General features: G+C 50.8%; 249 protein-coding genes and 1 riboswitch (2 of these 250 only partly in view). Of the genes, 226 read left to right on the top strand and 23 right to left on the bottom strand.

The genetic code is table 11. The features are described from left to right. A protein-coding gene (locus tag BM412_RS14865) for a stalk domain-containing protein (protein ID WP_091219303.1) crosses the window boundary here: on the top strand, positions 1-850 show its end. It extends 1,124 nt beyond the left edge of the window; the window shows 850 of its 1,974 coding nt (coding positions 1,125-1,974); its start codon lies beyond the left edge, outside the window; its stop codon occupies positions 848-850. Positions 851-940: 90 nt separating this feature from the next. Here BM412_RS14865 and BM412_RS14860 read toward each other — a convergent pair whose 3' ends face one another. From BM412_RS14860 to BM412_RS14850, 3 genes are read right to left on the bottom strand one after another with little or no spacing between them, the layout of a single operon-like run. After that, a complete protein-coding gene (locus BM412_RS14860) occupies positions 941-2,029 on the bottom strand; it encodes a Gfo/Idh/MocA family protein (RefSeq protein ID WP_091219300.1) in 1,089 nt (362 codons plus the stop codon). Beyond that, positions 2,026-3,003 (bottom strand): AraC family transcriptional regulator, encoded by a 978-nt coding sequence (locus tag BM412_RS14855; RefSeq protein ID WP_240548126.1) that lies wholly within the window; start codon positions 3,001-3,003, stop codon positions 2,026-2,028. Before BM412_RS14855 ends, BM412_RS14860 begins: the two co-directional genes overlap by 4 nt. A 31-nt stretch (positions 3,004-3,034) precedes the next feature. Further along, entirely contained in the window at positions 3,035-4,030 is a 996-nt protein-coding gene (locus BM412_RS14850) for a Gfo/Idh/MocA family protein (protein WP_091219297.1), read from the bottom strand. 241 nt (positions 4,031-4,271) lie between these two features. On the opposite strand from BM412_RS14850, the gene yidD reads away from it, so the two are divergent. The 6 genes from yidD to BM412_RS14820 all read left to right on the top strand — a co-directional run bounded on the left by yidD (position 4,272) and on the right by BM412_RS14820 (position 10,368). Then, the gene (gene yidD, locus BM412_RS14845; protein ID WP_091219294.1) at positions 4,272-4,547 is read left to right on the top strand and encodes a membrane protein insertion efficiency factor YidD; all 276 of its coding nucleotides are present in this window, start codon (positions 4,272-4,274) and stop codon (positions 4,545-4,547) included. A 378-nt stretch (positions 4,548-4,925) separates the two neighbouring features. Continuing rightward, positions 4,926-6,932, top strand: coding sequence for a methionine--tRNA ligase (gene metG / locus BM412_RS14840; protein ID WP_091219291.1), 2,007 nt, complete (start codon positions 4,926-4,928; stop codon positions 6,930-6,932). A 122-nt stretch (positions 6,933-7,054) separates the two neighbouring features. Continuing rightward, positions 7,055-8,011: a metal ABC transporter solute-binding protein, Zn/Mn family gene (locus BM412_RS14835; protein ID WP_091219289.1), complete on the top strand. Its 957-nt coding sequence runs from the start codon at positions 7,055-7,057 to the stop codon at positions 8,009-8,011. 16 nt (positions 8,012-8,027) lie between these two features. After that, positions 8,028-8,828, top strand: coding sequence for a metal ABC transporter ATP-binding protein (locus BM412_RS14830; protein ID WP_091219286.1), 801 nt, complete (start codon positions 8,028-8,030; stop codon positions 8,826-8,828). Continuing rightward, positions 8,829-9,635: a metal ABC transporter permease gene (locus tag BM412_RS14825; protein WP_091219284.1), complete on the top strand. Its 807-nt coding sequence runs from the start codon at positions 8,829-8,831 to the stop codon at positions 9,633-9,635. It abuts the gene before it with no gap. 19 nt (positions 9,636-9,654) lie between these two features. After that, complete coding sequence (locus BM412_RS14820) at positions 9,655-10,368, top strand: cytochrome c biogenesis CcdA family protein (RefSeq protein ID WP_091219281.1); 714 nt, start codon at positions 9,655-9,657, stop codon at positions 10,366-10,368. A 157-nt stretch (positions 10,369-10,525) separates the two neighbouring features. Here BM412_RS14820 and splB read toward each other — a convergent pair whose 3' ends face one another. Continuing rightward, positions 10,526-11,599: a spore photoproduct lyase gene (splB, locus tag BM412_RS14815; protein WP_177245835.1), complete on the bottom strand. Its 1,074-nt coding sequence runs from the start codon at positions 11,597-11,599 to the stop codon at positions 10,526-10,528. Positions 11,600-11,782: 183 nt separating this feature from the next. Here splB and mntR point away from each other — a divergent pair, with 183 nt between their 5' ends. Next, positions 11,783-12,205: a transcriptional regulator MntR gene (gene mntR / locus BM412_RS14810; protein ID WP_091219278.1), complete on the top strand. Its 423-nt coding sequence runs from the start codon at positions 11,783-11,785 to the stop codon at positions 12,203-12,205. Between the two features lie 72 nt (positions 12,206-12,277). Here mntR and BM412_RS14805 read toward each other — a convergent pair whose 3' ends face one another. Together BM412_RS14805 and BM412_RS14800 are read right to left on the bottom strand one after the other, a co-directional pair. Then, positions 12,278-12,565, bottom strand: a complete 288-nt coding sequence (locus BM412_RS14805) for a hypothetical protein (RefSeq protein WP_143111630.1) — start codon at positions 12,563-12,565, stop codon at positions 12,278-12,280. A gap of 44 nt (positions 12,566-12,609) precedes the next feature. Continuing rightward, positions 12,610-13,563: a DUF1385 domain-containing protein gene (locus BM412_RS14800; RefSeq protein ID WP_091219272.1), complete on the bottom strand. Its 954-nt coding sequence runs from the start codon at positions 13,561-13,563 to the stop codon at positions 12,610-12,612. Positions 13,564-13,765: 202 nt separating this feature from the next. Between BM412_RS14800 and BM412_RS14795 the strand changes: the two genes are divergently transcribed. The 5 genes from BM412_RS14795 to BM412_RS14775 all read left to right on the top strand — a co-directional run bounded on the left by BM412_RS14795 (position 13,766) and on the right by BM412_RS14775 (position 17,963). Then, positions 13,766-14,290: a YqhR family membrane protein gene (locus BM412_RS14795; protein WP_091219270.1), complete on the top strand. Its 525-nt coding sequence runs from the start codon at positions 13,766-13,768 to the stop codon at positions 14,288-14,290. Positions 14,291-14,375: 85 nt separating this feature from the next. Then, positions 14,376-14,828 (top strand): type II 3-dehydroquinate dehydratase, encoded by a 453-nt coding sequence (aroQ, locus tag BM412_RS14790; protein ID WP_091219267.1) that lies wholly within the window; start codon positions 14,376-14,378, stop codon positions 14,826-14,828. A gap of 4 nt (positions 14,829-14,832) precedes the next feature. Further along, positions 14,833-15,909 carry a M24 family metallopeptidase gene (locus BM412_RS14785; RefSeq protein ID WP_091219265.1) on the top strand — a complete coding sequence of 359 codons (1,077 nt, stop codon included), beginning with the start codon at positions 14,833-14,835 and terminating at the stop codon, positions 15,907-15,909. A gap of 95 nt (positions 15,910-16,004) precedes the next feature. Continuing rightward, complete coding sequence (gene efp / locus BM412_RS14780; protein ID WP_090976934.1) at positions 16,005-16,571, top strand: elongation factor P; 567 nt, start codon at positions 16,005-16,007, stop codon at positions 16,569-16,571. 138 nt (positions 16,572-16,709) lie between these two features. Next, positions 16,710-17,963, top strand: coding sequence for an aspartate kinase (locus BM412_RS14775; RefSeq protein ID WP_091219262.1), 1,254 nt, complete (start codon positions 16,710-16,712; stop codon positions 17,961-17,963). Positions 17,964-18,046: 83 nt separating this feature from the next. On the opposite strand, the gene BM412_RS14770 is transcribed toward BM412_RS14775, so the two are convergent. From BM412_RS14770 to BM412_RS14760, 3 genes are all read right to left on the bottom strand, one after another. After that, complete coding sequence (locus BM412_RS14770) at positions 18,047-18,508, bottom strand: DUF441 domain-containing protein (protein WP_091219260.1); 462 nt, start codon at positions 18,506-18,508, stop codon at positions 18,047-18,049. A 108-nt stretch (positions 18,509-18,616) separates the two neighbouring features. After that, on the bottom strand, positions 18,617-19,327 hold the full coding sequence (locus tag BM412_RS14765) for a 2-phosphosulfolactate phosphatase (protein WP_091219257.1): 711 nt from the start codon (positions 19,325-19,327) through the stop codon (positions 18,617-18,619). A gap of 29 nt (positions 19,328-19,356) precedes the next feature. Then, the gene (locus BM412_RS14760; protein ID WP_091219255.1) at positions 19,357-20,196 is read right to left on the bottom strand and encodes a phosphosulfolactate synthase; all 840 of its coding nucleotides are present in this window, start codon (positions 20,194-20,196) and stop codon (positions 19,357-19,359) included. 204 nt (positions 20,197-20,400) lie between these two features. Between BM412_RS14760 and BM412_RS14755 the strand changes: the two genes are divergently transcribed. From BM412_RS14755 to clpP, 29 genes are all read left to right on the top strand, one after another. Then, positions 20,401-20,667, top strand: a complete 267-nt coding sequence (locus BM412_RS14755; RefSeq protein WP_091219253.1) for a YqhV family protein — start codon at positions 20,401-20,403, stop codon at positions 20,665-20,667. 148 nt (positions 20,668-20,815) lie between these two features. Further along, complete coding sequence (spoIIIAA, locus tag BM412_RS14750; RefSeq protein ID WP_091219251.1) at positions 20,816-21,826, top strand: stage III sporulation protein AA; 1,011 nt, start codon at positions 20,816-20,818, stop codon at positions 21,824-21,826. Further along, positions 21,819-22,337, top strand: a complete 519-nt coding sequence (gene spoIIIAB, locus BM412_RS14745) for a stage III sporulation protein SpoIIIAB (RefSeq protein WP_091219248.1) — start codon at positions 21,819-21,821, stop codon at positions 22,335-22,337. Before spoIIIAA ends, spoIIIAB begins: the two co-directional genes overlap by 8 nt. Positions 22,338-22,352: 15 nt before the next feature. Then, positions 22,353-22,556, top strand: coding sequence for a stage III sporulation protein AC (gene spoIIIAC / locus BM412_RS14740; protein WP_090976915.1), 204 nt, complete (start codon positions 22,353-22,355; stop codon positions 22,554-22,556). Between the two features lie 30 nt (positions 22,557-22,586). Continuing rightward, positions 22,587-22,982 (top strand): stage III sporulation protein AD, encoded by a 396-nt coding sequence (spoIIIAD, locus tag BM412_RS14735; RefSeq protein ID WP_091219247.1) that lies wholly within the window; start codon positions 22,587-22,589, stop codon positions 22,980-22,982. Positions 22,983-22,988: 6 nt separating this feature from the next. Continuing rightward, on the top strand, positions 22,989-24,269 hold the full coding sequence (spoIIIAE, locus tag BM412_RS14730) for a stage III sporulation protein AE (RefSeq protein ID WP_256256310.1): 1,281 nt from the start codon (positions 22,989-22,991) through the stop codon (positions 24,267-24,269). 23 nt (positions 24,270-24,292) lie between these two features. Next, entirely contained in the window at positions 24,293-25,015 is a 723-nt protein-coding gene (gene spoIIIAF, locus BM412_RS14725; protein WP_143111629.1) for a stage III sporulation protein AF, read from the top strand. Positions 25,016-25,033: 18 nt separating this feature from the next. Beyond that, a complete protein-coding gene (spoIIIAG, locus tag BM412_RS14720) occupies positions 25,034-25,669 on the top strand; it encodes a stage III sporulation protein AG (protein WP_091219244.1) in 636 nt (211 codons plus the stop codon). Positions 25,670-25,705: 36 nt separating this feature from the next. Further along, positions 25,706-26,428 (top strand): SpoIIIAH-like family protein, encoded by a 723-nt coding sequence (locus BM412_RS14715; RefSeq protein WP_091219240.1) that lies wholly within the window; start codon positions 25,706-25,708, stop codon positions 26,426-26,428. A gap of 276 nt (positions 26,429-26,704) precedes the next feature. Then, entirely contained in the window at positions 26,705-27,202 is a 498-nt protein-coding gene (gene accB, locus BM412_RS14710) for an acetyl-CoA carboxylase biotin carboxyl carrier protein (protein ID WP_091219238.1), read from the top strand. Between the two features lie 55 nt (positions 27,203-27,257). Beyond that, positions 27,258-28,616, top strand: coding sequence for an acetyl-CoA carboxylase biotin carboxylase subunit (accC, locus tag BM412_RS14705; protein WP_091220520.1), 1,359 nt, complete (start codon positions 27,258-27,260; stop codon positions 28,614-28,616). Between the two features lie 138 nt (positions 28,617-28,754). After that, positions 28,755-29,162: an Asp23/Gls24 family envelope stress response protein gene (locus BM412_RS14700; protein ID WP_091219235.1), complete on the top strand. Its 408-nt coding sequence runs from the start codon at positions 28,755-28,757 to the stop codon at positions 29,160-29,162. Between the two features lie 100 nt (positions 29,163-29,262). After that, entirely contained in the window at positions 29,263-29,826 is a 564-nt protein-coding gene (gene amaP / locus BM412_RS14695; protein WP_091219232.1) for an alkaline shock response membrane anchor protein AmaP, read from the top strand. 11 nt (positions 29,827-29,837) lie between these two features. Beyond that, positions 29,838-30,068 (top strand): DUF2273 domain-containing protein, encoded by a 231-nt coding sequence (locus tag BM412_RS14690; RefSeq protein WP_371264787.1) that lies wholly within the window; start codon positions 29,838-29,840, stop codon positions 30,066-30,068. 106 nt (positions 30,069-30,174) lie between these two features. Further along, positions 30,175-30,627, top strand: a complete 453-nt coding sequence (nusB, locus tag BM412_RS14685) for a transcription antitermination factor NusB (RefSeq protein WP_091219227.1) — start codon at positions 30,175-30,177, stop codon at positions 30,625-30,627. A 127-nt stretch (positions 30,628-30,754) separates the two neighbouring features. After that, positions 30,755-31,615: a bifunctional methylenetetrahydrofolate dehydrogenase/methenyltetrahydrofolate cyclohydrolase FolD gene (gene folD / locus BM412_RS14680; RefSeq protein WP_091219224.1), complete on the top strand. Its 861-nt coding sequence runs from the start codon at positions 30,755-30,757 to the stop codon at positions 31,613-31,615. A gap of 11 nt (positions 31,616-31,626) precedes the next feature. Beyond that, the gene (gene xseA, locus BM412_RS14675; RefSeq protein ID WP_091219221.1) at positions 31,627-32,979 is read left to right on the top strand and encodes an exodeoxyribonuclease VII large subunit; all 1,353 of its coding nucleotides are present in this window, start codon (positions 31,627-31,629) and stop codon (positions 32,977-32,979) included. 3 nt (positions 32,980-32,982) lie between these two features. Then, complete coding sequence (gene xseB, locus BM412_RS14670) at positions 32,983-33,240, top strand: exodeoxyribonuclease VII small subunit (protein WP_091219218.1); 258 nt, start codon at positions 32,983-32,985, stop codon at positions 33,238-33,240. A gap of 2 nt (positions 33,241-33,242) precedes the next feature. Beyond that, positions 33,243-34,154, top strand: a complete 912-nt coding sequence (locus BM412_RS14665) for a polyprenyl synthetase family protein (protein ID WP_371264786.1) — start codon at positions 33,243-33,245, stop codon at positions 34,152-34,154. 104 nt (positions 34,155-34,258) lie between these two features. Then, a complete protein-coding gene (dxs, locus tag BM412_RS14660; protein ID WP_091219216.1) occupies positions 34,259-36,160 on the top strand; it encodes a 1-deoxy-D-xylulose-5-phosphate synthase in 1,902 nt (633 codons plus the stop codon). Between the two features lie 17 nt (positions 36,161-36,177). After that, positions 36,178-37,011 carry a TlyA family RNA methyltransferase gene (locus tag BM412_RS14655; RefSeq protein ID WP_091219213.1) on the top strand — a complete coding sequence of 278 codons (834 nt, stop codon included), beginning with the start codon at positions 36,178-36,180 and terminating at the stop codon, positions 37,009-37,011. Positions 37,012-37,243: 232 nt separating this feature from the next. Beyond that, positions 37,244-37,705, top strand: a complete 462-nt coding sequence (locus BM412_RS14650; protein WP_091219210.1) for a hypothetical protein — start codon at positions 37,244-37,246, stop codon at positions 37,703-37,705. 61 nt (positions 37,706-37,766) lie between these two features. Next, the gene (gene ahrC / locus BM412_RS14645) at positions 37,767-38,216 is read left to right on the top strand and encodes a transcriptional regulator AhrC/ArgR (RefSeq protein ID WP_091219207.1); all 450 of its coding nucleotides are present in this window, start codon (positions 37,767-37,769) and stop codon (positions 38,214-38,216) included. Positions 38,217-38,278: 62 nt separating this feature from the next. After that, positions 38,279-39,979 (top strand): DNA repair protein RecN, encoded by a 1,701-nt coding sequence (gene recN, locus BM412_RS14640; protein ID WP_091219205.1) that lies wholly within the window; start codon positions 38,279-38,281, stop codon positions 39,977-39,979. A gap of 123 nt (positions 39,980-40,102) precedes the next feature. Beyond that, a complete protein-coding gene (gene spoIVB, locus BM412_RS14635; RefSeq protein WP_177245834.1) occupies positions 40,103-41,428 on the top strand; it encodes a SpoIVB peptidase in 1,326 nt (441 codons plus the stop codon). A gap of 229 nt (positions 41,429-41,657) precedes the next feature. Continuing rightward, on the top strand, positions 41,658-42,476 hold the full coding sequence (gene spo0A / locus BM412_RS14630) for a sporulation transcription factor Spo0A (protein ID WP_091219200.1): 819 nt from the start codon (positions 41,658-41,660) through the stop codon (positions 42,474-42,476). Between the two features lie 127 nt (positions 42,477-42,603). Next, a complete protein-coding gene (locus BM412_RS14625; RefSeq protein WP_371264785.1) occupies positions 42,604-43,794 on the top strand; it encodes an MFS transporter in 1,191 nt (396 codons plus the stop codon). 81 nt (positions 43,795-43,875) lie between these two features. Continuing rightward, complete coding sequence (locus BM412_RS14620) at positions 43,876-44,553, top strand: RNA polymerase sigma factor (RefSeq protein ID WP_091219194.1); 678 nt, start codon at positions 43,876-43,878, stop codon at positions 44,551-44,553. A gap of 27 nt (positions 44,554-44,580) precedes the next feature. After that, entirely contained in the window at positions 44,581-45,153 is a 573-nt protein-coding gene (gene clpP / locus BM412_RS14615) for an ATP-dependent Clp endopeptidase proteolytic subunit ClpP (RefSeq protein WP_091219192.1), read from the top strand. 71 nt (positions 45,154-45,224) lie between these two features. Here clpP and BM412_RS14610 read toward each other — a convergent pair whose 3' ends face one another. Continuing rightward, on the bottom strand, positions 45,225-45,518 hold the full coding sequence (locus BM412_RS14610; RefSeq protein WP_091219189.1) for a DUF2627 domain-containing protein: 294 nt from the start codon (positions 45,516-45,518) through the stop codon (positions 45,225-45,227). A 161-nt stretch (positions 45,519-45,679) separates the two neighbouring features. Here BM412_RS14610 and lpdA point away from each other — a divergent pair, with 161 nt between their 5' ends. The 6 genes from lpdA (at position 45,680) to BM412_RS14580 (ending at position 52,718) form a co-directional block, all read left to right on the top strand. Then, positions 45,680-47,107, top strand: a complete 1,428-nt coding sequence (gene lpdA, locus BM412_RS14605) for a dihydrolipoyl dehydrogenase (RefSeq protein ID WP_091219187.1) — start codon at positions 45,680-45,682, stop codon at positions 47,105-47,107. 146 nt (positions 47,108-47,253) lie between these two features. Continuing rightward, positions 47,254-48,288, top strand: a complete 1,035-nt coding sequence (locus BM412_RS14600; RefSeq protein ID WP_091219185.1) for a thiamine pyrophosphate-dependent dehydrogenase E1 component subunit alpha — start codon at positions 47,254-47,256, stop codon at positions 48,286-48,288. A gap of 1 nt (position 48,289) precedes the next feature. Further along, the gene (locus tag BM412_RS14595) at positions 48,290-49,273 is read left to right on the top strand and encodes an alpha-ketoacid dehydrogenase subunit beta (RefSeq protein ID WP_091219183.1); all 984 of its coding nucleotides are present in this window, start codon (positions 48,290-48,292) and stop codon (positions 49,271-49,273) included. A gap of 39 nt (positions 49,274-49,312) precedes the next feature. After that, on the top strand, positions 49,313-50,701 hold the full coding sequence (locus tag BM412_RS14590) for a dihydrolipoamide acetyltransferase family protein (protein WP_177245833.1): 1,389 nt from the start codon (positions 49,313-49,315) through the stop codon (positions 50,699-50,701). Between the two features lie 17 nt (positions 50,702-50,718). After that, positions 50,719-51,441, top strand: coding sequence for a lipoyl(octanoyl) transferase LipB (gene lipB / locus BM412_RS14585; RefSeq protein WP_091219178.1), 723 nt, complete (start codon positions 50,719-50,721; stop codon positions 51,439-51,441). Positions 51,442-51,584: 143 nt separating this feature from the next. Then, the gene (locus BM412_RS14580) at positions 51,585-52,718 is read left to right on the top strand and encodes a M20/M25/M40 family metallo-hydrolase (RefSeq protein WP_091219176.1); all 1,134 of its coding nucleotides are present in this window, start codon (positions 51,585-51,587) and stop codon (positions 52,716-52,718) included. 89 nt (positions 52,719-52,807) lie between these two features. On the opposite strand, the gene mciZ is transcribed toward BM412_RS14580, so the two are convergent. Continuing rightward, complete coding sequence (gene mciZ / locus BM412_RS14575; protein ID WP_091219173.1) at positions 52,808-52,972, bottom strand: Z-ring formation inhibitor MciZ; 165 nt, start codon at positions 52,970-52,972, stop codon at positions 52,808-52,810. 101 nt (positions 52,973-53,073) lie between these two features. Between mciZ and BM412_RS14570 the strand changes: the two genes are divergently transcribed. The 4 genes from BM412_RS14570 (at position 53,074) to BM412_RS14555 (ending at position 56,141) form a co-directional block, all read left to right on the top strand. After that, the gene (locus BM412_RS14570; RefSeq protein WP_091219171.1) at positions 53,074-53,631 is read left to right on the top strand and encodes an NUDIX hydrolase; all 558 of its coding nucleotides are present in this window, start codon (positions 53,074-53,076) and stop codon (positions 53,629-53,631) included. A gap of 2 nt (positions 53,632-53,633) precedes the next feature. Further along, positions 53,634-54,860, top strand: a complete 1,227-nt coding sequence (locus BM412_RS14565; RefSeq protein ID WP_256256308.1) for an endonuclease Q family protein — start codon at positions 53,634-53,636, stop codon at positions 54,858-54,860. A gap of 72 nt (positions 54,861-54,932) precedes the next feature. Continuing rightward, positions 54,933-55,577 carry a stage II sporulation protein M gene (gene spoIIM, locus BM412_RS14560; RefSeq protein ID WP_091219168.1) on the top strand — a complete coding sequence of 215 codons (645 nt, stop codon included), beginning with the start codon at positions 54,933-54,935 and terminating at the stop codon, positions 55,575-55,577. 99 nt (positions 55,578-55,676) lie between these two features. Continuing rightward, positions 55,677-56,141, top strand: coding sequence for a ferric iron uptake transcriptional regulator (locus BM412_RS14555; protein WP_090976842.1), 465 nt, complete (start codon positions 55,677-55,679; stop codon positions 56,139-56,141). Between the two features lie 107 nt (positions 56,142-56,248). Here BM412_RS14555 and BM412_RS14550 read toward each other — a convergent pair whose 3' ends face one another. Next, on the bottom strand, positions 56,249-57,541 hold the full coding sequence (locus BM412_RS14550; RefSeq protein WP_177245832.1) for a S8 family peptidase: 1,293 nt from the start codon (positions 57,539-57,541) through the stop codon (positions 56,249-56,251). A gap of 207 nt (positions 57,542-57,748) precedes the next feature. Here BM412_RS14550 and ald point away from each other — a divergent pair, with 207 nt between their 5' ends. The 34 genes from ald (at position 57,749) to BM412_RS14380 (ending at position 90,286) form a co-directional block, all read left to right on the top strand. Further along, positions 57,749-58,891 carry an alanine dehydrogenase gene (gene ald / locus BM412_RS14545; protein WP_091220509.1) on the top strand — a complete coding sequence of 381 codons (1,143 nt, stop codon included), beginning with the start codon at positions 57,749-57,751 and terminating at the stop codon, positions 58,889-58,891. A gap of 121 nt (positions 58,892-59,012) precedes the next feature. Next, positions 59,013-59,246, top strand: coding sequence for a DUF4227 family protein (locus tag BM412_RS14540; protein ID WP_091219162.1), 234 nt, complete (start codon positions 59,013-59,015; stop codon positions 59,244-59,246). A gap of 100 nt (positions 59,247-59,346) precedes the next feature. Next, positions 59,347-60,255 (top strand): site-specific tyrosine recombinase XerD, encoded by a 909-nt coding sequence (gene xerD, locus BM412_RS14535; protein WP_091220507.1) that lies wholly within the window; start codon positions 59,347-59,349, stop codon positions 60,253-60,255. Positions 60,256-60,262: 7 nt separating this feature from the next. After that, entirely contained in the window at positions 60,263-61,438 is a 1,176-nt protein-coding gene (locus BM412_RS14530) for a phosphopentomutase (RefSeq protein WP_091219159.1), read from the top strand. A gap of 65 nt (positions 61,439-61,503) precedes the next feature. After that, on the top strand, positions 61,504-62,328 hold the full coding sequence (locus BM412_RS14525) for a purine-nucleoside phosphorylase (protein WP_256256307.1): 825 nt from the start codon (positions 61,504-61,506) through the stop codon (positions 62,326-62,328). 111 nt (positions 62,329-62,439) lie between these two features. Further along, positions 62,440-62,613 (top strand): aspartyl-phosphate phosphatase Spo0E family protein, encoded by a 174-nt coding sequence (locus BM412_RS14520; protein WP_091219154.1) that lies wholly within the window; start codon positions 62,440-62,442, stop codon positions 62,611-62,613. 48 nt (positions 62,614-62,661) lie between these two features. After that, positions 62,662-63,990: a pyrimidine-nucleoside phosphorylase gene (locus BM412_RS14515; RefSeq protein ID WP_091219152.1), complete on the top strand. Its 1,329-nt coding sequence runs from the start codon at positions 62,662-62,664 to the stop codon at positions 63,988-63,990. A gap of 219 nt (positions 63,991-64,209) precedes the next feature. Beyond that, positions 64,210-65,400: a D-alanyl-D-alanine carboxypeptidase family protein gene (locus BM412_RS14510; protein ID WP_091219149.1), complete on the top strand. Its 1,191-nt coding sequence runs from the start codon at positions 64,210-64,212 to the stop codon at positions 65,398-65,400. A 209-nt stretch (positions 65,401-65,609) separates the two neighbouring features. Next, entirely contained in the window at positions 65,610-65,963 is a 354-nt protein-coding gene (spoIIAA, locus tag BM412_RS14505) for an anti-sigma F factor antagonist (protein WP_090976827.1), read from the top strand. Further along, positions 65,960-66,406 carry an anti-sigma F factor gene (spoIIAB, locus tag BM412_RS14500; RefSeq protein WP_091219145.1) on the top strand — a complete coding sequence of 149 codons (447 nt, stop codon included), beginning with the start codon at positions 65,960-65,962 and terminating at the stop codon, positions 66,404-66,406. Before spoIIAA ends, spoIIAB begins: the two co-directional genes overlap by 4 nt. A gap of 20 nt (positions 66,407-66,426) precedes the next feature. Further along, positions 66,427-67,182 carry an RNA polymerase sporulation sigma factor SigF gene (gene sigF, locus BM412_RS14495; protein ID WP_091219142.1) on the top strand — a complete coding sequence of 252 codons (756 nt, stop codon included), beginning with the start codon at positions 66,427-66,429 and terminating at the stop codon, positions 67,180-67,182. A gap of 128 nt (positions 67,183-67,310) precedes the next feature. Continuing rightward, positions 67,311-67,991 (top strand): stage V sporulation protein AA, encoded by a 681-nt coding sequence (locus BM412_RS14490; protein ID WP_091219139.1) that lies wholly within the window; start codon positions 67,311-67,313, stop codon positions 67,989-67,991. Next, entirely contained in the window at positions 67,984-68,427 is a 444-nt protein-coding gene (locus BM412_RS14485) for a stage V sporulation protein AB (protein WP_091219136.1), read from the top strand. The genes BM412_RS14490 and BM412_RS14485 overlap by 8 nt, the downstream gene beginning before the upstream one ends. Positions 68,428-68,457: 30 nt before the next feature. Further along, positions 68,458-70,182 (top strand): spore germination protein, encoded by a 1,725-nt coding sequence (locus BM412_RS14480; protein WP_091219133.1) that lies wholly within the window; start codon positions 68,458-68,460, stop codon positions 70,180-70,182. Between the two features lie 132 nt (positions 70,183-70,314). Then, a complete protein-coding gene (gene lysA / locus BM412_RS14475) occupies positions 70,315-71,646 on the top strand; it encodes a diaminopimelate decarboxylase (protein WP_091219130.1) in 1,332 nt (443 codons plus the stop codon). 26 nt (positions 71,647-71,672) lie between these two features. Further along, a complete protein-coding gene (locus BM412_RS14470) occupies positions 71,673-72,104 on the top strand; it encodes a peptidylprolyl isomerase (protein WP_091219125.1) in 432 nt (143 codons plus the stop codon). A 245-nt stretch (positions 72,105-72,349) separates the two neighbouring features. Then, positions 72,350-72,553, top strand: a riboswitch (FMN riboswitch). Between the two features lie 151 nt (positions 72,554-72,704). Next, positions 72,705-73,829 (top strand): bifunctional diaminohydroxyphosphoribosylaminopyrimidine deaminase/5-amino-6-(5-phosphoribosylamino)uracil reductase RibD, encoded by a 1,125-nt coding sequence (ribD, locus tag BM412_RS14465; protein WP_091219122.1) that lies wholly within the window; start codon positions 72,705-72,707, stop codon positions 73,827-73,829. A gap of 42 nt (positions 73,830-73,871) precedes the next feature. Then, positions 73,872-74,558, top strand: a complete 687-nt coding sequence (gene ribE, locus BM412_RS14460; RefSeq protein ID WP_091219119.1) for a riboflavin synthase — start codon at positions 73,872-73,874, stop codon at positions 74,556-74,558. A gap of 38 nt (positions 74,559-74,596) precedes the next feature. After that, entirely contained in the window at positions 74,597-75,823 is a 1,227-nt protein-coding gene (locus BM412_RS14455; RefSeq protein WP_091219117.1) for a bifunctional 3,4-dihydroxy-2-butanone-4-phosphate synthase/GTP cyclohydrolase II, read from the top strand. Positions 75,824-75,875: 52 nt separating this feature from the next. Then, on the top strand, positions 75,876-76,346 hold the full coding sequence (gene ribE / locus BM412_RS14450) for a 6,7-dimethyl-8-ribityllumazine synthase (RefSeq protein WP_091219114.1): 471 nt from the start codon (positions 75,876-75,878) through the stop codon (positions 76,344-76,346). A gap of 41 nt (positions 76,347-76,387) precedes the next feature. After that, complete coding sequence (locus BM412_RS14445) at positions 76,388-77,173, top strand: segregation and condensation protein A (protein ID WP_091219111.1); 786 nt, start codon at positions 76,388-76,390, stop codon at positions 77,171-77,173. Further along, positions 77,142-77,756, top strand: a complete 615-nt coding sequence (gene scpB / locus BM412_RS14440) for an SMC-Scp complex subunit ScpB (protein ID WP_091219108.1) — start codon at positions 77,142-77,144, stop codon at positions 77,754-77,756. The genes BM412_RS14445 and scpB overlap by 32 nt, the downstream gene beginning before the upstream one ends. A 69-nt stretch (positions 77,757-77,825) precedes the next feature. After that, positions 77,826-78,521, top strand: coding sequence for a DUF2953 domain-containing protein (locus BM412_RS14435; RefSeq protein WP_091219106.1), 696 nt, complete (start codon positions 77,826-77,828; stop codon positions 78,519-78,521). A gap of 83 nt (positions 78,522-78,604) precedes the next feature. Further along, positions 78,605-79,057, top strand: a complete 453-nt coding sequence (gene ytfJ / locus BM412_RS14430; RefSeq protein ID WP_091219104.1) for a GerW family sporulation protein — start codon at positions 78,605-78,607, stop codon at positions 79,055-79,057. A 131-nt stretch (positions 79,058-79,188) separates the two neighbouring features. Then, positions 79,189-80,397 (top strand): D-alanyl-D-alanine carboxypeptidase family protein, encoded by a 1,209-nt coding sequence (locus BM412_RS14425; protein ID WP_091219101.1) that lies wholly within the window; start codon positions 79,189-79,191, stop codon positions 80,395-80,397. Beyond that, the gene (locus BM412_RS14420; protein ID WP_090976795.1) at positions 80,391-81,068 is read left to right on the top strand and encodes a nucleoside recognition domain-containing protein; all 678 of its coding nucleotides are present in this window, start codon (positions 80,391-80,393) and stop codon (positions 81,066-81,068) included. The genes BM412_RS14425 and BM412_RS14420 overlap by 7 nt, the downstream gene beginning before the upstream one ends. Before the next feature lie 37 nt (positions 81,069-81,105). Further along, positions 81,106-81,594: a spore maturation protein gene (locus tag BM412_RS14415; protein WP_177245887.1), complete on the top strand. Its 489-nt coding sequence runs from the start codon at positions 81,106-81,108 to the stop codon at positions 81,592-81,594. A gap of 120 nt (positions 81,595-81,714) precedes the next feature. After that, positions 81,715-82,455: a pseudouridine synthase gene (locus tag BM412_RS14410; RefSeq protein WP_091219096.1), complete on the top strand. Its 741-nt coding sequence runs from the start codon at positions 81,715-81,717 to the stop codon at positions 82,453-82,455. A gap of 103 nt (positions 82,456-82,558) precedes the next feature. Continuing rightward, positions 82,559-83,086 (top strand): redoxin domain-containing protein, encoded by a 528-nt coding sequence (locus BM412_RS14405; protein ID WP_091219093.1) that lies wholly within the window; start codon positions 82,559-82,561, stop codon positions 83,084-83,086. 19 nt (positions 83,087-83,105) lie between these two features. Continuing rightward, positions 83,106-84,770, top strand: a complete 1,665-nt coding sequence (locus BM412_RS14400; RefSeq protein ID WP_091219090.1) for a cytochrome c biogenesis protein ResB — start codon at positions 83,106-83,108, stop codon at positions 84,768-84,770. Beyond that, complete coding sequence (gene ccsA, locus BM412_RS14395; RefSeq protein ID WP_091219087.1) at positions 84,767-86,026, top strand: cytochrome c biogenesis protein CcsA; 1,260 nt, start codon at positions 84,767-84,769, stop codon at positions 86,024-86,026. The genes BM412_RS14400 and ccsA overlap by 4 nt, the downstream gene beginning before the upstream one ends. 36 nt (positions 86,027-86,062) lie before the next feature. Continuing rightward, on the top strand, positions 86,063-86,779 hold the full coding sequence (locus BM412_RS14390; RefSeq protein WP_091219085.1) for a response regulator transcription factor: 717 nt from the start codon (positions 86,063-86,065) through the stop codon (positions 86,777-86,779). Next, positions 86,780-88,189, top strand: a complete 1,410-nt coding sequence (locus BM412_RS14385; RefSeq protein ID WP_091219082.1) for an ATP-binding protein — start codon at positions 86,780-86,782, stop codon at positions 88,187-88,189. A gap of 171 nt (positions 88,190-88,360) precedes the next feature. Continuing rightward, a complete protein-coding gene (locus BM412_RS14380; protein WP_091219080.1) occupies positions 88,361-90,286 on the top strand; it encodes a glycoside hydrolase family 130 protein in 1,926 nt (641 codons plus the stop codon). Between the two features lie 121 nt (positions 90,287-90,407). Here the strand turns inward: BM412_RS14380 and serA are convergent, their stop codons facing one another. Then, positions 90,408-92,000: a phosphoglycerate dehydrogenase gene (gene serA / locus BM412_RS14375; RefSeq protein WP_091219078.1), complete on the bottom strand. Its 1,593-nt coding sequence runs from the start codon at positions 91,998-92,000 to the stop codon at positions 90,408-90,410. A 262-nt stretch (positions 92,001-92,262) separates the two neighbouring features. Here serA and BM412_RS14370 point away from each other — a divergent pair, with 262 nt between their 5' ends. Next, entirely contained in the window at positions 92,263-92,589 is a 327-nt protein-coding gene (locus BM412_RS14370) for a rhodanese-like domain-containing protein (RefSeq protein ID WP_256256305.1), read from the top strand. A 4-nt stretch (positions 92,590-92,593) separates the two neighbouring features. On the opposite strand, the gene BM412_RS14365 is transcribed toward BM412_RS14370, so the two are convergent. Continuing rightward, positions 92,594-93,520 (bottom strand): hypothetical protein, encoded by a 927-nt coding sequence (locus BM412_RS14365; protein ID WP_091219075.1) that lies wholly within the window; start codon positions 93,518-93,520, stop codon positions 92,594-92,596. Positions 93,521-93,683: 163 nt separating this feature from the next. Here BM412_RS14365 and BM412_RS14360 point away from each other — a divergent pair, with 163 nt between their 5' ends. From BM412_RS14360 to BM412_RS14350, 3 genes are read left to right on the top strand one after another with little or no spacing between them, the layout of a single operon-like run. Further along, positions 93,684-94,277: a CPBP family intramembrane glutamic endopeptidase gene (locus tag BM412_RS14360; protein WP_091219073.1), complete on the top strand. Its 594-nt coding sequence runs from the start codon at positions 93,684-93,686 to the stop codon at positions 94,275-94,277. Continuing rightward, a complete protein-coding gene (locus BM412_RS14355) occupies positions 94,274-94,510 on the top strand; it encodes a hypothetical protein (protein ID WP_091219070.1) in 237 nt (78 codons plus the stop codon). The genes BM412_RS14360 and BM412_RS14355 overlap by 4 nt, the downstream gene beginning before the upstream one ends. A 45-nt stretch (positions 94,511-94,555) precedes the next feature. Beyond that, on the top strand, positions 94,556-95,425 hold the full coding sequence (locus BM412_RS14350; RefSeq protein ID WP_091219068.1) for a metallophosphoesterase: 870 nt from the start codon (positions 94,556-94,558) through the stop codon (positions 95,423-95,425). Here BM412_RS14350 and BM412_RS14345 read toward each other — a convergent pair. Beyond that, positions 95,382-96,389, bottom strand: coding sequence for a polysaccharide deacetylase family protein (locus tag BM412_RS14345; RefSeq protein WP_256256304.1), 1,008 nt, complete (start codon positions 96,387-96,389; stop codon positions 95,382-95,384). The genes BM412_RS14350 and BM412_RS14345 overlap by 44 nt on opposite strands. 179 nt (positions 96,390-96,568) lie before the next feature. Here BM412_RS14345 and BM412_RS14340 point away from each other — a divergent pair, with 179 nt between their 5' ends. The 58 genes from BM412_RS14340 to BM412_RS14070 all read left to right on the top strand — a co-directional run bounded on the left by BM412_RS14340 (position 96,569) and on the right by BM412_RS14070 (position 144,072). Continuing rightward, positions 96,569-96,889, top strand: a complete 321-nt coding sequence (locus BM412_RS14340) for a hypothetical protein (RefSeq protein ID WP_091219065.1) — start codon at positions 96,569-96,571, stop codon at positions 96,887-96,889. Between the two features lie 359 nt (positions 96,890-97,248). Further along, entirely contained in the window at positions 97,249-97,854 is a 606-nt protein-coding gene (locus BM412_RS14335) for a genetic competence negative regulator (RefSeq protein WP_091219062.1), read from the top strand. Positions 97,855-98,015: 161 nt separating this feature from the next. Beyond that, positions 98,016-99,257, top strand: coding sequence for a Glu/Leu/Phe/Val family dehydrogenase (locus tag BM412_RS14330; RefSeq protein WP_091220499.1), 1,242 nt, complete (start codon positions 98,016-98,018; stop codon positions 99,255-99,257). A 73-nt stretch (positions 99,258-99,330) separates the two neighbouring features. Continuing rightward, a complete protein-coding gene (gene prsW / locus BM412_RS14325) occupies positions 99,331-100,029 on the top strand; it encodes a glutamic-type intramembrane protease PrsW (RefSeq protein ID WP_091219060.1) in 699 nt (232 codons plus the stop codon). A 50-nt stretch (positions 100,030-100,079) separates the two neighbouring features. Beyond that, a complete protein-coding gene (locus BM412_RS32135) occupies positions 100,080-100,238 on the top strand; it encodes a hypothetical protein (RefSeq protein ID WP_177245831.1) in 159 nt (52 codons plus the stop codon). Between the two features lie 101 nt (positions 100,239-100,339). Next, positions 100,340-101,674, top strand: a complete 1,335-nt coding sequence (ypeB, locus tag BM412_RS14320) for a germination protein YpeB (protein ID WP_091219057.1) — start codon at positions 100,340-100,342, stop codon at positions 101,672-101,674. A 108-nt stretch (positions 101,675-101,782) separates the two neighbouring features. After that, positions 101,783-102,436, top strand: coding sequence for a flagellar brake protein (locus tag BM412_RS14315; protein ID WP_091219054.1), 654 nt, complete (start codon positions 101,783-101,785; stop codon positions 102,434-102,436). Positions 102,437-102,533: 97 nt separating this feature from the next. Beyond that, on the top strand, positions 102,534-102,710 hold the full coding sequence (locus tag BM412_RS32130; RefSeq protein WP_177245830.1) for a hypothetical protein: 177 nt from the start codon (positions 102,534-102,536) through the stop codon (positions 102,708-102,710). 139 nt (positions 102,711-102,849) lie between these two features. Further along, positions 102,850-103,545: a (d)CMP kinase gene (gene cmk / locus BM412_RS14310; protein ID WP_091220492.1), complete on the top strand. Its 696-nt coding sequence runs from the start codon at positions 102,850-102,852 to the stop codon at positions 103,543-103,545. 3 nt (positions 103,546-103,548) lie between these two features. Then, positions 103,549-104,127: a lysophospholipid acyltransferase family protein gene (locus BM412_RS14305; protein WP_091219050.1), complete on the top strand. Its 579-nt coding sequence runs from the start codon at positions 103,549-103,551 to the stop codon at positions 104,125-104,127. A 109-nt stretch (positions 104,128-104,236) separates the two neighbouring features. Next, the gene (gene rpsA, locus BM412_RS14300; RefSeq protein WP_091219048.1) at positions 104,237-105,484 is read left to right on the top strand and encodes a 30S ribosomal protein S1; all 1,248 of its coding nucleotides are present in this window, start codon (positions 104,237-104,239) and stop codon (positions 105,482-105,484) included. A 143-nt stretch (positions 105,485-105,627) separates the two neighbouring features. Further along, positions 105,628-106,260 (top strand): YphA family membrane protein, encoded by a 633-nt coding sequence (locus BM412_RS14295; RefSeq protein WP_091219045.1) that lies wholly within the window; start codon positions 105,628-105,630, stop codon positions 106,258-106,260. A gap of 3 nt (positions 106,261-106,263) precedes the next feature. Next, a complete protein-coding gene (locus tag BM412_RS14290) occupies positions 106,264-107,202 on the top strand; it encodes a YIEGIA family protein (protein ID WP_091219043.1) in 939 nt (312 codons plus the stop codon). Continuing rightward, on the top strand, positions 107,195-107,380 hold the full coding sequence (locus BM412_RS14285) for a capping complex subunit for YIEGIA (RefSeq protein WP_091219041.1): 186 nt from the start codon (positions 107,195-107,197) through the stop codon (positions 107,378-107,380). The genes BM412_RS14290 and BM412_RS14285 overlap by 8 nt, the downstream gene beginning before the upstream one ends. 139 nt (positions 107,381-107,519) lie before the next feature. Next, complete coding sequence (gene der, locus BM412_RS14280; RefSeq protein WP_091219037.1) at positions 107,520-108,842, top strand: ribosome biogenesis GTPase Der; 1,323 nt, start codon at positions 107,520-107,522, stop codon at positions 108,840-108,842. A 79-nt stretch (positions 108,843-108,921) separates the two neighbouring features. Beyond that, positions 108,922-109,521, top strand: a complete 600-nt coding sequence (plsY, locus tag BM412_RS14275; protein WP_091220477.1) for a glycerol-3-phosphate 1-O-acyltransferase PlsY — start codon at positions 108,922-108,924, stop codon at positions 109,519-109,521. Positions 109,522-109,533: 12 nt separating this feature from the next. Then, positions 109,534-110,556, top strand: coding sequence for an NAD(P)H-dependent glycerol-3-phosphate dehydrogenase (locus tag BM412_RS14270; RefSeq protein WP_091219035.1), 1,023 nt, complete (start codon positions 109,534-109,536; stop codon positions 110,554-110,556). Positions 110,557-110,675: 119 nt separating this feature from the next. Then, complete coding sequence (locus BM412_RS14265) at positions 110,676-110,957, top strand: stage VI sporulation protein F (protein ID WP_091219033.1); 282 nt, start codon at positions 110,676-110,678, stop codon at positions 110,955-110,957. Positions 110,958-111,135: 178 nt separating this feature from the next. Continuing rightward, on the top strand, positions 111,136-111,315 hold the full coding sequence (locus BM412_RS14260) for a DUF2768 family protein (protein WP_091219030.1): 180 nt from the start codon (positions 111,136-111,138) through the stop codon (positions 111,313-111,315). Positions 111,316-111,367: 52 nt separating this feature from the next. Further along, complete coding sequence (locus tag BM412_RS14255) at positions 111,368-111,664, top strand: 2Fe-2S iron-sulfur cluster-binding protein (RefSeq protein ID WP_091219026.1); 297 nt, start codon at positions 111,368-111,370, stop codon at positions 111,662-111,664. A gap of 17 nt (positions 111,665-111,681) precedes the next feature. Then, positions 111,682-112,260 carry a hypothetical protein gene (locus tag BM412_RS14250; RefSeq protein ID WP_091219024.1) on the top strand — a complete coding sequence of 193 codons (579 nt, stop codon included), beginning with the start codon at positions 111,682-111,684 and terminating at the stop codon, positions 112,258-112,260. Between the two features lie 49 nt (positions 112,261-112,309). Beyond that, positions 112,310-112,657: a 2Fe-2S iron-sulfur cluster-binding protein gene (locus tag BM412_RS14245; RefSeq protein WP_091219021.1), complete on the top strand. Its 348-nt coding sequence runs from the start codon at positions 112,310-112,312 to the stop codon at positions 112,655-112,657. A 15-nt stretch (positions 112,658-112,672) separates the two neighbouring features. Next, complete coding sequence (locus tag BM412_RS14240; protein WP_091219018.1) at positions 112,673-113,404, top strand: hypothetical protein; 732 nt, start codon at positions 112,673-112,675, stop codon at positions 113,402-113,404. 338 nt (positions 113,405-113,742) lie between these two features. Further along, on the top strand, positions 113,743-115,221 hold the full coding sequence (gene spoIVA, locus BM412_RS14235) for a stage IV sporulation protein A (RefSeq protein WP_091219015.1): 1,479 nt from the start codon (positions 113,743-113,745) through the stop codon (positions 115,219-115,221). A gap of 286 nt (positions 115,222-115,507) precedes the next feature. Continuing rightward, positions 115,508-115,783 carry an HU family DNA-binding protein gene (locus tag BM412_RS14230; RefSeq protein WP_090976740.1) on the top strand — a complete coding sequence of 92 codons (276 nt, stop codon included), beginning with the start codon at positions 115,508-115,510 and terminating at the stop codon, positions 115,781-115,783. Between the two features lie 259 nt (positions 115,784-116,042). After that, positions 116,043-116,264, top strand: a complete 222-nt coding sequence (gene mtrB, locus BM412_RS14225; protein WP_091219013.1) for a trp RNA-binding attenuation protein MtrB — start codon at positions 116,043-116,045, stop codon at positions 116,262-116,264. Between the two features lie 81 nt (positions 116,265-116,345). After that, positions 116,346-116,879 carry a hypothetical protein gene (locus BM412_RS14220; protein WP_143111627.1) on the top strand — a complete coding sequence of 178 codons (534 nt, stop codon included), beginning with the start codon at positions 116,346-116,348 and terminating at the stop codon, positions 116,877-116,879. Positions 116,880-117,021: 142 nt separating this feature from the next. Further along, a complete protein-coding gene (locus BM412_RS14215) occupies positions 117,022-117,891 on the top strand; it encodes a heptaprenyl diphosphate synthase component 1 (protein WP_091219008.1) in 870 nt (289 codons plus the stop codon). Between the two features lie 10 nt (positions 117,892-117,901). Then, positions 117,902-118,621 carry a demethylmenaquinone methyltransferase gene (locus BM412_RS14210; RefSeq protein ID WP_091219005.1) on the top strand — a complete coding sequence of 240 codons (720 nt, stop codon included), beginning with the start codon at positions 117,902-117,904 and terminating at the stop codon, positions 118,619-118,621. Beyond that, entirely contained in the window at positions 118,618-119,493 is an 876-nt protein-coding gene (locus tag BM412_RS14205) for a UbiA-like polyprenyltransferase (RefSeq protein ID WP_091219003.1), read from the top strand. Before BM412_RS14210 ends, BM412_RS14205 begins: the two co-directional genes overlap by 4 nt. 29 nt (positions 119,494-119,522) lie before the next feature. Then, entirely contained in the window at positions 119,523-120,149 is a 627-nt protein-coding gene (locus tag BM412_RS14200; protein WP_091220474.1) for a UbiX family flavin prenyltransferase, read from the top strand. Continuing rightward, the gene (locus tag BM412_RS14195; protein ID WP_091219000.1) at positions 120,112-120,978 is read left to right on the top strand and encodes a menaquinone biosynthesis protein; all 867 of its coding nucleotides are present in this window, start codon (positions 120,112-120,114) and stop codon (positions 120,976-120,978) included. The genes BM412_RS14200 and BM412_RS14195 overlap by 38 nt, the downstream gene beginning before the upstream one ends. Next, positions 120,975-121,949, top strand: coding sequence for a heptaprenyl diphosphate synthase component II (gene hepT / locus BM412_RS14190; protein WP_091218997.1), 975 nt, complete (start codon positions 120,975-120,977; stop codon positions 121,947-121,949). Before BM412_RS14195 ends, hepT begins: the two co-directional genes overlap by 4 nt. Positions 121,950-121,970: 21 nt before the next feature. Next, positions 121,971-122,414, top strand: a complete 444-nt coding sequence (gene ndk / locus BM412_RS14185; protein ID WP_091218995.1) for a nucleoside-diphosphate kinase — start codon at positions 121,971-121,973, stop codon at positions 122,412-122,414. 45 nt (positions 122,415-122,459) lie between these two features. Then, entirely contained in the window at positions 122,460-123,242 is a 783-nt protein-coding gene (locus tag BM412_RS14180) for a CheR family methyltransferase (protein WP_091220457.1), read from the top strand. Between the two features lie 65 nt (positions 123,243-123,307). Continuing rightward, positions 123,308-123,475, top strand: a complete 168-nt coding sequence (locus BM412_RS32125) for a hypothetical protein (protein WP_177245828.1) — start codon at positions 123,308-123,310, stop codon at positions 123,473-123,475. Positions 123,476-123,676: 201 nt separating this feature from the next. Further along, positions 123,677-124,846 (top strand): chorismate synthase, encoded by a 1,170-nt coding sequence (aroC, locus tag BM412_RS14175; RefSeq protein ID WP_091218993.1) that lies wholly within the window; start codon positions 123,677-123,679, stop codon positions 124,844-124,846. Then, positions 124,846-125,955, top strand: a complete 1,110-nt coding sequence (gene aroB, locus BM412_RS14170; RefSeq protein ID WP_091218990.1) for a 3-dehydroquinate synthase — start codon at positions 124,846-124,848, stop codon at positions 125,953-125,955. The genes aroC and aroB overlap by 1 nt, the downstream gene beginning before the upstream one ends. A 1-nt stretch (position 125,956) precedes the next feature. Next, positions 125,957-126,325, top strand: a complete 369-nt coding sequence (gene aroH, locus BM412_RS14165; protein ID WP_091218988.1) for a chorismate mutase — start codon at positions 125,957-125,959, stop codon at positions 126,323-126,325. 353 nt (positions 126,326-126,678) lie between these two features. Further along, positions 126,679-128,229: an anthranilate synthase component I gene (trpE, locus tag BM412_RS14160; protein ID WP_091218985.1), complete on the top strand. Its 1,551-nt coding sequence runs from the start codon at positions 126,679-126,681 to the stop codon at positions 128,227-128,229. A gap of 8 nt (positions 128,230-128,237) precedes the next feature. Then, the gene (trpD, locus tag BM412_RS14155) at positions 128,238-129,290 is read left to right on the top strand and encodes an anthranilate phosphoribosyltransferase (protein WP_091218982.1); all 1,053 of its coding nucleotides are present in this window, start codon (positions 128,238-128,240) and stop codon (positions 129,288-129,290) included. Further along, entirely contained in the window at positions 129,280-130,074 is a 795-nt protein-coding gene (gene trpC, locus BM412_RS14150) for an indole-3-glycerol phosphate synthase TrpC (RefSeq protein WP_091218979.1), read from the top strand. The genes trpD and trpC overlap by 11 nt, the downstream gene beginning before the upstream one ends. Further along, on the top strand, positions 130,074-130,781 hold the full coding sequence (locus tag BM412_RS14145) for a phosphoribosylanthranilate isomerase (RefSeq protein ID WP_091218977.1): 708 nt from the start codon (positions 130,074-130,076) through the stop codon (positions 130,779-130,781). Before trpC ends, BM412_RS14145 begins: the two co-directional genes overlap by 1 nt. Then, positions 130,778-131,983: a tryptophan synthase subunit beta gene (trpB, locus tag BM412_RS14140; RefSeq protein WP_091218974.1), complete on the top strand. Its 1,206-nt coding sequence runs from the start codon at positions 130,778-130,780 to the stop codon at positions 131,981-131,983. The genes BM412_RS14145 and trpB overlap by 4 nt, the downstream gene beginning before the upstream one ends. Then, complete coding sequence (gene trpA, locus BM412_RS14135; protein ID WP_091220446.1) at positions 131,979-132,788, top strand: tryptophan synthase subunit alpha; 810 nt, start codon at positions 131,979-131,981, stop codon at positions 132,786-132,788. The genes trpB and trpA overlap by 5 nt, the downstream gene beginning before the upstream one ends. 192 nt (positions 132,789-132,980) lie before the next feature. After that, positions 132,981-134,078 (top strand): histidinol-phosphate transaminase, encoded by a 1,098-nt coding sequence (gene hisC, locus BM412_RS14130; RefSeq protein WP_091218971.1) that lies wholly within the window; start codon positions 132,981-132,983, stop codon positions 134,076-134,078. Between the two features lie 4 nt (positions 134,079-134,082). Then, on the top strand, positions 134,083-135,174 hold the full coding sequence (locus BM412_RS14125; RefSeq protein ID WP_091218968.1) for a prephenate dehydrogenase: 1,092 nt from the start codon (positions 134,083-134,085) through the stop codon (positions 135,172-135,174). 508 nt (positions 135,175-135,682) lie between these two features. Beyond that, a complete protein-coding gene (locus tag BM412_RS14120) occupies positions 135,683-136,279 on the top strand; it encodes an RNA polymerase sigma factor (protein WP_090976703.1) in 597 nt (198 codons plus the stop codon). Further along, positions 136,276-136,878, top strand: a complete 603-nt coding sequence (locus BM412_RS14115) for an anti-sigma factor family protein (protein WP_091218965.1) — start codon at positions 136,276-136,278, stop codon at positions 136,876-136,878. The genes BM412_RS14120 and BM412_RS14115 overlap by 4 nt, the downstream gene beginning before the upstream one ends. Before the next feature lie 50 nt (positions 136,879-136,928). After that, positions 136,929-137,519 (top strand): histidine phosphatase family protein, encoded by a 591-nt coding sequence (locus tag BM412_RS14110; RefSeq protein WP_091220439.1) that lies wholly within the window; start codon positions 136,929-136,931, stop codon positions 137,517-137,519. Between the two features lie 146 nt (positions 137,520-137,665). Further along, positions 137,666-138,934: a hypothetical protein gene (locus tag BM412_RS14105; RefSeq protein ID WP_091218963.1), complete on the top strand. Its 1,269-nt coding sequence runs from the start codon at positions 137,666-137,668 to the stop codon at positions 138,932-138,934. A 293-nt stretch (positions 138,935-139,227) separates the two neighbouring features. Then, a complete protein-coding gene (locus BM412_RS14100) occupies positions 139,228-139,410 on the top strand; it encodes an IDEAL domain-containing protein (RefSeq protein ID WP_090976696.1) in 183 nt (60 codons plus the stop codon). A gap of 164 nt (positions 139,411-139,574) precedes the next feature. Then, the gene (locus tag BM412_RS14095) at positions 139,575-139,997 is read left to right on the top strand and encodes a DUF2487 family protein (RefSeq protein ID WP_091218960.1); all 423 of its coding nucleotides are present in this window, start codon (positions 139,575-139,577) and stop codon (positions 139,995-139,997) included. Positions 139,998-140,251: 254 nt separating this feature from the next. Further along, positions 140,252-140,782 (top strand): Rieske (2Fe-2S) protein, encoded by a 531-nt coding sequence (locus BM412_RS14090; protein WP_091218957.1) that lies wholly within the window; start codon positions 140,252-140,254, stop codon positions 140,780-140,782. A gap of 16 nt (positions 140,783-140,798) precedes the next feature. After that, the gene (gene qcrB, locus BM412_RS14085; RefSeq protein ID WP_090976689.1) at positions 140,799-141,470 is read left to right on the top strand and encodes a menaquinol-cytochrome c reductase cytochrome b subunit; all 672 of its coding nucleotides are present in this window, start codon (positions 140,799-140,801) and stop codon (positions 141,468-141,470) included. Between the two features lie 22 nt (positions 141,471-141,492). Beyond that, entirely contained in the window at positions 141,493-142,374 is an 882-nt protein-coding gene (locus tag BM412_RS14080; RefSeq protein WP_091218954.1) for a menaquinol-cytochrome c reductase cytochrome b/c subunit, read from the top strand. Positions 142,375-142,537: 163 nt separating this feature from the next. Further along, positions 142,538-143,110, top strand: a complete 573-nt coding sequence (locus tag BM412_RS14075) for a DUF1405 domain-containing protein (RefSeq protein ID WP_091220438.1) — start codon at positions 142,538-142,540, stop codon at positions 143,108-143,110. Between the two features lie 44 nt (positions 143,111-143,154). Beyond that, on the top strand, positions 143,155-144,072 hold the full coding sequence (locus BM412_RS14070) for a sporulation protein YpjB (protein WP_091218952.1): 918 nt from the start codon (positions 143,155-143,157) through the stop codon (positions 144,070-144,072). Positions 144,073-144,078: 6 nt separating this feature from the next. Here the strand turns inward: BM412_RS14070 and BM412_RS14065 are convergent, their stop codons facing one another. Beyond that, positions 144,079-144,906 (bottom strand): YitT family protein, encoded by an 828-nt coding sequence (locus BM412_RS14065; RefSeq protein ID WP_091220436.1) that lies wholly within the window; start codon positions 144,904-144,906, stop codon positions 144,079-144,081. A 204-nt stretch (positions 144,907-145,110) separates the two neighbouring features. Between BM412_RS14065 and BM412_RS14060 the strand changes: the two genes are divergently transcribed. The 24 genes from BM412_RS14060 to BM412_RS13945 all read left to right on the top strand — a co-directional run bounded on the left by BM412_RS14060 (position 145,111) and on the right by BM412_RS13945 (position 169,183). Then, positions 145,111-145,431, top strand: a complete 321-nt coding sequence (locus BM412_RS14060; RefSeq protein ID WP_091218949.1) for a nucleotide pyrophosphohydrolase — start codon at positions 145,111-145,113, stop codon at positions 145,429-145,431. Positions 145,432-145,484: 53 nt separating this feature from the next. Continuing rightward, positions 145,485-146,030, top strand: a complete 546-nt coding sequence (locus tag BM412_RS14055; protein WP_091218943.1) for a tetratricopeptide repeat protein — start codon at positions 145,485-145,487, stop codon at positions 146,028-146,030. Between the two features lie 7 nt (positions 146,031-146,037). After that, a complete protein-coding gene (dapB, locus tag BM412_RS14050; RefSeq protein ID WP_091218941.1) occupies positions 146,038-146,844 on the top strand; it encodes a 4-hydroxy-tetrahydrodipicolinate reductase in 807 nt (268 codons plus the stop codon). Positions 146,845-146,907: 63 nt separating this feature from the next. Continuing rightward, the gene (locus BM412_RS14045; RefSeq protein ID WP_090976676.1) at positions 146,908-147,327 is read left to right on the top strand and encodes a methylglyoxal synthase; all 420 of its coding nucleotides are present in this window, start codon (positions 146,908-146,910) and stop codon (positions 147,325-147,327) included. Beyond that, positions 147,324-148,022, top strand: a complete 699-nt coding sequence (gene bshB1 / locus BM412_RS14040; RefSeq protein WP_091218938.1) for a bacillithiol biosynthesis deacetylase BshB1 — start codon at positions 147,324-147,326, stop codon at positions 148,020-148,022. Before BM412_RS14045 ends, bshB1 begins: the two co-directional genes overlap by 4 nt. A gap of 129 nt (positions 148,023-148,151) precedes the next feature. Next, positions 148,152-149,312, top strand: a complete 1,161-nt coding sequence (gene bshA, locus BM412_RS14035; RefSeq protein WP_091218935.1) for an N-acetyl-alpha-D-glucosaminyl L-malate synthase BshA — start codon at positions 148,152-148,154, stop codon at positions 149,310-149,312. Positions 149,313-149,359: 47 nt separating this feature from the next. Next, positions 149,360-150,700: a CCA tRNA nucleotidyltransferase gene (locus BM412_RS14030; RefSeq protein WP_091218932.1), complete on the top strand. Its 1,341-nt coding sequence runs from the start codon at positions 149,360-149,362 to the stop codon at positions 150,698-150,700. After that, positions 150,697-151,674, top strand: coding sequence for a biotin--[acetyl-CoA-carboxylase] ligase (locus BM412_RS14025; protein ID WP_091218930.1), 978 nt, complete (start codon positions 150,697-150,699; stop codon positions 151,672-151,674). The genes BM412_RS14030 and BM412_RS14025 overlap by 4 nt, the downstream gene beginning before the upstream one ends. Before the next feature lie 402 nt (positions 151,675-152,076). Continuing rightward, a complete protein-coding gene (panB, locus tag BM412_RS14020; protein ID WP_091218927.1) occupies positions 152,077-153,045 on the top strand; it encodes a 3-methyl-2-oxobutanoate hydroxymethyltransferase in 969 nt (322 codons plus the stop codon). Next, the gene (panC, locus tag BM412_RS14015; RefSeq protein ID WP_091218924.1) at positions 153,042-154,010 is read left to right on the top strand and encodes a pantoate--beta-alanine ligase; all 969 of its coding nucleotides are present in this window, start codon (positions 153,042-153,044) and stop codon (positions 154,008-154,010) included. The genes panB and panC overlap by 4 nt, the downstream gene beginning before the upstream one ends. Then, a complete protein-coding gene (panD, locus tag BM412_RS14010; RefSeq protein WP_091218921.1) occupies positions 153,925-154,308 on the top strand; it encodes an aspartate 1-decarboxylase in 384 nt (127 codons plus the stop codon). Before panC ends, panD begins: the two co-directional genes overlap by 86 nt. 131 nt (positions 154,309-154,439) lie before the next feature. Further along, complete coding sequence (locus BM412_RS14005; RefSeq protein ID WP_091218918.1) at positions 154,440-155,231, top strand: hypothetical protein; 792 nt, start codon at positions 154,440-154,442, stop codon at positions 155,229-155,231. Positions 155,232-155,255: 24 nt separating this feature from the next. Continuing rightward, positions 155,256-158,168, top strand: coding sequence for an ATP-dependent DNA helicase DinG (gene dinG / locus BM412_RS14000; protein ID WP_091218916.1), 2,913 nt, complete (start codon positions 155,256-155,258; stop codon positions 158,166-158,168). Next, the gene (locus BM412_RS13995; protein ID WP_091218913.1) at positions 158,165-158,821 is read left to right on the top strand and encodes a redox-sensing transcriptional repressor Rex; all 657 of its coding nucleotides are present in this window, start codon (positions 158,165-158,167) and stop codon (positions 158,819-158,821) included. Before dinG ends, BM412_RS13995 begins: the two co-directional genes overlap by 4 nt. Continuing rightward, entirely contained in the window at positions 158,802-160,103 is a 1,302-nt protein-coding gene (locus BM412_RS13990) for an amidohydrolase (RefSeq protein ID WP_091218911.1), read from the top strand. The genes BM412_RS13995 and BM412_RS13990 overlap by 20 nt, the downstream gene beginning before the upstream one ends. Beyond that, the gene (locus BM412_RS13985; RefSeq protein WP_091218908.1) at positions 160,103-160,624 is read left to right on the top strand and encodes a cell wall elongation regulator TseB-like domain-containing protein; all 522 of its coding nucleotides are present in this window, start codon (positions 160,103-160,105) and stop codon (positions 160,622-160,624) included. The genes BM412_RS13990 and BM412_RS13985 overlap by 1 nt, the downstream gene beginning before the upstream one ends. Before the next feature lie 147 nt (positions 160,625-160,771). Next, positions 160,772-161,308, top strand: coding sequence for a hypothetical protein (locus BM412_RS13980; RefSeq protein ID WP_091218906.1), 537 nt, complete (start codon positions 160,772-160,774; stop codon positions 161,306-161,308). Beyond that, the gene (locus BM412_RS13975; protein ID WP_091218903.1) at positions 161,301-162,821 is read left to right on the top strand and encodes an AAA family ATPase; all 1,521 of its coding nucleotides are present in this window, start codon (positions 161,301-161,303) and stop codon (positions 162,819-162,821) included. Before BM412_RS13980 ends, BM412_RS13975 begins: the two co-directional genes overlap by 8 nt. A 134-nt stretch (positions 162,822-162,955) precedes the next feature. After that, positions 162,956-163,831, top strand: coding sequence for a 3-hydroxyacyl-CoA dehydrogenase family protein (locus tag BM412_RS13970; RefSeq protein WP_256256302.1), 876 nt, complete (start codon positions 162,956-162,958; stop codon positions 163,829-163,831). Then, positions 163,828-165,027: an acetate/propionate family kinase gene (locus tag BM412_RS13965; RefSeq protein WP_091218901.1), complete on the top strand. Its 1,200-nt coding sequence runs from the start codon at positions 163,828-163,830 to the stop codon at positions 165,025-165,027. The genes BM412_RS13970 and BM412_RS13965 overlap by 4 nt, the downstream gene beginning before the upstream one ends. Positions 165,028-165,079: 52 nt before the next feature. Continuing rightward, complete coding sequence (gene asnS / locus BM412_RS13960; RefSeq protein WP_091218899.1) at positions 165,080-166,375, top strand: asparagine--tRNA ligase; 1,296 nt, start codon at positions 165,080-165,082, stop codon at positions 166,373-166,375. Between the two features lie 24 nt (positions 166,376-166,399). Beyond that, positions 166,400-167,248: a DnaD domain protein gene (locus BM412_RS13955; protein WP_091218896.1), complete on the top strand. Its 849-nt coding sequence runs from the start codon at positions 166,400-166,402 to the stop codon at positions 167,246-167,248. Between the two features lie 180 nt (positions 167,249-167,428). Further along, on the top strand, positions 167,429-168,523 hold the full coding sequence (rfbG, locus tag BM412_RS13950; RefSeq protein WP_091218893.1) for a CDP-glucose 4,6-dehydratase: 1,095 nt from the start codon (positions 167,429-167,431) through the stop codon (positions 168,521-168,523). A gap of 180 nt (positions 168,524-168,703) precedes the next feature. After that, positions 168,704-169,183, top strand: a complete 480-nt coding sequence (locus BM412_RS13945; protein ID WP_091218891.1) for a Fur family transcriptional regulator — start codon at positions 168,704-168,706, stop codon at positions 169,181-169,183. A gap of 401 nt (positions 169,184-169,584) precedes the next feature. Here the strand turns inward: BM412_RS13945 and BM412_RS13940 are convergent, their stop codons facing one another. Continuing rightward, positions 169,585-170,337 carry an MBL fold metallo-hydrolase gene (locus BM412_RS13940; RefSeq protein ID WP_256256301.1) on the bottom strand — a complete coding sequence of 251 codons (753 nt, stop codon included), beginning with the start codon at positions 170,335-170,337 and terminating at the stop codon, positions 169,585-169,587. A 277-nt stretch (positions 170,338-170,614) separates the two neighbouring features. Next, entirely contained in the window at positions 170,615-171,958 is a 1,344-nt protein-coding gene (locus BM412_RS13935) for a hypothetical protein (RefSeq protein ID WP_091220429.1), read from the bottom strand. A gap of 231 nt (positions 171,959-172,189) precedes the next feature. On the opposite strand from BM412_RS13935, the gene BM412_RS13930 reads away from it, so the two are divergent. The 11 genes from BM412_RS13930 (at position 172,190) to BM412_RS13880 (ending at position 183,887) form a co-directional block, all read left to right on the top strand. Continuing rightward, positions 172,190-172,957, top strand: a complete 768-nt coding sequence (locus BM412_RS13930) for a glycoside hydrolase family 73 protein (RefSeq protein ID WP_091218888.1) — start codon at positions 172,190-172,192, stop codon at positions 172,955-172,957. A 341-nt stretch (positions 172,958-173,298) separates the two neighbouring features. Beyond that, positions 173,299-173,631, top strand: coding sequence for a DoxX family protein (locus BM412_RS13925; RefSeq protein ID WP_256256300.1), 333 nt, complete (start codon positions 173,299-173,301; stop codon positions 173,629-173,631). 1,107 nt (positions 173,632-174,738) lie between these two features. Next, the gene (locus tag BM412_RS13920; RefSeq protein ID WP_091218885.1) at positions 174,739-175,695 is read left to right on the top strand and encodes a D-2-hydroxyacid dehydrogenase; all 957 of its coding nucleotides are present in this window, start codon (positions 174,739-174,741) and stop codon (positions 175,693-175,695) included. Positions 175,696-175,699: 4 nt separating this feature from the next. Next, entirely contained in the window at positions 175,700-176,056 is a 357-nt protein-coding gene (locus tag BM412_RS13915) for a CidA/LrgA family protein (RefSeq protein WP_091218883.1), read from the top strand. Next, positions 176,046-176,735 (top strand): LrgB family protein, encoded by a 690-nt coding sequence (locus BM412_RS13910; RefSeq protein ID WP_091218880.1) that lies wholly within the window; start codon positions 176,046-176,048, stop codon positions 176,733-176,735. The genes BM412_RS13915 and BM412_RS13910 overlap by 11 nt, the downstream gene beginning before the upstream one ends. A 118-nt stretch (positions 176,736-176,853) precedes the next feature. After that, on the top strand, positions 176,854-178,035 hold the full coding sequence (locus BM412_RS13905) for a peptidylprolyl isomerase (RefSeq protein ID WP_091218877.1): 1,182 nt from the start codon (positions 176,854-176,856) through the stop codon (positions 178,033-178,035). A gap of 270 nt (positions 178,036-178,305) precedes the next feature. Continuing rightward, positions 178,306-179,943, top strand: coding sequence for a peptide ABC transporter substrate-binding protein (locus BM412_RS13900; RefSeq protein ID WP_091218875.1), 1,638 nt, complete (start codon positions 178,306-178,308; stop codon positions 179,941-179,943). A gap of 84 nt (positions 179,944-180,027) precedes the next feature. Next, positions 180,028-180,963, top strand: a complete 936-nt coding sequence (locus tag BM412_RS13895) for an ABC transporter permease (protein WP_091218872.1) — start codon at positions 180,028-180,030, stop codon at positions 180,961-180,963. Next, positions 180,960-181,907 (top strand): ABC transporter permease, encoded by a 948-nt coding sequence (locus BM412_RS13890; RefSeq protein ID WP_091218870.1) that lies wholly within the window; start codon positions 180,960-180,962, stop codon positions 181,905-181,907. Before BM412_RS13895 ends, BM412_RS13890 begins: the two co-directional genes overlap by 4 nt. Before the next feature lie 19 nt (positions 181,908-181,926). Beyond that, complete coding sequence (locus tag BM412_RS13885) at positions 181,927-182,925, top strand: ABC transporter ATP-binding protein (protein ID WP_091218868.1); 999 nt, start codon at positions 181,927-181,929, stop codon at positions 182,923-182,925. Next, the gene (locus BM412_RS13880) at positions 182,922-183,887 is read left to right on the top strand and encodes an ABC transporter ATP-binding protein (RefSeq protein ID WP_091218866.1); all 966 of its coding nucleotides are present in this window, start codon (positions 182,922-182,924) and stop codon (positions 183,885-183,887) included. Before BM412_RS13885 ends, BM412_RS13880 begins: the two co-directional genes overlap by 4 nt. Before the next feature lie 76 nt (positions 183,888-183,963). On the opposite strand, the gene rocF is transcribed toward BM412_RS13880, so the two are convergent. After that, a complete protein-coding gene (rocF, locus tag BM412_RS13875) occupies positions 183,964-184,872 on the bottom strand; it encodes an arginase (RefSeq protein ID WP_091218863.1) in 909 nt (302 codons plus the stop codon). Positions 184,873-185,033: 161 nt separating this feature from the next. On the opposite strand from rocF, the gene rsmD reads away from it, so the two are divergent. Together rsmD and coaD are read left to right on the top strand one after the other, a co-directional pair. Beyond that, entirely contained in the window at positions 185,034-185,618 is a 585-nt protein-coding gene (gene rsmD, locus BM412_RS13870) for a 16S rRNA (guanine(966)-N(2))-methyltransferase RsmD (protein ID WP_091220427.1), read from the top strand. A 2-nt stretch (positions 185,619-185,620) separates the two neighbouring features. Further along, positions 185,621-186,133 carry a pantetheine-phosphate adenylyltransferase gene (coaD, locus tag BM412_RS13865; protein WP_256256299.1) on the top strand — a complete coding sequence of 171 codons (513 nt, stop codon included), beginning with the start codon at positions 185,621-185,623 and terminating at the stop codon, positions 186,131-186,133. On the opposite strand, the gene BM412_RS13860 is transcribed toward coaD, so the two are convergent. Beyond that, the gene (locus BM412_RS13860) at positions 186,130-187,335 is read right to left on the bottom strand and encodes a nucleoside recognition domain-containing protein (RefSeq protein WP_091218859.1); all 1,206 of its coding nucleotides are present in this window, start codon (positions 187,333-187,335) and stop codon (positions 186,130-186,132) included. The two genes, coaD and BM412_RS13860, sit on opposite strands and share 4 nt — an antisense overlap. Before the next feature lie 100 nt (positions 187,336-187,435). Further along, positions 187,436-188,677 (bottom strand): nucleotidyltransferase, encoded by a 1,242-nt coding sequence (locus BM412_RS13855; RefSeq protein WP_091218858.1) that lies wholly within the window; start codon positions 188,675-188,677, stop codon positions 187,436-187,438. Between the two features lie 115 nt (positions 188,678-188,792). Here BM412_RS13855 and BM412_RS13850 point away from each other — a divergent pair, with 115 nt between their 5' ends. From BM412_RS13850 to BM412_RS13730, 25 genes are all read left to right on the top strand, one after another. Continuing rightward, positions 188,793-189,293, top strand: coding sequence for a YceD family protein (locus tag BM412_RS13850; RefSeq protein WP_091218855.1), 501 nt, complete (start codon positions 188,793-188,795; stop codon positions 189,291-189,293). Between the two features lie 154 nt (positions 189,294-189,447). Further along, positions 189,448-189,621, top strand: a complete 174-nt coding sequence (gene rpmF, locus BM412_RS13845) for a 50S ribosomal protein L32 (protein WP_090976607.1) — start codon at positions 189,448-189,450, stop codon at positions 189,619-189,621. A gap of 195 nt (positions 189,622-189,816) precedes the next feature. Then, complete coding sequence (fapR, locus tag BM412_RS13840; protein WP_091218853.1) at positions 189,817-190,434, top strand: transcription factor FapR; 618 nt, start codon at positions 189,817-189,819, stop codon at positions 190,432-190,434. Continuing rightward, entirely contained in the window at positions 190,418-191,407 is a 990-nt protein-coding gene (gene plsX / locus BM412_RS13835) for a phosphate acyltransferase PlsX (protein WP_091220423.1), read from the top strand. Before fapR ends, plsX begins: the two co-directional genes overlap by 17 nt. A gap of 8 nt (positions 191,408-191,415) precedes the next feature. Then, the gene (locus BM412_RS13830; protein WP_091218849.1) at positions 191,416-192,402 is read left to right on the top strand and encodes a beta-ketoacyl-ACP synthase III; all 987 of its coding nucleotides are present in this window, start codon (positions 191,416-191,418) and stop codon (positions 192,400-192,402) included. 63 nt (positions 192,403-192,465) lie between these two features. After that, the gene (fabD, locus tag BM412_RS13825; protein ID WP_091218846.1) at positions 192,466-193,392 is read left to right on the top strand and encodes an ACP S-malonyltransferase; all 927 of its coding nucleotides are present in this window, start codon (positions 192,466-192,468) and stop codon (positions 193,390-193,392) included. Between the two features lie 644 nt (positions 193,393-194,036). Next, on the top strand, positions 194,037-194,789 hold the full coding sequence (gene fabG / locus BM412_RS13820; RefSeq protein ID WP_091218842.1) for a 3-oxoacyl-[acyl-carrier-protein] reductase: 753 nt from the start codon (positions 194,037-194,039) through the stop codon (positions 194,787-194,789). Between the two features lie 95 nt (positions 194,790-194,884). Beyond that, entirely contained in the window at positions 194,885-195,121 is a 237-nt protein-coding gene (gene acpP, locus BM412_RS13815; protein WP_091218839.1) for an acyl carrier protein, read from the top strand. 136 nt (positions 195,122-195,257) lie between these two features. Then, on the top strand, positions 195,258-196,499 hold the full coding sequence (fabF, locus tag BM412_RS13810) for a beta-ketoacyl-ACP synthase II (RefSeq protein WP_091218836.1): 1,242 nt from the start codon (positions 195,258-195,260) through the stop codon (positions 196,497-196,499). Beyond that, positions 196,489-197,178, top strand: coding sequence for a ribonuclease III (gene rnc / locus BM412_RS13805; RefSeq protein WP_091218833.1), 690 nt, complete (start codon positions 196,489-196,491; stop codon positions 197,176-197,178). The genes fabF and rnc overlap by 11 nt, the downstream gene beginning before the upstream one ends. A gap of 205 nt (positions 197,179-197,383) precedes the next feature. Further along, positions 197,384-200,962 (top strand): chromosome segregation protein SMC, encoded by a 3,579-nt coding sequence (gene smc / locus BM412_RS13800; protein WP_091218829.1) that lies wholly within the window; start codon positions 197,384-197,386, stop codon positions 200,960-200,962. Between the two features lie 102 nt (positions 200,963-201,064). Then, a complete protein-coding gene (gene ftsY / locus BM412_RS13795; RefSeq protein ID WP_091218828.1) occupies positions 201,065-202,066 on the top strand; it encodes a signal recognition particle-docking protein FtsY in 1,002 nt (333 codons plus the stop codon). A 232-nt stretch (positions 202,067-202,298) separates the two neighbouring features. Continuing rightward, positions 202,299-202,625: a YlxM family DNA-binding protein gene (ylxM, locus tag BM412_RS13790; protein ID WP_371264816.1), complete on the top strand. Its 327-nt coding sequence runs from the start codon at positions 202,299-202,301 to the stop codon at positions 202,623-202,625. Positions 202,626-202,647: 22 nt separating this feature from the next. After that, positions 202,648-204,021: a signal recognition particle protein gene (ffh, locus tag BM412_RS13785; protein ID WP_091218822.1), complete on the top strand. Its 1,374-nt coding sequence runs from the start codon at positions 202,648-202,650 to the stop codon at positions 204,019-204,021. 38 nt (positions 204,022-204,059) lie between these two features. Next, the gene (gene rpsP / locus BM412_RS13780) at positions 204,060-204,332 is read left to right on the top strand and encodes a 30S ribosomal protein S16 (RefSeq protein ID WP_090976586.1); all 273 of its coding nucleotides are present in this window, start codon (positions 204,060-204,062) and stop codon (positions 204,330-204,332) included. Between the two features lie 26 nt (positions 204,333-204,358). After that, positions 204,359-204,589 (top strand): KH domain-containing protein, encoded by a 231-nt coding sequence (locus BM412_RS13775; protein ID WP_091218819.1) that lies wholly within the window; start codon positions 204,359-204,361, stop codon positions 204,587-204,589. Positions 204,590-204,674: 85 nt separating this feature from the next. After that, a complete protein-coding gene (gene rimM / locus BM412_RS13770) occupies positions 204,675-205,190 on the top strand; it encodes a ribosome maturation factor RimM (RefSeq protein WP_091218816.1) in 516 nt (171 codons plus the stop codon). Positions 205,191-205,194: 4 nt separating this feature from the next. Beyond that, on the top strand, positions 205,195-205,953 hold the full coding sequence (gene trmD / locus BM412_RS13765; RefSeq protein ID WP_091218813.1) for a tRNA (guanosine(37)-N1)-methyltransferase TrmD: 759 nt from the start codon (positions 205,195-205,197) through the stop codon (positions 205,951-205,953). A gap of 173 nt (positions 205,954-206,126) precedes the next feature. Then, positions 206,127-206,468, top strand: coding sequence for a 50S ribosomal protein L19 (gene rplS, locus BM412_RS13760; protein ID WP_091218811.1), 342 nt, complete (start codon positions 206,127-206,129; stop codon positions 206,466-206,468). Positions 206,469-206,577: 109 nt separating this feature from the next. Continuing rightward, on the top strand, positions 206,578-207,285 hold the full coding sequence (gene lepB / locus BM412_RS13755) for a signal peptidase I (RefSeq protein WP_338044884.1): 708 nt from the start codon (positions 206,578-206,580) through the stop codon (positions 207,283-207,285). Between the two features lie 14 nt (positions 207,286-207,299). Continuing rightward, the gene (gene ylqF / locus BM412_RS13750; RefSeq protein WP_091218808.1) at positions 207,300-208,172 is read left to right on the top strand and encodes a ribosome biogenesis GTPase YlqF; all 873 of its coding nucleotides are present in this window, start codon (positions 207,300-207,302) and stop codon (positions 208,170-208,172) included. 174 nt (positions 208,173-208,346) lie between these two features. Beyond that, on the top strand, positions 208,347-208,958 hold the full coding sequence (locus BM412_RS13745; protein WP_091218805.1) for a ribonuclease HII: 612 nt from the start codon (positions 208,347-208,349) through the stop codon (positions 208,956-208,958). Positions 208,959-209,258: 300 nt separating this feature from the next. Then, complete coding sequence (locus BM412_RS13740; RefSeq protein WP_091218803.1) at positions 209,259-211,184, top strand: flagellar hook-length control protein FliK; 1,926 nt, start codon at positions 209,259-209,261, stop codon at positions 211,182-211,184. Next, a complete protein-coding gene (locus tag BM412_RS13735) occupies positions 211,181-211,498 on the top strand; it encodes an EscU/YscU/HrcU family type III secretion system export apparatus switch protein (RefSeq protein ID WP_091218800.1) in 318 nt (105 codons plus the stop codon). The genes BM412_RS13740 and BM412_RS13735 overlap by 4 nt, the downstream gene beginning before the upstream one ends. A gap of 2 nt (positions 211,499-211,500) precedes the next feature. Continuing rightward, the gene (locus BM412_RS13730) at positions 211,501-211,905 is read left to right on the top strand and encodes a YraN family protein (protein WP_371264814.1); all 405 of its coding nucleotides are present in this window, start codon (positions 211,501-211,503) and stop codon (positions 211,903-211,905) included. A 64-nt stretch (positions 211,906-211,969) separates the two neighbouring features. Here BM412_RS13730 and BM412_RS13725 read toward each other — a convergent pair whose 3' ends face one another. Beyond that, on the bottom strand, positions 211,970-213,523 hold the full coding sequence (locus BM412_RS13725; RefSeq protein ID WP_091218795.1) for a YifB family Mg chelatase-like AAA ATPase: 1,554 nt from the start codon (positions 213,521-213,523) through the stop codon (positions 211,970-211,972). 119 nt (positions 213,524-213,642) lie between these two features. Beyond that, positions 213,643-214,110: a DinB family protein gene (locus BM412_RS13720; RefSeq protein ID WP_091218792.1), complete on the bottom strand. Its 468-nt coding sequence runs from the start codon at positions 214,108-214,110 to the stop codon at positions 213,643-213,645. A 288-nt stretch (positions 214,111-214,398) separates the two neighbouring features. Between BM412_RS13720 and sucC the strand changes: the two genes are divergently transcribed. The 16 genes from sucC to fliJ form a co-directional block, all read left to right on the top strand. Beyond that, a complete protein-coding gene (sucC, locus tag BM412_RS13715) occupies positions 214,399-215,559 on the top strand; it encodes an ADP-forming succinate--CoA ligase subunit beta (protein WP_090976562.1) in 1,161 nt (386 codons plus the stop codon). Positions 215,560-215,616: 57 nt separating this feature from the next. Then, the gene (gene sucD, locus BM412_RS13710) at positions 215,617-216,546 is read left to right on the top strand and encodes a succinate--CoA ligase subunit alpha (protein ID WP_091218790.1); all 930 of its coding nucleotides are present in this window, start codon (positions 215,617-215,619) and stop codon (positions 216,544-216,546) included. A 183-nt stretch (positions 216,547-216,729) separates the two neighbouring features. Then, entirely contained in the window at positions 216,730-217,845 is a 1,116-nt protein-coding gene (dprA, locus tag BM412_RS13705; RefSeq protein WP_256256297.1) for a DNA-processing protein DprA, read from the top strand. A 26-nt stretch (positions 217,846-217,871) separates the two neighbouring features. Beyond that, positions 217,872-219,974: a type I DNA topoisomerase gene (gene topA / locus BM412_RS13700; protein ID WP_091218786.1), complete on the top strand. Its 2,103-nt coding sequence runs from the start codon at positions 217,872-217,874 to the stop codon at positions 219,972-219,974. A gap of 10 nt (positions 219,975-219,984) precedes the next feature. Then, positions 219,985-221,361 (top strand): FADH(2)-oxidizing methylenetetrahydrofolate--tRNA-(uracil(54)-C(5))-methyltransferase TrmFO, encoded by a 1,377-nt coding sequence (gene trmFO / locus BM412_RS13695; protein ID WP_371264783.1) that lies wholly within the window; start codon positions 219,985-219,987, stop codon positions 221,359-221,361. A 227-nt stretch (positions 221,362-221,588) separates the two neighbouring features. Continuing rightward, positions 221,589-222,134 (top strand): ATP-dependent protease subunit HslV, encoded by a 546-nt coding sequence (hslV, locus tag BM412_RS13690; protein ID WP_091218781.1) that lies wholly within the window; start codon positions 221,589-221,591, stop codon positions 222,132-222,134. A 39-nt stretch (positions 222,135-222,173) separates the two neighbouring features. After that, the gene (gene hslU / locus BM412_RS13685) at positions 222,174-223,580 is read left to right on the top strand and encodes an ATP-dependent protease ATPase subunit HslU (RefSeq protein ID WP_091218778.1); all 1,407 of its coding nucleotides are present in this window, start codon (positions 222,174-222,176) and stop codon (positions 223,578-223,580) included. A gap of 33 nt (positions 223,581-223,613) precedes the next feature. Next, positions 223,614-224,384: a GTP-sensing pleiotropic transcriptional regulator CodY gene (codY, locus tag BM412_RS13680; RefSeq protein ID WP_091218775.1), complete on the top strand. Its 771-nt coding sequence runs from the start codon at positions 223,614-223,616 to the stop codon at positions 224,382-224,384. 250 nt (positions 224,385-224,634) lie between these two features. Next, positions 224,635-225,045 (top strand): flagellar basal body rod protein FlgB, encoded by a 411-nt coding sequence (flgB, locus tag BM412_RS13675; protein WP_091218773.1) that lies wholly within the window; start codon positions 224,635-224,637, stop codon positions 225,043-225,045. Positions 225,046-225,047: 2 nt separating this feature from the next. Further along, positions 225,048-225,497, top strand: a complete 450-nt coding sequence (flgC, locus tag BM412_RS13670) for a flagellar basal body rod protein FlgC (RefSeq protein ID WP_091218770.1) — start codon at positions 225,048-225,050, stop codon at positions 225,495-225,497. A gap of 25 nt (positions 225,498-225,522) precedes the next feature. Next, positions 225,523-225,852 (top strand): flagellar hook-basal body complex protein FliE, encoded by a 330-nt coding sequence (gene fliE, locus BM412_RS13665; protein WP_256256296.1) that lies wholly within the window; start codon positions 225,523-225,525, stop codon positions 225,850-225,852. A 43-nt stretch (positions 225,853-225,895) separates the two neighbouring features. Further along, positions 225,896-227,461, top strand: a complete 1,566-nt coding sequence (gene fliF, locus BM412_RS13660; protein WP_091218768.1) for a flagellar basal-body MS-ring/collar protein FliF — start codon at positions 225,896-225,898, stop codon at positions 227,459-227,461. 20 nt (positions 227,462-227,481) lie between these two features. Next, positions 227,482-228,483 carry a flagellar motor switch protein FliG gene (gene fliG / locus BM412_RS13655; RefSeq protein ID WP_091218765.1) on the top strand — a complete coding sequence of 334 codons (1,002 nt, stop codon included), beginning with the start codon at positions 227,482-227,484 and terminating at the stop codon, positions 228,481-228,483. Then, positions 228,476-229,303 (top strand): FliH/SctL family protein, encoded by an 828-nt coding sequence (locus BM412_RS13650; RefSeq protein WP_091218762.1) that lies wholly within the window; start codon positions 228,476-228,478, stop codon positions 229,301-229,303. The genes fliG and BM412_RS13650 overlap by 8 nt, the downstream gene beginning before the upstream one ends. After that, on the top strand, positions 229,293-230,627 hold the full coding sequence (fliI, locus tag BM412_RS13645) for a flagellar protein export ATPase FliI (RefSeq protein WP_091218760.1): 1,335 nt from the start codon (positions 229,293-229,295) through the stop codon (positions 230,625-230,627). Before BM412_RS13650 ends, fliI begins: the two co-directional genes overlap by 11 nt. Positions 230,628-230,636: 9 nt before the next feature. After that, positions 230,637-230,686: the beginning of a flagellar export protein FliJ gene (gene fliJ, locus BM412_RS13640; protein ID WP_091218758.1), read on the top strand. Its footprint extends 397 nt past the window's final position; the window shows 50 of its 447 coding nt (coding positions 1-50); it begins with the start codon at positions 230,637-230,639; its stop codon lies beyond the right edge, outside the window.

Below are 230,686 nucleotides of genomic sequence, written 5' to 3'. Positions count from 1 at the left end.
GCTAACGGGGCAAGTACGATTCATGTTCCACAATGTGAACAACATCGGTTATCCGGTCAAAATGTATTTGCTTGCAACAAACAACAACGGCACGCCGGTTAATGTAAACACCAGCTCAATCGGCATCGGTGGTCCGGATCCGTATGTTGTGAATACCGGAAAGCTTTCTACCGTGCGTTACTTGAAGTCAATCGGCGAGAATCCTTCTCCAAGATGGATGACGATCAGACCGCATGAAACGAAAGAGATTCTTCCTGAAATTTCGAAAACGCCGATGAAAATCATGGAAGTTCTGTCGGCTTATGCAGATATCTACGCTGACCAAGAGCTGAAATTCCAAATTGTCGTCGTAGCCGCAGGCAAGAACCCGATTGCAGAGCTGCCGAACTTGTCCGTTATGCCGCGGGACGGCAAGCATGTCAGAGGGACATTCTACAACGCAGACCGCGACATCGATCTGAATGATACGCTAGGGGAAACGCCGCAGCGTATTATGCTGGGCGATAAGAAGCTGGATACGTATTTGGATGGCATTGACGATACAAGCGGTCAATTAGAGTACAACATCGGCAATTTCGGCGTTCTCTACAAACTACGCCTGCCGCATGTGGCGCCTAATACACTGATTGCCCTGAATGCAAGAGGCGGGTACTACACCGGAGCCTTTATGATTAATGGTCAGGTGGTCACCGTCGCGAACGAGACGATTCTGAAGGACAATAAGGAAGCGGTCGTTCTATACCGCACCGGCAATTCGGAAGAGTCTGTCGAAATGGTATTCACGTTAGCTGCGGGCAGCAACTTACCGGTTGCCATGCTGTTCCTGCCACTGCCGGGATTCCGCAAGTAAGACAAAAGCCTGCAAGCTGGATACACGCTCTGAAGTAGAGCGAGTACCGGGCTTGCAGGCTTTTTTGTCATGCGCAGGCAGCTTATGAGCTTACCAAGGCAGTGTGATTTCAACTTCGCGGCGAAGCTCTGCGGAACGAATAACGCCGTCGATAATCGCTTGCTGAATCATAATTTGCTCGCCCGGAATCGGGGCAGGGCGGCCTTCGCGAATCGCATCCACGAAGTCGCGGACTTTCTCGAAGAACAGGTCTTTATTGTGTTCAATAGCAGGTACAGGCGTAGACGTTTGTTGGCCCATGAAATCATGGTACAACGTCATGCTGCCGACTTTGCCATCCCAAACGCCGGACCAGTTGCCTGAGCCGTGAGGGTTGACTTTGAGACCGCCATCGGTGCCAAGGAAGATCGTGGAACCGAGCGAGTCCATATGCATCGCCCAAGAAATCTTGAACTGAAGCACGAGATCGTTCTCGAAACGGACCATCGCAACGCCGAAGTCTTCCACTTCAAACTTGCTTGCTTCGGGATGATAGAGCGGATTGGTACCGAAATGATTGCTTGTAAATGCCGAAACGGTAAGCGGGCGCGGGTAGCCAAGTGCGTTCAAGGCCATATCAAGCGAGTAGCAGCCGATATCCGCCATTGCGCCGGCACCGGCGAGTGCTTTGCTGATGAACGTGCCGCCAGGCATGCCGCGTCTGCGGCCGCCGCCGGTTTCGACGTAATAGACGTTGCCGAGCTTGCCGGATTGCACGATGTCCTGAACCAGCTTCATGTTGGGGTCATAGCGCGGCTGGAAGCCGATTGTCAGCATACGGTCTGTTTCGCGGGCGGTTTGCACCATATCAACCGCTTCTGCCAACGTTACGGACATCGGCTTCTCAAGAAGAACTTGCTTGCCGGCACGAAGGGCATCAACTGTAGTGGCATGATGGGACACGTTAGGCGTACAAATGCTGACTCCGTCCAGATCCAATTCCAGCATACTGCGGTGACTGTCAAAAGCTTGCGTATCTGTTAATGAGAGCGATTCCGTAAATTGTTTGGCTTTGCCTGGAATGACATCTGCGACTGCAACAATTTCAACGCCCGGCAACTGTTTGTACTGACGAACATGTGCATGTGCGATACCGCCGCTTCCGATAATCCCAATTCGAATAGGCTTCGTAGTGGTCAACTTCGATTCATCTCCTTTAACTTCTCGTCCAATCCGGACGATTTCACCGACGTATGCTGAATGCGGAACTGTCTCGGCGTCATATTGAACCGCTTCTTAAAGACATAATACAAATAATTGCTGCTGGCAAAACCATGCTCAAGCGCGATATGCTCGATCGGATTCTGACCTTCAATAATCGCGGAGCATACTTGAGAGAGGCGGTAATTTTCCAAATACGCGCTGAATGATTCTTCACCCTGCTCGCGGAAGATGCGCTGCAGCTGCCTTGCACTGATCGGAATGCGTTCAGCTACCTCTTGAAGAGTTAATGGCTGCGCATAGTTATCATGAATAAACTGGGTGGCAATCCGAAACCGGTGCTCGTTCATATTCCTTGACGGCGGTTTGAACGTAGCGTTAGGAACCGACGACATCCGTGATGCGCGAAGCAAGATCTGAATGATCGATTGCTTGATCGAAGAGAAAGCACCGGGCTGTCCTTCCGTCCAAGCGCGGTAAGCCGACAGAAACCAAGACATCGCATTGTACTGGTCGACATGCGGACGCAGCGGCAGGTTATTAAGCGCCTGAATGCAATTCTCCGCTTCATGGCGTTCCCAAGGATCTCCCCAGCTTTCTTCATCATCACTTTCGGGAATCGGCACGATATCAATGTGCAGACACAGCTCATCCATCGCTTCGCGGGCATCCGCTTCTTGCTGATGGAGTACATTCGGGCCGGTTAAATAGAACAGCCCTTCATGCAGCTGGTGGACCGTGTCTTCCATGATGACAGTACCTTTGCCGCGGGGAATAAAATGAAACTCGTATTCCGAATGCTTGTGGAAACGAACGATTTTGCCCGGAGAGAAGGTAGCGAGATGGCAGCGAAGTACCCGAAAGCCGTACCCTCCCCAGCGGAACTGAATGTCCAGCCGATCTATTTCATCACTGCGAGTTGCCATGATTGAATACGTAAACGGTTTAGCCAAGGCGCTGCCACCTCCTTCTTCGGAAATTCGTTTAGTTTTTCAGCTCGGAAAGGGATACCGAACGTTTCTCGTTCTCGGAAATCGTGGAAGCTTCCATGATTTTCGTCAGGTCGATCGCAAGCGCGATGTTCTCATCGGCAGTTGTGTCATTCAAGATATGACCTACCCATTGATCGAAAGCAGGAATGCGGTTAGCCGGTTGGTCGATCGTTACCCACTCTTGCGGCGAATCCGATTTCGTGCTGCGTACGCGAACCGCATTGTCCGGGAAGCCGTATAGGAGCGATCCGTCTGTACCATGGATTTCGAAGCAGAATGGGGAGCACGCGTTAACGAAGCCCGCTTCCGCGATACCGAATGCGCCGTTTGCATAACGCAAAGTCGTAACGGTGTTGTCATCAACTTCTTTGCCTGTAACGTGACCGAAAGTCGCATTAACGCTCTCAGGCAAGCCGAGGAACAAACGAGTCAGGTAAACCGGGTGGCAGCCCAGATCGATCAGAGCGCCGCCGCCGCATTGCTCCAGGTTGTAGAAATGCTCTGGCAGCCAGCCGGCTGTCGCACCGTTGTGGGACAAGCGAACGCGCACTTGAGTCAAATCGCCAAGCAGGCCTTGGCTAAGCACTTCTTGTGCAGCAAGCGTGTAAGAATCGTTGATACGCGGAAGGGAAACGGTCAATTTCACGCCTGCTTCATTAACAGCAGCGATAATTTCGTTTACTTCGCTAAGCGTTGGAGCGATAACTTTCTCCGTGAAAATATGTTTGCCGGCCCGCGCGGCTTTCACCATTACGTCGCGGTGCATGTTTGTCGGTGTATCTACAACTACAGCGTCGATATCTGTGCGAGCAAGCAGCTCATCCAGGTCAGCGATGAATTGTACGCCCAGTTTGTCCGCATTTTCTTGACCGCGGTTTGGCAGCTCGTCCCATACAGCTACGATCTCTGTGTTTGGATTTTCTTGAACTTGTTTGGTGTAATCCCAGGCATGTACATGCCAGTAGCTAAGCATTCCTACGCGAATCATCTAGAAATTCCTCCTGTTAAGTGCTTGAATTTGGGTAATGATGTCGTGCGATCGCAGTTTTTTGTGCTCTGATTATGCGACATGGTTTAACCCTAACACAATTGAAACCGCTGTTAAATACGTTACTATGACATATTAACTATAAAATTACGACATTGCTAGTAGGGAAGGGGAATATATACTTGTTAAATTGACGTTAAGATGAAATTAGGTCAAAATAGAACAAAAGGAGGCTGCGGCCATGCGAGCGATCATTAAAGCACCGATTCACGTATACCGCCGGTTTATTTCGCCGATCAAGCCGCCAACCTGCCGTTTCTATCCGACCTGTTCCGCCTACGCGCTGGAAGCAATCGATAAGCATGGTCCGCTTCGCGGAAGCTGGCTGGCAGCCAGACGCATTTGCCGCTGTCACCCCTTTCATCCCGGAGGGATCGATTATGTGCCGCCGACCCGCGAAGAACGCGAGAGGCAGGCGTCTGCCGGCCTTGACAGTGATACGCAAGATTCGGTATAGTTTTCGCAAGAGAATCATTACCAATAGGATGTTCGATGAACGGATAAGTACAAAAGAGATGACCTAACCAGAGAGCCGGGACAGGTGGAAGCCGGCAAGGTGCAGCTTTTGGAAAATGGTCCGGGAGAACTCGTGCTCGAGCGCTCGGCTGATTGGAAGCTGAAGTAAGGGTGCGGCGACTGACCTCGTTACCGGTTTAAAGGCCATCGCTGTGCACGTGCAGGCGTATGGTTCTAATGAAGCTTTCTCCGGAGCGGCATGTCGGGGAGAGAAAATTGGGTGGTACCGCGTTAGCGACAAGCTTTCGTCCCATAGTGGATGGAAGCTTTTTTTTGCGTTTATGATTCAGACTAAACCCGAACAAGGAGACGAGATACAATGAGTGAAACGACGAAACCATCCTTTTACATTACGACACCCATTTATTATCCGAGCGATAAGCTCCATATCGGTCATGCGTATACGACGGTAGCCGGTGATGCGATGGCTCGCTACAAGCGGCTGCGCGGTTATGACGTTTGGTATTTGACCGGTACTGACGAGCACGGCCAGAAGATTGAACGCAAGGCACAAGAGAAGGGCAAAACGCCTCAGCAGTTCGTCGACGATATCGTAGTAACCATTAAAGAGCTGTGGAAGAAGCTTGATATCTCCAACGATGATTTCATTCGCACAACGGAAGATCGCCATAAAGCAGTCGTGGAGCAAATCTTCGATCAGCTGCTTCAGCAAGGCGATATCTATAAAGGAAACTACGAAGGCCTGTACTGCACGCCATGTGAATCGTTCTTCCTGGAGCGTCAGCTGGTAAACGGCAACTGTCCGGATTGCGGACGTCCGGTGGAGCTGGTGAAGGAAGAGAGTTATTTCTTCCGGATGAGCAAATACGCGGATCGTTTGCTGCAGTTCTACGAAGAGAACCCGGAATTTATTCAGCCGGAATCCCGCAAGAACGAAATGATCAACAACTTCATCAAGCCGGGCCTTGAAGACTTGGCGGTATCCCGTACAACCTTCGATTGGGGCGTTAAAGTAAAAGGCGATCCTAAGCATGTCGTGTATGTTTGGATCGATGCGCTGTCGAACTATATTACGGCGCTGGGCTACGGTTCGGACAATCAGAGCCGCTACGACAAGTTCTGGCCGGCTGACGTACACTTGGTCGGTAAAGAAATCGTGCGGTTCCACACCATCTACTGGCCGATTATGCTGATGGCGCTTGATTTGCCGCTTCCGAAGAAGGTCTTCGCGCACGGATGGCTTCTAATGAAGGATGGCAAAATGTCCAAGTCCAAAGGCAATGTCGTTGATCCGGTAACCTTGATCGACCGTTACGGTCTCGATGCGCTTCGTTATTACTTGCTTCGCGAAGTGCCGTTTGGCGCGGATGGTACGTTCACACCCGAGAACTTCGTGGAACGGATCAACTTCGACCTTGCGAATGATCTTGGCAACCTGTTGAACCGGACGATCGCGATGATCGACAAATATTTCGGCGGCAATGTTCCGGCTTACGATGGTATTGTAACGGCATTCGATGAGACATTGTCCACACTGGCGATTGGCACGGCTGATCAGGTCGAAGCCGCCATGGAGCGTATGGAGTTCTCCGTAGCGCTTACTGCGATCTGGCAGCTAGTCAGCCGCACGAACAAATATATCGATGAAACCCAGCCATGGACACTCGCAAAGAACGAAGAGAAACGCGGCGAGCTTGCTTCTGTTATGCATCACTTGGCAGAATCGCTCCGCATCATCTCCATTCTGCTGCAGCCGTTCCTGACAAATGCGCCGCTTAAGATCCGCGCGCAGCTTGGACTTACAGAAGGTGCGCTGACGGATTGGAACAGCACGAAGCAATTCGGCCAATTCCCGGGCGGCACGAAAGTAGCGAAGGGCGATCCGATCTTCCCGCGCCTCGACGTAGCGGAGGAGACTTCGTTTATCGCCATCTCTATGGGCGGCGGTACTGCATCCGCAGAAGCTGCTGCTGAGCCGGCTGCAGCCGAAACTGTGGCAGCTCCGGCAGCACCTGTGGAGACAGAAGCACCGGCAACGAAAGAAGAGATTGCCATTGATGAGTTTGCCAAGGTAGAACTGCGCGTGGCGCAAGTGTTGGCTGCCGAGCCGATTCCGAAGGCGGATAAACTTCTGAAGCTGCAGCTGGACCTGGGTTTCGAGAAGCGTCAAGTTGTTTCCGGAATCGCCAAATTCTACACGCCGGAGCAGCTTGTAGGACGCAAAGTCATTTGCGTAACCAACCTGAAGCCGGTTAAGCTGCGCGGCGAAATGTCGCAAGGCATGATTCTAGCCGCTTCGCACGGTGATCAATTGACATTGGCAACTGTGCCTGACGATATGCCTAACGGTGCAATTGTGAAATAAGCATGAACGATGGACCGCCGGAGCGCTATGCTCCGGCGGTTGCTTGTTGACAGGGCATATAGGCGTCTATATAATCAAATTGTAATGTTTACGATTATGAGAAGTAGAGGTGCACAGAACGCATGGTTTTGAAATTATTCCGTCCGATGGCGCTGTCAGCGATTACGCTGGCTTTTCTTGTTTTTATACTCACCGGCTGCGGTTCCGCATCGCAAGGCAAGCTGGTAGAGGGGAAGCTGAATGTTGTAACCAGCTTCTACCCGCTTTACTTCCTCGCTGAGCAAATCGGGGGAAGCGGCGCGAATGTCATTAATATGATCCCGGCCGGCGTAGAGCCGCATGATTGGAGCCCGAAGAGCCGTGACTTGGACACGGCCTCGAAGGCACAGCTGTTTCTGTATAACGGTGCAGGCTTGGAAGGCTGGGTCGATGATTTCTTGCAAGGTTTGCCGAGCGATACGAAGTTAATGACCGTAGAAGCAAGCAAGGATATTGTGAAAATCTCCGGCAATCCGGAGGATCACGATGAGGGTCACGATGATGATGAACATAGCCATCATGTCGATCCTCATACATGGGTTAGCCCCAAATCCATGCTCATTATGGCGAAGACCGTATTGGATCAATTTGTTGCAGCAGACCAGTCACATAAGAGTGATTACGAAACCAACTATGCTAAGCTGCAAGCGAAGCTAACGGAGCTGGATGATTCGTATACGAAGGCGCTGAGTGCAGCGCCACGCAAGGATATTGTGACATCGCACCAGGCGTTTGGATATTTGGCCCGTGATTACGGACTGAAACAAGTGGCTATAATGGGGTTGTCCCCTGATGCAGAGCCGAAAGCTCAGGATTTGCTTCGCATCGCTAAGTATGTGAAGGACAATGGGATTAAATATATCTTCTTTGAAGAGCTGGTATCCGACGAATTGGCAAAGACGCTTGCCAGGGAAGCTAACGTCAGCACGATGGTGCTGAACCCGCTTGAAGGGCTTACGCCGGAGCAGGAAGCCAAGGGAGAAGATTATTTCTCTCTAATGAAGGCAAATTTGCAAAATCTAGTTCAAGCCTTACAATAGAAAGAAGGAAACAAGGATGCAGACAAAGCAGCAACAACAGCCGTTTGTGTGCCATCAGCCGATCATAGAGTTAAACGATGTCTCGTTTGCCTATGAGCAAAAACCGGTCATCGACGATGTCTGTTTTTCGATCCAGGAGCGGGACTTCGTGGGGCTAATCGGCTCCAACGGAGCAGGGAAGACGACATTGTTGCGAATGATTGTAGGTTTGATGAAACCGACAAGCGGGACGATCAAGCTGTTCGGTGAGCCTGTCGGGCAATTTAGAGATTGGAACCGAATCGGCTATGTACCGCAAAAGAATTCATTTAATCCGCTCTTCCCGGCTACCGTGCGGGAGGTCGTGTTATCCGGTTTATACAGCCGCAATAAGCTGTTTAAACGGATATCGAAGGCGGATAGCATCAAGTGCGATGAAGCGTTACATGCGATGAAGATCGAGGATTTGGCCGGCAAACGAATCGGGCAGCTGTCCGGCGGCCAACAACAGCGTGCTTTTCTGGCGCGCGCGCTCATCAACAACCCCGCATTGCTCATCCTGGACGAGCCGACGGTCGGTATCGATTCCGAGACACAGGAAGGGTTCTTCCACCTGATCAAACATATGCATCAGCACCATAACATTACGTTCCTGATGGTTTCGCATGATATGGAGATGATCCGTTCTTATTTAGGTCAGCAGCCGAAGCAGCAATGCGGCAAAATCAAGTTTTATGTGAAGCATTCTCATGATCTGGAGGATTGCGTGGAAACGAATTTGACGCACAGCTTACGAGAGCTGCGTCATTCCATGGAGAGAGGGAAAGTAGGCGTTTAGGTGGATATCGTAACGAGTGAATTTTTTCAGAGGGCGCTGATCGGGGGCGTGCTCATTGGTATTACGGCCCCGCTTATGGGCCTTTTTCTTGTCTTGCGAAGGCTCTCTATGATCGGGGATACTTTAGCGCATGTTTCGATAGCGGGGGTTGCATTGGGGTTTCTGATCGGTGTCTACCCTGTGGCGATGGGGCTCCTATTCGCGCTTGCCGCCACGTTCGCCATTGAGAAGCTGCGCAAAGCGTACAAGACCTATGCGGAGCTGTCAATCGCCATCATTATGTCGGGCGGCGTAGCGCTTGCATCCTTGCTATTTACAATGGGCAAAGGCTTTAACGTCAGCGTCAGCGGATATTTGTTCGGCAGTATTTACACGCTTGATTCCGTGGATCTCATATTAATCGGAGTCGTAACCGTCATTGTATTGCTCGCTGTTGCACTTCATGCGAAAGAATTGTTTCTGCTCACCTTCGACGAAGATGCGGCAGCTGTAAGCGGTTTGCCGACACGTTATTTCAATTTCATGATCAGTGTGCTCACGGCACTCGTCATCAGCGTGTCAATCAAGATCGTCGGTGCATTGCTCGTGTCCGCGCTGCTTACCATTCCGGCGGCTTGCAGTCTAATCATCGCCAGAAGTTTCCGGCAATCCGTAGTCACGGTTGTCGTCATTGCAGAGCTTGCCGTTACAATCGGGTTGCTGGTTGCAGGTGTATGGAACCTGGCGCCGGGCGGCACGATCGTTATGCTTCTTATTGTTATGCTATTGCTGCTTCTTTCCATCAGACGGAAATTCAGCGCAGGATGAAGATGGAGGTGTTGTACATATGTCTGACGTAACGATTTGGGCTGCGTTCGGAGCAGGGATCGCTTCCTTTATTTCTCCATGCTGCCTGCCGCTATACCCGTCGTATTTATCCTATATCACCGGTGTATCCGTAAGCGATTTGAAGAGCGAACATCCCGGCAAGGTAGTCCGGATTCGCACGATGTCCCATACGTTCTTCTTCATCTTAGGGTTTTCGGTCGTTTATTACACGCTGGGTTATGGCACAAATGCATTCGCGGAACTGTTCTCCGAGTATCAAACGCTTATTCGACAGCTCTCTGCCGTCCTTATCATTCTGATGGGCCTTATCTTAATGGGACTGATTCAGCCGAAATTATTGCTGCGCGAAATGAAAATACCGCTCAAAACCAACCGTTCCGGTTACTTTGCATCCTTTATCTTCGGCATCGGCTTCTCCGCAGGCTGGTCACCGTGTACAGGTCCGATTCTGGCCAGTATCCTGTTAATGGCTGCTTCCGAGCCGGGAACGTGGTTCCAGCTTACGACCGCTTACGCGCTCGGCTTTGCGATTCCGTTCTTCGTACTGGCCTTCTTCATCGGCTCAACGAGATGGATCGTACGGTATTCCGCCATCATGATGAAAATCGGCGGCGCCGTCATGCTGCTCATGGGCGTGCTGCTCTTCACCGACCGAATGACGAAGATCACGATCTGGCTGAACACCATCACGCCGGATTGGCTGAAGTTCTAATCACTGCTTAAAGTAAGCTTCAGAACGAAGGGATGTGCCTGCGGCTGCTGTTGATAGGGGGTTATTTCGGATTAGGTTTTAAGGTTATATCCCCCCATCAAAGGCAGCACGTAAACTCTCCGGTCACACCCTTCTTTTCTTACGTACTTTTAGCAGTTCAAGTGAAATACTCAATCTTAGCATCTTCAAAATGTTCAAAGATGCGCTCCGAGATAAACATGCGGAGCGCTTCTGCTTGTTCATCGGGGTATACATATTTGCCTTGTCCCCAGCGGCCCCATTTGTATTTGCGTTTCTCGATGTCCATTTCAAGCTTAGTCTTGGGGTATCGTTTCTCGATAACGTTCTTCGCTGTTTTCGTGAAGCGATGCTGAATAAGCTCGAAGGTTAAATTCGACGAGGCATCCTTCGGAAGAGCAGCAGCAAGGGATGAGAGGAGTTCCGCATAACCCTCTTGCCAGCCGTCGTGCCAGATAATCGGCGCAATGATGAAGCCGAGCGGATAACCGGCTCTGGCGATTTTGGCAGCAGCTTCAATACGCTGTTCAAATCGAGAGGTGTTAGGCTCAAAGTTCTTGATCACATAATTGGCATTGACGCTGAAACGAATGCGTGTATGATTGTTATGTTTAATATCGAGCAGGGAATCGACATAGTGATATTTCGTGACGAAACGAAGCCTGCCGTACTCTTGTCCGGCCATGAACGTAATAAGCTCGCGCAAGCTGCCTGAAATCGGCTCAAGACCGACCGGATCGGAGGTACAGGCGGCTTCGAACCTCGTAATTTCCGGAATGCGTTCATCGATATAAGCTTTAGCGGCTTGCATGATATCATCGGTATTCACGTAGATGCGGATATAAGGTTTGGCGCCAAGCGTCGTTTGAAGGTAACAATAATGGCAGTGTCCCATGCAGCCGGTGGCGATGGGGATGGCGTATTCAGCCGATGGCTTGGACGTATCGAATTTCAACGTTTTACGGATGCCGACGACGAGGGTTCTTTTTGCGATTTTATACTGTTCCAGTTCGGTTTCACCGGGTAAATTGGTAATGCGGTTATGGGAAGTCGTCATTTTGTACGGAATGCCGATGGACTTCACCCATTCCAAAATTCGTTGCCCTTTAGGATAGTCAAGCGCGGCAGGCTCGAAATAAACAAGTTCCGGAATAAAGGACTCGTGAACCACTCGTGAGTTCGCGGGCGGTCGATCAAGCACAGTTGTACTCAAGTGGAATACACCTCCTTGGGATTCGAACGAAAAGTACCGTTAGTTTGATGAAATCCGTCACAAAGCAAACATGGAAAGTTAAGTGCGACAGGTTGCGGCGTATATGGCGGGCGGTGTATGATACTAAGAGTAATGCGAGGATGGTCCTAACGTACGGGATGACGGTGAATGGAGGAAAGTGGAATGCCTACTCCGAGTATGGAGGATTATTTAGAACGGATTTATAAATTAATTGATGAAAAAGGATACGCGCGTGTCTCCGATATTGCGGAGGGACTTGAGGTACATCCTTCGTCAGTTACGAAGATGATTCAGAAGCTGGATAAAGACAGCTATCTGATTTATGAGAAGTATCGGGGCCTAGTGCTGACCAATAAAGGGAAGAAAATGGGCAAACGTCTCGTCGAGCGGCATCATTTGCTCGAAACGTTCCTGACGATTATAGGGGTGCAAGACGAGAACATTTATAAAGATGTGGAAGGGATCGAGCATCACTTGAGCTGGGATTCGATCACCTGCATCGAAACGCTTGTGGAATTTTTCCGTCGGGATCCTTCGCGCATGGAAGATTTCAAGGCCGTACACGCGGATTTGAATAACGAGTAGAAACAAAAGGGGCATCTCCAAGCCGTCATGAAGATCATGGCGCTTAGGGATGCCCCTTATAGTTGGTGCAGCTTAGTGATATTTAGGTAAATTGTCATCATCCTTGCCGCCTTCGATCACGCGAAACGGCATATTCTTGCGAGTTTTACTCTTGCTTGCCTGCTGCTGGTCCTTTCGCGCTCCGGTCTTATAACGCGGCTTGGCTTTCGCTCTTGCAGCGGCGCCCGGAGGGAATTTGTAGAGCAGGTAGATAGCACCGAATACGGCGATCGGGATGATTAGCTGGTAGGGATTACTTATCGTTTGGCTAATGATACCGATGACGACAAGCGCTAGGATGATGACTGACAGAAGGCTCATTTTACGAGGCATGACCTTCACCCTTCCTTCCCATATCTTGACTATTAGGCTTGCGTTTTGGCTACCTGGCCGTCCAGCTCCAGCATACGATTGAAGGAAGCGATTGATACAGCCACTTGCTCATCCGTAGGCTCTTTCGTCGTTAGCTTCTGAAGCCACAGCCCAGGGTAACCAAGGAAACGAAGTACGGGCAAATCGCGCAGCGCATTGGTGAAACGAAGCGCTTCGTAAGATGCGCCGAGTACTACCGGCAACAACAGGATGCGAAGATAAATCCGTTCCCATAAGGAATCCCAATGGAAAAACGAATATACGATCACGCCGACCAATACGGAGAACACGATGAAACTGCTTCCGCAGCGGTAATGCAAGCGTGTGAATCGTTGTACATTGGAAACCGTGAGCTCCGCTCCGGCTTCGTAAGCGCTTATTACTTTATGCTCTGCGCCGTGATACTGGAACAACCGTTTAATGATCGGTGTAAGCGAGATGAAATATAAATAAGAGAGCAGCAGTAAGATTTTGATAAAACCTTCAATCAGGTTGTGTACTATTATATTCTCGAAAGCTTGTTCGAAGAGCAACTGTTCGATAAGTGCCGGTACAAGGGTGAAAATCAGCTTACCGAATACGAAGGACAGAATCCCCGCAATCGCAACCCCGACAATCATGCTCAGGCTCCAGCCGCTTTTCTCCTTGGTCGCACTTGGCTTGTCGCCGTCTTTAGCTTCGTCCAACTCATCTTCCGCGTACGATTCCATCGAGAAATTTAAATGCTGTGATCCTTTGGCGCTTGATTCGAGAATAGCGACCACGCCGCGGAGCAGCGGTATTTTTTTGAGCTTCTGAATCCAAGGTTTTGTCGTGCGCGGTACCTCATAGAAAATGATTTCATTATTCTTCCGACGAACCGCAGTCACATTTGCGTGTCTTCCCGCAAACATAACTCCTTCAATGACGGCTTGTCCGCCATAAATATTTTGCGTGCTTTGAGACAAGGGCGAATCACCATCCTTTAGTTTGACATTTGCGTCTATGAATAATTTCGAATTCTCTCCTTATTGTACTTGATTCCCGAACTGATTGCGAGTAGCATCGATTCCCTGAAATGCTGAATGTTCCGATTTGCGGCAGAAACGATTGCGCATACTAACGCCAATCACTCTCTAGATCAATCCAGTTATAGGAGGCGCATGTCAGATGCGGAAAGTAACTACAGAACGCAGAAAGCATAACAGTCCAAGCGATTACAACGGTAAGCCGCATACAAATCCGTTTGCCTATTGCCTGAAATTAGGTTTTTTTGCCGGCGTCATTTGGGGGCTGCTGCATTGGCTCCTGTACGCGATTCACTTTACAAAGGTAATGCCTGGATTTCTCTTGGAGCCTTTCTTCCAGCAATCCTTCTTGAAGTCGGGATGGGGGCATTTCGCCGGAATTGCGGCATTTACCGTGTTTTCGATTATCGCGACTTTCATCTATAAGGTGCTGCTGGGGAGGCTGGGGGGACCATGGGCGGGCGTGTTCTACGGCTTAGTCTGGTGGCTCCTGCTGTTTATGACGATCGGTCCCGTTATGCAGATGATGGATCCCGTCAATAAAATCGGCTACGACACGTTATTTACGGAAGGCTGTTTCTTCACGCTATGGGGCTTGTTTATCGGCTACACGATTGCCTTCGAATTTACCGACGAGGCGTCCAGAGAACCGGTCGGCGCACTATAGCTATATCCAGGTCCGGAGAGCACTTCTCAAACGGTGGGTCTTTGTGATAGAATGGCTAATGATCTATGCGCCGGGAGGACTCTCCATGACCAGAATACTTGTACTAAATGGGCCGAATTTAAACATGCTCGGCATCCGGGAACCCGGTGTTTACGGTTCGATGTCGCTTCAAGCGATCGAATCGTTGGTGAAGGAAACCGCAGATTCGCTGGGAGCGGAGGTTTCGTTCTTTCAATCGAATCATGAGGGAGCGATCATTGATCGCATTCATGAAGCCTATGGCCAAGCGGATGGAATTGTTATGAATCCGGGTGCCTTTACCCATTACAGCTATGCGATTCGCGATGCGATCAGCAGTGTGGGCTTGCCTGTAGTAGAGGTACATATTTCGAATATTCATAAACGTGAAGCTTTCCGCCATGTTTCGGTCATAGCGCCTGTTGCCGTCGGACAAATTGCCGGTTTTGGCGCACAGAGCTATGTGCTTGGCTTGAACGCACTGCTTCAACATTTACAGCAGCATAATGAAAAAGGGTGATTCCATGACATCTAAACGTTTAGCCGGTTTACGCGATAAGCTCCCTGCTCTGCAGGCGGACGCGATTCTCGTAACGAGTGCCGTTAACCGTCGGTACATAAGTGGATTTACAGGCTCGTCAGGCGTGCTGCTCATCACCGCTTCAGACAGTTGGCTGTTGACGGATTTCCGTTATATGACACAGGCTCCAGAGCAAGCGCCGGACTTTACGGTTGTTGAGCATGGACCGAAGTGGATGGATACGGTGAAGGATCTGGCCGCTTCCGCGGGAGTTCGCAAGCTTGCTTTCGAACAGGATCACGTCGTATTCAGCAGCTATACCGCTTGGAAAGAAGCACTTGGCACTGCAATCGAATTGACCCCGGCTTCCGGCGTCATCGAAGATTTGCGATTGTTCAAGGATGAAGCAGAACTTGCCGTCATTCGTGAATCCTGCGCGCTGGCCGATGAAACGTTCAATCATATTCTCGGCTTTATCAAGCCGGGTCTGCGCGAACGCGAAGTTGCGCTTGAGATGGAGATGTTCATGCGCAGCAGAGGCGCGACATCGTCCTCGTTCGATACCATCGTAGCATCGGGAGAACGTTCCGCTTTGCCGCATGGTGTTGCAAGTGACCGTGTAATTGGCAATAATGAGTTTGTGAAGCTTGATTTTGGCGCTTTATATAACGGTTATTGCTCTGATCTTACGAGAACGATCGTGGTGGGGAAACCTACAGACCGTCATCGCGAGATTTATGACATTGTATTGGAAGCACAGCTTGCCGCATTGGCAGGCATCAAACCGGGCATGACCGGACGTGAAGCAGATGCGCTGGCGCGCGACATTATTACGCGTCATGGCTTTGGCGACAAATTCGGACATGGAACGGGCCACGGCTTTGGCATGGAAATTCACGAGTCGCCGCGGTTGTCGGTGGGCGGAACGACCGTTCTTGAACCGGGTATGACCGTAACGGTAGAGCCGGGCATTTACATACCTGGTTTCGGCGGCGTTCGGATCGAAGACGATATCGTCATCACCGCTGATGGAAATGCGTTATTAACCTCATCCCCGAAGACATTGTTCACTTTGGCGTGAGTTTTATAAAAACAGGGTGCGTTAAACTCCCTATTCCAATCAAAGAGAGCGTTTGATTCCATCAAACTCCCTATTACAGTACAGGAGGAATTGCAGTGATTTCAGTTAATGATTTTAAAACAGGCCTAACCGTTGAGGTAGAAGGCGATATCTTCACCGTTATTGATTTTCAACACGTTAAACCGGGTAAAGGCGCAGCGTTCGTTCGCTCGAAGCTGAAGAACCTCAGAAACGGCAACACAGTTGAAAGAACGTTCCGCGCAGGCGAGAACATTGGTAAAGCCAACATCGAGAACCGTGCCGTACAATATCTGTACAACTCCGGCTCCGAATATTCTTTCATGGATAACGAAACGTATGACCAATTCACGCTTGATAAAAAGCAACTGGAATGGGAAATCAACTTCCTGAAAGAAAACATGACCGTTAACATCTCCAGCTACAATACAGAAATCATCGGTATCCAATTGCCGAACACGGTTGACCTGAAAGTAACGGAAACAGAGCCGGGCGTTAAAGGCAACACGGCACAAGGCGCTACGAAGAACGCAACTTGTGAAACAGGCCTTAACGTTCAAGTTCCGCTCTTCATTAACGAAGGCGATGTACTGCTGATCGATACGCGCGACGGCAAATATATCTCCCGTGCTAAAGAGCAATAAGAAGCAGCTGCAAAGCCGTCCGGACATCGCGCCGTACGGCTTTTTTGTCATATTCAAACTTACGTATATATGCTATAATCTTGTTTTATGAAGAACATTAGACTTTACACTTAGAACTGCGTTGGGAGTGGATCAGAAGTGTCGTTGATAGTAATGAAGTTCGGCGGCAGCTCCGTCGGCTCAACAGAGCGGATGCAACGGGTTGCAAGGCGAATCGCCGATTATAAGGAAGCCGGTCATAAGGTTGTAGTAGTCGTCTCCGCTATGGGAGATACAACCGATGATCTAATCGATCAATCCAAGCTGCTAAACGCGAACCCGCCCGCACGTGAAATGGATATGCTGCTGACGGTAGGCGAACAAATATCGGTTGCGCTGCTTTCGATGGCCATTGATGCAATTGGGCACAAGGCGATGTCATTCACAGGTTGGCAAGCAGGAATCGAGACAGAAGCGGTTCATGCGAAGGCACGGATTACGGATATTAAGCCGGATCGTATTTTTGCTGCATTAGACAACGGGTACACGGTAATTGTTGCAGGTTTCCAGGGTTCCACTTCAGAAGGCGATATCACGACACTGGGCCGCGGCGGCTCCGATACGACGGCCGTAGCGCTGGCTGCTGCCATTAAAGCGGATGTCTGTGAAATTTACACGGATGTGGACGGAATCTATTCGACGGATCCGCGCGTAGTGAAATGCGCCCGTAAATTGGATGAGATTTCGTACGACGAAATGCTCGAGCTTGCGAACTTAGGCGCAGCCGTCCTTCATCCGCGAGCGGTGGAATATGCCAAAAATTATAATGTACGTCTTGTAGTTCGTTCTAGCTTTACGCAAAATGAAGGCACGAGTGTGAAGGAGGAAGCGGTCATGGAACAAGGGATGGTCGTTCGCGGCATCGCCTATGACAAAAACGTAGCACGAATCAGTATTCTGGGTGTAGAAGATATTCCGGGCGTACTTGCAAAAGTGTTCGGCGCGCTTGCTTCTAACGGCATCGACGTTGATATTATCGTTCAAAGCGGCACCCAAGACGGTAAAGCAGACTTTGCGTTCACGGTTTCCCTGAACGATAAAGATAAAGCAATCGCAGTCGTAGAGAGCATTCGCAATGAAGTGCCATACCGCGAAGTCAACTCCGAAGTGGATCTCGTTAAAGTATCCATCGTTGGCGCAGGCATGGTCAGCAACCCGGGTGTCGCAGCCAAAATGTTCGCGGCGATCTACGAGCTGGGCATCAGCATTAAGCTGGTTTCCACTTCCGAGATTCGTCTATCGGTCGTTATTGCCGCCGATACGGTGCATGATGTGATCCGTGCGCTTCATACCGCTTACGGACTTGACACGGCTGAGCAAGTATTTGTTGGCGGTCCACAAGACAGACGCTAAGTGTATAGATGGACAGATAGAACAAAGGACAGCAGCGCCATTGAGCGCTGCTGTCCTTTTTGCTGCCGTGTCGTTCATCTTATTTAGAACCGGTCGGCAATGAAGCTGAACAGTTTAAACAAGATCGCCGTAATCCCGGCTGCCATAAGCGGACCAACCGGAATACCGCGCAGAAACACGATGCCAATTATGGATCCCACCACCAAGCCTACGATGAGCTGCGGGTCGAATTTTAGCATTTCGAGGCCTTTGCCGTTGACATAGGTGGCGATCGCGCCGCCGGTCAGAGCCAGTATGCCGGGCCAGGAGGTAATGACATTCATCATGTCCTTGGAGCTGATTCGCTCGGATGCGAATGGGACAAGCACGCTGAACGTCAGAAATAACAAACCAAGCTCAAGTCCTCTTCGTTCGATCGTAGGGAGGAACCGCTCCAAATGGACGAGCTTGACGATCAGCAGCACACAGGCTGCCGTAGAAATAATCGGCGAACGGCCGATTAAGCCGATTACAATCAGAAGAACAAGAACGACTTCCCCGCTCATGCTTGTGGACTCCTTCAATCCGTATGTCACCGCCTTCGCGCCTCACGCGCAGGCGCCCATACCCCATTGTATGGAACAAGCCTTCCGGTTATGTCAGTTTAGCATCGCTCAGCTCTGTACGAGCATATCCCCTTGCATTCTCGGAACGATCCCGCTTATGTTCACTTGACTGCAGCGCTCAATATCCCGTCCGCTTCCATTCTTGTAGAGCCGTTTACCTGTTGTGCTGGTCTGCAGCATCTCATGAATCGTAGTTCCGGCGCTCTTATAGAGTCCGAGCATAGCGGAGCCGATATCATTCATCTCCAGCGGAGCAGGGCTGAGCTGCTGCAGCTCGCTTATCAGCAAGCCGGCGCATAAGCCGTCCTCAAGCGCGAATTCATCATGGCTTCCGGCGCAAAGCAGCACAATATCGCGGCGCAGCTCCAGCGCCGTACGCGCACAGGCTGCCGCATTATTAAGGGAACCGACGAGCACATGATCGGCTCGCATCGCTTTATGAATGGCGCGCGTGCCATTCGTAGTCGTTAATACAATTCGACGGCCGAGTACGTTGTCGGCTGTGAATTCCTCCGGAGAGTTTCCCAGATCAAAGCCGGGAATTTTGCGGCAGAAGCGTTCACCCGCGATTAAATTGCCGCCGCTTTGCAGCGCCCTCGCTTCGAGGACGGTTTCGACAGGCACAATGCCGGCTGCTCCGGCTTCCAACGCAGCAACGATCGTACTCGTCGCGCGCAGCACATCAATGACGATAGCTGTCCGATGCGTGAATCGTTCGGATTGCGCTTCGTTGACGTTGGAGATGACTTCGATATGCATACGTGAAACAACATCCTTCCCAAGCTTCCTTAAATCATATAAATAAACGGCTCAACGCGAGCGCCGAAATTGAACGTATCTGATCGGAGTCCCCGGCGCATTGTTTCCAGCGCCATCACTTCCGAAGGTTGAATATTGCCCAAATTCACTTCCGAGCCGAACGTTTGCAGGAGCAGAACCTGCTGCTGCTTCAAGGGGGTTTCCCACATGATGCGAGAAATATCGCCCAGAGAATGGCTGACAGCTTCCAGCACACTTTGGGAGCATTCGCCGTTACGATCGAACAAACCGACATTCATCCCGGATTCTCTCGCTTCAATCGTGACTAAAGCGGCACCTGCCTGCCAGTCTGCCTCGGCCGTTACAACCAATTCATTGGCATCCACAAGAGAACCGGACAGTTTCTTGCCGTATTCGGTGACGACATCCAGACCATTGCTAAGTCCTTCTTTAATGAGATCCGTACGGAGCTTGCGGCTGAGTTCGATGGTGCCGTCCGAAACCTCGATTCCGTTAAACCCAAGTCGGCATACCGTGCGGAAGAATGCAGGCACGACTTCCTGTTGGACGGCCGTCTCAAGCAGGGTTCCGCCGGGCATGATCGTAAGTCCGCATCGTTTTGCCAGCTCGATTTTGCTCAAGAGCAGATCGGTTGGATAGAGGGGAGCTGTACCGAAGCCCAGTTTAATGCAATCGATGTAACCAGCTGCTGTTTCGAGCAGATCTGAGAATGCATGACGTCCGAGTCCTTTGTCAATGACCATGGTTTTGCCGCGTCCGGTTGTCCGGTGCGCATTCTGGGCGACCTCACGCCGGCCGCTTGGATCGTTTAAAGCCGAAGGCCAAGAAGCCTGTGATATAGATCTCATGATATCTCCTCGCAATCGTTTCTTTTCCACAGCAATATATGCAGGGAGCCCAGAGCGTGTGCGAAGGGAGAAAGTGCCTCGTACTCGTATTTGCCAAAGTTGTGAGAATGAAAGAGAGACAGGCCTGCATAGGCTGTAGAAGAGCCGGGCGTTCTAGCAATACGTGCTGCGCGCTCATGTTCACTAGGGAAAGAGGCGATAGAGATGCTTAACAAAATCGTGCTTAGCATGGCATCGATCCGCATGTTCTCCGGCTCGCTGGAGATAATGGCCGCACTGCTGATGCTGCGTCTGAATCAAATCGACAAAGCGCTCGTTGTCAACTCGTCACTCGCACTTGTAGGTCCGTTCGTGCTGATTTCAACGACCATGATCGGACTCATAGGTCTCTCGGATAAATTATCGTTTGGCAAAATGCTTTGGATCGTTTGCGGCGTCGCTTGCATTCTGATCGGCGTGCTCAAGAAATGAGCCAAAGAAGTCTTCCGCAGAGGGTTGCGAAACGGGGAATCTAGTCATATTACGCGGCTTTGCGGAATAGAATGGGATACAAAGATGGACAATCACTCACACTTACTCTAGCAATCTAGCAGAAACGAAGAGCCGGGAGGGATGCCGGATGCTCAAAAAAGTGCAGCATTTGCTGCCTTCCGAGCTTACAGAAGTGCTCGGACGAATACCGGAGCGGCTGAAGGATGCCGTGGAAGAGATTCGGATCCGGGAGAACAGACCGCTTGAAATCAGCACCGGGCTGGCCTTCTGGTTCGTCTCCGTGCAGGGCGTCCTGCTGCCGAATCCGGAGAATGCGTACAAGCCTTCCCCGGAGACATGCCGCAAGCTGCTCGAACGTGTAACGAACCACTCGCTCTACGCGATGGAAGAAGAACTGCGCCGCGGCTACATCACGGTAGCCGGCGGCCATCGAATTGGACTGGCTGGGCGCACGGTGCTGGAGCATGGACAAGTTCGCGGCATCCGTGATATTGCTGCATTCAATGTACGGATAGCCAGAGAAGTCATTGGCGCGGCCGCATCGCTGCTGCCGAAGCTGCTGGACCATCAGAGGCGTTCCTTGCAATCCACGCTCGTGATCGCGCCGCCTCAGCAAGGCAAGACGACGCTGGTCCGAGACCTGGCAAGAGCGGTCAGCAGCGGCGCTTGGGGACATCCTTCCGCGATGGACTGGCCCGGACGCAAGGTCGGCATCGTGGATGAACGGTCCGAAATCGCCGCTTGCGTCAGAGGGGTTCCCACCTTTGATGTCGGCCCTCGAACCGATGTGATGGATGCTTGTCCGAAAGCGGAGGGGATGATGATGATGCTTCGCTCGATGTCTCCGGAAATTATGATCGTCGATGAAATCGGCCGCGAAGAGGATGGCGATGCCATTCTGGATGCGAGCCATGCCGGCGTTACGGTAATCGCGACCGCACATGCCAAGGACCTGGAGGATGCGAGAGGCCGGCCGGTGCTGGGCAGATTGCTCGCTGCCGGGGCATTCCAGCAATGCGTGGAGCTTCGGCGCAATGGCGGAAGCCTGATGAGCCGCGTGCTCCCGGCCGCGGCAGCCGGCAGAGCGCCGGCGGCCAGAGAGCCGACTGCATGGAAGGGAGGCGATCGTCATGGTTGAGCTTATCGGCGCTGCGTTAATTTTATTTGCCGGCACCATGATCGGCTTCCTCCAGGCGTCGCGCTATGCCGCGCGGCCGATCCAGATCAGGCAGCTGATCTACGCCTTACAACGGCTTGAGACCGAAATCGGCTATGGGTACACGCCGCTTCCGGAGGCTATCAGCCGCAGCGCAGCTCACTTGCCTGAGCCGGTTGCATCGTTGCTCCTTGATGTCAACAGGCGCCTGGAGCAGACGGGCGAGCTGACCTTCCGCGAAAGCTGGGAAGGAGCAGCGAATGCGTATTGGCCGCATACGGCGATGCGGCAGCCGGAGCAGGCGGCATTGATTCGACTCGGCTCTGCGCTTGGAATCAGCGACAGGGAAGATCAGATCAAGAACCTGAAGCTTGCGATGCAGCAGCTGCAGTCGGAGGAAGAAGCGGCACGGCACGATAGTGCGCGGTTTTCGAAAATGTGGAAGAGCCTCGGAGTTCTCACAGCCGCGCTAGTCGTCATTTTGATTTTGTAGCGGGGTGCCGGAAGAATGAACATTGATGTGAGCGCCATCTTTCAAATTGCCGGAATCGGCATTATCACGGCGATGATCCATACCGTACTCAAGCAGATGGGCAAAGAAGATATGGCGCACTGGGTCACGCTGATCGGCTTTGTCGTCGTCCTTTTTATGGTCGTGAGCCTCTTGAACGATCTGTTTCAAGAAATCAAAACGATCTTCCTGTTTCAATGACGCTACTGGGGCAAGGCGGGTGAACGCAACTTGGAAATCATCCAAATCGTCGGGCTCGGTTTAGTCGCGACGGTGCTCGTCCTCGTCGTACGCGAACAGAAGCCGATGTTCGGTTTCTTGCTTGCAGCCTTTACGGGGCTCTTCATTTTCTTGTTTGTCATCGGCAAAATCGAAGCGGTCATCACGGTGCTGGAGCAGCTGGCGGATCGATCCGGCATACCGTCCATCTACTTGAAGACGATTCTGAAAATCATCGGAATTGCCTACATTGCGGAGTTCGGTTCCCAAATTGTACGAGACGCCGGGCAGGAAAGCATCGCTTCGAAGATTGAATTTGCCGGTAAAATACTCATTCTCGTGCTGGCCGTCCCGATTATCAGCGTCATCGTAGAAACAGTACTCGGCCTTCTGCCGGTGGGGAGTTGAAGCATTATGCGGCAGCACTGGACCATCCGCTTCGCGGTGCTGCAAGCAGTGCTCTTGCTGGGGCTGCTGACGATTCTGCCGATTGCTGCATTTGCGGATGCACAAACGAGCAGTCAGAACATGGCTGCCACAGTCGAATCAACGGCTGCACCGGAAGCGGACGACCCCTCTCCAAACGACAATGCATCTTCGGTCAATAAGAATCTTGCCGGCGATCAGGTCAAGGAGATCAATACAGAAGACGTAGAGAAGTATTGGAACAAGCTGATGTCTGAATACGGGGGCTTCTTCCCGGATAACAATGTGCCAAGCTTCGCCGAAATGATTATGCCCGGCGGCGAAGGACTGAAGCTGACAACGGTGCTTGCGGGGCTGCTCAAGTATGTCCTGCACGAAATTTTGTATAACGGCAAGCTGCTGGTCACGATCGTCATTCTAACCGTATTCAGCATGATGCTCGAGACGATGCAAACCGCCTTCGAACGCAATGCCGTCAGCAAAGTCGCCTACAGCATCACCTACATGGTCATGATCGTCCTGGCGGTGAACAGCTTTAATGTCGCCATCGGTTACGCGAAGGATGCCATCACCGGGATGATTCAGTTCATGCTTGCCATGGTGCCGCTGCTGCTGACGCTGCTGGCCACAATGGGCAGCGTTGTAACGGTTTCGGTGCTTCACCCGCTGATCATCTTTATGATTAATGCGGTCGGTACAGTCATCTACACATTCGTATTCCCGCTGCTGTTCTTCTCAGCTGTCCTGCATATCGCGAGTGCGGTGTCGGATAAGTTCAAGGTGACTCAGCTGGCGAATGTGCTGCGCAATTTCAGCGTCGGCTTGCTCGGTGTCATGCTGACGGTGTTTCTTGGGGTCATCTCCGTGCAGGGGGCTACCGGATCGGTAACCGACGGGGTCACGATGCGAACCGCGAAGTTTATTACGGGCAATTTCGTTCCCGTCATTGGACGAACCTTCTCGGATGCGGCGGATACGGTTATGTCAGCTTCCCTGCTGGTGAAGAATGCCATCGGCCTTGCAGGCGTAGTGATCATTTTGTTCCTATGTGCGTTTCCCGCGATCAAAATCATTACACTTGCGCTCATCTACAACGTATCCGCAGCGATCATGCAGCCGCTTGGCGATAGTCCCATCGTGAGCTGTCTGCAAACCATAGGCAAAACGCTGATTTATGTGTTTGCCGCACTTGCCGCCGTCGGACTCATGTTCTTCCTGGCCATCACCATTGTCCTTACAGCAGGCAACGCTGCAATCATGATTCGGTAAAAAGTTAGGCGGTGGAATTCAGCATGATGAACTGGCTGGCGGTGTGGCTGCAGCAAATCATCGCGGTGGTGCTGCTGGCGGGCTTTATCGATCTGCTGCTCCCAAACAAAGCGATGCAGCGGTATGTCAGACTTGTAGCGGGCTTGATCATACTGCTGACGATTCTGACTCCGATCATCAGGCTGCTGCAAGGTGATTTTAATGCCAAGCTTGATGCGCAGGTGGAGAATTGGGTCCATAACACGAAGTCCGAGCAATTCCACATGCCAACCTTGGATGATATTCAGCAAAATGCAAAGGACCTGCAGCGCAAACAGCAGTCAGCGGCAACCGCATTAACCGAGCAAAAACTGGAGGAAGCGATGAAAGCGGGACTTGCAGAGAACGCTGGGCTTCATGCGGCAGCTGTCAACGTAAAGCTCGAAATGAATAAAGACGGTCAATCCGCTCAAATCGCCGGCGTTACCGTATCGCTCCTGCCCCCTGAAGAGCAGGCAGCAGCCGAGGCGGAGATGTCCGACCAAACGAAAAGCGTCAATGAGGTCGAGGCCGTCGAGGTTACCGTGCAGCCGGAAGCTGCTTCACAGGGCAGCAATCAAGCGGCATCCGACGGGGAAACGGCGGAGAAGGAAGCGCCGGGCGCGGTGACCGATGCGGTGAAAGAGGTCCTTCGATTAGGCTGGGGCGTGGCTCCGCGATTAATTGAAGTAAACGTGCAGAATGCAGCTCCGGATGCGGCTTACTAATGAAAGGGGAGAACGACGTTGGCCAATTGGCTGAGCGGGTTGGAGTCAACCATCGGCAAAGGGCAAGGCGGACCTAAGCGGGTAAAAACGCTGCGCTGGCTGCTCATTATCGGCTTAATCGGAATAGGGCTTATGGTGGTCAACTCTTTTCTGTCCTATCAGAAGGTGCCAACCGCAGACCAAGCTGCTTCCGGGACGCCGCCGACCGAAGAAGTTTTCCTCGGCAATAACTCATCCGAGCATTCTTCCTTTGACGGCATCGAGCAGCCGCTTGAGGCGAGGCTCAAAGATATTTTAGAGAAAATCGTCGGTGTCGGGTTGGTCGATGTCTTCGTGACCATTGATTCGACGGAAGAGGTTACGGTTCATATCGATGAGAAGGAATCCCAGCAAATCACGAACGAAATCGATAAGAACGGCGGGAAGCGCAACATTACTTCCATTACCAAGGAAGGCAAAGTAGTGCTCTACAACACGAATGGGGATACGGCTCCGATTATCGTCAAACGTATCCAGCCGAAGGTCCGCGGGGTGCTCATCGTAGCTAAGGGCGCGGAGAACGGAGTGGTCAGACGATTAATTATAGACGCGGTGGAGAAAGGGCTCAATGTCGCGATTAACCGAATTTCGGTCGTTCCGCGCAAGCATCAATAATACCAATTGGACAATGAAAAGGGAGGCTGTTCGTTCATGAACAACAAAAGGCAAACGATTTGGCTGGTATCCATGCTGAGCTTGATGGTCATTTTATCGGCCTACTACTTGTTTACGGAAGATGTGAATCCATCGCAGGTGGCGACTGACGGTACGCAGCAAGAACAAGTGAAGGGGGATGCGACGGAAGCATCCGGCACGACGGCGAACGATGAGGGAATTACGGTTACGGACGTAACTGACGGAACAAGCGCGAATGCAACGGATCCGAATGCAACAAATTCGACTGCAACGGATTCGACTTCAAATGCCGCGCAGGATCAAGGGACGGCAACCGACCCGGCGGCAACGGCTGCTGCGAATCAGGAAGACGAAGAGGTGCTTCGTCAACTCGAAGAAGCAGGCGGGTTCAGTGCCAGCGTATTCAGCCAAATGCAGGAGAAACGTGATCAGAAATTATACGATGAGTATAATAAGCTGTATGGCACCATCTCTGATACGAAGCAAGATGACAAAGCAGCCGGTTCGGCTGTCGAACAGTTGAATCTGCTTGAAGACAAGAGCTCCAAGATTACGGGGCTTGAGGAAGAACTGGTGAAGCAGTTCAGCAACGCCGCCGTTTATCCGGACGGAGATCGCTACAAAGTCGTTGTACAGAGCGACAAATTAGAGAAAAGCCAGGCGGACAGCATCCTTACAATGGTCATCACAGAGCTCGGTGTTTCGCCGGAGCAAGTTACCATTCAGTACGTCAAGTAAGGCAAATGCGGAAGGCCCCGATGCCGAAATTAGTGGCAATGGGGCTTTTTCCCATCAACGATGTATAAAAAATGGGTTCGTGTTCCGCAAGGTTTGTGCTATAATGGTTTCGGTATGTGCAGGTTTGGTAAATGTCACCTTTTTGCAGGGTGCGATACTCACGGCCTCGCACAGTAGAAGCAGGCTGATGCATGCAGTAGAGCCAGAGCAGCAGGCAGCAACGCAATTACGCAGCGTCTTCTTGCATGAGGCGCAAAAACTTATAGGAGTGAAACGATGTTTAAGCTGAGCGAGATTAAAGAATTGATCAAGCTGGTTGATGGGACTTCCGTACACGAACTTGAAATTGAAAACGATGGCGCCCGCCTGATGATCCGCAAGCCCGGCAAAGCGGAAGTGGTGAATGTACAAGCTGCGTCTCTCGTTCCTACATATACGCAGTCTTACCAGCCGCAAGTTCAACCGGCTCCAGGTACGCCCGGCGGTGCTCCGGCAGCAGCGGCTCCGCAAGCGCCGGCAGCCAAAGAAGAGAACTATCACCAAATCGTTTCTCCGATGGTCGGCACGTTCTACCGCGCGTCGTCGCCTGAGAAAGGTCCTTTCGTAAACGTAGGCGACCGCATCAACGAGAAATCGATCGTTTGCATTCTTGAAGCGATGAAGCTGATGAATGAGCTGGAAGCGGAAGTTCGCGGCGAGATCGTGGATATCCTTGTTGAGAATGGCCAGCTTGTTGAGTTCGGGCAGCCATTGTTCTTGGTTAAACCGGAATAGCAGAACAAAGCTAAGGTGACACCTAGATCCAATGCGCACGAGAGGAGCTTTTACCGTGAAATTCAATAAAATTTTGATTGCCAACCGGGGAGAAATTGCCGTACGTATTATTCGCGCTTGCCGCGAGCTGGGCATTCAAACCGTTGCCGTCTATTCCGAGGCAGACCGTGAATCGCTGCATGTCCGTTTGGCGGACGAGGCTTATTGCATCGGTCCCGTTGCTTCCAAAGACAGCTATCTCAATTTAACCAATATTATGAGCGTTGCAACCTTAACGGACTGCGATGCCATTCATCCCGGCTATGGTTTCTTAGCGGAGAATGCGGATTTCGCTGAAATTTGCGAGTCCTGCAACGTGACGTTTATCGGTCCTTCTCCTCAAGCCATCAGCAAGATGGGCGATAAAGCAGTAGCGAAGAAAACGATGAAGGAAGCGGATGTACCGATTATTCCGGGCTCCGACGGACTTGTCGAGGACATGGATGATGCGATTCGCGTCGCACGCGAAATCGGTTATCCGGTTATTATTAAAGCGACTGCGGGCGGCGGCGGCAAAGGCATCCGGATCGCAGAGGATGAGGACACGCTTATTTCCCAGATCTCGACTGCACAGAACGAAGCGCAGAAAGCCTTCGGCAATGCAGGCGTATATCTGGAGAAATATTTGACGGGCATGAAGCACGTCGAAATTCAAATTATGGCCGATAAACACGGCAATGCGGTTCACTTGTTCGAACGTGATTGTTCGGTGCAGCGTCGTCGTCAGAAGCTCGTTGAAGAAGCTCCTTGTCCGGTGCTGAGTCCTGCCATGCGTGAACGCATGGGTCAAGCGGCAGTCCGCGCGGCGCTGGCTGTGCAATATTCAGGTGCCGGAACGCTCGAGTTCCTGCTTGGTCCGGATGGTAATTTCTACTTCATGGAGATGAACACTCGTATCCAAGTTGAGCATCCGGTAACGGAAATGATTACCGGCGTAGATTTGATTAAAGAGATGATTTCCGTTGCGGAAGGCAATCCGTTGTCGATCAAACAAGAAGACCTGAAGATCAACGGTTGGTCGATCGAATGTCGAATCAATGCGGAAGATTCGGAACGCGGCTTTATGCCTTCCCCGGGTCAAATTCAATTCTACTTGCCGCCGGGCGGCTTGGGCGTTCGCGTAGACAGCGGCGCATATCCGGGCTACACCATTTCACCTCATTACGACTCTATGATCGCGAAGCTGATCGTATGGGGAGCCACGCGCGAGGATGCGATCGCAAGGATGAAACGGGCACTCGCTGAGTTTGCCATCGACGGCATTCGCACGACGATTCCGTTCCACATGAAGCTGCTTAATCATCCAAAGTTTCTCAAAGGAAATTTCGACATCAAGTTCTTAGAGGAAAATGACGTCAACAATCCGGTGGAATAATCGTCTTTAACGGCGGTAATGTCCGCCGCAACGGTTTGTCATATTTCCCTCAGAATGCTATAGTATAGGAATAAGAAGCGGATAAGCTATCGGTTTTTGATCGGTGGCAAGCTACTTTACGGGAGGTGTAGGATAACCATGAGTACGCTGGCAGCGGACTATGAGAAAACAGACATGGGCACTATTCAAATCGCACCCGAAGTCATTGAAGTGATTGCAGGACTTGCGACAATTGAGGTTCGTGGCGTGGCAGGCATGAGCGGCGGATTTGCCGGAGGCATCGCTGAGCTATTGGGCCGTAAAAATTTGTCCAAGGGCGTTAAGGTTGAGGTAGGCCAACGTGAAGCGGCAGTCGATGTGTCCATCATTGTAGAATATGGTCACAGGATTCCGGAAATTGCGGCAGACATCCAGAACAATGTCAAACGTTCCATCGAAATGATGACGGGCTTGCATGTCGTTGAAGTGAATGTTCATATTCATGACGTTCATTTCAAAACGGTTGAGAAGCCGGAAGAAGAAGAGATCCAAGTACGAGTCAAATAACGGATCAAGCGTGAATGAATGACGACATACCCCCTAGTGGTTGGGCTTGCCGCTCGTCGCTAGGGGGTTTTATCTAGTCCGCCCCGAGGAGGAACTCTCGTTGATAAGAGTGTTGGACAAGCTTCTGCTGTTTCTATACAGCATCGCGATTGGCGCTGTAGCCGTTATCGCGTTTAGTGCAGGCGTATACTGGTTTCCGGAAGAATGGCTGAACAATTTGGTACATAATTTGTACGGCGGCGATTATCGCTGGCTGCAAGCGACGGTTATTATTGTTTCCACGATTGTTTTATTAATCAGTCTTCGGTTCCTTTACCTATCGCTTCGTCGCAGCAATGCATCGGCACCTTCAATCGACCAACGAACGGAATTCGGCGATATTCGAATTTCGCTGGAGACGGTGGAGAACTTGGCGCTTAAGGCAGCGAGCCGTCAGAAGGGTGTCAAAGATTTAAAGGCGCGGATCAGAATCAGTGAAGCGGGGATCGAAGTTTCGCTTCGCGCCATTGCAGATGGTGAGAGCTCTATTCCGACATTGACGGAAGAAATACAGCGTGCTGTCAAATCCCATGTGGAAGAGATTACAGGCATTCCTGTAGCCGGCGTGTCCGTATTTGTAGCTAACATCATCCAAACCGCGAACTTCAAAAGTCGCGTAGAATAGGGGTGATGCCGATGTGGAAGGAAATCTGGACAACCTATGGTGGACGGATCGCCGGTGTGTCTGTAGGCATCATTCTCGGACTCCTTTATTTTATCGTTGGATTTTGGGATATGTTGTTTTTCGGCTTGCTGCTTTTGGTCGGTTATACGATCGGGAAGATGAAAGACGAGCAAAGCGGCCCTATTATTCCTTGGCATCGGGTAACCGAATGGCTGATGGAGAGATGGCGGCCGTTCAAATAGTACTGTGGTCTCCTCCGTACCCCGGACATTGGCATGATGAATGTTCGGGGCAGGGAGGAGATCATATTTTGTAGATCGAATCTGAGCGATATTGTCAGGAGGCCCCATGAAACGTAGGTTAGCGCGGGAGATTGTGGTACAGAGCTTGTACCAAATGGAAATGAATGAAGAGGCTACGGCATCGTCAGCTGTAGATATGCTGGTTAGCGAAGTGAATGACGAGAATGAGATTGAAGCCGATGCCGCGGATGTGGAACGGATTGATGAGTATGTTCGTGAAATGGTTCAAGGTGTCATTGAACGCAAGACCGCGATCGACGACATGCTGCAGCATTATTTAACGGGCTGGCAGGTGGACCGTTTATCGCGCGTTGACCGTCAAATATTGCGTCTGGCTTGTTACGAGCTGGTGTTCCGCGATGATGTACCGCCTAAGGCGATTATCAATGAGGCGATCGAGCTTGCGAAGCATTTCGGAACCGATGAATCCGGTAAATTTGTCAACGGGGTTCTGGGACGTCTGCTTCAAGCGTTGGACGAGCTGAAGCCGAAGGCATAAGTGGCGTTACACTATGTAGTCGCTTAGTTTCATAACGAGTAGTACGAGCCCCTTAGAGCCCTCCATCATGAGGGATTTAAGGGGCTTACGAAAATTAATTATTAAAGACAGAATTGGGAGTGATTGCATGACTGCACAACGTATCGAAGGAAAAGTGATTTCAGATGCAATTCGTTTGGAGATTAGTGAAGCTGCAGCGAAGCTGGCCGAAAGAGACATTAAACCAGGTCTGGCGGTAGTTCTCGTTGGTGAAGATCCGGCTTCCAAGGTGTATGTGGGAAGCAAAGAGAAAGCCTGCCAACAGCTCGGCTTCTACTCGGAGGTACATAGACTGGATGCAGCGACATCCCAAGAAGCGCTGCTCGCCCTTATCGATAAGTTAAACAATCAAACAAACATTCACGGTATCCTCGTGCAGCTGCCGCTGCCTAAGCACATCGATGAGAAGGCTGTCATTGACGCCATCAGCACCGCCAAAGATGTGGACGGTTTCCATCCCGAGAGCGTAGGTAATCTCGTTATCGGCGATGAGAGTCTGCTGCCGTGCACGCCAGCCGGCGTCATTGAGATGATTAAGCGGACAGGCCTGAAAATCGCAGGCAAACATGCCGTTGTCATCGGCCGCAGCAATATCGTCGGCAAGCCTGTATCGATGCTGCTGCTTAGAGAGCATGCGACTGTCACAATCTGCCATTCCAGAACGGCGAACATGGAAGAAATCGCACGTACTGCCGATATTCTTGTGGTTGCGATCGGGAAAGCCAAAGCGATCGGCCGTCAATTCGTTAAGCCAGGCGCGATTGTAATCGATGTCGGCATTAACCGTCTCCCGGACGGCAAACTGGCCGGCGATGTCGATTATGATGATGTTTTGGATACAGCGGGTTATATCACCCCGGTTCCGGGCGGTGTTGGACCAATGACGATTACAATGCTGATGCAAAACACACTTAAAGCGGCAAAACAACAACACGCAATTAAGGAGTGAGTAATCCGAAGATGGCTGAACCGGCGCGTATACTTTCGATTAAAGAAATAAACCGCTATATCGGGATGAAGCTGGAGTCGGACGAGCTGCTCAGCGATGTTTGGCTGCGCGGGGAAATATCAAATTTTACGCATCATTCCAGCGGACATATGTATTTCACGCTGAAGGACAAAGACAGTCGGCTGAAATGCATCATGTTCGCCTCCTATAATCAGAAACTACCGTTCATCCCGAAGGAAGGTGCCAAGGTGCTGGCACGCGGCAATATTTCCGTCTATGAACGAGATGGCAATTATCAATTTTATTGTACAGCTATGCAGCCTGATGGAATCGGCAGCCTTTATCTTGCTTATGAGCAGTTGAAACGGAAGCTTCAAGACGAGGGGTTATTCGATGGGGCAAGGAAAAGGCCGATTCCCCGTTTCCCGAAAGCGATCGGGATTATTACTTCGCCAACCGGCGCTGCCGTTAGAGATATCATCATTACGCTGCAGCGCCGTCACCCTTCTGTGCCGGTGCTGCTTTTTCCCGTGCTGGTCCAAGGGACAGGCGCAGCACCTTCAATCGTAAAGGCAATAGAAACAATGAACCGATTAGCCGAAGTCGACGTATTAATAATTGGCCGGGGCGGAGGCTCTCTGGAAGAGCTATGGGCCTTTAATGAAGAGGCCGTAGCAAGAAGCATTGCGAGGTCAACTATTCCGATTATTTCCGCTGTAGGCCACGAGACGGACTTTACGATTGCTGATTTTGTGGCGGATCTTCGCGCGGCAACGCCAACAGCTGCAGCTGAGCTGGCTGTTACGAGCATGCAAGAGATGAAGACGAGACTCGCGCAAGCGGAATCAAGACTCGTACAGAATCTCCGAATGACGCTGCAGAACCGGAAGGATCGGCTTGCACGACTGCGCAGATCACCGCTTTTCTTGAACCCGCGCAAGTATCTGCTCCAGCATGCCGAACGGCTTGACCGTACGGAGGAGAGATTAAAGGCGAGAGCGATCCGTTTCGCGGAGAAACATCGAGAGCAGTACGCAGCACTCAATCGTGCACTGACTCGCGTTCATCCCGGGGCTCAAGCAGCGCTTGCGGCCAAGCAACTGGAACGTCTGACCGCTCGGTTAGATTCGACCATGCAGCAAGGTTTGAAGGAACGGCGTGTACAGCTTCTGGCTTCCATTCGTCAGTTGGATGCGCTTAGTCCCCTTAAAGTCATGTCACGGGGATATAGTTTGGTTTACGATGATAAGGATCAAAGGCTCATTAAATCCATTGCCGATGTACAGCTTGGCGACTTGCTCCACGTAAAGGTGGCCGATGGTCAGCTGGAATGTCAGGTTTGGGGAATGAAAGGGGAGGCCTAGCAGATGGCAGCAGCTAAAGAACAGGAAGCGATGAGCTTTGAAGCGGCGATGGAACGGTTGGAGTCGATCGTCAGTAAACTGGAGAGCGGCGATGTTCCACTGGAAACGGCAATCGAGCTTTTTCAAGAAGGAATGAAGCTGTCTTCATTGTGCGGCTCGAAGCTCGAACAAGTAGAACGTAAGATTGAGGTTCTGATTGAAACCGAAAACGGCTTACATAAAAAACCGTTTGCGCAAGCAAACGAAGATAGAGGGGAATAACAGTGAAAACTTCGGTTTCTACTGCAGATTATTTAACACGCTCCGTTCTGGAAATCGAAGAGGCGCTGCAGTCATCTTTGCCGCTCGGATGGGATATTCCGCCCAAGCTTCGGGAATCCATGATGTATTCCCTGGAAGCGGGCGGCAAGCGTCTTCGCCCGATTCTCGTGCTTACGGCTGCTGAGGCGGTTAATCAAGATCCAAAAGCTCGTAAACAAGCGATGCCTATTGCTTGCGCGATTGAGATGATTCATACGTATTCGCTCGTTCACGATGATTTGCCTGCGATGGATAATGATGATTATCGTCGAGGCAAACTAACGAATCATAAAGTATTCGGCGAAGCCATGGCTATTCTGGCCGGCGACGGTTTGCTCACGCATGCATTCTACGCCGTGACGCAGGCTTCTGCGCTTGGTGCATCGCCGGAGACGACCCTTGCGATCGTAGCGGACCTGGCTAAACTCGCTGGTGCAGCCGGGATGGTCGGAGGGCAAGTGGCTGATATACTGGGCGAGCAAGGCGTTACTTCGCTTGAAGAGCTGGAGTATATTCATCTGCACAAAACGAGCGATTTGATCGTATTTTCTGTGTTAGCCGGTGCTCGAATCGGGGGAGCCAGTCAGCAGCAGCTGGAATCGCTGCAGCAATTTGCTCGAAAGCTTGGTTTAGCGTTTCAGATCCAGGACGATATTCTCGATTTGATCGGTGACGAGTCGAAGCTCGGCAAGCCGGTCCAAAGTGATGTGGAGCAGCAGAAGGTGACATATCCTTATCTGATTGGGATGGATGAAAGCCTTGCACTCGTAGAGCGGCTGACCCAAGATGCGAAGCAGGCACTTGCGGAAGCGAAGCTTGCAACGCCTGATTATTTGCTCGCAATTGCTGATTATTTAATGCGCAGAGATCATTAATATAGCGAGATTTGGGATTTTTGCATCGTTCTATGTTATAATTTAGCCACATTTGGAGTTCGTTGGACAACGGGGATTGCCCACCGGGAAAGCGAGGAAATACCGTGTTACTGGAACATATTCATGACCCTAAAGATTTGAAATCTCTCTCAGTTGCACAATTAGAGCAGCTCGCTGCTGAAATTCGTGCTTTTCTCATCGAGAAGCTATCGGAGACGGGAGGACATCTTGCGCCGAATTTAGGCGTCGTCGAGCTTACTTTGGCGCTGCATTATTTATTCGACAGCCCAAAGGATAAGTTTCTTTTTGACGTAGGCCATCAATCATACGTTCATAAAATGTTAACAGGTCGTATGGACCAATTCGATACACTTCGTAAATACAAGGGACTTTGCGGTTTCGTCAAACGCTCTGAGAGCCCGCACGATGTATGGGAAGCGGGACATAGCAGCACATCGCTGTCTGCCGCAATGGGAATGGCGCTCGCGCGTGATTTGAAAGGCGAGAAGAACAAGGTTGTCGCGATTATCGGCGATGGCGCGTTAACCGGCGGCATGGCGTTGGAAGCGCTCAACCATATCGGACATGAGAAGAAGAATTTGATGGTTATTCTGAATGACAACGAAATGTCGATTGCGCCGAATGTCGGTGCTTTACATCATTACCTTGGCAAGATCCGGACAGATCGCCACTATCAGAAGGCGAAGGAAGAATTGAATCAACTGTTGAACAAAATCCCGGCGATCGGCGGCAAGCTGGCTAAGACTGCGGAGCGTTTGAAGGACAGCGTGAAGTACTTGCTCATGAGCGGTATTTTGTTTGAACAGTTTGGTTTCACATATTTCGGGCCGGTTGACGGTCACGACTTGGAGCAATTGACGGAGCTGCTTGAACAGGCGAGCCATGTACCGGGGCCGGTTCTGGTGCACGTTATTACGACTAAAGGCAAAGGCTATTCGCCGGCGGAAGCCGATTCCCATAAATGGCATGGCATCACTCCGTACAAGATCGAGTCTGGTCAAGTGCTTAAAGCTGTCGGGCCGCCTATGTACACGGAAGTATTCAGTGATGCATTGATGGACCTGGCCGATGAAGATAACCGAATTGTTGCGGTAACGCCTGCGATGCCCGGAGGTTCCGGGTTAATTAAATTCGCTGCTAAGTATCCGAATCGTATGATCGATGTAGGGATTGCCGAGCAGCATGCGGCCACGATGTGCGCAGCGATGGCATTGGAAGGACTGAAACCGGTTTATGCGGTTTATTCTACGTTCCTGCAGCGTGCTTATGATCAAGTCGTGCATGATATCTGCCGTCAAAATACGAATGTCGTCTTTGCGATTGATCGTGCAGGTTTCGTTGGACCGGATGGCGAGACCCATCAAGGGGTATACGATATTCCTTTCCTGCGCCACATCCCGAATATGGTGCTGATGATGCCTAAGGACGAGAATGAACTGCGCCGAATGATGAAAACGGCGATCGATTATAACGAAGGGCCAATCGCGATTCGGTATCCACGAATAAACGGACTTGGCGTGCAGATCGAGAAAGAAATGAAGCCGATTCCGTTTGGTACTTGGGAAACCGTGCGTGAAGGCGATTCAGCTGTTATCGCAGCCATTGGACCGATGCTTCAGGTGGCTGAAGAAGCCGCTGAGCTGTTGAAACGCGAAGGACTGAACGTCCGCGTGGTAAACGCACGATTCATCAAACCGATGGACGAAGCGATGCTGCTGCAAATTGCAAAAGAAGGCTTGAATATGCTTGTATTGGAGGAAGGTTCCGTACAAGGCGGTCTGGGCAGCGCAGTACTGGAATTCTACTCCCTGCATAACGAGCATAATATTTCGGTGCGCATTATGGGCGTACCGGATATCTTCGTGGAGCATGGAACGATTAAAGAACAGCGGCAGGAAGTCGGCCTTACCGCGGAACATGTGGCAGTTGAACTGAAGACGTTGCTGCCGCGACTACGTAAGCAGCGCGTAACCGGCCAAGTGTAGAAGAGCGGGAGAAACCGATGACGATTGCGAAAGAACGAATTGATATTTTGTTAGTGGAGCAAGGCTTCTATGACAGCCGAGTGAAGGCGAAGGCGGCGCTGATGGCTGGACTCGTCATCGTCGACGGCGAGCGCATTGAGAAGAGCGGCATGAAGGTACCCAGAACGGCGTCCATCGTTGTTAAAGGAGCGCTGCATCCCTATGTGAGCCGCGGAGGCTTGAAGCTTGAAAAGGCGATCAAGAAGTTCCAGTTGGAACTGAGTGGCGCTGTCATGCTGGATATCGGCGCATCAACCGGTGGCTTCACGGATTGCGCCCTTCAGAACGGGGCGGCTTATGTATATGCTGTCGATGTTGGCTACAATCAATTGGATTGGTCCCTGCGGCAGGATGAACGCGTCAATGTCATGGAGCGTACCAACTTCAGATACACGGTGCCGGAAGATCTAAAAGGGCCGCAGCCGACTTTTGCGACAATTGACGTCTCCTTCATCTCGCTGAAGCTCATTCTGCCAACGCTTGGCACGCTGCTAAAGCAAGGTGCGGGAATTGTAGCGTTGATTAAACCGCAATTCGAGGCTGGCCGCGAGAAGGTCCCTAAAACCGGTGTCGTGCGTGAATCTGCTGTACACCGAGAAGTGCTTGAGCAAGTGCTCAGTATGGCAGCTTCGGAGGGTTATGTGCTGGAGCAGCTCACATTCTCACCGATTACCGGCGGGGAAGGCAACATTGAATTTTTGGCTTATTGGCGGTGGGAACCGGGTAGTCAATCGGAGCCACCCGGCGAAGAAGCTATTGCGGCTGTCGTGAAAGAAGCTGCAGGAACGTTCTCTCAAGAGAGTAAAGGGTAACGAATGAAAGCCTTTCTTCATGGCTGCGGCCGTGATGAAAGGCTTTTTATGTTTTTTTTAGGCGGCCCCTCTTTCCAGGATGGACATTATTTGGTACACTAGGAACGAAACCAAACAAACGTTCGGTATTGGACCGAAACCTCTGACAGACGCAGTTATCTTGTTAGAGGAAAACATCCCGGCAAAGCGAAATGAATAAGGTATGCCTTATCATGATGCTGGAGGGATCCTGATGGGAAATTACGGGGACTGGCTGGTTATGGTCGTCGCTGGCGGGTTGATCTTGTTCTGGCTTTATCGGATGTTCTACCGCTGGCTTCATGAACCGCCCGGAATGAATACGAAGCTTCTTCTAAGCGATGCCGAAGATGTGCACGATGATGATATTAACGTGCAGTTCTTGGAGAAAGCAGGTTATGAGGTTACGCATGGCAAGTACCGAGTTCCCATAACGATCGATTTAGACGGGACTATATTGCACAGCCGATTATTTATCGATTTATTTGCAGAGAAAGATGGCAAACATTATATTGTAAAAACAGCGCGTGAACGGATGCCGATTGATTGGACAGGCAGCGGCGTTCGAGACCGATTGCTAGTCTACGCGCTGCTGTTGCCTGAGTGCGAAGGCGTTCTGTTTGTGGATCACAAGGAACTAACCATTCGCACCATCACATTTCGATTCGGTTCCTAACAAATGAATGGCTCAAGATTGAAGTCGATTCTTCAAGAACTTGATCCTACAGGAGGAAATTATGAAGAGTGTCAGACAAATGAAGATACGCGAGCTGATTACAAGCCAAATCGTAGAGACGCAGGACGAGCTGGTCGATACATTGCGTTCAGAAGGCTTACAGGTCACGCAAGCGACCATATCGAGGGATATAAAGGAAATGCAGCTGATCAAGGTTCCCATCGAGGATGGACGCTACAAATACTCGCTGCCTCAGGAGACTAGATCCAATTCCATTCATAAGCTGAAGCGGACGTTGTCCGATCACTTTCTTCATATCGATTACACGGATAATCTGGTCGTCATGAAATGTTTGCCGGGTACGGCAAACGCGATCGGAGCTATGATTGACAACATGGAATGGCCTGAGGTGATGGGGACGATCTGCGGAGATGATACCATTCTGTTGATTTGCCGGACGAAACCGCAGAGCGGGGAGATCGTAGAACGACTGCTTGGTTTAATGACTTAATGAAATAGTACTTGCAAGTATTTCCAATGGGGCGCGGAGAATCTTTAAGGAGGAGAGCAACTATGCTAAGCGAGCTGTCTATACGTAATCTGGCTGTTATTGAGTATGTTTCGGTGAAATTCCACGATGGGTTTCATGTATTAACGGGTGAAACCGGTGCGGGGAAATCCATTCTGATTGATGCGCTTAGCCTTGTAGTGGGAGGAAGAGGCGCATCAGACATGGTCAGATACGGCTGCGACAAGGCTGAAATCGAAGCTATGTTCGAGCTTCCGGCTTCGCATCCGGTCTGGTACACGCTGAAAACATTCGGCATTCAAGCTTCGCCTGAAGAAGGGCTCGTCATTAGACGGGAACTCTCCTCCCAAGGTAAAAGCATCAGCCGCGTCAATGGACATATCGTAACCTTATCGATGCTTCGTGAAACCGGGGAATGCTTAGTCAATATCCACGGTCAGCATGAGCACCAGTCTCTGCTTCGTACCGAGAAGCATTTGGAATGGCTGGATTTATATGCTGGTGAAACAGTAGCAGAAACTTTGAATGCCTACCGGGCCGTTTACAGAGAATATGAGAAAGCCCGCATTCAGCTCAAAGAGCTGGAGGATACTTCGCGTCAGAATATGCAGATGCTGGACTTATTCCGTTTCCAAATCGAGGAGATCGCATCAGCTCGATTGAAGGCCGGAGAAGATGAAGCGTTGGCGGAAGAGAAGCAGAAGCTCATGTATGCGGTCAAACGCAGAGATTCGGCCTCGGAGGCATACGCGCTGCTGCATGGCAACAAAGGCTTGGATGCAATCAGCCGTGCTGTCAGCCGAGTATCCGACATTCGCGAGTATGACCCGGTTATTCTGGAGCCGCTTCTGGAGCAGCTGCAATCCGCCTTTTATCAGCTTGAGGATGCGGCATTCCAACTGAGAGATTATCGCGATTCCGTTGAATCCGATCCGGAGCGTTTAACTTATATTGAAGATCGTCTTGATTTAATCCACAGCTTGAAACGGAAGTACGGGGAAACAATCCCTGATATTTTGTCCTATTTGAGCGGAATCAAATCGGAAGCCGATAAAATCGAGAATCGTGACGAGCATTTGGCTCGCTTGCAGGCCGAGCAGTCTCGTTTGTTCGCAGAAGCTGTTGCGCTTGGCAATACACTTTCTTTACATCGTAAGAAAGCCGCTGACAAGCTTTCGGGAGCGATCGAGAGCGAGCTGCGCCAGCTTCAAATGGAACGTACGACCTTCCATGTTCAGCTGCAGCAAAGCAAAGACGGAGAGTCATACAAGCTGCATGCAACCGGCATTGATGAAGCGGCATTCCTAATCGCACCGAACCCGGGTGAGCCGTTGAAGCCAATCAGCAAGATCGCTTCCGGCGGTGAGATGTCGCGAATTATGCTCGCACTCAAAACCATCTTTGCCGCTATAGATGAAGTGCCTGTGCTCGTATTTGACGAGGTGGACACAGGGGTGAGCGGCCGTGCTGCTCAAGCCATTGCCGAGAAGATGTCGCGATTGTCAACGCATTGTCAGGTGTTCTCCATCACTCATTTACCTCAGGTTGCTTGTATGGCTGATCATCATTATGAAATCAAGAAAACGATCGTTGCAGAACGGACTTCAACTGTGGTCACAGAGCTGGGCTCGTCCACACGCATTGAGGAACTTGCCCGAATGCTGGGTGGCGTGGAAGTGACGGAAAAAACCCGCCATCATGCACAAGAAATGCTTGACTTGGCAGATAGACAAAAGGGGGCGTAATGGAAGGCAATCAGGGAATGTTTTTGGCGACATAAAACTAATGGGGCAGGGATACCTTAAAGGTACGCAAATGGCGAACCACCTTTCTCGTCAAGCGATTTTGCAACAGGGAGCGTGAAGTCATTGAATGCCAATCAGCGGAAGCGGTGGCTGGGTTTACTTCTCGTTATCATCGTTTGCATGCTTGGTCTATCCTCTCCAATTCAACATTTCGCCGCATTTCCGAACGAAGTTCGTTTGTTCTCCGGCCAGTTGAAGCAGTTAGACTATGGTATGCCTGTACATGCTCAAGTTACCGTTGATCCGCAAATGCTGCAAGTCAACGGTTCATCTGACCGTTCACTGTCCATTAATTTGAACAAACCGCTCTCCATTCAGTCGTCACACAGCGGAAAAACTACGATGAAATTGAAATTATTTGGAAAAATTCCGTTTAAGACCGTTAAAGTGAATGTTGTTCCTGATTTACGTGTTATTCCCGGTGGACAAACCATCGGCGTCAAAGTCAAATCAGCCGGCATTATGGTTGTGGGTCATCATCAGGTCACGGATGCGAAAGGCGCTCGGGTATCTCCGGGGGAGCAAGCAAATTTGCAGCTAGGCGATCTTATTATCCGAATTAATGGCAAGTACATTAACGAGGTGCATAAAGTAGCCCAGATGGCAGAAGAAGCGGGCGATGCGAAGCAATCGCTTCAGCTCACGGTTAAACGCGGCACACGTTTATTTGAAACAAAGCTTGCACCGGTATTTGACTCGGAGGACCGCGCTTGGCGGTTAGGACTGTACATCCGGGATTCTGCTGCAGGTGTCGGAACGTTAACCTTCTATGCGCCTGATCAAGGCGTCTACGGTGCTTTGGGACATGTTATTACGGATATGGACACCCAAACTCCGATTGAGGTTGGTGAAGGTCAGATTTTGCAGTCCAATGTGACGTCCATCAACAAAAGCCAAAATGGCGAACCCGGAGAGAAAAGAGCACATTTCATTAAAGAAAGTAAAGTGCTTGGCAATATAGAGCGCAATACGTCGTTTGGCATCTTCGGCAAAATGAAGGAGCTGCCGTCACATAGCTACAATCAGCAGTCGCTTCCTGTTGCATTCGCGGAAGAAGTGAAGGAAGGACCGGCGCAGCTGCTCACAGTCGTGAATGGTCAGAAGGTAGAGCGATTTAATGTGGAAATCGTTCATGTCACCAAACAGCAATCTCCGGCAACCAAAGGAATGGTTATCAAAATTACGGACAAGCGTTTGCTGGATCAAACAGGTGGTATCGTGCAGGGGATGAGCGGCAGTCCAATCATTCAAGATGGCAAGCTAATCGGCGCTGTTACTCATGTGTTTGTGAATGATCCAACATCCGGCTATGGATGTTTTATCGAATGGATGCTGCAAGACGCGGGTGTTCTTCTCAAACCAGCGAGCTTAAATCTTAAGGCGGCTTAGCCACCTTAAGATTTTTGTTTTTTGTCGAATTACTGCGAATTCTGATAAATGTTGTAGTAAATTATCCATTATAAATCAGATCAAATTAATAATAAAGAAAAATATTATTCGACAGAAGGAATTTCATTCCCCATGTCGAAAATGTTAGTTAGACAAGCAAGAGATACACAGAGGGCTTTTAAGCGTTAACTACAATAGAGTGAATTACTAGTCTAAGGAGGACTATACCTTGCAAAGAATTGAAGTGTTGTTGGCTGATGACAATCGGGAATTTACAAATTTGTTGTCCGAGTATATTTCTGAACAAAACGATATGGTCGTTACCGGTGTCGCCTATAACGGCGAGGAAGTGCTTCGCTTATTGGAAGAAACGCGAGAAGTGCCAGACGTTCTGATTTTGGATATTATTATGCCGCATCTTGATGGACTCGGCGTATTGGAACGGCTTCGTGAAATGAATTTGCCACAAATGCCGAAAATCATCATGTTGACTGCATTTGGACAAGAGAATATTACTCAAAAGGCTGTACAGCTAGGCGCATCGTACTACATATTGAAGCCATTTGACATGGAAATACTCGCGAACCGCATTCGTCAGCTGGTTGGTAATCCGACCGTGATTTCATCATCCTATTCTTCGTCATCTTCTTCATCCATTTCGAATAAATCCAATGTAGTACCGATTGCAAAAGGTAAAAACTTGGACGCAAACATTACGAGCATCATTCATGAAATCGGTGTGCCAGCCCACATTAAAGGGTATCAGTATTTGCGTGAAGCCATTACGATGGTGTACAACAATATTGAAATCCTTGGCGCGATTACAAAAACGCTTTATCCTGCGATCGCCGAGAAGTTCAAGACGACGCCTTCGCGTGTAGAACGTGCTATCCGTCATGCGATTGAAGTGGCATGGACGCGCGGCAATATTGACAGCATCAGTCATTTGTTCGGCTATACAATCAATATCAGTAAATCAAAGCCGACAAACAGCGAGTTTATCGCAATGGTAGCCGACAAGCTGCGGATCGAGCATAAGGTTTCCTGAGAGCACCCGAAATGATGGTAATGATTATGAATACATGATAAGCGCCACTTTCGTGCAAGCTGCGAATGTGGCTTTTTTCTTGATTAGCGTTTAAACATGTCAGAGAAGTACATTCAGGAGGATTGTTTTGTCACCTATAGAATTAACTGCTGCTCCTTCACGGAAGCGTCTTTTTATTTTACTTTCAGTCACACTTGTCTCAGGTTTCAATCAAGGATTGATTTTGCCGCTGTTGTCCATCTTGCTGGATCGACAGGGGGTATCATCGGATGTTAACGGGATCAATTCGATGGCCTTATACATTGGTACGTTCAGCACGATGTTCTTTATCGAGAAGCCAATCCGTAGTATGGGGTATAAGCAAGGCATTATCATTGGTATTATTCTCGCGGCGCTAGGTACGCTGTTGTTTCCTTTTCTCACGTCGATATGGGTATGGTTTGTTCTCCGCATTATCGTGGGTGTCGGTGACAGTGCCCTTCATTATTGCACGCAGCTGTGGATCGTAAGCAGCAGTCCGGCAGAGAGCCGTGGCCGTTATATTTCACTTTACGGGATGGCTTACGGAATCGGGTTTAGCTTAGGACCAACCGGCATTAATTTATTGTCTATTGGGGACTGGGTTCCATTCTGTTTAAACACGGTCTTATTCGTCCTCATTCTGCTGTTCGTCAGAACGCTGCATCCGGAATATCCGGAGCATTCGGCAAAGCTTGCCAGTTCATCTTCGAACCGATACGCTAGGGTATATCGCATTGCCTGGTTTGCGCTGCTGCCCGCAATTCTGTACGGGTTGATGGAAGCGACGATGAACAGTAATTTTCCGCTCTACGGACTGCGCATCCATCTAAGTCAGGCTTCCATTTCGCTGCTGCTTCCGGCTCTCGGCGTGGGCAGCCTGCTGCTCATGTTCCCGCTTGGTATGCTTAGTGACCGGATCGGCAGAAAACCCGTTCTGATGGGATGTGCGGGTATCGCCGGATTGATGTTTCTGGCCGTTCCCCTGGCAGGGGACAATGTACTCGTATTATTCATATTGCTAGCGATGATTGGTGGATTTATCGGCTCATTCTTCTCGTTAGGTCTTGCCTACGCGGCAGATCTGCTGCCTCGTGAATTACTGCCATCCGCGAATGTAACGGCATCCATTCATTTCAGCATCGGGAGCTTGCTCGGTCCCGGCATTAGCGGTTTCGGCATACAATATGTATCAACGAATAGTATGTTTATCATGCTCGGCAGCGCATTTACGCTGTTTGCGCTTATAGGAATCTTTACACGCGAAGCAAGGCATCAGAAACTGCAATCCCATTTATAATTTTTTAACTCAGGCGTATCTTTTCGATCCCTTCATTCGTTTACGTTATGAATCTACGCTGACAGATGAGGAGGTGCCATAATGACAATACAACCAACTGTTGATGAAATGCGGATCACCCTTTATCGCTACTGCCTTTCGCTCACTCGCTCCACATGGGATGCAGAGGATCTGGTTCAGGAAACTTGTTTGCGGGCGCTGCCGGTCATGAACGGCGCGCTTGTACATCCTAATCCCACTGCTTACTTGCTGCGTATCGCCAAGAACATCTCGGTCGATCAAGCACGGCGAATGAAACGAGCCAGACGCGTGCTGGAACAACAAGAAGCGGTGCTGGACCGTTTGTTCGGTGAGTCGCATGAGCTTGAATATGCGCTGCGGCTGCTGATTTATCATTTATCGCCGCTGCAGCGAACAGTCTTTCTGCTCAAAGAGGTGTTCGGCTATAAAGGCCATGATGTAGCTGCTAAGCTTACGATGTCTGAAGGAGCTGTGAAAGCAGCGCTTCATAGAGCAAGAGCGGCTATTGCAAAGCTCAAACAGCAATCGGATCTTGCGCAAATCTCGAAGCTGGCGGAGCGCAAAGTGAAAGACAGTCAGCTTTATGCCTATGTTCATGCCGTTCGCGCAGGCGATGCTCAGGCGCTAGTCGTACTCGCCAACGTGGAGGAGCAGCTCATGGATCCGGTTCAGGCAATTGGTCAGCTTCATGCGTCACAAGGCAACCGCTCATCCGTCAGCATGATGTATGCAGCCTAACGGCAGCGAATGAGGAGGTTTCCGTCTATGAGTTTAGTGCCCTATATTGTGGAATCAACGAATCGGGGAGAGCGCAGCTACGATATTTATTCAAGGCTGCTCAAAGACCGCATCGTCATGGTGAGCGGAGAAATTGAAGATCAAATGGCCAATGCGGTCGTTGCCCAACTGCTCTTCCTCGCGGCAGATGATCCCGATAAAGACATTCAGCTGTATATTAACAGCCCAGGCGGCTCGGTAACGGCGGGATTCTCGATCTTCGATACGATGCAGTTTATTAAACCGGAGGTTTCCACGATTTGCACAGGGTTTGCGGCGAGTTTCGGTGCCATTCTGTTAGCCGGCGGAGCCAAAGGAAAACGATATGTTCTTCCGAACAGTGAAGTTATGATTCATCAGCCGCTTGGCGGTGCAAGAGGGCAGGCTTCGGATATTCAGATCCATGCCAGCTGGATCTTGAAGACGCGTGAGAAAATCAATTCCTTGCTTGCGCTGCATACGGGACAGTCGAAAGAGCAGATCGAACGAGATTCCGACAGAGATCGTTTTATGAGTGCCGAAGATGCGGTAGCTTACGGGATTGTTGATAAAATTCTATAAACGCAAAAGGCGAGCATCTCCATTAGAGGAGAGCTCGCCTTTTCACATTGTCATACAGCTATGTTCTAAAATTAAACGCCCGGCCGAGGCGGACGAGGCCGCTTCTCACGAAAGCGGGATGAGACATAATTGCGTTTGCGGTCGCGGAAGAAGGTCCATCCTCCGATAAAACCGACCCCAAGCAGGAACAGCACCATGCCAAAAATAAACGTCCACCATTCAAAATTATGGACAGCGGCATCGTTGCCGAAGGATGAGAAATAATGAAAGATTGCATCCTTCATGAGAAGAAATCCATAGGTTGCGGCAATACCCGGAATAACGAGCAGCAAAACGGCAATAAAACGAATAGTAACTTGCTTCATGCGAATAAATCCTCCTGTACAGAAACAACGACAATAATGCTTTAATCATACCTTTTTCAGGGGAGGCTGTCCATTTCATCGCTTGTGGCAGTTTCAAGGAGCTTTGAAAAAAGGTACAATAGACATGAAACGGCTTTACGATCTGGAGAGGAGCAACAAGAATGACGATTCAATGCGATTTGGCCATCATCGGCGGAGGCATTGCAGGATATACAGCTGCGATCAAAGCGGCGCAAGCAGGGAAGAAAGTGATTGTGGTGGAGAAAGAGAAGCTTGGCGGAACTTGCTTACATAAAGGCTGTATACCGAGTAAAGCGCTGCTCCGCAGTGCAGAAGTGTACGCCACGATGCGCAAGGCTGATACATATGGGATTCATGTGGAAGAGGGAGCCATCTCGCTCGACTTTCCTAAAGTACAACGACGCAAAGAGAATACGGTTGAGGGTCTGTACAAAGGGCTTCAATACTTAATGCGCAAGCATAACATAACGGTCATGCAGGGCAGCGGCAGAGTAATCGGGCCCTCCATCTTCTCGCCGAAGAGCGGAAGTGTAGCGGTGGAGCTCCCGGATGGCGAAATGGAAACCATCGTTCCAACGAATCTGATCATTGCAACGGGATCGCGTCCACGTTCGCTGCCGGGTCTGGAACCTAAGCAAGGCGAAATCATGTCAAGCGATGAAGCGCTGACGATGGACGAGCTTCCGGAATCCATCTTGATCGTCGGCGGGGGCGTGATCGGCGTAGAGTGGGCATCGATGCTCATCGACTTCGGAGTAGAGGTGACCTTAATCGAAGCAGCATCGCGACTGCTGCCGGGTGAAGATGCGGAAGCATCAGCTGAGCTTACGAAGCAATTACGCCGCAGAGGCGTACGGATATTGACAGGTATTCAATTGAAGCTAGATACGTATACCTATAATGACGGACAAGCCTCCATTACAGCAGATACGGCAGATGGTCCGGTGATCTTGAATGCGGAGCGGCTCCTTGTTTCTGTTGGCCGCCAAGCGAACGTCGAGGAGATCGGTCTCGAGAATACGGACGTTCGCGTGGAGAAGGGGGTTATCCGCGTCAATGGTTATTTCCAAACGAATGAGCCTCATATTTATGCGATTGGCGATGTGAACGGCGGCTTGCAGCTGGCACATGCGGCAGCTCATGAAGGGATTGTTGCCGTGGACCATATGCTTGGCGGTAAAGAACAGGCGCCTGATCACTCGCGAGTGCCGAGAGCGATCTATTCCAAGCCGGAGCTGGCTTCCATCGGACTGACGGAAGACGAAGCACGCAAACAAGGGCATGATATCAAAGTCGGCAAAGTCCCTTTCCAAGCGATTGGCAAGGCACATGTGCTGGGAGAAACGGATGGTTTCGCGAAAGTCATTGCGGATGCGAAAACGAATGATGTGCTTGGCGTTCATTTGATCGGTCCTCATGCAACGGATTTGTTGTCCGAAGCGTCGCTCGCTATGCTGCTGAATGCGACCCCATGGGAAGTGGGACAAGTCATTCACCCGCATCCGACGCTCTCTGAAGTGCTGGGCGAAGCAATGCTGGAAGTTCATGGTAATTCATTGGCATTTTAGGTCGGAGCTGCATCTTTATATAGTAAGCAACAACACCATTCGCAGCAGTGGACGGAGCATTTCTTTTTCGGTAAAAGTCGGTTATAATGGGTATAGGCAAGTCTTAGTACCTGGTTATAATAGCAGCTAAAAGGAGGGCATCCCTCATGACACAATCCGAATCTGCCGTGCAGCAAACCAAACATGCTGCGCTTGGGCTAACGGACGATCAAGCCATTGAAATGTACACGTTAATGACAACCGCTCGTCGGTATGATGAGCGCTGTCTGCTGCTTCAGCGGGCAGGCAAAATTAAGTTCCACGTATCCGGTATCGGTCAAGAGGCCGCACAGGTTGGTGCAGCTTTCGCGCTCGATCGGAATCAAGATTATTACTTGCCTTATTATCGCGACTACGCATTTGTGCTTGCAGTAGGTATGACATTGCGCGAGCTTATGCTTTCCCTATTCTCCAAAGCGGCTGACCCGAACAGCGGCGGTCGCCAAATGCCGGGACACTTCGGTGCGAAGCGTCTTCGTATCGTAACGGGCTCCAGCCCTGTTACAACGCAAGTGCCTCATGCAGTTGGTTTTGCACTGGCTGCCAAGATGAAGAAGAAGAATTTCGTATCCTTTGTTACCTTCGGCGACGGCTCCAGCAATCAAGGAGATTTCCACGAAGGTGCCAACTTTGCCGGAGTGCATAAACTGCCGGTTATTTTCATGTGCGAAAACAATCAATATGCAATTTCGGTGCCGATTCATAAGCAAATCGGCGGTAAAATCGCAGATCGCGCCATTGGATACGGTTTCCCTGGCTATAGCGTAGATGGTAACGACCCGCTTGAAGTGTACCGCGTCGTCAAAGAAGCGCGCGAACGCGCAGCAAGCGGCGAGGGACCGACACTGGTAGAGGCAGTGATGTACCGCTTATCGCCGCATTCCACATCGGATGAGGATCTTGCTTACAGAACAAAGGAAGAAGTCGATTCGCATCGCGACAAAGACGGCTTGCCGAAATTCAAGCAGTATCTGATTGACAGCGGAATATGGGACGAAGAGCGCGACGCGGCCTTGATGCAGCAGATAAAAGCGGCTCTGGATGATGCGACCTCCTTCGGAGATCAAGCAGCATTCCCGGAACCTGAAGATATATTGAAACATGTTTACGCCGATGATCATCATGGCGAAGGAGGACGCTAACATGCCGAAAATGGACTATATTGATGCGATCCGCTTGGCCATGAAAGAAGAAATGGAACGCGATGAAGATGTTTTCGTGCTCGGTGAGGACGTAGGACACAAAGGCGGCGTGTTTACGACGACGAAAGGGCTTATCGGCCAGTTTGGCGAAGAGCGCGTACTGGATACCCCGTTGGCGGAGTCTGCCATCGTCGGCGCCGCCATCGGTGCGGCCATGTACGGCATGAAGCCTATCGCCGAAATGCAATATTCGGACTTCATGTTCCCGGCCACGAATCAAATTATTAGCGAAGCGGCCAAGATCCGTTATCGCTCCAATAATGACTGGACATGCCCGCTTGTTATCCGTGCGCCGATCGGCGGCGGTATCTTCGGCGGCTTGTACCATTCGCAATGTCCGGAATCGGTCTTCTTCGGGACACCCGGTCTTAAGATCGTAGCGCCTTACACGGCTTACGATGCGAAAGGGCTTCTGAAAGCAGCCGTTCGCGATCCGGACCCGGTTATTTATTTTGAAAACAAGAAATGCTACAAGCTTGTAACCGGCGATGTTCCGGAAGGCGATTATATCGTCCCGATCGGCGAGTCCAATGTCCTTCGCGAAGGCGACGACATTACGGTTATCAGCTACAGTCTGCCGCTTCACTTCGTACTCGAAGCAGCTGAGGAACTTGCAGAAGAAGGCGTATCTGCACATGTGCTCGACTTGCGTACGCTTCAGCCGCTTGACAAAGAAGGCGTTCTGGAAGCTGCCCGCCGTACCGGAAAAGTGCTCATCATTCATGAAGACAACAAATTCGGAGGCATTGGCGCGGAAGTTTCGGCTATTATTGCAGAAGAGATGCTGTATGAGCTGGATGCTCCGATTATGCGACTATGTGGTCCGGACGTTCCGGCAATGCCGATTAATCCACCGGGCGAGAAATTCTTTATGCTGAATAAAGATAAAGTGAAAGAAGCGATGAAGAAGCTGGCATTATTCTAAGATCGAAGTCGCTTCGCAAAACATTTAGGAGTGGTCGGAATGAAGAAAGTGACGGAAGTCGTCATGCCACAACTCGCAGAATCGCTTGTCTCCGCAACGATTGACAAATGGCTCAAGCAGCCTGGCGATTCAATCGAGATGTATGAGCCGATCTGTGAAATTCTTACAGACAAAGTAAATGCAGAACTACCCGCGACCATTCAAGGTACGCTGATTCGAATATTAGTCGGCGCTGGCGAAACGGTACCTGTTGGTACGCCGCTTTGCCTCATCGAGATGGATGAAGAGGGAGTGGGTTCGGCTGCGCCGAATGCAGCGCCTAACGCCGGCAGCGCAAGTACCCCTGCAGCTTCCGGTGCTCCTGCCCGAAACAACGATCGTGCAGCTGTTCGTGCCCAAGGTGCGGCAGCGGAAGCAGGCGGCGATGACTCTATGCGTCATCGCTACTCCCCTGCGGTGCAGTCCCTTGCAGCAGAACATAATGTGAACCTGTCTGCGATTGAAGGCACAGGTCTTGGAGGACGGATCACACGCAAAGACGTGCTAACATATGTGGAATCCGGACGCGGATCCAGAACTGCCGGTTCAGCAGCCGGACATCTTGGCAGTGCGCAGCAAACGCAACAGTCGAATAAGAGCGGCGGAGAGCAGGTTCGTTCCTCCGGTCTTCATTTATCGGAGACGCCTCGTATTCCCGGTGTCGAAGTGGAAGGGCAGCAAGTGCCGGGCAGAAGCGAATACTTTATCGATGTTACCCCTGTTCGCAATGCGATCGCACGTAACATGCGCCAAAGCGTCACTGAAATTCCGCATGCATGGATGATGATGGAAGTGGATGTGACGAACCTTGTCTCGTTGCGCAACAAGCTGAAGGATGACTTCAAGAAGCGTGAAGGCGTCAACCTTACTTACCTCGCATTCTGGGTGAAAGCCGTCGTAAATGCGATCAAGGACTTCCCGATCATGAACTCGGTATGGGCCGTCGACAAAATCATCGTGAAGCGCGATATTCATATCGGTCTTGCGGTGGGTACGGAGGATGCGGTTAAAGTACCGGTCATAAAGAATGCCGATCAGAAAAATATAGCCGGCCTCGCAAGGGAAATTGAGGATCTGGCCCGCAAAACCCGCGAAGGCAAGCTGACGCTGGCCGATATGGAAGGCGGAACGTTCACCGTAAACAATACGGGTTCGTTCGGTTCGATCCTGTCGTATCCAATCATCAACTATCCGCAAGCGGCGATCGTTACTTGTGAATCCATCGTGAAGCGTCCTGTCGTCATTAACGATATGATCGCAGTTCGTTCGATGGCCAATATTTGTTTGTCGCTGGATCATCGGATTCTGGACGGCGTCATTTGCGGCCGTTTCTTGCAGCGGGTGAAAGAAAATTTGGAAAGCTTCAATCTAGATACGAAGCTGTATTGAAACGGGGCTTACATGTTATGACAACGAACGTGAAAGCGATCGATGTTCTCTATACGCCCATGCTCGGTTATGCCGAAGCATGGGATTTACAGAAGGCATACGTGAAACAAATCGACAAGGAGGAGCGACGTGAAACGCTGCTCCTTCTTCAGCATCCCCCGACCTATACGATCGGTTCGCAGAAACATCCCGAACATCTGCTTTATTCCGAAGAAGAATTGGCAGCGCGCGGCATCGGCGTGTTTCAAATCGATCGCGGCGGGGATATTACGTATCATGGACCGGGTCAGCTTGTAGGATATCCGCTGCTTTACCTGGATGGAGCGGGCTTGGATCTTCATGGTTACTTGCGACAGCTGGAGCAGGCTATTATGGACTGGCTGGCAGGGTATGGGATCGAAACGAATCGGAAGTCGGAGTATACGGGTGTTTGGGTCGGCGACGCCAAAATTGCGGCGATCGGCGTGAAATTTAATAAAGCCAGGACTCGACGCGGGTTCGTGACGAGCCATGGCTTCGCGCTTAATATTAAAGCAGGCATTGCGCAGGATGGATTTCGCGGCATCATTCCTTGCGGCATACAGGAATATGCGGTTACTTCCTTTGCTGATATAACAGGCATTAACTTAAGCGTGGAACAAGCGGCTCACGAGCTGCTGCCGCATTTCTGTAAGCAATTTGGCTGTGAAGCAATCGAAGAAACCGGACTATTCGAAGATCCAGCCGACGCCAATCAGTAAAGTGGAGATCAGCATGGAGGCAATGAGCAGCCAGATGAACATTTTCATCAATCGGTTGGGACGCACGAGAGCATGCTCCTTTCATAAGTGAGATGTACAAGTATGAGTCTATTGTAACGAAATCAATGAACGGAGGAAAGCCGATGATTAATAACCAACGCATTATCGATGAATTTATGGCGCTTGTCCAGGTGGACAGCGAAACGAAATATGAGCGTGAGATTTGCGACGTGCTTACAGGAAAGCTGAAAGAGCTCGGCTTCTCTGTGGAAGAAGACGATGCGGCAAGCATTACCGGTCACGGCGCAGGCAATTTATTCGCGATGCTAGAAGCAAACGGCAGCGAGAAGGCACCGACGATTTTCTTTACCTCCCATATGGATACGGTAGTGCCGGGTAAAGGAATCAAACCGCGTCTCGACGCAGACGGCTACATAAGAAGTGACGGAACGACGATTCTCGGAGCTGACGATAAGGCCGGACTTGCAGCGATGTTCGAAGCGATTCGTGTCATTAAGGAACAGAACCGTCCTCATGGTCCGATTCAGCTTGTGATTACGGTTGGAGAAGAAAGCGGCCTTGTAGGTGCATCGGCGATCGACAGCAAAAGGCTGAAAGCGAAGTTCGGTTACGCGCTGGATTCCAACGGGCCGATCGGCGATATTGCCGTTGCTGCGCCGTCGCAAGCGAAGATCACGATCAAAATTCACGGTAAATCGGCACATGCCGGCGTTAATCCGGAGGATGGCATCAGTGCCATTCAAGTGGCGGGTAAAGCGATTTCCCGCATGTCGCTGGGCAGAATCGATCACGAAACAACGGCAAACATCGGACGTTTCGAAGGCGGCGGCGCAACGAATATCGTCTGTGATTTCGTGAAGCTGGACGCGGAAGCGCGCAGCATTGTACAAGATAAACTCGACAAGCAGGTTGAATCGATGCGCGAAACCGTTCTGGCGGTTGCGGCTGAGTTCGGTGCCAAAGCGGAGTTTGAAAGCAAGCTCATTTATCCGGCGTTCAACTTCACCGACGGAGATCCGGTCGTGGAGCTGGCGAAGGCTGCGATTGAGAAAATCGGCAGAACGCCGAAGCTGTTTCACTCCGGCGGCGGAAGCGATGCGAACGTGTTCAACGGACATGGCGTTCCAACCGTAAACTTGGCGATTGGCTATGAGCATATCCATACGACGAACGAGCAAATCAAGGCAGAGGATTTAGTGAAAACAGCGGAGCTGGTTGTTGCGATTATCGAACAGGCTGCAGAGCTGACGGAATAACAGTTTGCCTATACGAATAAGGGTTGCCGCTGTAGATGGATCTACGGCGGCAACCCTTTCTATTGTTTGAACATTCAAGATGTCGATTATCAACGAGTCGATTGCAAATACTCTCCGAGTGTGCGGCCGGATTTGCCGCTTCCGCTAAGCGGGCTTGTTTTCGTGCTCGCTTTGGCAAGCAGCTTCAACTGATGACGGATTTCCCAGGCTTTGCCGACAAGCGTCATTGAACTTTTTACCGTGTATTGTTTCATGAATGATCTCCCCTTTTGCTATACTGATAGATAGATATGAGAGAGTTAGAGAACATATGCCTACCGAATTAAGGAATCGCCATTAAAGGAGCCGATGAGGGATGTTAGAGAAAACCGATCAATTCCGCGAGAAAACAATGAAGACCGAACCGATTTTCGATGGTAAAATCATTTCGCTGCAGGTCGATACGATAGAGTTGCCCGATGGCAAAACAGCCACGCGCGAAATTGTCAGACATCCGGGTGCGGCAGCCGTATTGGCCCTAATCGATGATAAAATGCTCGTCGTTGAGCAGTATCGCAAGCCCATGGAGAAATTCCAAATCGAGATTCCGGCAGGCAAGCTGGATGCCGGCGAAGATCCGATGGTTGCGGCAGCACGCGAGCTTGAAGAAGAAACCGGATATCGCGCCGGGAAGCTTCGTCCGCTAAGCGCGTTCTATACTTCACCGGGATTCGCCGACGAGAAGCTGTACGTCTATCTCGCAGAGGAGCTTGTCAAAGGCGAAAGCGCGCCGGATGAGGATGAGTTTCTCGCGGTAGAAGCGATTACGTTCGAGCAGGCGCAGCAGTATATGAAAAAAGAGCGGATCAGCGACGCGAAGACGATTCTGGCCGTATATGCGTGGCACATCTACAGACTTACGGGAGAGATCTAAAGGTGACGACCGTGGAAGCGACGGCATTACAAGGGAAAGCGAGTCGCGTATTTGCCGATCTTCATCTGCATATCGGGCGGACGGAGCGTGGCGAACCGGTTAAGATCAGCGGCAGTAAGGATCTAACCTTCCGCAACATTGCTTATGAGGCTGCGGTTCGCAAAGGCATCGGTTTGCTTGGAGTAATCGACAGCCATTCGCCCGGCGTACAGCGCGATATCGAGTCCTTGCTCGATTCCGGAGAGATGACTGAAATTAGCGGCGGCGGTATTCGCTACCGAGATACGACCATTCTGCTTGGCGCTGAAATCGAGGTCCGCGATGCCGGCTTCGGCACGGCCCATCATCTGATCTATCTGCCGGACTTTGCGGAAATGCAGTCGTTCACGAAGTGGATGTCCCGCTCGATGCGCAACGTCCAGCTCAGCTCACAGCGCTTATATGTGCCATCCCGCGAGCTGCAAGCGGAAGTGAAGGGACGAGGCGGGCTGTTCATCCCGGCTCATATCTTCACGCCGCATAAGAGCTTGTTCGGCAGCTGCTCCGATCAGCTTCAAGATACGCTCGATCCGAACCTGGTCGATGCCGTAGAGCTCGGATTAAGTTCAGACAGCGAGATGGCAGGGTTCATCCCCGAACTCGATACCCTCCCATTCCTGACGAATTCAGACGCGCATTCCTTATCGAAGATCGGCCGCGAATATAATGAGCTAACCCTTCAAGAGCCATCCTTTCAGGAGCTGAAGCTTGCGCTTGAAGGGGCTGGGGGGCGGGCAATTACAGCCAATTACGGATTAAATCCGGTACTCGGCAAGTACCATCGCACGTATTGTGTGAATTGCGGTTCGCTCGCCGAGGATACGCAGGATGCCGAGCGCTGCTTGCAATGCGGGAGCCTCAAGCAAGTCCGCGGGGTATTGGACCGAATTATGGAGCTCGGGGCCAAAGCGGGTCGAAGTGAGCCTGTAGTGCCGCGAGATCGCCCGCGTTACATCTATCAAGTACCGCTGGAATTTATCCCGGGAATCGGTCCGAAGACATTGTCCAAGCTGCTGGATCAGTTTGGCACGGAAATGAACATTCTTCATGACGCACCGACAGAGGCAATTGCTGAGATCGCGGGCGAATCAGCGGCAGCGGTTATCGCAGACGCTCGCACCGGCTCGCTAAAGCTGCAAGCGGGCGGCGGCGGCAACTACGGCAAAGTTGCGGTAAGCCGAAAGTCGTAAGCTGCCTGCAGACCGTCATAGCAGCGGAGGCTTGGACATACACTGAACCATCTGGGTTTAGGGGGATATGCCATGCGAACAACCGCGCTCCAGCCGAATATGAAGGATCAACTGACGCTTTATGTATTCGTGTCCGTATTATTTGTCGTAGGGGTCGTGTTCGGCGCTCTGCTCGTTAATGCGCTGACACTGGATCAGCAGCAAAACTTGGCCGGGGATGTAGAGCGATTCATCCACCATATCCAAGAAGGCGCCTTACAGAGCGACGGAGATTCGTACTGGGACCGTGCCTGGTTTCATGCCAAATGGCTGCTGCTTATCTGGGTGCTCGGCCTCACAGTCGTGGGGATGCCGCTTGTGCTGGCGCTTGATTTTCTGAAAGGCGTATTGGTCGGTTTCGCGATCGGCACGTTGGTGAGGCAATTTGCGTGGAAGGGGCTGATCTTCTCGCTTGCTTCTGTTGCACCGCCAAACTTATTGGCAGTTCCGGCATTTCTTATCATTAGCGTGTCGGCTATTTCCTTCGGTCTCTATGTAGTGAAGAACCGTCTTTTGGGCCGTTTCGGAACGTTAAGCCAGCCGCTGGTTGCCTTCACTTCAAGCGCTGCCATGATGTTGGTCATCATTCTCGGTGCTGCTGCGATAGAGTGTTATGTGACTCCGCTGCTGCTGAAATGGGCCGCTCCGCTGATCGCGGGAGTCAGCGCTGGATTGTAATGATTCTAAAAAAAATTGACTTTGTTCGTTATGAGCACCTATAATAAGAGCAAACCGATTCCGTGATTATGGCACAAGTCAGGTATGAGGGGGGAAGCCATGGAATCCCGGATTGATAAGATTAAGCAGCAACTGCAGTCGCAGGGGTACAAGCTGACCCCGCAGCGAGAAGCTACAGTTCGCGTGCTTCTGGAGAATGAAGAGGATCATCTTAGCGCGGAGGACGTGTTCATGCTCGTCAAAGACATCGCGCCGGAGATTGGATTAGCAACCGTATATCGGACATTGGAGCTGCTGAGCGAGCTGCATGTCGTGGAGAAGATGAATTTTGGGGATGGCGTTGCGCGGTACGATTTACGGGCAGACAACAACAAACATCATCATCATCACCTCATCTGCGTGCAATGCGGAACCATGAGTGAAATATTGGAAGATTGGCTTGGGCCGCTCGAAGAGCGACTTGAGCGGGAATATGGGTTTACGGTTCTGGACCATCGCCTTGATTTTCAAGGAATATGCGTCAATTGCAAAGCGAAGAACGATGCACTTAAGGTCGAAAACTAAACACTCCCTTCTGCAGTGTTCTCAGCGCTCATGCTGAGCAACACTGTTAAAGGGAGTTTTTTGTGCGCGTTTCTATGGTTAATTCGCTTAATTCGCTACCTGCTCTATTAGGATCTCTTCCTTCTGGACTTATGACCGGATTTGGATTTGCGCGATGCCGCCTCCGTCGATTGCTCGGAGGAGGAATAAGAGGTTGCTCCTCCAAGCTGCATAATCCCATAACCCTGTGCTTTATAGGAGTAGTTCGAAATTCGTTTGGCTGAAGCTCGAAGCCGCTTCGTGATCGTCGAAGGACCAAGTGAAGGATCAAGCGACTTCAATAGCGCAACGCCGCCTGCCACATGAGGACTGGACATGCTCGTGCCGGATAACACTTGATAGCCGCCGCCCAGCGATGTTGATTTAATATAGCTGCCCGGTGCGGTGACATCGATGCCGTAACCGCGGCTGCTATAATTTGCGACCTTCCCATTGCGGGTAGAAGCGGCAACTGCGAGTGCCGTTGAATACCGGGCAGGCTGATCAATGCGGCCTGTGCTTGTTCCGCTGTTTCCTGCCGAAGCAACGACAATAATGCCGCTTTGTCTTGCCCGCTGTACCGCTTCCTTGAGCGCGCTGCTTGTTTCGCCTTCCAGTCCGAGACTCATATTGATGATGGGGATCTTCTTGGAGATGCACCAGTCGATGCCTTTGATAATATCGGATACATACCCTGCACCGCTGGCATCCAATGCCTTGACGGCGTATAACCTGGCACGAGGAGCTACGCCCTGCAGCATGCCATTGGCGCCGACTGCCGCCGCGATACCTGCCACATGCGTGCCATGGCCATTGTCGTCAATGTAGGATGAACCACCCATCGTATTGACGCCTCCGCATATGCGGAGGTCGGAATGCTTGGCAATACCTGTATCGATAATGGCGATTCCTGCGCCTTTGCCTTTCGTGGCTGACCATACTTTATTCGCTTCAATTTGCGAGAGATTCCAGCCTACACTGCTTGAGGACGAATCCGAGTGCAGCTTTCCTTTGCCTGCGCCGCGCGTTCGCAAGTTTTTTCTCGTGTAGAGAGAAGCTTTTGCACGGATGCGAACCTTCGCGTTCTTCGCCTCGGGCTGCACCTGGAAACCATGTGCATGGAGCTTGAAATCGGGCTCGACGTAGCTGACATTCGGATGCTGGGCAAGCGATTGCAGCTGCTGGGTACGTCGGCTGTCGACGTGACAGCAGATAACCCGGTTGCGGCGAATGCTCTTAACCGGTCGGATGCCGTATTTGGCAAGCTCTTTGAGACATTGCGTATACTGCGATTGCGATTTGAATCCGATTAATTTACGCGTAGTATGACCTGATGATCTGCCTTTTGAGCAGCTGAGCAGCAGCCGTTCAACATTTGGCAAAGATGCTCCTCCTTTAACGATAGACTGAACTTCCAATCGGTGCAGGAACCAATACTCCAGTGTATGGAGACATTCGTACAAGGGCATGGGTAGATGCTGATACGCTGGTACATATTTTCCGTTCCGCGAGAGAAAGTATCAGGGAGGACTGTCAACCCGTCCTCTGCCTGCATATGAAGAATCAAGGAGACGGAGAGGGAGATGCATATGATTATCGGCGTGCCGAAAGAAATCAAAGCAAGCGAGTATCGAGTTGCGCTAACCCCTGCAGGAGCGGGAATGCTGAAGGCTGCCGGACACGAGGTCGTGGTCGAAAGCGGTGCCGGTGAAGGCAGCAGCTTTACGGATGAAGCCTATGTAGCGGAAGGCGCGGCCATCTTGCCGACGGCGAAGGATGTATGGGCTAAAGCGGAAATGATTATGAAGGTGAAGGAGCCGCTGCCGGAGGAATTCGGTTATTTCCGCGAAGGACTGCTGCTGTTCACGTATCTGCATTTAGCCGCAGCGCCCGATCTGACAAAAGCGCTGATTGAGAAGGATGTCTCAGGGGTTGCTTATGAAACGATTCAGATGCCAAATGGCAGCTTGCCGCTGCTCACGCCGATGAGCGAGGTAGCAGGCAGAATGGCGGTGCAAGTCGGCTCGCAATTCCTGGAAGCCTTCTACGGCGGACGCGGCATATTGCTTGGCGGCGTACCCGGTGTTCCGCCCGCTGAAGTAATCATCCTTGGCGGCGGCATTGTCGGTACGAATGCTGCTCGGATTGCCCTTGGAATGGGCGCCAGCGTCGTTATTCTGGAGCGGAGCGCCGATCGGATGCGTTATATCGACGAGGTGTTTGAAGGCCGCATTCGCACATTAATGTCGAATCCCTACAACATTGCGAGCGCTGTGAAGAAAGCAGACCTCTTGATCGGAGCCGTGCTGATTCCGGGTGCCAGAGCGCCGCATTTGGTCACCGAAGAAATGGTCAAGACGATGAAGAAAGGTGCCGTCATCGTGGACGTTGCCGTTGACCAAGGGGGAACGATCGCGACGATCGACCGTGTAACGACGCATAAGGATCCTGTCTATGAGAAACACGGAGTTCTCCATTATGCGGTTGCCAATATGCCGGGAGCCGTTCCGCGGACCTCTACGCTTGCGCTGACGAACGTGACGATGCCTTATGCGTTGGAGCTTGCCGGCAAGGGGCTGGAAGAAGCAGTGCGTGCGAACGAGCCGCTTCGTAAAGGTGTAAACACGTACAAAGGCCGCGTTACCCATCCGCAGGTCGCTGAAGCGGTAAACATGCCGTACATTAGCATGAGTCAATTGCTTGAAAGCGTACCTTTCGATAAACTAAGCTAGCCCGGTGCCTAGGCATGATTCATCGTTCCTGCTCATAAGGTGTTGTAAAGGACAACCATTTGCCCGTCTGCAAACGGGAAAGGCTGCCCATTCTTCGCTTTTGGGAAAAGGGGAATTCGCGATGGTGGTGTCGGTTCGCAGGTGGCTGAGACGGATATTTTTTGTGCTGCTGCTCTGTTTCCTCACAATTACGATGTATGGCGGCTGCAGGTTTATCGCCGTTTGGATAACCCCTCAGGATCCATACCGAGTTCCGCAGGGCCAAGCTTTGAAGGTATTCAACGAAGAGCCGTTCCAGGTGGACGCAAGCAGCATTTATGACAAACTTCGGTTATTTTACTGGTATGGCGAATAGGATGCAGGTGATTTGGCTTCCTTTGGCAGGAGATTAAGCAGCTTTGTGGAATATAGCAGGAATACCTGCTGAAGCTGTTTATCCGGGAAAGGAACGACCCATGAGAGTGCATCTGCGAACATTTATACAGTATTTACAGGAAGGGCGGAGGCTGTCTGCCAATACATTGTCGTCCTATGAGCGGGATTTGTCCTTATTTCTGGATTATGCGGAGAGTCAGGGCATTTCGACTGTGGAAGGCATCCAGAAACACCACCTCTCTCTCTACATGCTTCAGCTGAAGCAGCAGGGACGGGCGGTTGCGACTGTTTCCAGGCATATGGTCTCGATCAGAGCTTTTTTTCACTATTTAATTATGCAGCGGCATATGCAGAGCGATCCGTCGATCCATTTGGAGATGCCCAAGCAAGAGAAGCGTCTGCCCAAAATCGTCGCGATCTCGGATGTGGAGAGGCTCCTCGCCGCACCGGATCCCGAAACGAATGCCGGTAAACGCGATCTTGCCATGCTGGAGGTACTCTATGCAACGGGGATCCGTGTATCTGAACTTATCTCTTTAGATGATGAGCATATTAACTTGCCGATGGGCTTCATTCGTTGTATCGGCTCCGCAACCAAAGAGCGAATCATTCCTCTTGGTCACGTTGCGACGGAGGCGCTGACCGTCTATCTGGAACAGGTGCGTGTGAAGCTGCGCAAGAACGACGATACAGCTCTGTTTCTCAATCAGCAAGGGGCCAGAATGACTCGGCAAGGCTTCTGGAAAATCTTAAAGAAATACGCCGCAGAAGCGGGCATCGAGGGTGAAATGACGCCGCACACGCTGCGGCACTCCTTCGCCGCTCATCTGCTGGAGAACGGCGCAGATTTACGTGCCGTGCAAGAAATGCTCGGCCATGCCGATATTTCCACAACCCAGGTGTATGTGCAGGTGACTAAGCCGCGCATCAAAGAGGTGTACAACCTGGCACATCCGCGGGCCAGAAGTAAACAAATGAATTCGGAGTGATCAGGCTATGAAGTTTGACCGTATTACAGTAATCGTGCTCGACAGCGTCGGAATCGGCGAGCTTCCCGATGCACCGGCATTTGGCGATGTAGGTTCTCATACGCTGGGCCATATTTTGCAAGAGGTGCCGGAGCTGCAGATGCCGCATCTTCGCAGCTGGGGCCTGGATCGCATCGCTCCACTCGGCAGCTGGAAGCCGGATGCAGAGGCATTAGCGTACTATGGCAAAATGGCTGAGGTTTCCGTTGGTAAAGATACGATGACAGGCCACTGGGAAATCGCGGGCTTAAAGGTGACCGTGCCCTTCCGGACGTTCCCGGACGGGTTCCCTGATGAGCTGCTCAGCGAATTCGAAGCTCGGACTGGCCGCGGCGTGCTTGGCAATAAATCGGCCAGCGGCACCGATATCATGGACGAGCTGGGCGAAGAGCAGTTGAATTCAGGCAAATGGATTGTCTACACGAGTGCGGACAGCGTCTTCCAAATTGCGGCGAACGAAGACATTATCCCGCTGGAGGAGCTGTATCGCGCCTGTGAAATTGCACGCGAGCTCACGCTGGACGAGCGGTATGCCGTTGGTCGCGTCATCGCACGGCCTTTCGCGGGCAAGCCGGGTTCCTTTAAACGGACGGCAAACCGCCATGATTACGCGGTGAAGCCGCCGGCACCGACCGTGCTGAATGCGCTGAAGGACGGCGGTTTCGACGTCATTGCCGTTGGCAAAATCGATGATATATTCGTCAGCGAAGGCATTACGGAGGCGCTTCATACGAAGAGCAACGAGGATGGTGTGCAGAAGACCATCGCTGCGTTGGATAAACCGTTCAAAGGATTGCTCTTTACGAACTTGGTCGATTTCGATTCGCTCTATGGCCATCGTCGTGACCCGCAAGGATATGCCGGCGCGCTCGAAGCGTTTGACCACAGCGTACCGGAGCTGACGAAGCGGCTTGGGGAGCGGGATTTGCTCATCGTAACAGCCGATCATGGCAATGATCCGACTTATTCCGGTACCGACCATACGAGAGAATATGTACCGCTGCTGGTATACGGGCCGGCTTTGAAGACGCCGGGATCGCTCGGCATTCGTTCCACCTTCGCAGACGTCGCAGCCACCATTGCCGATAACTTCGGTGTGAAGCGTCCGGACAACGGCGTATCATTTTTGAATGAGCTGAACTGAACGATCATCCATACCCGTTTAAGGTAATACTGCAAGTCGACAACAATTACAGGAGGTTCATCATCGTGAACACACTCAAAGCATCCCATATTCAAGAAGCGGCAGCGTACATTAATTCTAAAATTTCCATCAAACCGGAAGTCGGCCTTATCATGGGTTCCGGACTTGGCATACTTGGCGATTACATCGAAGAGGCCGTCGTCATTCCCTATCATGAAATCCCGCATTTTCCGATCTCGACCGTGGAAGGTCATGCAGGCGAACTGATGATCGGCAAGCTTTCCGGTCGTCCGGTTGTTCTGATGCGCGGACGGTTTCACTTGTATGAAGGCTATGGCCCTGATTTGACGGCTTTCCCGGTGCGCGTCATGAAAGCTATCGGCGCTGCGAAGCTGGTGGTTACGAATGCGGCAGGCGGCGTTAACACGACCTACAATCCGGGTGATCTCATGCTGATCAGCGATCACATTAACTTCCAAGGCCACAACCCGCTGGTTGGACCTAACGACAAGGAGCTTGGCGTTCGTTTCCCGGACATGTCGCAGCCTTACAGCAAACGTTTGCGCGAGCTGGCTAGAGATGTGGCGCTGGAGCAAGGCTTCACGCTGCAAGAAGGCGTGTACATCGCTGTGCTTGGACCATCCTACGAGACGCCTGCGGAAATTCGCATGATGCGTATATTGGGAGCGGATGCTGTCGGCATGTCGACGGTTTCCGAGGTTATTGCGGCAAGTCATTCCGGCATAGAAGTGCTTGGCATCTCTTGTATCAGCAACATGGCTTCGGGTATTCTGGATCAGCCGCTGTCGCATGATGAAGTCATGGAAACGACGGAACGTGTAAAATCAAGGTTCCTCGGCCTAGTCAACGGCATTATTCCGCTGATGTAGGCTGTAACAAAAATGTAATAAAGGCCTCGACTGATTATGACATTCTTTGTCCGCTTGTCGTCGTATAATGTCCGTGACAGATAGTACACTATAAAGTGGGGATTGCATTCCATGGACAATCAAAGTTATGTTCGACTGGAAAGACTGCGAGGACAATTGGTGGCAGCTGCGATGCGCAAGGAAACCTTTCTTCACCGTGACGTGATCCAGCTTAGCCAGACGCTTGACCAGTTGATCGTCAAAGTGCAGGCAGAGAAAAGCAAATCCTCGAGTGCCCAAAGATGAACCGAAGCTAGTTGCGAACATGGTAAGTACATAAGGAGGCTCATCCGCTTGCGAGCAGTCGATATTATTCAAAAGAAACGAAATGGCGGTGTGCTCTCTAAGGACGAGCTGTCATTTCTTATAAAAGGCTATAGCCAAGGCGACATCCCGGATTATCAGCTTTCGGCCTGGGCTATGGCTGTTTTTTTTCGCGGCATGAACGCGGAAGAAACGGCGAATTTGACGATGGCCATGGCAGAATCGGGCGATCAAGTCGATTTGTCTGCGATTCGCGGCATTAAAGTCGACAAACACAGCACCGGCGGCGTCGGTGATAAAACAAGTCTGATTATCGGCCCCCTTGTCGCATCCTGCGGCGTTCCGGTGGCGAAGATGTCGGGGCGCGGACTTGGCCATACGGGCGGCACGATCGACAAAATGGAAGCGATGGCAGGGTTCCGTACGGAGCTGACGGGCGCGGAATTCATTGCGCAGATGAACGATATCGGTCTTGCGATTGTCGGTCAAAGCGGCAATATGACGCCTGCCGACAAGAAGCTCTATGCGCTGCGAGACGTAACGGCAACCGTGGAGTCGATCCCCCTTATTGCGAGCTCGGTTATGAGCAAGAAGATTGCAGCCGGCGCGGACGCGATCGTGCTCGATGTGAAAACAGGCAGCGGCGCCTTCATGAAGACGCTGGAGGATTCCGAGGAACTGGCCAAAGCGATGGTCGCGATCGGAACCGAGGTCGGCAGAAAAACGGCAGCGCTGATCAGCGATATGGATCAGCCGCTTGGTTATGCCATCGGAAATGCGCTTGAAGTACAAGAAGCGATTGATACGCTGCACGGCAAAGGGCCGGAGGATTTGACAGCTCTCTGTTTGGCACTCAGCTCGCATATGGTAGTGCTTGGCGGGCAGGCGAGCAATCTGAAGGAAGCGGAGGCGATGCTTCGCGATCGTCTGGCTTCCGGGGCGGCACTCGAGAAGTTCAAAGTGTTCGTAGACGCACAAGGCGGCAATCCTCAGGTGGCTGAGGATCCGTCCCTGCTGCCGCAAGCGCCGCTTGTGATTGAAGTTCCCGCTGAGCAGGATGGTTATGTGAAGGCCATTCAAGCGGAAGAGCTGGGACTTGCTGCGATGCTGCTTGGCGCAGGCCGTGCAACGAAGGAGTCCGTCATCGACTACGCGGTTGGCGTGGTCATGCAGCTCAAAGTCGGCGACAACGTGAAGAAAGGCGATTCGTTAGCATTGCTGCATGTGCGGGAGGACAACGCTTCCGTTCGCGAGGTCGTCAAACGAGTGCAGCAAGCGTACACATTCAGCAGCGAACCGGTAGCACCGTCGCCGCTTCTGCTGTCGGTGGTGACAGAGCAAGGCGTACAGCGGTTTTAATTCAATGTAAGGAAGCCTAAGTTTCACCTAAAACAGTACAATAACAAAGCGGCTATTCGGGTTCTTCCCGAGCAGCCGCTATTTTTTTGCGTGATTGTTTTGATATTCGATCTAAAAATTGGAATATTTTGCTGTTCACTCGTCCACACTAGGAATGAGATTTTAGCCGATTTGCGGCCATAGCTATGCCGCGGGCATCATTCAGGAGGAGAACAACCTATGATTAGCAAATGGAAGAAATTGCTCGCCATGAGTTTAACGGCGATATTCGTTCTATCGGCACCTGCCGCAGCCTTAGCGAAAGAAGGAGCAGCGCCGAATGCCGCACCTGCCGGCGCAGCGGATTTGGCTCCGTCAGCCCGCTCCGCGATTCTTATGGACGCAGACAGCGGAACGATTATTTATGAGAAGAACAGCCATGCCGCCTTGCCGCCTGCCAGCATTACGAAGGTCATGACGATGCTGCTTATCATGGAATCGCTGGATGAAGGCCGGATTAAGCTGACAGACAAAGTTTCCACGAGCGACTACGCCGCATCTATGGGAGGCTCGCAAATTTTCTTGGAGCCGGGCGAGCAAATGAGCGTTGACGAGATGCTGAAGGGCATCGCGCTTGCATCAGGTAACGATGCTTCTGTAGCTATGGCAGAGAAAATCGCCGGAACGGAAGCCGCATTTGTCGACATGATGAATAAGCGCGCTGCCGAGCTTGGCCTCAAGAACACCCATTTTAACAATTGCAACGGGCTTCCGGCCACGGATCATTATTCGTCAGCGCATGACATTGCAGTGATGTCGAGAGAGCTGTTGAAGCATAGCGAGATTACGAAATATACCGGGCTGTACCAGGACTACCTGCGTAAATCCAGCGAGAAACCGTTCTGGCTGGTAAACACCAATAAGCTTGTCCGTTTCTATACGGGAGCCGACGGCCTCAAAACCGGTTTTACGAGCGAAGCGAAATTTTGCCTGACGGCTACTGCCCGCCGTGACAATCTTCGGGTTATCGCCGTCGTTATGGGAGAGCCGAATACGAAAACGCGCAATGCCGAAGTTTCGCAAATGTTTGATTACTCGTTCGCGCAGTACATGAACCATACGATCTTCCAGAAGGGCGACGCGATGGGGGTTGTACCTGTTGAGAAAGGCGTATTGCCTGAGCTGAAACTGACGGCGAAGCATTCTTACAGCGTGCTGCTGAAGAAAGGCAGTTCGGTGAAGGACATTCGTTATCAATTGCAGCTTAACCCGCTCAAGGCGCCTGTTACCATCAATGAACCGATCGGTAAGCTGATCGTATTCCAAGGCGATCAAGTGCTGACGGAGTTCGCGGTGGATTCGCCTGCTACGGTGGAGCGTGCCGGTTGGTGGACGTTGTTCAAACGGTCTTGCGGCAGCTTATTTAAATAAATTTGTCGTTTACGGACAGTGCTAAGGCGCGGTATTTGTCTGCTTCTAGCGCTCTGCTTCTAGTTTTGTCGGGGGGCAGGAAATGAAAGCTGAAGCGTAGAATTGCTTGTTCAACACTAACTTATCCATCGACTCGTGTCTTCCCTTGGCAGGTGGGTAGCTTGTGCTCCGCAATAGCAGGGCAATAATCGTTAGGAGTGAACAACATTATGAGTCTTCAGATTGAATTGGAGCATTATCGAAATGTACTGATCGTTAGACTGCGGGGAGAGCTTGATCACCATACCGCGGATGTTGTCCGGTTCAAGATGGAAGAAGCGATTCTGCATGGCAACAGCGCCCATATCATTCTCAGCCTGAAGGATTTGCAGTTCATGGACAGCTCAGGGCTTGGCGTTATTCTCGGCCGGTATAAGCAGCTCAAGGCCAGAGGCGGCAAAATGGTCGTTTGTGACGTGAATCAGAGCGTCTACCGGCTGTTCGAACTGTCGGGATTGTTCAAAATATTGCCGATTCACGAGAACGAGCGGCTCGCGCTCACAAGTTTGGAGGTCGTTTCATGAACGGAAGAAATGAGATGACACTGTCTTTCTCCGCACGTTCGGAGAATGAAGCGTTCGCGCGTGTTGCGGTTGCGGCTTTCGTATCTCAGCTGGACCCGACAATGGAGGAACTGAATGATCTGAAGACGGCTATCTCCGAAGCGGTGACCAATGCGATAATTCACGGCTATGACAGCGATCCGAACGGCGTCGTTACGATCGAAGGCTTCATTGACGGGGATATCGTGAAGCTTACCGTCCAAGACAAGGGCAGGGGCATTGAGGATTTGGACCTTGCGCGCCAGCCTCTTTATACCTCCAAACCGGAAATGGAACGCTCAGGCATGGGGTTTACCATTATGGAGAACTTCATGGATGGCTTCGATGTGTACAGCGAGCCGGGCAACGGAACGTCGATCGCGATGACAAAGCGCATTGAATCGAAAAAAGCGCTTTTTAATTAGGCGCATAGGGGTTGGACCGCATGGATGTCGATATGAAAACAACGGCGCAGCCTTATTTGGATGACTCCGAGGTCAAGCGGCTCATTGCGCTTAGTCAATCGGGAGACACGCTCGCGCGCGATACGCTCGTGCAATGCAACATCCGGCTCGTATGGTCCGTAGTTCAGCGGTTTATGGGGCGTGGCTATGAACCGGAAGATTTGTTCCAGATCGGCTGCATCGGCTTGCTCAAATCGGTCGATAAGTTCGATCTCTCCTATGAGGTGAAATTTTCCACCTATGCGGTGCCGATGATCATCGGCGAAATTCAGCGCTTCCTTCGGGATGACGGCACGCTTAAAGTTAGCCGCTCGTTGAAAGAGACGGCTAATAAGGTGCGCAAGACCAAGGATGAGCTGTCTAAGGTGCTGGGTCGTCTTCCCACGATTAAAGAAGTGGCGGAACGGCTTGGCATCACGCCGGAGGATGTCGTCTTCGCGCAGGAGGCGAATAAGCCGCCAACGTCTATTCACGAGACGGTGTTTGAGAATGACGGTGATCCGATCACGCTGATGGATCAAATTGCCGATGATTCGCAAGAGCGTTGGTTTGACAAGCTGGCGCTGAACGAAGCGATCGGAGGCTTATCGGAGCGGGAGCGGCTCATCGTATTTCTCAGGTACTATCGTGACCAAACGCAGTCGGAGGTCGCCGCGAGGCTCGGTATCTCGCAGGTCCAGGTATCCCGGCTGGAGAAAAAAATATTGCAGCTGATCCGCAATCAAATTGCGCAATGAACGCTGCTGATCAAAGCCAAATTGCCCGAAGGGGCCATTTGGCTTTTTTTGCTGTGTTTGCTCCGATTATCCTGCCCCTCCTTTAATCATACTAACAAGGAAATCCTGACTGGAAAGGGGGTGCCGGCATGAACGCTGACATGCAGCCCAACTTATATCTGCGCCTTCGCAAGCGGATTGGAATACGTCCGGGTGAGCACGTGACGCTGGGTCATGCCGCCCGCTTATTCTCAAGCGATGCCGAGCTGGAACGAAGGCTTGCATCGCTGGTGCTTCACCGCCATTCAAGAAAGGACGGCAATCGCGTCGTCATTGATTTGCTCCAAATCGTCAAGCTGATCCGAGAAGCAGAACCCGGCACACTGGTCGATTCGTATGGAGATCCGCAGGTGCTTGTCATCGTCGCCGATGCGCCGAGAAAACCGCGTTATGCCATCCTCATCGTCACTTGGCTGCTGCTGTTCTTCGGCTCCGGCCTGGCGATTATGAATTTCCATACTGACGTCAGTATGAAGGAAGTCCATTCGCGCATCACGGAGATGGTGACAGGTACGAAATCGGAGCATCCGCTGTGGTTTCAGGTTCCCTACTCCTTCGGGATCGGCGTTGGGATGATGGTGTTCTTCAATCACCTGTTCCGCAAACGATTCAATGAAGAGCCCAACCCGCTCGAAGTTGAGCTTTATATGTATGAGGAGAATGTCAATGCTTACGTCATCGCCGACGAAATGCGCAAGAAAAGCGAATCCGGCGAGGCCGGCTCCAGCTCTGCGTTAAAGCAGCCGGGAACGGGGATTGACGATGGCTAGTGCAGCAGCGAATCTGTTTGTCGCCATACTGGGTTTTGCAGGGGGACTTGGGGTAGGCAGTGCACTTGTTGCACTGTTGATTGTGCTGGACGTGATCCCGAGGCTTGCTCAGCTGGCTTATGCGTACCGGAAGTCCATTTGGTTCGAAACGGCCGTCGTTTGCGGCGCCGTATTCTGGTCGCTGGCCGATTTCCTGGATTGGCGCTTGATGCTGCCGAGGTCTGGGACATTGGCCGTTATCGGCAGTTTTGACGGCATATTTGTCGGGATGCTGGGTGCCGCACTGACAGAGGTGATGAATGTGATCCCAATTCTGGCCAAGCGGATGAGACTGAGCCGGTACATGGTTAGCTTGGTCATGGCCATGCTGCTTGGCAAAGTAACCGGATCCTTATTTGATTGGCTCGTTTTTCAATGGATGGATGATGCATCGTAATACCGATCGGAAGGGAAGGAAGGGTTCGATATGAGTGGACGCGATAGCGGCGACAATGAAGAGCAAACAGGCTTTAAGAAACCGGTTCATGTTTTTTGGTATGACAGTGAAGGGAAATTGAAAGAGCATGAAGAGGGCGAAGAGGCGAGCGCTGACTCCGGTGCAGATGCGAAAGGGCAAGTAGAAGAAGTGGATGAAGGCATTCACTTCACGGAGCCTCCGTTTGCTGATGAGGAGCAGCCGATTATCAGCCATCGTAAACGGCCGCAGTCTCAGACGGAGAAGCCGAAAGTGCCGATCCCTCTGAGGATGGAGGATTTTCTGCATAAGCTGGAAGAAGATATCGGCTTTAAGACGAGCTTCGACATTGTTGTCCGTGAGATGACCTTCGGCAACAAACGAACGGCCTTCTTCTTCCTCAACGGCTTTGCGAAGGACACGGTGCTGACGGAAATCATTAAACGATTGACCTATTTGGAATCAGAGGATCTCTCGACGGATGTCATGCACGATTTCTTCGATCTCTATGTGTCGGCGGTGCAGGTGGCGCAGGAGCAGGATTGGGAGCTGATGCTGACGAACGTGATGGCCGGGGGAACGGCGATGTACATCGAAGGTCAATCAACCGTGCTGCTGATTGACGCCAAAGCTTTTCCGGCGCGGAATCCCGAGGAGCCTTCCTTAGAACGAGTCGTTCGCGGCTCACGGGATGGGTTCGTTGAGACGATGCTCGTCAATGTGACGCTTGTCCGTCGCCGTTTACGGGATAAGAAGCTGCGTTATGAGATCATGCGAGTCGGTGAACGGACTCAGACGGATGTTTGCATTGCGTACATCGATGATATCGTCGATAAAGAAATGCTCGATGCCATCAAGGATAAAATCAAAAACATCAAGATCGACGGTTTGCCGCTTGCTGATAAGCAACTGGAGGAGGCTACGGTGAAACGGGGCTGGAACCCGTTCCCCCTCGTTCGTTATTCGGAGCGCCCGGATACGGTTGCCGTCCATTTGATGGAGGGGCATGTCGCATTGTTCGTGGATACAACGCCGAGCGTGATGATTTTGCCGACGACGTTCTTTGATCTGGTTCAGCATGCGGAAGAGAATCGACAAACGCCGTTCATCGGCACCTATCTGCGCTGGGTCCGTTACTTCGGGATCGCAGCCTCTTTGTTCCTGCTTCCGTTATGGTTCTTGTTCACGCTCAAGCCGGAGCTGAAGCCGCCGGCGCTTGATTTCATCGGAGCGCAGAAGCCGGGAAAACTGCCGATGGTCGCGCAATTTCTGCTTGCTGAGGTCGGGGTCGATTTGATGCGGATGGCATCCATTCATACGCCGACGCCGCTTGCTACGGCGATGTCATTGATTGCCGCCATCTTGATCGGCGATATTGCCGTAAAGACGGGACTATTCGTCAACGAAGTCGTGCTGTATATGGCGATTGCCGCGATCGGGATGTTCGCGACGCCAAGCTATGAGCTGGGCCTTGCCAACCGAATAATCAGGCTGCTGCTCATCGTCGCCGTGGCCATATTCAGAGTGCCTGGCTTCATGATCTCGACGACAGTCGTATTCATCATGCTGGTCATGAGCCGCTCCTTCAACAGACCCTATATGTGGCCGCTTATCCCTTTCGATGCGCGAGGATTGTGGAGTATAATCATCCGTGTACCGGTATTGTCGAACCGAACAAGGCCGAATTTGCTGAAGCCGCAGCAGCGGGATCGCATGCCTAATAACAAGCATCGCTGAGCGCTTTTGCAAAAAATGCAAATGAAATGTGGATTTATCCATTTCGGCCATAGACCGAATACGCTATACTGATGTTAAATGGTGCAAACATAATCATTGGGAATTTCATGGGAGAAAACGGAGGAGAACTATATGTACTTACACGGTACTAGCAAAATCAATGCACAAGGCCACCTGGAAATCGGCGGCTGCGATACGGCTGATCTGGCCGCACAATTCGGAACGCCCCTATATATTGTCGACGAGGCGCTCGTTCGTCAAAGAGCCCGCGAGTATGTCGAATCTTTCCGCGCTTCCGGCCTTAAATTCCAAGTAGCCTACGCAAGCAAAGCTTTCAGCGTAATGGCCATGTGCACGATCGCTGAACAAGAAGGTCTGTCGCTGGACGTCGTTTCCGACGGCGAGCTGTACACCGCGATTAAAGCAGGCTTCCCTGCCGCACGCATCCACTTCCACGGCAACAACAAAACGCCGGATGAAATCAACATGGCGCTTGATGCGAACATTGGCTGCTTCGTAGTCGATAACTTCAATGAATTGTACCTGCTTAACGCTCTGGCGGGCGACAAAGGCAAGAAAGTGAACGTATTGCTCCGTATCACGCCAGGTGTAGAAGCACATACGCATGAATATATCACCACAGGCCAAACCGATTCCAAATTCGGCTTCGACCTTGGTAACGGCACAGCTTACAAAGCCATTCAAGAAGCGGACGCGCAGCCTAACCTGGAGCTGCTTGGCGTTCACTCCCACATCGGCTCGCAAATTTTCGAGGTTGAAGGTTTTACAATGGCGGTTGATAAAGTTGCCGGCTTCGCTGTGAGAGTGCGCGATGAGCTGAGCATCTCGTTCCGCGTAATCAACCTTGGCGGCGGCTTCGGTATCCGCTATGTAGAAGGCGATACTCCGCTTCCGGTTTCGCAATACGTGAAAGCCATTACGGATTCCATCAAATCCAACTTCTCGGCAGCCGGCTATCCGCTTCCTGAGATCTGGGTTGAGCCCGGCCGCAGTATGGTTGGCGATGCAGGTACGACGCTGTACACCGTTGGGACAAGCAAAGATATCCCGGGCGTACGTAAGTACATTGCCGTTGACGGCGGTATGACTGACAACCCGCGCCCGGCGCTGTATGAGTCCAGATACGAAGCGGTGCTTGCGAATCGTGCTAACGATCCGCTTGAAGAAACCGTTACAGTTGCGGGCAAATGCTGCGAGAGCGGCGACAAATTGATCATCGATTTGGAGCTTCCTAAAGCGAATAGCGGCGACTTACTTGCTGTATTCTGCACAGGCGCGTACAATTATGCTATGGCGAGTAACTACAATCGGATTCGCCGCCCAGCTGTCGTCTTTGTAAAAGACGGTGCAGCTGACGTAGCTGTCAAACGGGAATCGCTTGACGATATTATCGGCAATGACGTCATTCCTGCGCGTATGCAGCAAACGTCGGCAGCTAAATAATAGGGTTTTGAGGAGGCAGCAATACAATGGCTAAACAAGCAAAGATCACGATGGAAAACGGTGCAGAGGTTCATATTGACCTGTTCGAGAAGGATGCGCCGAGAACAGTAGCAAACTTTGAGAAGCTGACTAACGAAGGTTTCTACAACGGTTTGTCGTTCCACCGCGTCATTCCCGGCTTCGTCGCTCAAGGCGGATGCCCGAACGGGACAGGCACAGGCGGTCCTGGCTACCAAATCGATTGCGAAATCAATCCGAACAAACATGAGCGCGGATCGCTCGCAATGGCGCATGCCGGCCGTAACACCGGCGGCAGCCAGTTCTACATCGCTTACCAGCCGCAGCCGCACCTTGACGGCGGACATACCGTTTTCGGTAAAGTGTCCAAAGGCATGGAGCATGTCGATGCTTTCAAAGGCCGCGACAAAATGAGCAAAGTTGAAATCGTAGAAGTATAAGAAATGAAGGGGCTGTCTGTTTGTCATCTGTGGATGACTGGGACAGCCTCTTTTTTTTGATTTATTAAGGAGAGTGCGTCGCTACAGAATGGTGATTACGTCGAGCTAAAAGGCGGAGGGAACCGGGCATTCTGCCGGAAACGATAACGAAGTAAATGGAGCGGCGCGCTCTCGTATGAAGCATGTAGAGGAAACAAGTTGCATTTTCCATGGTGAAGTGGTAACATTTCTACAAAGTATTTGCGTTTTTCCTTCGGGGTCGGGTGAAATTCCCAACCGGCGGTGATCAAAGGGCTGTGCTGCTCGATAATCGAATGGCAGCCGATAACTTTGTCAGTCCGTGACCCGGGTCACATTGTTCCAGACGCCGAGTGGCATGGGGCATGTGAAACGGTGGACCTGGTGTAAATCCGGGACCGACAGTATAGTCTGGATGGGAGAAGGAGACAGTACGCGAATTCCATTTTTTCATTTCTCGCCAACCTTGTTCTTTTTTTCACAATGTTGCTGAGTTTGTTTGAATGTGTCTTCGAATACGTCCCTTTATGGTTTTTTCAACCCATCACCCCGTTGGCCGACTGCCAAGGGGTGATTTTTGTTATGTCAATCGCAGTATTGAACGACGAAATGTATATGCGGCTCGCATTGGATATGGCGTCAAAAGCACAAGGACAGACGGATATCAATCCGGTTGTCGGGTGTGTGGTGGTCAAGGATGGACGCATCGTTGGTCTTGGCGCACATCTACGGCGAGGCGAAGGCCATGCTGAAGTGCACGCACTGAGCATGGCAGGAGATCAAGCAGAAGGCGCGACCGTATACGTCACGTTGGAGCCGTGCAGCCATCATGGCAGAACACCGCCATGCTGCGACCGATTAATTGCCGTTAAGGCTGCAAGAGTTGTGGTAGCCTGCACGGATCCGAATCCGCAGGTTGCAGGTCGCGGTATCGCGAAGCTGCAGCAGGCGGGCATTGAGGTCGAGGTCGGTATTCTCGGCGAAGAATCAACGCGCATGAACGAAATGTTTAATAAATACATCGTTACCCGGCTTCCTTTCGTCACGATGAAATCAGCGATGACGCTAGACGGGAAGCTGGCAGCCAAGACCGGCGACAGCAGATACGTCAGCGGCGCCAAAGCCAGAGAACTGACGCACACGCTGCGGCATCGGCACATGGGCATCATGGTCGGCGTCGATACAGCGCTGGCGGATGATCCTGAGCTCACGACTCGGCTGACCGTACCTGCCGTACATCCTGCCCGCATCATTGTGGATTCCGCACTTCGGCTGCCGGTCGGAGCAAGAGCGATTCAAGACCGTTCCTCGCGCGTCATCGTTCTTACGACGGAAGGCGCTGATCCGAACAAAGAAGCTGCATTGGCTGAAGCCGGCGTTGAAGTCATCCGCTGCGGCAGCGGGAGCCGAGTAGATCTGAAGCTTGCCATGCGCAAGCTTGGCGAGCTGGAGATCGGCTCGATCCTGCTCGAAGGCGGCGGTAAGCTGAACGGGGCGATGCTGGAGCTCGGATTGATCGATAAGCTGCTTCTCTTTATTGCACCGAAGCTGATTGGCGGATCCGCAGCGCCCGCCGTCTTCCATTTCGAAGGCTTCGACAAGATGTCCGAAGCTATCCGCTTGGAGGAGATGGCCGTGGAACGCGTAGGTGACGATGTACTGATTAGCGGCTATCTGCGCAATCGCAATGAAGGCAGCGCTGAGTAGTAGGCTCAAGCGAGCTGACAAGAGGGAGAGGGGGAGAGAACGTTGTTTACCGGACTTATTGAAGAAATCGGCACGCTGAAGAAGACGCATAAACAAGGTGAAGCGATGATCCTGACGATCGAAGCACCCCATATTCTGAAGGATGCCGCCATAGGCGACAGTATTTCCGTCAATGGCGTATGTTTGACGGTGACGGAGCTAAGCTCCACCATCTTCACTGCAGATGTCATGCCACAGACGTTCCGGCACACGAACCTGAAGGATATTCGCCCAGGCGAACGCGTGAATCTGGAGCGGGCCATGCAAGCAGGCGGTCGCTTCGGCGGTCATATTGTACAAGGTCATATTGACGGGACGGGCGAAGTGCTCAGTCGGGAGAATAACGTGAACGCGGTTGTATTTACAATCAGGCCGCATAATTCCGGACTTATGCGCTATGTTGTTCCTCAAGGCTCCATAACCCTTGATGGGATCAGCTTAACGGTAGTGAATGCCGGCTCCAACAGCTTCTCCGTCTCCATCATTCCACACACGCTTCGCGAGACCGCGCTGCAAATGAAGCAAGCGGGCAGCGTAATTAACGTAGAGTGCGATGTGTTAGGCAAGTATGTTGATCACCTGCTCCATTTTAAAGGTGACAGCCAAGCTGACGGCCATGGGGACGGCAGAGCCGCGGAGCCGAAGAGCAGCATAACGGCCGCTTTTCTGGCCGAGAACGGTTTTATGTAAATAGAGACAGACAGCCTTACAGAGGAGAGTGAGAAAAGATGAGTACTCCAGCAGCATTTGATACAATCGAGGAAGCCATTTATGATTTGATATTAGGCAAAGCGATTATTGTTACGGATGACGAAGACCGGGAGAACGAGGGCGATCTAATTGCGCTTGCCAGCAAAGCAACGCCCGAGATCATCAACTTCATGATCACGGAAGGCCGCGGACTCGTATGTGTACCGATTTCGGCCGAACGTGCCGAGGAGCTGGATCTTCCGCCGATGGTGCAGCGCAATACGGACTATCACGGAACAGCCTTCACGGTTTCGGTTGACCATGTTTCCACGACAACGGGCATTTCCGCTTACGAGCGTTCGCAAACCATTCAAGCACTGATGGACGGTTCCGGCGCGAAAGCGGACGATTTCAGACGTCCGGGACATATTTTCCCGTTGATCGGCAAGAAAGGCGGCGTTCTGCGCCGGGCCGGCCATACGGAAGCGGCAATCGACTTGGCTCGCATGTGCGGTTCTAAGCCGGCAGCGGTCATCTGCGAAATCATTAAAGAAGACGGGTCGATGGCTCGTTTGCCGGATCTCATCGAATTCAAAGCGAAACATAATTTGAAGCTGATTTCCATTCAGTCGCTGATCCACTACCGCAATGAGAAAGAAAAGCTGGTTGAGCGAGTCGTCGATGTGAAGATGCCAACCGATTACGGCGTGTTCCGCGCAGTCGCCTACACCAACGAAGTCGATAACAAGGAACATGTAGCCCTCGTTAAAGGCGAAATCGATCCGACCCAGCCTACGCTGGTACGCGTCCACTCCGAATGTTTGACCGGAGACGTCTTTCATTCCCATCGCTGCGACTGCGGCCCACAGCTTGAAGCGGCGCTTCGTCAAATTAATGAAGCCGGCAACGGCGTGCTGCTCTATATGCGCCAAGAAGGCCGCGGTATCGGCTTGATCAACAAATTGAAAGCTTACCAGCTGCAGGAGCAGGGATTAGATACGGTCGACGCGAATATTAAACTGGGCTTTGCCCCTGATTTGCGCGAATATGGTATCGGCGCTCAAATTCTGAAAGATCTCGGCATCCGCAAGATGCGACTTCTGACGAACAATCCGCGGAAGATCCGCGGTTTGGAAGGTTACGGTATCGAAGTGGTCGAACGCGTTCCGATTCAGATGGACGCGAACGAGGACAACAACAGCTATTTGCACACCAAAAAGTCAAAGCTCGGCCATCTGCTGAAATTTGATGATTTGCCTCAATAAATCAAACCAAACTAACCTTGCTAACAAGGAAAACCGAGAGGATGACTAATCAATGCCGCAAGTTTTTGAAGGACATTTAATTTCTGAGGGTTTACGATATGGTGTAGTAGTAGGTCGTTTCAATGAGTTTATTTCCAGCAAACTGCTTGGAGGAGCGCTGGATGCATTCAAACGTCACGGCGCTGCCGACAGCGAAGTGGATGTGGCATGGGTACCGGGCGCATTTGAAATTCCATTGATCGCGCAAAAGATGGCTGAAAGCGGCAAATACGACGCCGTCATCACCCTTGGCGCAGTTATCCGGGGGTCAACGCCTCACTTCGATTACGTGTGCAACGAAGCTGCGAAAGGCGTTTCCGCTATCGCACTGAAAACAGGCATTCCTACGATCTTCGGCGTATTGACGGTTGATTCGATCGAGCAAGCGATTGAGCGCGCAGGAACGAAAGCCGGCAATAAAGGCTGGGAAGCCGCGGTTACAGCCATCGAAATGGCGAACCTGACGAAAGTGCTGCAAGGTTAAGAACGACTAAGAAGAGAATAGTGTAGGAGTTGGCTTTCACCATGGCGGTGACGTATAAGCTGGAATCGTTCGAAGGACCGCTCGATCTTCTGCTTCATCTCATCGATAAAGCAGAAATCGACATTCACGAGGTGTCCATCAGCGAGATAACGGATCAATATATGGACTACTTGAATGCGATGCAAGAGCTGGAGCTGGAGGTCACGAGCGAATTTCTCGTCATGGCGGCCACACTGCTTTCCATCAAAAGCAAACAGCTGCTGCCGAAGCCGCCGGTCATCGATCACGACGACTACGACGATGAATGGCCGGATGACGGGCTTGATCCTCGCGATGAACTCATCGCGAAGCTGGTGGAGTACCGGAAGTATAAGCAAATCGCCGAGCAGCTTCGCGAACAGGAATTCGAGCGGAGTCTGGTCTATACGAAGGAGCCGGAGGATTTGACGCCTTTCATGAAGGCCGTTCCGGAGAACCCCGTTAAAGGACTGAACATCGGCGATCTTATCGCGGCTTTTCAGAAGGCGCTCCGCAGAGCATCTAGACGTAATGTCATTGCGACCATTCAGCGTGACGAAATTTCGGTCAAAGACCGTATACGCGATATTATCGAGGTGCTCCGCGAATTCGAAACGGTCCGCTTCTCCAAGCTGATCCGCGACGATATGAGCCGGCACGAGGTAGTCGTTACCTTCCTGGCGCTGCTTGAGCTGATGAAGATGAAGCATATTCGTTGTTATCAGCACAGCCTGTTTGATGATATCGTCGTGCATTGGAGAGGAGAAGCAGTCGAAGGTGGATTTCTCGAAACTGAAGTCGATTATTGAGGGTCTGCTGTTCATGGCCGGGGATGAAGGGCTGACGACAAAGCAGCTATCCGAAATTCTGGAGCTGGATGCAGCTGTGGCGGCAGACATTGTGAAAGACCTAACGAAGGATTTAAAAAGCAAGAAGCGCGGCATTCAGGTTTCCTTCGTTGCCGGTGCATACCGCCTTACAACCAACCCGGCACATGCAGCATACTTCGAGCGAATGGCCTACTCGCCGACGCGTTCAAGTTTGTCGCAGGCGGCGCTTGAGACATTATCTATCGTTGCGTACAGACAGCCGATAACGCGCGTTGATATCGAGGAAATTCGCGGCGTGAAGAGCGACCGGGCGATAGCATCGCTTGTAAACAAAGACTTAATCGAAGAGATCGGCCGCGCCGAGCAAATCGGCAGACCGATTCTGTATGGAACGACGAAGTCGTTCCTCGATTACTTCGGGCTCGCAGGTCTTGATGCGTTGCCGGAACCATCGGCAGTCGTCGACGATTCCTTGGACGAGCAGACGCAAGCTCTCTTCGAGAGGCTGGAAGGCCGTCAAATGACGCTCGAAGAAATGCCTACGCCAATAGAGGAAAGCTAGAAACAAGAATGAGATTTGTCCGCTAGGTCATACTATATCCGACCAATTAAGGGAAACGGGGGAAACGCCATGTTAGGCTACCCGCTCGGATGGATGATCGGGACAGGTCTCTTTTTTATGATCCTGATCATTGCGCTATCGTCTCCCGTTGTAATTCGCGGCCATATGAAACGAATTGGCAACGATGATGATGCGGAATTGCGCATTCGAGCATTATTCGGTTTGATTCATTATCATTGGCAGCTGCCGATTGTGAAGTTCAAAGGGATGAGCATCGAATTGAAACAGGAAATGTTGGCGGAGAATGCAGGCGGGATTGATCTGAATGCCAAAATGAGCAACGTGGATGCGAATTCGATCATGAAATCCATCGATAAAGCCCATTTGCTCCTCAAGCATACAGACGATATGCTCGGCTGGGTTCGAATCACGCTGGGACATGTAAGACTGACGGAATGGCAATGGCGAACAGCGGTTGGCACCGGTGACGCGATGTGGACTGCCATGCTGACCGGCATGGTCTGGTCGGTGAAAACAACTTCAATAGGCGTCCTGTCGCAGCTCGTTCGATTGACTGCGGATCCAAGCCTTGTCGTTGAACCGGTGTACCAGAAGCCGCATTTCTCAACAGAAGGTCAATTTACGGCGAAGGTGCCGTTCGGTTATGCGATATTTGCCATTGTGCGATTATTCGTTCGGATTAAGAAAGCGCATGGACTGCCGGGCGGTTTTCTCGGCTTACAGCGTATTCTGCTTCGCGGCTGATTACATAATGCTCCTTAAGCGGGGGAACGATATGAACGGCAAGGTGCAGCTACCGACTTTGAACCAAGGAGGACTTTTTTGAGATGACAGACCATCCGATTCAAGGCTTAATGCAGACAGCAATGGAAAATATTAAAGAAATGGTCGATGTAAATACGATTGTCGGTGATCCGGTCCAAACACCTGACGGCAGCGTCATCATGCCGATTTCGAAAGTGGGCTTCGGCTTTGTCGCAGGGGGCAGTGATATCCGGTTCGACGAGCATAAGCACGGGGAAGCGCATAACGCAGCCGTACAATTGCCATTTGGCGGAGGCAGCGGGGGCGGGGTATCCATAACGCCAATCGCATTCCTAGTCGTAGGCACGCAGGGGGTACGTATTGTACCGCTGGATAATCAGACTCATTTGATGGAACGGGTCATTGATTCCGCGCCGCAAGTGTTCGAGAAAATCCAGAGCATGTTCAAGAAAAGCTCGACTAGCAGTGACAGCGGGCTGGAATCAGTCCTCATCGAAAGTATGGATGGCCACTAATCGCATATGGAACCGTCCCTGCGGGGCGGTTTCTTTTTTTTCAGGACGGGCTGGGTAGTATATCTCATGGACCTGTTCATATACTGGTACAAGACCATGTTCTTGCCCGCCAGTTTCGAAGGAGGAAGTGTATGAGGTCGAGATTCACCCGAAAACGGTACAAATTGATCATGCTGGCAACCGCGGCTTTCCTCTTCCTGTCGGGATTAACGACAGCTGCCGCTGCTCCGAAGGCGAGCGTTTCGACCCATGCGAGAGGCGCAGCGCTTATCGATGTGGAGTCAGGCCGCATTCTCTACAGTTATAACGGGGACAAGCCCATGCTAATTGCCAGCTTAACGAAAATCATGACAGCGATCGTAGCCATTGAGCACGGCAAGCTCACGGACAAAGTGAAAACGAGTATTCGGGCAGCAGGCAAAGAAGGGTCGTCCATCTATTTGCAACGCGGCGAGGAAATGAGCTTGCAAAATATGCTTTACGGCTTGATGCTCCGCTCCGGCAATGATGCGGCAACTGCGATTGCGGAGCATGTCGGCGGCACGGAGGAAGGGTTCGTCCATCTGATGAACGAGAAGGCGCAGATGCTCGGCCTCTCTAATTCCCAGTTCATGAACCCGAGCGGCCTGGACGCCGAGGGACATTATTCTTCCGCGAACGATCTGGCGAAGCTGACTGCCTACGCTTTGAAGAACCCGGTGTTTAAAGAAATCGTGAAGACGAAAGAGAAGAAGGCTCCTAATCCGAACGATAGTTGGGACTACCTATGGCGCAACAAAAATAAAATGCTCACGATGTACGAAGGAGCAGACGGCGTCAAAACGGGCTATACGAAGAAGTCGCTTCGCACGTTAGTCAGCTCGGCTACTCGGAATGGCCAACAGCTTGTTGCCGTTACGTTAAACGACGGCAATGATTGGCAGGATCACCGAAAGCTGCTCGACTTCGGATTCGCCAATTTCCGCTTAACCGAAGTGACGCACAAAGGTCAGTCGATAAACGGGTATCCGCTTGCCGTTGGCCGGACGCTGCTCTATCCGTTTGCAGAAGGCGAGCAGCAGCAGCTGCGCTCGAAGCTGACGCTGATCGATGCAAACTCTACGGCGTACAAGCTTGGTGAGCGCGGGAAGCTGGAGTGGTTTATCGGCGAGGAGAGGATCGGCTCGACGCCGGTATTTGATCCGCAGAGTCAGCGTATAACATTGCCGGAGAAGCCGGCTTGGGTGATCGGTGATCAATCAGAGTCTGCTTACGGCGGTTTATCGTCAGCTTCCTTCCGCCGGGCATTGACGGTCACACTTTCAACTTTGTTTGGAGGGAAGGAGGCCGGGGGATGGTAAATTTCATTTGGCTTTTCTTTATTGCGGTCAGCTTCGTTGCAGCTATCGTGAATGGTCGAATGGAAGCCTTGACCGAGGCCGCTTTTGAGGGGGCGAAGAGCGGCGTCACGGTCAGCTTCGGGCTCATCAGCGTGATGGTGTTCTGGTTGGGGCTTATGCGAATTGGCGAGGACGCCGGCCTGCTCCGCAAAATCGCTGCCCTGCTGCAGCCGGTTGTCCGTTTTCTATTCCCAGACGTGCCGAAGGGTCACCCGGCCCTCGGTTACATAATGAGCAACATGAGCGCAAACATACTTGGGCTTGGCAATGCGGCAACACCGATGGGGATCAAAGCGATGCAGGAGCTGCAGAAGCTCAATCCGGACAAAGAGACCGCTTCAGCGGCGATGTGTACGCTGCTTGCGCTCAATACTTCCAGTATTACGCTTGTCCCTACAACGTTGATTGCCATTCGCATGACTTACAGCTCGGCACATCCTGCGGAGATTGTCGGGACAACATTAGCGGCGACCTTGGTTGCAACAGCGGCTGCGATTGCTGCCGATCGCTGGTACCGCAAACGATATCGCAATAAGCCGCCGCGATTTACCAGTCGCGATGGAACGGCAGCTCCACGAAGCGTGGAGTCGCTGACGGCAGACGGCCAAGGAAAGGGTGAGGCCGTTGTATGAATGGATAACGGCCATCTCGGCATGGATCATCCCGTTCATGATCGTGTTTATTCCGCTCTATGCCGCATTTAAACGCGTGCCCGTCTATGAAACGTTTATTGAAGGCGCTAAGGACGGTTTCGGCACGGCTATTAACATTATTCCGCATTTGGTCGGCATGATGGTAGCGATCAGTATGTTCCGAGCGTCCGGCGCGATGGATATGATGGCTTCGCTCATACGACCTTTGTTCGACGGCTTGGGTATTCCAAGCGAAGTATTGCCGCTGGGGCTGCTGCGGCCGCTTACCGGAGCCGGGTCGCTGGCTTTCACGACGGAGCTTATTAAGACGTATGGACCTGATTCCATGATTGGCCGGATTTCATCTACGATTCAAGGGAGTACGGATACAACGTTGTACGTACTCACGGTATATTTTGGAGCGGTAGGAATTAGGCGCAGTAAGTATGCGCTTAAAGTAGGATTGTTTTCCGATTTCGTCGGTTTTTTCGCTGCTATTATCATTTGTTTATTAGTGTTTGGATAAATTACGATGAGATGGCCCGCAAGATGCTGCACGAATGGTGCATCGCTCTTGCGGGCTTATTTGCCGTGTACTTTCTTTCCACCTGCCATTTAGGGTATGATGGTGGGTGAGGTGAAATCATTGGAACGTTTACAGAAGATTTTAGCGCAGGCAGGCGTCGCATCACGCCGCAAATGCGAGGAGCTCATTTTGTCCGGTCAAGTACAGGTCAATGAGGAGACCGTTACCACACTGGGGGTCAAAGCAGACCCGGCCGTTGATATCATTACGGTGAAGGGCCGCAGAATCCAGAGTGAAAACAAGCTTTACTTGATGCTTCATAAGCCCAAAGGCGTCATTACAAGTGCGAGTGACCCGCAGGGACGTAAGATTGTGGCGGACTATCTGCCGGGCATTACAGAGCGCGTTTATCCTGTAGGCCGGCTTGATTATGATACGGAAGGTTTGCTGCTGCTTACGAATGACGGCGAGTTTGCGAACTTATTGACGCATCCCAGCCATCACGTACCGAAGACTTACTGGGCCACTGTAAAAGGGGTGCCTCACGGCACGGCGCTTGAGCGGTTGCAACAGGGCATTCTGCTTGAGGACGGAATGACAGCACCTGCAGAAGTAGAGTATCACGATGTGAATACGGAGAAGAATCAGGCGACGATTACGATCACGATCTACGAGGGTCGGAACAGACAGGTTCGCCGGATGTTCGATGCCATTAACCATCCGGTGCTGCTGCTTCGCCGGGTAAGATTCGGCGAATTGGGACTGCACGGACTGGCTCGTGGAAAGTTCCGCCATTTAACGCCTAAAGAGGTCCTAGAGCTGCGCGCAGCGGCTGTCAAGACACATAAAATTCAAAAATAACGAGCGACGGCAACCTCAATTGCCGTCGAATTTTCGTTATAATGATAGTATTCGAATTCATGTAAATTGCAGCATAAGAACGGGCGGTGACTAACGAACATTTATGAAATCGAACCGCAGACTCATTCAACTGGTTATTTTCCTGGGCGTACTGCTCCTTGGGGGCTACGCGATCGGCAATGCGCTGTTTAGCTCTCACGACGGGCTGCCGCGGAAAGGCTCGGAGCCGCCGGATTTTGCCCTGCTCGGCATGGACGGCCAGACGCACCGGCTCGCGGATTACAAAGGCAAGGCACTTGTCATTAATTTCTGGGGTACATACTGCCCGGGCTGCGTAACGGAGACGCCGGATTTGGTAGCCCAATACGCAAAGCATAAAGACAAGCCGTTTGAAGTTGTCGGGATTAATCTTGGCGAGGACAAACTGACCGTTTCGAATTTCGTGAAGCAGTTTGATGTTAACTATTCCATTCTGCTTAACGAGAACAACGACGTACAGCGAAAGTACGGTTTGAAGTCGTATCCCACTACCTTCTTTGTGAAGCCGGATGGAACGATTCAAGACATCTTTGTCGGACCGATGGCGGAAGCGGACATGGACAAGCGTATCGAGAAATTGCTTCAGTCCTAGTCGAAGGAGGTTTTTTTGCATGTTGACTTTTGAAAATACGAAATGTGAATGCGGTCACCAGAATCCGGTCGGAACCGTGCTTTGCGAGCATTGCGGCAACCCGCTGGACGGCGAAGAAGCAGAGAGCGATGCGCCGCTCGAGATGCGATACGACGGCATTGCCCGTCGCTCGCAGAAGACGAACCCGTCGCCGATTGACCGCGTTTGGAACTTTTTCTCTTCGGTAAAGATTGCTGTTCGGCTGATCGTGATTACGCTGATTGCGGCTATGATCGGCACGATTTTCACACAAGAGAATGCCTTTATCTCATTTGATCCTACGACGTATTACGAAGAGCGTTACGGTTGGATCGGCAAATGGTATTATAAGCTCGGCTTCTCCAACACGTACGAGTCGTGGTGGTTTATCGGACTGCTCGTGATGATCGGAACCTCGCTCGTTATTTGCAGTCTTGACCGCGTGCTCCCGCTCTATCGGGCACTGAACAAGCAGCAAATTCGTAAGCACAATACGTTCTTGACCAGACAGAAGACCGTGTATGCGAGTGATATCGAAGGCTCGGCAGAGAATTGGACCGCAGCTATGGCTAAGGAGCTAAAGCGAAAGCATTATAAGGTCCATCAAGAAGGCGATGCACTTCTGGCAGAGAAATATCGGTTCAGTCGCTGGGGGCCTTATATTAATCATATCGGCTTGATTGTGTTCTTGCTCGCGGTACTGCTGCGCACGCTTCCCGGCTGGGCAATGGACAATTATGTAACGGTGACGGAAGGGGATACGGTTCAAATCCCCGAAACGAACTATTACGTGAAGAATGAGAAGTTTACGATCAACTATTATACGGAAGCAGAGCTTCCGGAATCGCTGAAAGGAACGGCTCGGGCCAAACTCTATGAGACGAAAGCCGTGCTGTACGAATGCGAGGCGGATTGCGACGATCCTTCCAAGCAGCCGCAATTGAAGGAAGTGAAACGGCACAATATTATTGTGAACGATCCACTTTCCTACAAAGGCATCAAGGCCTATCAATTCGGCTTTGACGATACGCCGAAGCTGAAGGCCGTTCATCCGGTACTTATCGACCACAAGACAGGCCAAACCTATGGACCATTCGATCTTGTCATGCGGAATCCGGAATTAACCTACAAGCTTGGACCGTATACGCTAGAGCTCCGTCAGACGTACATGGATTTTGCGCTGAACTCGGAAGGCAAGCCGACGACGAAATCCAAGGAACCGAACGCGCCGGCATTTGTGTTCGTCATGAAAGGCCCGGATTTGGCCGCGGATGGCGAGCCGTATATGTACTTCCCGAAACAGACCGATAAAGCGAGATTCAGTCAGGATCTCATCAATGGGGAGCTGGCTAAACGGTTTGAGCTGAAGGTGCCCACTATGGAAGGCGTTGAGTTCGCAGGCGTAATGACCTCGCTCAATATCCGCTCGGATCGGGCGATGCCTTATATCTGGGTGGGAGCCGGCATTTCGATGTTCGGACTGCTGCTCGGCTCATATTGGCATCACCGCAGAATTTGGCTTCGCATAGACGGCGGCCGCGTCACGTTAGGCGCACATACGAACAAGAACAATTACGGCATGCGTGCCGAGGTCGCTTCCGCATTACGCGGTTTAGGCGTCGTCGTAGAGCCGAAGTCGCTCGATAACGGGAGGAACAAGTCGTGAGTTTGCTTGATTTTAGCAGCGACGCATTTATCGTCGCATTTTTCTTGTATTGCTTCGGATTTATGTTTTATGGCGTTTCAGCGCTGGGGCGCAAATGGAGCAACCGCAGTCCGGAAGAGCATGTTCGCCGCTGGGGACGCATCGCGTACGGGGTATCGATCCTCGGATTTGCTTCGCATTTGACATTCTTTATTACACGCTGGATCGGTGGAGGTCACATTCCGACCAGCAACATGTATGAGTTTATGACGTTTCTGGCCATGGCGATCATGTTTGCTTTCATCGTCGTCAATGCGATTTACCGCAAACCGCTGCTTGGTTTGTTTACATTGCCGCTAACGGTTATTATCGTCGCTTACGCGGCGGTATTCCCTCAAGAAGTGCAGCCGCTGATTCCGGCTCTGCAATCGATCTGGCTTAAAGTGCATGTGACGACAGCGGCAACAGGCGAAGCCTTCTTCGCGGTTGGTTTTGCTGCAGGACTTATGTATCTGCTTCGTACGGTAGACTTCAAGAAAACAAGTCCGCAAGCAAGACGCGAACAGCGCTGGGTCGAATTCACGCTCTTCGTCATCGTTGTGATCATTGCCTTCATCGGTTCGGTCTTCTCGTTCCGCGGTGCAGGCTATGAAGCGACGTTCAAGCAAGAGAATGTCGTGATCGATGATAAAGGAATGGAGAGCACGACAACGGAAACGGTTGAATATTCCCTTCCGCCAATCTTCAAGCCTTACAACAGCCAAGACGTGTTGGTCGAACCTTTCCTTGGCGTGAAGAAACCGCTGATGGAAACACCGTCTTGGATGAAAGGTGTCAATGCGGCACGCAAGCTGAACACCATTACGTGGTCGATCATCAACGGAGCGATTCTGTACGGTCTACTCCGCCTGGTGCTGCGTAAGCGAATTGGGGCAGCGATTCATCCGCTTATGGATGGTATCGACGAAGATGATATCGATGAAATCAGTTATCGCGCCATTGCGATCGGGTATCCGATCTTCATGTTAGGCGCGCTCATATTCGCGATGATCTGGGCTTACATTGCCTGGTCGCGTTTCTGGGGCTGGGATCCGAAAGAAGTGTGGGCCCTTATTACTTGGCTGTACTACACGGCCTACCTGCACTTGCGTCTATCGCGCGGATGGCATGGTTCCAAGTCGGCATGGCTTGCGGTTATCGGCTTTGTCGTCGTCATGTTTACGCTGATCGGGGTTAACTTGGTCCTCGTCGGCTTGCACTCTTACGCAGGCGTTTAATGATGATTAGCACAGATTTGAAAGGAGACAACGGACATGTCTGAAGAACTTCACCGCATTCTTGTAGTCGATGACGAAGAACGGATTCGCAGGCTGCTCAAAATGTACCTGGAAAAGGAAGGCTATCTCATCGAGGAGGCCGAGGACGGCGAAACCGCATTGCGCCTTGCGACAGCCGGCGAGTTTGATCTGATTCTGCTGGATGTCATGCTGCCCGGTATTGATGGGATTGAGGTCTGTTCCAGACTTCGCCAAGTAAAAGCCACTCCTGTCATCATGTTGACGGCGAAAGGCGAGGAAATGAACCGCGTGCAAGGGTTTGAAGTAGGGGCCGATGACTATGTCGTAAAACCGTTCAGCCCCCGCGAAGTCATTTATCGTGTGAAAGCCATCTTGCGCCGTTCGTCCGCTACCGCTTTCTTGACGAAGGAAGCATTGACGAGCAATAATATCGTTTTCCCGCATCTCATTATCGAGCATGATGCGCATCGCGTGATGGCTGGCGGACAAGAGGTCAGCTTGACACCGAAGGAATACGAGCTGCTCCACTACCTGGCGATATCGCCCGATAAAGTATTTTCCCGTGAGGAACTGCTGAAAGACGTCTGGAACTATGAATTTTTCGGAGATCTTCGTACCGTGGATACCCATGTTAAACGACTTCGCGAGAAGCTGAATAAAGTGTCTCCGGAAGCTGCGATGATGATCACGACGGTTTGGGGCGTAGGCTATAAGCTTGAGGTGCCGAAGTAAGTGATGATCTGGCGCAGTGTTGTCGGGAAGCTATGGATTACGATTATCGCGCTTGTGGCAGTCGTTTTGCTTATTCTGGGGATGTTCCTGCTGCAGTATATCGATATTGCCTTCAAGAACTCGCATGATGTCAAGGTACTGTTTGTTTACACCGCGATCATCGGGTTTCTGTTATCGACGTTTTTTGCGTTTTTCCTTTCGACCAAAATCACGCAGCCGCTGCTTCAGCTGAAGAAAGCGGCCGATTTGATCTCCCAAGGGGAGTACCGTACACGAGTACCGATTCGCTCGACGGATGAGATCGGTGATTTGGCCAACACGTTCAATAATATGGCTTCTGAGCTGGATACATTGATTCATGACTTGAATCATGAGAAGGATCACTTAGCGAGCGTACACCGCAGTATGGCGGATGCTGTCGTTACCTTCGATGCGGAAGGTCAGATCATTCTGGCCAATCCGCATGGTCAGAAGCTGATCGACAAGTGGAATGAGCTGGAGTGGACCGGGGATTATATCGGCTCCCATACGCAAGTGCCTGAGCCCATGTTTGATCTTTACCGCAAAGTACTTCGCGAAGGCCGGGATTTATCCGATAAGGTGCATGTGCAAAGCGGAGTTTGGTCCGTTGTTATGGCACCGCTCAAATCGAATCATACCGTGCGCGGTGCGGTTGCGGTGATGCGGGATGTAACGGAGGAGACGAAGCTGGAGAAGCTTCGCCGCGACTTCGTTGCGAATGTCTCACACGAGATCCGGACGCCGTTATCGATGCTGCAAGGCTACAGCGAAGCATTGATCGATGATATTGCGGCATCGCCTGAAGAGCGTAAGGAGCTTGCACAAGTGATTTACGAGGAGTCGCTGCGAATGGGGCGCCTCGTGAAGGATTTGCTCGATCTGGCCAGAATGGAAGCCGGTCATATTGAGATGAAGCTCGTTGAGACGGATTTGACCGGCCTGCTGAAGCGAGTCCATCGCAAGTTCTTAGTACGTGCGAAGGAGCAGGACATTCACCTGCATATCGAGCTCCCTACTGAGCCGCTCGTCATCGCGCAGGCGGACGAGGATCGAATGGAGCAGGTGCTGACGAACCTGCTCGACAATGCGATTCGCCATACGGCGAAGCAGGCGTCGATCACGCTCAGTGCGCGCAATTTGATCGTCGAACAGAAGGCTTTTGTAGAAATTAAAGTGACAGACGAGGGAGAGGGGATCCCGCAAGGTGACCTTCCGTTTATCTTCGAACGATTCTACAAGGCAGATAAAGCTCGTACACGCGGAACAGGCGGAACAGGTCTCGGGCTTGCCATCGTGAAGAACATTATCGAATCTCATCGTGGTCTAATTAAAGCGGATAGTGTGATGGGTGCCGGTACGACGTTTACCATTCTGCTGCCCGTAGTATAGCCATACAGAAGAAGCTGCTCCTCATGCGGGGCAGCTTCTTCTTGTCATGTTTACTTAGCGAAAAAAAGTTGAAAGAAAGAGCTTGGTTGCTATATAAGGCTATATTGACTGGTCAAATTGTATTAATTTAAACTGAGCATGCATTCATCTCGACTTCAAAGGAGGCTGTTTATGAAAGTCAACCAGACGAAGAAATGGGTCCTGCTCTTCTTATCGACCATCCTCATGACAGGCATGTTTGCGGCAACGGCAACAGCAGGCGCTAACCCATGGGCAGGCGGTGACGTCGCTTCGCTCAGTGTGACGAATGATGCCAGCGGCACGGCTAACAAGTATATCTACAAACGTATTTCGAACAAAGCGTATACATTCGTTTCCGGAGATTATATCGAATATGATGTGCAGATTTCGAGTAGCATCGATGGCGCAGGAGGTATCGAAATTATTAACGCTGACGGGTCTTACTTCCGAGATACCGGCACTTCCGTCTGGAAGGACCAGAACAATATCAGCGGGCATCCGAATGCCAATATATCCGCCTATGCCACCAATAAATGGTACCACCGCAAGCTGGCGGTTCCCGCTTCCATGATCGGCAAAACTTCGTCCAAATGGGATATCGTCGGAGAGAACGACAGCCCTTCCCAATCGTATTCGGCTCAGTACGACAACCTTAAAGTTACAAACGGAAGCGGGACTACGAAGAGCGTCGTATTCGTGAATAGCTCTGATTATAGTTCGGCTGCGACGGATATCGGGCCAGCTGCAGTTTCCTCCGGTAACGTGACAACCTCGAATATCGCATCCAACATGTCGCATTTGTTGGATAATCAAGCTTTTATAAAGCTGGATAAAATCAATCCGTTCATCGGCACCTCGTTTTCGATGCATTTCATATCCACCCTCAAAGTGAATGGCGAGATATGGGCGTATTACATCAAATGGGATGCGTTCGGCAAAGGCGGCGTCGGCTTAGCGAAATCAACCGACGGTGTCAATTTTACCGATAACGGCTTCGTCTTAACGGCAGGGTCGCCCGGGCAATGGGATGACTCGTTTGCTACGTTTCCGGGAGTATGGTACGACAGCGGCACCTTCTACCTCGTTTATGAGGGAACCGGTACAGGATCAGCCGGACAAATTGGCTTGGCAACTTCGACGAACGGTGTTAACTTTACGAAACAAGGTCAAATATTGACACACAACACTACGGGCTGGGAAAGTGTCAATATCGGAACTCCGTCCCTCTATAAAGAAGGAAACACATGGTATTTATTTTATCATGGCTATGACGGTTCCGATTGCCGCATTGGCGTTGCTACGGGCACCAGCCTGACCTCGCTGACCAAGTACTCCGGGAATCCGGTCATCGACACCGTGCCCGGTACATGGGAGGCGGGAACAGCCGGTCATCGTGATATCGTCAAAGTAGGCAGCACCTATTACATGACCTATGAAGGCAGCGAGGATCCGCCTTACAACACGGCCAAATGGTCATCGGGCGTTGCAAGCTCGACGGATCTGCTTCACTGGAGCAAGTTTAGTCAGAATAGCATTTTACCTCAAACGGACAACACGTTTGGCAATGACGGACCGAGCTTTTTATCCGTAGATGGCGAGAACTTCATCTATTATCGGACGAATCCTACAAGCAGAGCGCTGATTGCCAATGAGAATGACGGCGGTTTTGATTTGAAATGGGGGATGTCGGATCCCGGAATCAGTCATGTCATTGGACGGAGCGATGGTGACGGCTGGTCGGCTTCAACCAGCTTAGACGGACCGGATTATATGCAATACGGTCCGTATACGACCTCGACTCCTGTGGGAGATAATATCGCTACTTGGAAAATGATGGTGGATAGCAACAGCGGCACAAATGATGTAGTGAGGCTTGAGGTTGTCGATGCGGACGATTCCGGCACGGTGCTCGCGGAGCGGGTGCTGCAGCGCAATGATTGGAAGCAAACCAATCGCTATGAGTATTTCTCGGTACCGTTTCATTGGTCTGCAGGCCGAAGCGGTCATCGCATTGAACTCCGTGCGCATTGGTATGATTCGACTTATGTGAAAATGCAGCTTGTCGGCATCAGCTAAGCGCCGGAAAGTCGGTTCTTGTTGAAGGAAGGAGAGAAATCTTGTTGGTCGTGAAACATTTTCATGACGGATGAGTGCATAAAAAAGCTCCGACCCTCGAAAAGGGTCGGAGCTTCTTCTATTAATAGAGATTAATTTCTTTCGCTTTGTTCAGATCGGGCAGCTTGACCAACTCAGCGATTACGTCTTTCGACACGCCTTTGTCTACGGTCAATACCATGATTGCCGAACCGCCAACAAGCTCACGACCAACCTGCATCGTTGCGATGTTCACGTTGTTGTTACCTAGCAGCATACCGACATTACCGATAATACCCGGTTTGTCGTTATGCGAGATCAAGATGATGTTGCCTTCCGGCGCAACATCAACAGGGAAACGATCGATCTGTACAATTCGCGGACCATAACCGGTCAACATCGTACCAGTTACCAGGCGAGTTGCCGTTTTTGAGCGAAGTGTAACGGTAATGGAGTTCGTGAAGTCACGCGCTTCGTGGGATTTCTGTACCACGATGTTCACATGGCGTTCTTTTGCAAGATGCATGGAATTTACGACATTGACTTGATCCGAACCCAGGTGGTGAGAAAGCACGCCGCGTACAACATAACGCGTCAGCGGCTGTGTATCAACCTCAGCCAGCTCACCTGCATAGCTGACTGTGATTTCTTCTACCGCACCTTCCGTTAACTGAGCGATAAAGCTGCCCAGCTTCTCGCCAAGACCGAAGTACGGTTGAAGCTTGTTCAACACGTTCGCCGGAATTGGAGGCATGTTGACTGCATTCATAAACGGCTTGTCGCGAAGGATGTTCAACACTTGCTCCGATACATCGATGGCCACGTTTTCTTGAGCTTCTACAGTAGATGCACCAAGATGCGGGGTTACGATGATTTTCGGATGCTTCAGGAAAGGATGATCAGCCGCAGGAGGTTCTACCTCGAATACGTCGAATGCCGCACCGGCTACGATACCTTGATCGATTGCTTCAACCAGAGCGTGCTCATCGATGATACCGCCGCGTGCACAGTTCACGATGCGCATGCCTTTCTTCATGACTTCAAATTGCGCACGAGAAATCATGTGGCGCGTTTCCGGCGTAAGAGGCGTATGAACTGTCATAAAGTCCGCATTGCGTACGATATCGTCTACGCTGGAGAGACGAACGCCCAGCTTCTCCGCGCGCTCTTCCGTAAGGAATGGGTCATAGCCCCAAATTTCCATGTCAAACGCTTTGGCGCGCTTGGCTACTTCGCTGCCGATACGGCCCATACCGAGTACGCCCAGCACTTTGCCGCGTAGTTCGACGCCGAGGAACGACTTGCGATCCCACTCGCCGCCTACAGTCTTGAGGTAGGCTTGTGGAATGAAACGAGCAACAGACATCATCATGGCAAACGTATGCTCACAAGTTGTGATGGTGTTGCCGTCTGGTGCATTAATAACGATAATTCCGCGTTGTGTAGCTGCTTCCAAGTCGATGTTGTCCACTCCGACGCCGGCGCGACCGATAACCTTAAGAGATTTACCCGCATCCATAATGCGCGGTGTAACGCGAGTCTGACTGCGTACGAGAAGGGCGTCGTATTCGCCGATAATGGCTACGAGCTCGTCCTCGCTTAATCCAGGCTTCTTGTCGACAACGACATCCTCTGCATCCATAAGTTTCTGAATGCCTAGATCGCTGATTGGATCTGAGACCAATACTTTAAACATGGTGGTTGCCTCCTGAGCGTTTGTATGATGGATGTATAGTAGAAGTGAAAGACCCTCGTAAGATGCCGCACAGCGCAGCAGCTTAGGCGAGGGTCTGTCACACGATCACACGTCAAAGCTATTGTTGTACCGGATGGACCAACAGAACCAGGCTACATTAATGTTTACTATTTTAATGCAAGTAGAACTCAAATTGCAATCATTAAAACTTGCCCAAATGTGAAATTTTCGTTATGATCGACCGTAAAAAGGGGGCATTCTTGTGGAACCATGGAGCAATATCGAACCAGAGCCGTTTATGGCGCTCGTGCGCGAGGGGAAGCTCTCGCCTGATCAAATCATCGATGTCAGAGAAATGGACGAATGGAATTATTATCATCTAGATAACAGTACGCTAATGCCGCTGTCGACCTTTCAGGAAGACTCGGACGCTATAAATAAGGATCGGACCGTTTATGTCATTTGCGCGCACGGCGTAAGAAGCGCTGCTGTCTGCCGCTATCTAAGCGAAAGAGGATACGGCAACCTCACCAATGTTATTGGCGGTATGGCTGCGGTATCCTCATTGGATGGCTTTCAATACGACTAAGTCCTTATTCGCTCTCCGGATAGAAGAACGGCAGCTGCGGAAGCAGCTCCTTGGCATAAAGTTCGGCTTTACTATCGCTGAAATCGCCTGATCGTACAGCTTCCGTGCTGATAAGCAGATCGACGATGGAGTCGACTGTTTTCATCTTCATGCTGCTTGCTTGTCCGGAAACGATAAATTGATCGACGCGGGATGCGAGATCCTGCGGATAGAACGGAGCCAATGTTTTGCGGGCATCCAACATATCCGCCATCAGCTTATTCTTAATGGTCAACGGCAGCGGCTTCCATTGTTGGATGCTCAGCACGGAGGTGGTATCGTAATGATCCGGAATATTCGGGTTGACCGACGCACTCCATTTCAGCATCGCGGTGTAGTAGCTTTGCTGACCTGCCATGGCAAATTTCACACCTTGCGTGTAGTAGGCATCCTTCATTAAAGCTTTCAGAAGCTCGGCATTGTTCATATCCTTCGCTGATCCGGCACCGCGCTGCGCGGCTTCACTGAACATACGCAAGCTCTTGAGCAGCTGGAGCTGGGCCGATTCGAGAAGCGGTGAGCTCTTCGATACCGATGCGTGTTCGGCTTCGTCGTATTTCTGCTCAGCGATGTTCGATAGTTCTTTCAGAGCGGAGCTGATGTCTGTCAGCTGCTGAGAGGAAAGTTTATGGATCGTTTCGAACCAATCGGATTGAAATTCACGATAAGGCAGAAATACAGTATGATAGAATGAAACCAGATCCTGCTGTTGATAGGCGCCAACACTTGCGTTCTTGCTGCCGCTGAGATGTTTGGCATTCTCAATTAGTTTTGCCTCGGTCTTGTCAGAGCCTATCTTCACGCCATAGAAAAAGGCTGCCACGGCGAAAACGAGCATGAATAGGAAGCCTAAGCTAAAGAGCATTTCAGTACGAGTCAGTCGTTTCTCCATGATAATCTCCTTCATCCGATATTTCGCCAAAATGCTAGCAAATATAAGGCTTTCACTTGATTGTTTGTCGAATTCTGGGACTTGATTAGATCGTCCTACTAGTATAGGGGAAAACCTTTGAAAAGGAAATATGAACCTTTCATAGTGTAGCAGGGAGCTGGATATGAAAAAATTCGACATTCGCAGATTGAAGATCAAACCGGTGAGCATCGATCAGATCGATGACCGGATGCTTCTTATAAATTTGTATGCCACGCAAGCGATTACCTTAGTTATCGGTTTCATCTGGTTATTATTTCAGCATCGAAATCCATTTTTATTATTTGTTTTGCCGGAAGGGCTTAAATTTCTCTATTTCGGCGCCGGATTGGCTGCTGCGGTCATTGCGCTCGATTTCCTTTCGGCCCGATTTGTACCGGATGAAGCCAATGATGACGGCGGTGTCAACGATCGCATTTTTAAACACCGTGCGATTTGGCATGTGGTGGTGCTGTCCTTAATCGTTTCGATTTGCGAGGAAACGCTGTTCCGCGGTGCTATTCAGCATCAATTCGGACCCTATTGGACAAGTATCATTTTCGCAACCATTCATGTTCGTTATTTGAAGCATTGGATTCCGACAGGGCTTGTATTTGCCATCAGCTATGCGTTAGGCTGGATCTATATCCAAACCGACACTCTATGGGCGCCTATATTAGCACACTTTTTAATTGATATGATTATGGGCTTCGTAATCCGTTTCCGGAGGGAAGAATGAGCAGAGTTCAGAAATTTGGCAGCAGGAAATCGTCTTCCGCGATTGCCGCGAAGAAACAGGCCGAACAGGCGGCTTCCGAGACAGCTGCAGGCAGCGATGTACCGTTTCCTTCCAGAAGGAAATCACATCCTTCCAATAAACAGCAAATGGCAGGTTGGTTTTATAAAATCCTTATTTTTCTATTCTTGCTCTTATTAGTAGGACTACTTCTTTGGGGTAAGCAGTTTGATTAGTCGGTTTGGCGGCTAAATCCTGGGAGAGGGCGGTGCTTCGTTTCCATGACCATTTGGATTTTGGCAGCGGCAGCAGCCATGGCGCTGTTTGTCGCTGTAGTAGTCAGGACATCGTATCAATATAAATTGGACCAACAGACGGTGACATTGGACCGGCTGCCCTCGTCATTTGACGGAACGAACCTACTCCTTATTACAGATATTCATAGAAGACGAATTTCGGATGAAGTGATTGAGGGCATTGCAGCCAACGGAGGAGCGGATTTGGTGCTGATCGGCGGTGATCTGAGGGAGCGGAGAGTGCCGCTGGCCAGGTCTCGAAGCAACATCAAACAATTGTCGCGGATTGCGCCGGTCTACATGGTTTACGGCAATCATGATTACGACGAGGACATGAGGCCGCTTGAGGTCATGCTGACAGAGGAGCGGGTACGCCTGCTCATCAATGAAGCTGTCGTGCTGGAGCAAAGAGACGGCAGCCGTATTCGGCTGGCTGGCGTGGATGATCCGCGCCTGGAGCGCGATCGACTGGATGTGGCCTTAAGCGAGCCGGAAGCGGCCGCCGGCAGTAAGCACCTGTTTACGATCGTTCTGGCACATGATCCGATCCTTATGGACCGTATGAGTGCGGAGCAGAGGGATGAAGTGGACTTGGTCCTCTCCGGCCATACTCACGGCGGTCAGATTGCACTGCCACACATCGGACCTGTTTTGCGCGGATCCGAGGATTCCGGTTACTGGCGCGGCTGGTTCGATTTCACCGCGCAACAAATAACCGGAGCCAGCAGAGGACCCCGGTTGTTTGTCAGTTGCGGATATGGCACTTCCCGATTGCCGATTCGGTTACTGGCGCCGGCTCAATATCACCGTATTACTTTGCGGTCTGCGGCTGTTCCTCCAGCCCTAAGTCAATAGTCGCGGGATCGATGAAGCCGTAACCTTTGCTCTCGAGCTTAGTGAGCAGCGTATCGAGCGCTTCCGTTGTCCAAGGCAGCTCATGCATCAAGATATTTACGCCTGGGTGAAGCTGCTCGAGCACGTTCGCGATGACTTTATCCGGTTTATCCTTCGTGCTGCTATCCCAGTCAAGCGATCCGTTTGACCAAGTCATATAGAGCATGCCATGATCGCGAACAAGGCCTTTTACATAATCATTGCCGTTACCAAAGGGAGGGCGGAAGAATTGCGGCTCGGTGCCGACGACCTCCTTCACGATTTGCTGCACATCCTCAATCTGCTTCTTCACCGAAGCTTGCGATTCTTTCTTCAAATCGATATGATCCCAAGAATGATTGCCGATCGTTTGCCCGCGATCGGCTATTTTTTTGAGCAATTCCGGGTGTTTCTTCACCCGATAGCCGTTCACGAAGAAGATCGCTTTCGCTTTATGCTTATCGAGCGTGTCGAGCAGGGAGCTGACCATTTTGTCTTCCTTAGGGCCGTCATCGAAGGTCAGCAGCACCACCTTATTGCTCGTAGTCGCTTTATCAATCGGGACGAAGCTGTATACCTTGTTCATTTTATAAAGCTTCTTGACCGGTTGTGGATCCGTTGCGGCATTCGAATCCGGTTCTGGCGCCGTCGTGTTCTCCGAAGGGGTATTCGCATTCGTACCCTTGTCGTCCGCAGGCTGATTGTTTTTTTCCGGATCGTTTTGTCCGTTGGTCGCTTTTCCATTCCCTGTTGATGAATCGGTGGCATTGTTTGCCGCGTCCGGCGCAGGCTCATTCACTGCAGGTTCATTGTTCGCTGCATTGTCCGCCGGAGTTGAGTTTGTGCTGCCGGGCTGGTTTCCGTTGCTGCTGCATCCGGATGTAACCAGCAGGGCCATCATCATGACGATGACGATGGAGATGAGGTGAGGTTTACGAATCGGCATGCTGTCGTCCTCCTATGGCCTTCGAGTTGATTTCGCCAAAAAACAATGCACTTATTGTATCATATTTCGAAAATGAACCGAACTTTACTACTTCCTTAATTTGTGCAGGGATGACCTCAGCTTGCCCTAGGCAAACTAATCGCGAGTCGTAAGCAGCATTCAGCATAGGAGGATTGCCAATGAAATTGTCCGGTTTTCTGATTGGAGGACTTGCCGGTATGGCAGCGGCGGCTTATATAGCGAAGAAGAGGCCCGGCATGTTTGCCTGGGCGAGCAGCGCTGCAGGCACTGCCGTTAACGGAATGACGAAGAGGGCGATGGGCGCAGTTATCAGTCGCAAATTCGGCGGAGACATGGTGCAGCATGCAGCCCCAAAGCATTCAGACGCTTCCGCAAAAGGGTCCGGCAACGCTTGGGGACAGATTGAGCTGCTGCTCAACAGCGACCCCGGTGTCAAAGAGCAGGTTGATCAAATAAAAGCAGAAGCGAAACCTCACTAAAGGCGATATAAGAAGAAGCGGTTGTCACTATTAACTCGAGGTGCCCGGAGTTTCTTCTCTTGAGCCGTTTAGAAATTTGTAGTCAAATTGTTATAAATTCTATCCGGACAAAAAGAATCGTTTTGCCGTTCAATTGCGTATTACCAATTGGCGGCGGGACGATTCTTTTTTTTTGCGTCTGTAGTGCATTCCACCCACAGACATGCTAACATAGCAACATAAACACATTTTAATCACCCAAATAACTGCTGCTTCATACGCTATGTATAACAGATACTATCCGCGTTCAATGTGCTTTCGAAGACGGTTTTTGCTCCGAGAATACGAAGCAGATACTACTCGAGAAGGAGGATCCTATCATGAAAATCGAACGGCTCAATCAAGACAAAATACGAATATTCCTGACGTTCGACGACTTGCTGGAACGGGGGATCCAGAAGGAAGACATGTGGCGCGAAATTCCAAAGGTGCACGAGCTGTTCAGTGAAATGATGGACCAAGCATACAGCGAGCTCGGCTTTGATGCCAGCGGACCGCTCGCCGTCGAAGTGTTTGCACTTCCTGCCCAAGGTATGGTCGTCATCGTTACACGAGGCAAAGTGAACGGGAAGTCAGAGGATCATATTCAAGAGGACGACAATGAGGAAGACGTTTACGAGATGGAAGTAACGCTCGAGCAAAGTGACATTGTGCTATACGCGTTCCGAGACATCGAGGATGTCATTTCAGTTTGTAAGCAGCTTAAGAGCGCTGAACTGATTGAGGATGGACGTCTTTATGCCTACAACGGCAAATATATGCTGGCCTTTGAGCCAGTCGGCATTGAGCTTCCACGCTACCACGCCATTATTGCGCTGCTGGCTGAGTACGGAGAGGCGACTTCCATTACGACCGCCATTCTCGAGGAATACGGCAAAGTAATCGTCCCAGCCAAAGCCGTCAATGAAATTTGCACTCATTTCTAAAGCGCATCATCCTAGAGAAGCATCAGCTTACGGCATATTCCGTAGGCCTGGTGCTTTTTGTTTGTTACAGCCTGTGCGCGCGAACGTAAGTTCACCGCATAGCCGATTCGGTTACCGCTCATATTACAAAGGAAAAGGTGGTGAACATTCCTTTGAATGGAATGGAGAACAGCAATGTACTGACATCGACGCAAACCGTGATTGAAGATGCGCTAAAGAAGCTTGGTTACGGTGATGATATGATTGCTTTATTGAAGGAGCCCATGAGGCTTCTGACGGTTCGCATACCGGTTCGGATGGATGATGGCAAAACAAAGGTGTTCGTCGGCTACAGGGCACAGCATAACGATGCAGTAGGGCCAACGAAGGGCGGAGTCCGCTTTCATCCGGATGTGAACGAAATCGAAGTGAAGGCGTTATCCATTTGGATGAGCATTAAATGCGGCATCGCCGATTTGCCTTATGGCGGCGGCAAGGGCGGTATTATTTGCGATCCGAGAAAAATGTCATTCCGTGAGCTGGAGCGCCTCAGCCGCGGATATGTTCGGTCGATCAGTCAAATTGTCGGACCGACGAAAGATATTCCGGCGCCGGATGTGATGACCAATTCGCAAATTATGGCCTGGATGATGGATGAATACAGCCGTATTCGCGAATTTGATTCGCCCGGCTTTATTACCGGAAAGCCGCTTGTTCTTGGAGGATCGCTTGGCCGCGAGAGTGCCACGGCAAGAGGCGTGGCGATCATGATTGACGAAGCGATGGCAAAGAAGGGGATCGCGCTTAAAGGAGCTCGCGTCGTTATTCAGGGCTTTGGCAATGCAGGAAGCTATCTGGCTAAATTCATGTTTGAAGCCGGTGCGAAGGTTGTGGGTATTTCCGATGTCCACGCTGCGTTGTATAATGATCAAGGACTCGACATTGAAGATTTAATGGACCGCCGTGATTCGTTCGGTACGGTCACGAATTTGTTCAAAGATACGATCAGTAACGAGGAGCTGCTCGCGATCGATTGCGATGTTCTGGTGCCTGCCGCGATCGAGAACCAAATAACGGCAAGCAACGCGAACCAAATTCGTGCTAAAATCATTGTAGAGGCCGCTAACGGTCCAACTACGCTTGAAGCGACAAAGATGATAACGGATCGCGGCATTCTGCTCGTGCCTGATGTACTGGCAAGCGCCGGCGGCGTTATCGTGTCTTACTTCGAATGGGTACAGAATAATCAGGGCTATTATTGGTCTGAAGCCGAAGTTGATTCCAAGCTGCGCGATATGATGGTCCGCGGCTTTAATAGTGTCTATGAACTGCATAAGCTTAAGAAAGTGGATATGAGGCTCGCTGCTTACATGGTGGGCGTCCGCAAAATGGCAGAGGCCGTCCGCCTTAGGGGGTGGGTGTAGCCGATTGCCGATCAAACGAGCTTTTGCCTGTAACCTGCAGGGAAAGCTCGTCTCTCGGAAGGTGACGTCAACGATGCTGCTCTTTTCCATACTGACAGCGGCGGTTGCTCCGGGCATCTCGCTGCTGACTTACTTTTATTTAAAGGACCGGTATGACGCGGAACCGATTCACATGGTTGTCCGTGTGTTCCTGCTCGGTGTATTGATCGTACTGCCGATCATGGTCATTCAGCGCGGCTTGCTGCTATGGCTTGGGGACGGTCCGATATTGTTCTCGTTTACGGTATCCGCAGGCGTCGAAGAGCTGCTGAAATGGTTTGTCTTGTATCATATTATTTTCAACCATACCGAGTTCGACGAGCCTTACGATGGTATCGTCTACGCAGTGGCCATTTCGCTTGGCTTTGCGACGGTGGAGAATGTGCTCTACGCTGTTTTCCAGCCTGCATCAGTCGGTTCACTGCTCATTCGCGCATTGCTGCCGGTTTCCGGCCATGCTCTGTTTGGCGTAACGATGGGCTACTACGTGGGCAAAGCCAAATTTGCCAATGAAGCGAAGAAGAAACGCAATTTTCTCCTGCTGGCTGCTGCGGTTCCGCTCGCGGAGCATGGCGTTTATGACTATATCATGGGCTCCGGCAGTACCTACTGGGTTTGGTTTATCGTTCCGCTGATGGGTTACCTGTGGATTAAAGGCGTGCGGAAGATGAATCGCGCCAATGCGAGGTCGCCGTTTCGTATGCTGGGCCATGAGGAAGAGATTAAGCTTTAGCATTTCCGTCTATAATAGGAAAAAAGCTGCATCTTACTCAGGAGGATACGATGATTTCGGCTCGTGTAAAGGTAACCATTCGCTGCAATCTATGCGGTGAGAAATTTGTCCTGCGCGGACGCAGGGAAAAAGACAAGATCGATACCGGGTTCAAACAGTGCCTATGCAACAATATCAACGATTTTGACGTCGAAGAGATCGCATTGTAGGAACAGCCATGTAAGCAAAATCATACCAATAACATGCATAAAGCTCCTTTCCGCAAACCAAACTAACACCAGGTTTTGCATACGAAAGGAGCTTTTGCTATATGTACCGTCGTTTAAGCGCAGTGCTGTTTCCGGTGATGACACTGTTTTTTATCGGCTCTATCTATTGGGGCTATCAAGAGCATCAAGAGAAAAACTCGATCCTGATTAAGGCAGAGAATCAGTATCAGCGTGCCTTCCACGATCTGACCTACCATGTAGAGCAGCTCCATCGCGAGCTCGGAAACACGCTTGCCGTGAACAGCGCGTCGCAGGGCTTCCATCGCAAAGGTCTCGTCAACGTATGGCGGCTGACCAGCGAAGCGCAGAACGAAATTAACCAGCTGCCGCTGACGCTGCTCCCATTCAACAAAACTGAAGAGTTTTTGTCGAAAATCGCGAATTTCTCGTACAAAACTTCGGTTCGTGACTTAACGAAGCAGCCGCTTAGCCCGGATGAATATAAAACGTTAAAAACGTTATATTCCGATTCGGAATATATTTCAAAGTCGCTCTTCGGGGTGCAGGATAAAGTCATCGCGAACAATTTGCGCTGGATGGATGTCGAGGTTGCGCTCGCATCTGAGAAGTCGACGCTTGATAATACGATTATCGACGGCTTCAAAACCGTAGACAAGAAGGTCTCCGAATACCCGGAAATCAACTGGGGCCCATCGGTCGCAAGCATGTATCAGAAACGTTCGATTAAGATGCTGGGCGGCAAGCTGGCCACACCGGAAGACATCAAGAAGCTGGCGGCCAAGTTCCTGAAGCTGGACAATCCCAATGACATCAAGGTGGTCGAGAACGGGAAAGGAACGGAGTACTCGTCTTATTCAGCTACCTATAAAGGGAATAAAGCCGACAATCCAATCGAGCTGGATTTTTCGCAGAAAGGCGCTCAATTGATCTGGTTTGAGAATCCGCGCGATATCGGGAAACCGGTCGTCAGCATTGGCGACGCGAGGAAGAAGGCAGATGAATTCTTGTCCCGCCACGGTTATCCGAAGATGAAAGCCATCACGTATGACCGCTCTGATTCGATGGCCGTCTTTACATTCGTAGCCAACCAGAACGGAGTGCTGATTTACCCGGATAAACTGACCGTTAAGATCGCGCTTGATAACGGGGATGCGGTTGCCCTGCAGGCTTCCGACTTTGTGTATGAGCATCACAAACGGAAACTGCCTAAGCCGAAGCTGATGAGCGCCGATGCGAGAGCCGCGCTTAACCCAGACTTTAAGGTGCAGAAGGAACAGATGGCCATCATCGATAATGACATGGGCGATGAAGTGCTCTGTTACGAGTTCGTAGGCAAAATCAATGGCGGCGTTTATAAGATTTATATAAATGCGGACAGCGGCATTGAGGAATCGATCGAGCAATTACCCGAATAAATAAGGGAAGACGTGCACCCCGTGCACGTCTTTTCCTGTTATCCCACCTCTCCCCAAATTTCGACATGCTGTGGTATAATCGAACCATTAGGGGAGGGGGAAGCTAGTATGCTGCCAAAAGTTAATCAGTTTCTATTTTTGCATGTAGCTTCGTCCGATGAAGAAGAGGCCGCAATCGAGTATAAATCCAGAATCGCGGACAGTGATAACGATGAATTGCTTATTGATATTCCGCTTGTTGAAGGCACGGGAAAATATAAAAGGCTGTTTCTGGGGGACGAGCTCTCCGCGCATTTCATTTCCGAAGACGGTGTGAAGAACTATTTCAATACCCATGTACTGGGTTTCAAAGAAGACGGCGTGAAATTGATCCGGATTCGCAAGCCTGAACCGGAATCGATAACGAAAGTGCAGCGCCGTAATTTTCTGCGCGTTGCCGCTGAACTTGAAATTGCCATTCAGCTGTCAGCTAATATTAGATTTATCGGGATGACCGATGACGTCGGCGGCGGCGGGATCTCATTCCTCGTCGACGGCAAATGGCCGATGAAGCAGGGGACGAACTTGGAGTGCTGGCTGCTGCTTGCTTATCGCAACGGCTCCGTCGATCATTCCCATTTCAAAGCGGAGATTGTCCGCGTGAAGCCGCTTGAGTCGGGACGCAATCAGGTCATGGCGAAGTTTTCGAGCATTCTCGACAGCGAACGCCAGCGGATCATCCGCTATTGCTTTGAACGTCAGCTGGATTTCCGTAAAAGATAGCCAAGCCTTTAACCTTGTTCCAACGATTGGTGCATAAGGAATGACAACGTGGAAAAACTACCCTTATCCAAGCAATATCGGAATAGGGGGTGCCTCCATGGTAAAGAAAACACAGAAAGACTACTTGTCCATTTCGGACGAGGTCACGCGCGTGCTGATTATTATTTTTTTTCTGCTGATTGCCGCAGTCGTAATCAGTCAGCTTGCACTGCAAATTCCGGCAGTACGGCTATGGGTAACAGGCGTCGATCGACTGGAAGGAACCCCTTTCTAGTAGGTCTTTCGTTCTTTGCACTTCATGGGCTGCTGTGGTATAATTCTCACTATCGCAGGCAGAGCCTGCTTTTTTAATGGCGATAAGAGCAACATAGCAGCCGCTTACGACTTTCAAGGAGGGTTTACACCGCTTGGACATGGATGGGGGAAACAACGGCGGCCGCATTAACGTAGCAATCGACGGCCCTGCAGGAGCCGGCAAAAGCACCGTCGCTCGAAGAGTCGCTGAACAGCTAGGGTACATATACATTGATACAGGAGCGATGTATCGGGCGGTCGCACTCGCTGCGAACCGTGCGGGAGTTTTGCCAAGTGATGCGGACAGGCTGGCGGAGCTCGTGAAGACAGTGGACATTACACTGGAACCGGGAACCGATGGCCAGATTGTGCGGCTCGGCGGCGAGAACATCACAACCGACATACGTTCAAGAGAAGTAACGCTTAAGGTTTCGGAGATCGCTTCACATGAAGCCGTTCGGTTGCGTCTTGTCGAGATGCAGCGGAAACTGGCCGAAGCGAAAGGTGTCGTTATGGATGGCCGCGATATCGGTACGCATGTACTGCCCGGGGCTGAAGTAAAGGTGTTTCTGGTCGCGAGCGTTCAAGTTCGCGCGTTGCGCCGATACCAGGAGCTATCTGAAGGTGAGCTTGTGCCGCTTGAGCAATTGGAGCAAGAAATCGCGGATCGCGACCGAAGCGACGAGAGCAGAGAGTTCTCTCCGCTTGTTCGTGCAAAGGATGCAGAGGTTCTCGACAGCACAGAATTGACGATTGACCAAGTCGTCGCACATATTCTAGACTTATGCCGAACCAAAACGGCGGAGGCGAAGTAAACTATGGTATATAACATTTGCCGAAGCTTGCTGCGAATCATCTATGCCGTACTATTCCGGTTCGAAGCAACCGGTTTAGAGAACATACCGGCCACAGGACCTGTCGTGCTTTGCTGTAATCATATCAGCTTGCTTGATCCTACAACGGTAGGCACGAAAGTGAACCGTAAAGTTCATTACATGGCCAAAGCGGAATTGTTCGAGGTACCTTTGCTCGGGCCGTTTATTCGGACGCTTGGTGCATTCCCTGTGAAGCGGGGAGGCGTCAGCAAGGATGCTATTCGCAATGCCATCAACTTGCTTAAAGAAGGCAATGTGATGGGGATTTTTCCGGAAGGTACCCGTAATGCAGGCGATAACAGCGCAGGCAAGAAGGGTGCTGCCATGATTGCGCTTCGAAGCGGAGCCGTAGTCATCCCGGTCGCCATTATCGGAAAGTACCGAGTATTCCGTAAGATGCGCATTAAGTATGGCAAGCCCATTGATATGACGGCCTTTATTCAGGATTCATCTTCCGATGTGCTCGAGCAAGTAACAGATACCATCATGGCGAATATTCGTTTGATGGCGAAGCAAGGGTAATTATTAATTGTTTTTTTACATGTTTTAGACGGTGGGCCTGCGAGAGTGTTTCATTCTGAGGCTGCACGTTTAAATAAAGTTGGGGTATGATCTGAGGAGGTAATTTTAAATGTCAGAAGAAACAAAAGTACAAGAAACCGCAGCAGCGGAAGTAAGTCAAGATGCGATGGACAATTTCGTGTCCTTGAAAAAAGGGGACACTGTGAATGGTACGATCGTCAAAATTGAAGATAACCAAGTGTTCGTAAGCCTTGGATATAAATATGACGGCGTTATTCCCCTTCGTGAGCTTTCATCGGTACAGCTTGAAAATGCGCAAAACGCAGTTCAAGTCGGCCAAGAAGTACAATTGAAAGTCGTCAGCATTGACGATGAGAAAGAAAAGCTTGTTCTCTCCAAGAAAGTGATTGACGGCGAGAAAGCATGGGATGGTCTTCAAGCTCGCTTCGATTCCGGCGAAGTATTCGAAATTACGGTTGCAGACGTCGTTAAAGGCGGCCTGGTTGCTGACGTTGGCGTTCGCGGCTTCATCCCTGCTTCCATGGTAGAGCGTCATTTCGTTGAAGATTTCAGCGATTACAAAGGACGTACGCTTCGCGTTAAAGTGAAAGAAATCGATCGCGAGAACAACAAAGTAATCCTGTCCGCGAAAGAAGTACTGGACGCTGAGTTTGAGCAAAACAAACAAGCTGTAATCGGCAACCTGCAAGTGGGCCAAGAGCTTGACGGTACCGTTCAACGTTTGACTCCGTTCGGCGCATTCGTTGATATCGGCGGCATCGATGGCTTGGTTCACGTATCCGAGCTTTCCTGGCAGCACGTAGCTCATCCGAAGGATGTAGTTACTGAAGGTCAATCCGTTCGCGTTAAAGTACTTAAAGTGGATCCAGCCGCTGGCAAAATCAGCCTGAGCATTAAGGCTGCTCAACCGGGTCCATGGGAATCGACAAACGGTCAATTCAACGTAGGCGACATCGTAACAGGTACGGTTCGCCGTATCGTAAGCTTCGGCGTATTCGTTGAAATCGCACCGGGCGTTGAAGGTCTTGTACACATTTCGCAGCTTGCACACCGTCACGTAGCAACTCCGAATGAAGTTGTGAAAGAAGGCCAAGAAGTGAAAGCGAAAATTCTTGACTTCAACCCGGCTGAGAAACGCGTTTCCCTTAGCATCAAGGAAACAGAAGAAGCTCCTGAGCAAGCGCCTGATCAGAAGAGAGAGCGCAGCGACCGCGGAGAGCGTGCACCTCGCGCACCTAAAGTCGAGCTTAACAATCCTAACGTCAGCCTAAGCAACGAAAGCATGAGCTTCACGCTTGCTGAGCGTTTCGGCGACAAGCTGAGCAAATTGAAATAATTGTAATTACGATGTAAGAAGAGCCTGTTACTCTGCACAGTTGTGCATGGTAACAGGCTTTTTTCGTTTGCCTTAAATAGGTCCGGCTGGATTAGGTTCACTCTCCTAAGCGCATAATATAGGCCATAAAGAGGTGAAGCACTGTGAATGATGGGTTTATTGCGTTCTGGCTGCTGTCGATGGCGTTCATTCTTTATGCGACCGGCTGGAAAGAGCAAGTTGCGGAAGGGATGTCGTCCCGGATGCTTGGTTTATTTATTTTGGGTGCTTTATTGCTTCATGTCGCTGAACTCACTATACGGGATAGCATTCTGCTTACAGGCAGTGCCGCTCTCGCGATAGCTGTGGCTTTGTTTCAATTGGCAAGAATCCGTCATTTCGGAAGCATGCTGTTCGTCTTCTTCTCGGCGCTGCTTACCGGGTTTATGTGGATGTGGGTGCGCTATATTTATGGCATGGATCCGGTATTCATCGCCTTGAATCCGGCATGGGATGGTCCGCTGCTCGCGGGATTGTTCGCAGGCTTGTTGGCGGATCGGTTTCGCAGTCAATTTGTCATTGCCGTATTTGCAGCCGTCTTCTCTCAGCTCGATCTGCTGATCAGCCCTTTAGTCATTACGAAACAATTGATGCTCGGCTCTCCGGCGTGGTGGGACGGCTTAGTCATTGCACTTACCGCAGCACGGGTAACCGGCAACGTGAAGAACTGGTTGAAGCACAAAGTCGTCCGTTTTGTCGAAGGTCGAGCAGGTGAAGAACGAGGGGGGAACTTATAGTACATGTGGGAGCAACTATGGACACAGCTGAAAGCAGGACAGCCGCATCATGTGCTGTATGGCATTATGCTTGGCGTCGCGATTGGAGTAGCCGCCAGATTGTTAATGCTGCGGACGGACTATCGGCAATACCCGACCTATCCCCACGGCAGAATCATTCACATTTCGCTTGGCGTCATTGCAGCTGCATTGGGTGCTGTTGCCGTTCCGGCGCTCTATAAGAAGGATTTCACGGCCATTACTTTTCTGACATTGGCTGCACAGCAATTCCGGGATGTTCGCAAGATGGAGCGGGAGACTTTGGATAAAATAGACAGTATGGAGCTCGTCCCTCGCGGTTCGACCTATATTGAAGGTATAGCGATGGTCTTTGAGGGCCGCAATTACCTTGTGATATTATCAGCCTTGTTGACCAGTCTCGCTTCATTGGCGCTTGGTTTGCCGTTTGGGTTAGGGATGGGGCTTCTGTCGCTGCTGCTTGTATATACGCTGAAATCAGGCAAGGCCGTATCCCATATTGCCAAAGCCGAAATTGCTGAAGTCAAAGTGGATGGCCCCGATTTATTCGTAGGCGATATCTACATCATGAATGTGGGGCTAACGTCGAATCAGGAGCTGATTGCCGAACGCGGCTTGGGCATTATTTTGACACCGTATAATCCGAATGGGAAAGCGACGTTGAGCAATCTGGGACAAAGACAAGCGATCTTGTTTGATTTATCAACCATTCTGGGCGTGTACCGCGATGACGGCGAGCCGGCACTCGTTCCAATGGCGAAGCTCGATATGAGAGACGGAAGGCTGGCGATATTTCTGATTCCTCAGGAGAAGGACGCGACGAAGGCGAAGATCATCGTGGAGAAGGTACCGATTCTGGAATCAGCGGTGCGCATGCCGACAGAAGCGAGCGTGAACAAGGAGAAGGGAGAACAGCATGGCTAAAATTGTAGCAATCGTGACGATGCAGCATGAGCAGGTGGGAGGAGGGGCTCCGATCTTCGTGGAACCTGATATTGCGAAACGAGAATCGACCGCTTTTCTCCTCGAAAAGATATTGGATGCGAGCGTGCACGATTTGAAGAACGGTTGTTTCATACTGGTAGATCATCACCGAGAATGAAATGTTAGCCAATCCGGCTGTTTTTTGCTATGATGGTAGGCGTGAGTATTTGAGTATGCCCCTCTATTACTTGTTATGCACGCCCAGTGTTACCAAATTAGTCGGCGCTAAGCCGGTTCATTATTGAGGAGTGAAAGATGTGTCTAAACCCATTATTGCCATAGTAGGTCGGCCTAATGTGGGGAAGTCTACGATATTTAACCGCGTTATCGGCGATCGGTTAGCCATTGTAGAAGACAAGCCTGGTGTAACTCGTGACCGTTTGTACGGCACGGGAGAATGGAATGGTCGTGCTTTCAGTATCGTAGATACTGGCGGTATCGAAATTGACGGTGAAGATGAAATCATGAAGTCCGTCCGCATGCAAGCGGAACTGGCTGTTGAAGAAGCTGACGTCATCATTTTCATGGTAGATGCCAAAACCGGGCTGACCCATGCCGACGACGAGGTTGCGCAAATGCTGCTTCGTTCACGCAAACCCATAGTGGTTGCGGTTAATAAAGTCGATAACTTAAATCGGCGCGATGATATTTACGAATTCTATAACCTGGGCTTCGGAGATCCGATTGCGATCTCGGGCTCGCACGGAATGGGAATCGGCGATCTTCTCGATGCAGCCGTCGAGAAGCTTCCTGAAATAGTCGAAGATGATTACGATGATGACGTTATTCGGGTTGCGTTAATTGGACGGCCGAATGTGGGCAAGTCCTCACTTGTAAATGCACTTCTCGGAGAAGAACGCGTTATTGTCAGCAACGTTGCAGGCACGACTCGCGACGCAATCGATACGCCTTTTGAGCGCGATGGGCAGAAGTACGTGTTAATCGATACAGCGGGTATGCGCAAACGAGGCAAGGTCTACGAGTCGACTGAGAAATACAGCGTGATGCGCGCGCTTAAAGCGATTGAACGCGCAGACGTGGTGCTCGTGCTGATCAATGGCGAGGAAGGGATCATTGAACAGGACAAACATATCGCAGGTTACGCGCATGAAGCGGGTAAGGCTTCGATCTTTGTCGTGAACAAGTGGGATGCTGTCGAGAAAGACGACAAAACGATGCAGCATTTCGAACGGGATATCCGCGATCACTTCCTGTTTATGACGTATGCACCAGTTATCTTCTTGTCCGCATTGACGAAGCAACGGCTGCATAAGCTGCTGCCTGTCGTCTGCCATGTGTCGGAGCAGCATGCGCTTCGCATTCAAACTCACTTGCTTAACGATGTGGTGTCGGATGCAATCGCGATTAATCCGCCGCCGACCGACAAGGGCAGACGTCTTCGCATCAACTATGTGACGCAGGTTGCGGTTAAACCGCCGACGATTGTCCTGTTTGCGAACGATCCGGACATGATGCACTTCTCGTACGAGCGTTACCTTGAGAACAAAATCAGGGCAGCCTTCCAGTTCGAAGGTACGCCTGTACGCATTTTCACCAGAAAGAAATCCGACGAAGATTAAGATTACATGCTGCTGCTCGATTCTGGTGTCTCTGTTTATCGGGGCACCAGTTTCCTTATCTGAAGAAAGAGGCGAAATTATCGTGTTCACCATACTTGCGGTACTCATCAGTTATTTGCTAGGTTCGCTTTCATTTAGTATTTTGATTGCCAAATGGGTAAAAGGCATTGATATCCGCAATTTCGGCAGCGGTAATGCCGGTGCAACCAACACGCTGCGCGTGCTCGGTAAAGGTCCGGGAATCAGTGTGTTTCTGCTTGATATCGCCAAAGGAGTCGTAGCGGTGCTGCTGGGCCTCTATATGGCCGGCGGCGACTGGGGTCCTGTGCTGTGCGGCTTAGCGGCGATTGCCGGGCATAACTGGCCGGTGTGGTTTGGATTCAAAGGCGGCAAAGGCATAGCGACGACGGTCGGCGTTATGGCAACGCTGGCTATCATTCCGGCTCTGATTGCAGGTGCGGTGGCGATCATTTCAATTGCCATTACACGCTTCGTTTCACTCGGATCGCTTATTTTTGCTGTGTTGATGCCAATCTTCATCTGGAATATTGGCGATAAGCCTTTCTCCTATGTGTGGGCGAGTCTGATTGTCTGCTTGCTGGCCTTCGTTCGTCACCGTACGAACATTGTGAAGCTGCTGCAGGGGAAAGAGAATAAGCTTGGAGCCAGAAAAGGGTAAGGAGGCAAGCACATGACGAAACGTAAAGCGGCGGTGCTCGTAAGCGGCAGTTGGGGTACTGCACTTGCGGCAGTTCTAGCTGATAATAATTATGAAGTTGCTTTGTGGGCTCGCAATGAGACGCAAGTCGATGAAATTAACACGCTACATACCAATAGCCGTTTCTTGAAGGATGCGGTATTGCCGCTTAACATTACGGCTACTACCGATATGGAAACGGCCGTTAAAGGCGCTGAAATCGTATTGTTCGTTGCGCCTTCCTCCGCGATGCGCGATGTCGCGAAGCTGGCTGCGCCTTACATTTCTGAGGATGCGATCTGCATTCATGCGACGAAGGGCTTTGAATCGGTCACGTATAAACGGATGACCACCGTGCTTCTGGAGGAATTGCCGATTAAGGCGGACCGGCTAGTCGTATTGTCAGGTCCCAGCCATGCCGAAGAGGTCGTTCGCAAATTGCCGACTACAGTCGTCGTAGCATCCGCTAATGTGGAAGCGGCCGAGAGAGCGCAGGATGCATTCATTACACCTTATTTCCGCGTGTACACCAATAGGGATGTCATCGGGGTCGAGGTTGCCGGTGCGATCAAGAACATAATTGCGCTCGGTGCAGGACTTACTGATGGATTGGGCTTCGGCGATAACGCTAAGGCAGCGCTGCTGACGCGCGGATTGGCCGAAATCAGCCGGCTCGGTAACGCAATGGGGGCGAATCCTCTTACGTTTGCCGGACTTGCGGGTGTAGGCGATCTGGTCGTGACTTGTACGAGTAAGCACAGCCGTAACTGGCGTGCTGGCTCCATGCTGGCGGAGGGCCTGTCTCTGGACGAAGTGTTAAGCCGCATGGGCATGGTGGTCGAAGGCGTGCGTACAACGAGCGCGGCTCGGGAGCTGGCTCATGAGTACGGCGTTGAAATGCCGATCACAGAGCAGCTGTTTGCGGTATTGTTCCAGAACAAATCGCCGCGCAGCGCCGTCGAGTCACTCATGGGCAGAGGCCGCACGCACGAGACGGAAGACCTGCCGGGCGTTTAGTATGGAAGTTGTTTAGCCTACACCAATCCCGTCCTTCCTTCATATGATGCTAGCAGCAGCCTTCGGGGTTGCTCGCGAAGCGAGTTTTTACGATGTAAAAACTTGGAGGAGGGAAACTTTTGAGCGGAAAGAAAGATATCTCTAAAGATGTTCTGAGCGCTGTCAACAAAAAGACGGGCAAGCCGATTACCGAGAATGCGGTCAAAAAGCTAGCCAGCGGCGTTACTTCAGATACGATGCAAAGCGAGGAAGAGCTGCGCAAGCTGATCCAATCCGTCTCCGCCATGGCGAAGGTGCCCGTATCGGAAAAAACGATCAATGACATCGTCGGAGCCGTCAAGAAGAGCGGCATGAATATCAATAACATGGAAATGCTGATGAAGCTGATGCTCAAGAAGTAACAGTGAGGACTTAAGCAAAAAGCGCCCGGCATTGCAAGATTAACGCCGGTTTTAGCTTTCGCTGAAGTCCTTTTCTTTTTGCACCAAATTCGGTTAATCGCGGCAATAGTAGCTGTTCAAACACGACAAGTGGTATAATAGAACGAATAATTGGTGCACAAGGTGGTATGAGAACAAAATGGATCCAATGATGAAGATGTGGGTTTCATTCGTAGGTATCGGATTAATGGCAATAGCGGCGGTATTGATATCGCTGGCTAGATTTAAGACGAAAGGCGTGCTTCGGATGCTGTTATCCATGACGGCCTTTTTATTTCTGGTTATCGGCGGTTTTCTCGGCCTGATCTCCATTTCATAACAGATAACGATTAGACGAACTCAGAGATGGAGTGGAAAAGGAGTAACGAACGATGCTGGAATTGAAGGGACGCTCTAAAAGCGCGACGGTCTATCCTTTACAGGGGATGTCGCTGCTCGATATGGCCATGAAGCATGACGTCGATTGGTCTTTCTCATGTTCCCGGGGGACCTGCGCAAGATGCCGCTGCCAGATTGAAGAAGGTGCGGAGTTTCTTGAGGAAGTCACCGATGCGGAATGGGATCGTCTTGAGCCAAGTGAGCTGGAGGAAGGCTATCGCCTCGGCTGCCAGGCGATCATCAAGAAGAATGCGGGCACGATTAAAGCTGTAAACCGGCCGTACTTCTGATGGAAAGAAGTGAGCGTATGCAAGCTGCTGAGCCGTTCTACCGCGCACTTGAGATCATTGCAAGGGAAACCGCTCCTACAGGAGCGAAATGGCTGATCGGCGGCAGTGCAGGGCTGCTGCTGCGAGGGCTGGAGCTTAGTGATCCGCCCCGGGACCTGGATCTGTATGCGGATGATGCGGCTGCGGCTGCACTTCATAAAGCGCTGCTCCCCTACGCTGTGGATGAGCAGCATGAAAGTGTGAGTCCGATCTATCGATCGGTGCTCAGCCATTACCTGATTGAAGGTATTCAGGTCGAATTAGTCGGCGGGTTTGTCGTATCTGCCGGAGAGGATCGTTATGCGGTTGAAGTGGAGAAGGTTCTTGCTTCGCTGCAAACGACAGTCGCAATCGGTGCCTATCAGCTGGGCATCGTGCCGCTGGCGCATGAGCTGTGGTTTAATGTTCTGCGTGAGCGGGAGGATCGCATACGGCTCATAGTCGCACCAATACGCCAAGAGCCGGCTTTACACATGGAGGCTGTCGGAGTAATCGCCTCCGGTAATCGGCTTACCGGGAAGACGAAACAATATGTACAGCAACTGCTAGGCGGATAGATATTAGATAATACGCATATTGAAGGAAGCGGGAAGCGAGGGATTCGCCATGAATGTTCAAGTTACATTCCTCCCTTCCGGACGCAGTGTAACGGTACGTGCCGGGACAACTGTCCTGGATGCTGCCAGACGTGCCGGAGTACCCATTCGAACACGGTGTGACGGGAAAGCTGCATGTCTCATGTGTAAAGTAACAGCGCAGAACAGCTCCTCAGGACTGTCTCCGCTAAATGACAATGAGCGTTATAAGCTCGCAGGTCTAGACCGCTCGGGGACAAGGCTCGCTTGTCAGGCGAGAGTATTTGGCCGTGCCGTAGTCGAAGTTCCGGAAGATCCGTTTCGCGCAGCAGTCAGAAGACAAATGATGCGCCAAGCGGAAGATGATGAATTATGGTAGGGGGAAGTTAGTGTCATGAAAGGCTTGAGAAAAGCGGCTGCAGCCATGGTGCTTGCACTTATGGCTGCTTTGCTGTCCGGCTGTCTGTATCCCAAGGACGAAATGGGCCAATATCAGAAGCCGCCAAAAGATGCAATTCTTAACGTGCAAACCGTTATCGATCAGTTTCAGAAGGATACAGGCCTGCTCCCGATGCAGAACAGCACCGAAGCGACGCCGGTATACGAGAAATTCAAGGTCGATTTCGACAAATTGAAGAGAATGAATTACGTCTCAAGCATCCCGGAGACAGCTTATGAGCAGGGCGGAAGCTACTATTATCTCATCATTAACGAGGATACGGATCCTACCATTAAGCTTATGAATCTCGTTCTCTATCAACAAATGAACGATGTACAAGCGGCCGTGAAGTCGTTTGCGGATGCAAACAGCGGCAAACTTCCTGAAGGTGCGGCGCTTTACCCGGACTTTAAAGCGATCGATTTCGATGCGCTGGATCTAAAAGAGCCGGTACTTCACAGTATGTTTACGGGGGGCATTTTGACCCCAATGATGGATGCTAAAGGCAATGTTTATATTGACTACGGCACAGATATTATGCAAGCCGTTTCCAAGCTGGATAGCGCCAATAAGCCGGATGAACACGCGGATTTGCGCGCGCTCCTTGTAGATTCTTCAGACTTTGTACCTGTCAAATCTCCGGTATACCGTTTAGTCAACGGAGAGCCGCAGGCTGTTCTCAAATAACGCATATCGACTTGCTGCACCCCAGCTCCTGTCCGCCCCGCGGCAGGAGTTTTTTTGTCGTTCAGGCATAGCTTTGGTCTTTCTCTCATATATCTCAATCTTGGAAGGCCGGGAGCGGAGAAGCTCATCGAAATCGAAAGATTTCATGTTAGCAGTCGTCATAATCGAGCCATGGACGCAATAAGCTATTACTAGTCCAAAATCATGTACGAGTTGCGTCGCTTGTTTGCAACTGTGGCAGGCGGGTAGCGGCGAACCCTGACGACGAACAGCAGGAGGAAAGCAGCAGTAACGGTACGTCCATGTACAGGCGAAATACGATTGGGAGGGGATATTCAGTGGAGAAAGTGGACATTTTCAAGGACATTGCCGAACGAACCGGCGGGGATATTTACCTCGGCGTCGTTGGTGCAGTCCGCACAGGCAAATCAACCTTCATCAAGCGGTTCATGGAGACGGTTGTGCTGCCGAACATCACGAACGATGCCGATCGGGTGAGAGCTATCGATGAACTGCCGCAAAGCGCAGCAGGAAAGACGATTATGACAACGGAGCCTAAATTTGTGCCAAACCAAGCTGTCCAGCTTCGTGTGGCCGAGGGGCTTGACGTGAATGTCAGACTCGTTGATTGCGTTGGGTATGCGGTAGTTGGCGCGAAAGGCTACGAGGATGAGAATGGCCCCAGAATGATTACGACGCCGTGGTTCGAGGAGCCTATTCCATTCCAGGAAGCGGCCGAAATCGGAACGCGCAAGGTCATTCAAGAGCATTCCACGCTCGGTGTCGTCGTGACGACAGACGGTACAATTGCGGAAATTCCGCGCAGCTCGTATATCGAAGCTGAAGAACGCGTTGTAAATGAGCTCAAAGAGGTCGGTAAACCGTTCGTCCTCATTGTGAACTCCACACGGCCGAAGAGCGACGAAGCGCTTGCGCTTCGCAGCGAGCTCCAGGCTAAGTATGACATCCCGGTCATTACGCTCAGCGTAGCGACGATGGGTGAAGAAGAAGTGATGTCGGTGCTTCGTGAAGTGCTCTATGAGTTCCCGGTTCATGAAGTGAATGTTAATCTTCCTAGCTGGGTTATGGTGCTGAACGATAATCACTGGCTGCGTAACAACTACGAGAATTCGGTTCGCGATACGGTCAAAGACATTCGCCGTCTGCGCGATGTGGACCGAGTCGTCTCGCAGTTTATGGAATACGAATTCATCGCTCGCGCCGGGCTAAGCGGCATGAACATGGGGCAAGGGGTCGCTGAAATCGACTTGTATGCGCCGGATGAATTGTATGACCAAATCCTGATGGAAGTCGTCGGCGTTGAAATTCGCGGCAAAGACCATCTGCTGCAGCTCATGCAGGAGTTCTCCCATGCGAAGCGGGAATATGACCGGTTTGCAGAAGCGCTTGAAATGGTCAAAACGACCGGTTACGGCATTGCCGCGCCGACGCTGGCGGAGATGGCGCTTGATGAGCCTGAGCTTATCCGCCAAGGCTCCCGTTTCGGAGTCCGCTTGAAGGCGACCGCTCCTTCCATCCATATGATTCGCGTGGATGTGGAGTCCGAATTCGCGCCGATCATCGGTACGGAGAAACAAAGCGAGGAACTGGTCCGTTACTTAATGCAGGATTTCGAGAACGACCCGATCAAGATTTGGGAATCCGACATCTTCGGCCGTTCGCTCCATTCCATCGTAAGGGAAGGCATCCAAGGCAAAATTGCCATGATGCCGGACAATGCGCGCTATAAACTTCAGGAAACACTGGGCAGAATCATCAACGAAGGCTCAGGCGGACTGATTGCCATAATCTTGTAAGCAGAAAGAGACACGCGAACACGGCGTGTCTCTTTTTTGTCGTTTTCAAGGGGATTTCGAGGTCAAATGCATGAAAAACCTAGAGTAATCCTCGGAAAAACTTGTGTAGCCTCTTGAAATTCTATAGTCAACTGTATTACTATAAATCTGTTCATGGTTCAGTATGCAGGATTTGCACATAACGGAATTTCTTTGCACCAAGGCCTGCAGGTATATTTTCTGAGGTTTCGGTAAAACAGAATGATAATGATGTGCTTATGAACTGCCGTCAGGGGAGGTGAAAGAAATGAACAAAACGGAACTGATTGCGAAAGTAGCCGAATTGACTGACCTTTCCAAGAAAGATGCTTCCAAAGCGGTTGATGCCGTTTTTGATGCCATCTCCGACTCGCTGCAAGGTGGGGATAAAGTGCAATTGGTGGGTTTCGGTAACTTCGAGGTGAAAAGCCGCGAAGCCCGTAAAGGTCGCAACCCGCAAACGGGTGAAGAGATCGACATCCCGGCAAGCAAAATCCCGTCTTTCAAAGCGGGTAAATCACTTAAAGATCTTGTCTCCAAATAAGAAACGGTTCAGACCGTTGATGACGTCCGGGTGCCAGCTGCATCCGGACGTTTTTCGTCTCTCAGGGCGGTTTCGTTTCTATTGACAAGGGGAGTTAATTCCAGTAGACTTTTTCTTGCGGTTCTTGGGATTGCTTTGAATCGTAGGATCGAAGTCGTACATAACATGCCACAGCTGCTATCCTGAGCACGATGTTCGGGAGGCAGTTTTTTAACAGATACGGATTAAAGGCCGAATGATCGAATAGGAGGCAGTATGCATGGAAGACAAGAATGGGGAATATATCGTCATTAAAGCGAAAGCCCAAGGCGTACAAGTCATCGGACTGACTCGCGGTCAAGATACAAAGTTTCACCATACGGAGAAGCTCGACAAAGGAGAAATCCTCATCTGCCAGTTTACGGACCATACGTCAGCGATCAAAATTCGCGGCAAAGCCACTGTACTGACCAAGTACGGTACCGTCGATACAGAGGATTAAACCGAAAAGCAGGCATAGCCTGCTTTTTTAGTTTGTACACTAGAGTAGCAGGACATTCTGTGCGCGAGAGGCGGATGGTAGATGTCGCATTACAAGAGACTACTCTATGCGTGTGCGGTAACGGCAGCTGTTACCGTGTTACTTTCTATACTACCGTTAACGGATTCACGAATGAAGCAAGCTAAAGGTGATATTTCTGTCTTTCATCCCGTACCGATAAAACGCTTGAGCGCAGGGGTGATCGTAGATTCCATGCTTGGCCTTCATCTGGGATTGGACGTTAAACGGGTGGATTGGAAAGGTTCGGTGCTGTCGGTCGATTTATCTGCGGAGCATTATGGGAATGCTGTAGAGGAGTGGATGTCCGATTTGCAGCGCCTTCTGGAATTTGCATTTGTACATACGGATAATGTGAGCCGTGTCTTAGTCCGGTTCGTTACTCCCATGAAACCGGAGAATGACGACGAGCTTCCCGTTAACAGACTGCTGGCTGCGGTCGATGTCAGGCGGAGCGATACCTGGCTGTCCACAGAACTGTCAAACTTAAGCGCTGCTGAGCCGTTTACGGACGAAATTTGGAGGCAGCGCCTGCGTTTGTCTATATCCCAGTTGTAGCGAAACGCGACACATAGTGCTATAATTATTTAGATTATTAACAGATGAATTCCAACGGCATTTATCTAATTAGGATGATTGGTTTGAGGCAACCTTCGGTTGAATCGGCAATCATCTAAGTTTTGTCCGGAGGCTAGGCCAAATGAAACCATATAAAATACCTGAGATCGCAAAAAAGTACCTTGAATACGATATGATTCAAATGCATACCGAGCTGCCGGATTTTCCCGATTCGAGGATCAGGCTGCTCTTCGCTTTTTTGGCCAATCAACGCACGCCGCTGTTCCACAGTGAGCTCTATTCGCTTGTCACTGCCTTGGTACAGATGGGGATGGATACGCATGATCTCATCGATTCGGACAGCGGTCGCCTTCAGGAGCGCGAGATGAGATCACGTCAGTTAAAGGTGCTTGCGGGCGATTACTACAGCAGCCGATTCTATCAGCTGTTGTCGCAAGCAGGCCAGGTGGATATGATTCGCCGGATCAGCATCGGTGTATCCGAGGTCAATAAGCTCAAGGTAAACTTATACCTCCGAATGAAACAGCTGAAGCTGACGGCCGAAGAGTATCTGAACCACTGCATACAGCTGAAGACTGAGTTATTCCAAGCTTTCACGGACAGCATGGATGACAAGCTGACGCTTGCCTGGACGGAGCTGCTTCAAGGCTTCGGACGTTGCGAGGTCGTAATGGATGAGCTGATTCGCAGCGAGAAGCCGGAACGGTTCAGCGGCAGTTGGGCATACTGGCATGTGTGGAACAACGGAACCGATGAAGAGAAACGCAAATTATCCGATCTATCCGCTGAGCCGTCTTATGCACAGTCTCTGATCGCAAAATATGATATTCGCACACAATTGGCCGAGAAGCTGAAACAATCTGCTCTGCACGTACAATCGGTCGTTTCGTGTCTTGATTCCGATAAGCTCGTCCGCGAGTTGATGGTAATCGCAGAAACGTTTACGCGTCCTCTTGTACCTGCGGCATCGGCCCAAGGCGAGAGAAGGTAAGGTGACTACCATGCAATCCAAATCCAAGGAACAGCATGTGCATGCCGTATTTGAAAGCATTGCACCAACGTATGACCTCATGAATGATTTAATCAGCTTCCGTCGACATAAGGCGTGGAGAAAATTTACGATGCGCAAGATGGATGTAAAACCCGGAAATACTGCGATCGATTTATGCTGCGGCACTTGCGACTGGACCATTGCGTTAGCGAAGGCAAGTGAAAGCGGTGAAGTGGTAGGGCTTGATTTCAGCGCAGGCATGCTTGAAGTAGGGAAGAAGAAAGTGAAGAGTGAAGGGCTTGATCGTCAAATCTCGCTCGTGCAAGGCAATGCGATGGAGCTTCCGTTCGAGGACAATCGTTTCGATTATGCAACAATTGGTTTCGGCCTTCGCAACGTTCCGGATCTGGAACAAGTGCTTCGCGAAATGATGCGCGTAGTGAAGCCCGGCGGGCAAGTGGTTTGTCTGGAAATGTCCAAGCCCACCTGGCAGCCGTTCAAAGCGATCTATTATTTCTACTTCGAGAAAATCATGCCCGCGATCGGGAAAATGGTCGCCAAGCGGTACGAGCAGTACAAATGGCTGCCGGAGTCGCTTAAAGCATTTCCGGACTCGAAGCAGCTTGCAGCGAAATACCGTGAAATCGGCCTACAAAATGTTCGCGTATTTCCGTTAGCAGGCGGTGTCGCAGCATTACACATGGGGACGAAGGGAACGGACAACAGATGATTCGCAAATTTCGCATAATTTTAGAAATGATTAAGTTTGAACATACCATTTTTGCATTACCGTTTGCTTTCATGGGTGCCCTGCTCGGTGCGATTATCATGGAGGATCGGCTGCCGGAATGGAGCGAGATCGGCTGGATCATTCTGGCGATGGTCGGTGCCAGAAGCGCGGCAATGGGGCTGAACCGCGTCATTGACCGCGTTATCGATGCCAAGAACCCTCGCACCGCGAAACGGGCGATTCCGGCAGGTCTGCTTCGTGCGGGCGAAGTCGGCTTGTTCATTGCGGTGTCCTTTATTGTTTTATTCGTTGCTGCTTCGCAGCTGGATCCAATTTGTATGAAGCTGATGCCGATTGCGGTATTCTTGCTTGTGCTCTATTCCTATACAAAACGTTTTACATGGCTTTGTCATGTCGTGCTTGGACTGACAATCGGTCTGGCGCCGCTTGGCGGATGGGTTGCAATCGCGGGACATTTCGAGCTGTCGGCTTGGGTGCTCTATGCAACGGTTGCTTGCTGGCTGGCCGGCTTTGATATTATTTATGCTTGCCAAGATTTCGAGTTTGACCGCAAGGAAGGCGTATATTCGATTCCGGCGCGGTTCGGTATGGTCGGAGCATTGCAGTTATCGCGAGGGTTTCATCTGTTGACGAGTATCGGATTCATTTCATTATATTGGTTAACCCCGCTTAGCTGGCTCTATCTGATTGGTGCCATTATCTCTGTCGGCATGCTCTGCTACGAACATATCCTCGTCAAACCGAACGATATGAGCCGTGTGCAAACTGCTTTCTTTACTATGAACGGAACACTGAGCGTTGTCTTGTTTATCAGTGCGCTGCTCGATTTGGTGGTGCTTCACAAGTGGTAGAGCAAGCTTCCGATGTTGCGCGCAAGAGTATGGTTGTCGGTATTACAGGAGCCAGCGGCGCGATCTACGGGATCAGGCTAATCAGCAGCCTTCTGGAAGGCGGGCTGAAGGTACATCTTGTCGTGACCGAAGCAGGCTGGCGCGTGCTGAAAGAGGAGCTTGGCTGGAACACTGCGAAGCGTCAGCAGGCGGTAACCGCCGTGTTCCAAGAGGCGGTGGAAGCAGGCCGGTTGATTCTGCATCCCAATGCGGATATCGGCGCCTCGATAGCAAGCGGATCGTACCGAGTAGAAGGCATGATTATCATGCCATGCTCAATGGGGACATTGGCCTCAATCGCACATGGCATTTCGGATGATTTGATGACACGTGCTGCGGATGTTATGCTGAAGGAAGGACGCAAGCTGATCCTTGTGCCTCGCGAAACGCCGCTGCATGCCATTCATTTGGAGAACATGCTGACGCTGGCTCGACTTGGCGTTAAACTCGTTCCGGCAATGCCGGCCTTTTATCATGGGCCGCAAACAATTGACGATATCATCAATTTTCTAGTCGGGAAAGTGCTTGATCAGCTTCCGCTGGATCATGATTTGTACAGAAGATGGGGAGATGAACAGCATGGGGTTAAATCGCCCGATTACAGTCGGTCGCATTGACTATGCGAACGTTTGGCCTATTTTTCATTATGCGGAGCAGCAATTGCCGCAGGAACGGTTCCATATTGAGAAGCGTGTCCCAGCCGCATTGAATAAAGCGCTTCGGCAGGGTGAGATCGACATAACCTCGATGTCCTCGTACGCATATGCGGAAAATGCCAGTGAATACTTGCTGCTGCCGGATTTATCGGTTAGTGCAAGGGGGCGCGTCAATTCGATTCTGCTGTTTCTTAAGAAACCGCTCGATGAAGTGCTCCGGGGAAGGATTGCAATGACGGCAACGTCTGCAACCTCCGTAAATTTGCTCAAAATTTTAATGAAGCTTTATTATAAAGCGGAACCTTCATATATAACGATGGAGCCCAATCTCGACACGATGCTGGAGGAAGCGGATGCTGCGCTTCTGATTGGGGATACAGCCATACATGCTTCGTGGGCGAATAAAGAAAGAGGCATGGCCGTTATCGATCTGGGCGAGCTATGGCGCGATTGGACAGGCTACGGCATGACCTTCGCGCTTGTGGCTGTCCGCAAAGAAATTGCCGCTGCAGATCCGGAGGCGGTTTCGGCCGTTCTCCATGCGCTGACGGCAAGCAAGGAAAGAAGTCTCAGCGACTTGCAGCCTCTTATCGATAAAGCTTGCACATTGTTAGGCGGGGAAGAAGCCTATTGGAAACGATATTTCAAAGAGCTGCACTATAACTTTGGAACGGACGAGCAGGCAGGTTTATCGTTGTATTTTGACTATGCGCATCAATTGGGTTTGTTGTCGCATGAGGTTCAAATGCAATTTTTCTTAGACCAATCTGCCCTCAAGGTGAACAAATGAAACTACTCGATATCTACGCCAAAATGAAAAGCGATTTAGATGCGATCGAAAGTCAGCTGGCGCGCAGCGTTACCAACGAGCATACGCTGCTCACGGATGCATCGACGCATCTGCTTAAAGCAGGCGGCAAGCGGATACGTCCCGTGTTTGTGCTACTTGCAGGTAAGTTTGGCACATACCGGTTGGAAGTGCTGCAGAAGATCGCGGTACCGCTTGAACTCATTCATATGGCTTCCCTTGTGCATGATGATGTAATTGACAACGCCGAGACCCGTCGCGGACAGCTTACGGTTAAATCCAAATGGGATAATCGCATTGCAATGTATACCGGCGATTATATTTACGGCAAGGCGCTTACGATCGTAACCGAGCTTGAGAACCCGCAAATTCATCAGATATTATCCAAAGCCATGGTGCAGATGTGTATTGGCGAAATGGAACAAATCCGTGATTTCTTCAATACAGAGCAATCGGTTCGCAACTACTTGCTTCGCATCCGCCGCAAGACGGCACTATTAATTGCTATCAGTTGTCAGCTCGGTGCAATAGCGTCCGGTGCAGACCGCAAGACGGCAAATTGTCTGTATCGATTTGGTTATAATGTTGGCATGACCTTTCAAATTAGGGATGATCTGCTGGACTTGCTTGGGACCGAGAAACAAATCGGCAAACCGCCGGGTTCCGACATTAAACAAGGCAATATGACGCTTCCTGTACTGCTCGCGATGCAAGAGCCATCCATTAAAGATGATTTACTTGTGGAAATAAATAAAATTCGCGAGTCGAATGGAGCAGGTGAAACGAAAAAAGCGTTGAACATAATACGTAAGAGCGCCGGAATCCATACTGCGGATGCCATGGCGACAAGATATATGAATAAAGCGATTGAAGCTCTAAGCGAACTGCCGAACATTACGGCGAAGAAAAATTTGACGGATATTGCGCATTTTGTAGCAAAACGAAACTACTAAAGCGTTTGGGAGGGAATTCAGATGGAAAGAACTTTTCTAATGGTAAAGCCGGATGGCGTACAACGCGGTTTGATCGGTGAAATCGTATCACGCTTCGAACGTAAGGGGCTGAAGCTCGTTGGAGCCAAATTCATGATGATCACGCCTGAGCTGGCTGAACGTCACTACGCAGAGCACATCGGAAAGCCCTTTTATCCGCCGCTCGTAGCCTTTGTGACGTCAGGTCCAGTATTTGCAATGGTTTGGCAAGGGGATAATGTCATCGGACTTACACGCGCGATGATCGGCAAGACGAATGCACTTGAAGCAGCGCCGGGAACGATTCGTTCCGACTACGCGGTACATACGAACTTCAATCTGATTCATGGTTCGGATTCGCCGGAAAGCGCGGCACGTGAGATCGGAATTTTCTTCGCTCCGCATGAAGTGGTGGACTACAACCAAACGATTCAGCAGTGGATTTAACTAACATCAGGCGGCCAAGTGTCTGCGACATCGGGGGAAAACATGGTGGAGGACAAGGACTTTTCGCTATTCATCAAGAAAATCAAAGACAAAACAGCTATTGATCTTTCCCAATACAAAGAAGCGCAGATGAAGCGGCGGTTGACGACGCTTAGGCAGAAGTACGGCTACAATACATTTGCAGCCTACTGGGATGGCCTAGAGAAGGACAAGAAGCTGATGAACGAATTTCTCGATCGGATGACCATCAATGTGTCGGAGTTTTGGCGTAATCCGAGCCGATGGGAAGCCATGGAGAAGAAATTTTTACCTGAGATCGTTAAAGCTAACCCTCGCGTCAAAATATGGAGCGCGGCTTGCTCAACGGGAGAAGAGCCGTACACACTGTCCATGATCTTGGCAGAGCTTGGCGCGCAAGATAAGTCATCGATCCTTGCAACCGATTTGGACAATATTGTATTGCAGAAAGCGACGCAAGGCATTTATCAGGATCGATCGATCCGCGAGGTACCGCGCACTTATATGAGTAAATATTTTACGAAGCATGATGAAGATAATGTTGCCGTTGTGAATCAGCTCAAGCGAAATATTACCTTTAAACAGCAGAATTTGCTTCATGACACCTTTGACACCGGCTTCGATGTGATCGTATGCCGCAATGTCATGATCTACTTCACGGAAGAAGCCAAGCATCTGCTCTATCATAAATTTTCGAAAGCGCTTAAGCCCGGCGGTCTGCTGTTCGTAGGCAGCACGGAGCAAATTTTCTCGCCGGCGCAATATGATTTCGATTCGGTTGAAACATTCTTTTACCGCAAACGGGCGTAGAAGGTATATCGTTTTCCATCTTCTCCAATACTAAGTTATAGATAGTTTGGCAATGGAGGTGCAGCATGGACAAACGTAAGGTTATTGCGGCGTATAAGCGTGGATTCATAACAGTCCAGGAGTGCGCCCAAATTCTCGGCATTGATACCAGGCAAATGAATGGTCTCATGAATGACCCGCAGTTGAATGAGGAACCGGATCGCCTGCGCGGCAATCAATCTGTGAATAGTTAGTTTATACGGACTGAAAGCTGCCTTGTCATGTCTTCTTCGGAAGGTGTGCAGGGCAGCTTTTTTATTGCGAAGTCCTCATATAGAGAGCGTTCATTTCCTTGTCAAACCGGCGACGCTATACTATAATGAGCAAAGATATTTGGCAGATATACATAACCGGAATATGCGTTTGCGGTGTTCGGGATGAGGGAGGGCTTTACTGTGAGTTTACGTTATTTGACAGCAGGAGAGACACATGGTCCACAGTTGACAGCAATAATTGAGGGGCTTCCGAGCAATTTGCAGCTTGATTTTCAGGAGCTGAATTTCCAATTGCACCGTAGGCAGAAAGGTCACGGCCGTGGCCGCCGCATGCAAATCGAGAAAGATACCGCTAACATTGTCGGCGGTGTTCGTCATGGTAAAACAACCGGAGCGCCTGTAGCTCTGATTGTGGAGAACAACGACTGGAAACACTGGACATCGGTTATGAACATCGAGCCGATTGAAGGCAGTGATGAAGAGAAACGCCGCGTTCATCGCCCGCGTCCCGGCCATGCGGATTTGAATGGCGGACTTAAATACAATCTGAAAGATTTGCGCAACGTACTTGAGCGCTCCAGTGCCCGTGAAACGGCAGCACGTGTAGCGGTTGGCGCAGTGGCTCGCCAATTTCTTGCTGCATTCGGCATTAAAGTAGGCGGACAAGTTATTCGAATCGGCGAGATTGAGGCTCCGGCGAATCAATTGCCGCTCGATGAATTGGTTCGTTTGACCGAAGAGTCTCCGGTTCGTGTCGTTGACAAAGAAACCGAAGAGAAAATGACTGCTTATATCGATCAAATCAAAGCGGAAGGCGATTCGATCGGTGGAATCGTGGAATGTATCGTGGAAGGCGTGCCTATCGGACTGGGCAGCCATGTGCAGTATGACCGCAAACTTGACGGACGGATCGCGCAAGCGGTGATGTCGATCAATGCGTTCAAAGGCTGCGAAATCGGCATTGGCTTTGAAGCCGGAACCATTCGCGGATCGCAAGTACATGATGAAATCATGTACTCGGAAGAACGCGGCTATTACAGAGCAACTAACCGTCTTGGTGGATTCGAAGGCGGGATGACGAACGGGGAACAAATCGTCGTGCGCGGTGTTATGAAACCGATCCCGACGTTATATAAACCGCTGCAAAGCGTAGATATCGACACAAGAGAGCCGTTCACTGCGCAAGTGGAACGTTCTGACAGCTGCGCAGTGCCGGCAGCAAGCGTAGTTATGGAGCATGTAGTCGCGTGGGAAGTGGCAAGAGCGTTTCTGGAGAAATTCGGCGGCGACTCCATGGAAGAAATTACGGCGAACTACAACAATTACTTGGCGCAGCTGAGGAACTACTAATGAGCGGCGGTCATCGTGAACTGACCGTCGAGCTTGGCGAGCGCTCCTACCCGATCTATATCGGGGAAGGCGTGTTGGATGAAGCAGGTAACCTGTTTACCGAGCGCGGCATCAGCAAGAAGTCGCCCCTTATGATTATTACGGATGCGAATGTTGCAGAGCGGCATTTAGGCCATCTGGCCAATGTGTTAACTTCTGCAGGCTTTACGGTCGTAACAGCTGTTGTTCCGGCAGGAGAGAGTTCCAAGTCTCTTACGGAGCTGGAGCGATTAATTGGGATTGCGCTGGAACATGGGCTTGACCGCAAATCCGCAATTGTCGCACTGGGAGGCGGCGTGGTCGGTGATCTCGCCGGCTTCGTCGCAGCTTCTTTCATGCGCGGCATTAAATTCGTACAGGTGCCGACGACGATTCTTGCTCACGACAGCAGTGTCGGAGGCAAGGTTGCGGTGAACCACCCCCTTGCTAAAAATATTATCGGTGCTTTTCATCAACCCGAGCTTGTGCTTTATGATTTGAAAACGCTGCAAACGTTGCCTGAGCGCGAAGTAAAGGCAGGTTTATCGGAAGTTGTGAAGCATGGCTTGATCTGGGATGCTTCATTCGTGACCTGGTGCGACGAGAATGCGGATAAATTGACGGCACTTGATCCCGATGCGCTCGGGTATGCCCTCTACAAAGGCTGCAGCGTTAAAGCGGCGGTCGTCTCGAAGGATGAGCGGGAAAACGATCTTCGCGCGATTCTTAATCTTGGGCATACCATCGGCCATGCGCTTGAGGCCGTTGCCGGCTACGGAGAGCTTTTACACGGTGAAGCGATAGCGATCGGAATGGTCGGGGCTGCAAGGCTTGCGGTTCGCCTGGGGGCTCCTGAAGAGGTCTACACGGTGACGAAGCATGTGCTGCAGCGGGTAGGCTTGCCGGTGAGACTCCCAGCGCATCTGCCGACAGATGAAATCATGCGTGCGATGATGCATGATAAGAAGTTCCAAGAAGGAACGATGGTCTTTATCGTGCCTACTGCAATTGGCGTCGTGGAAATCAATAAATCGGTATCTACTTCTCTCATTCGGGAGATCGTGGAACAATTGAAACAGGAGGCCATCTAGAATGAGTGTACGGGGAATTCGCGGAGCGATCACGGTCGAATTGAATGAAGAGCAGCCGATATTACGGGCGACAGAGGAGTTGTTGCATACAATCGTAGCTTCTAATGCGATCGAGCCCGAAGACATCGCAAGTGTATTTATTACGGTAACCGGCGATCTGGATGCAACATTTCCGGCCAGAGCCATTCGTGTCATGCAGGGCTGGGAGCTTGTTCCGCTGATGTGCGCCGTTGAAGTGCCGGTCAAAGGCAGCTTGGCCATGTGCATCCGCCTTCTGGTTTCGGTTAACACGGAGAAGTCGCAGAAGGAAATTGAACATGTTTATTTAGGCGGTGCTAAGGCACTCCGTCCGGATTTATCGAAATCATAGATCGTGCAACATTGGAAAGCTCATTTTTAAAGGATTGACGGATCCGTTTACGCTGGTGTATAGTGATTTCATACTTGAAGAATGAGCCGAGTTGAGCAGAGTAGTTAGTGAAGTTAGAAGAGATGAGTAGAGCTGAGCTGAGTTTTTAGTGCAAGATTGAGACGAGTGAAGAGATGACGCAGGTCGTAGTTTAGTGCACCCTCTTGGAGGATATCCAGGCTATAGGTGTATCTATTAGTCTACAATCCACGTTATGTTCTATTGCCGTATCAATGCTCATTTTCCATCTTCTGACATGATCACTCCTGCTGCGGCAGGAGTTTTTTTATTTTCCGACAAGGGAGAGATTGGTTATGAATCAGGAGCTTCAAGGAGTCATTCGGTTATCGAGCACGTATAATTTGATTCCGATCGTCAGACATGTAATGGCGGATACAGAGACGCCAATTCGTATATTCCAGCATTTCTATAAGGAGCGCCGTGCCTTCTTGCTGGAGAGTGTAGAAGGTGGAGTGAAATGGGCGCGTTATTCCTTCATCGGCACCGATCCGTTCATGCTCATTCGGGGCAAGAACGGCGAGATGGTCATCGAAGTGAATGGCAAAGAAGAGGTACTGCGCGAGAAACCGATTGAGCTGCTTAAAGCACATTTGCGTTCCTTCCGCAGTCCATCCATTCCTGAATTGCCGCCTTTCACAGGCGGGGCGATCGGATTCTTCGGGTATGACCTGCTTCAGTATTATGAGAAGCTGCCGGCACACCGGATTGACGATCTGAACATGAACGATCTGCAATTTATGTTTTGCGATCAAGTTATCGTATTCGATCATTTCAAACAGCAAATTCAAGTGATCGGGAACGTACATATCCCGAATGCGGCGACAGACCAAGACATTCAGGCGGTTTATGAGCAAACGGTCAGCCGGATGGAAGCGACCATTGAGCGGCTGCAGCAGCCATTGCCGTCCGCACTGATGGCAGCAGGAAGCATCCCGGCTGATCCCGATCTCGGTAACGTTTCCTCGAACCTGACGAAGGAACAATTCCTTGCGAATGTCGAGAAATCCAAAGAGTACATTCGTGCCGGCGATATTTTCCAAGTGGTGTTATCGCAGCGCTTTAACATCGAAACAGAAGTCGATCCGCTTCATGTATACCGCGTTCTGCGCACCATGAATCCTTCGCCTTATATGTACTATCTGAAAATGGATGACGAGGTTATTGTCGGCACGTCACCGGAAGCGCTCGTGAAGGTCGATGGCGAACGCGTGGAAACGCGTCCGATTGCCGGAACGCGTCCGCGCGGCAAAACGCCGGAGCAGGATTTGGCGCTTGAGAAAGAATTGCTGGCGGATGAGAAAGAACGCGCAGAGCATTTGATGCTCGTCGATCTGGGACGCAACGATATCGGACGCGTATCGGAATTCGGCACTGTCCGCTGCGATTCGTATATGGAGATCGAGCGTTACTCCCACGTGATGCACATCGTTTCCAACGTATCCGGCAAGCTGCGCGAAGACAAAGATTTCTTCGATGCTTTCGTTTCTTGCATGCCGGCGGGAACGGTATCCGGCGCTCCGAAGCTAAGAGCGATGGAGATCATCGCGGAGCTGGAGAACGAAGCGCGCGGCGCCTATGCCGGTGCGATCGGCTATCTCGGTTTTGGCGGCAGCCTCAATACCTGCATCACGATCCGCACGCTGATCTTCAAGAATGGTAAGGCCTATGTTCAGGCTGGGGCGGGCATTGTTTGGGATTCCATACCGGAGAATGAATATATGGAAACCGTCAATAAAGCGATGGCTATGCTCAAAGCGGTTCGAGCTGCGGAAGCAATATTCGCCGTACCGGATCGCACGAGCAGCATGATCAATATGGATTACTATGCGGGTGCGAAAGGGTGAGCGGGGGCATGGCAGTTACGAATGAACTCATGACGATGCAGCGGGCGCTGAATGTAGTGGTTGGCGGGACTAACCTGACGCGGGAAGAAGCACGCGGCGTAATGGAGATTATTATGAGCGGCGAAGCATCCGGTGCACAGATCGGCGCCATCGCAACGGCGCTTCGGATGAAAGGCGAAACCAAAGACGAGATTACCGGCTTCGCGGAAGCGATGCGTTCGTTTTCCAATCATGTTCATACCGAGCGCAACGGACTTCTGGACACCTGTGGAACAGGTGGATCCGGCATTCATAAATTCAATATTTCGACAGCTTCTGCTATCATAGCTTCAGCGGCGGGCGTCCGCGTTGCCAAACACGGCAACCGGGCGATGTCCGGCAAATCCGGCAGCGCAGATACGCTTGAGGCGCTTGGCGTCAACATTACGCTGTCACCGGAGCAGGCAGCACGCTGCCTGGATGAGATCGGGATCTGCTTCATGTTTGCGCAGCTTTATCATCCATCCCTTAAATACGCGGCTGGTCCAAGACGCGAGATCGGTATCCGTACCATCTTCAACATGCTCGGACCGTTAACGAATCCGGCCGGCGCCGACCGTCAGCTTCTCGGCATCTATGATAAATCCAGAACCGAGACCATCGCTTCCGTATTAGGCGAGCTTGGCTTGAAGCGTGCAATGGTTGTGAGCAGCTTCGACGGTCTGGACGAAATCAGCATTTCTTCACCGACACAAATTTCGGAGCTGCTTGGCGGCACCGTACGCACGTATACCATTACGCCGGAGGAACTTGGTTTGACTACTCGTTCGCTGAGCGAAGTCATCGGCGGGGATGCGAATGAGAATGCGCGTATCATCCGTTCGATCTTCAACGGGGATGACTTCGGCGCATACCGGGACATCGTGCTGGCTAACGCAGGCGCATGTATCTTCGTCGGTGGCGGCGCGGACTCCTTGCAGGCGGGTGTTGCAGTGGCGCGGACCGTCATCGATTCCGGCCAAGCAGCGATGAAACTGCGGCAGTTGATTGAAACGACAGGAGAGTTGAGCCATGTTTCTTGATAAAATCGTAGCATCGAAACGAAAAGAAGTAGATGATTTGGCGGAGCATTTCTCCATTCGAGAGGCAGAGCGTCAAATCGCGGAATTGCCGCCTTGCCGTGGCTTCGAGCTTAGACTAACGTCCGGGACGAAGCGGGATCTGGGTTTAATCGCGGAAGTGAAGAAAGCATCGCCTTCGAAAGGTCTCATCCGGCCTGATTTTGACCCTGTCGCACTTGCCCGCATCTATGAAGAAGCAGGCACGGACTGTATATCAGTGTTGACGGACGAGGATTATTTTCAAGGAAAGAACGAATATTTGACCGCTGTTTCGCGGGCTGTAAATGTCCCATTGCTTCGTAAAGATTTCACGGTGGATCACCGTCAAATTTATGAAGCGCGCTTAATCGGCGCAGATGCCATCCTGTTGATCGCTGCCATTCTTCGTCCTTCTCAGCTTGCTGATTTCTATGAAACGGCCAAAGCGATTGGGCTTGACGTACTTGTGGAAGTCCATGATCAAGAAGAGGTGGAATCCGTCCTTGGGCTGGGCAAAGCAACGCTGGTGGGGATTAATAATCGCAACTTGCACACCTTTGTAACGGATATTAAGACGACAGAGCGTCTGATTGGATTGGTGCCTCCCGGCATTACGGTTATTAGCGAGAGCTCGCTCTCTTCGCGAGAGGATATTGCTTTCGTTAAAGACGCGGGTGCGAAAGGCGTGCTGATCGGCGAACATTTCATGCGTCAGCCGGATGTAGGCGCAGCTGTAGAGCAACTAATGGGACCGGTGAACGCGTAATGTCTGCTGCTGGGACTAAACAAGACAATAGAGGTAAGTTCAATCCGATACGTATTAAAATATGCGGTTTGCGAGACGTGGCAACGATTCGCGCGATGAACGGTTTGGCCTTTGACGAAATGGGATTCATATTTGCGGCAAGCAAACGTCAAGTGTCGCCTGAGCTTGCGCGGACGCTGATCGAGGAAGCTCGGAAGCTTCGCTTGCCAGAGGATAAAGCTCCTTTGACGGTCGGCGTTTTCGTTAATCCAAGCCTTCAGGAATTGCAGTCCGTTCTTGCAGTTGCACCGCTTGATGTCATTCAGCTGCACGGCGATGAATCACCTCAGTTTTGCGCGCAGGTGAGAGAGACGCTGAACGCGCAAGTATGGAAGGTGTTTTCCGTAAAGGATAGCCAAGGAGATGACGCCGGCGGAGCTTCAAGACTTGAAGGTTATGCCGGGGTGGTAGACGGGTTTCTCATTGACACAGCCGGCGGCGGCACCGGACAGACGTTTGCATGGCATGTCATTGATCGGTATATGGAAGCTGCGTCGGCCATCCGCGTACCGCTCTATGTGGCTGGCGGGCTTCATCCGGATAATGTCGTGGATTTGGTTAGTCAATATGCCCCGAGCGGCGTAGATGTGTCGAGCGGCGTGGAGACAGATGGCTTGAAGGATATTCAGAAAATTCGATTGTTTGTGGAAAGGGTGAGAAGCGTATGATCCAAGTCCCGGACGTAAACGGGCGCTTCGGTAAATTCGGCGGACGTTATGTGCCTGAAACGCTCATGAACGCGCTGCTTGAGTTAGAGGAAGCATACCAGCATTATTCGAAGGATCCGGAATTCATTGCAGAGGTTCGTTACTTATTGACCAAATATTCGGGCAGGCCTACTTCGCTGTATCACGCACAGCGCTTGTCCGATCATCTTGGCGGCGCGCAAATTTATTTGAAACGCGAAGATTTGAACCATACCGGTGCACATAAAATCAACAATACAATTGGCCAAGGCGTACTTGCCAAGCGGATGGGAAAAACGAAGATCATCGCCGAAACAGGAGCAGGCCAGCATGGTGTTGCTTCCGCTACGGTAGCGGCGCTGCTAGGTATGGAATGCAAAGTGTTCATGGGCGAAGAAGATACGAAACGCCAAGAGCTGAATGTATTCCGCATGAAGCTGCTAGGTGCAGAAGTAGTTCCCGTTACATCAGGCACACGTACACTGAAGGATGCTTGTAATGAGACACTTCGCTACTGGGTCAGCCATGTAGATGATACGTATTACATCCTTGGTTCCGTAACCGGTCCTCATCCATACCCGATGATGGTTCGCGATTTCCAGCGTATTATCGGGGATGAATCCAGAGAGCAAATTCTTAAAGAAGTCGGACGTTTGCCTGATTATGTCGTAGCTGCAGTCGGTGGTGGAAGTAACGCCATCGGGATGTTCTATCCATTCATCGGCGATGAAGGGGTGAAGCTGCTCGGCGTTGAAGCAGCCGGTCGCGGCGTGGAAACCGAAGAACATGCGGCAACGATGACGAAGGGACGCCATGGCGTATTCCAAGGCTCGCTCAGCTACGTGCTGCAGGACGAGCATGGTCAAGTACAGCCGGCTCACTCGATTTCGGCAGGACTGGACTACCCGGGTATCGGACCGGAGCATGCTTACCTCAAAGACACAGGCCGTGCTAATTACGTGCCGATTACAGATGCAGAGGCGCTCGAAGGGCTGCAGCTTCTGTCGCGTACAGAAGGCATCATCCCGGCACTGGAGTCTGCGCATGCCATCGCTGAAGTAATGAAGCTCGCTCCGACGCTCAGCCGCGATCAAATTATCGTAGTCAGCTTGTCAGGCCGCGGAGACAAAGACGTGCAAGCGATTATGGGCTACTTGGGAGGCGACGAAAACCATGGCCATTAATGAAATAGATGCATCGTTCCAGCGTCTGCGTGAAGAAGGCCGCACGGCGTTGATCCCTTTCCTTACCATCGGCGATCCTGATCTGGGCACCTCAGTGGAAATCATTGGGGCGCTGGAACAGGCCGGCGCTGATATGGTAGAGCTTGGCGTTCCTTATTCGGACCCGTTGGCGGATGGCCCTGTCATTCAACGCGCTTCCGAGCGTGCCTTGAAGAACGGCCAAGTCACGCTGGTTGACTGCATTCAGGTTGCCGAGAATGCCCGTCAAGCCGGCATTAAACTGCCATTCATCCTGTTCTCCTATTATAATCCTATTCTGCAATACGGTCTGGAACGGTTCTTTGACCTCGTTACCGAGAAAGGAATCAGCGGCTTAATCATTCCGGATTTGCCGATCGAAGAGGACGCTGAGGTTCGCGCAATGGCTGAAGCAGCGGATATTCATCTCATCCCGCTTGTAGCCCCAACATCCAATGACCGCGTGAAGCGCATTGCTTCCAAGGCCCGCGGATTCGTCTATTGCGTATCGTCGCTTGGCGTTACCGGCGTTCGCGCTGACTTCCATAGCGGCATTGACGAGTTTCTCGCCACGGTTCGCGAAGCCACAACAACGCCAATCGCCGTTGGCTTCGGTATTTCCAGCCGCGAGCAGGTGGAGCGCTTCGGCAAACAGGCCGATGGCGTCATCGTCGGCAGCGCGATTGTTCGCAAGATCGAAGAGGTCGTACCTTTGCTGCAATCATCGGATACGAAGCAGGAAGGCTTAGATCAAATCCGTGCATTTGTTCAAGAGCTGCGAGGCTAAAGCGTCAATCCGATACCCTTTGAACTGCCTCAGGCAGCTCAAAGGGTATTCTTTTTAGAGAACGCTTCTGTACATAAAAGCTTAAAAGCGCGAAAGAAAATCGGGCAAAAAGCTTTTAAATGACCACAACATGTGAGACAATGTTGGAATAGCAATTCTAAACTACACGCCACATATACGAGGTGATTATTGGTGCAACCCAAACAAAGTATCGTTCATTTGCCAGTGTACCAACCAGGCAAGCCAATTGAAGAAGTAAAGAGAGAGCTCGGCCTTAAAGAAGTCATTAAGCTCGCATCCAATGAGAATCCGTTCGGAAGCTCCGAACATGCGAAAGCTGCCATTCAGAATGAGCTTAACAACATTAGCATCTATCCGGACGGCGGAAGCGTCGAACTGACTAAGGATCTAGCACAATATCTCGGCGTTGCGCCGAAACAGATTATTTTTGGCGCCGGTTCCGATGAAGTCATTCTTATGCTTGCCCGTGCTTACTTAACGCCAGGCGACGAGACGATTATGGCCGATGAAACGTTCCCGCAATATAAGCATAACTGCGAAATTGAAGGTGCGACGATCATCGAAGTGCCGCTGAACAACGGTACGCATGATCTGCCCGCGATGCTGGCTAAAGTAACGGACAAAACGAAGATCATTTGGGTTTGTAATCCTAATAACCCAACGGGTACGATCGTACGTAAAGAAGAGCTCGAAGCATTCGTGCGTCAAGTGCCTTCGAACGTTATCGTTGTACTGGACGAAGCTTACTTTGAATATGTAACGGATGCCGGCTATCCGGATGGCATTTCGCTGCTGCCGGAGTTTAAGAACGTCATCGTATTGCGTACGTTCTCCAAAATTTACGGACTTGCTTCACTCCGTATCGGCTATGGCGTCGGTCACGAAGACGTGATTCGCTCGATCAATCAAGTTCGCGAACCGTTCAACACGTCTCGTTTCGGCCAAGCTGCTGCGAAAGCATCGCTTGCCGATCTCGAATTTCTTAATAGCTGCAAGGAGCGCAATGCGGCAGGTATCGTCTATATGTGCGAGCAATTTGACCGCCTTGGTCTTAGCTATTTCGAAGCGCATGGCAACTTTGTGATGGTAGATGTGAAGCTGCCTTCTCAGCAAGTATTCGACGGTCTGCTGCGCAAAGGGATCATCTCCCGTGCTCGTTGGTCCTACTACCCGAACCATATTCGCATTACGGTAGGCAGCCAGGCGCAGAACGAAGCATTCGTTCACGCGCTGGAAGAAGTACTCTCAGAAGCGGCGGTGCTGGGTTAACACCATGACGAAAATTGCGATATTCGGCGTCGGTTTAATCGGCGGCTCGCTCGCGCTTTGCTTTAAAGGCAAACCGGGTTTAACGGTCGTCGGCCATTCCGTTCGTGAATCATCCGTAGCCAAGTACCTCGAGAGAGGCGTTGTCGATCATGCGACGACGTCTCTGCGCGAGGCGGCAGAAGGCGCGGATTTTATTTTTCTGTGTGTGCCCGTAGGCTCGCTGGAGCAATATGTGCATGATTTAAGCGGACTTGATTTAAAGCCGGGCTGCATCATTACGGATGTAGGCAGCACCAAAGCCTCCGTTGCCGCAACGGCACGAAACGCTCAATTAGGTAATGCCGTATTCATCGGAGGACATCCGATGGCGGGCTCAGAGCGCTCGGGGGTAGAAGCAGCTTCCTCGTATTTATTCGAGAATGCTTTCTACGTATTGACTCCTGATGCCTCGACGGCTCAGCGAGATATCGACAGTTTGACTGAACTGCTTGCCTATACGAAAGCCCATATTGTTCACGTGGCCCCAGAAGAGCATGATGAAATTGTCGGTGCGATCAGTCATCTTCCTCATATCATAGCGGTGGCACTTGTGAACCTGGTACGCGGCTATAATGAAAGCAATTCGTTATACAGCGTTCTCGCAGCCGGAGGTTTTCGCGATATTACACGTATCGCATCCAGCGAACCGGGGGTATGGCGCGACATTCTCGTGAATAACCGGGAAGTGTTGTTAAAGCTGCTGCGCGAGTGGCAGGAGGGGACAAGCGACTTCATTGATATGCTGCAAAACGAAGATGGGGCGGGTATTGAGCTGGCTTTCCAGCAATCCGGCCAATTTCGGAGCAAGCTGCCGGAGCGGCGCAAAGGAATGATTCATTCCTTCTATGAATGCTACATTGATGTCCCTGACCATCCCGGCATCATTGGCCATGTCGCTACGGAGCTGGGCAACAGCAATATCAATTTAAGCAATATCCAAATCATCGAGAGCAGGGAAGACGTACCTGGAATTCTTAGGCTCAGCTTCCGCAAGCAAGAGGATCTGGATCTCGCTGTACAGAAACTGGATTTAATTGGGTATTCTGTTCATTTTTAAAATAGTTGGCGCACAAATGAAAACGCTTATTGACAGAATGAAAACGTATACATATAATAAGGGTACAGTATGGTTTCTCTCCACTCCTATCCAAATCCATCGCATATTTTTGCGGGGCCGCCTTATAGGCGGTCTTTTTTTTTGTCCGGATACCCATTTCGGTGAAACATTAAGCCCGGATCGTTCGTCACATACAGAGAGAACGAATGCAAGTGAACTGAATGCCTTATAGATGAAACACGCGTCAATGTGACTATATAGAATCGGATCTTTGTGAAAACTTTACCCTAACGTGAAGCAAGCCATGTTACAATCGGTGTAGATTATGTAAAAAAGTGGGTCAAAGCATTATGTCGAAAGAAGCAGGATTTTCGGTTTATATAACGAAATAATTAATGAATAATGCGAGGAAACATTTTTTTAATGATCGCGCAACTTTTCACTCTCGTGTCGGTACAATATAGTACCGAACCGGGAGCACTCCTAAGGCCAAGGAGGGTCGCCCGCGATGACGGATTCCCAGCTTATACGCGAAATCAAAGATGGTAACATACAGCTATACTCCGAATTAATGCGGCGCTACCAACGTAAAATCCTTGCCTTCATCTACCACATGTTAAAGAGCGCCAAGCTCGAACTTCTGGCAGAGGATTTATGCTCGGAAACGTTCTACAAGGCGTATCGTAGTCTGCATTCATTCCGGGAAGTTGATGCTTCCTTCTCTACATGGTTGTATACCATAGCACGAAATACGGTACTTAGCGAATTGCGCAAGCAGAAAGCAGGCAGCGTATCCTTTGACGAAGTCGGATACATTCCTATCGCGCCGCCGGAAGCCGTTCCGGAGCAGCGTTTGCTGCAGAGCGAGCGGATGTCCATGGTTCGTGATGCGATTAACAGCCTGCCGGAGAAACAGCGATCAGCCCTTATTTTACGAGAGTATGACCAATTGGATTATCAGGAAATTGCCAATATCCTCGGTCAAACGGTAAGCTCCGTAAAGTCGCTCCTGTTTCGTGCACGCAGCAGTGTCAAAGTACAGCTTGAACCGTATTTCGGCGAATCGCCAATGCTGGAGGAATACGAGGGGATGAAAATGCGATGAAGTGCCTCGAAGTACAACAATCGTTTGGCGTCTATTGGGATTTGTCCGAAGATGATAGCGAACGAATGTCAGTCAACGAACATCTTCTGACCTGCGAGACATGCAGGGAGGAATTTCGTGTATGGGAAGAAAGCGAGCAACTAATCAAGTTCTTCTCCGATCATTCCGATGAAATCGGCCCGATCGATCATTTGAATACCGGGGTTATGGACCGTATTTATACGGAACAGTCCTGGTATATGCCCGTTTCCAATCGTAGCTATCAATTCTCTAAATCATTCCGCAGGAATGTGACGGCTATAATTGCGTGCTGCATGGCGATGTTCGTTTCCGGACTTTTCTATTTGTTGAAGGGACTCGGAAATTCCTCTTCGGTTGAGGTGGCAAAGCTGACGGGATTGCTCGAAACAGCCAACGCTGCGAGCGACAGCTCCGTCATCAGCGCAGACTTCTACGCAGATGTTCCCGTTGCCAGCATTAGCGATCCAATCGTTCTGAATATAGTGCCGACGGTACCGCAATACTATGTGGCGTTATCGTTACTCGGCATTATCATTACATTACTCATTCTCAACTGGTTCTCTCGTACACGAAATTAACGAATACGTCTACATAGATGATGACTTCTCATTGAAAGAGGGAATGAATGTTGCGGATCGGACTCATACGCCATGGTAAGACAGACTGGAACGGACTTGGCAAAATCCAAGGACAAACCGACATCCCGCTAAACAGTGAAGGAATCAGGCAAGCCCAAGCGCTGGCTTACCGGCTGCTGCATGAACCGATGAAATGGGACGCTGTCGTTTCCAGCAACCTGTCTCGCGCCGTCGAAACGGCCCGAATCGTTGCCGACACATTAGGCATTCCGTTGTTACCGGGCGATGCGCGACTTCGCGAACGGTTCTACGGAGAGATTGAAGGAACGACAGAGCCCGAGCGTCAGGCTAAATGGGGCCCGAACTGGAAACGATGCGACTGCGGACAAGAAAACGATGCTTCCGTTCGAGAACGATCGCTAGCTTTCGTGGAGGAAGCTGCAGCTGCTGTACCTGCCAGAAACTTGCTGGTCGTGACGCATGGCAGCTTGCTTGCCCAGTTGCTGCAAGCGATGTGCGCGGATCTGACGGACAAACCGATCCACAATTTATCTTTCTCTATCATGGAACGAGAAGGGGCAGCATGGACGCCGCTGCTTCATAACTGCACGCTTCATCTCGAGCAGCTTCAACAAAGCTGAGGGCATCAATGTATAAGGTAAAGAACAGCCACTGACCAAGAATGATTGGGTCGGTGGCTTTTTTTGTCTCGGAGGTTATAAATTTCGCCAATGTTCCCATAATGGTAGTAAACCTGCAAGCGGGGCCGGGAACGGAGGTTTGATAGATGAATTTAGCGGACATGCTTAGCTACGCGGACATTGGCCAGCTGAGCCGGATTGCGACAACCTATCAATGTGAGTGCAATGGAAACTCGAAGAATGATTTGATTCAGTCTATTTTATCCACGGTGAATCGCAGGGATGTATTTGAGGCACAAATTGGAGCGATGAAGCTGGAGGATCTTCGATTTATCAATTCTCTCTTGTTTGATGCTAGAGATGCTTTCAGTTTGGAGGAGCTGATAGCACGTGTACAGCAAAGCAGATTCAGCAGTACAGAAGCGGATGCGTTGACGGATAACGGAATTGGCCAATCGGTTTCTGCTGTCGAAACGACGGCCGAGCCCAAGAAAAGCCGCACCTCCAAAGCTAAAGACAATACTAAGGCCAAGGTGAAGCCGACCAGCAAGACCAAAGCAGCCAAAGAGAAACAACAGCCTGAAGCCGGGCCGAGAGATACGATTTCGAGGTTTAAGCAATACGGTTGGTTGTTTAACGGATATGCCGGAGCGGATCGTTACTTATTCCAGGTTCCGACTGATTTGAAAGAACGGTTTAAAGAAACGATGGAACGCAGGCTCGTCTCCCAAGTTACTTATACAGATGAAGAGCCGCATGCTTACCGGGATGAACAAATGTTAATGGGTGACGATGTTTCGCAGCTTCTGACCTATATTCACTTGAACGAAATCTCGCTGACGTCTGAAGGAAACATGTACAAGCGGAATGTCCTGCAGCTTCTTGAGCTGTTCGGTGTGAAGGAACAGCTTCCGGGGAAAGGGGAATGGCGCTTCGGCTACGGGAGAAGAATCAAGGAATATCCTAGCCGAATGTCGCTCCTGTACGACTATTGCTTCTATAAAGGATGGATTGCAGAGACCGAAACGATGCTTGTGCTGACGCCGGCAGGCAGAGACAGACAAGTGTTGAAAACGTCAGAGCCGCCGGACAAGCTGTATCAATTCTGGCTCAGACTTTACAAAAGTCCAATTCCCAATATTCGGGCGATCGTACACTGGATCGATAAGCTTGGAAGCCGCTGGGTCAAAGCCGAGACCATTATGAGTACGCTGACCCCCTATATTAAACCCTTCTATTATGATCAGCCTGAAACGATTCTGGAACAGCGGCTAATTAGCATGATGATGCATTTGGGTCTCCTGAGAATCGGGGAGCATGCTGAATTTGGACAAGTGATTCGGATGACGCCGCTCGGCAGGACTATCGTGGCGGGGCAAAGCATCGACGATGAGGCGATTGTACTGAACCGTTAACAAGGCATTTGTACGGGAAACGGTAGGCATGAGCACATTTCATGGCCCTAAGAGGGCCATCGTCCTTAGCGGAGTTCATTGTGATGAATATGATTTAGTAGAGCCGGTTCGCTCAATGATGGGGTTTACACAGATGGAACCCACCTATACGCTTTCACTTATTCGCCTGCGGGAATCGTCACAACTTAAGACAAGAAAGACGATCGGCCTTGATCAACAAAAGACGATGGAGAGCGGCTTACGTAAGGAAAGGAATATAGGATCTCTTAAACGCAGTGTTGGAGGTGTATCCTATGGACAAAATGAAAGTATCGTACGAAGTGATGCTCGGGCTTGCTGCAGAAATGTTACTTGATGAAGCTGTACTCAAATTCCGTAGGGATAAGCTTTATCAAGCCATTGATCAGGCGCTTGCCTCCGGCGACAAGGATAAATTCCGTCGCCTGACCGACGAGCTGAAGTCTTTATACGCATAAGCAAGCAGCAGTTCACGCTGCCTAAAGCCAAGTCTGCAGTCCGCGTTTCGGAGTTCTCCGACAAGCGGCTTGCGGGCTTTTTTTTGTGGAGGTATGATAGGTTAGATGCTAGAATACCCTAAGAACGTTTGACGCATGCTTAAGATGAAGGAATGGTGAGAGGAATGAAATTCAGCGAACTAAGCGCTGAGCAGTGGGCGGAGCTGCAGCCTTATCTGGACACAGCAGTACTGCCGGTTACCGGATTAACGGGAGGCGAAATGCCGCATGAAGCAACCGCTGCACTGGAACGGCTTCGAGATGTACTAGACTTAATTGAGAATCCGTTCAAAGGAAGGATCGTTACATACCCGGCTTGTCAATACGGCGAATGGACGCCGGCATTCATAACGCAGCTTAAGGGAGTTTGTGACAATTTACGTGGAATCGGCTTTAAGCATGTCATTATTGTAACCGCATTTTATGTCGCAAGCGAAGGCGTCGAAACAGGTTCGGACCTGATCATCCAGCCTGTCGAAAGCGGTCAAATACCCAGCGCAGCCGAGGTTAGTGACGCTGTTCGGAAGCTTTGGCTCGGAAGAGCGTAGTAATCTTATGCTGCTATGGCATTAGATTGCATAAGGTGACAGCTCTTGGGGAAAAACAAATGCCAGACAAGGTCAATTGTGACAAAATGATAACAAATCTAAGAAGCGTTTTTGATCCGAACAGCAAATTGCCCGCCATATTCTTGACGCTCCAAATCACCTAGGCTATTATAGGTAATGTCCTAGTTCATCATATGTTTTGCCTTCTCCGGCAGAACACAAGATATGGCTCAGCAAAGGGGGTAGAACAGAAGATGAGTAACCATGAACAACACGAAAATTCGCATCGCCCGGTGAAACGGAGCGGAATGTCACGACGTCAATTTTTGTCGTATACGCTTGGAGGCGCAGGCGCATTCATGGCTGCAGGCATGTCACTTCCGATGATACGTTTTGCGGTTGACCCGATTTTGAAGAAAAAATCCGGCGGTACCTGGATTAAAGTTGTCGAAGCAAACAAGCTTACGAACGAACCTCAGGAATTTAAATTTAAAATTCATCAGGTTGACGGCTGGTACGTCAGCGATCCGGAATTAACGGCTTGGATTTCAACTGACGATCAAGGTAAAGCATTCGCGCTTTCCCCGGTGTGTAAGCATTTGGGATGCACGATCGCGTGGAACACGGAGAAAAACAATGAGTATGTTTGTCCGTGTCATAACGCCCACTACACCAAGGACGGTAAGAACTTGATTGTAGCACCTAAGCCTCTCGATGAGTATGACCTCAAAATCGAGAACGACTGGGTATATCTTGGACCAATTAAAGCAAATACACGGGTATAAGGAGGCGTAAGCTCAGATGTTAAAAGGTGTATACAACTGGATTGACGAACGTCTTGATATTACGCCGATGTGGAGGGACGTTGCGGACCATGAAGTTCCGGAGCACGTTAACCCTGCTCATCATTTCTCCGCATTCGTGTACTGCTTTGGCGGATTGACGTTTTTCATCACAGTCATTCAAATTTTGTCGGGTATGTTCCTGACGATGTACTTCGTACCGGATATTATCAATGCTTATAAGAGCGTTGACTATCTCCAGCACAAAGTGGCATTCGGCGGTATCGTTCGCGGTATGCATCACTGGGGTGCATCACTCGTAATCGTCATGATGTTCCTACATACGCTTCGCGTATTCTTTACAGGTTCATACAAGGCGCCGCGCGAAATGAACTGGGTTGTCGGGATGTTGATTTTCTTCATCATGCTGGGCCTCGGATTCACAGGCTACCTGCTTCCTTGGGATAACAAAGCCTACTTCGCGACGAAGGTTGGTATTCAAATCGCGGAATCCGTACCGTACATCGGTACATATATCAAAGAATTGATGCAAGGCGGCGAGATCGTAGGCGCAGAAACGCTGACGCGCTTCTTCGCTATCCACGTCTTCTTCTTGCCAGGCGCACTGCTTGCGCTTCTTGCGGCACATTTCTTTATGATCCGGAAGCAAGGTATTTCGGGACCACTATAAGCCGAAAGGAGGCATTTTGCGAATGGCACACGGCCACAAATCAAACGAAAAAGTTGTATTCGTTGGTGACTCGCGGGTTCGTAAAAAAGCGGTAACTGGACCGATCACACCACCTGACTATTCCGCTTATCCAGGCAAATCGGAAGCATTTATTCCGAACTTCCTGCTTAAGGAGTGGATGGTTGGTGTTGTCGTACTCGTTGGATTCCTTGTTCTGACGATTTCAGAAGCAGCTCCGCTCGGTTATCCGGCGGATCCTACGAATGCTGCTTTTATTCCGATGCCGGACTGGTACTTCCTGTTCCTGTATCAATTCCTTAAATTGCAATACGTATCGAAGGACTATGTCGTTCTGGGTACAGTAGGCGTTCCGGGTATCGCATTCGGCGCGCTGATGCTGGCTCCATTCCTGGATACAGGTAAAGAGCGTCGTTTCTACAGACGCCCGATTACTTCGATCCTAATGTTCATGTCGCTTATTTCCGTCTTCTATCTAACGAAGCAATCGTGGGATCACTACCAGCACGAGCTGAAGTTGACTAACACGATTCCCGAGCATATCGTTCGTGAAGAGAAAGCGCGTGAAGCTGCAGAGAAAGCCGCAGAATCTGGCGGCGGCGGTGGCGAAGCAGCAGCTGTTGAAGTTCCGCTCGTGGATAAAGATGATCCAGCTGTCGAACTGACTAAGAAAGCACAATGCGTAGCTTGTCATGGTGCGGATCTGAAAGGTAACGAAAGCGCCGGAATTCCATCTTTCCATGGTATCGGTGACGAATTCAGCAAGGAAGAGCTTGTTGATATCGTAACAAACGGTAAAAACAACATGCCTGCATTCAAAGACAAGCTGACAGCTGAAGAAATCGATCAACTGACAACTTGGCTTGCGAAGCAAAAAGCAGAATAAACAATAGCACAAACTAAACCTGATCGTACGCTGCGATCAGGTTTTTTTATAAACTAATGTTGCCTTTTGCAACGTTGTCCAGAAGGAGAGTGATCTGGTGTTGAAGTCTGCGGGATTCTTGTGGAGCCGCGCTTTGTGGACGAATCGGCTGTTCCTCTGGCTGATGGTGTTAACGAATGCAGCAGGAACTGTATACGGTTACATTTGGTATGGCAAGCAAATGGAATACACGCTGCAATTTCATCCGTTTTGGCGGATTGTTTTTGTACCGGACAGCCCGACAGCCAGCTTGTTCTTTACCTTATCACTGCTGTTTCTTATCTTTCCGGTACTTGCGAAGCCGAATCCATTCTACATAGGACTGCGGTCCATTATTGAAGCGCTTGGCGTCGTCACCTCAATTAAGTACGGCATCTGGGCAGTCACGATGATCGCTGCCGGTGCGGCGCAAGGCGATCCTCTTGAATGGCAGCATTACATGCTGATTGTTTCCCATTTGGCGATGGCGGTGGAAGCGCTGATTTATATCCGATTTATGGTGTTTGGCCGTTTTGCCGCTTTTCTGGCGCTCTTGTGGCTGCTGCTGAATGATACGATGGATTATACGTATTTCATCTATCCGTGGCTTCCGGATGTGTTGGAGAATGATTTGCCGGCAATTCAGTCCTTTACGATGGGGTTATCCGTCGTCAGCTTGCTCTCGACTTGGCTCTTTATCTCATTTCGCAAGGTCTAAGTTTGGACATCCCCCCATACCTTGATAATGGGGGGGATGAGAGCATGCGTTCATCAACGTTATTCGCGCTGTTATGCAGTGTAGTGATTATCGTGCTGCTTTCCGGATGCAATCTATCTACTTATGCTGCCGGAAATTTGGCCAAGCCTGCATCGACATTGAAGCCTGGTACCGATGAAGGGTCCAATGCGATCGCACAATTAAGTACATTGTCGGATCAAATTTATACGGCTGCCTATGGGTCGAACCGCCAGTTGGTATTTACCCTGCTGCAGCGGCTTGAAACATTATCGGCGGCAAAGGCTGTACGTACAAGCGGGACCGCTGCAGGCTGGACTGCTTTTGACGAAAGTATGGAGCTGGCCAAGGATGCGCTCTTGCAAAAGCATGCAAGCGGGTTATGGTATACGCAGGCGGCCAGACTAAAGCTGGCGAGCGATGCATTAAACAGGCCGAATGTGCCGCTGTGGCTGCAATATGAAGGTATACTGCGAGAAGATGAACAACGGATCCGGACAGCGTGGCAGATGCAGTCCGAGGGACGTGCGGAAGCAGCCGCGGTGACGTTAGGAATTTACAAGGAACATGTGGAACGTTTCGAGGTTGCTGCACTTATGCAGCGGGATGAAGCCAGCTTGCGTCTATTGAAGGAACAGATGTCGTATGCGGAGCAGGTGCTTGCAGGGGTCGAGGGTGGTACGGCTAATCCGGAAGCGGTGCAAATTGCGCTGAGCGGGCTGGATCATGCCGCAAATCAATTATTCAGGCATTCGGATGGGGAAGCGGCAATAGCGGAAGTAATTCCGCCGGGAACGACCATTGGCAGTCTGCGCAATGGACGCGCCCAAATCGCGGAGATGTTTATTGCGGCTTTCGTTATGGCGATTCTGGCTCTGGCCGGCTGGCGCAAATACAGGCAGCAGCTGAACGGGGTTCCGTTTCCGCGCGAGCGGTTCAAATAAGAGTCGTTATTCTTCTTTGAACCCTTCACCAAGCACATCATGTACTTCGGATATGACGATAAAAGCAAGCGGGTCTATACTGCGAACGATCGATTTCAACTGTCGGATTTCATGACGGGCGACGACGCAGTAGAGGACCTGTTTTTGTTTGCCTGAATATGCGCCTTTCGCTGGAAAAATGGTCACGCCGCGTTCCATTTCTTTGGTTATTTGCAGTCCAATTTCATCGCCGGCTTCGGTGATGATGGAGAATGCCTTTGCCGCATAAGCGCCTTCTTGGATGAAATCGATCATCTTCGATGCAATGAATACGGCCACGAGCGTATACAACACTTTCTCTTTCGATATGTAGAGAAGCGAGACGCCGATAATGATAATATCGAGTGTTAGAATGACTTGTCCCATGCTCCAGCCTCGCAGCTTAGAGGCTATGCGGGCAATGATGTCAACGCCGCCGGTAGTACCTCCGAAGCGGAACACGATTCCAAGACCTGCCCCGAGCGTTACACCTGCATATAGTGCAGCGAGTATGTAGTCATTAGAGGTTTGAAACGGCACAATCCAACCTGCCTCGATCATTTTCTCCATTAAGTAGAGAAAAAAAGACAAGGACACACTGCCGAATATCGTATAGCCGGTATGGGAGCGCCCAAGCACTTTCCATCCTATAAAGTAAAGAGGGATGTTGAGCACCAGCGTCGAGATGGAAAGCGGCCAATCGAGCGAGTAGTTAAGCAGGATCGCGATCCCGGTAACGCCGCCTTCCATGAGCTGATTCGGGATGAGAAAGTAATGGAGCCCGAAAGCATAGATGGCTGTACCCAGCATGACCATCGGAAGCGTGCGAAGCAGCTGTGCATAATTGGTTTTCAAAGGGTAATTCTCTCCTTTCCGCAAGGTCGTAAAATTATGAAGGCTTTAACATAGTATGTCTCTTTGCAGGGATTGTCAAAAGCATTGTTTTCAAAAGCGCTTTGATATAACATATGAAAAGAACCTCATGTCAAGAGAGGGTGTTTAAAGGTGTCAGAGAAATCAATGGCCGAGCTGCAGCGGGAAGTCGACAAGTATATCTCCCAGTTCAAGGAAGGTTACTTTAGTCCGCTGTCCATGCTGGCCAGAATGTCGGAAGAAGTAGGCGAGCTTGCGCGTGAGGTCAATCATCAATTCGGCGAGAAACCTAAGAAAAAGGATGAAGCGGACAACTCCATCGAGAATGAGCTGGGTGACATCTTATTTATCGTCATCTGCTTTGCGAACTCATTAGGAATCGATCTTACCGAAGCGCATGACCGTATCATGCACAAGTTTCATACAAGAGATGCCGATCGCTGGACACGAAAAAACGTCGAACCGTAAGTCGTGTCCTTACATATGCTGTACCATCACCTGTGTACAAGGAGGATGGGCGGATGGACGGAGAGAGCAGTATTAAGAAAGCTTACGAAGCCATCCTAAGCGGCGATTTCGAACAGGCAATCCTGTTTTTTGAAGAAGCGATTGCGCTGGAACCGAGTAATGGAGCAGCTTACTATAAATGCTCGATCACTTGTGCCCGCAGCGGAAAATGGCAGAAGGCGCTCCAATATGCAGAACAAGCGGTACAGCTTGAACCTTTGCAAGTGATTTATCAGTTTCATCTGGAAACAGTAAAGGCTAAAGCGCTTGTACTGCAAGCTGAAGGATTGTTGTCTCGTTCGCCAACGCATACCGAGGATGCGCTCGCCTTGCTGCATGAAGCATCCAGGCTGGATCCTCTCAATATCGAGGCGCTGCTTATGCTAAGCGCGGCCTATGCGACGGTCAGCCGATTTGACGAGGCATCTCTCTACGCCCGCGAGGCGGTTAGGCTCGAGCCTGAGCATGCGGCTGCGCGCCGGTTGTTCGCCGATATGAATCGCAAGCGGCGAATGCTGAGGGCGAACAGTCAACGTACTAAACGGAAAAGGAACAGGTGAAAGCAGGATGTCGACGGAATTGATTCGAGTTGCAGTAATGGGAGCAAGCGGCCGCATGGGTCGTGAGGTCGTGAAAATGGTACTACAAGATGAAATGCTTACACTGGCGGCTGCGGTATCTCCATCAGCAGGTCCGATCGATGCCGGTACATTGGTCGGACTTCAGCCGTGTGGCGTTACTGTCAGCGCGGATCTGGACGAAGCGCTTGCAGCTGCAAATGCGGATGTACTCGTTGATTTTACAGTACCCAGCGCTGCATATGGCAATACTACTATAGCAATTGCTCACGGTGTCCGTCCGGTTATCGGAACGACGGGATTAACGCCTGAGCAAATGAATGAATTGGACGAGCTGTGCAAAGAGAAAGGAATCGGAGCTTTGATTGCTCCAAACTTCTCTATCGGCGCTATCCTCATGATGCGTTTTGCCGCGCAAGCAGCGAAGTACATGCCTCATGTTGAAATTATTGAGTACCACGGGGATCAGAAACTCGATGCTCCATCTGGGACGTCCATCAAGACGGCAGAGCTGATCTCGGCTGCACGCCAAGAGCTGCGCCAAGGGAACCCGAAGGAAGAAGAAATTATCGAAGGCGCACGCGGCGGCTATTATAATGGATTCCGTATACATAGTGTTCGTTTACCGGGTGTTTTTGCCCAGCAAGAGGTTGTATTCGGCGGTCATGGGCAAACGCTCAAAATTCGCCATGATTCCTACGAACGTGCCGGTTACATGCCGGGCGTGAGCGCAGCTTGCAAGAAAGTAATGACATATACAGGACTTATTTACGGCTTCGAGCATTTGATGGACTAAATGACCTAATAAACCGCGCAATTACATCATATGCGGATATTCAGGAGAGGAGTGCGGCTGGTAATGAACATCGCGTTTATTGCGCACGATCGAAAGAAAGATGAAATGGTTAACTTTGTCATCGCGTACGAGCATGTTTTTCAAGGTCATAATCTCTATTCGACAGGTACGACGGGCACTCGAATTATGGAGCAAACGAAGCTGTCGATTCATCGCTTCATGTCCGGACCGCTTGGCGGGGATCAGCAAATCGGTGCTCTTGTAGCTCAAAATGAAATGGACCTCATTATTTTCTTGCGCGATCCCTTAATGGCGCAGCCGCACGAGCCGGACATCATTGCCTTATTGAGGCTTTGCGATGTGCAAGGAATACCTGTAGCAACGAATGTCGCTACAGGCGAGCTGCTGGTCAGAGCGCTGCAACGCGGCGACTTCGCGTGGCGTGAGCTCGTTCACAAATATAAGCCGGGTGAAGCGGAATGATCGAAGCCGTTGATATGCTTGCATTCGGCGCCCATCCTGATGATGTTGAAATCGGCATGGGCGGAACAATTGCCAAACATACTTCAGAAGGCTATAAGGTAGCCATCTGCGATTTGACGGAAGCAGAGATGTCTTCTAACGGCACCGTGGAAACAAGGCGGCAGGAAGCTGCCGAAGCTTCTTTGGTGCTTGGCTTATCGTATCGTTCGACACTGAGACTGCCGGACAGGGGCTTAACCGGAGCAGCCGATCAGATCGAGGCGATCGTAACGGAAATTCGCCGTTTGCGACCGCGTCTTGTCTTCGCGCCTTATTGGTCGGACAGGCATCCGGATCATGTCAGCTGCAGCAGACTGATCGAAGAAGCGGTGTTCAATGCCAAGCTTCGCAATTATTTGCCGGGACTGCCCCCTGTAAATGTAGAGCAGCTATACTTCTATTACATAAACGACAGCAATGAGGTCAGTCTCATTACCGATATTAGCGAGCATATGGAGACGAAGATTAGATCGCTTCAAGCCTATCGCTCACAGTTTGCGCCTCCGGAGCAAGGAGAAGACCGCGTACAGACGCCGCTTACCGATCGCTATATTCAGCGTGTTGAAGCGCGGGACATGTTACTCGGGCAGACGAGAGGCTGGGCATATGCGGAAGGATTTGCAATAAAGCGCCCGCATACGGTAACTTTATTTTAGTGAATGGTTTGAGGTAGCGAAATTCGCCTAAATTAGGGCATATAATTGGAAAAACGAGTTCATTTGCTCGAAGGATGGCGAAATCGTTTATCTGTAAGCCATAGCGTTGTACAACAGGAGGTGGAAGACATGGCCAAACGCTTGAAAATCGGGATTACTTGTTATCCGACACTAGGCGGCTCCGGCGTTGTTGCAACGGAGCTTGGAAAGCTTCTTGCAGAGAAGGGGCATGAAATTCATTTTATTACTCATAGCGTTCCTTTCCGTCTTGGACAATTCCAGAAAAACATTTTTTATCATGAAGTGGAAGTAAACGATTATTACGTATTCCGTTATCCGCCTTATGATTTATCATTAGCCAGTAAAATGGCGCAGGTCGTCAAAAATCAGCAGCTGGATGTTCTTCATGTCCATTACGCGGTTCCTCATGCCGTCTGTGCGTTCCTGGCGAAGCAGATGGTCGGCGATCAGCTGAAGACCGTTACGACGCTGCATGGAACAGACATTACGGTGCTTGCGCAGGATGAGTCGCTCAAGGATTTGATCCGGATGGGCATTAACAAGAGCGATGCGGTGACGGCGGTATCGAATGATCTGATTTGTGAAACGCGCGAGCTGCTCGATATTACGAAACCAATTGAGCTCACCTATAACTTTGTCGACAAACGCGTCTATTACCCGCGGGAATGCAGCTCGCTGCGAAGCGATTTTGCGAGTAAAGACGAGAAAATATTAATGCATATTTCCAATTTCAGACCGGTTAAACGGCTAAGCGATGTCGTAGATATCTTTGCTAAGGTGTCTAAAGAACTGCCAAGCCGCCTGCTTCTTGTCGGCGAAGGGCCGGATCTGCCGAAGGTCCAGCAGCGCATTCGCCAGCTTGGCTTGCAAGATCGGGTTCATTTCCTCGGCAAACAAGATGATGTGGCGCAGGTAATCTCGATCGCGGACGTCATGCTGCTGCCTTCTGAGAAAGAAAGCTTCGGACTTGTTGCGCTGGAGGCCATGGCCTGCGGCGTTCCGACGATCGGATCGATTGCCGGAGGTATTCCCGAGCTTGTCACGCATGGCGAAACAGGCTACTTATCGCCGATTGGCGATACAGACAGCATGGCAGCCAATGCGATTCAATTGCTTCGCAATCCTGAGCTGTACCGAAAAGTCCGTGAAGCTTGCCTTCACCGGGCGCGCCGTCAGTTCTGTAATGATTTGATTACGGCTGAATACGAGCGTATCTACTACAAAGTACTCGGGATAGAAGCTGAAATTCCGGTGCCGGTCTGCGATTAATGAAACACGATGAACGATGAATAATAAACCTTAGGAGGGGAGTGCCGATGTCGTGGAGTGATGCGCTGACAAGGGCGCTCCCTTTGCTTCATACACTTGAAAGCTTAGGGCATGAATCGGTGTTTGTAGGCGGCTGCGTCCGCGACACGATTACGGGACGGACGCTCAAGGATGTCGATATTGCCACTGCAGCATCTCCGGAGCAGGTGATTGCTGCATTCCCGCATACGATTCCTACCGGCCTGCAGCATGGAACCATAACGGTAGTACACGAGCGTATAACTTACGAGGTGACCACATTCCGCACGGAATCGGCCTATGAGAAGTTTAGGCGGCCTGCTCAGGTGCAATTCGTGAAGAGCTTGGACGAGGATCTGCTTCGCCGTGATTTCACCATAAACAGCATGGCGATGCGCAGTGACGGATCGATCTATGATCCATTCGGCGGACAGCGGGATCTTCGCGAAGGTGTGCTTCGCTGCGTCGGTGATCCGGATGCGAGACTGCAGGAGGATGCGCTGCGCATTGTGCGCGCGGTGCGTTTTGCCGCTTCATTCGATCTGCGGATTGCCGTGCAGACTTGGCGCGCGATTTTGCGGCACAAACATCTGCTGGCACATATCGCGATGGAGCGAATTGGCCTGGAGTTCGACAAAATGATCAGCGGCAGTGATCCTGCACGCGCAGCCGCATATCTTGCGGTCAGCGGTCTGCTGAAGCATACGAAAGAACCGCTGCCGCACCTCCTGGTAGCGTCGGCGGAACAGTATAAGCAGGCGCATGAAGAGGCGTCATTGCAAGCTGCCGGCAATAGCAGAGACGCCGTGGTGCAAACCATGACACGGCTGGAAGCCGATGAGGATCGCTGGGCTGCGCTTTGCATGGCGCTTCGGCTCGACCAAGGACAAGCCGATGAGCTGTTCGCAAGGCTCCGTTATGCCACGGCTCGCAGCACGCAATTGAAGGCTGTAATTGGCATTCATACCGCGCTGCAGGTTGATTTTGAATTGGACGAGAGTGGACGTCGGAAGTGGATTCGTCTTCTTTTGCAATATGAGAAACAAGCTGCGCAGCAGTGGCTGCGAATAGGGACAGCCATCCCTGAGCTTGTTTCGGCAGAGGCAGGGATGTCCAATACTATATTAGAACAGCTTTACGCGTGGCTGGAGGCCGTACCGGCTTCTTCGATCCGTGAGCTGGCTGTCAAAGGAACGGATCTTCTTGCTATCTCGAAGCAAACATCGGGACCGTGGCTTGGCGGTCTGTTAAATGAGCTGCTGCAAGCGGTGGCTGCAGGAGAAATTCCGAATGACAAACAAACATTGCTCCAGGCAGCAGCGGCAATGGTCCATAACCCTAGATCGGAAGTCCAAGAGGAGTTAACATGAATCGTATACTAGAGCTGTTAGAGCAGCAATCGACCGGTTATCTTTCAGGCGAACTGCTAAGTCAAGAGCTCCAAATCAGCCGAACCGCGGTTTGGAAGCATATTAAGAAGCTGGAAGCCGCAGGCTACCAGATCGAAGCTTCGAGGCGTTTAGGCTATCGGTTAATCGGCCGTCCTTCTAAGCTCACTCCGCAGGAACTGACGATGAAGCTGCAGAGCAAAGGAACTTCGATCATACAGAAGATCCGCATGTTCGATTCCGTTGATTCCACGCAAAATATTGCGCAGCGATTGGCAGAAGAAGGTGCGGAAGAAGGCACCCTTGTGATTGCAGAGCAGCAAACGAGCGGCCGTGGACGGTTGGGACGCAAATGGGTGTCGCCTTCAGGAAAAGGGATTTATATGAGCTTTATTTTGAGGCCGGGCATGCCTTTGCATTTTGCTCCGCAGTTAACGCTGCTGACAGCGGTGGCACTCTGCCGAGCGCTGCGAGCTATCGCCGCGCCGCTCGATATCGGCATCAAATGGCCAAACGACCTGCTGATCGGCGGCAAGAAAATCAGCGGCATTCTGCTGGAGTCCACCGCTGAGGAAGAACGGCTGCGTTACGTCATTGCCGGCATAGGAATCAGCGTCAATCTAACGGCTGACGACTTCCCGCAGGAGCTGCTGGATATCGCAACTTCGCTTCAGATCGAGCTTGGAAAGCCGCTTGATCGAGCTGATATAATCGCAGGATTCTTCGAACAGTTCGAGCAGCTTTATACGATCTATCAGAAGGATGGCTTCGGTCCGATTCGAATGTTATGGGAGGCGCTGTCGGTTACGCTGAATAAACCGACAAGACTGATTCTCTCGAGCGGGGAAACCATGGCAACGCCGGTCGGTCTTAATGAGCAAGGTGCTCTGCTTGTGCGGAAGAGCGATGGGACGATCGTACCGATTTTTTCGAGCGAACAAGTGCCCCAAGGATAGGCGAAGGGTTCATAGACGCGGCATCGTTTTTTTGATATACTCGCCTTACTAGCATGCTCCATTAATGGGTGGTATCGTCTTGTGCGAACTGCACCGGAAAGTGGAGCTTCAGTTTGCGTATAGGATTGGGATGAATCGTTAGACAGTGCGCATTCTGCTCTGAGCCGTTAGGGACCGAGACAGAAGGAAGCTCTTATTGAAACGCGCTTCTCCGCCAATAGGCCGGTGACAGTCGTTTCGCCTTGAAACAGGACGTTCCTTTTTGGATTGGACCTTTGTAGCGGGTGCTAGAAGGTTTTTTTGTGTTGATCACATAGGACGACCCGCGATCGTGAAAGCTTAAACTAAGCTTTACAGATCCACGTGAGGGAGTCGGACCAATCCCTGAAGGAGGACGGAGCCATGAAACAACCGTTGACTATTACGAAGCTTAAGAAAATGAAGCAAAGCGGCGAGCCAATTTCCATGCTGACCGCCTATGATTATCCTTCGGCTAAACTTGCCGAAGAAGCCGGAATCGATGTTATTCTTGTCGGAGATTCACTCGGTAACGTTGTGCTTGGTTACGATACGACAATTCCCGTAACGTTAGACGATATGGTTTATCATTCCAGAGCAGTAGCTCGTGGTGCAACAAATACATTTATCGTCGCCGATTTGCCATTCATGACGTATCGGCTTGGCAAAGAAACGACGCTCCGCAATGCGGGCCGTTTGCTGCAAGAAGGGTATGCGCATGCGGTTAAACTGGAGGGCGGCGCAGATATCGCGGATGAGGTTGCCGCATGCGTCAGAGCAGGCATTCCCGTTATGGGGCATATCGGGCTTACGCCGCAGTCCGTTCATCAGCTTGGCGGATATCGCGTACAAGGGAAGCTTGAACGCGAAGCGCAGCAGTTGATCGAAGATGCCAAGGCACTTGAAGCGGCCGGAGCATTCTGTATCGTGCTTGAGCTTGTAACGGAGCCGCTGGCCGAAGCGATCTCGTCGGCGCTTTCGATTCCAACCATCGGCATCGGTGCAGGCCGCGGCTGTGATGGTCAAGTGCTTGTGTATCATGATATTTTGCAATATGCATCGCCATACCGGGAGAAACGTTTCGTCAAAACCTATGCGGACCTCGGAACAACCATTCGTAATGCCATCGGAGCCTACGTCTCCGAAGTGAAGTCCCGAGAATTCCCGCAGGAAGCGCATGCGTTCCCGATGGAGCAGGAAATGCTGAGGCAGCTCTATGGCTCAGGTTCAGAATCAGGAACAGGCTCAAATGCAGCCTCCTCCTCCGATAAAGGAGAAACAGCTTCTGCAGCGTCATCCAAGCAGGCAGATAAGCCTGTCGCGGATGTCGTCAAAGGAGGCGGATCGGCATGATTGTCTGTACCACCATTCAAGAACTTAAAGCTCACCTGGCGCAGCAGCGAAAGAACAAACCGGATGGAGTCATCGGAATCGTTCCTACGATGGGATTTCTGCACGAAGGTCATGCAAGTCTGATGAAGCGGGCGCGTGAAGATTGCAATTATACCGTTTTAACCATATTTGTTAACCCGCTTCAATTTGGACCTAACGAAGATTTCGATCGCTATCCAAGGGACTTGGAGCGGGATTCCGCTCTTGCCGTTGCGAATGGGATCGATTTGCTGTTTGCACCGACCGTTCAAGAGATGTATCCGAGCAAACCGCTGACCAAAGTGCTGATCAGCGAAGTGACGGAACGCTTGTGCGGTGCCTCGCGACCGGGACATTTCGATGGTGTCGGCATCGTTGTCAGCAAGCTGTTTAATCTGGTTCAACCGGATCGCGCTTATTTCGGCATGAAAGACGCCCAGCAGGTTGCAGTTATCGAGCAGATGGTACATGATCTCAATATGCCGGTCCAGATTGTACGCTGCGAAACGATACGCGAAGCAGACGGCCTCGCCATGAGCTCGCGCAATGTGTATCTAAGCGCCGATCAGCGTAAGCAGGCCGTTATATTGTCAGAAACGCTTAGAGCGGCTGACAGCTGGCTCAAGCAGCCTGGAATGACGCGTATGAAGCTGTCTAAGCTAATCGCGGATTCCATTCGTTCCGTTCCGCTTGCGGAGATTGATTATGCAGAACTTCTTACTTACCCGACCTTATCGCCTATTGATGCCAATACGGAATTATCCGCTCTATCTCAAACCATTATTATTGCGCTTGCGGTCAAATTCGGCAGCACGCGTTTGATCGACAATCGTTTATTTCAACTCGGCGGAGGTGACACAAATGTTCAGAACAATGATGAAGTCCAAACTTCACCGGGCGACCGTCACGGAAGCGAACCTCAACTATGTGGGCAGCATCACCATTGATGAGGACTTGATGGAACTTGCCGATCTTTGGCCTAATGAGAAAGTTCAAATCGTAAATAATAATAACGGTGCCCGTCTGGAAACGTACGTCATTACCGGGCCGCGCGGCTCCGGCGTGATCTGTTTGAACGGCGCGGCGGCACGGCTGGTACAGCCTGGCGATAATGTCATTATTATCGGTTACGGCATGATGACCGACGAGGAAGCGCGAACGTACAAGCCAAAGGTTGTCATCCTTGATGCAGAAAACAAGCCTGTTCAAATGCTTGAGCAGGAATTGCATGCCACTATTTTGTAAACCGTCGTCAGCCGCAAACTTGATGCCAGCGCTGTGAAACGTCTGGGACTGAGTATGAAAAGCAGTGCCGGGGCAAAGAATGAGCATAACAAATTCACTTCTATCCTGGCGTGAAGGTGGGTGCGTACGATATGTTCAAACATGTATTTGCTACCATGCAGGAAATGCTCGAAGAAATTATTATCCATTATCCGCACGCTAACGGCGCACAACGCAAGCAGCTTGATGAACAGTTGTCATCTCTTAAACAGTTCAGCGATACGTTTATTGAGGAATGGCTTCAATTTGAAGAGAAGATGGCGGATTTCCGAGATCTGCAGCTGGCACATTCAAAAGGCAGCTCTGCCGGCCAAGCACCGCTTAAGCCGGCAGCACCTGCATCAGCACCCGTTTACCCTAAGATCATCTCGGCCGTTCCTACACCGCCTGCCTTGCAGCAGAAGCCTGCTGCAGGAAGCAAAGGGAATCAAAGCACGGCTGACTCCGACGAGAAGACAGATCCATTAGATGATGATGCCGTGATTGAAATGCAGCAGGCGATGTCCAAAGGTCAAGGCTATTTTAAATTATTTATGTTTAAAGATGCGTTCAAGCATTTCCAAGATGCGGTCAGAAGATCGCCGGATGATAATCGTGCTCGGCTGTTTCTAGGTATGACATGCATGCATTTGCAGGAATGGCACGAAGCTCAGCGTCACTTCCAGCTGCTCGTAGAAGTTACCGAGCATCCGAAGTGGAAGGCGCTTGGCCTCAACGCACTGGGCTGCATACAAGCTGTCCGCATGAATTTAGAACAGGCGGCCGTCTATTTTGAGAAGGCCCATGAAGCGGATCCTAATTTTACCGATCCATTGTCGAATATGAAGTCATGCGAGCAGCATGCAGGCCAGCTATCCTTGTTGTTCGGGAGTGGCCAGCTTTAGTTTTTGTGAGAGGATACTTACCGGATGAATTATGCCGTACTGGATTTGGAAACGACCGGTCATAGTGCCGGCGATGAAATGATACAAGTAGGTCTTGTGCTGCTGGATGAACAATTAAACGTTGTTCATTCATACAGTACGTTCGTCAAACCGACGATTGCGATTCCGCCCTTCATCACGCAGCTAACCGGCATCGACGAGTCGATGGTCGCGGAAGCGCCGGATCTTGATGAGGTGCTGCTGGAGCTCATACCGCTGCTCAGCGACGCTGTTCTCGTTGCGCACAATGTCGGCTTTGATGCAGGCTTCCTCAACTCGGCGCTTGATCGTTGCGGTTATTTGCCTTTCGACGGAAGACGGCTGGATACGATTGATTTATTGCGAATCCTTTATCCGACTTTAACGACCTATCAGCTGGGCGCGGTGACGGAATTGTTCGGAATCGAGCATGATCAGCATCACCGCGCGGACAGCGATGCGATGGCAACGGCGGAGCTGTTCGTCAATTGCTATAACAAGCTGCAGGGTTTGCCGCTGTTAACGCTGCAGCGACTGGCTAATTTGCTTGGCGATGATCTGGATGATTTGGGCTGGTTCGTCTCCCAAATGGCATTCCTGAAAGAAACGCAAACGTCGATCGATCCTGATGCTTATCATTACTTCCGACAATTTGCCATGAAGGCAGGCGATTGGTCAGAAGAACAGCATCCGAGGGAGAACATGGATGAGGAAGCCGGAGCGTCCGTGACAGACTGGACGTTCCCGCAATTTCTGTCGCATATCAAGAACGAAATTGCGGCCCTTATTTCCGGTTATGAAGAACGGGAACCGCAAAATATGATGTTCCAAGAAGTGATTGATGCGCTGGAAGAGGAGCGTCATTTGCTCATAGAAGCGGGTACAGGCACAGGAAAGTCGCTGGGTTACCTGATCCCGGCTCTGTACTATGGTGTCCAGCACAACAAGAAGATAGTCGTCAGCACGCACACGATTAACCTGCAGGAACAACTGCGGGCGCGCGATCTGCCGCTTCTGCAGGCTGTCATGCCTTATCCATTCCGAGCCGCCGTCTTTAAAGGACGCGGCAATTATTTATGTTTGCGCAAGTTTGAAGGTAAAGTAAATATGCGCGATTTCGCTTCACCGGCGGAGGACAGAATAACGGCTTCGCAGATGGTCGTATGGCTGAGTGAATCGAATCATGGGGATCAGGAAGAACTCAATTTTGGCAATCGCGGTGCTGATTTCTGGGGAACGGTTGCAAGTGACACCGATTCCTGTCTCAATCGCGCCTGTCCGTGGTTCAAACGGTGCTACTATCACCGGGCGAAGCAAGAAGCGAACATTGCGGATGTCGTCATCACGAACCATTCCATGCTCTTTACGGATATAAGAGCTGACCATCGCTTGCTTCCCGGTTACGAGCATCTCATCCTCGATGAGGCGCATCATCTGGAAGAAGTTGCGGGTAAACATCTGGGAACACAGGTTTCATATTATTCCGTTCAGCATCCTGTCCTAAGACTCTGCAAAGATGCGCGCAATGGTCAATTGATAGCACTTAAGAGCAGACTCGCGAATGAAGATGTCGAGAAAACGCAGAAATGGCGCGAGGAAATCGATGAAGTTGTTCCGGTATTCGGTGACTTGCGCGATGAATGGGATCGCTTGTTTGAAATGTTATACACGCTGATGGGTAACGGGGCTTCCGGAACGAAGAGCTCAGGGGATGCCTCAAACGGCGAAACCGGGCAATTCGTGCTTAGACTCCGCAGCGGTAAGCTGCCGGATTATTGGTCGGATGCACAGCTCATTGAGGAAGCGATTAACGGATACTTAAGCCAAATCATCCGTCCTCTTGATAAAGTGTTTGCAGCTATCAAAGAAGAGATCGATGATCCGGGCATCGCCGCGCTGGTGACAGATTTAAGCGGTACTATCAAGGATCTGTCCCGGGCTCGAGATGATCTGCGCCAATTCATGAAAGCCGATAAGACAGATATGGTATATTGGCTGGAAGCCAACAGCAATTCCAGAGCGAAATCGATTCAGCTATATGCTGTACCTGCCGATGTGAGCAGCCAGCTGCGGACTTATTTCTTCGATATCAAGAAAAGCGTTATTCTCACTTCCGCGACCTTATCCGTTCAGAAATCATTTCAATATGCATGCGAGCAGTTAGGTCTGACGCAAGATGAGGAGCAGGGTCGCCTGAAGACGGTTCAGCTGCCGTCACCGTTCAATTACAGGGAACAAGCGCTGGTTATTATTCCGCGAAACTTTCCTGTACTGAAAGGAGCTGCCGGTGATCCTCAGTTCAATGACATGCTGGTGAAATCACTGACAGAGGCGGCGATCGAGACAAACGGTCGTATGCTCGTTCTGTTTACGTCCTATCGGATGCTCAAGCAGGTATATGATCCGCTCAAGGAAGCGCTGGCGATGAGCGGCATTCACGTTCTGGGACAGGGTATTGACAGCAGCAATCGAAGCAAACTTACACGGAGATTCCAACAGCAGCAAGCTTCTGTTCTTCTTGGAACAAGCAGCTTCTGGGAAGGCGTAGACATTCCAGGGGATGCGCTGACTTGTCTGGCCATCGTGAGACTGCCTTTCCAGCCGCCAAACCATCCGCTCGTAGAAGCGAAGTCTGAATTGCTGCAGGAGCAGAAGCAGAATCCGTTTATGAAGCTTTCCATCCCGCAAGCGGTAATCCGCTTTAAGCAAGGCTTTGGCCGTCTTGTTCGGACCGGCAAGGACCGCGGCATCGTTCTTATCTACGATACAAGAGTGATCGATACGTATTACGGCAAATATTTTCTATATTCCTTGCCGGGGCCGAAGATCGAGCATATGCATTTAGAGCAGATTGTGCCGCGGATACGGGAATGGCTTGCACCAAGTCCAAGTCCAAGTGAAGAAGAGGTGGAGAAATGAAGCCGATGAAAATATCCGAGGCGGTCGTTCGCAGACTTCCGGTTTACCTGCAGGTCTTGAACGATCTGAACATGCGGGATGTCCAGACGGTTTCATCACAAGATCTTGGCAACAAGCTGGATCTGAATCCGGCACAAATCAGAAAGGATCTCGCATACTTCGGCGATTTCGGCCGAAAAGGGATCGGCTATGACGTCACTTATCTCATCGAGAAAATCCGTCAAATTCTAAAACTGGACCAGCCGCTGAATGTAGGGTTGGTCGGTGCCGGCAACTTAGGCCGAGCACTGTGCAACTATAATACGTATTTGAAGGATAATATGAAAATTACGGCAGTCTTCGATGTTCATCCTTCTATGGTTGGTGCCTCCATTAACGGGTTGACGGTATTGCCGATGGATAAGCTGAAGGAAACGGTCGCTGCGTGCAACATCCGCATAGGGATCATTACAGTACCTGCAATTGAAGCGCAGAATGTGGCGGATAAATTCGTGGAGGCCGGTGTCGATGGCATCTTGAATTTTGCGCCAACCATTCTCAGAGTTCAGGAGCATGTACGAATCCATTATGCGAATTTCACCACTGAGCTGCTGAGCTTAGCGTATTACTTGGATGAAGAAGGGGTCGACGAGAATGAAACGGTTGTGGATTGAGAACGGAACGTTTGTCACAATGGACGAGGAGCGTCCCGTAGTGAAAGGCCATATGGTCGTAGAAGGCGATACAATACTATATCTGGATGAGCTGGCTCCGGATCCGGCACCCGCTGGGGCCGAACGTATAGATGGCCAAGGGCTTGTGTTCATGCCTGGTTTGATTAATACACACGGACATGCTGCGATGTCCTTGCTTCGCGGGTATTCCGATGACGAAGCGCTGCAAGTATGGCTCGAGCAGAAGATGTGGCCGATGGAAGGCAAATATACGGACGAGGATGCGCGCTGGGGAACGGCCCTTGCCGTCGCCGAGATGCTGAAATCCGGAACGACAACGTTCGTCGACATGTATGATCGGATGCATATCGTAGCCGGTGTTGTAGAGCAATCCGGTATGCGCGGACTGCTTACGCGCGGTGTCATTGGACTTTGCCCGCCGGATGTGCAAACGGCGAAGCTGGACGAAGCGAAGCAATTCGCGCAAGAGTGGAATGGACGAGCAAATGGCCGCATTCGTACGATGCTTTCGCCGCATGCTCCGTACACATGCCCGCCCAATTATATCGCACGTATCGTTGAGGCTGCGAATGAATTGGATCTGCCGCTACATACGCATATGTCGGAAACGGCTGCGGAAGTGCAGTTCAACGTCAATGATTACGGCTGCCGTCCGGTTGAGCACCTGGACAAGCTTGGTTTCTTCTCCCGCCCGGCTTTGGTCGCGCATGCGGTTCATCTAAACGATGAAGAGATTGCCCTTCTTGCCGAGCGTGGCGTAAGTGTTTCCCACAACCCTGCAAGCAACTTGAAGCTTGCGAGCGGAATTGCCCGAGTACCCGATTTGCTCAAAGCCGGCGTAACCGTATCTCTGGGTACGGACAGTGCGGCAAGCAATAACAATTTGGACCTGTTTGATGAAATTCGTTTGGCTGCACTTATTCACAAAGGAATCTCCGGCGACCCAACTGCGATTCCGGCTTGGGAAGCACTTAAGCTCGGTACCGTATACGGTGCGCGCGCAATCTGGCAAGAAGAGCGCCTGGGCGCACTTAAACCGGGCATGAAGGCTGACTTCATCGCTCTGAATATCGAACAGCCGCATTTCTATCCTCAAACTGAAATTGTCTCCCATCTGGTCTATTCCGGTTCCGGCCGTGACGTTGTTCACGTTTGGGTTGATGGTGTTCAAGTGGTGAAGCAAGGCGAGTGCGTCTTCCTGGACGAAGCGCAAATTCGCGCTGAGGCGCAGCGCTGCTTCGAAAGGCTGCTCTCGAGCTAATGCGCGCCAATCGACGCAAAAGACCGCCGGTCATGTCAGCAGGCCGATGGATAACACTTAGCGCTGCCTTGATTATTCTTATCTTGGTTGCGCTGAATTGGTATTATCGGTCTGTGCAATCACCTGTTTGGCGTGAAGAACAAGCTGCGGAAGCGGAAGCGAAGGATCGAGGAAGTCTCAGCAGCGTAGACAGCTCTTATCATTATGTATGGGATGAACCGGTCTGGATCGTGAAAGGGAAGGACCATAACGGCGACGCTACATATGTATGGTTGAAGCAAAATGAATCCATTACGCTGCGAGCGGATGAAGGCCTTGCTAAAGCCGATATTAAGGAACGGTTTCTGCTTGGCAAGCCGGACGCCGACATCTCTCATTTGAAGCTCGGCTTGTTCGGCGGTCAGCCGGTATGGGAAATCTTCTATTCCCGTGATCAAGCCGGCGTTACGAATCATTATTACGAGTTCTATCGCTTCCGCGATGGCGTCTTCCTGATTACGTATAAGCTGCCTGCCAGGTAACAAAGCCGATAAACCGTCAGAAAGTTCGACCATAGTTCCCTTTTATTACACGCTCTCTGCATCAGCAGGTTGTGATATACTTTCGTATAGCAGCAAGTGATAGACGAAAGTGCAGCGCAAATTGTTCGATGAAGGGGGCTTTTTGCTATGAAAATACGTTTGCTTCCAGCCATTCTAACGGCTGTTATTTCCGCCGGATTGTTAGTTGGCGGCTGGTATATACACCGTAATGTGGCGACGATTGAACCGCTTGAACGAATCGTTGCTGAAACTCCAGGCGTTATAGAAGGAAAGCCAATTATAGATCGCAGTTCCGTTACGATAGATTTAAAGCTGGACCGCGAAGCAAGTCTGCGGGACGTTTATGATACGATTGCAACGAAAGGCGACGACGTGATCGGCAATCGTGACCTGAAGCTTGATTTCCGTCATGACAACACGTCGAAGGAGCTCGATGAGGTTTGGTCCTCGATGCTCTTTGATATCGCGCAAGCCATGGAGCATCGCAATTATGCGGATATTCCGGCAACCTTGAAGCAAGTCCAGAACAAGTTCGCGGGCGTTACCGCGCAATCTGAGATGGACGATGTGAATGTTTATATCACATTGAAAGACAGCAAATCCGAGAAGCATATCGTACTGCCTCGTACGCCAAATACGTTGGGAGCGTGGCCGAATGTTTAAGTATGGGAAAGAAATGGCGATCGGCTTCGTGCCGATCTTTATCTTATTTCTGCAGTTTTTCGTTGGCGTGAACACGATTCCGCTCGTCTTGCTTGCCGTGATTGTCGGCGGTTTGCTGTTCATGGCGAAGACGCGCGGTAATCTGGCAACGGTAGGCGGCGGAAGCAGAGGGAAAGCCAGACCGCCAAAGCCGCTCTCGTTCGATCAAATCGGCGGACAGGACCGGGCGAAACAAGAGCTTGTCGAAGCGCTTGATTTTCTGATTCACGTGGATCAAATTTCGAAGTTCGGCATTCGACCGCTTAAGGGCATCTTGCTGACAGGTCCTCCGGGAACAGGAAAAACGCTGCTGGCGAAGGCGGCAGCCCATTATACGGATTCGGTCTACGTGGCCGCATCCGGCTCTGAATTCGTTGAAATGTACGTCGGTGTCGGCGCAAGCCGCATTCGTGAGTTGTTCAAGGAAGCGCGCCAGAAGGCGGCCAAACAGAATAAGGAAAGTGCGGTAATTTTCATTGATGAGATCGATGTTATCGGTGGAAAACGTGATGGCGGCCAGCAGCGCGAATATGATCAGACATTGAATCAGCTCTTAACTGAGCTTGACGGCATTCATACGTCCGATACGCCGCGCATTCTGCTGATCGGCGCGACGAACCGCAAGGAAATGCTGGATAGCGCACTGCTTCGTCCTGGCCGATTCGACCGTCATATCGCGGTTGATTTGCCGGATAAGAAAGGCCGCGCGCATATTCTCAATATTCACGCGCAGAACAAACCGCTTCATAGCGAGGAAGTAAACCTCGATAAAATTGCGGAGGAGTCCTTTGGTTTCTCCGGCGCGCAGCTGGAGAGCGTCATGAACGAAGCTGCCATCTATGCGATGCGTGAAGAAGGCGAAGTGATCAGCCAACGTCATCTATCCATGGCCATTGATAAAGTGATGATGGGTGAACGCACGGATCGCGAAGCGACGCACGAAGAGCGTGAACGGGTGGCGTTGCACGAATTGGGCCATGCGATTGCGGCAGAGCTTATTCGTCCGGGCAGTGTATCCCAGGTAGCGCTGCTGCCTAGGGGACAGGCGCTGGGGTACGTGCGTCACAACCCGCAGCAGGATAAATACTTGTATACAAAACCATTCTTGGAAGGTCAGATTATGATCGCGCTTGGCGGAGCTGCCGCGGAAGAGATGTTTTACGGCGGACGCAGTACCGGCTCCAGAGGTGATTTCGATCAAGCGATGAGCATCGTTCGTTCGATGGTGGAATCAGGTCTTACCGACCTTGGCATTATCGACGGCTCGATGATGACGCCTGACAAGTGGGCCGATGTGAACGGCCGTATCTTGAATGAGCTTATGGAACGCGTGAAGCGTATGCTCGAGAGTAATCGTGAAGTGTTTACGTCCTCGCTTAGCGTTCTGACTACTGAAGAAACGTTAAGCGGCGACCGCTTCCGTTCCTTGCTTGGAAATGCGGTTCCGGAAGAACAGCTGCTTGCAGCGCAATAACGGTTATGACGAAGAAGGCGGAGCCACTCCGCCTTCTTATTTGACTTCTCCCGCACCTTCAACGGACGGCGAGAGTCGTTTCTTCTTGGTTTAAAAAAATGTATAATAGACACAGAACTATGGAGGTGTGAAAGTTGACAGCGGTACGTAAAGCAGGCGTCGTTGGCGCCGGTACGATGGGGCAGGGCATTTGTGAAATGCTGGCCTTTAACGGTCTTGAGGTCTACATGGTAGAACGGGACCAAACACGGCTCAGTCATGCGATCTGCATGATTGAACAAAGCTTAGACAAGCAGATGGAGCGATGGGCGCTTACGTCAGCGGAGAAGAAGCTGGTCATGAACCGGATTCATCCCATGGCGGAGCTCTCGGATTTGGCCGAATGCGAGCTTGTTATTGAAACGATTACGGAGGATTTGGACAGCAAGCTGGACATCTTCAAACAGCTGGACCAAATTTGCGAGCCGCAGGTTATTCTGGCGAGCAATACGTCAACACTAAGCTTAACGGAGCTTGCGAGTGTGACCCATCATCCGGAGCGCGTAATCGGCATGCATTTCGTTTATCCGGTCAGCAAGACGGATTTGGTAGAAATCGTGCGCGGTCTTAGAACCTCAGATGAAACCTTCGAGCTAACCAAACATTTTGTTGAGGAAACGATACATAAGAAGGGCGTCATGGTGTTCGAATCGCCCGGCTTTGTCACCACGCGGCTCATTTGCCTGTTCATAAATGAGGCGCTTCACGTGCTTGAAGAAGGCGTCGCCTCGGCAGACGATATCGACAGCGCCATGCGGATCGGCTATTCGTTCCAGCACGGGCCATTCGAAATGGCGGACCGATTCGGTCTGGATGCGGTACTTGCAGCACTTGAGCGGATGTTCCGAGAATATGGGGAGCTCAAATACCGGCCTTCCTTCATTCTTAAGAAAATGGTACGAGGCGGGCAGCTCGGCGTGAAGAGCGGCGCCGGCTTCTTCAGCTACGATAAAGATGGAGGCCGAGTATGATCGTTCTCGTAATGAATGCAGGCAGCTCTTCGTTGAAATACCAGCTGTACAACATGGAGGATGAATCGGTTCTTGCCCAAGGCCGCGTAGAGCGAATTGGCATGGATGATTCCATTCTGACCCATGAACCGACTGGCGGTATTGAGGTGAATCGGGTTAGTGAAATTCTCGATCACAACGAAGCTGTCCGCAAAGTGATTAATATGCTGACGCACCGCGAACACGGCGTATTGAAGTCGATCGATGAAATCAAAGCCGTCGGTCACCGTGTCGTTCACGGAGGCGAAAGCTTCAAGCAATCCACCCTCGTTACCGTTGAGGTAAAGAAAGAAATCAGACGGCTGTTCGACTTGGCGCCGCTTCATAACCCGCCTGCGATGATGGGCATTACAGCGGTTGAGCTGAACCTGCCGGATGTGCCGCAAGCGGTCGTTTTCGATACGGCATTCCATCAATCGATGCCCATGGAGACGTTTCTGTATCCCATCCCGATGGTGCTGTACCGCCGCCACAAAATCAGACGGTACGGCTTCCACGGCACCTCGCATAACTATGTGAGCAAGCTGGCCGCCCAGAAGCTTGGCAAGCCGCTGAAAGAGCTGAAGATCGTGACCTGCCATATCGGCAACGGCGCCAGCTGCACGGCTATTCTGAACGGGGAGTCCTTTGACACCAGTATGGGCTTGACGCCGCTGGAAGGGCTGATGATGGGAACGAGGAGCGGGGATTTGGATCCGGCGATCGTGCCGTTCACGATGAACAAAGAAGAGCTGACGCTGAACGAAGTCAACTCTATGCTCAATAAGCATAGCGGACTTATGGCGATAAGCGGGATCAGCAGCGATATGCGCGAAATCGTGACCGCGATGGATGACGGCGATAAGCATGCGAAGCTCGCTTTCGATATGTATACGTACCGTCTTCGCAAGTATATAGGTGCTTATGCGGCTGGCATGAATGGCTTGGATGCCGTCGTGTTTACGGCCGGTGTAGGCGAGAATTCCGTTGCCGTCCGCAAAGCGGTCTGCGAGCAGCTGACTTTCCTCGGCATCGAGCTCGACGCAGCACGTAACGAAGAGCGATCGAAGGAAGTGCGATACATTTCGAAAGACGGCTCACGCGTCAGCGTGCTTGTCGTTCCGACGAATGAAGAGCTGTTGATTGCAAGAGATACGTATGAGCTCGTGAAAGAATAGATGGTTTATTGACTATTGAGATCCGTAAAGACGGAAAGGACGGAAACGAACGATGAAAAGGTTAACAACGATCGGACAATTGAAGGATTTTGCCGGACAATCGGTATGGATTGGCTGCTGGCTAAACGGTAAACGCTCCAGCGGTAAAATCCAATTTCTACAGCTGCGCGACGGAACAGGTTATGTGCAAGGCGTAGTCGTAAAGAGTGAAATCGAAGAAACGATCTGGAACTCCGCGAAGGAATTGACGCAGGAGAGCTCCCTATATGTGAAAGGTATCGTGCGTGAGGAGCCGCGCAGCCAGTCCGGCTTCGAGCTGACCGTTGAAGATATCGAAATTATCCAAATCGCGCAAGACTACCCGATTACGCCGAAGGAGCATGGCGTCGATTTCTTGATGGATCGTCGTCACCTTTGGCTGCGTTCGCCGAAGCAGCGCGCGATTCTCGTTATTCGTGCCGAGATTATCCGCTCGATTCAGCAGTTCTTTGATGAGCGCAACTTCACGCTCGTGGATCCGCCGATTCTGACGCCTTCTTCTTGCGAAGGCACGACGAATCTGTTCCAAACGAAATATTTTGACGAGGATGCTTACTTGACGCAAAGCGGTCAGCTCTACATGGAAGCTGCAGCGATGGCGCTTGGCAAGGTGTATTCCTTCGGACCGACGTTCCGTGCGGAGAAGTCGAAGACTCGCCGCCACTTGATCGAGTTCTGGATGATCGAGCCGGAGATGGCATTCGTGGATCATGAGGAAAACTTGCGCGTGCAAGAGCAGTTCGTATCCTTCGTGGTGCAAAATGTCGTGAAGAATTGCCGCAAGGAGCTTGAGACGATCGGCCGCGATATCAGCAAGCTGGAGAACATCGTAGCGCCGTTCCCGCGTATTACGTACGATCAGGCGATTGATTTCTTGCAGGAGAACAAGCATGAAATTCAGTGGGGCGAAGATTTCGGTGCGCCTCATGAAACGGCGATTGCGGAGAAATACGATCGTCCGGTGTTCATCACGCATTATCCGGCATCGTTCAAAGCGTTCTATATGAAGCCGGATCCGAACCGTCCGGAGGTTGTCCTTTGCGCGGATATGATTGCGCCGGAAGGATACGGTGAAATTATCGGCGGCTCGCAGCGGATCGACGATCCGGAGCTGCTTGCAGAGCGTTTCGCGGAGCATGAATTGTCAACGGAAGCGTACCAATGGTACCTGGACCTGCGTAAATACGGCACAGTGCCGCATTCCGGTTTCGGACTGGGGCTGGAGCGTACAGTGGCATGGATCTGCGGCTTGGAGCATGTGCGTGAAACGATTCCGTTCCCTCGTTTGCTGTACCGTCTGTATCCGTAAGCGCAAGGGAAGGGAGGACGAACGGTGAAAACCGAAATGTGGAAGGCCTACGCACGCGGAATGGCCGCCGCCATGAACGGCGGCGGCGTCGTGGTGCCGGCCGGTCTGCTCCGGGCTTATCGCGGCGTCGGGCTGACGGACACGGAGATGCTGCTTATGCTGCAGCTGATGACGTACCGCCAGGTCGAGGGCATCGATTTCCCGACGCCGGAGCAGTTGGCTGAGCGGCTTGGTATATTGCCCAATGCAGCGCATCAGCTGCTTAGCCGCTTGATGAAGGAAGAGCTGCTCGCCATCGATGAGGAAATCGATCCGGTGAGCGGCATGCAATTCGAACGCTACAATTGGAACGGCTTCATCATCCGCAGCGCGGAATGGCTGGCCGAGGAGGCACGCTTGTCGTTCGAAAACGAACGGGAGCTGCAGCGCGGCACTGCGGGCGTTGGAGTTGGCGTTAGTTCGGGAGCAGGCTCCGGAGCCGGAAGAGCATCGGGATCGGGTTTTGGAGCGTCAGGCGGTTATGTTGTTGGCGGAGCGGGTTCCGGCGGTATGGCAGTGGGCATCGGCAGTTCGCATGGCGGCGCTGACATCGCAGGCGAGTGGCCGAAGCAATCGGACTTATTTTCCGTCTTCGAGCAAGAGTTCGGCCGCCCGCTGTCCCCGATGGAATGCGAGACGATCAGCGCATGGGTGGACCAAGATCGTTATCCGGACGAGCTGATCCGCTTCGCTTTGAAGGAAGCCGTCTTCGCGGGAAAGCTGCATTTTCGCTATATCGACCGCATTCTTATCGAATGGAGCCGCAACCGGGTGACCAACACCGATGAAGCCAAAGCCCATACTCAGAAATTTCGCGGTGGCCGCGGGTCTTAAGGACCTGCGGTTTTTTTGTTTTTTGGTGGGGCGAAGGAGGCGAAAGCGGAGAGGGGAACGGGAGAGTGCTCGACGGGTATACTTGTCCGCAAACGAAATGGGGCGAAGTTGCATAAGCTGTTGTCATAGCTGTGGGAGTAGGCTTCACCCTAGGAAAGCGGAGAGGATGACAGGACAGCGATGCCGGATTATTCGTTTTGGCAAGGTAAACAGGTGTTGGTGACGGGGCATACGGGGTTTGTGGGAACGTGGCTTTGTTTATGGCTGCACCGTTTAGGGGCGGTTGTTACGGGATACAGCGATGAATTGCCGACTACGCCATCGATGTACCGTCTGTGCGGACTTGAGCACATCATACCGTGGACGCGAGGCGATATACGGGACTCCGAGAAGCTTACGGCCGCGCTGAGGGATGCGAAGCCGGAGGTGGTATTTCATCTGGCGGGGCAGTCGGAGCATCAAGGCAAGCATAGTACAGTTGAAATCTTCGATGTTAATGTCGCCGGGATGGCTGCGCTGCTGGATGCGGTGCGGATCGTACACGAGGATCACCCGATCCGCGCCGTAGTGGCCATGACCGCGGCGGATTGTTACGCGCCGCGCGATTGGGTGCTCGGCTACCGCGAAGCCGATGGCCTAGGCGGAGCGGAGCCCGGCTCCGCGAGCAAAGCATGCGCGGAGCTCGTCGTGTCCTCGTTCCGGCGCGCATACTTCGCCGGAAGTGCCGATGTGCCCGCGGTTGCGACCGTCCGCGCGGGCCATCTCATCGGCGGCGGCGACTTCGCCAGCGGCCGCCTCGTGCCGGACTGCGTGCGCGCCGCTGCCGGAGAGCGCGCAGCGCAGCCAGACGTGCAGCCGCGGCCGAGTGGCTTCCGGCCATGGCTGCACGTGCTTGAGGCGCTCGCGGGCAGCCTCGCGCTCGCGCAGCGGCTGTTCCCGCCCGGCGGCGGCTGCGACTTCGCCGAGGCGTGGAACCTGGGTCCGCGCACATGCGAAGCGCGGACCTCGGCCTGGCTGGCCGAGGCGCTGCGCGCTCGCCTCGGCGGCCAGCTGGCTGCGCCGGCGCCTGCCGGCGGGGCGGCGGGCCAGCGGCAGCAGTCGGATGCGGCGCCGATGCTGCTCGACACGACGAAGGCCGCTTCCCGCCTTGGCTGGCGGCCCCGGTGGGATGCGCAGCAAACAGCTCAGCATACGGCGGACTGGTACGCGGCCTGGATGCAAGGCGCGCCGATGCGCGATATCAGCGTATCGCAGATTGTACGGTATGAAACTTGACTATTCGCAGCAAAGAGCAGCCGCTGGGCTGCTCTTCGCTAATTGTGCTGCTCTACCGAATGGGGGAAATTGCGCAAACGGGATGAATTTCGAGCGAAATATGCTAAACTAAGGATATCACTTCCGAACTAGCAGCTGCAGGCAGCGTGAACCTTCGGAATATTGGAAGGACGTTTATCGATGTCAGAACTTCATTCCCATACTCATTCCCATTCGGATGCTCATAAATCGCAAGATACGGTCAAGCAAATGATTGAGATCATGTCGCAAAGCGGCTGGCGCATTACCGAGCAGCGCCGAGAGCTGGCTGAGATCTTCGCGAAGACAGAGGGGTATTTGTCTCCGAAAGACGTTTACGATCATATGTCGCGCGCGTATCCAAGCGTGAGCTTCGATACGGTTTATCGAAATTTGCGTCTTCTGAGCGAGATGGGGGCGCTGGAGCAGTTTTATTTTATGGATGGGGGCTTAAAGTTTCGTGTGAGCTGCCTGTCGCATCATCATCATCACTTAATTTGCATCAATTGCGAGAAAACGCTCACGTTTGAATATTGTCCGATGGAGCAATCGATCGATTTACCGGGTTCATTCAAAATTATGAATCACCGATTTGAGGTCTATGGCGTGTGTGAAGCCTGTCAACAAGAATCGGGTACATGATGTTCATGTATCCGATTCTTTTTTTATTGCAGGGCTGCGCTCACGGCAAGCGTCTCAGCACGCTGTAAGCGGAATGTGCTGGCTAGAGCCTGAGCTAAAATTTGATGGCTTATGGGCTGTTAGGAGCCATTTCCCCGTGATAACGCCGGGTTCCAAGATTCTAACGAACCATACAGGCCTTATTCCGCCCAATTTACGGGCTTCAGAAATCTAACGAATCGTACAGGTCTTATTTTGGGGAAAAAGACTCTCAAACACTTAAAAACCATCCAATAAGGCTCCTACGATTCGTTAGAAATTATTTGGGACGAAAATGGGGCAAATAAGCCTTGTACGATTCGTTAGCATTTAGGGCTAAAATGAGCAAATAAGCCCTGTGCGTTTCGCTGCTATTAAAACATTTAACCAATCAACGCTTGAAGCCGGGCTTGGACATCACCGCGGAACAGGCCTCCATGATAGCAGATGATTTGGTCAATTGGATACGACGATAATTGCATCAAGGAACGCAGCGCTACTTCGTTGTCAACGTTTAAACGTGAATCTGCGATCCGCAGCACGCCTTCATGAAGGATGAGAGCATCCCCGGCAATGAAAGTGCGGCTTGGCTGATGATACAGACTAATATGACCAGGGGTATGACCGGGAGTGTCAAGGATAATCAGATCGTCGAATGAAGACAGTCTGTTACCTTCTTCATAGCCAATTAGCTGCGTGACATTCGCTTTAGGCGGATTTTCAAGGGCGTGCCGAAATGCTCGACGTTTCTCTTCCGGCACCTTGGGCGGGAGCGAGCGTACAGCTTGGTCAACGGCGTCTTGAGAGATCTTGATCAGCATCCTCTCTCCTTGAATATAAGGCTGTTCCATGCGTGATGCCCACACGCCGAATGTAGATGGGGACGATTGAATGAGGGCTGGAAGACTTCCGATATGATCGATATCCTGATGCGTAATGATAATATCGGTCAGCTGCTGAAGGGAGAATCCAAGCTCCTTCAATGCATGTTCAATGAGCGGCAGTTGACCGGGATAGCAGGTGTCGATCAAGATTGCCTTGGACTCATTCCATAGGAAAGCGGGGTGTAAGGTATCCTGTCTTCCCATAACGACAGCGGTGATCTCAAGCATTGCAATTCCTTGATCGATAAGCACGTATATCCCTCCAATAGGTTTGGTAAGGAGTATCATATCGAAAGGGAATTCATTTGTAAATAAAAATTTAATTATATCACAATTCTAATGTATAGTCAATATAAATATTTTTTAGTGTGAAATAAACGAAATTATCCCGAATCAAAAAAGGCATAACCAGCTCACCAAAAGCCGGTTATACCTTTTTGTTTACACAGCAAACATCACTACGATGCTTTACCGTTCACTTCAAATCACGGCGATGAATCTTGCTTACACCATTCACATCCCAATACGCTTACACGATGAACATTGCGACGATCGTCGTCACTGCGAGCCCGAACAAGACCGGTTTCAAGTTGCGGCGTGCAAGCTCGAACGGATCTACACCGCAGATAGCCGCTGCGGGAATAAGTGCCCACGGGATCAAAGTGCCTCCGCCTACCCAGATGGCAGCTACTTGCCCGAGTGCTGTGAGCGTCGCAGCGCCTGAGCCGATTGCGGATGCGAAGAGCTGAGCAATCGAACCGGCAAGCGATATTCCTGAGAAACCGGAGCCATCGAGGCCGGTAATGGCGCCGGTGACAGCCAGCGTAACCGCCCCGATGGCTTGATTAAGCGGCACGTGATTGGCCAGTGCCACCCCCAAGTCATTCACAATGCCATGTGATCCTTCAGGCAGCCCGCCGCCGAACAATGCTGTAAACGCCGAATCTCCCAAGTAGAAGAATGCCGCAATCGGAATGACGGGACCAAAGACTTTGAAGCCAAACTGAAAGCCCTCGATGAGGTACGCTGTCGTCTGCTCCAATCCCTTGTTGCGATGTGCGAGCATCGTGACGAGGATGAGAATAAACACGGCTGTGCCTCCGATTAAAGCCGTCGCATCGCCTCCTTGGAGATTGAGCACGAACATCGCGATGACATCGACGATAAACAACAGTGGAATCAGGATTGCAAGCGTCTTCTTCCACTTCATCGGCAAGCTGACACGATCTTCAGCTATCGCATTGACGGGATTCGTTCCAGCGGCAATAAGTCCGTCTCTCCATTTGCCAGTACGCATATCACGTCGCATCAGCCAGAAGGCTGTAAGCGTGGTCACAACCCCCATCACTATGACAAGCGGTACGCTCGCCTGCATGACACTCGTAACGGATAAACCGGCCGCATCGGCGGTCAGCTTCGGCGCGCCTTGAATGATATAATCGCCGGATAATGCAATGCCATGACCGAATAGGTTCATCGCCATCGCTGCACCAAGCGCCGGAAGTCCGACGCGGACGGCGACGGGCAGCAATACGGCTCCGATTAAGGCGACGCCGGGAGAAGGCCAGAAGAACCACGAGGTCACCATCATAATCAATCCGATTCCCCAGAAAGCGAGAGCCGGGGTGCGTAAGAAACGCGTAAGCGGTTGGACCATGACTTCATTGATGCCGGTAATAATCAAGATGCGACTCATCGCAACGATAATCGAGATGATGAAGATCGTGCCGAGCAGTTCTTTTGTTGCATAGATAAAGCTGTTAAAAACGCCACTTACCGAATCGCTTAAGCTTTCTGTTGCGATTAGGCCAAGCGCGAAGATGCCGACCACGCAAACGAGCGTCGTATCCCGTCTTTTGATCAGCACACCCATTATCAATACGATAAAGGCAAGATACACCCAGTGTAATGGAACTAACTGCAATTCCACCAACCATCACCCTTTCCAGCGGTTGTTGCCTACATCTTATGCAAGCCGCTTTCTGGGCGTTCGTCATGGTTACCGCATGGGTTTGGGACGATTGACGGTAGCCAAGCAGGTGCCAATTTCATATAAATAGTAATAGGTTGCGAGTTCGAAACGGTAGGGAGGTGTCGGGTTAAGATGGACAAACAATCCTTTTTTGAGCTGCTGCTCCCGGTTGTGAAACGGATTTATGCGGAAGGCACGCCTATTTTTCCATCCGTGCGGTTAGCCCAGAGCTGGCTCGAAACGGGCGGCAATATTCCGTACTGGAATAACCTTGCGGGTTATAAAGTCGGGGCCGGCGTGCCCAACGGATATTGGAAAGGCGCAGTGGTGGATAAACGAACATGGGAAGTTATCGACGGTAAACGAGTTACGTTGACGGCGACATTTCGTGCATATGATAGCATTTATGATTTCTATAAAGACCAGGACTTGTTGTTCGCACGCAGCCGTTATGATCGGGTGCGGTTGGCTAAAACGCCGTTTGAGCAGGTTCAAATGCTGCTTGCCTGCGGTTATGCGACAGATCCCGCTTATGCGGATAAATTGACTGTCATTATCAATGGGAGCAACTTAACGCAATATGACAACAAGAACAAGGGTGATGAACCGATGACTGCAGAGGAGAAGAAAGCATTCGATGAGCTGCAGAAACTGACCTTGAAACTAAAGTCAGACAATGATCAGCTCAAAGTCGCACTGCTGGATCAGACGAATGCATTAAAAGAGCTGCAACTATGGGCGCTTAAAATCGATGCGAGCAACGAAATGGATACCGTGCCTGAATGGGCGAAAGATGCTGTTAATGCTGCGGTGAAAGCTAAACTGATCGATACGCCAAATGGCGGCAGCTATGACTTTTACCGTTTGCTATCCGTGCTGCACAGGAAGAAATTGATTTAACGATGTATATATCCGCCTGAACTGGGCATTCTTAAGATATCGGCGTCGCGAGATGCCGTAGACAACCGCGGAGAAGACTTACGTTTCCCCATAAGCTCTTCGTCCGGTTTCTCCTCTCCCATGAAAGGGGCCCCAGCAATGGGGCCCCGGATTTTTTCACCCTAAAATATAGCCTTGTCTGCAAAACCGCGATGACCATTCATCGTGGTTTTTTTATTGTCTCGCCGGCTCGTTATTCGAATTCTGCTTGACGAAAATAAATCCTAATGCTAGGATAATATTAATCCTAATTATAAAATAAATAATTTTAGGATAAAATAGATTAAAGGGAGAGAGTAAAATTGTTTTCAATCATTCTTCAAATTGTATTAGGTTTAGGATTTCTGCTGTTTGGATTTATGAAGTTCGGATCGCAAATGGCGGAAGAATTTAAGCGTTATGGATACTCGGCCGGTTTTAGGGTATTTACAGGTCTGGTTGAAATTGTCATAGCAGCCATATTAATTTGGGGTCTTTGGATGGATGGACTGGCAGCTTGGGGCGGTATCTTAATCGTTGTAACCATGGTAGGCGCAATTGTTACCCACCTCAAAGTGAAGGATGCAGCAAACAAAATGATGATGCCCATCCTTTTATTGATTCTTGGAATCATTGTATTACTAATCAATATTTGATCCTGATCTTCCGCTCAATTGCCCGCAACTCCAGAGGCCGGCGAATCAAAAGATACCATCCATTGCCGGGGTGGAGGAGCTGTATGCTAACGGTTGAAATCGCGCTTATTTGGTCTGTTTTTGCCCTTTATGTTCTATAACGGTTGTCATAGACCTTATTTGGCCGATTATGGGCGAATACTCATCCTAATCGCGAAATAGGCTACTCTGACAACCGTTACAAATGAGGGAGGCCGTAAAAGGAGAGATTAGGTGCACTGGCAACCGTTAGACTTCGGGCAGTGGCTTTCTAGGGTAGCAAGAGGCTGTACTATTCAATAGTACAGCCTCTTTTTTGTTATGCGCCAAGGTCTGAATACAGCTAATATGGAATATTTTACCTTGTAGGTCACGGGAGCTAGTTTAGCGCTTGCTCTGTAAGCCTTCTGTTGTTTCCCGACATACAATTTTATGCCGAATAACACAGCAGCATTTCCGAAAATGAAACGGAAGAAATGAACAATTTTGTATACGGTTAGCGCGTACAAAATAATAGATGCTCGCTCTGATACATGAAGCCCGATGCACTTGATAACTGATAGCTGAGAAGCTGTCGACAAAGCTAAAACCCAGGATAAATTTCGGGTGATGGTATGCTTTCGATCAGGAGTTATTGGGGGCAGAAAGACAATCGAGTAATAGGAATATAAGACAAAGACTTGCAGCGATTTCTGCAAGAACGGATGGGAACATCTCTTCCGTCAAATTCGCAGCGGATCGGTACTCAGAGGCTCGGCATTTGCTTTCTTATCGTTCCGGATAAATTCCGGAACATTTCCGTCCACTCCTATAGTAGCGGATGAACTTTTTAACGTGCACCGGACGGGGTTAATCTCCGTCTCCGGACATGCAAAAATCGCTATATATAATGAAGAAACTTTTTTGAGAAAACGCGTCACAGTAATAAAGCTACACTCCGTATATGCGTTGAAGTGATAAAGCTAAGTAAAAAGTCGCTGAAAACCCGTAAAATTGGTTCGCATCATCGTCTTAATGAGGTATGATCAACTTATTGGCATGACTAGGAAATACTCCGATTAATGCAGGATGAAGGGGGAGCTTAAAGGAATGAGAATTGTAGTCTTGGATGGATTTACGTTAAATCCCGGAGACCTGGATTGGGCCGAGTTCAACGAGCTTGGCGAGCTGATTGTTTATGAGCGGACAGCGCGAGAGGATATCGTGAATCGAGCATTAAGAGCTGATGTCGTACTCACCAACAAAACGCCGATTTCAGCGGAAATAATGGCGAAGTTACCGCAGCTTCAATACATTGGCGTATTAGCTACAGGCTACAACGTTGTGGATACGGAAGCAGCAGCGGAACATGACATTGTGGTGACGAATGTGCCTGATTACAGTACGCATTCCGTTGTTCAATTGGTCTTCGCACTCATGCTGGAACTGACTTATCATGTGACTGCCCACAGCAGTGCGGTACATAGCGGTCGTTGGTCGGCCGGTCCCGATTTTACATTCTCCCTTCATCCTCTGATGGAGCTCTCAGGGAAAACAATGGGGATCGTGGGTTATGGTCAAATCGGTCAGCAAGTTGCCAGAGCAGCGCTGGCATTCGGGATGAATGTTGTGGTACATACGCGTACGCCTAAAGTGGTTCCGGGACTGGAATCCGTTGCTTTCGTTTCGAACAGTGAACTGTTCCGTACAGCCGATGTTGTCTCGCTGCATTGTCCGCTGACACAGGACACGACCGGACTTGTGAACCAGCGTACTCTGGGGCTCATGAAACGTTCGGCGATCCTCATCAACACGGCAAGAGGCGGTCACGTCGTAGAGCAGGACTTAGCCAATGCGCTAAACAGCGGGCGTATTGCCGGAGCGGGACTGGATGTGTTGAGTGTAGAGCCGCCGGCTGTCGACCATCCGCTGCTGCATGCCGCTAATTGTACGATTACTCCGCATATCGGCTGGGCAACGGTCGAAGCACGCAAAAGACTGATGGGGATTGCAGCCGATAATTTGCGCTCGTTTATGCAAGGCGATGCTCGCAATCAGGTGAACTAAGGCAATGCGCGGATTTTGTATCATTATGGGATTTGACGGATTGGGCTGGTTTCTGCATCAGTTTGCTTCGATTCCGCTTCCCTCTCATGTATTAGGGCTGCTGCTTCTGTCAGCAGCTTTATTTATGGGAATCGTGAAGCTGGAGTGGGTGGAGCAAAGCGCGGGGTTTCTTAATAGGCATATGATGCTGTTCTTCGTTCCGCTGCTGGCCGGTGCCGCGGCATTCGGACCCGAGATCGGATCATCCTGGTTAGCGGCGATTCTTAGTCTTACCGCTGGCACGTTAACGATCGTAATCCTAACAGGACTTACGACAAAGATGCTCGTTAAGCGGAAGGAGCGTGCAGGGGATGAGAAGTGAGCTGTTCGCTGATCCGATGTTTGGCATCCTATTGACGCTGACCGCCTACGCGTCTGCCGTACTTATCCGCCGGCGATGGGGTTGGCTGCATCCGCTGCTCAGTGCACCGATCCTTGTTTATTTGGTGTTACAGCTTGGCAATATCTCCTACCCTGACTATAGGGCGGGCGGAGATATCGTCACCTTTTTTCTCGGGCCTGCAACGGTTGCGATGGCGATTCCTTTGTACAAGCATGCCATGAGGCTTCGCCGCATGCTTCCGGCTTTATTGCTTGGTGCTCTGGTGGGAAGTGCGGTTGGCCTTCTGGTGAATACATTGTGTGTCCTTCTGTTTGGCGGAACGGAAACCTTTCTTCGCTCCGCGCTGCCGAAATCGGTAACCGCCGCGGTAGCTGTAGATTTATCCGCCTGGCTGGGAGGCACACCGGAATTAACGGCTGCTCTAACCGTGTTGACCGGACTTGTCGGCAGTATAGCGGGTCCTCCCCTGCTGCGGTTATGCGGCGTTCGAGACAACATTGCGTCGTCGATTGCAATAGGTGCTGCCGCACACGGAATCGGGTCGGCGAAGTTGCTGTCCGAATCAGAAGAGCGGGGAGGTCTAAGCGGCTTCTCGATGGCTGCCTGCGCCGTGTTTACACCCGTGCTTTTGCTGCCTGTGCATGCATGGCTATTATGACAAATTTTCGATTTTTTCGACGTATTTCATGTTATCTTAAGGTTTACGCGGGTTATACATGATATAGTGACTCAGTAATGTTAAAACTGATTGCAAATGCCGGAAGGGAGTTTTCAAGTTGAACGAGAAAGATAAAGAGAAAAATTTGAATGAGAATGAGCTTGAGGCAGTAGAGCAAGAAACGAAAGAGGTTGTTTCCTCGGATGAAGCGGCCGAGGTTGCGGCTGTTGAACCAGTCGAAGCGACAGATAATGACAAGCATCACGATGTCGAAGAGCTCGATGAGGATAAACAACAACCTGCATCAGTGCAGCCCGGACCTGAGGCAGCAGCTCCTGCAGCAAAGAATAACGGTAAAGCATGGATGTACATTTCAATCGGACTGGCTGTTGTTCTGCTCTTTACCATTGTGAAGATGCCGTTTGGCGGCGGCAGCAGTGAAACAGTGGGCTCCGTCAACGGTGTAGCTATTACCAAAGATCAATTGTATGACGAAATGGCTAAGGTTGGCGGCGAGCAGACGCTTGAGAACATGATTCAGGACGAGCTTATTAAGCAAGAAGCAGATAAAGCGGGTATCGTTGTAGGCGATGCTGAAGTGGACAAAGAAATTGAAAGCATTAAGAAACGTTTCCCGTCTGAAGCGGAGTTCGAAGGTGCTCTTCAGCAAGCAGGCATGACGCTTGACGATCTGAAGAAACAAACGCCGATGCAGCTTCGCATCCGTAAAATTCTTGAGCCGCAGGCGAAAGTAACGGACGCGGATGTAAAAACGTATTTCGAAGAAAATAAAGCGCAATTCGATGAGCCGGAACAAGTGAAGGCTTCGCATATTCTTGTAGCGACCAAAGAAGAAGCGGATGCAATCGAGAAACAGCTTAAAGAAGGCGCGGACTTTGCTACGCTTGCCAAAGAGAAATCCACGGATCCGGGCAGCAAAGATCAAGGCGGCGACCTTGGATTCTTCGGCAAAGGCCAGATGGATCCGGCATTCGAAGAAGCGGCATTCAAGCTGAAGAAAGACGAGATCAGCGCACCGATTCAAACGCAATACGGCTTCCATATCATCAAAGCGATCGATCATAAAGCGGCGAAGGCTGCTACGCTCGATGAGAAGAAAGCAGATATTAAAGAGCAGCTGATCGCGCAGAAGGTGCAAGAGCTTTCGCCGACTTGGCTCGAAGATTTGAAGACGAAATCGCAAATCACGAACACGCTCAAAGATGCAGCTGCAGGCGACGAAGCGCAAGAACCGGCAGCGAACAACGCGGCGTCAAACTCTTCGACGAACGCGAAGTAATCACGAGTCACAATAAAATAAGACGACCATCGCAGGAAAAATTTGGCCTGTGGTGGTCGTCTTATTTTGTGGCACAATAAGTTCGTAAAAGCTAGTAAGCACAAGGGCTGAATGCGCTACCAGTCATGTTCTTGTTAACTAATATGACATCTATGGATAGTAAATCTTTACAATTGTTCAAATTGTGTTTTACAAATTGTTAAATTCGTTGTATTATTGGCTCTGGGTTTAAAAAAATACACTTATCAACATGGAGGCGGGTTCTAAGCAATGAAGAAAAAAATGCTAGTTCTAGTTTCACTCATGCTGGTTCTTACAGGCGTATTGTCAGCCTGCGGGAAAAGCGGATCGGGCAGCGATCAAACATTCCGGATGAACCTTACATCCGAACCGCCTAGTCTCGATGTTGCACAAGCACAGGATCAAGTATCCTTCACTGTGCTGAGCGGACTCTTCGAGGGTCTTACACGTATGGACAAAGATGGCAACATCGTTCCAGGCGTAGCTGAGAAATGGGATATTTCCGAAGACGGCAAGAAATACACGTTCCACCTTCGCGACAACGCGAAATGGTCCAACGGTGACCCTGTCACTGCAGGCGATTTCGAATACTCCTGGAAACGTACTTTGGATCCTAACCTGAACCCACCGGCTCCATATGCTTACCAGCTCTATTACATCAAAAATGCACAGAACCATAACATCAAAGAAGACAACCCGGATCACATCGCTGATGCGGCGCAAGTAGGCGTTAAAGCCCTTGATGATAAAACGCTTGAAGTTCAGTTGGAAAACCCAACTCCGTACTTCTTGAATATCACAGCGTTCTTCACTTCCTTCCCGGTTCATAAATCGGCGAAAGACAACGCTAACTGGGCTGCTGAAGCGAAAGACTACATCAGCAACGGTCCTTTCAAATTGGCTTCGTGGAAACACGGTGATTCCATCGAGCTTGTACCAAACGATAACTACTGGGCTAAAGATGAAATCAAGCTGTCCAGCGTAAAATTCTCGATGGTTAAAGACGCTAACACTGAGCTTAACATGTACAAAACAGGTCAACTTGACTGGGCTGGCGCTCCAACAGGAAGCATTCCGCCGGAGCAACTTGACAAGTTCCGCAAAGAAAACAACAAAGAACTTTCTGTAAAAGGTATTGCAAGCACATACTACTACAACTTCAACAACCAAAAGAAACCTTTCAACAACGTAAAAGTGCGTAAAGCTCTTTCGATGGCTGTAGACCGTCAAGCAATCGTTGACAACGTTACTAAAGCCGGACAAGTTCCTGCTTACGGTTTCGTTTCCACAGGTATCCACGGCGTGAGCGGCGAATACCGTTCCGAAGTGAAAGACGACTACTTCAAAGAAGACGTAACTGAAGCTAAGAAATTGCTTGCAGAAGGTTTGGCTGAAGAAGGCATGACTTCGATGCCTGAATTCTCGCTTGCTTTCAACGAAGGCCTTCACAAGAACGTTGCTGAGGCAATCGCTGACATGTGGAAAACAAACCTTGGCATCACAGTTAAACTGGAGCTTCAAGAGTGGAAAGTATTCTTGAAAAACCGTCAAAGCTTGAACTATGATGTTGCACGCGCTGGTTGGGGTGCTGACTACAATGACCCGATGACTTTCATCGACATGTTCACATCCAAAGGCGGTAACAACGATATCGGCTTCGCAAGCCCAGAGTACGATGCACTGGTTAAAGAAGCTTACAGCACGAACGATCAACAAAAACGTGTAGATGCAATGGCTAAAGCTGAAAAATTGCTGATTGGCGACAATCAAGCTCTAATGCCGCTTTACTACTACTCTTCTGCACAATTGGTTAAACCGTACGTGAAAAACGCAATCGTTGATTACAGCGGTAACGTTGATTACACTCGTATTTCGATCGAAAAATAATAACAGCAAGAAAAAACTAAGGGGTATAGGGATATATGTGGGTTCCCCATATATATCCCTTCTCTTTGATTGGGGGGGCTTGGGATGGCTCGGTATTTAGGTGGTAAGTTCGTTAATATTGTGATTTCGTTGCTAATTCTAGCCACCGCAACCTTTTTCTTGATGAAGGCTGTCCCAGGGGACCCTTTCACGCAGGAAAAAGCAATTCCGCCGGAGATTAAAGCGCAAATTATGGCGCATTACGGCTTGGATAAACCGATTGGCACGCAGTACGCAATTTACATGAAAAACCTGTTCCAACTGGATCTTGGTGAATCCATGAGAAGTCAGAACAGAACGGTAACAAGCATTATTACGGATTCCTTCGGCACATCGCTTAAAATTGGTTTGATTGCAGTAGTTGTTTCGGTAATTGTCGGAATTTACCTTGGCATGATGGCAGCGCTAAGACATAAGAAATTGATTGATAACTTGGCGATGTTCGTTGCCGTTATCGGTATTTCGGTTCCAAACTTCGTTATCGGTGCCATGATCCAATATTACCTCGCCGTTAAGGTGCCGATATTTAATGTTGCAGGGTTGGAAAGCCCGCTCGATTATGTGCTTCCCGTAATCACCTTGTCGACACTCCCTATTGCATTCATCGCGAGATTAACGCGTTCAACTATGCTCGAGGTACTGACCTCGGACTATATTCGTACTGCGAAGGCAAAAGGTTTGACGCCGTCGGCCATTCTGTGGCAGCACGGACTTCGTAACGGTATTTTGCCGGTAGTTACCTATCTTGGTCCTATGACAGCGAACATCATTACGGGTTCCGTCGTAGTCGAACAAATTTACGGTCTTCCGGGATTGGGTGCTCACTTCGTGGACAGCATCACCAACCGTGACTACACGCTCATTATGGGTATTACGATTTTCTACGCCGTAATTCTTATGGCAGCACGCTTCTTGACAGATGTGGCTTACATTCTTGTCGATCCGCGTATCAAAGTCAGCGGAGGTGTCGTTAAAAAATGAGTACGCGTCTGAATGAATTGAAGCTTGAAGAGCAGATTGCCAATGCGCCATTTGAGAAGTTGAAGCAAAGACATACGGAAGCTGAAGTAATAACTGCACCGAGCCGTTCCACGTTCCAAGAGAACTGGGCACGTCTTCAAAAGAATAAATGGGCTATGACAGGGATGTACGTCCTGATCGTCATGATAATTTTGGCGGTTGTATGTCCGATGTTTTCGCCTTATGATTCATCTACGAACGATTTGAAGAATACCTATGCTTCGCCATCGGGCAAGCACTGGTTTGGAACAGATAACCTGGGCCGTGATCTCTTTACGAGAACATGGATGGGCGTTCGTATCTCGCTTCTCGTTGGTTTTACGGCTGCTTTTATCGACCTTGTAATCGGTGTTGCTTATGGCGGTGTTATGGGCTTTGCAGGCAAACGTGTCGGCGATGCAATGAACAAGCTTGCTGAAGTGCTTTATGCGATTCCGCATTTGCTTGTCGTTATCTTGCTTTCCGTTGTAATGGGCTCGGGTCTCTCGACCATCATCATCGCGCTATCCATCACCGGCTGGATTACGATGTCGTGGATCGTTCGCGGTCAAATTTTGCAGCTGAAGAACCATGAATACGTGCTTGCGGCACAATCGATGGGCGCCAGCGGTTCCCGCATTTTGTTCCGCCACTTAATTCCGAACACACTCGGTCCGATTATCGTTACCGTAACGTTGTCGGTACCGTCCGCTATATTTGCAGAAGCATTCCTAAGCTTCTTGGGTCTTGGCGTTCAATCACCGGCGGCATCGCTTGGTACATTGATCGGTGAAGCAATGTCCTCTTGGACACTGTACCCATGGCTGATGCTGATTCCTGCATCCTTACTGAGCATTACAATGCTTGCCTTCAACATTTTCGGTGACGGTCTTCAAGATGCGTTTGATCCGAAAATGAAAAAATAACAGCGCAGGGAGTGAGTTTATGAGTAATCCGATCCTCAGTATTTCTGATTTGCATATCTCGTTTCACGTGCGCGGTGGAGAGGTTCAGGCTGTTCGCGGGGTTAATTTGGAAATCCAACCCGGAGAGTCTGTTGCAATCGTCGGCGAGTCCGGCAGCGGCAAGAGCGTAACCGCTCAATCTATTCTTCGTCTGATCCCTACGCCTCCCGGCGTGTACAAGAAGGGCTCCATTGCATTTATGGGCGAAGATCTTCTAAGCAAAAGCGAGAAAGAGATGGAGTCCATTCGCGGCAAGGAAATCGGCATGATCTTCCAAGATCCGATGACTTCACTTAATCCAACCCTTACAGTAGGTCGCCAAATTACGGAAGTGCTTATCAAACATCAGAAAATGAGCTCGTCGGATGCAACTAGCCGTGCGGTTGAATTGCTGAATTTGGTAGGTATTCCGAATGCCAGTGAACGTGTTAAGCAGTTCCCGCATCAATTCTCCGGCGGTATGCGTCAGCGTGTTATGATCGCAATCGCGCTTGCTTGTAACCCAACCTTGCTGATTGCGGACGAACCGACAACGGCACTGGACGTAACGATTCAAGCGCAAATCATGACACTGATGAAGGATTTGCAGCAAAAAACCGGTACTTCGATCATCCTCATTACACATGACCTTGGAATCGTTGCCGACATGTGTGACCGTGTCGTAGTTATGTACGCAGGACAAGTCGTTGAAACCGGAACGAAGCAAGAAATTTTCAAAAATCCACAGCATCCATACACGAGAGGACTCCTGCGTTCCCTTCCTCGATTGGATCATGATAAGAATGAGCCGCTTATTCCGATTATCGGGACACCGCCGGATATGTCGTCGCCGCCTACTGGCTGTGCGTTCTGCGCGCGTTGTGACGAAGCGATGCGGGTTTGCGTAGACAACGATCCGGTTTCGTACACAATCAGCGAAACGCAAGCAGCTAAGTGCTGGTTGCACGATGCGGCCCTCAAAGGGGGAGAAAGTGCATGAAATCAAACCAAGAAATGTTGATTGAAGTCGATCACTTGGCGAAGCACTTTGAAATCGGTAATGGTAAAACGCTAAAAGCGGTAAACGATATTTCGTTTGGCATCCGCAAAGGCGAAACGCTTGGTATGGTAGGCGAGTCCGGTTGCGGTAAATCGACAGCCGGCCGTACGCTCCTTCGTTTGTACGAACCGACTGCCGGATCCGTAAAGTTCCAAGGTCAAGACATCATGACTGCTAAAGGGGCTAACCTGAAGGCGCTGAGACGCGAAATGCAAATGGTTTTCCAAGATCCGTATGCTTCGCTTAATCCGCGCTGGAAAGTCGAAAACCTGATCGCCGAACCGCTTGATATTCACGGTTTGGCCGGCAGCTCCAAGGAAAGAAAGCTGCAAGTTGAGCGACTGCTTGACCGTGTAGGCCTTCGTTCGGATCACGCCAAACGTTATCCGCATGAATTCTCCGGCGGTCAGCGTCAACGGATCGGGATTGCTCGCGCGCTTGCGCTAAATCCGAAATTCATCGTGTGCGATGAGCCGATCTCGGCACTCGACGTTTCCATTCAAGCGCAAGTAGTCAATTTGCTGCAAGATTTGCAGCGCGATTACGGTTTGACGTACTTGTTTATCGCGCATGACCTTGCGATGGTTAAACATATCAGTGACCGTGTGGCGGTTATGTATCTGGGTAAAATGGTTGAGCTCGCAAGCAGTGAAGACCTCTACGCCAATCCGAAACATCCGTATACCAAAGCACTGATGTCCGCGATTCCGGTACCGGATCCGGATGTAGAAGAGAATAAAGAGCGTATTGTTCTGACTGGCGAGCTGCCGAGCCCGGTTAACCCGCCAAGCGGCTGTAACTTCCGGACACGCTGTCCGTTTGCGACAGAGAAATGCGCTGCAGAAGTGCCTGCATTCCGTGAGGTTGCACCTAACCAATGGGCTGCCTGCCATTATGCATAACTAAATGAGAAGGACGGTTCGCAGTCGATGCGAATCGTCCTTTTTTGGCGTATTAGTGCAACTGACAAAGTCTCTTCTATAATATACGCTCGCCGAGCAAAGAGCCGATGAGCTCTACCGCGAGTCTGGCTGTGCGGCCGTTCGTATCCAGAAGCGGATTCACTTCGACAATATCGGCGGAGGTCACCATCCCGCAATCGAACAACATCTCCATGGCCAAATGCGCCTCTCTGTAATTAAGACCGCCTCGTACGGGAGTGCCGGTTCCGGGAGCTTCGCCCGGATCGACACTGTCTATATCGAAGCTGACGTGCACGCCTTCGGAGCCATACGAAGCGATCGCGATGGCTTTCTCCATCACGCGCCCCATTCCGATACGATCGATATCGTGCATGGTGAAACAGGTGATGCCGGTTTCGTAAATGTTTCGTTTCTCACCTTCGTCCAGCTCTCTGACACCGACAAGGACGACACGTTTAGCTTGCAATTTCGGGGATCGTCCGAGCAGATCCGTGAATCTCGAATCGCCGAGGCCAAGACTCGCCGCCAAAGCCATTCCGTGAATATTGCCCGTCAATGAGGTCGCCGGAGTGTTCATATCGGCATGTGCATCAATCCAGACGACTCCTAATTGCTGAATGCGCTCGGTAATTCCCGCGATGGTGCCGATTGCGATGCTGTGATCTCCTCCTATAGTGAGCGGAAAGGTTTCGTTTTCCATAGCGGCATGTGCCGAGTGTGCGAGAGCTTCACTCATTGCAAGCACGCGCCCCCAGTTGCGTAACCGTTCCAATGTACGGCGTTCTATTGCGGATTCAGCTGTTTCCTTCCACGGTAATATAGAATAACTCTGATTCAACAATTGAAGCTTCTCAGGTAAGCCTGCTTGAAGGACGGCCTCCGGACCGCCGCTTGCACCGGGTCTGCTGGCTCCGTAGTGAAAGGGGACGGGAAGGACTGTTACGGGCTGCCGATACTTGTTCATGGGAATCCCTCCTATGGAATGTGTTGCGCCGCATGGTTATATATAGACGCGAAGGAGCGAAGTCATGACAATCCGGAGGCAATCGTTTAACATGCTGTATGAATTGTGGTACGATACAAGCAGCGGTAAGGATGGCTAAGGCGAAAGGGGCAAGAGCAGCTTTGAGAGTGATTGCAGGCACGGCTAAGGGCCGGACCTTAAAGGCGGTTCCGGGCAAAAATACGCGTCCGACAACCGATAAAGTAAAAGAAGCGATTTTCAGTATGATTGGTCCTTTCTTCGATGGCGGACTTGTGCTTGATCTCTTTGCGGGTACCGGAGGTTTAGGCATTGAGTCATTGAGCAGGGGGATGGATCGTGCGGTTTTTGTCGATTTGGACGGAGGAAGCATCGAGGTTATCAAGCAAAACGTACAGGCTGCCGGGGTGGCGGAACAAGCGGAAATTTACCGTACGGAGGCGGTGCGCGCGGTGAAAGCGCTGGCGAAGCGCGGGCTTAAGTTTGAGCTCGTTTTTCTGGACCCGCCTTACCGGATGAAAGAAATGGACAGTTTAATGAATGAGCTGGCAGAACGTGATCTGCTCGGTACGGACGCGACGATAGTCGTCGAGCATGATGCTGACCATGTTTATCCGGAGGCGATGGATGTTTTCCGGCAGATCAGACATTCGAAGTACGGCGACACGGCAGTGACTATTTATAGGTACGATAAGGCGGCAGAGCCAACCGTACATATGGAGGCGTAAGCATGACAACACCAACAGGAATGCCAAGACAGCGTGTTGCCGTATATCCGGGCAGCTTTGATCCCGTCACATGCGGGCATTTGGATATTATTAAACGCGCGGCAAAGCAGTTCGATCATTTGATCGTTGCGGTACTGAACAATTCCAGCAAAAACCCGCTGTTTACGGTGGAGGAGCGTAAAGCGCTGTTAACTGAAATCACCAAAGAGCTGCCGAATGTGACGATCGACAGCTTCCGTGATCTGCTCGTTAACTTCATGCGCTCGCGCAATGCGGATTGTATCGTGCGCGGAATTCGCTCGGTTACGGATTTTGAATATGAGCTGCAGATGGCTTCCACCAATCATCAGCTCGATGGCGAGATCGAGACGATATTTATGATGACGAATCCCAAATATTCGTATTTGAGCTCCAGTATCGTGAAGGAAATTGCGAAGTTTAAAGGCAATGTGCAGGACTTGGTGCCCGATGAGGTGCGGGAAGCGCTGATTGCCAAATATGCGGACCAGGATTAGTTCGTCTTGGATTGAGGCGCGGCCAGCAATGAGGCGGTTATAAGTGCCAGCAGTATGAAGAGGAATAGCAGCAGCAGGACAGGTGTATATGGCCACAGTGAATGTAGATCGCCCGCGTGGATGATTGCATTCGTGGCGCCGCCTGTCTTTTCTGGTTGTTCCATAGCCGGAGCAGCCGTCGGGATGATGCGGCCCGCCAAAGAAGACATCGGCTTCCAAGCTGCGAGGGTAAGGATGAACGCGAGCAGGCTCTGAATGAGCCGTGTAGCGGCAAGCCGTTTCAGTGATAAGCCGGTGCCGGAGATGGCGCTGCCGGCCTGGAGGAGGGCGCTTAAGCCGCCAAAGCTGAGTACGGCTGCGATAGCTGCCGCATTCCAAGGCAGGCCGCCTGTGAAGTGAGATGAAGCCGCCGCATAGGTGCCGATATGGCTTTCTAATAATCCCGGCAGCAGGAAAGCAGGCGTGCCTTCCGGCAGTAACGGCTGCGTAAGCTTCACGAGAACGGCGCCGAACATCATGAAACCGCCAATGGCCATCAGCTTGTAGACGGATACGGTAACGGAATCGCCGAGCACCTTGCCGAAGGTTCGGCCATCGCGTTTTCTGGCGGCCACCATGGCGACAGCCGCTTGTTTCAGCAAACGGGAAAGGGATGCCGCTGCAGGAGGCTGAGCTTGCTTGTTTGCTGCAGCGGGTTTCAGCTTAGCGAAACGAGCGTGCAAGAAAGCTGTGAGCAGTGCGGAGGCCCATACGGCTGCGGCAATTGCCGCTCCGATCGCCGGGCGTTCCAAGAAGCCTGCTCCGACGACGAGGAGCATGAACAGGGGGCTCGGCATATGGGTCAACGCGAGCAGTCTCTGTCCTTCCGGAGCGGTCACCGTTTCGCTGCGGCGCAGGGCGGCTGTTGTCTCCGCACCGCAGGGAAAGCCGCCGGACCATCCCAGCGCTATCGCAATACCGGCTTCGCCCGGCAGGCGAAAGAGCTTGCGCATGAGCGGCTGCAGAAGCGCTCCGAAGCCGTGCAGTGCGCCGAAAGCGAGCATCAGCTCAAGTAAAGTAAGGAATGGGAGCAATCCGGGGAAGACGAGATTCCACCAGACGGTCAGCCCTTGCAGGGACGCTTGGAAGGCCTCGTCCGGCCGAATGATAATCGAAGCGACGAGCAATATTGACAAGCATGCAAGCAGGATGGTTCGCGTCATGGGTTTCACTCCAATGATTCATGTAGGGCCGGGACAAACACAGCCACTACATTTTTACGCTTGTCTACGTAAGGATAGACCAAAGTCATGGAATCGGCTTTTAGATTGTGATCGGTTTCTCGTAATAGTCTCGGTAGAGATCGCGCGGGCTTGCGCCTTGCCAGCCGAGCGCGTAAACCGAAGTAGCCTGAACATCTAGCTCCAGATACGGATCGGCTTGCTGTGACCGCGCCGCGCTGTTTAAGATCGGAAGCTTGGCCGTCTTGCGCATTCGCTTAAGCAGCTCTTGCCCTCGAGGGCTGTATCCGAGTATTCTTATGTATTGAATGCCGTCACGCAGCCGTTCCGGAGATAAGAGCTCCTTCGAGTGCCCCAGCAGCACGGAGAGCAAAGCACGCTGCAGCTTCGTGCGCGTATAGCGTTTCGTCTTCAGTTTGTCGAGCAGCGGTTCGAAGGCAAGTGTATCGAGCGAAGGGAGTGTCTTCTTCAGCCGGTGTTCCAAGCCCTCGGTCATTTCGTGATAGCTGCCAAGAGTCGCAGCCGACTCGCCGACAAGCTTATGAAACAGCTGTGACGTATATTGCTCCCAGCTGTTCCGCCCTCTGCCGATCGCATGATCGCGCAGCAGCAGCTCGAGCGTCGAGTGCGGTACGTAAGGTGCGGCTCCCTCCGGGGAAGCGGCCTCGAGCGTCAGCTTGCGGATTGCCGTTGCGCTCGCGATTTGCGCATCTGTAATGGTCGTCTGCGAGTAACCGGCCTTCTCGCGCTTCAGAGAGAAGGGCTCGATTGCGCTGCCAAGCCGCTCGAGCGCAAGCAAATAATGCAGCCCCAGCGTATTGTTCGGCTGGGCGAGCGGGAAGGCGGCTGCTTCTGCATCGCCGGCCGTTTCCATATACAAGCGAACAGCTTCGCTGTAGGCTGCGGGGTAGCTGGCGCCTGTCCGCAGGCAATCCGCCATGAGCGCGCTGAAGGCCGCTGGCTCATGCGCGAGCAATCCGGCGACTCGGCGCAGCGGACCGATCTCGCCGGCCTCGCTGCCGAAGCAGAGCGCGTCTACGACGCCTGTCGCTTCCAAGAGCGCGACCGCGCCGTAGCCGAACCATTCCGCCGCCTGCGTAGAATAGGCGACAGGCAGCTCGATGACGACATCGCAGCCTCCGCGCAGCGCCATCTCGGTGCGCGTCCATTTATTGAGCAGCGCTGGTTCGCCGCGCTGCAGGAAGTGGCCGCTCATAACGGCGACGACGGCGTCGCTTCCCGTTATTTTGAGCGATTGCTGCAAATGATAGTGATGACCGTTATGAAATGGGTTATACTCGACAATGAGCCCGACGGTTCGCATGAATGTAAGCCTCCAAAAGGGGATAGGGTATTTTTTCACTATATCACGGCGTGAAAATGTTGACAAAACGATTCAATAGTCGATATAATAAACTTTGTTTGTTTGGAGTGATGGTATGGAGATTTATGTCCGGGAATTAATAGCCAAAGGATTGAAAGTTCCCACTCAGTCAAGTTTAAACACGGATTGGCTGCTGCAAGTTCGTAAAGACGTATTACATGCAGACCCAATGAACGTCAACATGACGGCGTGGGGCGAAGACGGTATTGCTCATGTGGAGGGCGAACTGTCCGTTGATGTCGATCTTGCTTGCTCGCGGTGTTTGGAGTCGACGAAAGAACATGTTGTCGTTCCATTTCACGAGCGTTTCAAGCCGAAAGCCGCTTTAAACGGATCCGAGGAAGAAGAAATCATTCCGGTGGAGGAGGACAAGCTTGAGTTTGAGCCATTTCTTGAAGAAATGCTGATGCTCGCTTTGCCTTTCGTACCGCTTTGTGAAGAGGACTGCAAAGGACTCTGCCACACATGCGGCACCAACTTAAATGAGACAAATTGCGGATGCCAAAAGGACGATATCGATCCCAGACTAGCCGCGTTGAAAGATTTGTTTAAGTAGGACTCAAATTTGAATTCGTTTATTGGAATTCAAATTTGATCCAGGAACGAAAATGGATTGTTGTAGTCCATCTTCGTTCTAAGGAACAAGAGTGGATTCCTTGGAAGCCGCTTTTGTTCCGAGAAGACCGAATTCTGTTAAGGAGGTGGGAAACATGGCAGTACCACAACGTAGAACATCCAAAACACGTCGTGACAAACGTCGTACGCACTTTAAACTCGCGGTGCCGGGTATGATTAAATGCGATCAATGCGGAGAGTTGAAATTGGCTCACCGGGTATGCAAAGTGTGCGGAACTTACAAATCAAGAGAGATCATCAAACAATAGTTTTAAGCGTAGCAATAGTACTTCATCCCGCGATGAGGTGCTATTTTTTTGCCCAATTGGGCGGCCGCACATTGCGCTCGGCGGCTTTCTTTACTATACTATTAGTACCTGGTTATAATAGCTGATTGTAATCAGTGTGCTCAAACATGGTGTATGATAATCAGCCGAGGTACATACTTAGATCATTAGGCAAAGGTGGTGCGGACCATCGAACGTCTTCCGAAAAGACAAAGGCATCAGCTGCTGACCGGACTTATTGAAGATAATCCGTTCATAACGGATCAGGAGCTGACACGTCAGTTGAAAGTAAGCATCCAAACGGTGCGCCTTGACCGGCTGGAGCTTGGCATACCTGAGCTGCGGGAGAGAATGAAGCTGATGGCGGAGCGTTCGTATGACGCCGTCCGATCACTGCCGCTGCATGAGGTAATCGGGGATATAGTGGATTTGCAGCTGGATAACAGCGGTATTTCTATTTTTGAAATTAAGGAAGAGCATGTATTTTCACGAACCGGCATCGCTCGCGGTCATCATGTCTTTGCACAAGCGAACTCACTCGCGGTAGCGGTGATTAACGATGAAATTGCTTTAACGGCAACAGCTGACATTAGATTCGTACGATCCGTGAAGCTTGGTGAGAAATGCATCGCCAAAGCTTACGTTCGTTCCGGCGGCCGCAGCAAAGCAAAGGTTGAGGTTTGCTCGTACGTAGGTGACGAATTGGTGTTCCAAGGCCATTTTGTCATTTATCGTTCCGCAGGCGCAGGCGAGTCGGGTATCGAAGGAGGAATGGATGGTGCGGATCGCAATTGACGCGATGGGGGGCGACCACGCTCCTTCTCTGATTGTAAAGGGAGCGTTGGAAGCAGCACTTGAATGGCCGGCTGTACACTTGATTCTCGTTGGGGATACGGCTCAGATTGAAACGCATCTGGGTTCCAAGCGGCCCTCGAACATTGAGATTTTACACGCGGAGGATGTTATCGGTCCTGATGATGAACCGGTTAAAGCCGTTCGCCGGAAGAAAAATTCTTCGATGGTCATGGCCGGGCAGCTCGTGCGCGAAGGCAAAGCGGAAGCGATGCTCTCAGCCGGAAATACAGGTGCATTAATGACGACGGGACTTCTGGTAGTCGGACGGATGGAAGGCATTGAGCGTCCCGCGCTCGTAACGATGCTGCCGACTATGGATGATAAAGGCGTTCTGGCGCTTGATCTTGGCGCGAACATGGATGCTAAACCGGAGCATCTGCTGCAGTATGCCATCATGGGCAGCATCTATCGCAGCAAGATGAATGGCATGGATAAGCCTCGCGTCGGTCTGCTCAATGTAGGGACAGAGGCGATGAAAGGCAATGAGCTTACGAAAGCGGCGTACGAGCTGCTGGAGACGGCACCGATTCATTTTATCGGGAATGTCGAGGCGCGCGATGTACTGGTGCGTAACTGCGATGTGCTGATCTGCGACGGTTTTGCCGGCAATATCATGCTCAAAGCGATGGAAGGTACGGCAGGCACATTGTTCAAAACGATGCGCGATGTGTTCACAAGCTCGCTTCTATCCAAACTCGCGGCAGCGATCGTGCAGCCTAAGCTCAGAGCGCTTCGCAACAAAATGGATTATAAAGAACATGGCGGTGCGCCTCTTCTTGGCGTGAACGGTCTGGTCGTGAAATGTCACGGATCCTCGGATGTGAAGGCGGTTAAGAACGCTGTGCGTCAAGCGAAATTAGCAATCGAAAGCAATTTAATATCATCTATAGCAGCGGAAATCAGCAGGAAGTGAGTGGGACTATGCAGCTACATCCCGTAGGCATTATCGGCACAGGCAAATATGTGCCGGATCGCATTTTGACGAATAAAGATTTGGAACAAATGGTGGAAACGAACGACGAATGGATCGTAACGCGGACGGGTATGCGCGAACGCCGCATTGCTGCTCCGGATCAAGCGACATCGGACTTGGCGCTGCATGCATCCAAGAAGGCGCTCGAAGCGGCAGGCATTTCGGCAGAAGAGCTGGACCTGATCATCGTAGCAACCATTACGCCGGATATGTTCTTCCCTTCGACGGCTTGTCTCCTGCAAGAGAAGCTCGGTGCCAAGAAAGCGGCCGCCTTTGATTTGTCTGCGGCTTGCTCGGGTTTCATCTATGGTCTTGCAACGGCTTCAAATATGATTGCTACGGGTATGTACAAGCATGTTCTGGTCGTAGGAGCAGAATGTCTTTCCCGAATTACGGATTACACCGACCGCAATACGTGCATTTTGTTCGGTGACGGCGCAGGTGCGGTTGTCCTTGGGCAAGTGGCCGAAGGCCGCGGCTTCCGTTCGTTCGAGCTCGGTGCAGACGGCGCCGGCGGCGAACTGCTGAAAGTATGTGCAGGCGGTTCCCGTACCCCTTCTTCAGCGGAGAGCATCGAGAACAAGCAGCATTTTATTTATATGGCCGGCAATGAGGTCTATAAATTTGCAGTGCGGATCATGGGGAACGCAGCGGAAGAGGCGCTTCGCAAAGCCGGTCTCGACAAAAGCAAGATCGACCTGCTCATTCCGCATCAAGCGAACATTCGTATCATTCAATCCGCGCTCAATCGTCTTGATTTGTCGGAAGACAAGTGCATGATTAATCTGGATAAGTACGGCAACGTGTCGGCGGCGTCGATTCCGATCGCGCTTGCGGAGGCGGTTGAACAGAACCGCGTGAAGGAAGGCGATCATCTGGTGCTGGTTGGCTTCGGAGGCGGCTTGACTTGGGGCGCTTCGGTACTTGTCTGGTAATTAAGCAACGCCATTATATATGTATATTCAGATTCATTGAAAAGCACGGAGGTGCAGTGAAGCTTGGGTAAAATCGCATTTGTATTTCCCGGTCAGGGGGCGCAAGCCGTCGGAATGGGAAAAGACGTATATGAAGCCTTCGACGCGTCGAAAGCCATAATTGACGCTGCGGACGATGCGCTCGGCTTTAAACTGAGCGAAATTATCTTCAACGGTCCCGAAGAACAGTTGAAACAAACGGCGAACACGCAACCGGCACTTCTTGCCGTGAGCATCGCTCTGCTGGAAGCGTTGAAAGACAGCGGCTTAAAGCCTGACTTCGTGGCAGGCCACAGCCTGGGCGAATACAGCGCACTCGTTGCAGCCGGCGCATTGTCTTATCAAGACGCGGTGCGTACCGTACGCGCTCGCGGCGAGTTCATGGAGCAAGCCGTGCCAAGCGGTCAAGGCGCTATGGCAGCCGTGCTTGGCGCAGAACGCGAAGCGCTTGCGGCACTCTGTGCAGCAGTATCTTCCGAAGTAGGCGCGGTAGAACTGGCTAACGTCAACTGCCCCGGCCAAATCGTAGTTTCCGGCACAGCCGCAGGCGTACAGGGCGTAGTCGAACGCGGCAAAGAAGCAGGAGCAAAACGCGTCATTCCGCTCGAAGTCAGCGGACCGTTCCACTCTTCCCTAATGAAACCGGCAGCCGAGCGTCTTGAAGGCGTACTTGCAGCTCTTTCCATTAGCGATGCTTCCGTACCCGTCATTGCAAACGTAACGGCTCAGCCGGCAACAAACGCAGACGAAATCCGCAAGCTCCTGGCCGAGCAAGTGTACTCGCCGGTGCTCTGGGAAGACAGCGTGCGCTACTTGATCGAGCAAGGCGTGGACACCTTCGTCGAAATCGGTTCAGGCTCCGTACTCGCAGGCCTAATCAAGAAAATCGACAAAACCGTCAACATCATCTCGATCAACAGCCTAGACTCTCTCAAAGCAGCCGTTCTTTAGTTGGTTCGAGGTTTGGTGTTTGGTGTTTGGGGTTAAGGTTAGGTTTAGTGTTCAGGGTTTGCGGTCTGTGGTTTGTTGGTTAGTTGGTTTGGTCGGTCTAATTCGCCAATCAGGCGAACAGCCCTGTGGTACCGCAGGTGCCATGCCCTTGAAGTGTGGTGCCGCTGGCGCCATGCCCTTGACCTGTCGGCGGAAGATGAAGTCGCCGACCGAAGAAGCCAGCCGCAGGCGCAGGCTGACCATTCTAGGTGGCACCGCAGGTGCCATGCCCTTGATCTACCGGCGGAGATGAAGTCGCCGGCCCAAGAAGCCAGCCGCAGGCGCAGGCTGACACCGCCCGCGCGAAAGGTAAAGCGTGTCCCGCAAGGGACGAAAGCGAGCATCAGCACGAACCCCCCCCCACGCGTCTCTGGAGGGAGCCACGTTATCATGTGTCCCGCGAGGGACAACAGGTAGCTAAACGGCGCCAAAAGTAAAGCGTGTCCCGCAAGGGACGAAAGCGAGGACCCGCACGTACATCACTCGCGAGCGGTACTCTGCAGCACAAACGTTATACCGACCGGGTGTCCAGAGGGTCGGAGACCCTTGGGGTCCCCCTATAGGGGGATTTAGGGGGGAATTATAAGGAAAGTAGGTGCCCCACTTTGACATTTGCAGATCTCTCAGGAAAAATCGCCCTAGTAACAGGAGCATCCCGCGGAATCGGCCGTTCCATTGCAATCGCATTGGCCGAAGCCGGCGCAGATGTAGCGATCAACTATTCCGGCAGCGAAGCGGCAGCGGCTGAAACGGCTCAAACGATTTCGGCGCTCGGCCGCCGCACGCTGGTATTGAAAGCGAACGTAGGCAAGACCGACGAGTTCGACGGCATGGTCAAGCAAGTCGTGGAAACGTTCGGCGCCATCGATATTTTGGTGAATAACGCAGGCATTACGCGCGATAATCTCATCATGCGGATGAAGGAAGAAGAGTTCGACCAAGTCATCGAAACGAACCTCAAAGGCGTGTTCAATGGCATTAAGGCCGTAACCCGTCAAATGATGAAGCAGCGTTCCGGCCGCATCATCAATATTTCGTCCGTTGTCGGTGTTCTGGGCAATCCGGGGCAGGCTAACTATGTGGCTGCGAAAGCAGGCGTCATCGGTCTCACGAAGGCATCAGCACGCGAGCTGGCTTCCCGTGGCATCACGGTGAACTGTGTGGCACCGGGCTTTATTCAAACCGATATGACAGACAAATTGCCGCAAGAAATGCGTGAGAAGCTTGCTGCGGACATTCCGCTTGCAAGACTCGGCGATCCGCAGGATATTGCTGCCGCGGTGCGTTTCCTTGCGTCTAACGCAGCAGGATACATGACCGGACAGACGATTCATGTGGATGGCGGCATGTACATGTAAGCAAGGCGGAAAGTCCGCAGGGACGCCGCTGGGACATGGTCGGTATGGCAATTTGTCCGCAATTCTCGTATAATACCATGGAGGAGGTGAACCGGATGTCCGATGTATTTGATCGTGTAAAGCGCATCGTTGTCGACCGCCTTGGCGTTGACGAGTCGGAGGTGTCTCTTGAGGCTTCTTTCAAAGAAGATCTTGGAGCTGACTCTCTTGATGTCGTTGAACTTGTCATGGAGCTGGAAGATGAATTCGATATGGAAATCTCTGATGAAGATGCAGAGAAAATTACCAGTGTGGGAGAAGTAGTGAACTACATATCTTCTCTGGCTAAGTAATACAATGATTAGTCCCGTTGTTACAGGCGGGACTTCTCTCCATATCCGTGTGCCTTGCCATAATAACAGCTGTAAGCGCATTAGCGTTTTTATAGATAGATAAACCAATTGGGTTTCCCATCAGAGGTGAATAGGTATGAAACAGAGAGTGGTCGTTACGGGCATGGGGGTTATGACTTCGCTCGGTTCCGATTTGAATACGTTTTGGGGTAATTTAATGGAAGGGAAATCAGGCGTCTCGTTAGTGGAAGCTTTCGACGTTTCTGAATATCCGACTCGAATTGCCGCAGAAATTAAGAACTTTAACCCGGAAGATTATCAAATTGATAAAAAAGAAGCGCGTCGCATGGACCGTTTCGTGCAATTCGCGGTTGTTGCGAGCACGCTGGCCGTTAAGGATGCCGCGCTCAACATCGGCGAAGAAGTAGATGCAGAGCGCGTTGGCGTTATGATCGGCTCGGGTATCGGCGGTCTGGGCACTTGGGAAGACCAGCATAATATTTTGCTGGAGAAAGGTCCTAAGCGCGTAAGCCCGTTCTTTATTCCGATGATGATCGCGAACATGGCTTCCGGCCAAGTTTCGATGATTACCGGCGCCAAAGGTCCAAACAGCACGGCGGTTACGGCGTGTGCAACAGGAACGCATTCCATTGGCGATTCCTACAAAATGATTCAACGCGGCGACGCCGATGTCATGATTTGCGGCGGCGCGGAAGCGACAATCAGACCTACAGGTATGGCCGGATTCTGCTCCTTGCGTGCGATGTCGACAAGAAACGATGAGCCGACAAAGGCTTCCCGTCCTTTCGATGTAGACCGCGACGGATTCGTCATGGGCGAAGGCTCAGGCGTGTTGATTCTGGAATCGCTTGAGCATGCACAGAAGCGCGGCGCTCGCATTTATGCGGAAATCGTCGGCTACGGCATGAGCGGCGACGCTTATCATATGACAGAGCCGGATCCGGATGGCGCTGCTCGTTGTATGGTGAAAGCTCTTCGCGACGGCGGTATCGAGCCGTCCCAAATCGATTACATTAACGCCCACGGTACGTCGACTCCGGTTGGCGACAAGTCCGAAACGACGGCCATCAAGAAAACATTCGGAGAACATGCCTACAAGCTGGCAGTAAGCTCTACGAAGTCGATGACCGGTCACTTGCTTGGTGCAGCCGGCGGCGTGGAAGCTGTTATTCTGGGTCTTTCCCTGCAGAACGGCGTAATTCCTCCGACGATTAACCTGGAGAATCAAGATCCGGAATGCGATCTCGATTATGTGCCGAATACTCCGCGTAAAGCCGATCTGACTTATGCATTGTCCAATTCCTTTGGGTTCGGCGGTCATAACGCAACGATCGTGATGAGAAAATATGAAGCATGATAAGTTCGAAGAGCTGCAGCAGCGTCTGCAGCTCCATTTTCGTACCATCCGACTTCTTAGACAGGCATTTACACATACCTCCTATGTGAACGAACACCGCCAAACCGCAATGGAGCACAATGAGCGGCTGGAATTTCTCGGCGATGCGATTCTGCAGTTAACCGTTTCCGAGTTTCTGTACAAGACATTCCCGGAACGGCCTGAAGGTCAGCTGACACGAATGCGGGCTTCGATCGTTTGTGAGCCTTCGCTTGCGCGGTTCGCGGATCTGCTGGACTTGGGCTCTCATGTTCTTCTGGGACGCGGTGAGGAGCAGCTTGGCGGGCGTCAACGGCCTGCATTGCTTGCAGATTTGTTTGAAGCCTTTGTAGGCGCGATTTATTTGGATCAAGGCTTAGATGCGGTTCGTACGTTTCTGACTGCCCATATGTTTCCGCATATCGACAGCGACGGCGGCTTGCTGGTGAAGGATTTCAAATCGAACCTGCAGGAGAAAGCGCAGCACGCGGGGATGGGCCCGATCGAATATCGCATTGTGGAAGAACGCGGTCCTGCACATGACCGGGAGTTCATTGTAGAAGTCTATATCGGGGATACCAGTTACGGTTCCGGTACAGGCAGAACGAAGAAGGAAGCCGAGCAGCAGGCAGCCGCAGAAGCATGGCGCAAGCTGGTATAGCATCGATGTGAAACAAAATTCTGGTCGCCACTGGTAACCGGGATTTTTTGCATTTACGGGAGATGGTGGATGCGTACTTGGAAACGCCTTCCTTAATCGGTCGCTTAAGGCGTGCAAAAGGCGGATTTCGGGCATTTTTCGACGTTTTTCGACCTGACCTTTTGGAACAGTTATGGTACAATAATCGTTGAGGTGAAGGTAAGCGATGTTCCTGAAAAGGATAGAATTAGCAGGCTTTAAGTCGTTTGCCGACAAGACGGAATTGGAATTCGTCCGAGGTATCACGGCGGTCGTTGGCCCCAACGGCAGTGGTAAGAGCAATATCAGCGACAGCATTCGCTGGGTATTAGGGGAACAAAGCGCGAAGAGTCTTCGCGGCGGCAAGATGGAAGACATTATATTCGCGGGAAGCGATGCGCGCAAAGCGGTCAATTTCGGCGAAGTATCGTTGACGCTGGATAATTCAGACAACGCGCTTCCGCTAGATTTTAACGAAGTAACGGTCACGCGCCGCGTGCATCGCAGCGGTGACAGCGAATATTTGATTAACAAGCAGTCATGCCGACTGAAAGATATTACAGAATTGTTTATGGATACGGGAATAGGCAAAGAGGCTTATTCCATTATCGGACAAGGCCGTATTGAAGAAATTTTAAGTACGCGCTCCGAGGATCGACGCGGAATCTTCGAAGAAGCTTCCGGTATCGTCAAATATAAATCACGCAAACGCGAAGCTCAGAAGAAGCTGGAGGAAACGGAATCGAACCTGCTTCGGATCCACGATTTGGTCACCGAGCTGGAGGATCAAGTTGAGCCGCTTCGCGTGCAATCCGAGAAAGCCAAACAATTCAAGCTGCTGCGTGAACAGCTGAAGCATACCGAAATTTCGATGTATGTACATAACATTGAAACCGTTCATCATTCATGGAGCGATTCCAATGCGTGCATGAGCAAGCTGCAAGAAGAGCAGTTATCCTTGTCTACCGTTGTAAGCAAACATGATGCGGTGCTGGAGAAGGATCGGTTCAAGCTGCGCGAGCTGGAGGAAGCGCTTGACCGTTTGCATGAATCGATGCTGCAATACAGCGAAGAGTATGAGAAATGCGAAGGATACGGCGAGGTACTCAAAGAGCGTAAACGCAACCTGGAGCAAAATCGTTCACAGCTTGAAGCAACGATTGCCGCGCAAAATGAACGGATCGGCGCACTGACGAAGGAAGAAGCGGAGTTCCGTGGCAAAGCAGCCTCACTGGAGAATGAGCTGAATACGCTTCGTTTCAAGCTTGCCGAAGAGGAAGCGCAGCTTCTGGGAACCTCCGCATCCGCTTCAGGCGATGCTGAGGAATCGCTGAAGGGAGAGCTCCTGGATGTGCTCAGCACGATGGCGCAGCTGCGCAACGAGATCCGTTATGCGCTCCAGCAGGAAGAAGCACTTCAGCGCAGAATGGAACGGCTTGGCGACGAGCATTCCAAGTGGCAGGAGCAGCATGAGCGAGTAAGCGCCAGAAGAACCGAGCTTAAGCAGCGATTGGAAGCAACGCTGGCGGAGATCAATAAAGTGCGGAATCGCTACATTACCGAAGCGGAGCATCTCCAGAACGGACAGAAGCTGCTTGAAGAAGCGCAGTCTGCTGTTCGCAAATGGGAGCAGAAGCTGGAGGCGCTGACATCCAGACGCGATACGATGAAGGAAATGCAGGATGACTTGGACGGCTTTATGCAGGGCGTCAAAGAAATTCTGAAAGCTTCGCGTCGGACAAGCGGCGGCGTGGAAGGCGTGCATGGTGCTGTAGCGGAGCTGATTCGTGTACCTGAGAAAGTGGAGCTTGCGATTGAGACCGCGCTTGGCGGAGCACTGCAGCATGTCGTCATGAATGACGAACGGAGTGCAAGGGCAGCGATTGCTTTCCTGAAGCAGCGCCAGCTCGGTCGGGCGACGTTCTTGCCGCTCGATGTCATTCGCGGACGCAATATTCCGGAGCACGATAAGCGCACGATCGCGGGAATGGACGGTTTCGTAGGCGTAGCGGCAGAGCTAATCTCCTGTGATGCGAAGTATGCGCATATCGCAGAGAACCTGCTCGGCAATGTCCTCATCGCCGAAACGTTGGAGTATGCTAACCGAATCGCGGCGAAATGCCAATATCGGTTCCGTGTCGTCACGCTCGAAGGGGATGTCGTTAACGCCGGAGGTTCCATGACAGGGGGAAGCATCCAGAAGAAAGGTGCCAACCTGCTCGGCAGACAGCGTCAAATCGAACAATTGGACGAAGAGATTCGTTCCACCGACGGACAGCTCGTTAAACTTAGGGACAAAATCAGCGACTTGCGCAAGGAGCAATCCATCCGTAATCAGAACGTAGATGATTTGCGGGAGCAAGGCGAGAAGCAGCGGATCGAGGAGCAGCACATCCGCGCTGAGCTTCAGCAATTGGATAATGAGAAACGTCACCTGGATGATCAAGCTCAGCTGTTCCAAGCAGACAGTGCCGGCCACAAGTCCGAGCAGCAGCAGATCAGCCAATCCGCCAAGGATGCGGAGATTCGTCTTGAAGTGCTGACCAAGGAAGAGGCCCGGCTGCAGGAAGAGATTCGGATCGCAGAAGATCGCCGAAAGGCCGGTGAATCCGCGAAGGAGCAGCTGCAGGATCATTTGACCGATCTGAAGATCGCGCTTGCGAAGACGGATCAGGAGAAAATGTCATTCGAGGATCAGGCATCGCGCGTTCGATCGGATATCGGTCGTGCGAAGCAGGAGCTGGCTGGGCTTCGTGAAATGCTGCAGCGCCAAGAGGAAGAGGCAGAGCAGCATCTCACGGAAAGCGTGAAGCAGGTCGAGCAGCTGAACGCATTGAAGCTGAAGAAGGACGGCTGCTCCGAGCAGACGGACCTAAAACGTGCACAGCGTGCAGAGCTTACTCGTGATCTGGAGCTTGGCGAGAGTGAGACGAAGGAGCAGCGTGCTCAGCTTCGCAGTATTGAAGATCAGTTGCGGCAGATCGAGATTGCGGCGAATCGACTCGATGTTGAACTGGACAACCTGCTTCGCAAGCTGAGTGAAGAATACGAGCTCAGCTATGAGCTTGCGAAGGAGCGCTACCCGGTGCCTGAAGATGTTCAGGCAGCGCAGAACGAGGTTCGTGATCTCAAGCGCCGTATTTCAAGCTTAGGTGAAGTCAGCCTCGGTGCGATTGATGAGTATGAGCGCGTGAAAGAACGGTACACCTTCCTGGATGATCAGAAGAATGACCTTATCGAAGCCAAAACAACGCTCTATCAAGTTATCCGCGAGATGGATGAAGAGATGAGTAAGCGATTCCGGACTACGTTCGAAGCCATTCGCGGTCATTTCGTAGTCGTCTTCTCGAAGCTGTTCGGCGGCGGACGCGCGGATCTCATTATGGTCGATCCGGAGCGAGTACTCGACAGCGGTATCGATATCGTGGCTCAACCTCCCGGTAAGAAACTGCAAAATTTGCAGCTCCTCTCCGGCGGCGAACGTGCGTTAACCGCGATCGCATTGCTGTTTGCAATCCTTCAAGTCAAACCGGTTCCGTTCTGCGTGCTCGATGAGGTTGAAGCGGCGCTCGACGAAGCGAACGTTGCTCGGTTCGCGCAATACTTACGCGAGTTCTCGGAATTAACGCAATTTATCGTGGTTACCCACCGCAAAGGGACAATGGAAGAAGCTGATGTCCTTTACGGGGTTACGATGGAAGAAGGCGGCGTTTCGAAGCTGGTATCGGTACGGCTGGAGGACGAAGACGAAGCGTTCTCGGCATAAAAAGAATCAAATTCCAGCATACACACGTACTATAGAAGCCGGGCAATGGCGCAACCTGCGCCATTGCCCGGCTTTAGCAAGTAAAGGATGGAGGACAATAAAATGAGCTTCTTTAAACGCTTGAAAGAAAGCATTTCGCAGAAAACCGAAGCGGTAACATCCAAGTTCAAAGAAGGACTGACGAAAACCAGAACGGCATTCGTCGGCAAAATCGAGGAGCTTATTACGCGTCGCAAAAAAATCGACGAAGCTTTCTACGAGGAACTTGAAGAAATTCTGATCGGCGCCGATGTAGGCGTGAATACGGTCATGGAGCTGATCGATGATCTGCGTGCCGAAGTAAAGAAACGCAAAATCGAAAATGCATCGGATTTGCAACCTGTCCTATCGGAGAAGCTGGTGGAGCTGCTTAAAGGCGATGCGAAAGCCGAGCTGCGCATGGCAGATCAAGGCATGACGGTCATCTTGTTCGTTGGCGTCAATGGCGTAGGTAAAACAACAACGATCGGTAAGCTGGCTCACAAGTTCAAGAGCGAAGGCAAAAGCGTACTGCTTGCAGCCGGAGATACTTTCCGTGCCGGCGCGATTGAGCAGCTTGAAGTTTGGGGCAAACGCGTAGGCGTGGACGTCATTAAACAAGAGTCCGGCGCAGATCCCGCGGCTGTTATGTATGATGCTGTTCATGCGGCTAAGCAGCGCGGCGTTGACGTTCTGCTGTGCGATACGGCAGGCCGATTGCAGAATAAGCACAACCTTATGGAAGAGTTGAACAAGATCTTCCGCGTCATTCAGCGCGAAGTGCCAACCGCGCCTCATGAAGTGCTATTGGTGCTCGATGCGACAACGGGTCAAAATGCACTCAGCCAAGCAAAGTTGTTCGGCGAGAAGAGCGGGGTTACAGGTCTTGTGTTGACGAAGCTTGATGGAACGGCGAAAGGCGGTATCGTCATTGCGATCCGCCATGAACTCGATCTCCCGGTGAAGCTTGTCGGTCTTGGCGAGAAAATGGATGATTTGCAGGAATTTGATTCCGAGCAGTTCGTTCATGCGTTGTTCGGCGGCCTTCTGCAAAGCGCTGAAGAAGATAATGAGGCAGCTGAATAGAGCGATAAGAAGGCATTCAGCGGCTTTTCTCTACTCAAATGCGGTGACAAGTAAAATCACTTGACAGTGCATAGGCGGCTGAGCTATGATAAACGTCGTGGAAATGATGTAAAGGTAATTGCCTTGACGCAAAGGAGTGGCTGGCATGAAGACGGTCCATGAAGCTGTCGCCTCGGCGAAGAAAACTCATCTACCTGAAACAGATGCCTTGGCGAAGACAAACCGAATTAATATGCTGTTTGACTTCTACGAGAAGCTGCTTACCGAGAAACAGCAAACCTTTCTGAAATATTATTTTCATGACGATTATTCACTTGGCGAAATTGCGGCTGAGTTCGATATTAGCAGACAGGCCGTTTATGAACATGTGAAACGTGCAGAAACGGTGTTGGAGAGTTATGAAGGCAAGCTTCAATTGCTTGCCAGACATGAAGCGGCAGAGCGAATGTTATCCCAGCTCGAAGAGCTTGTGGAGCAGGTTGTGACGCAGAAGGAATTAAGTACGGAGCTGCACAAGCTTACCCAGAGCTTTCGTGCTCACATACAAGGAATTACATAGTAGCGACTAGGAGGTGACGATCATGGCATTTGAAGGGTTGTCCAGCAGGCTGCAGAATGTATTCGGCAAACTGCGCGGCAAAGGCAAAGTGTCTGAGGATGATGTTAACGAAGCGATGCGCGAAGTACGCTTGGCGCTTCTGGAAGCCGACGTTAACTTCAAAGTCGTCAAGGATTTCATCGCAAAGGTGAAGGAACGGGCTGTCGGACTTGAAGTCACGAAGAGCTTCACACCAGGCATGGTCGTCGTCGACATTGTAAATAAAGAACTAACCGAGCTTATGGGCGGAACGCAGTCGAAGCTTGCGAAGTCCAACAAACCGCCAACGGTTATTCTAATGGCGGGTTTGCAGGGTGCCGGTAAGACAACATCCACAGCGAAGCTGGCAAAGCTTCTTCTCAAGGACAAGCATAAGCCGCTAATGATTGCAGGCGATATTTATCGCCCCGCTGCCATTAAACAGTTGCAAGTATTAGGGGAACAGATTGGTGTTCCGGTCTTTACTCTCGGCGATCAAACATCGCCGGTGGAGATTGCTCGCGCAGGCTTGCAATTTGCCAAAGATAACGGTCACGATTATGTGATCGTGGATACAGCCGGTCGACTTCATATCGATGAGGCGCTCATGGGCGAGATTCGTCAAATCCATGAAGTAACCAAACCGGACGAAGTGCTGCTTGTCGTGGATGCGATGACAGGTCAAGAAGCGGTTAACGTAGCGCAAAGCTTCCACAGCCAGCTAGAACTGACAGGCGTCATTCTGACGAAGCTTGACGGAGATACACGCGGTGGTGCTGCATTGTCCGTCAAAGCCGTGACAGGCTGCCCGATCAAGTTTGCGGCAACCGGCGAGAAGATTGAGCCGCTTGAGCCGTTTCATCCGGAACGTATGGCTTCGCGTATTCTCGGCATGGGCGATATGCTGTCCCTGATCGAGAAAGCACATTCCACAATCGACGCTGAGAAAGCGGCCGAGATGGAACGTAAAATGCGTACGGCGGAATTCACCTTCGAAGATTTCCTTGAGCAAATGGAACAGGTTCGTAAGCTTGGACCGCTGGACCAATTGCTCGACATGATGCCCGGTATGGGCAAGATGAAGGATATGAAGAACCTCAAGGTGGATGAGAAGCAAATCGGACGCGTTGAAGCCATCGTGAAATCGATGACGAAGGCCGAGAAGCAGAAGCCCGAAATTCTCAATCACAGCAGACGTAAGCGGATTGCAACAGGAAGCGGCACTTCCATCGCGGAAGTCAACCGACTGATCAAGCAGTTCGATGATATGAAGAAGATGATGAAGCAGTTCTCGTCGATGATGGGCCCTAAAGGACCTAAAGGCGGAATGAAGGGTTTGAAAGGGATGCTTCCTAAAGGAATGAAATTCCCGTTCTAATATAGAGCCTAGAAATTTTTTGAAGGAGGTGAATTATCATGGCAGTACGTATTCGTTTGAAACGTATCGGTGCGCACAAAGCGCCTTTCTACCGTGTGGTTGTATCGGACTCCCGTTCCCCACGTGACGGTCGCTTCATTGAAGAAATCGGCACTTATAACCCGGTTGCACAACCGGCACAAGTGAACATTGATGAAGAGAAAGCTCTTAAATGGCTTCAAGACGGAGCACAAGCTTCTGACACAGTTCGCAACTTGCTTTCCAAAGCAGGCGTAATGACTAAGCTTCATGAGCTGAAGCTTCAAAAATAACTACTCGATGCGGGGGGCCTATTGTGATGAAAGATTTGATTCTTGTCATAGCGAAGGCTTTAGTGGATTACCCGGAGGACGTACGTGTCGACGTGAAAGAAGACGATCGCGGCACCGTCTATCTGTTATCCGTGAATCCTGACGATGTCGGGAAAGTCATTGGCAAACAGGGACGGATTGCTAAAGCGCTAAGGACGGTTGTCACATCGGCGGCCGTCAAAACGCAAAAGCGCGTCATGGTCGATATTATTTCGTAGCGATCGTACATCGAAGCAGGGTTAGGATACGAACGTATCCTAGCCCTTTTTCGATGGTAAATTACGAAAAAGATAGGAGAACACAATGGATCAATGGCTATCTGTAGGTAAACTGGTGAATACGCACGGTATTCGCGGTGAAGTGAAGATCTTCTCGCAAACGGATTTTCCGGAGGAGCGTTTCGCTCCGCGTAAGAAGCTTACGTTAATTAACCCTGAGACCAAGCAGCAGCTTGAGCTTGAAGTACATTCCGCAAGATTTCATAAAAATATGTATATTGTAAAGTTCAAGGGCTTCGAGGATATTAATCAAGTCGAGAAGTACAAAGGCTGGGAGCTTAAAGTATCCAAGGATGATCTTGTTGAGCTTGAAGACGGCGAGTATTATCAGCATCAAATTATCGGCTGCACCGTAGTTACGGACGAAGGCGCAATTCTTGGAACCATCACCGAAATCCTCGTGCCGGGTGCTAACGATGTTTGGGTCATTCAACAGCCAAAGGGCAAACAAATCTTAATTCCAGTCATTGATGAAGTTGTTCTTCATGTCAACGTGAAAGACAAAGTCGTTAAGGTCCACCTGATGGAAGGGCTGATCTAACGGTATGCGCATTGACGTATTGACGCTGTTTCCGGAAATGTTCCATGGCGTATTCGGAGCAAGTATTCTTGGAAAAGCAAAGGATAAAGGAATCGTCAGCCTGAATGCGGTTAACTTTCGTGAATATGCGAATAATAAGCATAATACGGTCGATGACTATCCATATGGCGGCGGAGGCGGTATGGTCCTGAAACCGGAGCCGTTATTCGCTGCTGTAGAGGACTTGATGCCGGAAGGCGCCGAGCGTCCTCGTGTAATACTGCTATGTCCGCAAGGTGAACCCTATACGCAGAAGAAAGCGGAAGAACTGTCCGCTCACAAGCATCTTGTGTTTGTTTGCGGTCATTATGAGGGCTATGATGAGCGAATCCGTCAGCATCTGGTAACAGATGAAATCTCATTAGGGGACTATGTACTGACCGGCGGCGAACTGCCTGCAATGGTTATGATCGATAGTATCGTTCGGTTACTTCCCGGCGTTCTCGGCAATGAAACCTCTGCTGTAACGGATTCGTTCAGCACCGGATTACTGGAGCATCCGCATTATACACGCCCGGCTGTATTCCGTGATTGGGAAGTGCCTGAGGTGCTGATGTCCGGGCATCATGCCAACGTGGAAGTATGGCGTCGTCAGCAGTCTATTCTGCGGACATTGGAACGCCGTCCGGAGCTGCTGGAGACTGCCGAGCTTACGAAAAAAGAACGGCAATGGCTGAATGAACAGATCCGTTCCCGCGAACAAAAGAACAAAAATGAGCTTTGATACGCCAGCCAAAAAGTTTATGAATAGTTATTGTGTACTGGGCTTGGATATGTTATAATTTCAGATGTTGCTTTTGCAAAGTCGGACGGTCCGCTATGAAGCCATGATCCGGTTTTCAATATGTTTCCGGTTAGCTTATAAGAACGTCTATGGTGGAAGGAGTGAAAACTACAATGAATCTTTTACAAATCATTGCACAAGAAAATCTTCGTACAGACCTTCCTAACTTTCGTCCAGGCGATACGTTAAAGGTGCATGTAAAGGTTATCGAGGGATCTCGTGAGCGTGTACAGTTGTTCGAAGGCGTTGTTATTAAACGTCGCGGCGGCGGTATCAGTGCTACTTTTACAGTACGTAAAATCTCGTATGGCGTTGGTGTGGAAAGAACTTTCCCGCTTAACTCGCCGAAGATCGAGAAGATCGAAGTTGCTCGTCGTGGTAAAGTTCGCCGCGCGAAACTGTACTATCTTCGCGAACTTCGCGGTAAAGCTGCGAGAATCAAAGAAATTCGTTAATTATCGACAAGAGAGGGGACTTGCGCAAACAAGTCCCTTTTCGTTTTTTTAAAATACTAGATTACCTACATAACTAACTATAGACCCAGCATAGAAGAGGGTGGAATTTGTGGATCAACAGAACCGCACAGAAGAGAATGGACAAGAGTCGAACGAACTGAATCAACGTGATCATGTACATGCTGCAGCAGACGGTGTTGATCCTTCAATCAACGAGTCGAGATCTAATCGATCGAACGGAGGCCGCGCGCAGAAAGAAGTGTTTGAGTGGGTTAAAGCACTCGCCATTGCAGCTATATTAGTGCTTGTGATCCGTTATTTCTTGTTTGCACCGTTCATTGTAGACGGACCGTCGATGGAGCCAACCTTCTATACCGGGGAACGACTTATTGTAAACAAAGTGATTTATGATATTCGTGAGCCACATCACGGCGAAGTTGTCGTATTTCATGTCCCGGATGAGGGAAGAGATTTTATTAAACGGGTGATCGGCGTTCCCGGCGATAAAGTCAAATATCAAGACGATGATTTATATATTAACGGCAAAAAGGTCGACGAACCGTATTTAAAGGAATCGATCGAGAATGCTAAAGCAAACGGCGAAATTTTCAACAACCAAGGGACAGACCGTAATTTCCCGAATGCCAATTTTACAACCGATGTTGTCCCGGAAGGAATGATCCTTGCGTTTGGGGATAACCGCCGCAACAGTAAGGACAGCCGAATGATCGGTTACGTATCGATGAAGGAGATCGTTGGCCGTGCGGATATTATTTTCTGGCCGATGGATAAAATTTCTTTCGTGAAACACAAATGAGGTGAAGCAGCAACATGACGATTCAATGGTTCCCCGGTCATATGACGAGAGCGAGAAGGGAAATCCAAGAGAAGCTCAAGCTGATCGATATTGCGATCGAGCTCTTGGATGCCCGTGTACCGCTGTCTAGCCGGAACCCGATGATTGACGATATTTTATTGAATAAGCCCAGACTGATTTTGCTGAATAAATCGGATTTGGCGGATGCGCGCACGACCGAGAAATGGATGGCTTATTTTGCGGACCTCGGTTATACAAGCTTGGCTATCGACTCTTCTACAGGTACACGCGTCAATGAAATACCGGTTAAGGTTAAGCAACTGCTCCATGACAAAATCGAACGGCAAATATCCAAAGGGATTACACCGCGGGCCATTCGCGGACTCATCGTTGGCATACCGAACGTAGGTAAATCGACGCTGATCAATCGGTTGGCAGGCCGAAGCATTGCGGCTACCGGCGATCGTCCGGGTGTTACGAAAGGCCAGCAATGGATTAAAGTCGGCACGGAAATGGAATTGCTCGATACACCGGGTATTCTATGGCCGAAGTTCGAGGATCAGCTCGTTGGGCAACGCCTTGCCATGACCGGCGCGATTCGCGAACAGGTGCTGAACATCGAAGATGTCGCTTTCTTCACGGTAAGAGAACTGGCGAAACGCTACTGGCCGATGCTGTCGGAGCGTTTTGGCTTGAAGGACCCTCCGAAGGACTACGAAGACAACGACGACATCGTTCGTTTGATGGAGGATATCGGTCGTAAGCGGGGCTGCCTGGTTAGCGGAGGCCGCGTTGATTTGGAGAAAACGTCCGGCATAATTTTGCGCGAAATGCGGGCAGGTAATTTGGGCCGGCTTTCGCTTGAATCCCCGGAAGATTTTGAGTAAAGATCAGATTGGTTTGCGATTGAAGCCGAGGCTTCATATTGCAGCATTCTGCTAATGGGAACGGCTGCCTTGATCGTGAGGGAGCCGTTTGTTTTGTAATATGGGATATTGGTAGTGAAAAGGTAGCTTAGGCGGATGTGTCTGGGGATTTTGTATAGGGGAGCGGGGATTCGGATGTTGGAGTTTGAGAAGCCCTTATGGGAGCAAGGGTATCGGAACATCGCGGGCATCGATGAGGTTGGGCGCGGATGTTTGTTTGGCGATGTGGTGGCTGCTGCCGTCATTTTGCCTGAGGGGTTGATTCTTGAAGGCGTTGACGATTCCAAGAAGCTGTCGGAGAAAAGACGCGAGGAGCTGTATGAGCTCATCACGGATCAAGCCGAAGCTTGGGCGGTATCTTGTGTGAATGCAGCCGTGGTTGATTCGATTAATATTAAACAAGCAGCTCGACTCGCGATGAAACAAGCCGTTGAACTGCTAGCTGTTCCGCCGGATTATTTGTTGGTGGACGCAGAGAAGGTAGATATCGCTCTCCCGCAAGAATCGATTATTAAAGGGGATGCCAGAAGCCAGTCGATCGCGGCTGCGTCGATTATTGCGAAGGTCACGCGAGACCGGCTATGCAAGGGAGAATGGGATCAGCTGTACCCGGACTATGGAATCGCGATACATAAAGGTTATGCGACGAAGCTGCATCGGGAGAAACTGCTGGAGCTCGGGCCAAGTCCGATGCACCGTCAAAGCTTTCTGGGGAAGCTGTTTATGGAGCAGCAGGTGTTGTTTTAGGGTGATTGAAGTGATTGAATAGCAAAGTACATTAAGTGATAGAAGAATAGCAAAATGCATGTAGAGAGAAAAGAATAGTGAGATGCAGATACTAAGAGAAGAATAACAAAATGCATAAAGCAAGAGAAGAATAGCTGCGCTTGGACCGTTCGTTCCTATATAATGGGGGATGTTCGGTTTTTTTATTTTTGGATGCGTTAATCTGCGTCTCATCTGAGCCGATAATAACGGTATAGGATAACTATCGGTTCAGATGATAGGGTGTTACAGGAAGTTTGTTGGGAAGGAAGCGGTCGCGATATGACATTATCGATCGGACAATTGATGAAGGGACTGCTTGGCGATGTGCAGCCCGGCGATAGCAAGGCTCTGGAGCTTAAGGTCGGGCAAATTGTGCGTGGCGTTCTGGTTAAGATGTTAAACGACCAGGAAGCGGTCATTCAAATAAATGGGACACAGGTGCAAGCTAAATTAGAAACGCCGCTGCAGCCGGGCCAATCAACCTTGCTTCAAGTGCAGCCGCAGTCCGTTGATGGAACGCTCGTGCTAAAGTTAGTCGATCAGCAAACGACATCTATGAATGAAGCGAGTTTGAAAGATTGGCTGAAGGCGTCAGGGCTGCCCGAACAGAAATGGACGCAGGAGCTTGTGCGCGATCTGCGTCGTGAGGGTGGCACTCTGACTCGCGAGACAGCGAGTCAATTTAAGCAGGCGCTGACTGTTATGCCGCAAGGCAGCGATGCGCAGGTTTGGGCGAAGGCCGCCGCGCTCGCGAATAAGCGCGGCCTGCCGATGACAAGCGCGACGATCGGAGCGCTTGCGCAGACGCTCTCCGGCACTCCGGCGCATACGCTGCTGGAGTCGCTGGAGCGGGGGCTTGCCGCTTGGAGCGGCGCTTCGTCCGCCGACGACAGTGGTGCGGTGGGCGAAGCCGCGCAGCCGCAGTCGGCGGGGCAAGCGGCTGCAGCGAAGCTGCAAACGCTGCTGCGCGAAGGCGCAGCGTTCATGCGCGCAGCGCCGGGCTTGGCCGAGGCGCAGCCGGCGGGTTCGAGCGCCGAAGGCGCGCAAGGCGCCGCAGCGCAGCCGGCGCCGGGGCCGGCGGGAGCAGCGGGTTCCGCTGCTGCTCCCGCCCCCGCTGCGCGCAGCGCAGCGGGGGAAGGCGCGGCGGCTGGCACAGCCGCGCCGAGCGCTGGCGGCGCCGCTGCGGCGAGCGCGCAGCCCGCGGCTCGGCCGACAACCGCCCCGCCTATCGCCACCGGCGGCGGGGCGGCCAAACCGGCTTCGCCGGAGGCCGCAGCGCACGACCATGTCGCGCACGCCGGCACTCCAGCCCCAACGCCGCAGCCGGCGGCATCATCTGCGAACTGGGTGGGCCAGATGATGAAATGGCTGGGCGTGGATCATGAGCGTTTGCTTGCAGCTGCAGTTACAGAAGATCAGCAGCAAGCAACGAAGCAGAATGAGCTGCAGAAACAACCAACTGTCACAGTTGGTCAGAACGGACAAGACAACAATGCAGCGGTGACAAGCCCATCTCCTAAAGAAAACCTGGATCGGAATGTCGCTGGCTTGATCCCAGATCGAGCGCAGTTGCAGCAGGGGAACACACCGCTTCCGGCGGTACTGCCTTCTTCGGATTCAGTCGGTTCGGTTAAGAACGCCGTCGATGATTCGCTGAAGAGCTCATTAATGACGCTTGCTTCATCCGATGATGTGCCATCGGCGCTGCGGGACACGGCCCAGCAGCTCGTATCGCATATTACCGGGCAGCAATTGTTGTTATCTCCCGAGAAGACGAGCTCGTTGTTTTCACATGTGACGATGTTTATCCCGATGCACAGTCAAGCTGGGGGACAAACAGCTTCCGTACATATTCAAACAAGACGAGGCCGCAAAGGGGAGCTCGATGCGGATAATTGCAGACTTTTGTTTGATCTGCGCATGAAATCGTTAGGGGACACCGTCGTTGATGTACAGGTGGTTGATAAAATCGTCAGCCTTAACTTATGGAATGACCATCCGATGGCCGGTTCACTTATTGAGACATCCCGTGCCGAGTTGTCAGAGGCGCTGCAGCGTGCCGGCTATCAGCTGCTTTCGTTGAAAGCGACCCCGATGCCGGAAAGAATGGCAGAGCGCATGAACGCTTCTGATGCAACGGCAGTAGGAACAGGAGCGACCGAGTGGTCGACCAGACCTTATAAGGGAGTAGACTACCGCGTATGAACGAGAAAGAAAAGAACGGACAAGCCCCTGAAGGCCTGATCCAGAATAAAAAAGCAGTTGCGCTCAAATATGAGCCGGGGGGAGAGCGGAATGCTCCGGTCGTTGTAGCCAAAGGCCGCGGTAAGATGGCAGAAGCTATTCTGGACAAAGCGGCTGAAAGCGGGGTACCGATCCAAGAGGATTCCTCTCTTGTCGAAGTGTTGTCGAAGCTGGACCTGGATCAGGAAGTACCGCCAGAGCTGTATACGCTGGTTGCGGAGATCTTGTCGTTTGTTTATCGGTCGGATCGTAAGGCGGGAGGAAGCAAAGATTGAGAGTGAATAACCGCACGACCGGAACCGATACGAGACAAGCGATCGGCAAGTTCGGTGAAGAGGAAGCAGTTCGATACTTGAAAGAACAGGGATATGCGATCGTCCATCGGAATTGGCGATGTCGTATGGGGGAACTAGACATTGTAGCGAAATCGGAATCCGTACTAGTCATAGTTGAGGTACGGACACGTAGAGCAGGCGGCAGGTTCGGCACAGCTGTCGAATCGGTCGATATACGTAAACAGCTGCAAGTCCGGTCCATAGCAGAGGTTTATGTGTCCATGAATAAGCTGCATCATACCGCGCTCCGCTTTGATGTCATTGCCATTACCGCTGTAGCTGTTCAGGGAGAATCACTCGCACCATATCAGGTCACCGAACTCAAACATATCGAATCCGCTTTCTAAACCATCATTTCACACCTGACAAAAAAGAGATGGCCCTGGCCATCTCTTTCTTCTATCAATACGCCTACAACGCATGAAGCTTGCGATCGAGACTCCGATATCCGATCGCCTCGGCGACATGTTGGCTGTCTACGAGGTCGCTGGAATCCAGATCAGCGATCGTGCGAGAAAGCTTAAGTATCCGATCATGCGCACGTAAGCTGACACCGAGAGTATCGAACGCTACGCGAAGCAGTTGCTCGGCTTCTCGCGTTAAATGAACGGCTTTACGAAGAGATGCGCCTGCGAGTTCCGATAATGAACGCCCTGGATGGCTGGTTGTTATTCTGGCTTGCTGGCGCTCGGTGGCCGCCAGTACAATTTCTCTCATCTGTGCAGATGTCATGCCGTTGGTCAGACCCTCCGTCTTAGGTGGTCTGGGTACTTCAATATGCATATCAATTCGGTCCAGAAGAGGGCCGGAAATCTTCGCACGGTAACGTGCCAGGACTAACTCGCTGCATACACAGCGATGTTCGTCAGTGTCATGTCCGTAGTAACCGCATGGGCAAGGATTCATGGAGACGGCAAGGAGAAAAGAAGCCGGAAATCGGAACACTGCGCGTGATCTGGCAATTGTTACTTCCCGGTCTTCGAGCGGCTGCCTAAGCACTTCAAGTGACGCGCGTGAAAACTCCGGCAGTTCATCTAGAAATAACAGTCCTCGATGCGCCAGGGTGACTTCACCCGGTCTCGGAATAGACCCGCCGCCAATCAAACCGGCTGATGAAATCGTATGGTGCGGACTGCGAAAAGGACGTTCTCTCATTAATGTAGGAATGCCGCTCGGCAGCTTACCGGCTGCACTATATATCTTCGTAACCTGCAAGGCTTCTTCTTCGCCAAGCGGGGGCATAATACCCGGAAGTCGTCTTGCGAGCATGGTCTTGCCTGTCCCCGGAGGTCCCGAGAGAAGTACATTGTGATTGCCAATCGCCGAGATAAGCAAGGCGCGCTTCGCATGATGCTGCCCCAGCACATCCCCATAGTCACCGTAGACTGCCTCTCTGGAATTCAGTTTATAGCGCTTCTCTGAATAACCATCATATCGAAGCTGTTCCCATGAACGCTCATCCGCATTCGCTTCGCTTAACTCTCGCAAATGAGAAACAGCAAACAGCCGCATACCTCCAATACAAGCGGCTTCAGCAGCATTGGCCTTTGGCAACAGCACGTTGGTGATGCCGCTCAAGCGAGCCTGCTCGACCATCGCAAGCACGCCCGGGATTGCCCGGAGCTCACCGTTTAAAGCCAGTTCCCCGAGCACCAATACATGTTCAAACCATTTGCTTTTCAGCTGTCCACTAGAGGTAAGAACGCCTACAGCTATAGCCAAATCAAAGGCAGTGCCTTCTTTGCGAAGGTCTGCCGGCGCAAGATTGACCGTAATTCGTTCCATCGGAAAGGTGAATCCGCAGTTTTTGACTGCTGCTCGAACACGTTCGATCGACTCCCTTACGGCCGGATCCGGCAGTCCGACTACATTGACTTGGGGAAGGCCATTCGAAATATCAACTTCCACTGCGATTGATTTGCCTTCCACACCATAAACGCTGCCACTGCAAATTTGAGTATACATAACAAAAAAACACCTCCACCAAATAAGTCGGATGAAGGTGCTTCCTCACAAGTCCGTATGTAAGCAATGCTCTATTCGAATCATAGCTCAGCTGCAAAACAGCTGTCAACGGGATCGAATTACCCTGCGATGAATCGATCGATTTCGTCTAAATGATGCCGGTCATGAGAGACGAAGTCATCCAAATAATGGTGAATCGTAAAGGGGTTCCCATCTCCATCGGTAAAATCCATTTCCAGTTTCTCTTCAGATAGGGAAATCAGAAGCTTCCACAGCTCTTCTCGAACGAACATACATTCTGCGAGCAGCTGCTCTTTGTCGATCGATTCCGCATAGGCGGCAGCATGGCGATTAAACGTATCGAAATCCGAGTGTCGAAGTGTCAGCGGTCTGCCTTCGGCAATCGGACGGATTGCTTCTTGCAGAAAGTGTCGATCCCACAACATGATATGGCCGATTACGGAGCGGGTGGACCATTTGTCGGGCTGAAGCGGAGCGCTCCACACCTCTTCCGGCAAAGAGCGAAGAGAATTGGCGAACGGAATTAGGGATTGGAATGTTGATAGTAGACCGGAATAGGTATTCATCCAGCGACCTCCTAAATAAATGGTTATTTACAGGATACAAGAACATATGTTTGGTGTCAATATTTTGTTAAACTTAGGCAATACTAGTCAAGTAATCCTTATTTTAGCCATTGCATCTCCAAGATGACTGTTTTTCATCAATTCCATATCGATATGAGATGAAACTAATATCAAAAAAGATGGCTTTTTAGGCTAAAAAAATAGGAAACACATGACGAAACGTGTTACAATACTTATGGTTTTGTGTACATACGTAGGATTTGACTGCGGATAGGAGGATTTTCGTCAATGAATATCCATGAGTATCAGGGTAAACAACTGCTTAAGCAGTATGGGGTTGCCGTACCGGAAGGTAAAGTGGCGTTCTCTGTCGATGAAGCGGTGGCAGCAGCGGAAGCGCTGGGCACACCGGTTGTCGTTGTAAAAGCGCAAATTCATGCAGGCGGCCGCGGTAAAGCGGGCGGCGTTAAAGTTGCCAAAAATTTGGATGAGGTTCGCACTTATGCTAGCCAAATTCTGGGCAAAGTTCTCGTTACCCACCAAACGGGTCCTGAAGGTAAAGAAGTGAAGCGCCTGCTTATCGAGCAAGGCTGCGACATCAAGAAAGAGTACTACATCGGTCTTGTTGTTGACCGCGTAACCGGACGGATCGTCATGATGGCATCCGAAGAGGGCGGCACGGAGATCGAAGAAGTTGCTGAGCACTCGCCGGAGAAGATTTTCAAAGAAGTGATCGACCCAGCGGTCGGGCTTCAAGTATTCCAAGCGCGTAAACTGGCATACTCGATCAACATCCCTAACGAATTGGTCGGCAAAGCGGCTAAATTCATGTTATCTCTGTATGCGGCTTTCGTAGAGAAAGACTGCTCGATTGCAGAAATCAACCCGCTCGTCGTAACAGGCGACGGCAACGTTATGGCGCTTGACGCCAAGCTGAACTTCGATTCCAATGCCTTGTACCGTCATAAAGACATCTTAGAGCTTCGTGATTTGGATGAAGAGGATGAGAAGGAAATTCAAGCGTCCAAGTTTGATCTGAGCTACATCGCACTCGATGGCAACATCGGCTGTATGGTTAACGGCGCAGGTCTCGCAATGGCGACAATGGATATTATCAAGTACTACGGCGGCGACCCTGCTAACTTCCTGGACGTAGGGGGCGGTGCGACCAAAGAGAAAGTTACGGAAGCGTTCAAAATCATCCTCTCCGATGAGAAGGTGAAGGGCATTTTCGTTAACATTTTCGGCGGTATCATGAAATGCGATATCATCGCAGACGGTGTTATTTCAGCGGCTAAAGAGCTCGGTCTTGACCGTCCGCTCGTAGTTCGTTTGGAAGGCACTAACGTGGAACTGGGCAAGAAGATGTTGAACGAATCCGGACTAAACATCGTGGCTGCAGACTCCATGGCCGACGGTGCACAAAAAATCGTCGCGCTAGTAAAGTAAGACTTAATTGTCGCACTTTACGCGGCATACGAATTCATTTAGGGGATGTGAGTTTCGATGAGCATTTTGGTAGGCAAAAACACAAAAGTCATTACCCAGGGTATTACTGGTGCCACAGGGTTGTTTCATGCGAAGGGCGCCCTGGAATACGGTACCCAAATGGTTGGCGGAGTTACGCCCGGCAAGGGCGGAAGCAATGTTGACATTACACTAGATAACGGATCAGTAGTTTCGCTTCCTGTATTCAATACGGTTGCTGACGCTGTTGCCGCAACAGGCGCTACAGCGTCCGTTATTTATGTTCCGCCCGCATTCGCGGCAGATTCCATCTTGGAAGCTGTAGATGCAGAGCTGGATCTGGTTATCTGTATTACAGAAGGTATTCCGGTAATCGACATGATTAAAGTAACGCGGTACATGGAAGGCCGTAAAACGCGCCTGATCGGACCGAACTGTCCGGGCGTTATCACGCCGGGTGAATGCAAGATCGGCATCATGCCGGGCTACATTCATACAAAAGGCCATGTAGGCGTCGTTTCCCGCAGCGGAACGCTCACTTACGAGGCTGTACATCAGCTGACTACTCGCGGAATCGGTCAATCCTCCGCAGTAGGTATCGGCGGCGACCCTGTTAAAGGCTCGGAATTCATTGATATCTTGAACATGTTCAATGAAGATCCGGATACTTACGCTGTCATCATGATTGGTGAAATCGGCGGCTCTGCTGAAGAAGAAGCGGCAGAGTGGGTTAAAGCAAACATGAAGAAACCGGTTGTCGGCTTCATCGGCGGCGCAACTGCACCTCCGGGCAAACGGATGGGACATGCCGGTGCGATTATTTCCGGCGGCAAAGGTACTGCAGCTGAGAAAATCGCAACGCTTGAGAAATGCGGCATTCGCGTAGCACCTACGCCTTCCGAAATGGGTTCTACCCTTGTTAGTGTTCTGGAAGAGCGCGGCATGCTGGACAAATGCAAAACGCACTAAAAGCTTAGCAACACTACTATAGCTTCAAATAAAGGTAAGCAACCTTTCGATTAGCCCCCTATGGGCTTTCGGAGGGTTGCTTTTTTTTTTATTATTCAGAGCAGTTGGCTTGCATTCTCTTTGCCGCACGGTCACAATAAGGGAGAATGCGAGCCGTCATTTTGAAAGGACGGTGCATTATTAATGAAGGAATACATTCAAGAACGAGAAATACTGCTCACGTTGCATGAGACACCGGGGGTAGGCTGGCACTCGATTCGCAAGGCTGTGGAGTATGGGGAGTGGCGGTTATACGAACGATTCTCGCCCGAAGCATGGATTTCTTCAGTCGGTTTAAAGCCGGATCAGGCAACGGCGATTTCAAATGCGTTTTCAACGGTAGAAGTGGAAGAACGTCAGGCTCGGATGTCGAAGCACGGCATTCAAGTCATCACGTGGTTCGATGACAGCTATCCGAAACTATTGCGTGAAATGCCTCAGCCTCCTTGGATCCTATACGCAATCGGACGTGTAGAGCTGTTGCATCGACATGCGATCGCTATCGTAGGAACAAGAGGACCGACAGCTTATGGCCGCAAAACAGCTTCAGACCTAGCTAGGAAGCTCTCTGAGCGAGGATTGACCGTCATTAGCGGGATGGCGAGGGGAATAGATGCATTAGCCCACGAAGGCGCGCTGGAGGGCTTTGGAAGCACTGTTGCCGTATTAGGCACCCCGGTGGATCGTATATATCCCTTAGATAACCGAGGACTCTATGAGCAAATTGTGAGAAAAGGTGTAGTCATTTCGGAGGTAGCCCCAGGCACTCCGTTTCATCCCGGTTTGTTCCCGCTGCGCAATCGCATCATAGCCGGACTATCCTTAGGCACTGTGGTCGTGGAAGCCGCTGAACGAAGCGGGTCCTTGATAACCGCCGACCAAGCACTGGACATGTCGCGAGATGTATTTGCCGTTCCGGGTCCGATCTCTTCACCGAAGAGTGCCGGGACCAACGGGCTGATTCGTCAAGGCGCTAAGCTAATCACCTCGGTGCAAGATATTTTGGAGGACTATGAAGGACTTCTCCCGGCATTGGAAATTTCGAAGGCGCAAGCAGGTTTAAACTCTGAATTGCAAGCCGAGGATTTGGATGAGAATGAAGTTGTTTTACTTCGATTGTTACAGGATGGTCCTCTATCAATTGACCGTATGCATGAGCTTTCATCCTTTCCTTTTGGACTTTTGCATTCAGTTCTGATAAATTTATCTATAAAACGGAAGATTGAACAGCATCCAGGTTCCATATATAGTGTAATGTAGCATGCATTGGAGAGGAGGGCGCATCAATGGCAGATTCACTTGTCATCGTCGAGTCACCGGCAAAGGCGAAAACAATCGGTAAATATCTAGGGAGTAAATTCATCGTCAAAGCATCGATGGGTCATATCCGAGATTTACCGAAGAGCCAGATCGGTGTAGAGGTCGAAAATGATTTTAACCCAAAATATATAACGATTCGTGGAAAAGGGAGCGTCCTGAAAGAATTAAAAGACGCCTCCAAAAAAGTAAAAAAAGTCTATCTCGCAGCTGACCCGGATCGCGAGGGTGAAGCGATTGCGTGGCATTTGGCACACTATCTGGAGATAGATGAGAGCGACTCCTGCCGAGTGGTATTTAATGAGATTACGAAGCAGGCCGTGAAAGACGCCTTCAAAACACCGAGACCGATTAATATGGATCTTGTAAACGCCCAGCAGGCGCGCAGGATACTAGACCGTCTGGTTGGTTATAAGATCAGCCCGCTGCTGTGGAAGAAAGTGAAGAAGGGGCTGTCAGCGGGACGGGTGCAATCCGTAGCCGTGAAGCTGATTATCGATCGCGAGAATGAGATCGATGCCTTTGTTCCTGAGGAATATTGGTCGATTACAGCTCAATTGAAGCAAGGCTCTACCACCTTCGAAGCGAAATATCATTCTCTTAACGGCGGCAAGCGCGAGCTTGGTAACGAAGCGGATGTTCAAGAGGTGCTGCAAGCCATGGGTTCTTCCGCTTTCACCGTCAGCGAAGTGAAGGAGAAGGAACGGCAGCGTAACCCTGCAGCTCCGTTTATTACAAGCTCGCTTCAACAGGAAGCGGCGCGTAAGCTTGGTTTCCGCGCATCCAAGACGATGTCGGTTGCCCAGCAGCTTTATGAAGGGGTTGACCTTGGCAAGGAAGGGACAGTCGGTCTCATCACTTATATGAGAACGGATTCGACTCGCATCTCGACTATCGCTCAAGAGGAAGCGAAGGCTTATATCGAAGAGAAATATGGTCCTGCCTTCGCACCGGAACAGCCTCGTGTTTATGTGAAGAAGAACAGCAACGCTCAGGACGCGCATGAAGCGATTCGTCCAACATCCGTGCTTCGTGATCCGGACACGATGAAAGAGTATCTGAGTCGTGATCAATTCAGGCTGTATAAGCTTGTTTGGGAGCGTTTCGTTGCCAGTCAGATGGCTTCGGCCGTGCTGGATACGATGACCGTCGACTTTAATGTCGGTAACGGCGCTGTGTTCCGGGCTGTAGGTTCCAAAGTGAAATTCCATGGATTTATGAAAATCTACGTCGAAGGCAACGATGATGGCACGACGGACGAAGAGAAATTCCTCCCGCCTCTGGCGACCGGAAATGTTGTCGGCACGGAATCCGTTGAGCAGAAGCAGCATTTCACTCAGCCGCCGCCGCGATATTCCGAAGCGCGTCTTGTACGGATGATGGAGGAAGTGGGCATCGGGCGTCCGAGTACGTATGCACCAACGCTTGAAACGATCCAAAAGCGCGGATACGTGGCCATCGAAGAGAAGAAATTCATTCCGACGGAGCTTGGTGAGCTGGTTATTCAAATGATGGAAGAGTTTTTTCCGGAAATCCTTGATGCCGAGTTTACCGCGCACATGGAGGATGACCTTGACCATGTGGAAGACGGAAAAGAAGATTGGGTTAAGGTTCTGGCTAATTTCTACTCCTCGTTCGAGAAGCGGCTTGAGGTTGCTGAGGACGAGATGAAGGAAGTTGAGCTGCAGGATGAAATATCCGATGAGCTTTGCGAGAAATGCGGTCGTCATTTGGTCTACAAAATGGGCCGATTCGGCAAGTTCCTGGCTTGCTCCGGATTCCCGGATTGCCGCAATACGAAGCCGATTGTCAAAGATATCGGTGTTCCTTGTCCGAAATGCGCGGAAGGGAAAATCATTGAGCGCCGCAGTAAGAAGGGACGTTTCTTCTATGGCTGTGATCAGTACCCTGGCTGCGACTACGTGTCATGGGATAAACCGACTACTAAGCCATGTCCGCAATGCAACAGCTTAATGGTAGAGAAGCGGAATCGCAGCGGCGCGAAGCTGGCCTGCACGCAGTGTGAATATAATGAAGAGGTACCTGAGGAGCAAGAACCGGCTGAAGGTTAAGATTGAAAGGATGGTAAGTTCATTGTCAGAATTACAACGTGTGACAGTCATCGGCGCAGGTCTTGCGGGCAGCGAGGCTGCTTGGCAAATCGCTTCGCAAGGAGTGCCTGTTACGCTTTACGAGATGAGACCGGCGACTAAGACGCCGGCTCACCATACGAATAATTTCGCCGAACTGGTATGCAGCAACAGCTTGCGTGCAAACGGGCTGGCTAACGCGGTCGGTGTACTTAAAGAAGAGATGCGCAGAATGAACTCTTTGATTCTGGATTGCGCGGATCGTAACGCAGTTCCAGCAGGCGGTGCGCTTGCCGTTGATCGTGACGGCTTCTCCGGCGATGTGACGAGAATTTTGAAGGAGCATCCTCTGATTGACGTGCGGACGGAAGAAATGACGGAAATTCCGACTGAGGGCATCGTCTTAATTGCGACAGGTCCTCTGACGGCGCCGCGTTTATCCGCCCAAATTCAAGAGCTGTTAGGTCAAGAATATTTCTATTTCTATGACGCGGCTGCTCCAATCGTGGAGAAAGATTCCATTGATATGACGAAGGTTTACCTAGCTTCACGTTATGATAAGGGCGAAGCGGCTTACCTCAACTGTCCTATGACGGAAGAAGAGTTTGAGCGTTTCCATGAAGCTCTTACAACGGCTGAGACCGCCGAAGTGAAAGAGTTTGAAAAAGAGCAATATTTCGAAGGCTGCATGCCGATCGAGGTCATGGCCAGCCGTGGTAAGCAAACGGTGTTGTTTGGCCCAATGAAGCCTGTTGGTCTAATTAACCCGCATACCGGCAAGCTGCCTCACGCCGTCGTTCAGCTTCGTCAAGATAACGCAGCAGGTACGCTGTACAATTTGGTCGGCTTCCAAACTCATCTCAAATGGGGTGAACAGAAGCGGGTTCTATCCTTGATTCCGGGATTGGAAAATGCGGAGTTTGTTCGTTTCGGGGTTATGCACCGCAACACGTTCATCAACTCACCGAAACTGCTTCGTTCTACCTATCAAACCATAAACCGTGACAACTTATTCTTCGCCGGTCAAATGACCGGAGTTGAAGGTTATGTTGAATCCGCTGCTTCGGGTCTGATTGCCGGGTTAAATGCAGGCCGATTGGCTCGCGGCTTAGAACCGCTTGTCTTCCCTCCGGACACAACGCTCGGCAGTATGGCGCAGTACATCACAACGGCCGACTTCAAGCATTTCCAGCCGATGAATGCGAATTTCGGCTTATTCCCGCCGCTTGAGAAGCGGATGCGCAGCAAGAAGGATAAGAACGATGCGATTGCCAATCGCGCGTTAGAACAGTTGGCTCGCTTTAAAGAAGAGCAGCTTGGTTATCCGGCTGAGCCTGCCCCGGTAGAAGCGGAAACGGTCACAGAGTAACGATACAACCAGAACAGGCAAAAGAGCAGCGGCTTCGATCGATTCCTCGGCCGCTGCTTCCTTTTTGCATAAACAGATTCTCATCTATTAGGAGTTTTTGCAAAACTCAAGCTATTCTAACGAAGTAGTATTGTTATCGTTATCTGAAGATGATGTTCTTAGCGAAACTTAATCCTATCCTTACGAAGCAGTTTCGCGCATGCGAGACTTTTAGGAGGTCATAAATGATGGAAATGCAATTTCATGCGACAACGATCTGTGCGGTTCGGCATAATGGGAAAGGTGCTATTGCAGGCGACGGGCAAGTGACGTTCGGCAATAGTATGGTTATGAAGCACCATGCGAAGAAAGTACGCCGCTTGTACCGTGGGCAGGTTATTGCCGGTTTTGCCGGTTCGGTAGCCGACGCGATCTCACTCTTCGAGAAGTTTGAAGGTAAATTAGAGGAGCATCACGGCAATTTACAACGGGCTGCGGTGGAGCTAGCGAAGGATTGGCGCTCTGATCGGGTACTGCGTAAACTCGAAGCGATGATGATCGTTATGGATGCGACGGGCTTACTGCTTATTTCCGGCGGCGGCGAGATTATTGAGCCGGATGATGGTATTTTGGCCATAGGATCAGGCGGCAGCTTCGCGCTTGCAGCAGCACGTGCTCTCCATCAGCATGCGCCTCAGCTCGAAGCGAAGGATATGGTGAAATCCGCACTTGAGATCGCAGCCGATATTTGCGTGTTCACGAACCGAAATATAATTGTGGAAGAAATAGGCTAATTTAAGCTTTTACTACGGACTCATTTGGAGGGATCGGAAATGACAAATGAAGCTATGACACCGAAGCAAATTGTGACGGAGCTTGATAAATATATCGTCGGCCAGAAGCCGGCCAAAAGATCGGTAGCGGTAGCACTGCGCAATCGTTATCGGAGAAGTCGGCTTGATGAAGCTATCAGAGACGAAATTGTTCCTAAGAATATTCTGATGATCGGACCTACAGGCGTCGGTAAAACAGAGATTGCAAGACGATTGGCGAAACTGGTCAATGCACCTTTCGTTAAAGTGGAAGCAACCAAGTTTACTGAAGTCGGTTATGTAGGCCGTGATGTAGAGTCAATGGTTCGTGATCTCGTTGAAACGTCGATTCGGATGGTTAAGCAAGAAAGAACCGAGAAGGTTAAAGATAAAGCGGAGAAACAGGCGAATGAGCGCATCGTTACTCTGCTTGTGCCGTCCGCGGCTAAACCGAAAAGCCAGAAGAATCCGCTGGAAATGCTCTTTGGCAGCACGCAAGGCTCGAAAGAGCCGGAAGTCGAGCCGGAAGAGTCCGCTTCCGTACTCGAACGACGCAAGCAAGTGAAGGAACAGCTCGCAGCGGGTAAGCTTGAGAACGAGATGATTGAAATCGAGGTAGAGGATAACTCGCCGAATATGCTGGATATGCTTGCAGGACAAGGCAATGAAGGCATGGGCATGGGCGCGAACATGCAAGAGCTGTTCGGGCAATTGATGCCGAAGAAATCGAAGAAACGGAAGCTGCCTGTTAAGGAAGCCCGCAAAGCGCTGACGCAGGAAGAAGCCAACAAGCTAATCGACATGGATGATGTTATCACCGAATCCGTTAGCAGAGCAGAGCAGTCGGGCATTATCTTCATAGACGAAATTGACAAAATTGCCAGCTCTTCAAGAGGGTCGGGACCCGACGTTTCCCGTGAAGGCGTGCAGCGTGATATATTGCCGATCGTTGAAGGATCTACCGTGATGACAAAATACGGCCCGGTAAAAACAGACTATGTCCTGTTTATTGCTGCCGGTGCTTTCCATATGGCTAAACCATCCGATTTGATTCCGGAGCTTCAAGGACGATTCCCGATCCGGGTGGAATTGACGAATTTGACTTTGGAAGATTTTGTAAAGATTTTAACCGAGCCTAAAAATGCATTGACCAAACAATACACAGCGCTTCTCGAAACGGAAGGGATTACAATTACCTTCTCCGATGAAGCCATTCGCGAGCTTGCATCCATTGCGGCGGAAGTAAATAAAAATACGGAAAATATTGGCGCGCGACGCCTTCATACGATTCTGGAGAAGCTGCTTGAGGATTTATCCTTCGAAGCGCCTGAGCTTTCTCTCGAAGAGCTGGTAATCACTCCGGAGTACGTCCGCGAGAAATTAGGCAGCATTGCGAAAAATCGCGATTTAAGTCAATATATACTGTAAAGGATCGGTAAGGAAAGTAGGGGGCATAAGTTAATGATTTTATTGGCAAAAACAAGAACGCTTAACCGTCTGCTGCAGCGTGCGGCAGGCGGAGCGCTCAATTTTCGTGAAATGGCAGAGGTGCTCTGCACAACGATTCAAGCCGACGTGTTCGTCGTAAGCCGCAAAGGTAAAGTATTGGGCTGCGCGGCGGTTGGTCCGTTCCAGCATGAACAGCTGCGTGCATTGCCTGTCGCAGATTTGCGTTTTTCGATCGAAAGCAATGAGCGGTTTATGAATATGCAAGAAACTGTCAATAATGTCGCTCCGGATGAAGGGATCAGCGAGTCGTTCCCTATGATGGCCGGGCAGCGCAAGATGACGGTAGTTCCGATCGTCGGCGGCCGTGAGCGTATCGGTACTTTGATTTTGCTGCGCAATGCGGAGCCGTTCGGAGATGACGAGTTAATTTTGGCAGAATATGGAAGTACAATCGTGGGCATGGAGATATTGCGTGAACGAGCAGAGGAAATTGAACAAGAGGCAAGAAGCCGCACGGTTGTCGCTGTGGCAGTGGGCTCACTCTCGTTTAGTGAACTTGAGGCGGTCGAGCATATTTTCGAAGAATTGGATGGCAAAGAAGGGCTTCTCGTTGCATCCAAAATTGCAGATCGGGTTGGGATTACCAGATCCGTTATCGTCAACGCGCTTCGGAAATTGGAGAGTGCCGGCGTGATCGAAACACGTTCATTGGGAATGAAAGGAACTTACATTCGTATACTAAATACCCAGCTTCTCCAGGAGCTAAAAAAGAACAAAAATTAAAATATTAGACAGTTACATTACAAAATCATTCATAAACCAGTACAATAATCCCATTTCAAGGTCCTATCTTCGACAAAGATAGGGCTTTTTTCTTATTGTAATAAATTAGGAAAGTGAGGAAGATTAACTTGACGGAAAACTTCGACACAACTCTCTCATATTTTTAATAATTCTTTGTCGAAAGAAGGAGGAATGAGAGGGATTCTGTTGAATTAAATATATTACACAGAATGGAAAGTGGGGTTTTTCAGTGAACCTGTTGAATGGCCCGGAATTCAGTCGATTACAGGGTGCTATGAATGCTGCAGAAATGCGCCAACGCATCATCTCCAACAATATAGCGAATGTAGACACGCCGAAATTCAAGCGCTCTGAAGTTGTTTTCGAACAATTGCTGGAGCAAAGCATGGGCGGTAATAACTTCCAAATTAATGGAAAAAGAACGAATGCTCGTCATATTCCGATCGGTGCTTCATCCGCTGTTCCAGGGGCTCGAATCATCACGGACGAATCAAGCGTGATGAACAACGACATAAACAATGTCGACATTGATCGAGAAATGTCGCTTCTTGCAAAAAATCAATTGAACTACAATTACTATGTTCAACAGATAAATCATGAAGTGAAAATGATGAGATTAGGCATTGAAGGGAGAGCTTGAGTATGAGATTAACCAACGGATTTGATGCCAGTGCATCAGCTTTGACTGCTCAGCGGCTCCGTATGGACGTTATTTCTTCGAATATTGCGAATGCCGAAACGACGAGAGCGAATTTTGTGAATGGTCGTTATGAACCTTACAAACGTAAATTGGTCGTTCTGGAACCGAATGCGAAATCATTTGCCGACGTACTAAACGGACAGTTGAACGGCAAAGCATCTTCTCCGGGCGTTAAGGCATCACGGATCATCGAAGATCAGACGCCATCGAAGCTGGTTTATAATCCGAGCCATCCTGACGCTGACGAGAACGGTTATGTAAAAATGCCTAACGTCGACGTGCTGAAAGAGATGGTAGACATGATCTCCGCTTCAAGATCTTACGAAGCCAATGTTACGGCATTGAACGCAACGAAAGGGATGTATATGAAAGCGCTGGAGATCGGTAAATAAACAGAGATAAAGCGGAGGGATACCATTGATTAACCCATTGTCATTGAATATGCTGCAATCGCAAAATGTGAAACTTTTTGATTCGGGTATAGAGAAGACTGATGTAAATGCGCCGACTGCTTCCGCTTCGGATATGACGAAATCGTTTAGCGATTTCCTGAAGAACGCATTGGATGGTGTCAGTGCACAAGAGAAGAACGTACATACGATGACAGATCAATACTTACTAGGCAATGTGGATATATCGCAAGTAATGGTTGCCTCACAGCAGGCAGAACTCGGCTTGCAGCTCACCTCACAAGTCCGCAATAAAGTGATCGAGGCTTATCAAGAAATAATGCGGATGCAAATCTAATAGCAGCATGAATGGCATTAGAGCATAACAGTGAGGTGAAATTGTGAACGAGAAATTTGCCCAGTATCGAGCTAAAGTTGCTCAATATTGGAATGCAATGGAGAAGAGACAGAAAATTTGGCTGGGAGCCTCGGTAGGCGTACTTGTTCTGACAATTGTATTGCTGACTATGATTTTCTCAAGAGTGAGTTATGAAGTCGCGTTTCGCGATTTGGATAGTACAGATGCTGCGGCTGTAATGGAGTATTTGGACACGAGCAAAATTCCTTACAAGCTCGAAAACGGCGGACAGAGCATTCTGGTTCCGGCTGCGGATGCCGCAAAGGTTAAAATCGAAGCGGGCTCGCAGGGGATTGTTCGAAACGGTTCAATCGGGCTCGACATATTCAATGATACGAATTCCATGTTTGGTTCAACGGATCGTGAATTCGACGTGAAATTAAGAAATGCCTTGAATGGAGAAATTCAGCAGCTGCTAAACGGTATGCAAGGCGTTCAGAAATCGAATGTTCTCGTAACGATTCCGAATGAATCTCCGTTTATGACAGAAGAGGAGAAAGAACAGTCTTCTGCTGCTATTACAATGTCTTTCCGTCCGGGCTATCGACCTAGTCAGAAAGAAGTTGACGGCTACTATAATTTGGTGAAAAGCTCGATTCCTAATATCAAGCTCGAGAACATTACGATCTCTAGCCCCGAAGGTGAACTGCTTGCATCGGATGATATCGGAGGCGCAGCCACCGGTGGAGATTTAATCGAAACGCATTACCAGTTGCAGCGCAAATATGAGAATGATCTAAAGCAAAAAATCCAAACGTTCCTGGCACCGATGGTGGGCATGGAAGATCTGGTTGTCAATGTTTCGAGCTCGCTTAATTTCGAGAAGAAAGTATCGGATCAAAATCTCGTACGGCCACTTGAGAACAATAACGGCAACGGAATCGTAGTGAGCGAATCTCAGAATAACAAAACCGCAACCGGAGCAGGCGGAGCAGGCGGCGTAGCCGGAACAGGTGAAACGGATGTTCCCGGATATACTGCTGATCAAGGCGCCGGCGGTACCTCTGAAGAGAACAGTCGCACGACAAACTATGATTTTGATAAGATTCATAATCAAATCGAATCAGGACCCTATGCCATTAAGGACTTATCTATTAGTATCGGCGTAGAGAAGAGCAAACTTAATGACGAATCGAAAAATGATATTAATAATTTCCTAACATCTTTGATTCGGTCGCAATTAGTAGAATCAGGTCAAGATGTAAATGATGACGCGTTGATGGCCAAAAAGGTTTCAATCATGGCGCAAACTTTTGTCGACAACGGCAGTGCTTCTGCTTCTGCAATCTTATCGACAGGCTGGTTAACCGCTATCGGACTTGCGGCGCTTGCTATCATTGGCGGACTTGGTTATGTCGTTGTAAGACGTCGCAAACAAGCAGCTCAAGCAGAAGAACTTGCAGCAAATCAAGCGAAAGTCGAATATCCTACAATCGATTTGGAAACCGTCCAAAACGAAAGTCAAGTACGCAAGCAGCTTGAAACACTTGCCAAGCGCAAACCAGAGGAATTTGTTAATTTGCTCCGGACTTGGCTTGTTGATGAATAGAGGTGGCCAGGGTGGCAAGAATGCATGGATTCAGTGGTCGACAAAAAGCGGCAATATTGTTAATCTCGCTCGGACCTGAAGTATCCGCTCAAATCTTCAAACATTTGAGAGAAGAAGAAATTGAACAGCTGACGCTGGAAATCGCTAATGTTCGCAAAGTTGATACGCTGGACAAAGAAACGATTTTAAATGACTTTCATCAAATCTGTGTTGCACAAGAATATATTTCGCAAGGCGGCATTACCTATGCTCGTGAAATTCTTGAGAAGGCGCTCGGCGAAAGCAAGGCAATGGAAGTTATCAACCGTTTAACGGCGACATTGCAAGTTCGGCCTTTCGACTTTGCCCGCAAAGCGGAAGCGAGCCAAATTCTCAACTTCATTCAGAACGAGAATTCGCAAACGATCGCATTGGTGCTTTCTTACTTGCAAGCAGAGCAAGCTTCTCAGATTCTTTCATCGTTACCGCAAGAGAAGCAAGCTGAGGTTGCTCGCCGAGTAGCGCTTATGGACAGCACTTCACCGGAAGTGATTTCGCAAGTGGAACGCATTCTCGAACAGAAGCTTTCAGCTACCGTTACTCAAGATTACACAAGTGCGGGCGGTATTGAATCAATTGTTCAAATATTAAATGGCGTCGACCGCGGAACAGAGCGTACGATCCTGGATGCGCTTGAGATTCAAGATCCGGAACTGGCCGAAGAAATCAAGAAAAGAATGTTCGTTTTCGAAGATATCGTCAATATCGACAACCGTTCGATCCAACGTATTATCCGCGATATCGAGAATGCCGATCTGCAGCTTGCGCTTAAAGTTGCCAGTGAAGAAGTTCGAGAAGCGATCTTCCGCAACATGTCCAAGCGTATGGCAGAGACGTTCAAGGAAGAAATGGAATATATGGGACCTGTCCGGCTGCGTGACGTTGAAGAAGCTCAAACCCGCATCGTAGCAACGATCCGTAGACTCGAAGAGTCCGGTGAAATCATCATCGCCCGCGGTGGAGGGGATGATATCATTGTCTAAGTTGTACAAATCTTCGCATGTCATATCAGTAGAAGATTTAAAGCGGCTTGAATGGTATAACAAATATATTCAAACGCCTGTGCCTGATGAAGAGCAAAGCGAACCTGCAGGGCCAAGTGCCGAAACGCTTACGATGCGAGATCAAATCCTGGGCGATGCCGAACAATTCGCCAAGCAGCGCATTCAAGAGACAGGCGAGCAGATTGAGTCGATGCACGCAGAGGCTAATGCCCAAATTGACCAATGGTGGTTAGAGCGTCGTCTGCAGGATGAACAACTGATGGAGCAAGTCCATCAAGAAGGGTTCCAGCAGGGCTACCAAGAAGGCAAGGCGCAAGCCGAGGCGGATGTTCAAGCTCACTGGGAAGTGATGCTGACGGAAGCCAGGGCGATTCTCGATTCTGCCTATGAAACTAAGGAACAAATCATTCAAGAGGCGGAACCGTTCGTTGTTGCGCTCAGTACCGCAATAGCCGAGAAGATCATTCAGAAGCAATTAACGATTGATCCGAATTGGTCACTGGACATCATTCGCAAGTCGCTGGAACGGCGGAGGGAGCAAGGCGTTATCACGTTATGCGTATCTCCTCTGCAGCTAACGTTCGTGCAGGCGGCGCGTGAAGAATTGTCACTCGTCATTGATTCCCAAGCTGAATTGCAAATTGTGCCGGATGTTTCGGTCAAGGAATTCGGTTGCGTCATCCGCTCTTCTTTCGGAAGCATCGATGCGCGAATTGATACGCAGTTGGCTGAAATCAAACGCGAACTCATCCAATTAGCACACCAAGCGGATGAACGAGGAGAAGCTGATGACTACTAATAGGTTGGATGTAGATCGCTACATTGAACATTTGCGTCCAATTGATCCAGTTCGCGTCAATGGCAAGGTCACACAGGTTATTGGGTTAACCGTTGAATCCGAAGGACCGGACGCCAGTATCGGCGATGTTTGCTTGATCTATCCGGCCAAGTCTACCAAGCCTCTGAAAGCAGAGGTCGTCGGTTTTCGCAATAACAAGGTAATCCTGATGCCGCTTGGCGAGCTCCAGTCTATCGGACCGGGCTGCGATGTGGTTGGTACCGGTAAGCCTCTAACTGTGCAGGTTGGTTCTGACTTGCTGGGTAAAGTGTTAGATGGTCTCGGACAGCCGCTGGACGGATCTTATATTTCAAGCCGCATGCCGCATCATTCAACTCATAATCTGCCGAGCAATCCGCTTTCAAGACCGAGAGTTAAAGATCCTCTCAGCATTGGTGTCCGTGCGATTGATGGCTTGTTAACAGTAGGGCAAGGTCAGCGTGTCGGTATTTTCGCTGGTTCCGGTGTAGGGAAGAGTACACTTCTCGGCATGGTCGCAAGAAACACTTCGGCTGACGTCAACGTGATCGCCTTAATCGGTGAACGTGGTCGGGAAGTTCTTGAGTTCATGGAGAAGGATCTTGGCCCTGAAGGACTGGCTCGCTCCGTAGTCATTGTTGCAACCTCTGATCAACCTGCATTAATCCGGATTAAAGGCGCGCTTATCGCCACGACCATTGCGGAATATTTTCGTGATCGTGGACTGAATGTCATGCTGATGATGGATTCCGTAACACGTTATGCAATGGCACTTCGTGAAGTGGGACTAGCCATCGGCGAACCTCCTGCAACAAGAGGTTATACGCCTTCCGTGTTTGCTAACTTACCCAAACTGCTGGAACGTGCAGGTACCGGCGAACGAGGCTCGATTACAGCATTCTACACCGTCCTGGTAGATGGTGACGATATGAATGAACCTATTGCCGATGCGGTTCGCGGAATACTGGACGGACATATCGTGCTCAGCCGTGCTTTAGCACATAAAGGTCATTTTCCTGCGATCGACGTACTTCAATCGATTAGCCGGGTCATGAAGGAAATTGTGCCTGAAGAACAGCAAGATGCAGCGAATGAACTGAAACGTTTGCTCGCTATTTATAAAGATTCGGAAGATCTGATTAATATTGGGGCGTACCAACGCGGTTCTAACGAAAAAATTGATCAAGCAATTGATTCTATCGATAATATCTGGTCCTTCACTCGTCAGAAAACGAACGAAAAGGTTGGCTATGAAGAATCGAAAAAGAGGCTCATTCACGAATTTCATGCCTCACATGGGAGATGAACTAGCTAGATGGCACGATTTCGTTACGCCTATCAAAAAATCGTCGACTTAAAAACAAG

Source organism: Paenibacillus sp. BC26, assembly GCF_900116125.1.
GTDB classification, from domain to species: domain Bacteria; phylum Bacillota; class Bacilli; order Paenibacillales; family Paenibacillaceae; genus Paenibacillus_Z; species Paenibacillus_Z lignilyticus.
The sequence above is the reverse complement of the archived record's forward strand: the minus strand, read 5'-3'. Positions and strand labels throughout refer to the sequence as shown.

What these genes read in the sequence shown, in the direction of transcription:
- rfbG (WP_091218893.1), top strand. Translation starts at nt 167,429, where the DNA reads ATGCCGGATTATTCGTTTTGGCAAGGTAAACAGGTGTTGGTGACGGGG.
- ribD (WP_091219122.1), top strand. Translation starts at nt 72,705, where the DNA reads ATGTCAATCGCAGTATTGAACGACGAAATGTATATGCGGCTCGCATTG.
- BM412_RS14055 (WP_091218943.1), top strand. Translation starts at nt 145,485, where the DNA reads ATGGACGGAGAGAGCAGTATTAAGAAAGCTTACGAAGCCATCCTAAGC.
- BM412_RS13900 (WP_091218875.1), top strand. Translation starts at nt 178,306, where the DNA reads ATGAAGAAAAAAATGCTAGTTCTAGTTTCACTCATGCTGGTTCTTACA.
- BM412_RS14715 (WP_091219240.1), top strand. Translation starts at nt 25,706, where the DNA reads ATGAACAACAAAAGGCAAACGATTTGGCTGGTATCCATGCTGAGCTTG.
- fabF (WP_091218836.1), top strand. Translation starts at nt 195,258, where the DNA reads ATGAAACAGAGAGTGGTCGTTACGGGCATGGGGGTTATGACTTCGCTC.
- ribE (WP_091219114.1), top strand. Translation starts at nt 75,876, where the DNA reads ATGCCGCAAGTTTTTGAAGGACATTTAATTTCTGAGGGTTTACGATAT.
- ffh (WP_091218822.1), top strand. Translation starts at nt 202,648, where the DNA reads ATGGCATTTGAAGGGTTGTCCAGCAGGCTGCAGAATGTATTCGGCAAA.
- cmk (WP_091220492.1), top strand. Translation starts at nt 102,850, where the DNA reads ATGGATGGGGGAAACAACGGCGGCCGCATTAACGTAGCAATCGACGGC.
- BM412_RS13990 (WP_091218911.1), top strand. Translation starts at nt 158,802, where the DNA reads ATGAAACGGTTGTGGATTGAGAACGGAACGTTTGTCACAATGGACGAG.
- BM412_RS14760 (WP_091219255.1), bottom strand. Translation starts at nt 20,196, where the DNA reads ATGAGATCTATATCACAGGCTTCTTGGCCTTCGGCTTTAAACGATCCA.
- hepT (WP_091218997.1), top strand. Translation starts at nt 120,975, where the DNA reads ATGAAACTACTCGATATCTACGCCAAAATGAAAAGCGATTTAGATGCG.
- BM412_RS14380 (WP_091219080.1), top strand. Translation starts at nt 88,361, where the DNA reads ATGAAAGTCAACCAGACGAAGAAATGGGTCCTGCTCTTCTTATCGACC.
- BM412_RS14245 (WP_091219021.1), top strand. Translation starts at nt 112,310, where the DNA reads ATGAATGTTCAAGTTACATTCCTCCCTTCCGGACGCAGTGTAACGGTA.
- xerD (WP_091220507.1), top strand. Translation starts at nt 59,347, where the DNA reads ATGAGAGTGCATCTGCGAACATTTATACAGTATTTACAGGAAGGGCGG.
- recN (WP_091219205.1), top strand. Translation starts at nt 38,279, where the DNA reads ATGCTAAGCGAGCTGTCTATACGTAATCTGGCTGTTATTGAGTATGTT.
- BM412_RS13725 (WP_091218795.1), bottom strand. Translation starts at nt 213,523, where the DNA reads ATGTATACTCAAATTTGCAGTGGCAGCGTTTATGGTGTGGAAGGCAAA.
- BM412_RS14435 (WP_091219106.1), top strand. Translation starts at nt 77,826, where the DNA reads ATGTTAGGCTACCCGCTCGGATGGATGATCGGGACAGGTCTCTTTTTT.
- BM412_RS13885 (WP_091218868.1), top strand. Translation starts at nt 181,927, where the DNA reads ATGAGTAATCCGATCCTCAGTATTTCTGATTTGCATATCTCGTTTCAC.
- BM412_RS14060 (WP_091218949.1), top strand. Translation starts at nt 145,111, where the DNA reads ATGGCCGAGCTGCAGCGGGAAGTCGACAAGTATATCTCCCAGTTCAAG.
- BM412_RS14650 (WP_091219210.1), top strand. Translation starts at nt 37,244, where the DNA reads ATGGGAAATTACGGGGACTGGCTGGTTATGGTCGTCGCTGGCGGGTTG.
- BM412_RS14700 (WP_091219235.1), top strand. Translation starts at nt 28,755, where the DNA reads ATGAGTACGCTGGCAGCGGACTATGAGAAAACAGACATGGGCACTATT.
- clpP (WP_091219192.1), top strand. Translation starts at nt 44,581, where the DNA reads ATGAGTTTAGTGCCCTATATTGTGGAATCAACGAATCGGGGAGAGCGC.
- BM412_RS14770 (WP_091219260.1), bottom strand. Translation starts at nt 18,508, where the DNA reads ATGAGCGGGGAAGTCGTTCTTGTTCTTCTGATTGTAATCGGCTTAATC.
- BM412_RS14510 (WP_091219149.1), top strand. Translation starts at nt 64,210, where the DNA reads ATGATTAGCAAATGGAAGAAATTGCTCGCCATGAGTTTAACGGCGATA.
- BM412_RS14260 (WP_091219030.1), top strand. Translation starts at nt 111,136, where the DNA reads ATGGATCCAATGATGAAGATGTGGGTTTCATTCGTAGGTATCGGATTA.
- aroQ (WP_091219267.1), top strand. Translation starts at nt 14,376, where the DNA reads ATGACCAGAATACTTGTACTAAATGGGCCGAATTTAAACATGCTCGGC.
- BM412_RS14345 (WP_256256304.1), bottom strand. Translation starts at nt 96,389, where the DNA reads ATGCCGATTCGTAAACCTCACCTCATCTCCATCGTCATCGTCATGATG.
- BM412_RS14400 (WP_091219090.1), top strand. Translation starts at nt 83,106, where the DNA reads ATGTTGACTTTTGAAAATACGAAATGTGAATGCGGTCACCAGAATCCG.
- BM412_RS14485 (WP_091219136.1), top strand. Translation starts at nt 67,984, where the DNA reads ATGGCTAGTGCAGCAGCGAATCTGTTTGTCGCCATACTGGGTTTTGCA.
- fliG (WP_091218765.1), top strand. Translation starts at nt 227,482, where the DNA reads ATGCATGGATTCAGTGGTCGACAAAAAGCGGCAATATTGTTAATCTCG.
- prsW (WP_091219060.1), top strand. Translation starts at nt 99,331, where the DNA reads ATGCTGCTCTTTTCCATACTGACAGCGGCGGTTGCTCCGGGCATCTCG.
- BM412_RS14805 (WP_143111630.1), bottom strand. Translation starts at nt 12,565, where the DNA reads ATGAGCCTTCTGTCAGTCATCATCCTAGCGCTTGTCGTCATCGGTATC.
- BM412_RS14285 (WP_091219041.1), top strand. Translation starts at nt 107,195, where the DNA reads ATGGCTAAAATTGTAGCAATCGTGACGATGCAGCATGAGCAGGTGGGA.
- sucD (WP_091218790.1), top strand. Translation starts at nt 215,617, where the DNA reads ATGAGCATTTTGGTAGGCAAAAACACAAAAGTCATTACCCAGGGTATT.
- BM412_RS14195 (WP_091219000.1), top strand. Translation starts at nt 120,112, where the DNA reads ATGGGGTTAAATCGCCCGATTACAGTCGGTCGCATTGACTATGCGAAC.
- BM412_RS14335 (WP_091219062.1), top strand. Translation starts at nt 97,249, where the DNA reads ATGAAAATCGAACGGCTCAATCAAGACAAAATACGAATATTCCTGACG.
- BM412_RS14005 (WP_091218918.1), top strand. Translation starts at nt 154,440, where the DNA reads ATGTTCAAACATGTATTTGCTACCATGCAGGAAATGCTCGAAGAAATT.
- BM412_RS13935 (WP_091220429.1), bottom strand. Translation starts at nt 171,958, where the DNA reads ATGGGTGTGCTGATCAAAAGACGGGATACGACGCTCGTTTGCGTGGTC.
- BM412_RS14115 (WP_091218965.1), top strand. Translation starts at nt 136,276, where the DNA reads ATGAAGTGCCTCGAAGTACAACAATCGTTTGGCGTCTATTGGGATTTG.
- rocF (WP_091218863.1), bottom strand. Translation starts at nt 184,872, where the DNA reads ATGAACAAGTATCGGCAGCCCGTAACAGTCCTTCCCGTCCCCTTTCAC.
- bshB1 (WP_091218938.1), top strand. Translation starts at nt 147,324, where the DNA reads ATGATCGAAGCCGTTGATATGCTTGCATTCGGCGCCCATCCTGATGAT.
- BM412_RS14820 (WP_091219281.1), top strand. Translation starts at nt 9,655, where the DNA reads ATGTCTGACGTAACGATTTGGGCTGCGTTCGGAGCAGGGATCGCTTCC.
- BM412_RS14240 (WP_091219018.1), top strand. Translation starts at nt 112,673, where the DNA reads ATGAAAGGCTTGAGAAAAGCGGCTGCAGCCATGGTGCTTGCACTTATG.
- BM412_RS14330 (WP_091220499.1), top strand. Translation starts at nt 98,016, where the DNA reads ATGGAGAACAGCAATGTACTGACATCGACGCAAACCGTGATTGAAGAT.
- topA (WP_091218786.1), top strand. Translation starts at nt 217,872, where the DNA reads ATGGCAGATTCACTTGTCATCGTCGAGTCACCGGCAAAGGCGAAAACA.
- BM412_RS14620 (WP_091219194.1), top strand. Translation starts at nt 43,876, where the DNA reads ATGACAATACAACCAACTGTTGATGAAATGCGGATCACCCTTTATCGC.
- BM412_RS14080 (WP_091218954.1), top strand. Translation starts at nt 141,493, where the DNA reads ATGGCACACGGCCACAAATCAAACGAAAAAGTTGTATTCGTTGGTGAC.
- ytfJ (WP_091219104.1), top strand. Translation starts at nt 78,605, where the DNA reads ATGACAGACCATCCGATTCAAGGCTTAATGCAGACAGCAATGGAAAAT.
- BM412_RS14590 (WP_177245833.1), top strand. Translation starts at nt 49,313, where the DNA reads ATGAAGAAAGTGACGGAAGTCGTCATGCCACAACTCGCAGAATCGCTT.
- panB (WP_091218927.1), top strand. Translation starts at nt 152,077, where the DNA reads ATGAAACAACCGTTGACTATTACGAAGCTTAAGAAAATGAAGCAAAGC.
- bshA (WP_091218935.1), top strand. Translation starts at nt 148,152, where the DNA reads ATGGCCAAACGCTTGAAAATCGGGATTACTTGTTATCCGACACTAGGC.
- ndk (WP_091218995.1), top strand. Translation starts at nt 121,971, where the DNA reads ATGGAAAGAACTTTTCTAATGGTAAAGCCGGATGGCGTACAACGCGGT.
- BM412_RS14360 (WP_091219073.1), top strand. Translation starts at nt 93,684, where the DNA reads ATGAAAAAATTCGACATTCGCAGATTGAAGATCAAACCGGTGAGCATC.
- mntR (WP_091219278.1), top strand. Translation starts at nt 11,783, where the DNA reads ATGCCTACTCCGAGTATGGAGGATTATTTAGAACGGATTTATAAATTA.
- BM412_RS13980 (WP_091218906.1), top strand. Translation starts at nt 160,772, where the DNA reads ATGAAAATACGTTTGCTTCCAGCCATTCTAACGGCTGTTATTTCCGCC.
- BM412_RS13860 (WP_091218859.1), bottom strand. Translation starts at nt 187,335, where the DNA reads ATGACGCGAACCATCCTGCTTGCATGCTTGTCAATATTGCTCGTCGCT.
- BM412_RS14090 (WP_091218957.1), top strand. Translation starts at nt 140,252, where the DNA reads ATGAGTAACCATGAACAACACGAAAATTCGCATCGCCCGGTGAAACGG.
- acpP (WP_091218839.1), top strand. Translation starts at nt 194,885, where the DNA reads ATGTCCGATGTATTTGATCGTGTAAAGCGCATCGTTGTCGACCGCCTT.
- BM412_RS14555 (WP_090976842.1), top strand. Translation starts at nt 55,677, where the DNA reads ATGGAATCCCGGATTGATAAGATTAAGCAGCAACTGCAGTCGCAGGGG.
- BM412_RS14490 (WP_091219139.1), top strand. Translation starts at nt 67,311, where the DNA reads ATGAACGCTGACATGCAGCCCAACTTATATCTGCGCCTTCGCAAGCGG.
- BM412_RS14415 (WP_177245887.1), top strand. Translation starts at nt 81,106, where the DNA reads ATGATCGTGTTTATTCCGCTCTATGCCGCATTTAAACGCGTGCCCGTC.
- lipB (WP_091219178.1), top strand. Translation starts at nt 50,719, where the DNA reads ATGACAACGAACGTGAAAGCGATCGATGTTCTCTATACGCCCATGCTC.
- BM412_RS14210 (WP_091219005.1), top strand. Translation starts at nt 117,902, where the DNA reads ATGCAATCCAAATCCAAGGAACAGCATGTGCATGCCGTATTTGAAAGC.
- spoIIIAB (WP_091219248.1), top strand. Translation starts at nt 21,819, where the DNA reads ATGGTTGAGCTTATCGGCGCTGCGTTAATTTTATTTGCCGGCACCATG.
- BM412_RS13915 (WP_091218883.1), top strand. Translation starts at nt 175,700, where the DNA reads ATGCGCGGATTTTGTATCATTATGGGATTTGACGGATTGGGCTGGTTT.
- BM412_RS14250 (WP_091219024.1), top strand. Translation starts at nt 111,682, where the DNA reads ATGCAAGCTGCTGAGCCGTTCTACCGCGCACTTGAGATCATTGCAAGG.
- asnS (WP_091218899.1), top strand. Translation starts at nt 165,080, where the DNA reads ATGAAAAGGTTAACAACGATCGGACAATTGAAGGATTTTGCCGGACAA.
- BM412_RS14045 (WP_090976676.1), top strand. Translation starts at nt 146,908, where the DNA reads ATGAACATCGCGTTTATTGCGCACGATCGAAAGAAAGATGAAATGGTT.
- BM412_RS14255 (WP_091219026.1), top strand. Translation starts at nt 111,368, where the DNA reads ATGCTGGAATTGAAGGGACGCTCTAAAAGCGCGACGGTCTATCCTTTA.
- nusB (WP_091219227.1), top strand. Translation starts at nt 30,175, where the DNA reads ATGAAACGTAGGTTAGCGCGGGAGATTGTGGTACAGAGCTTGTACCAA.
- BM412_RS32130 (WP_177245830.1), top strand. Translation starts at nt 102,534, where the DNA reads ATGGTAAAGAAAACACAGAAAGACTACTTGTCCATTTCGGACGAGGTC.
- BM412_RS13975 (WP_091218903.1), top strand. Translation starts at nt 161,301, where the DNA reads ATGTTTAAGTATGGGAAAGAAATGGCGATCGGCTTCGTGCCGATCTTT.
- BM412_RS14610 (WP_091219189.1), bottom strand. Translation starts at nt 45,518, where the DNA reads ATGAAGCAAGTTACTATTCGTTTTATTGCCGTTTTGCTGCTCGTTATT.
- lpdA (WP_091219187.1), top strand. Translation starts at nt 45,680, where the DNA reads ATGACGATTCAATGCGATTTGGCCATCATCGGCGGAGGCATTGCAGGA.
- BM412_RS13855 (WP_091218858.1), bottom strand. Translation starts at nt 188,677, where the DNA reads ATGCGAACCGTCGGGCTCATTGTCGAGTATAACCCATTTCATAACGGT.
- BM412_RS14420 (WP_090976795.1), top strand. Translation starts at nt 80,391, where the DNA reads ATGGTAAATTTCATTTGGCTTTTCTTTATTGCGGTCAGCTTCGTTGCA.
- trmFO (WP_371264783.1), top strand. Translation starts at nt 219,985, where the DNA reads ATGGTAAGTTCATTGTCAGAATTACAACGTGTGACAGTCATCGGCGCA.
- aroH (WP_091218988.1), top strand. Translation starts at nt 125,957, where the DNA reads ATGAGTGTACGGGGAATTCGCGGAGCGATCACGGTCGAATTGAATGAA.
- BM412_RS14350 (WP_091219068.1), top strand. Translation starts at nt 94,556, where the DNA reads ATGACCATTTGGATTTTGGCAGCGGCAGCAGCCATGGCGCTGTTTGTC.
- ypeB (WP_091219057.1), top strand. Translation starts at nt 100,340, where the DNA reads ATGTACCGTCGTTTAAGCGCAGTGCTGTTTCCGGTGATGACACTGTTT.
- BM412_RS14520 (WP_091219154.1), top strand. Translation starts at nt 62,440, where the DNA reads ATGGACAATCAAAGTTATGTTCGACTGGAAAGACTGCGAGGACAATTG.
- BM412_RS13985 (WP_091218908.1), top strand. Translation starts at nt 160,103, where the DNA reads ATGCGCGCCAATCGACGCAAAAGACCGCCGGTCATGTCAGCAGGCCGA.
- BM412_RS13895 (WP_091218872.1), top strand. Translation starts at nt 180,028, where the DNA reads ATGGCTCGGTATTTAGGTGGTAAGTTCGTTAATATTGTGATTTCGTTG.
- BM412_RS14030 (WP_091218932.1), top strand. Translation starts at nt 149,360, where the DNA reads ATGTCGTGGAGTGATGCGCTGACAAGGGCGCTCCCTTTGCTTCATACA.
- trpE (WP_091218985.1), top strand. Translation starts at nt 126,679, where the DNA reads ATGAATCAGGAGCTTCAAGGAGTCATTCGGTTATCGAGCACGTATAAT.
- BM412_RS14405 (WP_091219093.1), top strand. Translation starts at nt 82,559, where the DNA reads ATGAAATCGAACCGCAGACTCATTCAACTGGTTATTTTCCTGGGCGTA.
- dinG (WP_091218916.1), top strand. Translation starts at nt 155,256, where the DNA reads ATGAATTATGCCGTACTGGATTTGGAAACGACCGGTCATAGTGCCGGC.
- BM412_RS14390 (WP_091219085.1), top strand. Translation starts at nt 86,063, where the DNA reads ATGTCTGAAGAACTTCACCGCATTCTTGTAGTCGATGACGAAGAACGG.
- BM412_RS13930 (WP_091218888.1), top strand. Translation starts at nt 172,190, where the DNA reads ATGGACAAACAATCCTTTTTTGAGCTGCTGCTCCCGGTTGTGAAACGG.
- spoIIM (WP_091219168.1), top strand. Translation starts at nt 54,933, where the DNA reads ATGCGAACAACCGCGCTCCAGCCGAATATGAAGGATCAACTGACGCTT.
- BM412_RS14835 (WP_091219289.1), top strand. Translation starts at nt 7,055, where the DNA reads ATGGTTTTGAAATTATTCCGTCCGATGGCGCTGTCAGCGATTACGCTG.
- BM412_RS14215 (WP_091219008.1), top strand. Translation starts at nt 117,022, where the DNA reads ATGAAACCATATAAAATACCTGAGATCGCAAAAAAGTACCTTGAATAC.
- ftsY (WP_091218828.1), top strand. Translation starts at nt 201,065, where the DNA reads ATGAGCTTCTTTAAACGCTTGAAAGAAAGCATTTCGCAGAAAACCGAA.
- panD (WP_091218921.1), top strand. Translation starts at nt 153,925, where the DNA reads ATGTTCAGAACAATGATGAAGTCCAAACTTCACCGGGCGACCGTCACG.
- rpsA (WP_091219048.1), top strand. Translation starts at nt 104,237, where the DNA reads ATGTCAGAAGAAACAAAAGTACAAGAAACCGCAGCAGCGGAAGTAAGT.
- metG (WP_091219291.1), top strand. Translation starts at nt 4,926, where the DNA reads ATGAGTGAAACGACGAAACCATCCTTTTACATTACGACACCCATTTAT.
- BM412_RS14100 (WP_090976696.1), top strand. Translation starts at nt 139,228, where the DNA reads ATGGACAAAATGAAAGTATCGTACGAAGTGATGCTCGGGCTTGCTGCA.
- BM412_RS14690 (WP_371264787.1), top strand. Translation starts at nt 29,838, where the DNA reads ATGTGGAAGGAAATCTGGACAACCTATGGTGGACGGATCGCCGGTGTG.
- BM412_RS14120 (WP_090976703.1), top strand. Translation starts at nt 135,683, where the DNA reads ATGACGGATTCCCAGCTTATACGCGAAATCAAAGATGGTAACATACAG.
- BM412_RS13945 (WP_091218891.1), top strand. Translation starts at nt 168,704, where the DNA reads ATGTCAGAACTTCATTCCCATACTCATTCCCATTCGGATGCTCATAAA.
- panC (WP_091218924.1), top strand. Translation starts at nt 153,042, where the DNA reads ATGATTGTCTGTACCACCATTCAAGAACTTAAAGCTCACCTGGCGCAG.
- rnc (WP_091218833.1), top strand. Translation starts at nt 196,489, where the DNA reads ATGAAGCATGATAAGTTCGAAGAGCTGCAGCAGCGTCTGCAGCTCCAT.
- sigF (WP_091219142.1), top strand. Translation starts at nt 66,427, where the DNA reads ATGGATGTCGATATGAAAACAACGGCGCAGCCTTATTTGGATGACTCC.
- BM412_RS13830 (WP_091218849.1), top strand. Translation starts at nt 191,416, where the DNA reads ATGCAGCTACATCCCGTAGGCATTATCGGCACAGGCAAATATGTGCCG.
- BM412_RS13910 (WP_091218880.1), top strand. Translation starts at nt 176,046, where the DNA reads ATGAGAAGTGAGCTGTTCGCTGATCCGATGTTTGGCATCCTATTGACG.
- spoIIIAE (WP_256256310.1), top strand. Translation starts at nt 22,989, where the DNA reads ATGCGGCAGCACTGGACCATCCGCTTCGCGGTGCTGCAAGCAGTGCTC.
- accB (WP_091219238.1), top strand. Translation starts at nt 26,705, where the DNA reads ATGTTTAAGCTGAGCGAGATTAAAGAATTGATCAAGCTGGTTGATGGG.
- BM412_RS13720 (WP_091218792.1), bottom strand. Translation starts at nt 214,110, where the DNA reads ATGAATACCTATTCCGGTCTACTATCAACATTCCAATCCCTAATTCCG.
- BM412_RS14070 (WP_091218952.1), top strand. Translation starts at nt 143,155, where the DNA reads ATGCGTTCATCAACGTTATTCGCGCTGTTATGCAGTGTAGTGATTATC.
- trpB (WP_091218974.1), top strand. Translation starts at nt 130,778, where the DNA reads ATGATCCAAGTCCCGGACGTAAACGGGCGCTTCGGTAAATTCGGCGGA.
- BM412_RS14795 (WP_091219270.1), top strand. Translation starts at nt 13,766, where the DNA reads ATGCGGAAAGTAACTACAGAACGCAGAAAGCATAACAGTCCAAGCGAT.
- BM412_RS14540 (WP_091219162.1), top strand. Translation starts at nt 59,013, where the DNA reads ATGGTGGTGTCGGTTCGCAGGTGGCTGAGACGGATATTTTTTGTGCTG.
- BM412_RS14765 (WP_091219257.1), bottom strand. Translation starts at nt 19,327, where the DNA reads ATGCATATCGAAGTCATCTCCAACGTCAACGAAGCGCAATCCGAACGA.
- qcrB (WP_090976689.1), top strand. Translation starts at nt 140,799, where the DNA reads ATGTTAAAAGGTGTATACAACTGGATTGACGAACGTCTTGATATTACG.
- spoIIAA (WP_090976827.1), top strand. Translation starts at nt 65,610, where the DNA reads ATGAGTCTTCAGATTGAATTGGAGCATTATCGAAATGTACTGATCGTT.
- BM412_RS13880 (WP_091218866.1), top strand. Translation starts at nt 182,922, where the DNA reads ATGAAATCAAACCAAGAAATGTTGATTGAAGTCGATCACTTGGCGAAG.
- BM412_RS14025 (WP_091218930.1), top strand. Translation starts at nt 150,697, where the DNA reads ATGAATCGTATACTAGAGCTGTTAGAGCAGCAATCGACCGGTTATCTT.
- BM412_RS14600 (WP_091219185.1), top strand. Translation starts at nt 47,254, where the DNA reads ATGACACAATCCGAATCTGCCGTGCAGCAAACCAAACATGCTGCGCTT.
- mtrB (WP_091219013.1), top strand. Translation starts at nt 116,043, where the DNA reads ATGGAAGACAAGAATGGGGAATATATCGTCATTAAAGCGAAAGCCCAA.
- serA (WP_091219078.1), bottom strand. Translation starts at nt 92,000, where the DNA reads ATGTTTAAAGTATTGGTCTCAGATCCAATCAGCGATCTAGGCATTCAG.
- BM412_RS13745 (WP_091218805.1), top strand. Translation starts at nt 208,347, where the DNA reads ATGTTGGAGTTTGAGAAGCCCTTATGGGAGCAAGGGTATCGGAACATC.
- BM412_RS14755 (WP_091219253.1), top strand. Translation starts at nt 20,401, where the DNA reads ATGCTTAACAAAATCGTGCTTAGCATGGCATCGATCCGCATGTTCTCC.
- xseA (WP_091219221.1), top strand. Translation starts at nt 31,627, where the DNA reads ATGGCTGAACCGGCGCGTATACTTTCGATTAAAGAAATAAACCGCTAT.
- fliI (WP_091218760.1), top strand. Translation starts at nt 229,293, where the DNA reads ATGACTACTAATAGGTTGGATGTAGATCGCTACATTGAACATTTGCGT.
- rimM (WP_091218816.1), top strand. Translation starts at nt 204,675, where the DNA reads ATGGATCAATGGCTATCTGTAGGTAAACTGGTGAATACGCACGGTATT.
- BM412_RS14075 (WP_091220438.1), top strand. Translation starts at nt 142,538, where the DNA reads ATGGTGTTAACGAATGCAGCAGGAACTGTATACGGTTACATTTGGTAT.
- BM412_RS14290 (WP_091219043.1), top strand. Translation starts at nt 106,264, where the DNA reads ATGTGGGAGCAACTATGGACACAGCTGAAAGCAGGACAGCCGCATCAT.
- BM412_RS14655 (WP_091219213.1), top strand. Translation starts at nt 36,178, where the DNA reads ATGACGATTGCGAAAGAACGAATTGATATTTTGTTAGTGGAGCAAGGC.
- hslV (WP_091218781.1), top strand. Translation starts at nt 221,589, where the DNA reads ATGGAAATGCAATTTCATGCGACAACGATCTGTGCGGTTCGGCATAAT.
- rplS (WP_091218811.1), top strand. Translation starts at nt 206,127, where the DNA reads ATGAATCTTTTACAAATCATTGCACAAGAAAATCTTCGTACAGACCTT.
- rpmF (WP_090976607.1), top strand. Translation starts at nt 189,448, where the DNA reads ATGGCAGTACCACAACGTAGAACATCCAAAACACGTCGTGACAAACGT.
- ylxM (WP_371264816.1), top strand. Translation starts at nt 202,299, where the DNA reads ATGCTGTTTGACTTCTACGAGAAGCTGCTTACCGAGAAACAGCAAACC.
- BM412_RS14530 (WP_091219159.1), top strand. Translation starts at nt 60,263, where the DNA reads ATGAAGTTTGACCGTATTACAGTAATCGTGCTCGACAGCGTCGGAATC.
- BM412_RS32125 (WP_177245828.1), top strand. Translation starts at nt 123,308, where the DNA reads ATGGACAAACGTAAGGTTATTGCGGCGTATAAGCGTGGATTCATAACA.
- mciZ (WP_091219173.1), bottom strand. Translation starts at nt 52,972, where the DNA reads ATGAAACAATACACGGTAAAAAGTTCAATGACGCTTGTCGGCAAAGCC.
- BM412_RS14125 (WP_091218968.1), top strand. Translation starts at nt 134,083, where the DNA reads ATGACGAAAATTGCGATATTCGGCGTCGGTTTAATCGGCGGCTCGCTC.
- BM412_RS14785 (WP_091219265.1), top strand. Translation starts at nt 14,833, where the DNA reads ATGACATCTAAACGTTTAGCCGGTTTACGCGATAAGCTCCCTGCTCTG.
- BM412_RS14445 (WP_091219111.1), top strand. Translation starts at nt 76,388, where the DNA reads ATGGCGGTGACGTATAAGCTGGAATCGTTCGAAGGACCGCTCGATCTT.
- BM412_RS13850 (WP_091218855.1), top strand. Translation starts at nt 188,793, where the DNA reads ATGGAGATTTATGTCCGGGAATTAATAGCCAAAGGATTGAAAGTTCCC.
- BM412_RS14470 (WP_091219125.1), top strand. Translation starts at nt 71,673, where the DNA reads ATGGCTAAACAAGCAAAGATCACGATGGAAAACGGTGCAGAGGTTCAT.
- aroB (WP_091218990.1), top strand. Translation starts at nt 124,846, where the DNA reads ATGAGCGGCGGTCATCGTGAACTGACCGTCGAGCTTGGCGAGCGCTCC.
- BM412_RS13740 (WP_091218803.1), top strand. Translation starts at nt 209,259, where the DNA reads ATGACATTATCGATCGGACAATTGATGAAGGGACTGCTTGGCGATGTG.
- spoIIIAF (WP_143111629.1), top strand. Translation starts at nt 24,293, where the DNA reads ATGATGAACTGGCTGGCGGTGTGGCTGCAGCAAATCATCGCGGTGGTG.
- smc (WP_091218829.1), top strand. Translation starts at nt 197,384, where the DNA reads ATGTTCCTGAAAAGGATAGAATTAGCAGGCTTTAAGTCGTTTGCCGAC.
- BM412_RS14065 (WP_091220436.1), bottom strand. Translation starts at nt 144,906, where the DNA reads ATGGTCATGCTGGGTACAGCCATCTATGCTTTCGGGCTCCATTACTTT.
- BM412_RS14200 (WP_091220474.1), top strand. Translation starts at nt 119,523, where the DNA reads ATGGTTGTCGGTATTACAGGAGCCAGCGGCGCGATCTACGGGATCAGG.
- sucC (WP_090976562.1), top strand. Translation starts at nt 214,399, where the DNA reads ATGAATATCCATGAGTATCAGGGTAAACAACTGCTTAAGCAGTATGGG.
- yidD (WP_091219294.1), top strand. Translation starts at nt 4,272, where the DNA reads ATGCGAGCGATCATTAAAGCACCGATTCACGTATACCGCCGGTTTATT.
- ald (WP_091220509.1), top strand. Translation starts at nt 57,749, where the DNA reads ATGATTATCGGCGTGCCGAAAGAAATCAAAGCAAGCGAGTATCGAGTT.
- flgC (WP_091218770.1), top strand. Translation starts at nt 225,048, where the DNA reads ATGAGATTAACCAACGGATTTGATGCCAGTGCATCAGCTTTGACTGCT.
- BM412_RS14355 (WP_091219070.1), top strand. Translation starts at nt 94,274, where the DNA reads ATGAGCAGAGTTCAGAAATTTGGCAGCAGGAAATCGTCTTCCGCGATT.
- BM412_RS14315 (WP_091219054.1), top strand. Translation starts at nt 101,783, where the DNA reads ATGCTGCCAAAAGTTAATCAGTTTCTATTTTTGCATGTAGCTTCGTCC.
- spoIIAB (WP_091219145.1), top strand. Translation starts at nt 65,960, where the DNA reads ATGAACGGAAGAAATGAGATGACACTGTCTTTCTCCGCACGTTCGGAG.
- BM412_RS14305 (WP_091219050.1), top strand. Translation starts at nt 103,549, where the DNA reads ATGGTATATAACATTTGCCGAAGCTTGCTGCGAATCATCTATGCCGTA.
- BM412_RS14270 (WP_091219035.1), top strand. Translation starts at nt 109,534, where the DNA reads ATGACGAAACGTAAAGCGGCGGTGCTCGTAAGCGGCAGTTGGGGTACT.
- BM412_RS14595 (WP_091219183.1), top strand. Translation starts at nt 48,290, where the DNA reads ATGCCGAAAATGGACTATATTGATGCGATCCGCTTGGCCATGAAAGAA.
- trmD (WP_091218813.1), top strand. Translation starts at nt 205,195, where the DNA reads ATGCGCATTGACGTATTGACGCTGTTTCCGGAAATGTTCCATGGCGTA.
- trpD (WP_091218982.1), top strand. Translation starts at nt 128,238, where the DNA reads ATGGCAGTTACGAATGAACTCATGACGATGCAGCGGGCGCTGAATGTA.
- BM412_RS14455 (WP_091219117.1), top strand. Translation starts at nt 74,597, where the DNA reads ATGAGTACTCCAGCAGCATTTGATACAATCGAGGAAGCCATTTATGAT.
- BM412_RS14850 (WP_091219297.1), bottom strand. Translation starts at nt 4,030, where the DNA reads ATGATTCGCGTAGGAATGCTTAGCTACTGGCATGTACATGCCTGGGAT.
- folD (WP_091219224.1), top strand. Translation starts at nt 30,755, where the DNA reads ATGACTGCACAACGTATCGAAGGAAAAGTGATTTCAGATGCAATTCGT.
- hslU (WP_091218778.1), top strand. Translation starts at nt 222,174, where the DNA reads ATGACAAATGAAGCTATGACACCGAAGCAAATTGTGACGGAGCTTGAT.
- BM412_RS13920 (WP_091218885.1), top strand. Translation starts at nt 174,739, where the DNA reads ATGAGAATTGTAGTCTTGGATGGATTTACGTTAAATCCCGGAGACCTG.
- BM412_RS13890 (WP_091218870.1), top strand. Translation starts at nt 180,960, where the DNA reads ATGAGTACGCGTCTGAATGAATTGAAGCTTGAAGAGCAGATTGCCAAT.
- BM412_RS14580 (WP_091219176.1), top strand. Translation starts at nt 51,585, where the DNA reads ATGATTAATAACCAACGCATTATCGATGAATTTATGGCGCTTGTCCAG.
- lysA (WP_091219130.1), top strand. Translation starts at nt 70,315, where the DNA reads ATGTACTTACACGGTACTAGCAAAATCAATGCACAAGGCCACCTGGAA.
- BM412_RS13735 (WP_091218800.1), top strand. Translation starts at nt 211,181, where the DNA reads ATGAACGAGAAAGAAAAGAACGGACAAGCCCCTGAAGGCCTGATCCAG.
- BM412_RS14095 (WP_091218960.1), top strand. Translation starts at nt 139,575, where the DNA reads ATGAAATTCAGCGAACTAAGCGCTGAGCAGTGGGCGGAGCTGCAGCCT.
- BM412_RS32135 (WP_177245831.1), top strand. Translation starts at nt 100,080, where the DNA reads ATGATTTCGGCTCGTGTAAAGGTAACCATTCGCTGCAATCTATGCGGT.
- BM412_RS14105 (WP_091218963.1), top strand. Translation starts at nt 137,666, where the DNA reads ATGAATTTAGCGGACATGCTTAGCTACGCGGACATTGGCCAGCTGAGC.
- BM412_RS14830 (WP_091219286.1), top strand. Translation starts at nt 8,028, where the DNA reads ATGCAGACAAAGCAGCAACAACAGCCGTTTGTGTGCCATCAGCCGATC.
- BM412_RS14365 (WP_091219075.1), bottom strand. Translation starts at nt 93,520, where the DNA reads ATGGAGAAACGACTGACTCGTACTGAAATGCTCTTTAGCTTAGGCTTC.
- BM412_RS13995 (WP_091218913.1), top strand. Translation starts at nt 158,165, where the DNA reads ATGAAGCCGATGAAAATATCCGAGGCGGTCGTTCGCAGACTTCCGGTT.
- dprA (WP_256256297.1), top strand. Translation starts at nt 216,730, where the DNA reads ATGAAGGAATACATTCAAGAACGAGAAATACTGCTCACGTTGCATGAG.
- xseB (WP_091219218.1), top strand. Translation starts at nt 32,983, where the DNA reads ATGGCAGCAGCTAAAGAACAGGAAGCGATGAGCTTTGAAGCGGCGATG.
- coaD (WP_256256299.1), top strand. Translation starts at nt 185,621, where the DNA reads ATGACAACACCAACAGGAATGCCAAGACAGCGTGTTGCCGTATATCCG.
- spoIIIAA (WP_091219251.1), top strand. Translation starts at nt 20,816, where the DNA reads ATGCTCAAAAAAGTGCAGCATTTGCTGCCTTCCGAGCTTACAGAAGTG.
- BM412_RS14570 (WP_091219171.1), top strand. Translation starts at nt 53,074, where the DNA reads ATGTTAGAGAAAACCGATCAATTCCGCGAGAAAACAATGAAGACCGAA.
- BM412_RS14220 (WP_143111627.1), top strand. Translation starts at nt 116,346, where the DNA reads ATGTCGCATTACAAGAGACTACTCTATGCGTGTGCGGTAACGGCAGCT.
- BM412_RS14145 (WP_091218977.1), top strand. Translation starts at nt 130,074, where the DNA reads ATGTCTGCTGCTGGGACTAAACAAGACAATAGAGGTAAGTTCAATCCG.
- spoIIIAC (WP_090976915.1), top strand. Translation starts at nt 22,353, where the DNA reads ATGAACATTGATGTGAGCGCCATCTTTCAAATTGCCGGAATCGGCATT.
- BM412_RS14425 (WP_091219101.1), top strand. Translation starts at nt 79,189, where the DNA reads ATGAGGTCGAGATTCACCCGAAAACGGTACAAATTGATCATGCTGGCA.
- dapB (WP_091218941.1), top strand. Translation starts at nt 146,038, where the DNA reads ATGTCGACGGAATTGATTCGAGTTGCAGTAATGGGAGCAAGCGGCCGC.
- BM412_RS14480 (WP_091219133.1), top strand. Translation starts at nt 68,458, where the DNA reads ATGAGTGGACGCGATAGCGGCGACAATGAAGAGCAAACAGGCTTTAAG.
- trpC (WP_091218979.1), top strand. Translation starts at nt 129,280, where the DNA reads ATGTTTCTTGATAAAATCGTAGCATCGAAACGAAAAGAAGTAGATGAT.
- BM412_RS14340 (WP_091219065.1), top strand. Translation starts at nt 96,569, where the DNA reads ATGAAATTGTCCGGTTTTCTGATTGGAGGACTTGCCGGTATGGCAGCG.
- BM412_RS13775 (WP_091218819.1), top strand. Translation starts at nt 204,359, where the DNA reads ATGAAAGATTTGATTCTTGTCATAGCGAAGGCTTTAGTGGATTACCCG.
- ylqF (WP_091218808.1), top strand. Translation starts at nt 207,300, where the DNA reads ATGACGATTCAATGGTTCCCCGGTCATATGACGAGAGCGAGAAGGGAA.
- codY (WP_091218775.1), top strand. Translation starts at nt 223,614, where the DNA reads ATGATTTTATTGGCAAAAACAAGAACGCTTAACCGTCTGCTGCAGCGT.
- BM412_RS14230 (WP_090976740.1), top strand. Translation starts at nt 115,508, where the DNA reads ATGAACAAAACGGAACTGATTGCGAAAGTAGCCGAATTGACTGACCTT.
- ahrC (WP_091219207.1), top strand. Translation starts at nt 37,767, where the DNA reads ATGAAGAGTGTCAGACAAATGAAGATACGCGAGCTGATTACAAGCCAA.
- BM412_RS13965 (WP_091218901.1), top strand. Translation starts at nt 163,828, where the DNA reads ATGATCGTTCTCGTAATGAATGCAGGCAGCTCTTCGTTGAAATACCAG.
- rpsP (WP_090976586.1), top strand. Translation starts at nt 204,060, where the DNA reads ATGGCAGTACGTATTCGTTTGAAACGTATCGGTGCGCACAAAGCGCCT.
- BM412_RS14205 (WP_091219003.1), top strand. Translation starts at nt 118,618, where the DNA reads ATGATTCGCAAATTTCGCATAATTTTAGAAATGATTAAGTTTGAACAT.